This window comes from Methylobacter sp. BBA5.1, from assembly GCF_000746145.1.
GTDB lineage: Bacteria > Pseudomonadota > Gammaproteobacteria > Methylococcales > Methylomonadaceae > Methylobacter > Methylobacter marinus.
Map to the genome: position 1 here is coordinate 1 of NZ_JQKS01000003.1, position 222707 is coordinate 222707.

Here is a 222707-nt window from a genome sequence, read left to right on the forward strand (position 1 = left end):
GACCCTGGCAATGGCCGCGTTGGCGTATTTGGCGGTGTTGTGCCGCCATGAAAAAGACGCGTCATCGGCAAAAAAAACCGGAAACTGCTGAGCAAGCAAGCCTGGAAGCAGCGGCAGCTCTGATCCCGTTGACGGTACCGGAAGTGCGCAAGCTGTTGTGGCAATGGCTGTGGCGGCATCCGCCGAGAATCATGCATATCGTCAACTGGTCGCTATGGCGAAGACGCCATCAAGCCGTTGCCCGTGCCTGCCATTACCGACGACGCAGGGAGAAAAATAATCTACAACTGTAGTACTATTCATCGACATCAAGCGCCATGGCATATGCTGAGGAATAAAGCCGGGCTTATCCTACGCTTGCCGGAGAACCTGAAAGGCTTACTTTTCCAGTTTTTGCTTAAGACCGGTCAGGCCGTTTTTGAAAAATTCGTTCATCGCCTTGACGGCCGCTTCGTCATTGAGTTTCTCGGGCGGCGTGTTGCCGGTGTCGCCGCGGTAGAAACGGCTTTTCAGGGTGACGATGCTGCTGTCGGCCGTTTCTCCCGGCGTTACCTGAAGCGCGATGGAGTAGGAACTGGTCGGAAACGCCTGCACGTTTTCGGTTTTCAGACGATAGCTGTATTCGTGGTCCTTGTCGCTGTAAAAATCCAGCTCTTCCACGATCTGGCCGTCATTTTGCAGGGTGAGCGTGCGCACGCCGCCGGACTCGTGTTTGCCGTCGCCGGTGCTATCCTTGACGTCGGGATGCCAACTCGAAATGCCGTCGAATTGCTTGACCGCATCCCAGACCGTATCGACCGGGGCGTTGATTTCCAGGCTTTCCTTGGCTTTTTGCGGGGTCGGCCCGTGCGCCAGGGACAGCGCGGGGAATAACAGAAAAACGAGTAATGCTGCGGGTGTAAACTTCATATCAATACTATGCCTTGTTCGTTCAAAAGGGCATAGTATTGATGAATTCCAGAGAAAGGCATCGGGCAATTTTCCCGCTATCGGCAGGGACAATTCCCTTTTTTGCCGCCGGCGCTCAGGTGCGCACGTCCTCCCGCCCGGCCGGTTTATCCATGCCCCTGAACACCGAACAGCGCTTGAACACGTCCAGGTTCGGCGCCACCCGTTTTTGCTGGCAGAATTTGGCGGCCAGCTTGGTCAGGCCCTTGATCTCCCGGCCGGTCGCGTGCGGGAAGATATCGGCCAGCTGCTCGATCAGATCCGGCTCGACGGCCAGTTCGAACTGCTCGGTCATGACCTGCCAGATCTTGACCCGGTCCTCGCGTTCCGGCGGATAATAGCGGATCAGCGCGATACAGCGGGAAATGATCGCTTCGTCGATGTCGTCGATGCGGTTGGTGGTCAGAAACAGCAGGCCGTTGAAATATTCCAGCACGCGCAGGAACACGCCGACCACGGCATTGGAAGCCAGGCTGTCGTTGCGGCGGCGGATGTAGACATCGGCCTCGTCGATCAGCATCACGGCGCCCCAGCGCTGTGCGCGGATCAGGGTATCCTTGAGCTCTTTTTCCATTTCCGCGACGTTCAGGCCCAGTTGTCCGGAATGCACGCGGTACAGCGGCCGCTGGATGATTTCCGAATACACCTCGGCGGTCAGCGTCTTGCCGACCCCGGCGGGACCCGCGCAGAGTACCGTCGTGCCGCCGGATTTGCCTGCCACGATATCATCCATCAGCACATCCATTTCCGCGGTCAGGATGTCGATCAGATCGGTCTGCTCGGGCGGCAGAATCAGCTTTTGCTTCAGTTCCGGCTGGTAGCGGTAGGGCTGCATATGGTCGACGTGCACCCAGACGTGATGATGCAGTTCCAGGTGAAACATCAGCATGTAGCCGTGCACCGGCAGTTCCGTGAACAGGCCCTTGGGGATGGCGGCCTTGGAGGCTTCCGCCTGCTGTTCCACCTTGCTGTCGTAGCGCGTGCTTTTGCCGGCCCGGCGCAGAAAGCCGCCCAGGATATCGCCGGACGCCTCCAGCGTCAGGGCGCGATCGCTGATAATGTTTTCGTCGTTGACCAGCCGGGTGCTGCCGCCGCCCGAGGACAGTACGACGACGTTCTTGCGGGTCCAGTCGTTGCTGCGGTGATTGGCGGTCGGGTCCTCGGCATAAATGCCCGTGCCCGTGGCCGAGAACTGTTCGCCGTAACGCGCCCGCCAGTCGAAATAGCGCCCGGCGGATTCGTCGTAGGCGGCGATCAGTTCCGGCGTTTCCTTCAGATAGCCCTTCATGGCAAGGATTTCGCTGATCGACTGCCCTTCAATGTCTTTCTCCCGAATGATCAGGGTTTCGATGGCGATTTTGCCGCGCGAGTTGGCTTTCAGTTCGATCAGTATCCGCCCGGCCTCTTCCTCGCCGGGCGGCGTATAGTCCAGCCGGGTGATCAGGTAGGCCGAGGTTTTGCCGGTGACGCTGACGCGGAACAGCCAGCCGCGCTGCGCATCCTCGACCAGATAGCCGGCAATCGCCGGCACCAGCTTTTCCAGGTCCTCGGCTGAATACTTCTGACTGTCGTCATTGAGCGCTTTTTGCAGCGTGGCGATCATCGCCGCCTGGCTAAGCATGTCGGGGCCGGCCTGCTGATAGAGATTTTTAAGATAGCCGAGCTCGGAACTGGACAGCCGGTTAAAAGGCACTTCCGCCTTGTTGCCGAAGCGCAGCTGGTCCTTGAGCGGCGTCAATCCCGGAAACTCCGCCACCATGGCATTAACATAGGTTCTTTCAATCTGCAGTTTCATTTTCTGTTGCCTCTTTATTAAGAGAGTTTGCAGGCCGGGTTGATCACCCCAGCCTGCGGCTGATGTTGTCCTGCTGCTGCGGCTGGCTGTAAAACGCCATGCCCGGCTGTTCTTCATATGGGTTTTGCACCAGTTTCAGCAATCTTTCCAGTTCGGTGAAGTCGCCTTTTTCGGCTTTTTGCTCAGCCTGATACAGCAAATGCGCGCGCAGAACATAGCAGGGATTGACGCGGTTCATACGGTCCCGGCGCTCGTTCGGCGGCGCCTTTTCCAAGCTCAGGCGGTCCTGATAGCAGGCCAGCCAGCTTCGCAGCGGAGCGGAATACGTCATGACATGGCCCGGCTTGAAGCCGGCAAGGTTACGGAAAAAGCCGGCATAGTCGGCGCCCGAGAGCGCCAATGCCGACAATAGGCTGTTCACCAGATCGATATCGTCCGGATGTTGCGTTTGCAGACCCAGTTTCGCCCGCATGGCTTGCAGATAATGCTGCTGATAGGTTTGCCGGTACAGGCGCAGCAAGCTGGCGGGAATGGTCGGCGAGGGCAGCAGCGAAGTAAACGCCTGGGCCAGCGCCAGACAGTTCCAGCGGCCGATGTCGGGCTGCTGATCATACTGATACCGGCGCTGGTCGTCGGACGGATTCGGCGAGAATCCGGGATCATACGTCTCCATGAAACCGAACGGACCCAGGTCCAGCGTTTCGCCGCTCAAAGTCATGTTGTCGGTATTCATGACCCCGTGCACGAAGCCCGCGCTTTGCCAGCCGGCGATCAGGCGGGCCGTTCGCCCGATGACTGTTTCCAGAAACCTCAGCGGCCATTTTTCCGCCGCTTCATCAAGCAATTCGGGAAAATGCTGTTCGATGACAAAGACAAACAATTCGCGCAGGTCATAGATCTCATCGCGGTGATGAAAGTATTCGAAATGGCCGAAACGGATATGCGACCGGGCCATTCTGACCAGAATGGCGGCGGTCTCGCTACGGTCCCGCCGTATTTCAGTGCGGCTGCCGAGCAGGCAGAGCGACCGCGTGCTGGGAATGCCAAGCGCTGTCAGCGCCTCGCCGGCCAGGTATTCCCGGATCGCGGCGCCGAGCGGATAACGGCCGTCCAGCGTGCGCGAATAAGGCGTCAGTCCCGCGCCTTTCAGCTGGATTTCGTAAGTTTGCCCGTTCGCCCCCTGCGTCCCGCCCAGGGTAATGGCGCGGCCGTCGCCCAGCCGCGAGGTGAAAATGCCGAACTGATGCCCGGCGTAAACCGTGGCGATCGGCTGCATGCCGGGTAGCGGTTCATCGCCGTTAAAACAGCGCAGTGCCGTTTCAGTGCCCAAGTCTTCGGCGTTCAATCCCAATAGCCGCGCCGCCTGCTCATTGCAATGCACGAAATAGGGCCCGGCCAGCGGCGTCGGGTCGACCCGCTGGTAGAACGACGGCGACCGTTGCAGCCAGAGGTTGGTCCATGGCAGCGTATTCATTGCCATCGCCCGCGGTTACCGGCCGAGCGCCGCATACAAGACCTCGGCGATATGCAGCGGTCTGGCGTGGCCGCCGTTGAGGATTTGCTGCTGGCAGGAAAAGCCGTTGGCGACAACCGCGGCATCGGGCTCCGCCCGCAAGGCCGGATAAAGCCCCAGCTCCGCCATTTCACGCGAGAAATCGGCATGTTCGGATTCCAGGCCGAATTGTCCCGCCATGCCGCAACATGATGACTCAATTTGCTGGCTGTCCAGATCCGGAACCATCTTCAGCACCTTGCGCATGGCCTTGGTCGCGCCGACTGCCTTCTGATGGCAATGGCCGTGCACCAGCAGTTTTTGCCTGCCGCGCGAGTTGAACGCCAGCGTCCAGCGCTTGGCCGTTTGTTCCCTGGCGATAAATTCCTCGAGCAACAGCACTTTCCCGGCCAGTTGCCTGGCCTGCTCACCCAGGCCCATGCTCAGATATTCGTCCCGCAGGCTGAGAATACAGGAGGGCTCCAGGCCGATGATCCAGCGTCCCGCGTCGATGTGCGGCTTCAGCGCCTGCAATAGGCGGCGCGCTTCATGGCGGGCCTTCGCGATCATGCCGTTGGCAAAATAGGTTCGCCCGCAGCATAACGGCTGCCGGGCCGCGTCGGCATCTCCCTCTTCATTCAGCACATGCACCCGATAGCCCGCGGCCGCGAGCAACGAGACGGCCGCCTCGGCAACGGCGGGATTGAAATAGCGATTGAAGGTATCGACAAATACGACGACTTCCGGCATGTCGGCGTCATTTTTCTGTTGCTCTCGTACGGATGTCTCGCTGAACGGCCGCTCGGCGGGTTCCGGCAGGCGCGCGCCGGCGCTGATGCCCAGCAATCGGTCCACGCACTGCGCCAGCAACGCGTGGCGGTTGCGCCATCTGATCAGCTGGCCCGTCAGGGGGAAGCGGGCCAGTAATGCCGGCAGCGCCGCAAACAGGCGGTTGCGCAGCGGCGTGCCGGTGGCCCTGAAGCGCTGGGCCAGAAACTCGGCCTTGATCAGCGCCATATCCACTTCGTTCTCGCATTCGCGTTTGCAGCCTTTGCAGCTGACGCACAGATCCATCGCTTCGACCAGCTCGCTTTTCTCAAACGGTGCGTCGCCGAACTCACCGTTGAGCGCCGCTTTCAGCAATTTGACGCGGCCGCCGGTCGACAGCGCCGGTTTGCCGCTGACGCGAAAGCTGGGGCACATCACGCCTTTGCCGGCTTGCTCGCAGGCACGACTGCCAATGCAGACCGCAATCGCCTTGGCGTAATCGCCGCCGGTTTTGGGAATATCGGCATAGGCGTCCCCCATGCCGGCCTCTTTGTAAGCTGACCAATCGAGAACGAGTTTCATAATAGCTCTGAAGTTGTTGACAACAGAATCAGAGCAAAATGGATGCCAGCGTCGAGACTTTGCTAACTTATTGTTTTATTAAATATTTGCCGAACGGGGAATATGTAGGAAACCTTACAAGCCTCAACTTGGCGTTAAACCACGAAGAACGCGAAGCTCACGAAGAAAAGCAAAACCTCGCGCTCTTCGTGGTTAATTAATAATGCGCAGGTCTGCTAGAGCAATCAGCCGTTACTTGAAAGCAACGACTCTTGTGAAAACTGAGTTTTATTATTGGCAAGCCTGTCTGAAAAATACAGTAGGGTACGAAGCTGTGAAAGAATTCATTTTTTAGCCCAAATGAATAAATAACCACATGTGCGTTCCCTGGTTCCGTGGGAACCGGTACCGGGCTTTGAGATCGGCATGTCGTATGGCCCGGTATGCGTTCCCACGCAGGAGGGCTGTGAAAGAATTAGTGAAAAACGTCATAAAAAGCCTTATTCACCACGAAGATCACGAACGACTGTAGGGATGCAGGAGGTAGAGCAACGCAGGAGCAGTTGCCGAGGACACGAAGAAAAAATTAATTTAATCAATAGCTTAAAACTTCGTGCTCTTCGTGTCCTTCGTGGTTAATTAATAATGCACTGACATGCTATCCATTGAATGGACGGACTTTCCGCTTAAGCCGAGGCCTATCAAGGAAGATGTAGGAAAGCCTACAAAACCTCAAGCCGCCGGGCTTGATTCAGCTTTTCATGACGCCCAGCACCATGGCAATGTGCGCCAGTTCGGCCGTGGTCGATACCTTGAGCTTGCTTTTGATCTGCGTGCCGTAATTGGCCACGGTTTTATAACCCAGGCATAGCTCATCGGAAATTTTATGCAGGGTCAGGCCCTTTGCCAGCAACCGGAAGACATCGAATTCCCGGGCGGACAAGGTGTCTATCAGCGCCCGATAATCGGCCTGGTTCGTTTGCGCGGGCAGGCTTTTCCTTAATCCCTGTTCAATATAAGCTTCGCCAGCGGCTATTTTCTCCAGCGCTTCCACCAAAATCTCCGGCGCGGAATTTTTGGTGATATAGCCTTTCGCGCCGGCTCCCAGCGCCCGGTTGACATATACGATCTCGTCATGCACGCTGAAGACCAGTATCCTGGCCGCGCTGTCGCGCAGCAGGATGCGCCGTATGCTTTCCAGTCCGCCGATGCCCGGCATCGATAAATCGAGCACGATGACATCCGGCTGTTTTTCCAGGTAAAGCTGGCAGGCCTGTTCGCCCCGCTCGGCTTCGGCTATCACGTCTATATGGTCCACGGAGGACAGCAGCAAGCGGAAACCGGCCCTTACCACGGCATGGTCATCCACCAGAATAACTTTTATTTTTTCTTTCATTTCAAAGGAATAGTCGCGATGATGTTCATACCTTGTTGTGGCCGGGTCTCCAGGCGGAACTCGCCGCCCAGGCTTTTGATTCGCTCTCTCATGCCTAGCAGCCCGAAACCCATTTTTATTTTTTCCGGCATATAGCCCTTGCCGTTATCCGTCACCTGCAGGCGCAATTGCTTGATGGTAGTCTCCCGCGGCATTATTTCGAGGCAAATGATAGCCTCTTCGGCCTGCGCATGGCGAACAATATTGGTGATGCACTCCTGCACGACCCTGAAGACCTGGATGGTGATTTTCGGCTCCAGTCCGTCAACGTCATCGGCACAATTCAGGAGCAGTTTCAATTCGGGATTCCGGTTCGACCATTGGTTGATCAGGTCTTCCAGGGTCGCCTTCAAGCCCAGTTCGGTCAGGATCAGCGGATGCAGGTTGCGCATCATGGAGCGCACGACCGTAATCAGATGATCGCAAATGCCGGTAATGGCATCGGCGATCCGTTCGGCCTCGGCTTTGTTGCTTTTGGCCGTGACCGCCATGACTTTAATGGCGGTTAACGACTGCCCCAGTTCGTCATGCAATTCCTGCGACAGACGTTGCCGCTCTTCTTCCTGGATTTCCAGCGAGTGCAGCGTCAGGGCGCTGTTTTCCTTTTGGGCCACGTCCAGTGTGTGAGTCATGTGGTTGATGGCCTTGGCAATGCTGTCGTATTCCTGAATGGAAAAGTCCGGCAGTTTGTGCTGATACTGCCCCTGCTCGATGGCTTTCAAGCCGTCGACGATGACGGCGATCGCCTTGAACGCCTTGTTGAAAGCCAAATTGACGGCCAGAAACGTGATCAGCGTCATCACCAGCAGGGATACGAAAAACGAGAAGCTTTCCTCCCAAACCTCGACGATCTCGTCCAGCGGGTCGGCCTGAATGATCAGCGTGATCTGTTCGCCGTCCGCGGTGGTCAGTTGCTGCTCCAGTTGCGGGTATTCGGCCGATACCAGATTGATAAACCATTGCGGCGGCATATAAGCCTCGGCGTCGATGTCCTCTCTCTGCTTGGCCGAATAGCTTATAACCTCTCCCTCCGGCTTTTTCAGTTGAATATTTAAATGACGGGTCTGCTCCAGCGAGACGAACCGCGGCAGCCAGGTATCGACATCGAACGCCGTCTGTTGCGATTGCGGAAAATTGAGCTGAATGAACTGGGCGGCCAGGTTAAGCGATGAATCGATTTCCCGGCTGACGGCGTCGCGCGCCTGCCAGATGGCCACGGAGCCGCCTAAAATCAGAATGGCGATACTGGTAAGGAAAATCCTGATGTTGATCTGATAGCGTAAACTCATCTTCGGTTCGCCTAAATTCTCAATTATGGTGTTCAGGTTCCGCTCCTCCTATAGGAAAAATTCTTTTTTTTACCATCGCTGTTTATCTTCTTGACGGCAATGCTATGTTGTGTGCTTTTTTTTGCAAGAACACGCTTATGAAACACATTATAACGGCTGCCCTGCTGATAGCGGGCAGTATCGCTCATGCGGAAACGGTTTTTGTGACGCTGGAGAAAGACAACGCCCTTGCCGTTGTCGATCCGATCGCAGGCAAGTTGCTGAAAACCGTTGACGTCGGCCAGCGTCCGCGCGGCATCGCCATCAGCAAGGATTACCGGCACCTTTACATCGCCACCAGCGATGACAATACCATCCGCATCATTAACAGCGACACCTTTGCCGAGGAAGGCCAACTGCCCTCCGGCGAGGATCCGGAAACGTTCGCGCTGGATCCCGACGGCCGGTTCGCCTATGTCTCCAATGAGGATGACAGCCTGGTGACGGCCATCGACATTGATCAACGCAAGGCCATCAAGACGGTTCCGGTCGGCGTCGAACCGGAAGGCATTACCGTCAGCCCGGACGGCAAATGGGTGGCCAGCGCGTCGGAAGCCACCAACATGGTGCACTGGATTGACCGCAACAGCCTTGCCGTCGTCGATAACACACTGGTTGATCCCCGCCCCCGCGCGCTAAGCTTTACCGCCGACAGCCAGCAACTTTGGGTGACATCGGAAATGGCCGGCACGGTGACGGTTATCGATGTGGCGACGCGCCAAATCATCAAGCAGATCAAGCTGGCCGTGCCCGGCGTCACGGATGACAAGATCCAGCCGGTCGGCGTGCTGATCGACAACGAGCGGCAGTGGGCCTATGTGGCCATGGGACCGGCCAACCGGGTTGCCGTGATCAATGCCCAGACCCTTGAACCGGAGAAATATTTACTGGTGGGTCAGCGGGTCTGGAACCTGGCGTTCTCGCCGGACCAGAAACGCCTTTATACGACCAACGGCGTCAGCAATGACATTTCCCTGATCGATCTGGAAGCCCATAAGGTCACCAAGTCCGTGGGCGTCGGGCGTTATCCGTGGGGCGTTGCGGTCAAGCCTTAGGCACTGTTTCTACTTGGCACATGTTACGCGATAGGTTGAATTTGGATCGTCATAATTAAAGTGCCGCCAGCGCGACGGTGATTTGAATCGGCTTGCCAATGTAGGTGCGAATTCACTTGTGCCCTTCAGGGTGTTCGCACGGGTATTTAAGGTAACTGCGAATACCCTCTGGGTCACAAGTGAATTCGCACCCATCGGAACTGACTTTATGCATTTAGGATTTGGCTAAAAATGGCTTCCTGAAATGACAATCCTGCACAGGATGTGCCGACCCAAAGCAAGCGCTCCAGGCGGCGCAATGGCGCGCATCGCTCGCGGACGATGCGCCTCCTGGCGTCGGCACATCCTATGTTTAAACAGGGAAATGATTGACGACCCAATCCTTGGTTGTCTTGAGATTGGCTTAATATAGCGTCGCTAGCCGAAAGCGGTGCTGCCCGGCACGGCAAACGGGATAAAAAATCACACATGCGCAACTTCAGAACCTTAAAAAATAGCGGATGTTCGCCGTCAATTCGTCCAAGGAGCAAACGCGGGCACGGCGGCTCGCCGCCTCACCCCTTGCCGGCGCCCTGCCTGAACCGGAATGCCCTGTCAGCTGTATCAAAAACTCGATTGGTCTATACTCATAGACTGTTTCTACATTCCATAATTTAAGCTAGGCTCACACGATGAATGAATGGTTTTTTTCTTTTAATAATACAGTCAGCGGCCCCTATACATTGGATTATGCAAAGGTTTTCGCCCGCGAACACCAGGGTGCTTATTGCTGGTGCCCGCGTTTTCCCGACTGGATTCCCATTTTCGAGGCAACTGAAATCAGGCCGATGAAGAAAGACGGCGTCACGCCTTTTCCGCCGCCGCCTGCGCATATGATGTCGCCCAAGCCGACGGCATTGCCTGCCGGCGTTCAGCCGGTCAATGCGGCTGGTACGCAACCGGATGTCCAGTCTTCCGGCGGGTTTGGCCAGCAAGCGGTCACTGACGGTATCGATTATAAAATCTACGGTCATGAAATGCAGTTTGTGGAAATCGAACTGGACCCGCAAGAGAGCGCGGTCGCCGAGGCGGGCGCGATGATGTACAAAAGCCCTGGAGTAAAAATGGAAACCATTTTCGGGGACGGTTCGGCCAATCAGCAATCCGGTATCATGGGGCTATTGCTGGGCGCGGGTAAGCGCTTGCTGACAAACGAAAGCCTGTTTGTTACCGTGTTCACGCAAAACGCCCATGGTAAAGGTAAAGTGGCGTTCGCGGCACCTTTTCCAGGCACTATTCTCGCCTTGAATTTGAACGACTATGGCCAAAAACTGATTTGCCAGAAAGACAGCTTTTTGGCGGCCGCCAAAGGCGTGCAGATCGGCATTCATTTCCAGCGCCGTATTTTGACCGGCCTGTTTGGCGGTGAAGGTTTTATCATGCAAAAACTGGAAGGCAATGGCTGGGTGTTTGTTCATGCCGGCGGCTGCCTGCAAAAAATAGAACTGGCCGTCGGTGAAACGCTGCATGTCGATACCGGGTGTCTGGCGGCGATGACCGGCAGCGTTGATTTTGACATTCAACAGGCCGGCGGCATTAAAACCATGCTGTTTGGCGGCGAAGGCTTGTTTTTTGCCAAGTTAACCGGCCCTGGCACCGTTTGGCTGCAAAGTCTGCCGTTCTCGCGCCTGGCGGGCAGGATGATGACATCGGCGCCGCAAGGAGGCGGCAGACAACAAGGCGAAGGCTCCATTCTAGGGGGGCTGGGGAATTTACTCGATGGGGATTGATGCAACCTCGTAGGGAGAACGACTTTTAGCAACGCGCATGCAAAACTTCATCACATGTGCGGATGGGTTTCCGATGCAGGTGCGAATTCACTTTTGCTCCAGAGGGCATTCGCAGTCATCTTATCAGTGCCCGTGCGAATGAATTCGCACCTACATTAAGCCGGTTCAAATTACCGCTGCATTAGCCGCATTTTTTAATCGATCTCTATGCCTTTCGCTGCCAGCAGGCTGTATCAAGACGCTTTCCGCAGTTCGCCCATGCCGTTCGGCTTTTTGATCACCTGCAGCTGCGTCTTGAAGCGTTTCTGCACGCTTTCGACATGGGAGATAACGCCGACGATTTTCCCGTGCGTATGCAGGCTTTCCAGGGTGCTGATGACGGTATACAGGTTTTCCGCATCCAGGTTGCCGAAGCCTTCATCCAGAAACAGCGAGTCCACGGCCTTGCCGTTGTTGGCCAGCTCCGAAAGCCCCAATGCCAGGGCCAGGCTCACGATAAAGCTTTCGCCGCCGGATAAGGTCCGGGGCAGACGGCGGACGTTGGCCTGATAGGTATCCTCGATCTCCAGCGCCAGCCCTTGCTCACTGGGTTTTCGCCGGATGTAATACCGGCCGCTGATTTTCTCGAGTATTTCGTTGGTCTGGGCCAGTAACCGGTCCGCAACCTGCCGCTGCACGCGACGACGGAATTCCATGCCGCTTTCCGCCGTAATCTGCTGCGCTTCCGCCAGGCATTGGGCGGTGATGGCTTCCTGGTCATGGAGCCGGGCCAGGACCGCATCATGCTGTTGCTTACGCTGCGCCTGTTCCTTCAGGATTCTTTCCAGGCGCTGGACTTCCTGCCGCGCGATGTCTATTTTTTCGGCCAGGCTTCTTAACTGAACCTCTACTTCTTCCTTGCTCAAGGTCGTGTCTGCTTGAGCGAGCTCGGCCTGCAACAGGGCATTATTCTGCTCCAGCTGTGCCGTCATGGTTTCAATGTCCGTCTCCAGCGCGGTCAATTGCCCTTCCAGTTCCGGCTGGCGATCGATCAGCTCCAGCATGGCCTCAAGCGCCTGCAGGCTCTCAAACTGCGTGCCTTGCAATTTCTGCTGCAGCGCCTGCCGCAGGCCGGCAAGTTCGGCTTCCTGTTGCGCGATCGATTGCTCCTTGTCGGCGATCAGCTTCTGTTTCTCGATCAGGGCCAGATGCAGGCCGACGGCTTCTTCCTGCCGCAGCCGGCGGCTGTAGACCTCAAGCTTGTCACTGTCTTCCTGGATCTTGGCCCGGGCCGCGGCCTCTTTCTGGCTCAGCGCGTCCAGTTCCTCGACCAGTGTCTTGCGGCGGAACGCATAGCCCTGGTATTCCTGGCGCCGGCTGTTGAGCCGGTCGAACAATAGATCTTCCTTACCGATGGCCGGCAGTTTTTCGCCGAGCGCGGCCAGCTGTTCAATGAGCTTGTCGGTCAGCTGTTTTTCTTCCTGCTGACACCTGGCCAGTTCCGCTTCCGTATCGATCTGATCCTGGGGACGCCCCTGCCACTCGGCATCCAGTCTTTCCGTATTGGCTTTCAGCTGCTCTATGGCGTCTTCGGTCCTGACCAGCAAGGCTTTTAATTTTTCAATGCTGTCCTGCTTGCTCTTGTATCGGGCCGCCAGCGTGACGATATTTTTCAATTCGTCGGTTTCGGCGTTCAGCAGCTGTTTCATCAGTTTGGTATTATCGATGCTCAGCTCGCGGCTGGCGATATTGAGCCGGTTGCTCAGCATCTGCCATTGCGACTTGATCTGCGCCAACTGCGTCTCGGTTGCCCGGTTTTTTTCCTCTTGTTTTTGCGCGACGGCGATTTGCTGCGTCAGTTTATCGGCCGTTGCCGCCAGCGCCTGGACTTTGGCCCGCTGGTCGGCCAGGGCCTGTTGGGAATTGGACACGGCCGGCGGACGTTTGACATAAGGGTGCGTCAGGGAACCGCATAACGGACAGGGCTTGCCTTCCACCAGATGGTGCCGTTCCGCTTCCATTCTTTTCAGCAGGGCTTCCCGGACAACCGACTCTTCCAGCGCCCGGACGATATTTTCCTCGCGGCTCAGTTCCTGCCGGGTCTTTTCCAGATCGCGGGTCAATGCCTCGAGATCATATACCGGCGCCTCTCTGCCGAAGAGGTTGCTGAAAAAATCGAATCCGGCATCGGCCAGTTTCAGATACGCCCGGGCCAGGCTGTTTAATTCCTGAAAGTCGGCAACACGCTCTTGTTGTTCCTGGCGCAGCTCTTCAATTTGCTCGGGGTTATGGCCCTCCGCCAGCGTTATCAGTTCCTGCTCTTCATCTTCGAGCTTGGCTTTCAGATCGGCGAGTTTCTTGATTTCCCGGTCGGTCGCGGACTTGCTGTTTTTCAGCGAGGTGGTCGTATTCTTCGACCATTTGGCGAAGGATTTCTGTTTTTCCCTGAGCTCGGCCAGTTCCGTCCTGAGTTTTTTCAAACGGCCGGTTTCGGGAAAATCGGTCAGCAGCGATTGGTCGGCGGCATGTTCGTCCAGCCAGACCGATACGTTCCCCAGCACCGTCTTCTTTTCCTCGATCTGCGCGCCTAATGTCCGCAGCAAAGCCATCTCCGACTGCTTGTCGACATTCAGCAGATCAATCTGCGCCTTGGTGCTGTCTATGGCTTCCTTCTGTTCGTCGGCGGATTTTTTGCCCTGATCGGGCGGGATGTTTTTGTCGATATTCGGATCGGCAAGCAGGGTTTCCAGCTGTTTCAGCTCGTTGCGATAGGCGGCCAACGCGGCTTTGTCCTGCTGAATGTCGTGCGCTTTACCGGCAATCGACGCCACATCGTCTTTAAACAGCAGCGCATCCTGGGCGAAGGCGAGCTTGGCCAGGTTTTCCTGCTGGCTCTCCGCCTGTTTTTTGGCGTCCTGCAGTTGTTTTTCCTGTACGGCGATATCACTGTTCAGCACCGTTATTCTCTTCAGCGCGGCTTGCTGTTGCTTCAACTGGCCGTGCTGGTCGCGCAATTCGGCGTATTGCTCGTTAAAATCACTTAAATCATGCTCGTACGCTTCCAGCTTTTCGGCTTCCATGAGCGGCAGGGCCGCCAGATCCTGCCTTAACTGATCCAGGCTTTTTTGCGCGTTCTCGGCTTTTTCAAGAATTTCCTTTCTATAATCGGTGTAGATATCACTGCTGATGATTTTTTCCAGGATATCCATGCGCTCGGTATCGAGGGCATTCAGGAAGGCCGCGAAATCGCCCTGCGCCAGCAGGATGGAACGCGTGAAATTGCGGAAATTCATGCCGGTGATTTCGGTGATCAACGCGCAGACCGAATGGGGCGTATCGGCCAGCAGTTCCTCGGTTTCCCCGAGACGGGTCAAGGTCATGACCGGCGGCAACGGTTCCGCATCGGGGCGGCCGCCTTCGCGCGCCACCTGCCAGCCGGAGCGGTATCTTTCAGCGCCGATGGAAAATTCAATCACCGCGAAACACTCGGCCGTGTGTTTGGTCATGACATGCCGGGCCGGACGCTCAAACCGGAAGGTCTCGCCGTATAAAGCCAGGGTAATGGCGTCGAGAATGGCGGACTTGCCCGAGCCGTTAGGCCCGGTAATGGCGAAAACACCGGTATCAAATGGCGCCTGGTCAAAGTCGATGCGGTTCTCGCCTTCTAAGGATTTGATATTTTTAAAGTGGATACTGAGTATTTTCATGCGCTGACGACTCTGCCCGGCAAGGATTAGGTTTTTTCAAATCTTTGCATTATAGCTCCGTCGATCAATATTTTCTTGTTCAGGCTCAGTCTTTTATAACGAATGCCGAAAGTCAGCCGGTAAAATGGGCATTGCGGCAGTTGCCCGTGCCTGACTCTCAGGCATCCGATGGCTGCTGAACCGCTTTTGACGCCCTTTTGGCCTCATACATTTTCCGGTCGGCAAAACGGATGACGGCATCGGGCTCGTCATAGCGGCCGGGGCCTGTCTGGTATATGCCGATGCTTAACGAGATATCCTGCCGGAATTCCCCGAGAACCTCGTTGAAACGGTGGACATAGATATCCCTGGCCTGCTCCTCGCGGCAATTGGGCAGAATGATGCAGAATTCATCGCCGCCGTAGCGGAAGCAGCTGTCTTCGGCGCGTGATATGTGTTTTATGACATCGCCTATCATGCATAACACTTCATCGCCGCGTTGATGGCCCTCGATGTCATTGATTTTTTTAAAGTCGTCGATATCGAAGTAGACAAACGACACCGGCTCGGAGCGGCGCTGCGCGCATTTAATGGTGTAATCAAGCATTTCGGATAGAAAACGCGTATTCAACAGCCCCGTCAGCGGGTCCCGGCGCGCCAGTTCCTCCAGTTGTTGCGTCCGCTCCCTGACCTTGACTTCCAGCATTCGCGCGTAATTCTCGGATTTTTTCCTTTCAATCTCGACTTCCCAGACCAGGCTGTGGATATAAGTCTCAAACACGAGTGTGATATCGAATAGCAATAATTTATCGAGCGCCGATAGAATCGCCTGGTGGGCCCTGTCTTCCGGAAACGCTTCATTAATCGGCCGGCTCAAAAGCGTTTTGAGCGAATGCGTAGTGGTAAGATAGAACTTGGGCGCGACCCCCATGCGTTTATGAATCAGCCCGATGCGCAGGCGATTGTTGATATAGTCAATGCCGTAGAGGCCGCCGAACAAATCGAGAATATAGCTGCGCTGCACTTCGCGCAGATGATTCAGGATATCGGCATTATCGATCAACAGCGCGAGTTCAGGTATGCCGATCTGAATTTGGTAAAATTCGTCAATCAGGGCATCTACTTGCATCTCGATGACCGGCCTGCACTTAACCAGCCATCCGGCATCGGCCTCGGTGAATGACAGCAATGCCTTGCGGCGCTCGATATCCAGTTCGGTAATGCACATTTGCTCCATCAGGGTTTTGTCGGTCGGCTTCATCGGCATCTCTGGCAGGTAAACAATTGTGACTCAAGGATTTGGCTGAAAATGACTTCCTGAAATGACACGCCTGCGTAGGGTGTGCCGACCCAAAGCAGGCGCGCCAGGCGGCGCATCCTATCGTTTAAACAGGAAATTGCTTACCGCCAAACCCTACACAATTACTGCGACAATATTTACCGGTTAAAGTTGACCGCGCGGACAGACAACCGTAGATTTCAAGCCAGCGGAGGCTGTTGACAATCGTCCCGATTGCCACGGTTACCGCTGCATTCTGCCCAGATCTTGTATGGCATCCACGACCATGCCCGTTCCTATCGTTATCAATAAAATATCGGACGCCACGCGCACATACCGGTGTCCTGCCGGAGCCGGGTTCAACGACCAGACCAGCGCCGGCGGCAAATCGTGAAAGATCACCTCCCGAGAGAGCGGCCGGCCAATCCGCCACTTTTTAACCTGGCCGCGCGGCATGCAGCCGTTCCCTTTCTTGACCAATCCGGGCGGGCAATGCCCGGCACGATACTGCTGGACATAATAATCGTGAATGACGGTTCGGTGCCGGTCGAGGAAATAGCCGTTTCTGTTTATGCTGCCCCCCGCGCTCCAGTTACGGTCCGGCCTCTGATTCCTGGAACGCTCGAAACTCTCGTGTTTGTCTTTCTGCCGTTCCTTGCCGCCTTGGTTGCCGCCGCTCCACGACGGCTTGTCCGCGTGTACCGGGCCGGCAATAAGTAATCCGGCCATGACGAGAGCCACTGTCTGGCTGATCCGCGGTGTGATTCGTTGCATGTTTTGTCTCCAGTAAATTAGCAGGCGCATGAATGCGCCAGGTTGACAGACCCGCGGACTGCGGCGGCGATTTTTGCCTGGCAGTCGCATTAACGGCATTGGCCTGGCCTGCCACCACGTTGAGTAACGCTCAATCTCATCGGTTTTTTGAATTTAGACAGGAATTGCCGTTTTGTCACTGTTTTCCCCAATTAAATGTCCTGGCAGTGCAGACGGGCCCGGCCGATTTGTGGCCCTTCCGCGATTGAATTCAGATTCAACCGTTCGCCCGGAATGCAGTCTAAGAGCTTAACGTAACGGCCGTGAGTCATGGCCGCGGGCGCATGAAAATAATTAATTGAACGTCGTTTAATTTTGAATTAAAGTAACTTCTCAAGACATAGTTCAATGTCTGCTAAGATTACGCCAGGAGGAATATCATGCTGAAAAAAATACTACATTGGCTGCTGACTTTAATCTACAAGGTTGAAGTTAAGGGTCTGAATAACTATAAAAAAGCCGGAAATCGCGTTCTGATCGTAGCCAACCACACGTCCTTTCTGGACCCGCTATTGCTGGGCGTTTTCTTGCCGGACGACATCACTTTCGCGATCAACACGCATATTTCCCAGCGCTGGTGGCTAAGGCCTTTTCTAGGGCTGTCGCACGTATTTCCCATGGATCCGACGCATCCCATATCATTAAAGAATGTAATTCATCATCTGCAGCACGAGACCCGTACCGTTATTTTCCCGGAAGGCCGCATCACCGTGACCGGCTCGCTGATGAAAATCTATGACGGCACCGGCATGGTTGCCGACAAATCCGGCGCGACCATTCTGCCGGTCCGCATTGAAGGCGCCGAATACACGCATTTCTCGCGCTTGCGCAATATCGTGCGTTTGCGCCTGTTTCCCAAGATCACGATTCAGATTCTGCCGCCCACCCTGATCTCCGCGCCTAACGACTTACGGGGCAAGACCCGGCGCAAATACAGCGGCCATGTGCTGGCGGATATGATGACGGAGATGATGTTCGCCACCAGCCATTATCGGCAAACCATTTTTGCCGCTCTGCTGGAAGCGCGCAAGATACACGGCGGCAAACATCCGGTTGCCGAAGACCTGGATCGTATCCCGCTGTCGTACGATACCGTGATTACGCGCACGATCGCGATCGGCAATGCCCTGGCAAAAATCACCGAAGCCGGCGAGAACGTCGGCGTTTTCCTGCCCAATTCGACCAAAACGCTGTGCGTGACCTTGGGCTTGCAGTTGCATGGCCGCGTGCCTGCGATGCTGAATTTCTCCACCGGTTCGGCCGGCATGATTTCGGCCTGCCGAACGGCACAGGTAAAGACGGTGCTGACCTCGCGCCGCTTCATTGAGATGGGCCATTTGAGCGATGAAGCCGAGCAGCTGGAGAAGCAGGTCCGGCTGGTCTATCTGGAGGATCTGGCTGAGCGGATCACCCCGTTAGCCAAATTCAAGGCGTTGGTGCAAAGCAAAACGGCTAACTTGTGGTACGACCATAATCGCTACAGTCCGGACAGCCCGGCCGTGGTATTGTTCACGTCCGGTTCCGAAGGCACGCCCAAAGGCGTCGTGCTGTCCCATGCCAATATTCTGGGCAATCACAAACAGTTGGAGGCGCGCATCAACTTTAACGCGCAGGATGTCGTGCTCAATTTCCTGCCCATGTTTCACTCCTTCGGTTTTACCGTCGGCACGCTGCTGCCGATCCTGAATGGCATGAAGGCCTTCTTCTATCCGACGCCGCTGCATTACAGCATTATCCCCGAAATCGCTTACGAGATCAGCGCCACCATCATGTTCGGCACCAATACCTTTTTAGCGGCTTATGCGAAAAAAGCCCATGCCTATGATTTCTACAACATGCGCTATGTCGTGGCCGGCGCGGAAAAACTGCAGGAAAGCACGCGCCAGACCTGGGCCGACAAATTCGGTATCCGCATCCTGGAAGGCTATGGCGCGACCGAAACGGCGCCGGTCACATCGGTCAATACGCCGATGGATTACAAAGCCGGCACGGTCGGCCGTTTCATGCCCGACATGGAATACCGACTGGAACCGGTGCCGGGCATCCATGAGGCGGGCCAGTTGCACGTCAAAGGGCCTAACATCATGCTGGGCTATTTATTGGCCGACAATCCTGGCAAGCTGGTGCCGCCCGAATCGGTTTACGGCAAGGGCTGGTACGACACCGGCGATATCGTGCATGTCGATGAGGAGGGTTTTATCAGCATTCGCGGCCGCAGCAAGCGCTTTGCCAAGGTCAGCGGCGAAATGATCTCGCTGACAGCCGTCGAGCAACTGGCCGTGAAAGCCTGGCCCGAGGCGGACCATGCCGCCATCAGCCTGCCCGACGTCAGAAAAGGCGAGCAGATTATCCTGCTCACGACGCAAAAAAATGCCAGCCTCCACGACCTGACCGCGGTCGCCGACGGCATATCGCATATCGGCCTGCCGAAGAAAATTCTCGTGGTCAGCGCGATTCCGGTCATGGCCTCCGGCAAAACCGATTATCCGGCGGCGACCGCGCTCGCGTCCCAAAAGCTCGCGCCGATTGCCAAGCCTGATCCCGCAACCGGCAACGTGTCATGAGCCGGCAAATCTATCCGCTGCTGATTGCGCAGTTCCTGTCCGCCTTTGCCGACAATGCCATTTTGTTCACGGTCATTGCCATGGTCATGCAATCGGCCCAGTTGGCCAGCTGGTACGTTCCGGCGCTGCAAAGCGTGTTTCTGGTCGCTTTCGTGCTGCTGGCGCCCTGGGTCGGCGGCTTTGCCGACCATCACCCTAAATCCCGGGTGCTGATTATCGCCAACCTGATCAAGGCGGCGGGAGCCGGATTGCTGCTGTTGCAGGTGGAACCTTTACTGGCCTACTGCGTGGTCGGCATGGGCGCGGCCATATACAGCCCGGCAAAATACGGCATTCTGCCTGAACTGGCGGGCCATGAATTTCTGGTCAAGGCCAACAGCTGGATCGAGGGCTCCACGATACTGGCGATCCTGTTGGGCATGGTGATCGGCGCCCGGGTCGCCGATTATTCCGTCACCTGGGCGCTCGCGGGCACTATCGTACTGTTTGTCACGTCCGCCGTGGTCACGCTGGCCCTGCCGGCCCGCGTCGGTCAACGCAGCGACACGGGCTCCAGAATCATGACATTCGGCCGCCAGATCGGCCAGTTTTTCACGACCCCGCGTTCGCGCTTCGCCATTATCGGCGCCTCGCTGTTCTGGGCCGCGGCGGCGACGCTGAGAGTCATTATCGTCGCCTGGGCGCCGCTGGTTTTAATGTCCAGGAATGCGACTGAAATCGCCGAGCTGACCTTGTTCCTCGCGGTCGGCATCATTGCCGGCTCGGCCCTGGTGCCCCGGTTGATTCCGCTGGAGCATCTGCGCCGCGCCAGATTCCCGGCCTATCTGATGGCTTTGTTTATCTTCGGGCTGAGCCTGACCGACAGCCTGTGGCCGGCCCGTTTTGTACTGTTTTTCATCGGCATGATGGGCGGCATGTTTATCGTGCCGGTCAACGCCGCCCTACAGGAACTGGGCCAGCAAAGCATCGGCAGCGGCAGCGCCGTCGCCCTGCAGGGCTTCTTTCAAAACCTGACCATGCTGGCCGCGGTCGGCGGCTATACCTATGCCGCATCGCGGAATGCCGATCCGGTGCTGGCCATGCTGACATTGGGGGCGGTGGTTTTCATCTCGACTTTTTTGGTGTCGCTGCGCCTGCCAAACAGGCAGTTGCAGCCCGCCGGCTAGTCATGTGACCGGTGTGTATCCTGGCGACGGCTATTCGTTCAGGCTTACACCGGCATCGATGGCGGCGGCCTTGCCGCGCTGCTCATCGACCCTGGCCAGCAGCAGCAGACCCGCGATAAAAAACAGCAGGGTCGATACCAGTGACAGGCGATGGTTGCCATCGCTCCAATAATTGATCAGGCCGTAACTCAAGGGTCCGACGATAGCCGACAGCCGGTTCACGACGCCCCACAGGCCCAGAAATTCGCCGCAGCGCTCGCTCGGCGAGAATTTGCTGACCAGTGCCCGGCCGACCGACTGGCTCGCCCCCATGGCCAGGCCTATCATATTGCCGACGATCCACATATGCGCGGACTGGTCGGCCAGCAAGGCCGCCGACACGGCCGCGATCCACAGCAGCAGCGTCATGGCCAGGGTCGGCACCGAACCTATGCGGTCCTGCAGATGCCCGCAGATGAACGCGCCGACCGCCGCGGTCACATTCACCACCATGATCAGGATAATCAATGCCTGCGTATCAAAGCCCATGACCTCCTGGGCATAAATCGCGGCCAGCACCACGACGGTGCTGACGCCGGACTGGTACACGCTCAGCGTGATCAAAAACCGGAACAGATCGCGAAAACGTGCCGCTTCTTTAAAAGTATGCGCCAGGCGCCTGAAGCTGACCGTCAGCACAGACAGGTGCAGGTCTTGCGATGACGGTACCGCGCGCTCGCGCAGCCATAAAAAGGTAGGCGTCGCCGTCATTGCGAATATGCCGGCCGTGATCAGCATGGTCACCGGCACGGATTCGGTTTCCGGCACGCCCTGTCGCTTGGCCCAGGTGATGTAGGCGAGACAAATCCCCAATGTCAGAAGTCCCCCGAAATAGCCCAGACTCCAGCCGTAACCGGACATTCGCCCCATGTTCCGCGCCGGCACGATCTCCGGCAAAAACGCCGCAATCAGGTTCTCGCCGACGGCGAACATGATGGCCGAAACGGTCACCAGCAGCATGGCCGGGACGATATCGCCGGGGCCGATCAGCGCCAGCAAGGCCGTCGAGATGACGCAACCCAGGGAGGACATCAGCAGAAAGCGTTTTTTGCTGGCGCGATAATCGGCTATGGCACCGATAACGGGCCCGCCAACCATGACGATAAGATTGGCGGCGCCGATAGCCAACGACCACAACAGCGTTGCCGAACCGGGCATGCTGCCGGCGACCACGCCGACAAAATAAGCGCTGAATATCGTCGTCAACACGACCGTGGTATAGCCGGAGTTGGCGAAATCGAACAACGCCCAGGCCAGCAATTCCCGGCGTCCGGCATGGCCTATGGCGTGATTAGTCTGATCGGCTGGCGGTTGTTTTTGGTTATTGTTCATAAGCTAAGGATTTGATCGTCAAAAATTTTCCTGTTTAAACATAGGATGTGCCGGCGCAAGGCGGCGCATCGTTCGCGAGCGATGCGCTTCACTGCGCCGCCTGGAGCGCCTGCTTTTGGCCGGCACATCCTATGCAGGCGTGTCATTTCAGGAAGCCATTTTTAGCCAAATCCCAAGGCGTTTGACCGGCTAACACACTTCCGCCACCCAGCCGCGGATAAAATTCCTGACCAGCAACACCACACTCTCTTCCACATTGTGAACGCCGACCAGATCCAGCTTACCGGTCAGGGACAGTTCGCAGATGCCGTGAATACCGCCCCATAACGCCCGGGCCGCGCGTTTTCTTTGCGCTTCGTCGCATTGCGGGGCCAGCCGGGCGAACTGCGTTTCCATTTTCCTGAAAACCTGATCGATTTTCGCCTGGTACCAGTCCGGAACCTCTGCCTGCTCCGGCAGGCGGTGCTCGAAAATCATGCGCCAGCGGTTAAAGTTGCGGTTGGCATACGACAGGTAAGCCCGGGCCAACGCTTCGATACATTGTTCCGCCACAACGTCGTCGGCGTCGTCCAGATGCACGGCGATATCGTCCAGCGTGCGGCCTTTGATATGCAGCCCCAGATCGGCCATGTTGTCGAATACCATGTAAATACTGCCGACCGTATAACCGATCTCCAGCGCGATTTTGCGTACGGTCAATGCGGAATAGCCTTCCTCGATGACTATGTTTTCGGCGGCCTTCAGGACCATTTCCTTGATTTCTTCCAGACTGTGTTCGCTTCGTCTTGCCATGCTAATCATTCCATAAATTTAAGTTGAGGTCTTTTCCCTTGTATTCAGCTTGTCTTCGCTCGGGTCGTTATTTTCAGCAAAGTATTTAATCAAAAACTCGACAAACGTCGTGAGCTTGGCCGGCAAAAAACGCCTTTGCAGATACGTGGCGTATACGGCCAGAGCGGGAATGCGATACGACTGCAGAATTTCCACCAACTGGCCCTGGGCCAGATAATTCGCAACCGATATTTCCGGCGCCTGGGTAATGCCCATGCCCAAGGCCGCGGCCTGGCATAAGGCTCTGCCATTATTGGAGGCGAAATGCCAGTTGGTTTTAATTTTAGTCTCTTCCTCCCCTACTTTAAACAGCCAATAATCCTTGTGCGGCGTATCGATATAATGCAAACAGCGGTGTGAATATAAGGCATCGATCTGTTCGGGCTCGCCGTACTTGGCCAAATAGGCCGGCGACGCATAGGTGCACAGGCGCGTTTCGGCTATTTTGCGGGCCACGATGCCCAGGTCCAGGTTGTTGGTCACTAAAATAGACAAGTCGAAACTGCCTTCGCTTAGATTGACGCGGCTGTTATGCAGGGTCATCAAAATCCTGACATCCGGGTGCTCGCGCTGATAGGCGTCAATGGCGGGCACCATGTATATGCCGCCGAAATCAATCGGCGCGCTGATCTTCAACATGCCTTTTACATGCCGGCCCAGCTGCGCGGTGTAATCGTCCAGTTCCAGGAAATCATCGAGCAATTGCTTGCCGCGGTGATAATAGATTTCGCCGGCTTCCGTCAGACTCAGCCGACGCGTGGTCCGGTTCAGCAAAGCCACGCCCAGCGACTCCTCCAGTTGGGCCATGTACTTGCTGATCATCATGGCCGAGAGATTCATTTCGCGCGCGACCGCGGCGAATGTGCCCAATTCGACAATACGGCAGAAGACTTGAATATTGTTTAATTTACCCATAAGCCGGCACTTTATAAACCATGAGTTTATATTGTATAAATTTATAGCCCTATTTAAAACCCTGGTTTATTAGTCTAGACTTTCAACCGGAGATAGTTTTAGGGCCGCGGAGTCTTATACATGTAATATGATAAGGCTCCGCGGCTTTTTTATGGCCGAATAATAATAAAGAGAGGTATTCATGAGCAAAATCCTGAACGAAGTTCTGTCAGCGAACAGAGAGTATGTAAACAATTTTGGCGACAAAGGCGATCTGCCGATGCCGCCCGGCCGCCATTTCGCGATTCTGACCTGCATGGATGCGCGCCTGGACCCGGCCAAATATGCCGGCCTGGCCGAAGGCGACGCGCATGTCATCCGCAATGCCGGCGGCCGCGCCAGCGACGATGCGATCCGTTCGCTGGTCATTTCCTACAAACTGCTCGGCACGCGCGAATGGTTTGTCATTCATCACAGTGATTGCGGCATGGAGACATTTACCGACGATATCATGCGCGATTTGCTGAACAGCAGCCTGAAAACCGCCTCCGTCGATGAAAACGGCTGGCACGATTGCTGCGAAGGTCCCGGTTCCGCCGAAGGCAAGTATATCGACTGGCTGACCATCAAGAACCAGGAACAAAGCGTGCTTGAAGACGTGACGCGCATTAAGTCGCATCCGCTGGTACCTTCCGACATTCCTGTGTACGGTTACATCTATGACTGCAAGTCAGGGCGGCTGATTGAAGTGCCGGCCGCCACTGAAGCCGGAAAGGCTCGGTAAGCACTGCTCTGCCCGCCTGAAAAGGCGGGCAATTTCCTCAAGGCGTGCTTGCGCGTCTGCGATAACAGTCTAAAATCCATGGCTTGTTTTTTACTGTTATCTTCTATTATGTACAATGAATTGCTCCCGGTCGTCGATGAGAATGACCGCGTGATAGATACGCTGCCGCGCCATCACGTCCATGCCCAGGCCCTGCGTCATCGCGCCGTGCACATCCTGGTCTTCAACGATCAAGGCCGGCTGTTTCTGCAGAAAAGATCGCTATTGAAAGATCTCAATGCCGGACTGTGGGATACCTCGGCGGCAGGCCATGTCGATGCCGGCGAAGACTATGACCGTTGCGCGCTCCGTGAAATCGAGGAAGAACTGGGCATCAAGGCAGACGACGAACTTGAACCTTTGTTCAAGCTGCCGGCCACGGCCGCTATCGGCATGGAATTCATCCAGGTTTACCGCTGCCGGCACAATGGCCCTTTTACGCTGGCGCCCGATGAAATCGAAACCGGCGCCTGGTTCTCGAAGCAGGAGCTGTCCGTGCGCATCGCGGCCGACGATCAGACATTGACCGAAACCTTTAAAACGATCTGGCGACACTACAGGCCTTAATCTCCATGATTACCCAACAACAACTCAATGATTTTTTCGACAGCCTGCTGAATCCGCAAAGCTACGCCGACTATTGCCCGAACGGCCTGCAAATCGAGGGGGCCTCGGAAATCGAGCGCATCGCCTTTGCCGTTTCCGCGACACGCGATTCGATCAGGCAGGCCGTCGACAACCGGGCCGACGCCCTGGTCGTGCATCACGGTTTATTCTGGACCTTCCACGGTGCCCGGCCCTTGACCGGCGCCTTTGCCCGGCGCGTCTTGCCGCTGGCTAGGCACAACATCAGCCTGTTCGGTTATCACCTGCCGCTGGACGGCCATGCCGAGATCGGCAATGCCGCGACCTTGGGCCGGCTGATCGGCTGCGGACAGCAACAGCCTTTCGGCGATTACAAGGGGTCGGCGACGGGCGTCAAAGGACTGCTGGCATCGCCTCTGACCGCGCCGCAATTACAGGCAAAGCTCGCCGACGTGCTGGAACATGCGGTTATTATGGCGACGCCGGATAACGAGGCCCCGATCCGGTCGGTCGGCATTATCACGGGCGGTGCCAACAGCGACTGGCAACTGGCGGCAAAGGAAGGGCTGGATGCCTATGTAACCGGTGAAATCAGTGAGCATGACTGGCATGAAAGCCAGGAAAACGGCATCCATATGTTCGCCGGCGGACACCATGCCACCGAGCAATTCGGCATACAGGCTCTGATGGAAAAAACGCGCGGACAATTCGATGTGGACTGTTTTTTTATCGACAGCGATAATCCGGCTTGAATGCCGGAACGCCGGGCATAAAAAAAGCCCTGTTCAGGGCTTTAGTGTCACTTGTATGCGATGGCGGAGCGGACGGGGCTCGAACCCGCGACCCCCGGCGTGACAGGCCGGTATTCTAACCAACTGAACTACCGCTCCGTTTTCAGAGCGCGTATTCTATAACATTTCCCTGATCCGTCAAGCTTAATTCTCCATGAAACCGGAAAATCATTTAATTAAGGTCAACAACAACACTGAAATCAGCTCCGTATGGCTGATACCCGAGCAATATCAGCACGCGCTGATTATTGCGCATGGCGCCGGCAACGACATGCATTCCGGGTTTATCAGTACCCTGCATGAAGGCATTGCCGAAGCTGATATTCTGACTGTCAAATTCAACTTTCCCTATATGGAACAAGGCCGTAAGGCGCCCGACCGACCAGCCGTTCTGGAAGCAACGTGGCAGGCTGTCATCGATGCCGTTCTGGAGCGAACCCGGCTCGCGCCGGACAAACTGGTACTGTCCGGTAAAAGCATGGGTGGGCGTTATGCATCGATGATAGCGGCGCAACGGCCGGGATTCGGCGGCGTAATTCTGTTCGGCTATCCGCTGCATGCGGCCGGCAAAGCCGATAAATTGCGGGCCGGGCATTTATCGTCTATTTCGGCGCCGCTGCTTTTTTTTCAAGGCACGCGCGATGCCTTATGCCAACTCGACCAACTGCAGACGGTGTTAAAGGCACTGCCCGTTAAGGCCGACCTGCTCATTATCGAAGGCGGCGACCATTCCTTTAAGGTACTGAAGCGACTTAACCGCAGTGAACAAGCAGTCATGGACGAAGTCATCAAAACCAGCGCCGCATGGATTCAGCGCCTTGGGGCGGGTTAGGCGCGCTGACCGCTCTGCCTGTAATCTGCCTTTGAGCGCGTCGAACTCGCCTTCTTGCAGATCATGCCTGACTGATGTTTCGCAGTTATAGGGGCGAATTTACTTGTGCCGGGGTATTCGACCCGGAACAACATAGCGTACAGTGCGAATAAATTCGCACCTACACCGCTTAAAACCGACTGCGCCACATTCTAAATCGGCGTAAAAGCAAAAAGCGCCATTCACTTTCCACCTGATTCAGCAGTACGGGATGAATAATAGTAGAATATTCCCAATTCATTATTATGCTGGAGTTTGTTCTGTGGAAAATTTCTCCCCTGTTTCTGCGTTAACGGGCGGCGCGCTGATCGGTATCAGCGCAACACTGCTGCTGCTGTTCAATGGCCGCATGGCCGGCATCAGCGGCATCATGAACGGTGTCTTCAATTCGCCGAGAAGCGAAACGATCTGGCGCCTCGCCTTTCTGGCAGGCCTTGTCATCGGCGCTTTTCTGTTTAATCTGATTGCCCCAGGTTTCTTTACGATGCGGCAGGGTTATCCTTTAGGCCTGCTGGCGGCAGGCGGTTTTCTGGTCGGCTTCGGCACCCGCATGAGCAACGGCTGCACTAGCGGCCACGGTATCTGTGGCCTCGCCAATTTATCGCCGCGCTCGCTGCTGGCGACATTGACGTTCATGGCCGGCGGCATTGTCACTGTTTACCTCATCCGCCATGCCCTGGAGCTGGCCGTATGAAAAGAATCCTGTTAGCGCTCCTCAGCGGCATTCTGTTTGGCCTGGGGTTGTCGCTGTCGCAAATGGTCAATCCCGATAAAGTGCTGGGCTTTCTCGATATCGCCGGCAACTGGGACCCCAGCCTTGCTTTTGTCATGATCGGCGCTCTGGCGGTGACATTTGTATCTTTCAGATGGGTGCTGAAGCGCCCTGGACCCTTACTGGACGACGGTTTTCATGTTTCCAGACGCCGGGAGATCGATAAACCGTTATTGCTGGGGGCCGGCCTGTTCGGCATAGGCTGGGGCATGACCGGTTACTGCCCGGGCCCCGCCGTGGCCGGTTTGGGATTGGGCACACTGGAGGCGCTGGTCATGGTCGCCTCGATTTATGCCGGCTTCTTTGCCCAGAAATGGTTTGCTGATAGGAAATAAAGTACAAACGAATTAATTCACCACGAAGGACACGAAGTTCACGAAGGAAGCCAGATTAAAACTTCGTGTTCTTCGTGGTTTGACGCTTTAAAATTGATGTGCGGGGCGTTAAACCAGGTGTCCCCACATATCGTATTCATCGGCCTCTTCCAACTCGACTTCAACAAAATCGCCGACTTTCAGATGCGTCGCGCCGTCGATGAACACCTGACCGTCGATTTCCGGCGCGTCGGCCTTGCTTCGGGCCACGGCGCCTTCCTCGACGACTTCATCGATCAGCACGGTTTCAACGCGACCGACGCGCTGCTGCAGCCGCGCGGCGCTGATTTCGGCCTGATGCGCCATGAAGCGCGCCAAACGCTCCTGTTTGACTTCTTCCGGCACCTGGTCGGGCAAGTCATTGGAGGCCGCGCCTTTGACCGGCGAGTAGGCGAAGCAGCCGACCCGGTCCATCTGCGCTTCGGTCAGAAAATCGAGCAGCTCTTCGAACTCCTGCTCGGTCTCGCCCGGAAAGCCGACGATGAACGTGCTGCGCAAGGTGATATCGGGGCAGATTTCCCGCCACGCCCGGATTCTGTCCAGATTGTTTTCGCTGGCCGCCGGGCGCTTCATCAGCTTCAGTATGCGGCTGTTGGCATGCTGGAACGGTATGTCCAGGTAAGGCAGGATTTTGCCTTCGGCCATGAGCGGAATCACGTCGTCGACATGCGGATAGGGATACACATAATGCATTCGCACCCAGATGCCCAGATCGCCCAGCGCTTCGGCCAGATCATAAAACCGCGACTTCACGGCTCGGCCTTTCCAGTCACGGCTTTGGTACTTCAGGTCCAGGCCGTAGGCGCTGGTATCCTGCGATACGACCAGCAACTCTTTGACGCCGGCATTGGCCAGTCGCTCGGCTTCGTAAAGGACGTCATCGACCGGCCGGCTGACCAGGTCGCCGCGCATGGATGGAATGATGCAGAACGTGCAGCGGTGATTGCAGCCTTCCGAAATTTTCAAATAGGCATAATGGCGCGGCGTCAGCTTGATGCCTTGCGGGGGCACCAGGCTGGTGAACGGATCGTGCGGCGGAGGCAGATGCTCGTGCACCGATTCCACGACTTCTTCCAGCGCATGCGCGCCGGTCACTTTCAGCACCTGCGGGTGGCGAGCACGGATTTCGGCTTCTCTGGCGCCCAGGCAGCCGGTTACGATGACTTTGCCGTTATGGGCCAGCGCTTCGCCGATGCTGTCCAGCGATTCCTCGACGGCGGCATCGATAAAGCCGCAGGTATTGACGACCACCAGATCGGCGTCCTGATAAGTCGGCGAAATGGTATAACCTTCGGCGCGCAGCTTAGTTAGAATTCTTTCACTGTCGACCAGGGCTTTCGGGCAGCCCAAACTAATAAAACCAATATGGGGGGCAGTCTTTGAGGCAGTCATTTCAATCTCTAATAATGTTAAACAGGGGACTTAAGCCGGATTCGCAATAATAATGGCGCGCTTGGGAGCGGGCAGGCCTTCGAGGGTCAGCTTCGGATCGTCGGGATCAAGAAAATCCTTGAGCGAATGAAAAGTCATCCATTCCGTCGTGCGCTGTTCCTCCGTACTGGTCACAGTTACATCGACGACGCGGATATTGGTGAAGCCGCAACGCTTCATCCAGCCGGTCAACGTATCGCAGGTCGGCAGAAACCAGACATTGCGCATGCAGGCATAGCGGCCTTCGGGCACCAGCACCTGCCCCGGCCCGCCGTCTATGACCAGCGTTTCCAGCACCAGTTCACCGCCCGGCCGCAGGCTTTCCTTCAATTCGAGCAGATGATCGATGGGCGAACGACGGTGATACAGCACGCCCATGGAAAATACCGTATCGAACAGCTTCAAACCATAAGGCACTTCTTCCATGCCGATCGGCAATACGTAAACGGGGGCTTCGCCATGCAGTTTCCGGATTGCCTGGAATTGCATGACGTTGAGCAGCAAGGGATCGATGCCGACCACCATGCGCGCGCCGGCCCCGAGCATGCGCCAGCAGTGATAGCCGTTGCCGCAGCCGACATCCAGCACCAGGCGATTGGCCAGCGGCGAGATGTGGTTTTTCAGGCGCTCCCATTTCCAGTCCGAGCGCCATTCGGTGTCGATGTGAATGCCGAACAAGTCATAAGGGCCCTTACGCCATGGATGCAGGATCTTGAGCTGGGCTTCCAGCTGTTTTCGGGCCTCGTCGCCCAGATCCTCGGGCCGTCCTATCCGTACGGCATCGGCATCGAGCACCGAGTCGCCGCATCTTGCTTCCGGCAGTTGCTCGATCAGCGCCTGCCATTGGAACAATGTACCGTGCTTGGCCGGTTCGAACGCGCGTGCCAGCTGTTGCGGTAGAAGTTGGGTCCAGGCATCGGCCCTGGCATCGAGCAGTGTGGTAATTAATGGTTGATAATCAATCATTCAGGTAAAGAAAGAGGCGCTGTTGGTATCCGAACACAGCATGATCTGAGAAAAAACGGGAAGGTGTAGGGTCAGTCAGGGCTATTTGAGTATTGCCACGAAGTCTGCATGCTTCGTGGCAATCAACTAAAACACAAGGCAAGCAATCAGGAGTGGGTAGCGGTTTTGCCTGATGCAAGCGCTTCGGCATTGCGTTTGGCCAGACCGTCAATTACGGCGTTTAAAGACCCTTTGGTTTTGACTTCATTGCTGAAGGTCGTGCGGTAGTTGGTCACGAGACTGACGCCCTCAATCATGATGTCGTAGGCTTTCCATTGGCCTTTGCTCAGCACCATGCGGTAATTTACCGCGACTGGCTGTATGCCGGGCTGTAACACTTCTGTTTTGACGATGACTTTTGTTGCTCCGGGCTCCATGTCCAGCGGCAAAAACCGCACCGACCAGTCGCGAAACTCGACAAAGGCTCTGGAATAAGTTCTTACCAACAGCGTTTGGAACTCTTGTTTAAAACGTTGCCGTTCTTCGTTAGTCGCCGCTTTCCAGTTCTGTCCCAGCACTAATGCGGAAATTCTGTCGAAATCGGTATGTGGCAAAATGACTTCGTTAACAAATCCCGCAACCTGAACAAAGTCCTGAATGAACGATTCATCCTGCAGTTTTGCCTGTAATTTTGTCGACGCTTCTTCAATCGCTTGTTGTGGAGGCAAAAGCTCGGCCGCCATGCCTTTCGTCATCGGCATCAAACCGAGCATTACCGCAAAAAAGATAAATACCGTATATTGTTTAGCCTTCATAAAACCCCTCTAAAATTGAAACCAGCGAACACTTTCCATATTTCGAATATCAGTGATCCACATTCCCTGATAAAATAAATCCCCGTCAAATCGCCCGTAAAGTGTCCTCAACGAACCCGCGAGACCGGGGCCGGATGCTCTGATAATTTCCAAACCCATGACTATGGATAAGATGACATATAATAACATCAATTTTCCCCGCACACGCATGAGAAGAATGCGTTATAACGATTTTTCCCGCCGCTTGATGCGCGAGAATCGTTTATCCGTTGACGACCTGATTTACCCGATGTTCGTCACGGAAGGCTCGAACCGGAAAGAAGCCGTCGCCTCCATGCCGGGCATCGAGCGGCTGTCCCTGGACTTGCTGCTGGAAGAGGCGCGCGGGCTTTATGAGCTGGGCATTCCCGCCATTGCGCTGTTTCCGGTAACGCCCGCCGATAAAAAATCCGATGATGCCGCCGAGGCCTATAATCCTGACGGCCTGGCTCAGCGTAGTGTAAGAGCTTTAAAAGAGGCGGTTCCTGAACTGGGCATTATTACCGACGTTGCCCTGGATCCCTTCACATCGCATGGACAGGATGGTCTGATCAATCAGGACGGCTATGTCATGAACGACGAAACGATAGCTGTGTTGGTCAGGCAAGCCTTGTCCCATGCCGAAGCCGGCGCCGATATCGTCGCGCCTTCGGACATGATGGACGGGCGTATCGGCGCGATAAGACAAGCCCTGGAAAGCCAGAACCATGTCAATACGCGCATACTCGCCTATTCGGCAAAATACGCATCGAGCTTCTACGGACCTTTCCGCGATGCGGTCGGTTCCGCCGGCAACCTGGGCAAGGGCAACAAATACAGCTATCAGATGGACCCGGCCAATTCCGACGAGGCCCTGCGCGAAATCCAGCTGGATCTGCAGGAAGGCGCCGATATGATCATGATCAAGCCCGGCATGCCTTATCTGGATATCATCCGCCGCGTGAAGGATCAGTACGGCGTGCCGACGTTCGCCTATCAGGTCAGCGGCGAATACGCCATGCTCAAAGCCGCCGCCATGAACGGCTGGCTGGATGAAAAACAGGTGGTTCTGGAGTCCTTGCTGGCCTTCAAACGCGCTGGCGGCGATGCGATTCTGACTTATTTCGCCAAATCCGTGGCGCAGTGGCTGCAGGAATAACTTTTTATTAGCTCGCCATCACTGATGAGATAGGTATTTACTTTATTTATAACGCCGAACTGGAACCCGTACCATGTCAGAAGACAACCTAATTACCCCACAGAGAAGATTTCACTTTGAAGAAGCTATCCTGGTCCTGCTGCTGATCCTGTCACTGGTAGGCATCGGCATTACCGATTTTTCTCCGGCCGACGGTTTTGGCTACTGGATCATCATGGTGTTCGTGTTCGCCCTGTTTGCGATTCTGATCGGCTGGCTGCAGTCTAAACATCGTATTGACGATTTCAAAAAAATACTACGCGAACAATCCCTGCACTGGCTCACTTCCCTGTTGGTAGTTGGTGGCGCTTTTTTAGTGCAAAAGTCCGGTCAGATCAGTCCCGAGGGCGCGGGCCTGGTTATTTTGCTGATTCTGTCGCTGTCGACCATTCTCGATGGCCTGCGGGTAGGCTGGCGCTTCAGCCTGGTCGGGCTGTTCATGGGCACTTCCGCCGTTATTGCCTCATACACGGAACACTTTCTGTGGATAGAAATATTGATAGCCATCGGCATAGTGCTGCTAACGATCTTGTGGGAATACTGGACGGAAAAAAGAGCGCAGGCATGATAAAAACAGACCGCTATGCCGTCTTTGGCCATCCAATTAAACACAGCAAATCGCCAAGAATCCATCAGCTTTTTGCCGAGCAAACGGGACAGTCGCTTGAATATACCGCCCAGGATGTTCCCGCCGAACAGTTCAACACCGCAGTTCAATCCTTTTTCGCCGCAGGCGGCAAAGGATTAAATTGTACTGTACCGCTAAAAGGACTGGCCTGGGCCTTTGCCGACCGCAAAACCGAACGGGCTCAGCTGAGCCAGGCGGTCAATACGCTCGCCGTGCAAGCGGACGGCGCTATCCTCGGCGATAACACGGATGGCCAGGGTCTGGTAACGGACCTGACCGTCAACCATGCCATCACTTTGACAGGCCGCCGAATTTTAATCCTGGGCGCGGGCGGCGCCAGCCGGGGCATCATGGGGCCGCTCCTTGAGCAGGCTCCGTGCACCATCGTCATCGCCAACCGCACTGTCGACAAAGCCATCGACCTGGCACAAGCTTTTCAAAACAAGGGCGTCGTCAGCGGCTGCGGATTTGGCGACTTGCAAAATCAGCAATTCGACCTGATTTTAAATGCCACCTCGGCCAGCCTCAGCGATCAGTTGCCGCCCTTGCCCGATGCCATACTGGCTGAAAATGGCGTCTGTTACGACCTCGCCTACGGCAACGAACCGACCGCTTTCGTGCGCTGGGGACTCAGGCAGAACGCGGCCAAGAGTCTTGACGGGCTTGGCATGCTGGTCGAGCAGGCGGCCGAGGCGTTTTTCATCTGGCGCGGCGCCCGCCCCGAAACCCGGCCCGTTATTGAATTGCTCAATTCAGAACGCCGGGCATGAAGCAGGCAACAGTAAGGCCGGAACTGTCGCAGACGCTAAACAAAATGTAATTAATCCTGATATTTCATAGAACCACAGAGAACACGAAGAAAATCATGGCATTATCATTTCTCATCGATAACTTCATGAGTTCATTATGAAATATTTGCAAATAATTGAATTGAAAAGCCTTCGTGTACTTCGTGGCGAACAATGGCATTTTTTATGCACTAATTGTTCCCAGCCTCCGCTACGCCTTCGCCTGCTTCAAATACTGGTCCTTCAACTGCATATAATGCTGGTAAGAATATTCCAGAAATTCCTTTTCCGACTCTTTTAGGGGCCGTGCCTGCCTGGCGGGCGCGCCAACATAGAGATAGCCGCTTTCCAGTATTTTTCCGGGCGGCACCAGCGCCCCGGCCCCGAGCATGACATAATCCTCGAGCACGGCGTCGTCCATGATGATGGCGCCGACGCCTATCAGACAATAATTTCCGACCGTGCAGGCATGAACCACCGCCCGATGCCCGATCGTTACACCTTTGCCGATCGTCAACGGATGCCCTTGCGGTGAAAACTGACCAGCATGCGACACATGCAATACGGCACCATCCTGAACATTGGTGCCCTCGCCGATTTTGATGCGCTCGACATCGCCTCTGACCACCGTCGCAGGCCATATTGATACATCATCGCCAAGCGTTACATCGCCGATAACCACGGCGCTGTCATCGATGTAGACGGAGTTGCCGATGCGGGGATACTTATCATCAAACTTTCTAATGGCCACACTACCTCCTGATTGTTAACTATAATTGATGGACTGAACGCATAATACATCAAAGGCTCGGCCAAATATTGATGTTTTACACTGACCTGTGACTGTGTGCTGTCAGGCAATGCACGGTATCCGCCCCAAGAATCGCCCGGCAGGAAATATGCGCTAGGCAATCGATCGCGGACAGGGAATAAAAAAGAATCTCGATAGACGCTAAATTATGGCTAAATGCATCAGTTGCGCAGCGCCGCTGCCGGCAAACACCAACAAATGCTTATACTGCGGCACGCATAATGACGTGGACCTGAAAAGCCGGCATCCCTATTCGATTACCCTTAAACAATCGGAGCGGTTGTGTCCACATTGTGAGATACCCTTACAAACTATTGATCTCAACCTTAACAGTGTATTCCTGATCGAACGCTGCGAAAACTGTTTCGGCTTGTTCTTCGATCCTGGGGAAATCGATATTTTGCTTGAAAGCACAGTCTCGAACGTTTTCGCCATCAACAGGCAACATCTGGACACTATCAACCGGGATCGCTACCGGGCGGATAAAAAAGTCAAGTACCTCAAATGCCCGGTTTGTCGTGTCCTTATGAACCGGCGCGTATTCGCATCGCGTAGCGGCGTTGTGATCGATCAATGCGGAAGCCATGGCATCTGGCTCGATAACGGCGAGATAACCCACCTGATGGAATGGAAAAAGGCTGGTGGTCAGTTACTGCACGAGCAAATAACCGGAAAAAGAAAAAACCGTTCTCAAACAGTTCACGAATACACTGCCGCACCATCCGGTTACCCGGTCATCAGTCCGGAAATTGATTTATTCGAAACGGTTACTTCACTGATTGGAAGACTTTTTTATTGATCGCGCATTCCGCAGCCCTTGAGTTCTGATCTGAAACACCGGCATTTCGAATTGACGGATCAATGCGGAGTGCCTGGCATACACCATGCCCGGCACTCTGTATAAAAATGAACTGCCGAAAATACCTGGCGTACTTTCGGCCATGTTATTTACTCGTTACCTTCAGTAGCGGCGGGAGCGGGGGCCGTCGCCGCAGGAGAAGGCATAGTGGATGCAGGCGCGGTTTCCGTCATTGTCTGTCCGGACGGACTGCCCGTGGCGGGGGTGGATTCGTTCGTTTTTTCACATCCGGTCAATAAAGCCAAACCGAACAAAGTTATCATTACAATTTCTCTGGTTTTCATCATCATGTCCTATTCTATGGTTTTTGGGATGTGTTTCATTTACCTGCAAATGATTACAAGTAACCGACATGCAAGCAGGGAGAGGCCTGCCGCTTATAAACAAAAACTTACCGATACAACTGATTCGAGATACAGAGCCTGATTGTGATAATCAGCCGGCAATACGCAATCACATTGAATCCGGGGCATAAAACAATTCCACATGGCTAACGGCGGGAGTCGAATTGATTAATTTATGCAATCGGCATGAGACCGTTTTTTTTCCATGCCGCATATCAACAAATTCACCCGCTGAAAAATCACTCGTGCCATAGACGAGACTGTCATGCTGGTTTAATGCCTTGATTCCCGGCAGCAAGACAGCCCAACACGTCAGTTCTTTCTGTCCGGGCCGCGCCAGTCCTACCAGTTCGGATTCAAAGCCAATCATTTCAATTCCCAGGCCTATGCCTTGTAACGCTGGCTTATCGACTCTGCGTATCAAACCTATCTCCACTCTCTCATCCTGAGCCGAAAGCAGGGCAAAGACATCGCCGACCCTAACTTTTAAGTCAACGGCCTTCCATAAAATATACAGCCCCTGAGCACTGCTGTTAATAACTTCAAAGGTCCCGGTTGGGATATCTTCCAGTCCCTGACTTTTTCCGATATTCGATGCTTCCCAGACCCGGCCGTCGCATGAAGCTTCCCGGCTCAGCTCTAAGATCCTGTTTATCTGGGAATTTCCGGCATTCCCGTTGTTGCACCGCGACGCCATCTGGTGCATCCATTCACTGCCTTCCGGCACCAGATCCAGGTCAGGCACCTCCCAGTTGCCACTAATTCTGGGATCCTTTTTCCGGGCTGGAGCTAAATTTTCATTTACGTCGTCATTATTCTTGCATAAGAAACTTATCAAATTATTAAAGCCGACGATTCCCAGCCCCTCCCGTTGTTCGGCAACGCGGGTATATTTTCTTTTTTGCGCCAAACTTAAAGACCTTATCACACGCATGAACAATGAGCGGTTTATCGATTTTAACGCTCCCTGGCCGGTCGATTCCTGCTGCAAGAATTGATAGAGATTCTTTGCGACTCTGACCGGCGAAATATAACGGTCGGCATCGTCCATTTCAGCCCGTGCCAAATGCACAGGCTCTCGGTCCTGCTTTAGGTTGAAGGCGCACAAACCTTGTGCCGTGCCCTGGGCAATCTTTTTCACGATGGGGGCCTCGACGGAAAAGCGTTCCAAGAACTGGTGAATTGCCTCCATTTCCCGAGGTCTGAATTGGTTGATGCCGGACAGCTCGAATACCAGAATATGCTTGAAAGCGGCATGGACAGTTTTGCCTTTATCGTCCCCGGCTTCAATTTCCGTATCCAGAAACCCTGCCTGCTCGGCTACCGAATAAATCCGATAGCAGAAAAGCCAAAATCCTTCATACGGTTGCATGTAAACTTGCGACATATGCTTTAACGCTTTGCCTGCAGTCTGTAAAGCCAGATAGAAAGCCGCCTCAGGCGCATCAGAACGGGCAATCAGTCTGTCGCCCAGAAGCGAGTAATTTTCAGCCAGCATCACGAAGGCAAACGTGACAATATCGACATGAGCCCGCTCTTCCTTACTGAGCGGAAACCCGGCATCCAGATAAATTCTTTCCAACTGCCTAACGAGTTGTTCCAGGCAAGTGTTGATCTTTTGCAGATATGCCAAGTGCTGCCGAGGATCGATTTCGATGCGGGTAAAAGCCTGTAAGGTACAGAAGATTTCCTTGCAGGAATTGTAATCCTGCCGCATGGACAAGGTTTGCAACCACTCGGTGAGCGCTTGCTCATTCACCGCAAAAGGAATTTTATAATCGGTTATATCCGGCGCCGTCCTGAATCTTGGATTTTCCATTTTACATCCTCACAATATACAAAATATTCACTAGCAAGACGTATCAGTATAGTCGTGTTTTTTATAATATTTTTGGCGCTTCCTCGCCGCTTATGGAAAACCTTCGGAGAGTGATATGAAGCGGGACAGCATCTGCATGCAGGCTGCCCCGCGCACTCATTATTGCACGCGCCGCAGGGCCGACAGCGCCAGCGCCAAGACCGTCAGGCTGGGTAAAATCGCCATGAGCGGGGGGTTGAGATCGTAGATCAGCCCGACATGACCGACAATTTTGTCGAAAATGTTAAATCCCATACCGATAATGACCCCTATCATCATCCTGGCGCCGACACTGACGCCCCGTTTAACGCCAATCACAAACGGCGCGGAAACCAGCAGCATGACAAAGGTGACTAAAGGGTTCACTACGCGGCCCCAGAATGCCATTTCAAAGATATGGGCTTTTTGATGATTTTCCTTCAGAAAACCAATGTACTTGCCCAGATCATAGAGCGACATGTTATCGGGACTTACCACCACAATTTTCAATAAATCCGGCGCGATCGAGGACTGCCAGACTAGTTCGCCCCGGGTACTGGCGGTCATTAATTCTTTTGAAATCACCGATTGCCTGATACCTTCCAGTTTCCATTGCTGCCCCTTCAGAAACGTCGCCTTATCCGCATGCAGGGTCTGGCGCAAACGGTCTTGATCATCCAGCTCATGGATAGTGATATCCACAAGATGCCCGTCATCGACAATTTGCCGGACATTAATGAACTTCCTGTCTTCGCGCAGCCAAAGGCCATAGCGATAATCCATGGTCACCTGCTCATGCTGGGCCGTGGACTTGATCATCTGCGCCGTGCGTTCCGCCAGTGGCGCCACAAATTCGCCGACGACGATGGAAATCATCACTAAAATCGCACCGGACAGCATGACCGCTTTAATGATGCCCAAAACGGACAGACCCGCCGCGCGCATGGCAATCAATTCACGGTTATTACCCATGGACCCCAATATGAACAGGCTGCCCAGCAAGGCCGACGATGGCATCAATTCATAAAAGACCCGCGGCGAAGTCAGGGCCAGATAAGAAAAAATTTCATTCAGGCCATAATGGCCCTTGCCCAGATCCTTTAACTCATCACTGAAGGTAAACAGGTTAAACAGGGTCAACAGTAACAAAATGGCAATAAGCGAGCCTTTTAAAATCTCTATGACGATATACCGAGTCAGGACATTCATCTCGCCACCTTTTCCCTGAGTTTCATCATCACCCACTGCCATCCATACAGCTTTATCAAAAGTCCCACACCGACCAACGCCAATATCCAATACACCCCAATGCCTCCCAGCCAGACCGGTATCGTTTCATTGATGACCCAGCTTTGACTGACGCGGATGAGATTCCCGTAACTGAAATAGATTAAAAAGGCGATCGTCATATTACCGTAAACACCGCCCCGCGGCGCGCTTTGTGCCAACGGCACGGCAAGGAAACTAAGAAAAATCATGCTTAAAGGGATCGAATAGCGGCGTTGCAGCTCGGCGACATCGCGTATGACTTCGGAATTCCATAGCACATCCATCGCCACCGCTTCCCGGCTGGTATTGATGACCGAGCTTCTCTCTTCGATTCTGACGGCATATTCGACGAAATTTTCAATCACATAATCCAATGCGCCCGGCATCCCCAGGATACGCTCGCCATGCTCCAGTATCATGTAGCGGCCGCCCTCCAGTTCCTCCAGCCGGCCGGCTTCAGAGTTGATCGTGGCCAGCTTGCCGTTAAGCTGCCTCTGTTGCACGAACACCTTGTGCATTTTTTTATCGTCACCGATCTTTTCCACATAAAAAACCAGGTCGCCCTGACTGTATTCGCTGAACTTGCCAGCCGCGACGCCCCTGATATCGGCGGACTGCTCGTCCTGATGCATTATTTCCTCGGTCTTGGCTTCGGCCCAGGGAGCCACATACAGCGACAACCCCGCGGACACGACACTCAACGGGAAAACCAGCAGGAACACGGCCCGGTAAATAGTGCCGGCCCCGCCTCCGGCGGACGCAATCGACGACATTTCCTGGTCCCGATACATGCGGCCCAGTACCATCAACACCGCCATGAATAAAGCGGCCGGCAGGAAAGAAATGCTGGCAACGACCATTTTCAGGCCCAGAATGCTCAGCAGGGTTTCGTTCGACACCTGTCCTTCAATCGCCTTATCCAGGATTTTGATAAACCTCCGACTGACGATAATCACGACAATCACGGTCAAAACAGCTAGCAATGTTTTGATCAAATCGCGCATAATCAATCGGTCCAGAACGGTAATCAACGGACGCCGTTCCCTTTTATAGCCTTGCGGCCAATCTGCTCCCAAGCCTGTCTCCCCATCAAAATAAATTTGTGTTGTATAATTCAAAACTAAACAGCCCATCTTGAAAACGGCGTACAGACGGCCCCTTGTCAAGATACTCATTCTCTCGCAACTACACGATAAAAATTATGGACTATTCTATAGAAATCACGCCTTTAGAAAAACTGCAATCTGACTGCATCATTGTCGGCGTTTACGAGGACCAGCAACTGACCCCGGCGGCCATGACCCTTGACAACAGCACTCAGGGAATCATCAGCAACATCGTCAGCCGCGGCGATATCAGCGGAAAAAATGGTGAAACGCTCTTGATCAACGTCATCCCCGACAGCTCTATCGAACGCATTTTGCTGGTCGGCCTGGGCAAAAAAGAGTCTTTATCGGGCAAGAATTACCGCAAGGCGCTGGCGGCGGCCATCAACAGCCTGAAAAAGCCGCAAATAAAATCCGTCGCCTGTTGCCTGGCCGAATGTGATGTGACAGCCGGTGATTGGCAATGGAAAACCCGTCAAATCATCGAAGTCTTCAGCGATGCCGCCTATCAATTCACAGAACTGAAATCCGACAAGGAAACGGAAAGCAAGATTGAACGGGTAGCCATCTGCGCGCCGCAAAGCGAGAGCGCCCTGGCGCAAGCGGGACTGGAACAAGGGCGCGCGATTGCCGACGGGGTGAATCTGGCCAAACACCTGGCCGACCTGCCGGGCAATATCTGCACCCCGACCTTTCTTGCCGGCCAGGCGGCCGAATTGGGCAAAAAATTCGACAAACTGACGGTCAGCGTGCTGGAAGAATCCGACATGGAGAAGCTGGGCATGGGGGCTTTGCTGTCGGTCTCGCGCGGCAGCCGCCAGCCTGCCAAGCTGATTGCGCTGGAATATCATGGCGGCGACAAAAACGGCAAGCCCATCGTTCTGATCGGCAAAGGGCTCACCTTTGATGCCGGCGGCATTTCCCTGAAACCGGGGGCGGGCATGGATGAAATGAAATACGACATGTGCGGCGGCGCGGCCGTTCTCGGCACGTTCCTGGCCGCCGCGCAAATGGATCTGCCGCTTAACATCGTCGGTCTGATCCCCTCATCGGAAAACCTGCCCGACGGCAATGCCAACAAGCCGGGCGACATTCTGACCAGCATGTCCGGCAAGACCATCGAAGTCCTGAACACGGACGCCGAAGGCCGCCTGATTCTTTGCGATACGCTGACCTATGCGGAACGCTATAATCCCGATGTCGTGATCGACCTGGCGACCTTGACCGGCGCCTGCCTGGTGGCTTTGGGCCGCGTGCCCAGCGGCCTGCTCGGCAACGACGACAGATTGTGCAATGAACTGCTCGCGGCCAGCGAGACGGCCACCGACAGTCTCTGGCGCCTGCCGCTGTGGGAAGAATACCAGGAGCTGCTCAAATCCAACTTCGCCGACATGGCCAATATCGGCGGCAAGGATGCCGGCACTATTACGGCGGCCTGCTTTCTGTCGCGTTTCGCCGAAAACTTCCGCTGGGCGCATCTGGATATCGCCGGCACCGCCTGGCGCACCGGCCAGACCAAAGGCGCGACCGGCCGCCCTGTTCCGCTTTTGTGCCAATACTTGATCAACCGCACGCCCAAGGCTTAAAAGCGCATGCCGGAAGTCAGCTTCTATATATTGCCGTCTCTTTCGTTACAGGAACGCTATCTGTTCGCCTGCAAACTGATAGAGAAAGCCTATCGCAGCGGCCATTTCTGTTATGTGCTGACCGACTCGGACGAACAAAGCGAAATCATGGACAACCTGCTCTGGACTTTCAGGGCAGGTAGTTTCATACCCCATCAGGTCTATGCAGGCGAACGGCCAGATCTTGACAACGTGATCCTGATCGGTTCTCGACAGGCGCCTGAAAGCTGGCAGAGAACCGTGATTAATCTGTCCTCGCAATGCCCGCGGGAGCTTGACCGGATCGAACGCCTGCTGGAAATTCTCGACAACAGCGAAACAACCAAGGCCGCCGGCAGGCAGCGCTATCGCCAATACCAACAGCGGGGACTGGCCATTAGCACACATAAAATTGAGCATGAAAACTCAAGGCATAAGGTATAACGTTACCTTACGCCTTAAACAAATTACCCTTACGAGAAATAACAATCATCCATGGAAAAAACATACGCACCCCATTCAATCGAACAACGCTGGTATCAAACCTGGGAAGAAAAAGGCTATTTTGCAGCCAGAGAGGACGGTGAATCTTATTGCATCATGATCCCGCCGCCCAATGTGACCGGCAGTTTGCATATGGGGCACGCGTTTCAGGACACGATCATGGATGCGCTGACGCGTTACCATCGCATGAAAGGCTGCAGCACCTTGTGGCAGCCCGGCACCGACCATGCCGGCATCGCCACGCAGATGGTCGTCGAGCGCCTGATCGATGCCGAAGGCAAGACCCGCCACGACTACGGCCGCGAAAAATTCATCGAAAAAATCTGGGAATGGAAGGAGCAATCAGGCGGCACGATCACACGCCAGCTGCGCCGCATGGGCTCGTCGCTGGACTGGAACCGGGAACGCTTCACCATGGACGAGGGCATGTCCGAAGCTGTCCAGGAAGTCTTTATCCGCCTGTATGAAGAAGGCCTGATCTACCGCGGCAAGCGCCTGGTGAACTGGGACCCGGTGCTGCATACGGCGGTCTCGGACCTGGAGGTGCTGTCGGAAGAGGAAAACGGCTCGATGTGGCACATGCGCTATCCGCTGTCCAATGGCCAGGGCCATCTGATTGTGGCCACGACGCGCCCGGAAACCCTGCTCGGCGATGCCGCCGTCGCGATTCATCCGAATGACGAGCGCTACAAGCACCTGATCGGCGAATTTGTCGAACTGCCGCTGACCGGCCGGCGCATCCCCATCATTGCCGATGAATATGTCGATCCCGAGTTCGGCACCGGCTGCGTCAAGATCACGCCGGCGCATGATTTCAACGACTACGAGGTGTGGACAAGGCACCGTAATGCATCAGCCATCAGCGAACTGCCGCACGGCGGCCTGATCAATATCTTCACGGTCGACGCCACCGTGCGCGCCAATCTGGACACGGAAGGGGACCTGCTCCCGGCGAAATACGTCGGTCTGGACCGCTTCGAGGCGCGCAAGCAGATGGTCGCCGACCTGGACGCCCAGGGCCTGCTGGAAAAAATCGTCGACCACAAACTGATGGTGCCGCGCGGCGATCGCACCGGCAGCGTCATCGAGCCGCTGCTGACCGATCAGTGGTACGTCAGGGTCGAGCCGCTGGCCAAGCCGGCCATCGAGGCCGTTGAAACCGGCGCGATCAAATTCGTGCCCGACAACTGGAAAAACACCTATTTCGACTGGATGCGCAACATTCAGGACTGGTGCATTTCCCGGCAGATCTGGTGGGGGCACCGGATTCCGGCCTGGTACGACGATCAGGGCAACACCTATGTCGGCCGCTCGGAACAGGAAGTCCGCGCCACGCACAATCTGCCGGCCGACTACGTGCTGAGACAGGATGAAGACGTGCTCGACACCTGGTTCTCGTCCGCCCTGTGGCCGTTCTCGACGCTGGGCTGGCCCGACAACACGCCCGAACTGGCCCGGCATTATCCGACCAGCGTGCTGGTCACCGGCTTCGACATCATCTTCTTCTGGGTCGCGCGCATGATTATGATGGGGCTGAAATTCCAGGACGATGTGCCGTTCCGGGAAGTCTACATTCACGGCCTGGTACGCGATGCCGAAGGCCAGAAAATGTCCAAATCCAAGGGCAACGTGCTCGATCCCATCGACATCATCGACGGCATCGATCTGGAAACCCTGGTCGCCAAACGCGTCTCGGGCATGATGCAGCCGCATCTGGCCAAAAAGATCGAGCAGGCCACGCGCAAACAGTTCCCGGACGGCATTCCGTCTTTCGGCACCGACGCCTTGCGCTTCACGTTCGCCTCGCTGGCTTCGACCGGCCGCGACATCCGCTTCGACCTGGCACGTACCGAAGGCTACCGCAATTTCTGCAACAAGCTCTGGAACGCCGCACGCTACGTGCTGATGAATACCGAAGGCCAGGATAACGGCCTGTCAGGCGCTTGCGAATACACGCAGGTCGACCGCTGGATCACCGCCCGACTGCATCAGGTCATCGCGACAACATCCAACGCCATCGACAACTACCGTTTCGATCTGGCGGCCCAGGCCATTTATGAGTTCACCTGGAACGAATACTGCGACTGGTATCTGGAGCTGGCCAAGATTTCGCTGCAGTCTGACAATGAGGCGCTACAACTCGGCACGCGCCGTACGCTGTTGACGGTACTGGAAAACGTGCTGCGCCTTGCGCATCCATTGATGCCGTTCATTACCGAGGAAATCTGGCAGCGCGTTGCGCCATTGGCCGGAATCGAGGCCGAAACCATCATGCTGCAGCCGTACCCGAAATCCGATGAAGCTCAGATCGATACGACTGCCATTGCTGAAATCAACTGGGTCATGAACTTCATCCTGGGCGTGCGCCGTATCCGCGGCGAGATGAACATCGCACCGGGCAAACCGCTGCCGGTCCTGCTGCAGAACGGTTCCGATGCGGACAGAACCAGTTTAGCCAACAATCAAATCTATTTGCTGAAACTGGGCCGTCTCGAATCGATCAATTGGCTCGATGCCGACGAAACGGCGCCCGAATCGGCTATCGCGCTGGTCGGCGAGATGAAGATCCTGATTCCGATGGCCGGCCTGATCGACAAGGCAGCCGAACTGGCGCGACTGGACAAGGAAATTCAGAAAATCATCAAGGAACTGCCCAGAATCGAAGGCAAATTAAGCAATCCGGCCTTCATCGACAAAGCGCCGGCCGATGTCATTGACAAAGAAAAAGCCAAACTGGCCGATTTACGCTCCTCGCTGAACAATCTCGAAGAACAGCACCGCAAAATCCAGGCTTTATAAAAGCGCCAGGCACGGGCGAAAGCGCTTCCGCCCGTGCCTATTATTGGACAAACCTCTTATTTCATCTATATTTGCCTATACAGTTGCATTAACCCAATCATCGCATGGCTACCGTATTAACCGATCTACAATTCAATGGTCTCGCAAAGTGCTTAATTCAAGGCGGCCTGCTATCCGAAAACGAAGCCCAAAGCCATCTCCAGGAAGCGCAAAAAAAGAAAATCCCGCTCATAACCTACCTGGTGTCCAACAATCTTATTGACAGCAAAGCCGTCGCCACAAAAGCGTCTCTTGAGTTCGGCATCCCTTTCTTTGATCTTGACGCCATAGACTGCCGCAGCCTGCCGGTCAAAGTGATCAGCGAAAAACTGATACGCCAGCATCATGTCCTGCCGCTTTTTACGCGCGGCAAAACGCTATTTATCGCCGTCTCCGATCCGACTAACTTCCAGGCGCTGGATGACATCAAGTTCCAAAGCCGGCTTAATCCCGAAACCATACTGGTTGAGGAAAACAAGCTCGTCAAGGCGATCGAAACGTCTTTGGATGCCGCGGCGGACTTATCCATGAAAGATCTTCTCGACGAGGATCTGGACAACCTGAACATCGCCGCTGGCGATGAGGACATGGCTAAGGATGACGGCAATTCCGACGTTGACGATGCCCCCATTGTCCGCTTCGTTAATAAAATCCTGCTGGATTCGATAAAAAAAGGCGCCTCGGACATTCACCTGGAACCTTATGAAAAAAACTTCCGCATACGTTTCCGGTCTGACGGCATCCTGCATGAAGTCGCCAGTCCGCCGGCCAGTATCGCGACCCGCATCATTTCCCGCATCAAAGTCATGGCCAAAATGGATATTGCCGAACGCCGGGTCCCGCAGGATGGCCGCATTAAAATGACTTTATCGAAACACCGGGCGATTGATTTTCGTGTCAATACCTGCCCTACACTGTTCGGTGAAAAAGTCGTTCTGCGTATTCTGGACCCGACCAGCGCTCAAATCGGCATCGAAAAGCTGGGTTTTGAACCGGAACAGGAAAAACTGTTTCTTGAGGCCATCCACAGGCCCTACGGCATGGTCCTCGTTACCGGTCCGACCGGCAGCGGTAAAACGGTCACGCTGTACACCGGCCTGAATATTCTTAACAGCATTGAACGCAATATCTCCACGGCCGAGGACCCTGTTGAAATCACGGTGGAAGGCATCAATCAGGTCAATATGAATGTCAAGGCCGGCCTGACCTTCGCTTCAGCCCTGCGCGCCTTTCTGCGCCAGGATCCCGATATCATCATGGTCGGCGAGATTCGCGACCTGGAAACCGCGGAAATCGCCGTTAAAGCCGCACAGACAGGGCATTTGGTGTTATCGACCCTGCATACCAACGATGCGCCGCAAACACTGAACCGCCTCATGCAAATGGGTATTCCGCCCTTCAATATCGTTTCCGCCGTTAACCTGATCATGGCGCAACGCCTGGCGCGGCGCGTATGCGAACATTGCAAGAAACCGGCCAATTATCCGGCCAAGGTCCTGATTTCCGCCGGCTTTAAAGAAGAAGAACTGGACGGACTCCAGATTTTCAATTCCGTAGGCTGCGACCATTGCACCAACGGCTATAAAGGCCGCGTCGGCATTTATCAGGTGATGACATTGAGTGAAAAAATGCGCGCGCTGATTCTTGAAGGCGGCAATGCCATGCAACTGGCTGAGCAGGCCAAATCCGAAGGTATTAATGATTTGCGCGCATCGGGATTGAACAAAGTTCGTATGGGTATTACTACTCTGGAAGAAATTGACCGCGTAACGAAGGAATAACTATGGCAGAACAAATTGAACAACTGGATTTCATCTGGGAAGGCGTCGATAAAGCCCGAAAAAAGACTAAAGGCCAGATCACGGCGAAAAGCGAGATAATAGCCAGAACCGACCTGAGGCGCATGGGTATACGCGTAACCAAACTCAAGAAAAAACCCAAGCCCTTATTCACCGCCAGAGTCCAGTCAATCACACCGGGCGATATAGCGGTCTTCGCCCGGCAACTGGCGACGATGCTGGAAGCGGGCGTGCCTTTGGTGCAGTCTTTCGACATTATCGGCAAGGGGCACGACAACCCCAGCATGCAGAAGATGCTGCTGGAAATCAAAGCCGACATCGAGGGCGGCTCTACATTGGCCGAAGCGCTCAATAAAAGGCCGCTGCATTTTGATGAGCTGTTCTGCAACCTGGTTGAGGCCGGCGAGCAGGCGGGGGTGCTGGAATCCCTGCTGGACAAGATCGCGACCTACAAGGAAAAAACCGAATCCCTGAAAAAGAAGATCAAGAAGGCGCTGACGTATCCCATTGCGGTGCTGGTCGTGGCGTTTATTGTCACGGCTATTCTGCTGCTTTTCGTCGTGCCTGTGTTTGAAGAACTTTTTCAGAGCTTTGGCGCCGATTTGCCGGCTTTCACAAAATTTGTCATCGGCATATCGGAATGGATGCAGGAATGGTGGTGGCTGTTATTCGGCAGCATCGGCGGGGCAATCTACACGTTTATTTTTTTCAAAAAACGCTCGCGCCCCTTCAATCATTTCATGGATAAGATGTTATTGAAAATACCCATAGTTGGCATGATTTTAAATAAATCGGCCATCGCCCGCTTTGCCAGAACCCTGTCCACAATGTCGGCGGCCGGCGTGCCGCTGGTGGAAGCCCTGGAATCGGTAGCCGGCGCCTGCGGCAATATCATCTATGCCGACGCCGTGTTAAAAATGCGCGAGGAAGTGGCCATGGGGCAACGGCTGCAATTTGCCATGCAGCAGGCCGAGCTTTTCCCTCACATGGTCATACAGATGGTCGCCATCGGTGAGGAATCAGGCTCCCTCGACGCCATGTTGTCCAAAGTCGCCGATTTTTATGAAGAGGAGGTCGACAATCTGGTCGATAATTTAAGCAGCCTGATGGAACCGATCATTATGGCGGTTTTAGGCGTTCTGGTCGGCGGCCTGATCGTGGCCATGTACCTGCCTATTTTCAAACTCGGCGCCGCTGTGGGCTAACATTTATAGCCGCAAAAAAACGATAACCGTTCAACCTACGCTCCAGCACATGGAGCGTATCTTTTTCCTGAAACACATGATGCAACAGCTGAGTACCCTTTTAAATTCACCTTATATCCTATCCGCGCTGGCGGGTATTATCGGCTTAATGGTCGGCAGTTTTCTCAATGTCGTCATTTACCGGTTGCCGATCATGATGCAGCGCAACTGGAAAAAGGAATGCATGGATTACCTGGAACTACAGCAGGATGAAGAATCTGAAACGGAGCCCTTTAATCTGTCCCTGCCCTTATCGCGCTGCCCAAACTGCAATACGCCTATCAAGCCCTACCAAAATATCCCGGTTATCAGCTATGTATTTCTTAAAGGCAAATGCGCGCAATGCCAGACTCCCATTTCCTGGCGCTATCCGCTTATTGAAACTTTCACGGCCATTGCCTCGGCGATTGTGGCCTGGCATTTCGGTTATACGCCACAGACCGTTTTTGCCCTGGCGCTGACCTGGTCGTTGATTGCACTGAGCTTTATCGACATCGACCACCAGTTATTGCCGGATTCCATCACCTTACCGACATTGTGGGTGGGATTATTTTTGAGCCTGTTTGCACTATTTGCCGACACGCACGCCAGTATCATAGGAGCTATTGCCGGTTATCTGGCGCTGTGGACTGTTTACCATCTGTTCAAACTGGCGACGGGTAAAGAAGGCATGGGTTATGGCGATTTTAAATTACTGGCTTTATTCGGCGCCTGGCTGGGCTGGCAGAGCCTGCCCGTTATTATTTTATTGTCATCGCTGGTGGGGTCGGTCATAGGCATTGCCATGGTCGTTTTTGTCAAACGCGACCATAGGATCCCGATCCCGTTCGGCCCTTACCTGGCAATGGCGGGATGGATCGCCTTGCTATGGGGCAATGACATCAACCGGCTCTATCTTGCAACAGTAGGTTTATAGAGACATGCTTAAAATCGGTCTGACCGGCGGTATCGGTTGCGGCAAAACAACCGTCGCGCACCTGTTCGCCGAACACGGCAGTCCCATTATCGATGCCGATCAGATAGCGCACGAACTGGTCGGCAAGGGCCAGCCCGCGCTCGAGCAGATACGACACCAATTCGGCGCCGATATACTTCATCCGGATGGTTCACTGAACAGAGCCCGGCTCAGGGAAATCGTATTTTCCGATCCGGCCCAAAAACAAAAGCTCGAAGCCATTCTTCACCCGCTGGTTTACCAATCCATACAAGCGGAACTTGAAAAACTGAATGCGCCCTACTGCATCATCGCCATACCCTTATTGTTCGAAACCAATATGGCCCATTTTGTCGACCGGGTACTGGTGGTCGATTGCCCGGTCGAAATACAGATAGCACGCGTTCAAAAACGCGACCATCTTACCCTCGAAAGAATCCAATCCATCCTGGACAGCCAAGTATCACGCGCCTATAGAAAATCGCATGCGGATGATCTTATCGACAATTCCGTATCTGATTACGGACTTGCAGAACAGGTCAAAAAACTGCACAATTTATACCTCTTATTAAGCGCCAGCTAGGATACACCTATTCGTGAATACCAATATTACCTATGAATTTCCACTCAATGAACGAATCCGGGTTTTCATACGGCTTGAACAGCTGTTCCAACAATTCAGTCATTTTCTGGTCGGACCGACAGTCGATGACAAACGTGCCGCACTTAACGTCCTGCTTGACATCATGATGATTTTCAGGCGCAACGACCTGAAATCGGAAATTCTGAAGGAACTGGACCGTCATGCCAAAGTATTGAACAAAGTCGCCAACAGCGATGGCGTAGATAAGGAGAAACTGACGCAACTGCTGCAACAAGTCACCCAGACCAGCAAGCGGCTTTATGCCGTCAGCGGCAAAATCGGCATTAACGTCATGGAAAGCGACTTGTTCCAAAGCATCGCTCAACGCAGCTCGATCCCCGGGGGCACCTGTTGTTTCGATCTGCCTGAATTCCATTACTGGCTGGAACAGGATGAACCCATACGTTTGAAAGACCTGGAGCAATGGAGCCGGCCGTTCATGGACATTTACACGGCCATCGACCTGATACTCGGCTTTATACGCAACAGCAACGCACCGACCCGGGAAGTTGCTGAAGCCGGCTTTTTTCAGTTATCGCTGGACAGAAGCCAGCCTTTCCAGTTGCTGAAAGTGAGCGTGGATAAATCCATCCCTTGTTTTGCGGAAATCAGCGGCGGCAAACACCGTTGCACCATTCGGTTCATGGCACCGTCTTCCGATAACAAGCGCCCGACTCAAACACCTGATGACATTCCTTTCTCCTTAACCTGCTGTCTGTTTTGATGCCAACATCCGACAAACCGCTTATCGTCAAATGTCCCACATGCAAACGCCCCGTGCCCTGGACGCCGGAGCAGAAATTCAAGCCCTTCTGCTGCGAACGCTGCAAACTGATCGATCTGGGAGAATGGGCCATGGAAGAAAAAAAGATTCCTGGAGAACCCTTGTCCGAGGACGACGGCGATAACCATGATACATTCCGGCACTGATTAATCCAGAAAGCCTCTGATTGCGGCAATCCCCTGCCCGCCAGCCTGCCGCGCCGTCATAAGACACGATAATGACATGCCGCCCAGGGCGTAAACAGGCAAATTCACTTCGGAGACCATCTCGCTGAATTGCCGCCAGCCGAGCGCCGGCGCCCCCGGATGCGTTTGAGTGGGCAACACGGGCGCCAAAACGACAAAATCAATGCCGATGGCCTGCGCATGCCGCAGTTCCTGAAGACTATGACAGGAAGCCGCCAGCCATTTGATGTGGGCAGGCCGTTTTTCCAGCGCCATTAAATGCCTGCCGGTTAAATGGACGCCGTCGACAGGGAGTTCATAGGCTCCCTCCACAGCCGAATTCATCAGCAACAGAGCGCCATGCCGCTTGCACAAAGGATAAGCCCGATCGGTAAACGCCTGGACGGCAAAAAAGGGTAAGGACTTCAGTCGCGCCTGTACCAGTTTGACGCCCCGGTTCAATATTTTTTGCAGATTAGCCAGCAACTTCGACTCATCGGCATCATCCAGAATCGCATAATACGCCGGCAACCGGGCCGCCATGATAATGGGACCATTGGCTGCCGGAAACGCATAGTTATCCAGTTCATCGGGAGCCACCCATTTAAACGGCTGGCCTTCACAGCCTCTGGCGCGGCCCGAGAACTGCTCCACCAGAAAGACATGCAGCTGGACTGCCAAATCAGGGTATTGATGTTCCAGGGAAATAAGCGGACAGGCGACCTCGACGGCAATATCGAGCTCCTCCTTGAGCTCGCGGCGTAACGCCTGTTCGACCGTTTCCATGGGCTCAATTTTGCCGCCCGGAAATTCCCACAGACCGCCTTGATGCAAGGACCGGTCCCGCAGCGAAATCAGAATCCGTCCTGCCGTGTCTTTTACCACGCCAACGGCAACCTGAAGAGGCTTCATATCAACCTATCGCTACTCGTCGAGTATAAAGACGCATGATCCCGCTCGTTAAGTTCTATATTCAGCATTGATCTTGACATAATCGTAGGAAAAATCGCAGGTCAGAATTTCCTGACTGGCTTCGCCGCGCCCCAGCGCCACCGTCACGGTGATTTCCTGCTGGTCCATGACCCGTTGGCCGGCTTCCTCGGTATAGTCGTCAGCCCGCCCGCCGTTTCTGACGATACAGACCTGGTCCAGATAAATCTCCACCTTGTCCAGATCCATGTTTTCCACACCGGCCCGGCCCACGGCAGCCAGAATCCGCCCCCAGTTGGGATCGCTGGCGAAAAAAGCGGTCTTGACCAGCGGCGAATGCGCGATGGTCTTGCCGACGCGCACGGCTTCCTCATCAGTTGCCGCCTGTTTGACCACGATACGCATCAGCTTGGTGGCCCCTTCGCCGTCCCTGACGATGGCTTCGGCCAGTTGCTTGCAGACTTCCATGACGGCCTCGGCAAAAATCCGGTAATGATCGCTATCTTCCTCGATTTCCGGCGCCGCTGAACAACCACTGGCAATCAGGACGCAGGCATCGTTGGTCGAAGTGTCGCCGTCGACGGTGATACGGTTAAACGACAGTTCGACAGCCTGAGCCAGACACTGCTGCAAAAGCGGCTGCTTTATGTTCGCATCCGTGGCCATAAAACCCAGCATCGTCGCCATGTTCGGCTGAATCATGCCGGCGCCTTTGGAAATGCCGTTGATCGTGACCGGCTGACCGGCAATCGTGCAGACCTTGGATACGCCTTTGGGAAATGTGTCGGTGGTCATGATTGCGCGTGCGGCCTTGTCCCAGTGCTTAGGCGAAAGATTGTGCACGGCGACCGGCAAGGCGGCTTTGATTTTATCGACTGGCAGGGACTGGCCGATGACCCCTGTTGAGAAAGGCAGCACCTGACCGGCAGCACCGCCCGCCGCCTCGGCCAGATCGGCGCAGGTCGCCAGGGCGTCGCGCATGCCCTGATCGCCGGTGCCGGCATTGGCATTGCCGGAATTGACCAGCAGCCAGCGCGGCGCATTATTCAGATGCGCTTTCGCCACATGCACGGGTGCGGCGCAGAAGGCATTTTGCGTGAATACCGCCGCGCAGCTTGTGTTTTCCGGCATCTGTATCACTAAAATATCATCGCGTTCGGTCTGTTTGATGCCCGCGCAGGCGGTGCCCAGCGCGATCCCTGCCACCTCACTCATATCCGGAAAATGGTGCCCCTGAGGGAGTACTGCCATGATTTAGTCCTTCTTAGGTTTTGAAAAAAACGAAAACTTGATCAATTTTTTTAATGTCCGCGCTCATCAGCGCGCACTGTTTTTTGATTTGCTCCAGACGCTGCGCCTGCTCGCAGATAGCAAAAGGCAAGATGACTTCAACTTCAATCTGTCCATCGAGATAATGGATCCTGAAATCCTCGATAGACGGCTTGATGTCGGCCAGATAGTGTTCCAACAGCCGTTGTACATCGCTGCGCAACAGCGGCCTGGACTGATCCTGCACCCCCTCGTCATCCTCGGGATCGACATGCACCAGCACATCCATGACATCATCGAAGCGCCTGACCAGATCATCCCTGACCGCATCACCGATCATGTGGCCTTCCGACACGGTTATGCGCGGATCGACGACGATATGGGCATCGATATAGGCGTCCTCGCCCATTTGCCGCGTGCGCAGCAGATGAATGCCCTCGACGCCGTCGACGCGGTGGATTGCCGCGCGGATTTCGGCGACCATTTCCGGCGGCAAGGAGGTATCGACCAGTTCCTTAATGCTCTCGAACACCAGATTCAAGCCGATCTTGGCCACCATCAGCGCGACCAGCACGGCGGCAATCGCATCGGCGAAAGGGTAGCCCAGCAGCACGGCTGCTATGCCCCCGAGCACGACCACCGAAGACAGGGCGTCGCTACGCTGGTGCCAGGCATTGGCCAGCAATAGCTTCGAACGGGTCTTTTTGGCGATGCGCCTGGTGTAGTGATACAGCCATTCATTAATCAGAATGGAAATGGCCGCGACCCCCAAGGTAGTGGCATCCGGCACCAACAAGGTTTCCGGCGCCGCGATGCGCTCCAGCACATGCCAGACGATGGCGCCGGCGACGGCGATCAGGCCGATGCCCAGAATGACCGTCGCTATGGTCTCAAAACGGCGATGGCCGTAAGGATGCTCATGATCCGCCTCGCGGCTGCCCAGCTTGATGGCGATAATCACCAGCAGATCGCTCAGCAGATCCGACAGGGAATGAATGCCGTCGGCGATTAATGCGGCCGATTGGCCCAGGATGCCGAAACCGATTTTAATACCGGTCTGGATAATATTGACCAGCGCCCCGACATAGGTCGCCCGGGCTTTCAGCTTATCCGCGGTTGCCGCATCACAGACTTCAGCCATTAGCCGCCCACTTCCAGCACAATGACGTATTCGCCGTCATCGGCCTGGGTTTCCAGCACCTTGTGACCATTGATGCGGCACCAGGCCGGAATGTCCTGCATGACGCCCGGATCGGTGCCGATCACCTCAAGCTGATCGCCGGCCTTGAGCTGCTTGACCTTGTCCTGCGTGCGGATGACCGGCAAGGGGCACAGCAGGCGCCGGGCATTTAACGTCTCTCTCGTCATATGAACCATGCCTCCGGAATCTGATCGGCGGGCAACGGCTTGACCTGAACCGTTCTTGTCGAGCCGTCCTTGTCCGTGATGCTGACATCGACGCGATCGGCCTCACGGCCCTGGCCGTAGCGCGCGGTAATGGCGGCCGCCAATTGCAAATCCTCGTCGGACGGCGAGCCGTCGATCAGCACCAATGGCCCGCTATGGCTCGTGCTGCTCATGGTCATGAATTCTTTTTTATAGCCCTGCAGAAAACGGCCCTCGCCCTCTTCCCTGGCGACGATCATTTTGAAATTCGGCCTGGGCCGGATATGGCGGCCGACTTTCAGCAGCATTACATCGTCCAAGTCATAGGCTTTATTGTTGTCGCGGGCCTGCCATAAATCGACCAGTTTGGCCGAATAGCTGGCGTCGGTCAGAAAACAGCAGCCGCCGGCCGGCTGCGCGTACTCGCTGAAACCGTAGTGTTCGGCCAGCGCCATCTGCGGCTTGCGCGAGCGGCCGCTGAAACCATGCAGTTTTTCACGATCGACCCAGCCTTCGCGCTCCGGCAAGGTAGGCGGCAGATTCTTCGCGCACAGAGGCCGCAGCAGCAAGTCGTCGGCGCCGGACTCGCGCGCGACGATCGGCATGGTTTCCTTGCGCTGCGACATCGGCCGCTGGCCGATCACTTCGCCGGTAATGATGAAATCGAAGCCGTTCTCGGCGATCCACTGCTTGGCCTTGTTGACCATGAAAATCTTGCAGTCCAGGCACGGGTTCATGTTGGCGCCATAGCCGTGCTTCGGATTGATCAGCACATCCTTGTATTCCTCGATCACATCGATGATATGCAGCTTGATGCCCAGCTGTTCCGCAACCCATAATGAATTATTGCGCTTGGGTTTGGCCTTGTCCTTTGCCCGGATGGCATGCGTGTGGCCTTCCACGCAAAAACCGGTAAAGAAGTTGATGCCTTCAACCTGCACCCCCTGCTCCAGAATTGTCTTCGCCGCCAGCATTGAATCCAGTCCTCCGGAAATCAACGCTACCGCTTTTCTTTGTTGACTCATAACGCTCAAAAAATATTAAAAAATGGGCCTATTATACCCGTTTATTCGGCAATGCCACTTCAACTTCTGTAAGTCATCACCTAAACTTTAAGGTTTAATCATTATTCTCGGCATCGATTGCAATATGGAATTCAAAGACTACCTTAAAATTTTGGTCCACAAAGACGGCTCCGACCTTTACCTGACCGTGGATGCGCCGCCGGCCGCCAAATTCGAAGGCTCGCTGAAGCCTTTGGAAAACATCAAGCTGACCCGTGAACGCATCAAGGAAATCGCTTACAGCCTGATGGATGAAGAACAGCAAAAGGCGTTCGAACAGGTGCCCGAAATGAACCTGGCGCTTTCCGAACCCGGCATCGGCCGCTTTCGCGTCAATATTTTCAAGCAGCGCAACAGTCTGGCGCTGGTCATCCGCAACATCAAGGTCGATATTCCCAATGCCGATAAACTGGGGCTGCCTCCGGTACTGAAAAAATCCATCATGGAAAAGCGCGGCCTGATCCTGTTCGTCGGCGGCACAGGCTCCGGCAAATCGACTTCGCTGGCGGCTCTGATCGATTACCGCAACAGCAACGCATCCGGTCATATCATTACCATCGAAGACCCTATCGAGTATATCCACCCGCATAAAAAATCGCTGGTCAACCAGCGCGAAGTCGGCGTCGATACGCTAAGCTATGAAGACGCGCTGAAAAACACGCTGAGGCAGGCCCCCGACGTCATTCTGATCGGCGAAATCCGCAGCCAGGAAACCATGGAACACGCGCTGGCTTTTGCCGAAACAGGCCATCTGTGCCTGTCCACGCTGCATGCCAATAACGCCAACCAGGCCCTGGACCGGATCATCAACTTCTTCCCCGAGGAGCGCCGCAACCAGCTGCTGCTGGACTTGTCGCTGAACCTGAAGGCATTCGTCTCGCAACGCCTGGTGCCTACCGTCGACGGCAAACGCACGGCCGCCATTGAAATCCTGCTGGGTACGCAACTGGTCCGCGACCTGATCCAGAAGGGCGATATCCACTCCATCAAGGAAGCCATGGAAAAATCGGAAAACGTCGGCATGCAGACCTTCGACAGCCATCTGTTGAGGCTATTCAAGGAGGGCACGATCTCGCTTGAAGAAGCGCTGAGCAACTCCGACTCGCCCAACAACCTCAAGCTGAAAATCAACCTGAGCGAAGGGCTCGGTTCGGTTTCGCCCGCCAAATCGCCGGACGCGGCTAGCAGTCTGGCGGGCTTTGCGCTGGAGGCTATCGAGAAGGAAGCAGAAGACGAGGAACAGGAATCGGCGGAATAATTTCCCCTGATACGGATTGAGACGGGCACGCCTGCACTTGATGTGATCACGGCTCAGCAATAAGGACCTACTCCACCGGCATTTTTAAGCTATAATTGACGCCTTTTTATTGCCCAACAGGTTTTGCTGCCGTGTCGAGTATAAATAACGATGTATCCACATTTCAGGGACTTATCCTGGCCTTACAGAAATACTGGTCGAGTCAGGGCTGTATTTTATTGCAGCCCTTGGATCAGGAAGTCGGGGCTGGGACCTTTCATCCAGCCACATTCCTGCGAGCCATAGGCCCTGAACCTTGGAACACAGCCTATGTCCAGCCCTCGCGCCGCCCCACGGACGGCCGTTTCGGCGAAAACCCGAACCGTTTGCAGCATTACTACCAGTTTCAGGTGGCGTTGAAGCCGTCGCCGGATAACATTCAGGACCTGTACCTGAATTCGCTGCGGCATCTGGGCCTGGATCTGCTCGAGCACGACATCCGTTTCGTCGAGGACAACTGGGAATCGCCCACCCTGGGCGCCTGGGGACTGGGCTGGGAAGTCTGGCTGAATGGCATGGAGGTCACGCAGTTCACCTACTTCCAGCAGGTCGGCGGCCTCGAATGCAAGCCGGTCACGGGCGAAATCACTTACGGCCTGGAGCGTATCGCCATGTATCTGCAGGGCGTGGAAAGCGTCTACGACCTGATCTGGACCAAGGGCCCGTTCGGCACGGTCAGCTACGGCGACGTGTTCCATCAGAATGAAGTGGAAATGTCGGCCTACAACTTCGAGCAGGCCAACGTCGATTTCATGTTCCAATGCTTCGACACCTACGAGCAGGAATGCCGCAAACTGATCGATCTGGACCTGCCGCTGCCGGCTTATGAAATGGTGCTGAAAGCCTCGCATGCGTTCAACCTGCTGGATGCGCGCCACGCCATTTCGGTCACGGAACGCCAACGCTACATCTTAAGAGTCAGAAACATGTCCAAATCCGTAGCCGAAGCCTATTACCAACGCCGGGAATCGCTGGGCTTCCCGATGCTGACAGGACAAGGAGCATAACCATGGCGACAAGCAAACATTTACTGTTCGAACTGGGCTCGGAAGAACTGCCGCCGACCACCCTGCTGAAAATGGCGACCGCCCTGCTCAACAACATCACGCAGGGGCTGAAAGACGCCGAACTGAATTTCAGCGGCAGCCGCTTCTATGCGACGCCGCGGCGCCTGGCCGTACTAATTGAAAACCTGGCCACGGCGCAGCCTGACAAGACGGTCGAGAAACGCGGCCCTGCCGTACAGGCGGCCTTTGCGCCGGACGGCACGCCCAGCAAGGCGGCCCAGGGTTTTGCCGCCAGCTGCGGCACGACTTTCGACAAGCTGGAACGGTTGAAAACCGACAAGGGCGAATGGCTGGCCTTCACCCAGCACATCCATGGCCAGATCACCGAAAACCTGATCCCGGACATCATCCGGCACAGCATTGCCGGGCTCCCGATCGCCAAACGCATGCGCTGGGGCAGCAGCACGACCGAGTTTGTCAGGCCCGTGCATTGGGCCGTCCTGTTATATGGCGATGCCGTCATCGATACCGAGATCTTGGGGCTGAAAACCGATGCCGCCACGCACGGCCACCGCTTCCATGCGCCGCAACCGTTGACTATCGACAAGCCTGAGAACTATGCCCAAATCCTGCTCGAGCAAGGCAAGGTCATTGTCGACTTCGAGCAGCGCAAAACCATGATCAGAAAGACTGCCGAACAGGCGGCCGCCGCCGTTCACGGCACTGCGCACATCGAAGAAGACCTGCTCGAAGAGATCGCCGCTTTAAACGAGTGGCCGGTTCCGATCACCGGCAATTTCGATCCACGGTTTCTGGCACTGCCGGCTGAAGTGCTGATCACGACCATGCAGACCAACCAGAAATATTTCCCGGTCAAAAACGCCGATGGCGGGTTACTGCCGCATTTCATCACCTTCAGTAACATCGAAAGCAGCAATCCGCTATCGATACAGCACGGCAACGAGCGTGTCGTGACGCCGCGTTTGTCCGACGCCGAGTTTTTCTGGAAACAGGATAGAAAGAAAACCCTGGAAGAGCGTTTATTAAACCTGTCCAGCATCGTCTTCCAGGAAAAACTGGGCACGTTGGCCGACAAAACCGAACGCGTCGTCACGATCGCCGAGTATATTGCCGACAACCTCAATGAGAATACCGAACTGGCCAAACGCGCGGCATTGCTGGCCAAGACCGACCTGATGACCGAAATGGTCGGCGAATTCGGCAACCTGCAAGGTATCATGGGCCGCTATTATGCACTGGCCGACCATGAACCGGCCGAGGTCGCCTGGGCGCTTGAGGAACAATACTTTCCGAAACAATCCGGCAGCCCGACGCCGGCCAGCAAGACCGGCCAGATTCTGGCCATCGCGGAAAAAATCGACACGCTGACCGGCATATTCAGCGCGGGGTTGATTCCGACCGGCGACAAAGACCCTTACGCTCTGCGCAGAGCGGCACTGGGCACGCTGCGCATCATTATCGAAAACCGGCTGAATCTGGATATCAAGGAATTGATCGCATTCTCGCTGACGCAGTTCACGCACGAATTCGAGCACGATGAGGTTTATAAACTGATCGTCGATTTCGTCTTCGACCGCCTGAAAGGCTACTGCCTCGATCAGGGCTATAGTGCCGATGAATTTGACGCCGTTATATCGGTGACGCCCGCGGAACCGCTGGACTTTATCCAGCGCCTGCAGGCCGTTAAAGCATTCCGGCAACTGCCGGAAGCCGAAAGCCTGGCCGCGGCCAACAAACGTATCCGCAATATCCTGAAAAAATCGGATACCGAAGCGGCCGGCAGCGTCGGCGAATTGAGGGATCCGCAAGAAAAACAGCTGTTAGCCGCTGCCTTGCAATCGGCCCGGGATATCCAGCCTTTACTGGCGGATCGCGACTATCAGGCCGCGCTGAACCGTCTGGCCCAGCTCAGAAATGATGTGGATGCCTTTTTCGATCACGTCATGGTCATGACCGATGACCTGGACCTGCGCGCCAACCGCTTGGCCCTGCTGACGCTGGTGTCCGAACAATTTTTGACCTGTGCCGACATATCCAGATTGCAATCGTAAACATCAGGCATGGATCGATACGTTCTGCTGGACCGTGACGGTGTCATTAATCATGATTCGGACGACTATATAAAGTCGCCGGAAGAATGGCGTCCGATCGAGGGCAGCCTTGAAGCCATTGCCCTGCTCAACCGGCACGGTTACAAGGTCGTCGTCATCACGAACCAATCAGGACTTCAGCGCGGCTTGTTCGATCAGGCCACGCTGGACCGTATCCACGCCAAAATGCATAGACTGGCCGCGGATAAAGGCGGCAAAATCGACAGCCTTTATTTCTGCCCGCACGGCCCTGCTGACGGTTGCGCCTGCCGCAAACCCAAGCCGGGCCTGCTGGAATTATTTGCCGCCGACAAACAAGTCAACCTGCAAGGCTTACCTTTTATCGGCGATGCGCTACGCGACATCCAAACCGCTCAGGCTGTCGGCGCCAGTCCGATACTGGTCAAGACCGGTAAGGGTAAAAAAACCCTGACGGATAATCCCGATCTCAATATTCCTGTTTTTGAAAATCTCTATGACGCAGCAAAGTACCTCGTATCCAGGCAGTAAAATCCGGCTTTATCTCGGTTCGACCCTGTTGTTTATCTGTATTTTCACGACCGCTACCCTCGTGGCCCTGCTGATTTTTTTATGCATACTGGGACCTTTTTCCTTACGCTATAAAGTCGCCACCGCCTGGTGCTCGCTTGTAGTCTGGATGACGAAGTTCTTCTGCGGCCTCGGCTATGAGGTTGAGGGACTGGAGCATATCAAGGAGTTGGATGCAGCCATTGTATTGAGCAAGCATCAGTCGGCCTGGGAAACGCTGGCGTTACGGCATATCCTGCCACCCCAAACCACCCTGCTAAAGCGTTCGTTGCTTTGGATGCCGCTGTGGGGCTGGGCCCTGGCGACACTGAGACCGATAGCCATAGATCGCGAAAACCAGCGTGCCGCCTTGCGAAGGCTATTGGACGAAGGCACGGCTTGCCTGCATGACGGCTTGTGGGTGGTGACTTTTCCGGAAGGCACGCGCACGGCGCCCGGCGAAGAAAAGAAATTCGGCGCCGGCGGTGCCATGCTGGCGCAAAAATCCGGCTATCCTGTCATACCGATTGCGCTTAATGCCGGGGAATTTTGGCCTCGCTACAGTTTTTTAAAATATCCGGGAACGATCAAGGTAAGGATTGGCCCGGTCATTGAGAGCCAGGGGCGCAAAGCCGCTGACATCAACGCCGAAGCCGAAGACTGGATCAGGCAGGCCATGAAGGACATCAGCTCTCGTTAGGAAACGGACTTGCACTTCATTTTATACAATCATAAAACGCAGAGTGGGCAATATGCGTATAATGACGGCCTTGCTATTTCAATTTAAGACAGAATAACGGTAACACTTCCATGAAAAAACTACTGCTGATTTCCTTTTCCGCATTGTTTCTTTCAGCTTGTGCTGACAAAAATCAATATGAACAAGCTGTATTGGAACAAATGAAGAAAGAAAAAGATATCCAGGACTATAACATTGAGCCCCAGCACATGGCCGACTGTGTGGTTGATTTGACATCAAAAAACATGCCCGGCATTTTCCCTGGCGACCCCAACCGCATGACCGCTTACCGTAACTATACCAAGATGCTGAAGTTGAAGGATTCTGAAGATCCCAGGAAAACACTGGAAGAATTGCGCAACGATTTCGGCTCGGCCAAGGCGCTTGCCGACGCACATAGCAACTATACCGAAAGCATGATGAACTGCATTTCCGCCGTCATCATGGAGTCCGAGGAAGAAGCGGCCGCGGAAGAACCGAAGCCAGCGGAGGCGGAGCCGCCTAAAAACTGACAGTCGCCTCAAGGATGGAGGCGATCAAAAATGCCGCATCAAGCCAACGGATTGCGCGGATAGTAATCATAAAAACAGGCTGTAAATTGAATCGGGGCAATGGTATTGCCCCCGGCTACTGTTGCAAAAATACGGCGTCGCACGATCCGGTTTCTTTGTGCAACAGATCGCGTTACTTCACGGTGAGTGCTGCGCTTGCCGCAGAAGACCGGTTCCCCGGCCTATCCATCCGCTACCGGCGAGACCATCAACCTATCGCCGCCATCACATGCACGCCCCCTGTTATCGAACTTGCCGGACACACCATTGATCAACACCGGATGCGCCTCGGCAATCCGCACCGTCAACTGCGACAAGCATTCTGATTGTCGCCAAACCTGATGTCAGCCACCTGAGCCTTGTGGCTGATGGTAGCGGAAACCGGTATACCTATATGATCTGAACGTTCTTTATGCATAACCGGTTAGGTACGGTTTAAAACCGCCTCCATGAATGTATCGAATCATCATCGAGCGTTGGGTTACACAGCCTGATTCAGAGTCCGCTTGAATCAGACTGCGCAAAACACCGACAGATCGAGAGCGCACCGGTCGGGCGATGAGCGCTATTCGGCTCGCTTTCCTGTGCCGGGGCCGGGTTATTCGCTAATGCCGCCGCGGGTTAAATGCGCTGGCTCTAGTAATTTTTCCAGCTCATCCCGGCCCAGTTCTGTCATTTCAGCGGCAACGTCGATAATTGGCCGGCCCTGTTTATAAGCGGCTTTGGCGACTTCGGCGGCTTTTGAATAACCGATGATCGGATTCAACGCCGTCACCAGGATCGGATTTTTTGCCAGAGCCTGCTGCAGATTGTCTTCCCGGACAGTGAAACCGGCAATCGCCTTATCGGCCAACACGCGGCTGACGTTGCCGAGCAGTTCTATGCTTTGCAGAATGTTGTAGGCGATCACAGGCAGCATCACGTTCAGCTGGAAATTGCCGGATTGGCCCGCGATGGTGATCGTCGTATCGTTGCCGATCACTTGGGCCGCCACCATGGCCGTCGCCTCGGGAATAACGGGATTGACTTTGCCGGGCATAATGCTGCTGCCAGGCTGTAGCGCCGGCAGTTCTATCTCTCCCAGGCCCGCCAGCGGGCCGCTGTTCATCCAGCGCAAATCGTTGGCGATCTTCATCAGGCTGACCGCTATGACTTTCATCTGGCCTGATAATTCCACCATGGCGTCCTGCGCGCTCAGGCTTTCGAAAAACGATGCGTTCGGCTCGAACGGCAGACCGGTTTCTTCGCTGAGCGCCTGCGCGAATTTCGCCGCAAACCCGGGATGCGCGTTGATGCCGGTACCGACCGCCGTGCCGCCCTGGGCTAGCTTATAGACCCGGGGCAGCGCGGCATTGATGCGGTCGATGCCGTTGCGGATCTGTAGCGCCCAGCCGCCGAGTTCCTGACTCAGGCGCACAGGCATTGCATCCATCAAATGCGTGCGCCCGGTTTTGGTAATGTGGTCGAGAGCAGCGGCTTTGTCTTCCAGGGCCTGGGCCAGATGCGCCAACCCCGGCAGCAATACTTTCTGGCATTCGATCGCGGCGCTGACATGAATAGCGGTCGGGATCACGTCGTTGCTGCTCTGCCCCATGTTGACATGATCATTCGGATTGACCGGCTGACCAGCGATCCGGCCGGCCAAATTAGCCAGCACTTCATTGACGTTCATGTTGGTGCTGGTGCCGGAGCCGGTTTGAAACACGTCGATAGGAAAATACCGCAGATGATCGCCGTCGATGACTTGCTGGGCCGCCTGCACGATCGCCTGGCCGATAGCGGTGTCAAGTTCCCCCAGTTCCAAGTTGACTCTGGCCGCACTCTGCTTGATCAACGCCACGGTCTTGATGAAAGCCGGCGGCATGGTCAAGCCGCTGACCGGGAAGTTATTGACCGCGCGCTGCGTCTGCGCGGCATACAAGGCATCCGCCGGCACTTCCAGTTCGCCCATGCTGTCTTTTTCTATTCTAAAGTGTTCAGTCATTGCTTAATCCGCTAATAAATTCGTTAACATCGTTGCGATCAAACGGCCATCCCAGATCTTGTTGAGTGGCCGGATGATATAAAACAGGAATCCGTACCGCGTAATCGGTCTGCCATTGCGTCTGCTCGGCTATATCCACCGTTTCGATGACCAGCTGGGCGACATCTTGCGCTCGACATGTTTCAATAATCGCTTCCGCCTCTTCACACAGATGACAACCCGGCGTACCCAGCAGCAGTAGTTTTACCATCAGTGCTTGGTCAATTTGTCAAGATAGCCCATGAGTAAGGCGGATACCACGAAGGTGATATGAACCAGCGCGTACCACATGATTTTACTGTTATCGGTCGCTTGTATATTCATAAAAACCTTCAATAAATGAATCGAGGATATGGCGACTATCGATGAGGCAACCTTCATTTTCAGGGAGTTATAATCGTGCGTGCCCAGCCAGTCGAGTTTCTCGGTCTCCTCGCTCAGATCCATGCGCGAAACAAAGTTTTCATAGCCGCTGAACATAACGATAACGATCAGGCTGGCGACCAGTGTCAGGTCAATCAATGTCAGCAATTTGAGAATTAAATCCGACTCGTCAACTTCTAGAATATGCGGAATGAAATGATAAAATTCCTGAAAGAATTTGATCGAAAGCGCCAACAACGCCAGGCTCATGCCTACGTAAATCGGTGCTAATATCCAGCGACTGGCATACATGAGCCTTTCCAATGATCGCTCGATTTTCTGTTTTATTGTCATGCGTGTTTTATTCCCGGTGATTATTAGTGCAAATGTCCCGCCAGCCAGCGCTCAGCCTCGTCTTCAGCGATACCTTTGCGCCGCGCATAATCCGCCAGTTGATCCTTATCGATTTTACCGACATTGAAGTACTGCGCATCGGGGTGAGAGAAATACCAGCCGCTCACCGCAGAGGCGGGGTACATCGCATAGCTTTCGGTCAGTTCTATTGAGGTGCTTTCGGTTACATCCAGCATTTCAAACAACTTGGCTTTCTCGGTATGATCCGGACAGGCCGGATAGCCGGGCGCCGGCCTTATGCCCTGATAGGCCTCGCTGATCAACTGTTCATTGGCATAGGCCTCATCTTTGGCATAGCCCCAGTAATCCTTTCTGACTGCTTGATGCATGTATTCGGCAAACGCTTCCGCCAATCTGTCGGCCAGGGCCTTGAGCATAATGGCGCTGTAATCGTCATGATCCTGCTCAAACTGCCGCAGTTTTTCTTCTATGCCGATACCGGTTGTGACGGCGAATGCGCCAATATAATCGGCTTTGCCGCTATCGACCGGCGCGATAAAATCGGACAGGCAGAAATTTGGCCGGCCCGGCGCCTTCATGTTCTGTTGCCGCAAGTGATGCAAGGTCTCGAGTATTTGTCGGCGCGAATCATCCGTATAAACAATGACATCATCGCCATCGCTATTGGCTGGAAAAAAGCCGATAACAGCTCGGGCGGACAGCCATTCCTCGGTAATGATTTTTTTCAGCATGACCTGGGCATCGTCAAATAATTTTCTGGCCTCATTGCCGATGACTTTATCGTCGAATATTTTCGGATAACTGCCAGCCATTTCCCAGGTTTGAAAGAACGGTGTCCAATCGATATACCAGACCAGCGTGTCCAGCGGGAAATGATCGATGACTTTGGTACCCAGAAACGTGGGTTTGACCGGCTCATAATTACCCCACACGTATTTATTGCGCCTTGCCGCAGCCAGCGTATGTTGCTTGGTTTTCGCCTCACGACCTTTATGCCGCTCTCTGACCTCTGCGTATTCCGCACGGATTTTTTTGACGAAATCATCTTTCAGCTCATCGCTCAGCAGATTGCTGGCTACACCGACACTTCGGGACGCATCGGTCACATAAACGGTAGGCCCGTGGTAATTAGGTTCGATTTTTACCGCCGTATGCGCGCGCGATGTAGTGGCACCGCCTATCATCAACGGGATAACAAATCCCTGGCGCTCCATTTCCTTGGCCATATGCACCATTTCATCAAGGGACGGTGTAATCAGGCCGCTTAAACCGATAATATCGACGTTTTCCAGACGCGCAGTCTGCAGGATTTTTTCCGCCGGCACCATGACGCCTAAATCGATAACTTCATAGTTGTTGCATTGCAGCACGACGCCAACAATATTTTTGCCGATATCGTGCACATCGCCCTTGACCGTGGCCATCAGGATTTTACCGTTAGTCCTGATGTCACCGGATTTGTCGGCTTCCATGAACGGCATTAAATAAGCGACGGCTTTTTTCATGACCCGCGCGGATTTGACGACTTGAGGCAGGAACATTTTACCGGCGCCGAACAGATCGCCGACCACATTCATGCCATCCATCAATGCGCCTTCAATAACATGCAGAGGCCTTTCGGCTTCCAATCTCGCTTGTTCAGTATCCTCATCAATATAATCGGCGATACCTTTGACGAGAGCATGTTCCAAGCGTTTATTGACGGGCCAACTGCGCCATTCCTGATCCTCCTGTTTTACCGCAGTGCTGCCGTCGCCGCGATATTTCTCGGCCAGATCCAGCAACTTTTCCGTTGCGCCCGCATGACGATTCAATACCACATCTTCGACCGCATCGCGCAGATCTTCGGGGATATCGGCATAAATCGCGAGCTGGCCGGCATTGACGATGCCCATATCCATGCCCGCATGGATGGCATGATATAAAAACACCGCATGAATCGCTTCCCGCACCGGATTATTGCCGCGGAAAGAAAACGATACATTCGACACACCGCCTGAAACCAGCGCATGCGGCAACGTTTGTTTGATTTCGCGCGTGGCATCAATGAAATCCAGCCCGTAGTTATTGTGTTCGTCAATACCGGTCGCGATCGCGAAAATATTCGGATCAAAAATAATGTCTTCAGCAGGGAAGCCGACCTGCTCGGTAAGAATTTTATAAGCCCGCCGGCAGATTTCGACTTTTCTTTCTTTCGTATCAGCCTGGCCCTCTTCATCGAAAGCCATGATGATAGCCGCCGCTCCATAACGACGGACCAGTTTGGCGTGCTGTATAAAAGCCGCCTCGCCTTCCTTGAGCGAGATGGAATTGACGATACCTTTGCCCTGGATGCATTTAAGGCCGGCTTCCAGAATCTCCCATTTGGATGAGTCCAACATGATAGGCACTTTGGCGATATCAGGCTCGGAGGCGATCAGACTAAGAAAGCGCACCATCGCTTGTTTCGAGTCCAACATGCCTTCATCCATGTTGATATCGATAATCTGGGCACCGTTTTCGACTTGCTGCTTGGCGATGTCCAGTGCGGTCTCGTAGTTACCTTCGACAATCAATCGTTTAAATAACGCTGAGCCGGTTATATTAGTGCGCTCGCCCACATTCACGAATAAAGAATCAGGACCTATGTTCATGGGTTCCAGGCCGGCTAACCGGCATTGCTTCTCGATGTTCGGAATAGGTCTAGGGCGGTATTCCCGCACGGCTTCGACTATCGCCTTGATATGCGCCGGGGAAGTACCGCAACAACCGCCGATAATATTCAAATAACCGCTACGAGCCCAGTCTGCCAGTTCTTCGGCCATCGCTTCCGGCGATTCGTCATATTCACCGAACTCGTTAGGAAGGCCGGCATTCGGATGCGCAGAAACATGCGTATCCGCAATCGTTGATAATTCATCAATATGCTGGCGCAATTCTTTAGCGCCTAGCGCACAGTTAAAACCGAACGCAACCGGCTCGATATGTCTGAGTGAATTCCAGAACGCTGCCACGGTTTGTCCGGACAGCGTTCTGCCCGAGGCATCGGTAATGGTACCGGAAATCATGACCGGTAGCTTGTAACCGATTTGTTCAAAATACTGCTCAACCGCAAAAATGGCCGCTTTGGCATTGAGCGTGTCGAAAATGGTTTCAATCAGGATAATATCAGCGCCGCCATCGACAAGTCCGCGCGTCGCTTCAGTATAGGCCTCAACCAGATCGTCAAAGGAAATGTTGCGAAATCCCGGATCATTGACATCGGGAGACATGGAGGCAGTGCGATTGGTGGGGCCTAAAACGCCGGCGACAAATCGGGGTTTTTCCGGTGTCTTTTTGGTGAACTCGTCGGCAGCCTGTCTTGCCAGACGGGCCGATTCGACGTTAATCTCATAAACCAACGCTTCCATTTCATAATCGGCCATGGCAATGCGGGTAGCATTGAACGTATTGGTCTCAACAATATCGGAACCGGCTTCAAAATAAGCCTGGTGAATAGCTTTGATGATATCGGGCTGAGTAATCGACAACAAATCGTTATTGCCCTTAAGATCCACAGTCCAGTCCGCAAAACGCTCTCCCCGGTAATCTTTTTCTTCCAACTTGTAGCTTTGGATCATTGTCCCCATCGCTCCATCGAGAAATAAGATTCGTTGGGATAATTGCTGCTTTAGTAATTGTATTTTGCTCATTGAGACTGCCAAGGTGTATCAGTTGGAATAAACATTAGTAGCGATAATCGCCTTGAATATAATCATTGCTTAAAAAGCGATCAACCACTATTATTTTGGTATTTTATTTGGAGAAGGACATGTCAAAGCCAACGGTTATTCAAGTAATTAAGAGCGTTCTGTCTGCGGTCATCGGTGTGCGGAGCGAGGAGGATAGACAAAAAGACTTCGAACAGGGATCGCTTTCCACTTATGTTGTCGTAGGGCTAATTTTTATTGTTCTTTTTGTTTCCGGCCTTATTTTCCTTGTTTCCCTTATCACAGGTAACTAAGGGCATTTCTCTCTTAATTTTTATCATGGCGATTTTTTAAACATCATTGATAAGACCAGATGGTATCGGCATAGATTAAGCTTCAATTAACAATAAAACCGTCATATTCCATTAACTACATGCCTAAAAGACTTGTATTTATTCTTGAATTGATGGCGAAACCAAGCATCTCCCCATTCTCATTTGATTCTGTCTGAAAAAAAAGGTTCTGATATTTTTCAATTGGCTTCAAACCAGCTGTGTTGCCCTCCATGCCGTAACAAAACTGCGCCTACAGCCATAAAAAAAGCCCAAGCTGCGCTTGAGCTTTAATTTTAAGGGAACTATTTTTACTTTTCTGTTGTTTTAAAGCTCTGTTTTATGCCTTGAAACAGTTCCTTGAGACCACTGAATAGATTAGCCAAATTAAATTCTTCTTTAAGAACGAACTTATTGCGAACCACTGCAACGGCCATAAAACCGGCAATTGGAGGCATCAATTCAAAAAATATCGATAATAAAATACCGCCTACTCCTTGAAAACCACTTTCATTTTTTCTATCGCCAATACTCAATAAATCTCGTTCATAACCTGCGTTGCTCTCACTGCCTTTGATCGCCTCTAAAATATAGATATTGAACTGAACCAATAGCATTTGCACCGCAAAAAAGACCGCCGCACTGATCGCGACCCACATCAGCACATTATTTATTTTTGCTCTCATGGCTGACTGGTAAACCCAGAGAGCCGCAATAATCATTATAATACCGCCTATCATCGTTATACCTCTTTTTTAATTATCATTTTTTTGTCAGGAAGAAGAAAAGATATTTGCATTTCAAAACCATGTTGGCGCCGTCTTTTTCAACAACCCTGCATGATTCGTACTTTTCTCGTCCAGGTGTAGATTGCTTTTTCAGTACGCCATCCTCCACGGAATACTTCAAGGCTGCCTTAAATTCACTGGTGCGCCCGACAGAGTCAGTTGCTGTTGTTTGCAGCGTACCATCATCCTTGAAATCCCACTCAACGGTAATTTCCTTTTTTTCTCCGTCCAGTTTAATCGCTTCCGCATACAAGTTCCATTTTCCCAAGATCTCGGATTTGTCCTTTAATAGGACATCGGCATTCGCAGAGAGCGCAAAGAAAATTGCCGCCAGCGGTAATAGTTTAATGTATTTCTTCATCTTTTTATCTCAATATATCTGCTTTCAGGCCCTAGATTTTAAAGTATAACACAGCGGCTATCGAGCTTTAAATTTCAGCCAAGCGCAACGCCAACAGATCATCTCCCTTAGAAATCCTATAACAATTAACCCTTGACATTAACTTTACCTAAAGTATCATACGATTTCCGTTTGCTATATCATTAGCAGTTTCTAAATTACAAATTATAGGTAGGACACTCATGGGAGCGATCTTAGATATCACCGAAATGTTAAAAGAGCCAGCTGGCATGGTCGGCGCAGTTGTTGTTATAGCCGCTGGCTATTTCCTCGTAAAATGGGTTTTCGCTGAGCACCCAGACGACGAAAAGTAAGTTTTAACAAATTCGTCCCTACTTGGGCCGCTCACGCTTGGTTCACTAGCGTTTGTAGCGGCCTCAGTTTAGCCCCATATTTCCCCCCCGCAAGACGCATATTTATTTTATAATTTATACATTGATTGCTTCGTTTTTCGAATTTTAAAATGTATAAATTACTATCCTCCAAGATTTGGGATCTTCATTCCAAACAAGCACCTGCTATAGGTATAGGCCTGTTTCGATTATTTTATGGACTGGCCACCTTCCAGGAAATTATTTTCCTCTTGTATTTCAATCACTTGATTTTTGATCCGATACCCTATATCGATGTGGAATTCCCTATGATTCCCTTTTTTTTATGCCTATGGGGAATCATTGCCTTTTTTATCATCATCGGCTATCGCTATCAATTTGCAGTTATTTGCAATTATATCTTCTGGATAGTTTTTGTGAATTTTACGCCTATGCAACGGGATTTTGACGGCGGCTTTGATGTATTCATGATAGGCGCAGGATTTTTCTTGCTTTTTATGCCTGGCAACCGCGCCTTTTCCATAGACAGTCTCAGACAAAAGCTCAGCACACCTTTTACCCACTACAGCACTCATTCCAAGCCAACTGTTTCAGCTCTTGCTTATTACCTGCCTGTTGCCATTTGTCTTGGACTCCTTTATTTCGACTCCGCAATTCATAAAATGTTTGCCGAACACTGGCGCAATGGCCTTGGCTCCTGGTTACCATCCACGCAGCCCTACTATGTTTCGGCAATTGATATGTCCTTTTTATTAAACAATGAGTTTTTGGAAAAGACCATCGGCTATACTATTCTAGTCTTTCAGTTTACTTTTATATTTTTCTTCTCTAACCCTCATTTACGCATAGTTTATTTACTAGTCGGGGTCGGGCTTCACTTAGGCATTACTCTGTCTTTTAATATCTATCCTTTTGGTATGGGCATGCTTATATTTTATACGCTACTCATTCCATTTAGCTGGTGGAGATCCCTTGGCGAACTGGTTATCTCAAAACACCCCTCGCTTATTGTCTTTTATGATCAGCAATGTCCACTATGCAATCGAACCGTCCTCACCCTCAACCATTTCGATATTTTTAAAAATATCGATTTTAAATCGGCTCAAGAATACGCTTCCGACTATCCCGTCCTTGCATCATTAACCAACGAAACCTTACTCACTGACTTATATGCGTTAGATAATAATAGCCGCATCTACTCCGGCATTGACACTTATATTCAAATTTTTGCAAAAATGCGCTATCTGCTCCCCATTAGCGTACTTATGCGCCTACCCGGCATTTACCATTATGCCTCAAACAAATACCGAGCCATTGCCGATTCGCGCACCCGTATTTCCTGCTCATCCGATTGCATTGTAACGACACCACTATCTGATAATAGTTTTTATCATCGTTTTTTTGAACAATTCGCAACTCGCACACCAAAGGTGTTTTCGACCCGACTTTCAAAAGCACTCATCGTCATATTATTTTTGCAATTAAACAGCACCATACATTACGGTCTAATCTACAGGTTTAATCTAGATACAAAGCAGAACATTATTGCCTCGACTCTTGCTCAGGCAAGCAATTCATCATTATTGCTCTCTCAAAACTTTTCCGGCATTACACCTCATGCACTTTATCTACACGATCATTTTGCCGGCTATGACCATATTTTGGGCATTACTTATATCGATAAAAATAACGCCGAACATTGGTTGCCTTTCGTTAACGAGGAAGGCCGATTATTAGCGCCAAATTGGGGCAGAGTCCATTCCATGTGGGCAAATATTGCTGTCACACCTAATATAGATAACAAGCGTTTACACAAATTTATTATGAAAGTAACCGCTTTTTGGGGGCAAAAAATTGGCTTGGATCTTGACGATACGTTATTCCATATAAAGCTTAAGAAAATTGACGCGCCCGCATATTGGGTTCACGACCAACTACATAAAAACTTTTCATCTCCATGGAGTACGATTGGCACAGTCAAATGGAATAATGGCACTGTAGCCATTGAACTGCCTGAGAATATCAATGAGCTATAACTTTACAGAGAAATTTAGAAATATTTTATTATTGCATCATCAATGTAGTCATGATATAAATTGCCTGTGCTTAAAAAAACTGGCGCAAAAATAATTAAAAATAATTCACACCCCATTGGAGGATATTATTATGAAGAAAGTATTATCACTTTTAGCTATGGCATTAATGATTGTTGGCTTAACTGGCTGCATCGATGATCCAGATGGCACTAAACAAAAAGTTTCCAGCTCTATCGAACTTTAAGAAATAGAGCCCGTATAATCAAAGAACCCGGCTTAACGCCGGGTTCTTTGTTTTTGCCCTTTTGGCATGCCATTTAACATACGTTCTGGCACAGCCACCTATCAAGCCATAAAGCCCCCACTCCATCGCCTATTTTCTTCTAACCAAATCTATTGATCCTTGGCTATAAGTGTTTAGGTTCATAATGGATTCCAGGGAACTCTCTGGTAATCAGTTCCAGCAGTGAACTTAATAATGCTTGACCGCGTTTAGTTGCGTTATGCACAAACTTCGAAGAAGCCTAAATAAATGGGCTGATGCGCTTGAGAAATCGCGCAAGGCAAGCATAACCAGGAACTCAACTTTGATCAAAAACCTTCCATCGCTCACATACACCTCATAAAATCCATCGCGCGCAATTTCCCGGCACCATGGCAAACGCGCTTTTTCGAGCGCATCCCCATGACTCCAGACGGTCATAAATCGCCTATTCATTGATGTAAACGGCGTACCCGGCGCTATCATGTTTTGAATAATGGGGGCAGGATAGTCGCTTGCCGGACATTTTTTAATATCTTAATGATCATTGGCACGCCGTGCTGAATCTTACCCAATATCAGCGGCTTTTGAGCTATGCTCATTTCTGGTGTATGACTTAGAGATGAAAGCGGTGTAACCTGTTGGTAAAGATCTCGCCAGATCAACCACCAATATGAGGAAAACACCGCCATGACAGATAGTAATGTCATTAACCTGAATAAGCCAGAACAGAATGATCCGTTGCAGGAAGTGCTGCGTGAAAACTACTGGCTGCCGCCATTGAAGCCGAGGTCGCCGCCTTTCTCTCGCAGCATAGCGGCTTAAAAACCAATACAGATAAAGCCGCCGTGGTCCGGAACGGTTATCTGCCTGAGCGTTCGATTCAAACACCGGGCTCGGCGACATGGCGGTCAAAGTGCTGAAAGTACGGGATCGCTCCGGCTCGGGTATCAAGTTCAACAGCAGCCTGGTGCCGCCCTATTTGAAGCGCACCAAGAATATTGAGGAATTTCTGCCCTGGCTTTACCTGCGAGGCATCTCAACCGGGGATTTCTCGGAAACGCTGAAGCACCTGCTGGGCCCGGAAGCGCCGGGCTTGTCAGCGGCCACGATCAGCCGTTTAAAACAGGACTGGGAGCAGGATTACCAGGACTGGACCCGGCGAGACCTGAGCCAAAAGCGCTACGTCTATGTCTGGGCCGACGGTGTTTACAGTCATGTGCGCATGGACGACAGGCTGTGCCTGCTGGTGATCACCGGTTCCGATGAAAACGGCCGCAAGGAGCTGGTGGCTTTATCCGACGGCTACCGTGAATCGGCGGCAAGCTGGGAAGAGGTGCTGACGGATTTGCGGCAGCGGGGACTGAAGACGGCGCCCAAACTGGCCAATGGTGATGGAGCGCTGGGGTTCTGGAAAGCGGTGGGTAAACTCTGGCCGGAAACCGATCAGCAGCGCTGCTGGGTGCACAAGACGGCCAATGTCCTGGAAAAACTGCCGAAAGCCATGCAGCCCAAGGTCAAGGAGGCGCTGCACGCGATCTGGCAGGCGGAAACTCGGGAACAGGCCTATAAAGCCTTTGACCACTGCCTTGAGCGGTTCGAGCCGAAATACCCGAAAGCGATGGCGTGTTTGGCGAAAGACAAGGAGGCCATGCTGGCCTTTTACGATTATCCGGCCGAAAACTGGCAGTACATCCGGACCAGCAATCCAATCGAGTCGGTTTTTGCCACCGTCAGGCTGAGAACGACCAGAACCAAGCATTGCGGCAGCCGGACAACTACCCTGGCGATGGCGTTCAAGCTGATGGAAACGGCCCAGAAAAAATGGCTGCGCTTAAGAGGCTATCAGCAGTTAGTCGATGTCATTACCAGCGTGAAATTCGTCAATGGCATCAAACAAACCGGAGATCAACAACAGGATGTCGCTTGATTCTCTATACACCAGATTTGACAATAGCTCTTCTTTAACCACTTATTCCCTAAAACCGTTTATCTTTAGAGTGCGCTATATATTTGCACATCGGTCATGACCGAACCAAGTGCTATTTAAAATTTCGAATATGTTCGGGCTTTTCGTGTACGGTTAATGTATAAAGCTCATTGTACAAGCCCTTTCGCCGCACCTAGTGAATCCGTTATTCAGCAGGATTGAGTAGGGGCGAATAGCTGGTGTGCGCCAAGACCAAGCGCCGGCAACGACATGAACTGTGCGGTTTCGGCAAGCAACATCGGTCTCCATTCGCCGGCCATGAATTTTAGCATTATCGAGCAAAAAGTTAGCCGGTTGAAGCCTTTTTGCAGAAACAGGAACACAGTGAGCACGACGCCCATGATCCGCCTGTTCATTAATGCTTTGCCCGTTAAAAGTCAACACGCGTGTTTCCGTTCCGCTTTGAACATCGACTGTCAGGAAGCCGGGGCTTGGTATTTTTCTTAGCTCAGGCTTAATACGTATAGGACACACTCTGTAAAACAAACTTGTCCAGTACAATCACTGCGGCATCGTCACTGATCTGTGCCGTTTTTTAAGTCCGCGATAAAAAGGAGCCTGCGCTTGTGCTTCAGCATGACCGCAGTCGTGGCTCACTTTTTGTAGCGACAGACCCCATTGTTCGAACAGTTGATACAAGCGCGCACCGCTGATCTTGATGCGCCACTTGCGCTCGATCACTGCGCGCACCTGTTCCACCGTCCATTGATAGCTATTGATGACATAATTGGCCGACATCTTATGCAGCATCATATAGCGCACGATACACTGTCTCTGTTCGGACAAATATTGTTCCCGATGCTCCCCGGGGCCCGCTCAAACAATTATTAAAGCCGCCGGTAAATAAATGTAGAGCCAATGCACCAGCATCTACTGACGCACCTCTGGTTGACAGCAAACTAACAAGGCTCCGCCCATCCCAAATGGCTTTCAGCGTCAAAGCCGTCTACGCGACTAACGCCTTTGATGTTCATAATACCGTTTCCGCCAAGCTTTCCGACCTTGCGCGGCGCCAGACTCTGAAGACGTATTCTACGGATCATACATGGTCCTTAAATTCAATTTTTCAGTAGCCTTAAAAGATAGACGATTTTTGGATCAAATAGAGTATTTTATTTGATCGCACTTTCAAAAAAAAACCCCCGTCACCTATTCGGTAACGGGGGTTTTTAACCCTTAACTTACAGCCAAAGCTGTCAGTTAATTATTCATTAGATGAATGTTGGGATTAATGGTGCATCTACCATAGTCATTTGACGGTTGCCAGCTTCATCAAAGAAGAATAACAATCCAGCAAAACGGCTGTCTGGATCATAGATCAAGTCAGCTAAACGGTAAACTTCCCATGCAGCGTCAGAAGCTGTTACTTCAACAGTTCTTGATTCACCTGGAGCGATTGGGCTGTTATCGCTAACAGTCAAACCTTCTTCAGCTAACAAGTCATCTGGATAGTTAGTTTCATCTTCAGCAACTGCTGGATCCATGAAACGAACACCAGCTGTGTTGAATTCGCCTAAACGAATAGCTGAATCACCGTTGTTAGTAATAGTCAGTGTCATTTGCATAGCACGACCTGGTACACGGTAAGAAGCATCTTCAACTTTAACGCTAACTGTAGTTGCAGGCATTTCAATTGGCTTCATACCACGCATCAAACCAGCTTGCAGAGGAGTTGTTACAGGATACTGTTCGTTTGTGCTGCCCATTGAGAAAGCAACGATAGCGATAGTACCAGCTGCAAAGCCCATTGCAACTTTCTTGTCGGTAGCAGTGATTAAAGAATCACCTTTGCCTGACTCAACAGCGATTGAACGAGGAACGAACATTGGTTTACGAGCCCAATATACCAACCAAGCCAAGCCAAGAGCATACCAGAAAGCGTGCCAGAAGTAGATGTTACCCAGGTTGAAGTTTTCCAGGTCGATAGTTTCGCCTGTCAAAGTTGTAATTGGGTTAACAAATGATCCCATTGAACCAGTAATAGTTACCCATTTACCTGGACCAATGATTGGACCACCGCCTTCAACGTTCATCATAGTGTGAACGTGCCAGTCACCTGGACGACGTGCTTTTAACAATACTTTAAACTCATAAGTTTCGCCCAGCTCCAAAGTTACTGAACGAGGAACCAATTGACCACCGATCCATGATCCTGCACGAATAAATACAGGGCCTGGGATACCAATGTTCAAGAATGATACTTCTGGTTTATCAACAGTTTCAGGCCATCCAGCGAATACGTGGAATTTACCGGAAATTGTCATTGTATCGTTAACTGCTACTTCTTCTTTTGACCAGTTTAAGTCAAACCAGTGAATAGTACGCATACGCATGAAAGCGGCCTGTGACTTTTCACCGTGTGCAGATGCAGTTGGCGTGTAGAACATCGCTGCTGTAACAGTCATCAGCAGTGCGACAAAGGATAATTTAGCAACTTTGTCTTTAATCAATTTCATATATCCTCCTCTATAATAGAGAATCTATAGTTTTTCAGAGTATCTAGGGCAACTAAAATAAACGACTGCCTCTAGTCTTTTAGTGTAGTTTTCTGTAATGATTCTTACGCAGACTGAACAAAGTCTGGTTTTGCGAACCATTTACCGAAGAAATGCCACAAGAAGTAAATTAAGATACTCACGAAAGCAGAGAAGAATGCTGATACTGGAGCAACGTCTTTACCGAAAGTTCTTAGTGTACCTTTTTCAACCATTCTGATGTACTCAGGAGTACCAGTTCTTACGTAGTGGTAACCTTGTAAGTCAGCCAGAGTAAACATCATGCCATTGTATTCAACAGGAATGTGTAATGGCGCGATGATTGGCCAGTTGCCAGGATAGAACAACAGACCCCAAGCCATACCACCAACAACCGCTGTCAATGTCATGCTGTTAGACAGCATCAAAACAACATCAAGAACGATAGCGCCTGGCATCAGGTTTGAAGGGAAGCAGAAGTTAACTGGGAAATATGTCCATCCCCAGAAGTTCAGGTATCTGTTAACCCACTCACCCAGGAGCAGACCTAAGACACAAACAACCGCGCCGAAAGGCAGACGGTAACGGTACCACAAGCATGCTTGAACAGCAGCAGGGAAAGTGATTGAAACGATAGGTGCTACAGTTACCCATAGACGTCTATCTTTCCAGTCTGTCCAGAAATCCCAGTCACCACCAGTCAACATGTAGTGGATGTGATAACCACCTAGAATAACGAAAAACGCTGTAAAGAGAATCAAATAGTCGAACGTACGTGAAACTTTAACCGCTTCAGCACGTGAACGAACAGCTGATTGAGATGCGCTCATTAGCTTACCTCCTAAAGGATTTAAATTATTTTTATTAATGACTATCTTTCTCTATGCTGTTTTGCCTTAGAAAGAGGCAAAACAGCTAGGAGATAGTTATTACAACCGAAGACTCTATTAAGCTAAGTCTTTTTTCAACAGTTTAGAGATAGCACCAACTTCGATGTTGATAACACCCAGTACACCTAAAGCAGCCCATCCGAAGAATACGAAGCCGTAGTGTAATGGAGCAACGAAGAGTTCTTCCATAAACCAGAAAGTGTGACCCCATTCGTTCAAACCAACGTTTGGCAGAATCATGAAAGGACCAATTACTGATACCATGTACTGTAACGCCAGACCTTGTTGGTATGTAGGCAGTCTTGTTTTTGCATACAGGAATGAAGCAAAACCAGTAATGATATAGATAGGATAGCTCAAATAGAATTCGATGATATGGCTTGGTGTAAAGTCAGTATCACGAACGATTGTTTGATGCCATGTACCGTCTTGCTCAGTGAAGTAGCTAGCGCCATAATAAATAGCGATACCGTACATTACCAACCAAGTCCAGTGAGTGAAATGTCTTCTCAGTTCTTCTCTTGGAGTGATTGACATTACTTTACGATCACGAGTTTTCCAGATATAACCCCACAGAATTGATGCGGTTACAACTTCAAGAACTAGCTCAACATAAAGAAAGTTCATCCAATATGTTTCGAATTCAGGTGCGAATGAGTCCAGACCAGCTGACCAGCCATAAACACCTTCATACCAACGAACCCAGCCGTAGAACACTATGTATAATGCTGCTCCGGCAAACATATTTTTCTTATTTAACAGCGGTGCTTCCGCAGCATCAGCTTTCACTGATTCAGTTGTAGCTGCCATTTCTACCTCCTAAAAATTATCAAATCCCCAGTCTATTAAACCGGGAGTCTATAGTTACAACTCCATTTTCCCACCCTACTAATTACATTAGAATCGGGGTGCCACCAAGTCTATTTAGTGAGCGCTCAGTCTACCAGTTCGATCAACCTTGTCAAGTCAAAAACAATTTTGAATTTTATTTGTCTTAAACCCATGCCAGTCTTATTAAATTTCCTTACTCTTAAAACTTTGATTTCTGTTAAAATTCCCGCTGGCTCTTTCTTTTTTTTCTGACTCACCCATTCGAAATTTATGAAAAAACACCCTGTCTTAGTGCTTATGCTCGGCTTAATTGCACTGATTTTGATCCAGCGAGAAGTCATAATGCCACTGGTCAATAAAGTTATCCAATCTGACTTATTTCTTGTGGATAGCGAAGATCAAGGTAGCGTATCTCCTGTTTCCACCCCTTTAACCGGACTTGCTTTTACACATTGCAATAACTACATCAAATCTGAACTCGGTTCGGAAGTGTCAATTAACTTTCCGGAAAAGCCTCTTAATGCCTGGAGCCTTGGCGATTATCAATATGTGGTTAACGCTGAAATCGATATCACTAGAAATGCATCAAATACCGTTACCAAAAAATATGTATGTCGGATCAATTACAAAAATAAAAGCGACGAAGAAGGCGCATTCGATTTTTCTAACTGGACTATTTATGGCTTATCGGGTTTAGATGATATTTAGGATTTGCCGGCCTGTTTGCGCTAGCAGTTAACACTGAACGAACAGGCCGGTACTATTTGCGAATGGAGCCAATGGCGGGATTCGAACCCGCGACCTACTGATTACGAATCAGTTGCTCTACCGACTGAGCTACATCGGCTTTAATTAAGCAAGAAAGTTTTGAATCAATTTAAGGGCTGATATCTATTCATCATTCCCAACCCTTCCGCGACTGCTTTACATGTAATTTTTCCATCAAATACATTAATGGCCTTGGCAAGTTGCTGATCAGATTTTAACAATGTATGTCCAGCATCTGCTATTTTTGCGATATACGGCAATGTCACATCAACTAATGCAATAGTTGATGTTTTGGGATAAGCACCTGGCATATTGGTCACGCAGTAATGCACCACACCGTGCTTTATAAATACAGGATCCGAATGAGTTGTCGGCCTTGACGTCTCTATACAGCCCCCCTGATCAATACTGACATCAACAACAACTGAGCCTTCAGACATTGACCTTATCATTTCTTCACTAATGATTTTAGGCGCTTTGGCTCCTCTGCAGAGCACAGCCCCCACCACCAAATCAGCATCTATTACATGCTTTTGAATGCTCTCTTTATTGGACAGGAAAAAACTCGCTTCTGGCAATACGGACTTTTTCAATTTATGCATCCCTTGCTGATCGATACCCCCAATAAACACATCAGCGCCCATCGCGCAGGCGACCTGACCAGCATGCTGCCCAACCACACCATCACCGATAATGACAACCTTGCCAAATTTTTTTCCTAACACCCTGCCTAATTGCATTCCCTTGCCCTGATTAAATTTTGCCAGATAATAGCTGCCCATTAATGTTGCCATGTTGCCCGCGACCGCACTCATCGGCGCAAGAATTGGCAGTCGTCCCTGCTCATCTTCCAGCGTCTCATAGGCAATTGCAGTCACTCCCTTTTTCAATAATTCCAAAGTTAACTCCGGCCTCACACCAGCCAGATGAAAAAATGTAAAAACGATTTGCCTATCCAGATGCTGATATTCTGACGCCAAAGGCTCCTTGACCTTTACAACCATGTCTACAGCCCATGCACCAACTGTAGACACTAACTGCGCACCGGCCTGCTCGTACAGTTCATTGCTAAAACCGGATCCTAGTCCGGCATCGATTTCAACCAGAACAGAGTGTCCTTTTTGAACCAAAAATTTTGCAGCTTCAGGCGTAATCGCTACCCTGTTTTCTTTCTCTTTAATTTCCTTAGGAATGCCGATCTTCATTATTATGAACTATTAACTTTTCTCATTTAGCTGTTTTATAGCATGACTCATTGCACCTAATAAAGCCACTTCAGGGTTTACGCATATTTTGACCGGAATTTTCTGTAAAATCGGACGATAGCGGCCTTTATCAAGAAACCCTTGCATAAATACCCCTTTTTGCAAAAAAGGTAAAATTTTTACAGCTATGCCACCGGCCAAATAAATACCGGCATATGGTAGGCACTTAAGCGCAAGATTTCCCGACTCCGATCCATATATTCTACAAAAAATATTCAGCGTTTCTTCGCACAAAACATCACTTCCCGCAACGCCTGCTTCACCGATAATCGCGGCCGGATCCCGTTCCGCCATCAACTTTTCAGTCTCAGGTTGCGCCGGCGCCCATGCATTTTTTTTGAGAAATTGGTAAATATTTATCACACCTTCGCCGGATAGCAACCTTTCATAACTGACATGTTCAGGATATTTTTCCCTTAAATAATTGAATAACGCTATTTCCTGATCAGTAACAGGCGCATAATCCGCATGTCCGCCTTCTGTCGCTATAACATGATGCTTAGCACCATCCCATACAACTATAGACTCACCCAGACCAGTCCCCGCAGCCAGGATGGCAACATTGCCCTCCCGCTTTTCCGCATCTGAATTCAAGTCAATAAAACTCTGCTCCGGCAATCCCAGCACACCCCATGCGGTAGCTTCCAAATCATTTAGCAACCAGACATTTGGGGTATGTAATTGTGCACTGATTTTCGCTTGATTCAACACCCAGGGAAGGTTTGTCGCATTACAATTACCATCAATTACGGGGCCGGCCACACCGATGCAAACGGCTGATAGGTGAATGCTTTCAACATCGCCTAGAAACAATTTCAGCAGTTCGGCAAATGTTTGATATCCGGAGCTAAAGAACTGTTTTTTTTGGAAACAGCGCCAACTTCCGTCACCAAACTCGTATAACGCAAGAATCGTTTTAGTAGCGCCTATATCGCCAGCGAGAATCATCATTTGCTCTCATAACTGTTAAATACCTGATAACGTTTTTCACTGTCAAAGCTTATTACCTGATAGGGATCTTTCTTACCACCCATTCCCATACCTGGCGTACCCGCCGGCATATCAGGAACGGCTATTCCAGTAACCTTCGGTTTCGTTTTCAAAAGTGTATTAATATCATTTGCAGGCACATGCCCTTCAATAACATATCCCTCGACTAAAGCCGTATGGCAAGAAGCCATCGTACCTGGAACACCATATTTACTTTTTATAGCCTGAACATCACTCGTAACGATATCCTTTACGTTAAAGTTATTATTCTTCAAATGTCCCACCCATTTTCCGCAACAACCACATGAAGGACTTCTATAAACAACTATATCAACCGGTTTGCCTACTTCATCATCAGCCTTAACAGCAGCATTGACAATGAACAAACCTATAACCGGAAGTAACTTAAATAATTTCATAATACAACCTCTTTAATCTCTCAACTATTTGTGGTGAGCACGACAATGATTTTTTACTTACCGACGTATTCATAATAATATCCGCATAGGCAAATGCCCCGCCATACAACTCTATAACAGTTCAGTATCGGTGAAATGGTAGATTTCAACTGTTTAGAAGGAAAGTTCATTGTTCGATACCATTTTCGAAAAATCATGTTTCCTTGTCTTTCCACACAGTAAAATCCACCCAAACCCAAAGCGCACTGATGAATAGGGAGTCAGATTGTCCAGACCTTCATTTCTGAGATCATTGGACCTCGCCCTGAAAATCTCACGACTTCTCCCAGAAACTTGTTTTCTTAGACCAAATGAACGGTTCTTGTATCCTGGAGTACTTAAGATTCAGAAAAAATAGCCATTACCAGCCACTAGCCCAGACAGGGCATAACATGCAGTACCGTCGCCCGAATCTCATCGACAACACAGGATATTGCTCGTTACATCTTTTATTGACGCTTGCAAATGTCTTTCAATAAACGGAAAGTTCACGCTCCGTCTTTTAACTAAAACGCTTCATTACCAATGATATGGATTATGAGTGATATGCCGGACTGTACTTATGTACAGCATCAACCATTGCTTTAACGTGAGTGGGGTTTATGTCGGGCAAAATGCCATGACCCAGGTTGAACACGTGACCGGAGCCCGAGCCATATTTATGTAAAACAGCTTTTACTTTTTCGGTAATAATATCAGGACTCGCATAAAGTGAGACAGGATCCATGTTGCCTTGCAAAGCAACCCGGTCACCAACTCTGGCGCGAGCTTGCTTTATATCCGTCTGCCAATCCAGACCCAGCGCATCATATCCGGCATCCACCATCGCTTCCAGCCAAAGCCCTCCCCCCTTGGTAAACAAAATGCTAGGAATCTGCTGTCCGTTCATATTGGTCTTCAGTAATGATCTGACTTGCTTGGCATAATATAAGGAAAACTCGGCATAGTCTTCGGAAGTTAATACGCCCCCCCAGGTATCAAATAACATGACAGCTTGAGCACCCGCTTCAATCTGAGCATTTAAATAAGCTGCTATGGAACGGGCCAACTTATCAAGCATGACATGCATCAGCTTGGGTTGTTCATACATTAAACCTTTTACTCTATGAAAGCTTTTGCTAGAACCACCTTCAACCATATAAGTTGCCAGGGTCCAAGGGCTGCCGGAAAACCCGATGAGAGGCACACTACCTTGTAGTGATTTCCTTATTAGCCGAACGGCATCGACTACATAGCGCAACTCCGTCTCCGGATCTGGAATTGGCAATTTATTGATATCTACTGCTGTTCTTACCGGATTGTTAAATTTTGGCCCTTCTCCTTCGGTAAAATAAAGCCCCAAACCCATCGCATCAGGTATGGTCAATATATCTGAAAACAGAATGGCAGCATCAAAATCAAAGCGTCTTAAAGGCTGTAGTGTGACCTCGCATGCTAGCTCGGGATTAGTACATAGATTTAAAAAACTGCCAGCCTGCTCCCTGACTTTTCTGTATTCAGGTAAGTATCGCCCCGCCTGACGCATCATCCAGACCGGCGTCCGATCGACTGGTTGCTTTAAAAGGGCTCTGATCAAGGTGTCATTTTTTAATTCTGTCATCACTTTTTTAATTTTCCGGTTAAAATTGATCGTGTCTTCCTTAAGCCACGAGACGCTAACACTTAAAGAATGCCCTTTTACTCCGAGCACTGAGGCATAAGGACTTTAATAAAAACGGTTGCTCAATTAAACGACTGGCCGCCGGCCTTTATTTAATCGTACTGATCTTCACCGGTATCGCCTTGCGAAACTCAGTAGGTAATGAATTTCTGGCCAGGCTCGCTTGAGCAGAACTGAAAAACGAACCATACATCAAAACATACCTTTCCTTGCCTTTGGTTATTTTTGGGATATATCTGATTTCCATTCCTAATGCCAAGTATTTTTTCAGCACATTCATTACCGAGTGTTGCTTCGATAATACCATGAGCTGCAGCGTGAAGTTATTAGCCGGTTGCGTTGCCAGCCATTGCCTTCCGCTGTCTTGATCAGCTGGCACGGCTACCGCTTGCTCATTCGATACCGTTGTTACTTCTACACTTTTTTTCTTGTCAGTTATGCCAGATTCTTCAGCTAAAACCGGCTCGACATGATCAACCGGTTTACCTTTTTTCGCTTCATCAAATTTGCCGTTTTTATCCAAATGCAGATCAGTATCTTGCGACTGCCTAGCATTTAAAAGCCTTTTGTTTTCCATATTAACACTAGGGGATTCCGCATCATTTTTCCCCGGCATATTTTCAGGCGCCAGTGCAAACGTTTCTAATTCATCCAGATTATCTACAATACCTTCTGCTCCAGACAGCGTCGAAATCTTTTCATTCATCAACGACTGTTGTTGCAATGCATCTTGTTGAATTGGCGGCACAGCGTGTTCATTCTGGGAAATCTCAGCCGGGGCCGGCGGCAGCAAAGCGGTTAATGATGGTGTTTTCTCATTGCCGCCCCTCGATCCGACAGAGGCCATAGCAACCTCATTATTCTCAATATGCTGTTCAGAAGTCGCCCACTGCACATAGAGTGCTATGCTAATTAATCCGGCCACAGCGGCCGTCAGTATCCATCTGGCGTTGACGCTTGGCTTGGGATTACTGGCTAAAACAGGCAATTCAGCGATAATTTTCCCTGGAATTCCATGCGTTTCCCGATAAACAGCCTCTATCATGTTTTCATTGATCGCATTAAACGAAATTTGCGTCCAAGACTTTGTTGATAAATGTTGTAAAAACTCACCGCATTGTTTTTCTGATAAAGGCGGTATTTCTACAAAGTGACAATCATCAATAACGCGGTCCGATCTGTTTTTAACGTGCAATTCATCATGCGTTAACACGAAGACTACTCTTAAAACCGGATTTGACTCAACATAGCGAATTATGGTTGTTATCAGGCCTGGCACCAGCTGACCTGCATCATCAACAATCAGAATTATGTTTTTGTTTTGACATTCATACTGCCCCAAAGCCGCTGTTAAAGCCTGACTGTATCTTTCAGGCCTATCGTGCGCAATGGTTTCGGATAGATGTTCCTGAATTTTTTCAAAGCTTAATCCAGCATTACCTTGTATTGGACAATACAACCATGACTCAACCTTGCGGTCCTGCAAGACTTTTAATAGCGTTGTTTTGCCGATACCTTCCGGGCCGCAAACAATAAGGGGCTGGGTTAAATTAGCAAGAAGATGAATTAATAATTCAAGCTTCTGTGTTCGTTCTTGCGTTATCAAAGAGTGAACAGCCGTGTCTACTGGCGTATTCAACGACTTTTTCAGATGATACGTAAAGGTATCATTATCTACCATATATTTTAAGCGTAGCTTCTAATAGTTCTTGATTTATACTGACCGGCAAGGTTGCTTCACCGATTTTTTTTAGCAAAATCAACCTTATTTGTCCGTCTACATTTTTCTTGTCAACCGCCATTAATTCAAAAAACTGCTCTGCACCAATCTCTTCCGGCGGTTTAACCGGTAATTTGGCCCTTTTGAAAAGCGTAGTAATTCTGGTCACATCCTCATCGTTTAACCAATCTAATCGCCTCGAAAGATCGGCAGCTTGACAAGTTCCGATAGCTATGGCTTCACCATGCAGATATTGACCATAGCCTGCACCGGTCTCAATCGCATGTCCAAAAGTATGTCCTAAATTCAACGTTGCTCTAATGCCGGCCTCTGTTTCATCTTCAGCGACAACCTCAGCTTTATTAATACATGACCTTTCAATCGCAAAGGCCAGCGCTTGCTTATCTCTTGCCAGCAATGCATCAATATTATTTTCCAGCCAGATAAAAAACTCCAAATCTCTAATCAGGCCATATTTAATCACTTCCGCCAGCCCCGCCGACAACTGCCTGTCATCGAGCGTATCCAAAACATCGGCATCGGCAATAACACATTGAGGCTGATAAAAAGCCCCGATCATGTTCTTCCCTAGCGCATGATTAACGCCGGTCTTTCCGCCTACCGAAGAGTCAACCTGCGCCAACAGGGTTGTAGGTATCTGCAGAAAAGGAATACCCCGCTGATAACAAGCCGCGGCAAAGCCGCCCATATCACCGATAACACCTCCGCCCAAAGCGATCAGCGTCGCGTTTCGACTAAACTTGCCGGCCAATAATTTATCAAAAATTTTAGTGACGAAGTCTAATGTTTTGTATTGCTCACCATCAGGCAGAATCACTGTTTCAACGGTATAATCCCGCAGGTTCTTCAAAACCGCGTCCAGATATAACGGCGCTATGGTGTCATTGGTAACGACCAGAACCTGCCTGGACTTTATATGCTGAGAGAACAGCTCAGCTCGACTCAATAACTCAGAGCCAATATAAATGGGGTAGCTGCGGTCACCCAGCTGTACTAGTAATTTTTTCATTTGTGTAAACGATTAATTGCTCTATATTTTTCCAGGATATGGTTAACAACCGTTTTGCTTTGCATTGTCCCTGTGTCGACTTTGTAGTCGGCACAAGACAAATAGAGGGGCTCCCGCTGTGCAAACAGGCTTTCTAGACGTTCTTTGGGGTTCTCTATTTGCAATAACGGTCGTTGCGAATCTCTGCGCGTTCGCTCCAGAATCCTTTCTACCGAACATTGCAAGTAGACAATAAATCCATTTTCCTTCAAGAGTTTGCGATTTTGCTCCCGCAAAATCGCACCGCCACCAGTAGCCAGTACGATACCTTTTTTTTGGATCAGCTGTTGAATCATTTTCTGTTCGCGGTCCCTAAATCCGTCTTCGCCTTCAAATTCGAAAATTGTAGGGATATCAACACCGGTGCTTTCTTCAATTGCCTTATCACTGTCATAAAAAGGCAGTTTGAGGGCCTTCGCCAACTGCCGGCCTATAGTGGTTTTTCCGGCACCCATGAGGCCAATTAAATAGATATTTTCTGATTGCATCATGAGTTATTTGATTCTATATAAATTTAAATATAAAAAAAGGGGGCATTATGCCCCCTTTTTGCTCCGAGTAGAAGCTATCAATAAGATGATAAGGTGTCCTTGATGATTTTAGGTGTGACAAAAATCAGCAATTCTCTTTTATCGTCTTGATTGAATGTCCTCTTAAACAAGAAACCTATGCCCGGCAGGTCAGCAAAAAAAGGCACTTTATTGGTATCATTATTCATCTCTTCCTCAAAGACGCCGCCAAGCACAACTGTCTCTCCATCGTTCACCTGCACGCTGGTTCTCAGTTCCCGCTTGTCAATCAAACGGTCGCCCAGCTCTGTCACTACTTCGCCTAGAGTGTTTTTGGTGATGTATAGACCCATAATCACACTTCCGTTGGGAGTTATTTGCGGCAATACTCCCAATTGCAACACAGCGTCAACAAATACAGTATTGGTTCCAGTATTTGCGCTTGAAGATAAGTACGGAATTTTGGCACCCTGTTGAATCACTGCCAGACAGCGATCGGAAGTCATGACTCTTGGATTGGAAATAAGTTCGCCACGCCCCTGATCCTGCAGAGCGGATAATTCAAGATTTAGCACATAATCCGCACCTCTCGCCAGAGTCATGCCCAAGGCACCATAAGGGTTAGACGATGTCGCCAGATCCACCAGTGCATCATTCAGCACTCCGATATTGCCATCCTCATCGACTTGAGCATTACCGTTGCCTCGAGTTCCCCGGCCACCCACTGCAAATACTTTACCAGAACCGACTTCAGCCTGTTTCGCAACACCAAACCTTACTCCCAACTCTTTCGCAAATGTATTGGAAGCGATGACTATTCTTGACTCAATCATAACCTGGCGCACAGGGATATCCAGTTTGTGTACCAGCTTTTTTACTTCTTCCAAGCGCTTTGCTGTTTCACGCACAATCAGGGTATTGGTTCTTGAATCGACAACCGCAGATCCTCGAGCGGAGAGCAATATCAATCCATTTCTTGATACTAGATTGTTTTCCATATCTCCAAAACCTTGGCCTTGGTTTTGACCTTGTTGGTATGGATTTTGGAATTGATCTTGGTTTTGGTTTTGGTTTTGGTTTTGGTTTTGGTTTTGGTTGCTACCACTTGACTCAATATCCTTTTTAGTAATACGGGAACAACTGCCAATAGTATTAGCATCCTCACCATATAATAAGTTTCTAAAGTCCTCTGCCTTAGCATAATTGATTTTAAGATATTCAGTCACGAGAGGCTCTAACTGCTCAACCACAGTCTCCGTCTTCTGTTGCTCTTCCTTATATTTCTTGATCTTGCCCACGGGCGCTATCAGGGTGACATTGCCCGTCTCGTACTTTTCCAGATCCCTAGTCATCATGATAAAGTCCAACGCCTCATCCCAAGGCACATCATCCAATTTTACAGTAACAGTTCCAGTGACATCGTCACCGGCAACTACATTCTGCCCGGTAAACTCGGCCAGAACAGCAATGACACTGCGCACATCAATTTCCTGGAAATTCAAGGACAACCTGTCACCTGTGTACTTCGCTCTTTTGTTATCAATTACCTCTTTTTCCTGAGCGGTTAACGGTCTGAATTCCACCGTCAGTAATCCTTCAGACTGAAAAAGTGAATAATCATAAAGACTATTTTGCAGCGACACTGTAATGGTCGATTCATTATTCGATGAAACCGCATTGATAGATTTAACCGGTGTTGCAAAATCAGAGACATCAAGCTTTTTCGCCAAATTGCCGGGTAGCCGTGTATTTAGAAAACTGATGACAACTTTTCCGCCTTCCTCTTTGCTGTTAACAATAGTATTAGGATTGGCCAAGGAAACCAGTATACGTCCTTCACCTTTATCTCCCCGCTTGAAATCCAAGCCGCTGATAGCCTGCTCGGGCATTAAACTGGAAATCACGGATGTTGTCGGTTTTTTTACAATAGGACCGGATCGATCTGGAACTACCGCTTTTGCATTGGTTAAGGTAAGCAGCATCTTATTGCCGACGATTTGGGTATCAAACGATACAGGCTCTGCCAGATTGACAACCACACGCACTCTATCAGCCGCTTCCGCTATATAAACGTTACGTGCCGCTCCCTGATTGATTGGATACGATTTTTTATCCAGTGCATTTTTTACGCCCGGAAAATCCAAGGCGATTCTCGCGGGGTTATCCGTGTGAAATACTTTAGGCTCAATCGCTGTGCCGCTCATCTCCAGTTGTATCTGTAACTTATCCCCGGCCAAAGTAGCGATGTCTATTCCCTGAATAGACACATTACCGGCTCTCGCACATGCAATTTGGAACATAAATAACAATAAGCCCAAGCCAATATGCGCCCATAGCGATAGTCCCATTTTATTCAACATAATGCCGCTCTGTTTATTATTCATTTTTTATCCTCGAAATCATTCTGACAATGCTAAGGTAGCAGCTTGTTCACGCCACGAGCCCGGTTTATCCGGAACGATTTCCATCAATTCAATTTTATCTTCAACTATCCTTATAATTTTTCCGTAATTCTTACCTACATGATTTCCAACCTGAACGCGATGAATTGTTCCGTCACTCGCTTTTATCAACCCCCACAAATTTGACTTCATAACCACAGTACCCACCATTCTTAAACTGTCGAGAGAGAATGCTTCCAGCTCTTCTTTTCGACGGGAAGTATCAGGCCTTATACCACTCCCCGTTCCAACATCAGGCCCTTCTACCTGCTCCGTCTGCTCAAGCGGCTTGAACGGATCCCGCAATCCCTCCGGTTTAAAGATGAAAGGTTCCACAACCTTAATCTCGGGCAATGGCTCTATAGGGCCTTTAGGCCTGGCCTTAACATCGGAGATATAGCGGCTTAAATCTGAAAAATCCTCATTTCCGCAACCTGTTAACAGAGCGATAAAAACTGCGCAGCCTAGGTATAGCCCAGCCCGCCCGCTAGTCAATAACGGTAAACTTTTGCGCTCCATTACTTTTTCCCCCGTCTTTTCTTAACCTTACCCGTTGAGGGCGCTTGATTAACATTTTCGTTATAGGTTTTTATCGTTGCTTTCATCAACATAGCACCAGATTTATCTTTATCGACAGGATTAATGTTGACATCATGCACGGTAACGATTCTAGGCAAAGCAGCCAAACCGCTTACAAACAATCCCAATTCTTCGTATTTTCCTATTACCTCAATATTAATCGGCAGCTCTGAGTAAAAATCCTTATTCACGGCTCCTGCCGGTTTAAACAGTCTAAACTCCAGGCCGCTTGCCAATCCTGTTTGTGAAATATCGATCAGCAAGCTTGCGACTTCTTCCTTAGTAGGCATTTGTCTAAGCATTCCTTGCAACGAAACTTCAATTTGAGCCAGTTGATCTCGATAATCCTGAAGGTTTATGGCTTTTTTTTGTTTTGTTTCAAATGTGGCTCTTAATTCCTGCTCTTTCTGCTCAATATTTTCAAGCTCAGTTAACTGATCAACGGTATCGTAGTAAACACCTCCACCTGCGACCACAATGCATACCAGCAAAGTTATTGCCGCCTTGACGGGCAATGGCCATGTTCCTGCCGCATTAAAATCCCAATTAATTTCCGACAGATTCATTGCCTACCTCCCCATTTTCCGCTTCGGCCTTTTGTTTACCCTGTTTTGCACGCATGGTGAAATCGCTTAACTGCTCAGAATTAGATTTGTTCTTTGACTGAATCACATCAAGTTTAGGTATTTGCAGCCAGGGAGACTTGTCTATGGCTCGCATGAAGGCGGAAACTCTCGCGTTTGATTGCGATTTACCGTTAAAAGTCAGGCTTGATGCAGCCTGTGTGAATTTGGTAAGAAAAACGCCCTCAGGTGTCGTTCGTGCGACTTCATCAAACAAATGCACAATTTCCGGACGGCTTTCCTGTAATTTCTGAATCACATCGATTTTGGCCAGCAGTTTATGTTTTTTCTCTTCAATATCCTTGATTTCCTTAATTTTTTTATCCAGCAATGCTATTTCATCCTGCAGCATTTTATTTCTTCGCTCTTGATAGTCTTTCAGACCTTCAATATAGAAATGAACCATCCCGAGAATAGCAATCGTAGCCAAAACCGATAAACCAATTGCCGTGATGAAATCCTGTTTTTTCTGTCTGCGCAGCTCTTCGCGCCAAGGGAGTAGATTAATCTTTGTCATTAGTCAAAACTCCTTAATGCCAATCCACAGGCGATCATCATTGCAGGTGCATCATTGCTTAGCGCCTGCGGCTTTACCCTATTTGACAAGGCCATGTTAATGAAAGGATTAGCGATATACGTTGGCACACCTAGACTTTGCTCAACCAGCTTTTCCACGCCGGGTATTGAAGCGCAACCGCCAGCAAGAATGATGCTATCAATCCCCCTGTTCGCACTTGATGAAACAAAAAACTGCAGTGATCGAGCAATTTGTTGCACCATAGCCCTTTTGAAGGGGTCAAGTACATCAGTGGTATAATTATCCGGCAGTCCGCCATGCTTTTTGGCCAAGCCCGCCTCTTCATAAGACAAGCCATATCTGCGCTGGATTTCTTCAGTCAACTGCCGCCCACCGAATCCTTGTTCTCTTGTATAAACGGTGCGGCAGTCATGGAGAACATTCAAAGTAGCCATCGTTGCCCCCATGTCGGCGATAGCAATGGTCTGCCCCTCTATTGAATCGGGCAATTGATCGGCGAGCAACGTAAATGCGTTTTCCATTGCAAATGCTTCAACATCGACCACTTTGGCTTTTAATCCCGCTTTTGCTAATGCCTCCACTCGATCATCCACATTTTCTTTCCTTGAGGCGGCCAGCAGCACATCGACCATTTCCGGATTATTTTCATTTTCACCCTGCACTTCGAAGTCGAGATTCACTTCATCGAGTGAATAGGGGATATACTGGTCGGCTTCAACCATGATCTGCTCTTCCATTTCATCACTGGTTAATGAAGCGGGCATTGTTATAATTTTCGTCATAACAGCAGAACCCGCAACCGCCACAGATGCTTGCTTGAGTTTTGATCCGGATAACTTTAAGGCAACTTTAATCGCATCGGATATAACATCAACATTCGCGATGTTTTTATCGATGACGGCGTCTTGTGGTAACGACGCTACCGCGTAGTTCTCAACTCGGTAACGAGCCCCAACCCTGCTCAATTCCAGTAATTTTACTGCCGCTGTACTTATATCAATACCAAGGACAGCATTCTGTTTTTGATTAAACCAGCTCATGTATTAACTCTTGAAAAACTTGATAATGAATATGTTGCATAAATTGAAATGCCCGTCTCTTGTATCTATAGCTGTCGAAAAACTAATTACCAAAAAAGTATAGTAGTGTTTTTTATTTTGATATTAAAAATGCCCAAATTATTTGTGTGATGTGTGATAGGTTGCACTATACTCGGGCCAAGAATGCTACAGTCGGCAGCTAACCAGAAGATGTTGTTATTTTCAGAAGCTATAGTTCAATTAACCGTAAATTGTATTCAGGATTACTTGTGACTATAAAAATGGTGTGCAGAAAAATTTTGAAGGGGCTGATTGTTCTTTCCATAACAGCCAGCGCATGTGTGGCAATTGCCGGTTACTTGCTGTATCAAAGATTATCAACAGAACTGCCGGATATAAAAGCATTACATAATGTTCAATATCAAATTCCTTTAAGCATTTACAGCAAAGACAATTTCCTGATTGCTCAATTCGGTGAAAAAAAGCGCACCCCGATTAGCCTCAATAAAGTGCCTCAACGGGTTATTAATGCTTTCCTGGCTGCCGAGGATGAACGCTTTTTTGAGCATCCAGGTATCGACTATAAAGGCTTGTTGCGAGCTGCCATACAACTTGCCTTGACTGGCAAAAAAAGCCAAGGTGGCAGCACTATTACTATGCAGGTGACGCGCAATTTTCTGCTCAGCAGAGAAAAAACCTATATTCGGAAATTAAAAGAAATTATTCTGGCGCTAAAAATAGAAAACGAATATCCGAAAAGCAAAATCCTTGAGCTTTATTTGAACCAAATCTATATGGGCCATAGAGCTTACGGCATAGCCGCGGCTGCCCAGACTTATTATGGCAAGACGTTGAATGAGCTTACGCTTGCTGAATACGCGATGATCGCCGGTCTGCCAAAAGCCCCGTCAGCCTACAATCCAATCACTAATGAGGCGCGTGCACTGCAAAGGCGCAATTATGTCTTGCGGCGACTGCTTGAGCTGAACCACATAACGCAACAAGAGTTTGACAACGCAGCCAAGCAACCGTCAACTGCAAAATTGCAATACATCTCGCCTGACATTTCAGCCCCCTATTTAGCTGAAATGGTCAGGCAAAAACTTTTCGATAAATATGGCGAAAAGGTCTATACATCGGGTTTCAAAGTCTATACAACGATAGATGCGTCATTGCAAGCGTCTGCCGATCAAGCGCTTAGAAATACATTGCATGCGTATGATGAACGTCATGGATACCATTCATTGCCTCATGCCAACATTAGCACAAGTAGTTTCAGAGACGCCCCCATTATCGGCGATACGTTACCTGCCTGTATATTAAGCACCACTAACAGCACGGCTACCGCCAAGCTTCAGAATCACGCCATCATCGAAATACCTTGGGAAAATATAAAATGGGCTCAAAATAGCAGAAAGCCTATAAACGCCGGCACAAGCCCAATAAAGCGCTTTTTAGAACCCGGCGACATTATTCGTGTTCGTCGATTACCAAACAATTCTTGGGCATTGACGCAAATACCGGCAGCAGAAGGGGCTTTCGTTTCGATTAATCCGGCCAATGGCGCAATTTTGACATTGTCCGGCGGTTTCGATTTCTTTCGGAATAAATACAATCGCGTAACCCAGGCCAAAAGACAACCTGGATCCGGCTTTAAGCCCATCATTTATACCACGGCACTGGAAGAAGGCTACACCCCGGCCAGCTTTATAAATGATGCGCCCATTATTGTTGATGACTCAAGCCAGGATAACGACCAATGGAGACCTGAGAATTACAATCGGAAGTTTTTTGGGCTCACCAGCCTGAGAACAGCCTTGACACAGTCAAGAAACATTATTTCCATTCGTCTTTTAAAAACAATAGGCATTGAAAAAGCCATTTCAACCGCCTTGCGCTTCGGCTTTACGCAAGAACAGTTGCCTAGAACCCTGTCCCTGGCCTTAGGCAGCGGCTATGCCTCGCCTTTACAGATGGCAAGAGCTTATGCCGCATTTGCTAATGGCGGTTTTCTTATCAAGCCCTATTTTATTGAACGCATCGAATCCCACGAAGGCAAAGTCATTTATCAGGCAAAACCTAAAATTGCCTGCTCTTCATGCGATAGCAATCAGGAACTCGATAAAGCCTACGCCCCGCGAATTATTTCACCCCGAATCAATTTTCTTATGAATTCATTGCTCAGAGACGTTGTTCAACGCGGTACTGCGACACGTGCAAAAGTTCTGAACCGGCAGGATCTTGCCGGCAAAACTGGCACAACAAATGACCATAGGGATGCCTGGTTTAACGGTTACACACCATCCATCGTGGCGACAGCATGGGTCGGATTTGACAACTACTCGCCTTTAGGAAATCGTGAGACGGGCGGAACCACGGCTTTACCGATGTGGATAGAATTTATGCAGACAGCCCTGAAAAACACGCCTGAGTCTCCCTTTGACGCACCGGAGGGAATAGTTAAGGCATTTATCAACCCTCAAACAGGACTGCTAGCGTCTGAGGAGAGCCAAAATGGAGTATGGGAATTCTTCCAGGCAGAGCAAGTCCCCAACAAATCCTCATCAGTATTTGAAGATTTCCCTGCCGAATACGGGGAGCCTAATGAGAAACCAATTGAAATTTTATTTTAAGCCTACAAACTTAAAACTGGGGCCATACAAACCCCAGTCTTTAGTGCATTACCAATCATAGCGCCATGCTCGCTCGCACGGATTAGCCGTATTACCGCCATCCCCAGCTGTTGAGCAATCCTTCATTGATAACGCCCAGAAATAATCCGACGCTTCAGAAATTATCGGATTATATAGCTGGCAAAACAAAAAATCTGAAAAATTTATTTTCCGTATTTCTTACGGAATTTATCGACACGACCTGCTGTATCGACGACACGTTGTTTACCTGTATAAAAAGGATGACATGAAGAGCAAACCTCTATTTGCAAATCACCTTTTAATACAGAACCGGTTACAAATGTATTACCACAACCACATGTTACGGTAATTTGTTTATATTCAGGATGAATTTCTGGTTTCATATCACTTTCACATTACCCATGGATGGGCTACATACTTATTGAAGAACCCCGTATAATACGTTTTTCATTCAAAATCCGCAACTCAATTTATACACATGCGCATTATCACATTAAATGCTAACGGCATTCGCTCAGCTGAACGTAAAGGTTTTTTTCAATGGCTGCACCAACAAAATGCCGAATTTGTTTGTATACAAGAAACAAAAGCCCAGTTTTATCAATTAAACCCCGAGCTTTTTTGTCCTACAGGCTATCATTGCTTCTATCATGATGCTCAAAAAAAAGGCTATAGCGGCGTAGCGCTATATAGCAAAAAGCAGCCCGATAAAATTATAAGAGGGATAGGCTGGCCGGATATCGACGCAGAAGGCCGTTTCATTGAAGCACAATTTGGCAAGCTCAGCGTTATATCACTTTACCTGCCATCGGGCACATCCGGTGAAGACCGACAAGCCATCAAGTTTAAATTCATGGACCGCTTCCTGCCTTATTTACATGAATGCGCACAAAGCGGCCGGGATTATATTATCTGCGGCGACTGGAACATTGCACACAAAGAAATTGACTTGAAAAACTGGCGGGGTAACCAGAAAAACTCAGGCTTTTTACCGGAAGAAAGGGCTTGGCTGACTCAATTATTCGCCACCAACCACTGGCTGGATGCCTTCAGACTGATTAACCAGGAAGCCGAGCAATACACTTGGTGGTCCAACAGAGGACAAGCCTGGAAAAAAAATGTAGGTTGGCGCATTGATTACCAGATCATTAGCGCCTCACTCAAAGACAGAGTGAACGCAGTATCAATCTATAAAAATGAACGCTTTTCCGATCATGCGCCGCTTATCATGGACTATGACTACGAGCTTGAGTCAAGCGTTGATGACGCATCAATAAAAGCACCAGAACTATAGCCGGCAACCCTACGACCGACGCATAAATAAAAAAAACATAATACCCATAAGCGTCAACAATGATGCCAGATAAGCCGCCTAAAAGCTGTGCCGGCAAGGTCATCAAGGAACTGAATAGCGCGTATTGAGTGGCAGTGTATGAAGTATTCGTCAAACTGGAAAGATAAGCAATGAATACCGATGTTGCTATACCGCCACTTAAATTATCAGCACTTATTACGCCTGCCAATAACAATAAATCAGGCTCACTGATCGCTAAAAACGCAAACAACAAATTCGTACCGGCCACTATCACCGCCCCTAATAACAAAGGCCGCATAATGCCGTATCTCGCCACCAATACGCCACCCAGGGTCGCACCGGCAATGGTCATAAAAAAACCGAAAATCTTACTGATTTCCGCAATCTCTTTTTTGCTAAAGCCCAAATCGAGATAAAACGGATTCGCCATAACCCCCATCGTGATATCGCTCATTTTATAAACAGCAATGAGCATCAGAATCAACAATCCGACTGCACCGTTACGACTAAAAAACTCCACAAAAGGACTCAAAACAGCATCAGAGATATTCGAAAGTAAACGCTGCCTGATATTCAGGCGTTTTTTTACAGCCGGCACCGACTCAGGCTTAGTTTCTAACAACTTTTCGGTTTTTATCTTTTTATGCTCAGGCTCACTGAGACAGAGTGTCGCTACGACCCCCACAATCATGGAGCCTGCCATGGCAAAGTAAGCCGATCTCCAACTGGTATAAGCCGCGATATAAAAAGCCCCTGCACCAGATATCAACAGCGCAATCCGATAACCCAAAACATAAGTTGCCGCCATTGCGCCTTGATATTCAGGCTTGACAGCCTCAATGCGATAGGCATCAATCACCACATCCTGCGTGGCCGAGCAAAACGCCACCCATACGGCAAATAAAGCAATCTGCTGCAGCTGTGTGTGCGAATCCGAACTGGCCATTCCAATCAGGCCGATCATAATCCCCACTTGAGCAAGAAACATCCAGCTACGTCTTTTGCCTAATACCCGGGTAAAAAAAGGCAACGACAGCCTGTCAATAACAGGCGCCCAAAATACTTTTATTGAATAGGTCAGACCTACCCAACTAAAAAATCCGATAACAGAACGAGTCACTCCTTCATCTCTTAACCAGGCTGATAACGTAGAAAAGACCAATAGAAAAGGCAGCCCAGCAGAGAAACCGAGGAATAACATGCCCAGCACGCGAGGCTGGGCATAAATCAAAAAGGCCGAACGCCAACTTTTTTCAGCTGCCATCGGCCTCACCAGAGAGTGAGCACCGCATTAGAAATGCGGTGCCTATTAAGAACATCAACCATTAATCAAGTAATGAACGAAGATACTTCCAACATAACCCGCAGCGATAGCAGGTGTCCACTTCAAATGAGTGAAAAAGGTGTATTTATGATTAGACTGCCCCATTAATGCCACACCGGCGGCAGATCCAACTGACAACATAGACCCCCCCACACCAGCAGTTAAGGTAACCAATAACCACTGATACAGATCCATATCCAGATTCATGTTCAGTACTGCAAACATAACAGGAATATTGTCAACAATCGCCGAGATTATCCCCACTAATATATTAGCGGTTGTCTGCCCCAAACCGTCATATAAAGCACCAGACAGCAACTCAAGATATCCAATATAGCCCAATCCGCCAACAGCAAATACGACACCAAAGAAGAAGAACAAGGTATCCCATTCAGCTTCACGCACTTTATCGAAAATATCAAAAGCTTGGCCTTGAGACGAATACAGCACATTGATGCGGTATCCATATATCATCAATGCAGAAAGTCCCACCATCATGCCCATAAAAGGCGGCAAATGCAGAATCTGATGAAAGCTTACCGCGGTAACGATAGTTAACAGGAATAAACCACAAACCTGTACCGCCCCCGGTTTTAAAAACACCGCCTCCTCGCTAGAGGCTTTCGGCTGCTCATCCGGTACGGCAAAATACATTATTGCAGCCGGAACGCCATAATTTACCGCCGAAGGTATGAACAGTTTGAAGAAATCAAAGAACTGAACATATTCCGCCTGCCAGACCATCAAGGTAGTAATATCGCCAAAAGGACTGAAAGCACCGCCAGCATTGGCCGCAACAACAATATTTATGAAGCCGAGACTGACAAACTTCGGATTATCAGCCCCTACCGCCATGACTACCGCCCCAACCAGCAACGCAGCGGTAAGGTTATCGGCGACAGCGGATAAAAAGAAAGTGATCACACCGGTAATTATAAACAGCTGACGGTACCCGAACTGCTTTCTTACCAACCACGATCTTAAGGCCTCAAACACATTCCTCTCAGTCATTGCGTTGATATAAGTCATCGCAACTAAAAGAAACAGCATCAATGCGCCGTACTCTTTCAAATTATATTCGAAAGCCTCATGCATATCTTTGGCCGAAACACCTGCTTCAGATGCCAACACCGCGGCATGCGCCCAAATAATGCCAGCCGCCAAAATAACTGGCTTGGATTTACGCAAATGGGTAAATTCCTCCGCCATAACAAAGCCGTAGGCAATAATAAAGATCAGAACAGTATAAATACCGCGCTCTGTTCCTGTCAGCCCAAGCGTTTGAAAATCGGCCGCCATCGCCATTTCAGGCAACACCGACAACGACAATAGAACAAATAAAAACCGCAACAAAATAACCCCCTAATTTTTCTTGTGTTTAACTAAACAATCACTGACCAAATTTTAACCGGCAATAGTATCACTATATAATAATCTTTGTCATTTTAAGACTTGCGGTATATGATTATTAGCCGTGAATACTCGCCTGACAGGCATAACCAGTACAACATCTATGTATCAGTATAACGAAGACGACCAAACACTTATTGAAGAACGCGTAGCCCAATTCAGACGGCAGACCGAGCGTTTTTTAAAAGGCGAAATATCGGATGATCAGTTTCGTGCGTTGAGGTTAATGAATGGCGTTTACATTCAAACTCACGCCCCGATGCTACGAATAGCCGGACCGTATGGCTTGCTTGCCTCCAGGCAATTTCGCAAACTGGCCCATATTGCCCGTAAGTATGACAAAGGCTATTGTCATTTTACAACTCGGCAGAACATCCAGTTTAACTGGCCACAGCTGGAGAAAATCCCCGATATTCTTGAAGAATTGGCCAGTGTTCAAATGCATGCCATCCAGACCAGCGGCAATTGCCTGAGAAACACAACTTCGGATCATCTGGCCGGTGTCTGTAAAGATGAGATTGAAGATCCTCGCCCTTACTGTGAAATTATCCGGCAATGGACCACCTTGCATCCAGAGTTCGCCTATTTGCCGCGCAAATTCAAGATTGCGGTCAGCGGTGCCTTGCTTGACCGGGCCGCCACTCAATTTCATGACATAGGCTTGCATTTAGTCAAAAACGATGCCGGTGAAACAGGCTTTCAAGTACTGGTCGGCGGCGGTCTGGGCCGCACCCCCATTATCGGCCAGATAATAAGACCCTATCTGGAAAAGAAGCACTTGCTGTCTTACTTGGAAGCTATAGTACGCATTTACAACCTGTACGGACGCCGTGACAATAAATATAAAGCACGGATCAAGATTCTGGTTAAAGAAACCGGACTGGAAGAATTTACCCGACTGGTTGAAAACGAATGGCAACTGATCAAAGATAACCTTGAGCTCAGCCCCGATCGCATTAATGCGATAAAAGCCCAGTTTACCCCTCCCGCCTACGATTCGACTTCCGCGGAAGATACTAGCTTTGCACAGCGCCAACTGGAAAACCAAGCGTTTGCCACCTGGGTTAAACATAATACTGTTGATCATAGAGTACCAGGATATCGTATCGTCTTTCTATCACTTAAGGCGCAGGACTCCCCTCCTGGCGACATGACCGACACGCAGCTCGATGCGGTTGCCGACCTGGCCGATCAATACAGTTACGGGCAGATCAGAAGCACCCATAGACAGAATCTGGTCTTCGCCGATGTCAAACAAGCCGATCTGTTCTCACTATGGCAAAAACTGGAGACATTAAAGCTGGCCACGCCCAATATTGGTACCGTAACTGACATGATTTGCTGCCCTGGCCTTGACTTTTGCTCGCTGGCCAATGCCGGCTCTATCGGTATTGCTAAGGAAATTAACGAAGCCCTTGACAACATGGACTATATTCATGACATAGGGGACGTAAAAATCAATATGTCGGGATGCATGAACGGCTGCGCCCACCAAAGCGTCGGCCATATTGGCATACTGGGTGTTGATAAAAAAGGCGCTGAATGGTATCAACTGACACTCGGCGGCTCCTCGGAAAACGAAGCCGCGATTGGCGAACGATTAGGGCCGGCTGTTGCCAAAGATCAAGTAACCAAGGCAGTGACGACTATTCTTGACGTTTATATCAAACAGCGTCTGGACGACGAATCATTCCTGGACACGGTAAAACGGGTTGGAATCACCCCATTCAGAGAAGAAGTCTATGCAGATAATTAAAGACAAGCAGATCATCGATGATAACTGGAGTTATGTTTCTGATGATGAAGAATTAAGAGCCGGAAACATCAGCGTTTCACTCGCTCGTTGGAAAAAAGACAAACAGCAATTACTGCATCACGACGGAAAATTAGGCGTTAGACTTGAGCCTTCCGATTCGATTGACGAAATTGCAGAAGACCTGAAAGAAATTGAATTAATTGAACTGAATTTTCCTGCCTTTACTGACGGACGAGCATTTTCTCATGCATGGCTGCTTAGATCTCGCCATCATTATACTGGCGAAATCCGAGCAACAGGGCACTACATGCTAGATCAATTATTTTATTTATCGCGTGTCGGCATCAATGCATTCAAGCTTGAAAAAGCTGAAGAACTGCCTGTTGCGCTCTCTACCCTTAATGACTTTACAGTTAGTTATCAAAAATCCATTAATTAAATCATACCGCCAAGGTGTGCTTCATCGCACACCTTGTTCTTTATTCGTCAGAATACTCTGAACATTGCCGCTCTACAGGCATTCTCATCCCAGAACTTCAGTATTTAGATTCTACTCAAATAGTATTTCTCATAATCAGTCTAAAATTTATAATTCATAACCGATTGTTTTATAAAGCATATTGTGTATGACAATATGCGATTTAATAAAAATTGACCGGACATAGGTGAGCCTGAATTCAAATCAAGTGCAAGGTTTTTTGCATAATTGATCCAAAAACCTTGCACTTAAACACTGATTTTTACAATATTTACAAGTGAAAACAATTGCTTATACTTTTTGAGTAAGCTCTATTTAACTGAGCGCATATCTGGCCCAATCCGAACATTTTTAAGCGTCCATAATCGCTGCTTATCGCATAGCGAACTGACTGGTCGGTCCGCGCGCCAGCTCTGAGGCTTTCAAGACGACCGCCAAGCGTCGCTGGAACCGGATAGTCTGAAAGCGAAGGCAACAAGGCTTACATTTGGCGGCAAATCAGTCGGTTACCTGCGCCCAATAAAACCTGTAATAGATTGATGAAAATTCCTACCTGAATCATCGCCATAAAAAAAACCCACTCTCCTGACACATTCTGCCTGAAGAGCGGGTTTCAGAATAAAGAACCGAGATATAACGATTATTTATGCATGATACTGATGCCTTTCAATAGTGTTAGCGCCTCGTGCAACGCATAATCCTTGAGGTCCAGGGCCTCTTTATCTTTATCCATCTGCTGGACGTCTTTTTTTGCATCATCTCGCTTATTGCCATTCGACAAATGATGTGACAAATCTGACTCCTTAACAGGTGTGAATTCCGATTTATCCAATGATTCCAGCTTGACACGAGCTAAGGTGATGTCCGGCTCAATGCCCTCGGCTTGTATGGATCGCCCTGAAGGTGTGTAATATCGAGCAGTAGTTAGCTTAACCGCGGCCCCATTACTTGTCGGCAATATGGTCTGAACCGATCCCTTGCCAAACGATTTCTCGCCTATAATCACGGCTCGTTTTTGATCCTGCAAAGCCCCAGCCACAATTTCCGAAGCCGATGCCGAACCGGCATTAATCAAAACAACAATCGGTGCCCCATCAATCACATCGTCTGGAGATGCGTTGAATCGCATTTCAGAATTTTCAATGCGCCCTTCGGTATAAACAATAAGCCCGCTTTTGATGAATGCATCGCTCACTTCCACTGCCGCATTTAATACACCACCAGGGTTATTTCTTAAGTCCAGCACCAACCCTTTTAAATTGCTCGAATTTTCCTTTTTCAACTCGGCAATAGCTTCCTTGAGGCTTTCTCCAGTTCTGGACTGAAAACTACTGATGCGCACATAGCCATAATCTTTTTCCAATATCCGGCTTTTTACGCTTTTAACTTTTATTATGTCTCTGATTATGGTTAATTTCAGAGGCGCTTCTTCCCCTTCTCGTACCACCGTGAGCAAAATTTTGCTGCCCGGTTCGCCCCGCATGATTTTAACCGCATCATTTAAAGACATGCCTTTTACAGGCTGATCATCAAGCCGGACAATTAGGTCTCCGCTCTTTATGCCCGCTCTTTGCGCAGGCGTATCGTCAATCGGTGAAACCACTTTAACAAAACCGTTTTCCATGGTTACTTCTATGCCTAGGCCACCAAACTGCCCTGTAGTACCCTCCTTTAATTCCTGATACTCTTCTGCAATCAAATAAGCAGAATGAGGGTCAAGCCCTGTCAGCATGCCTCTAATAGCATCTTCCAATAATTTTTTATCTGAGACTGGCTCTACATAATCCCGCTTGATCCGGCCAAAAATTTCTGTAAATGTCCGCAGGTCTTCAAATGGCAGCGTTTCCGTATCGGCTACACCCCCTCCATTATCCCGATCAGCAAAGACACTGCCACAGGTGCCTACAAAAACACCCAGCATAATGCCCAGGAACAAAATAAAAATACTTTTCTTTTTTAGCATGTATCTTAAAACCCCGAATACGATTTCCTAAAATATTGTCTAATGACTAACCAACATGATCCTGGTTTACTTTCCGGCACCACTCAAGAGGATCGACCGGCTTGCCTTGCCTGCGTATTCCAAAATATAGCCCGGGTTGGCTACGCCCGCCACTTTGTCCAACGGAAGCAATAACTTCCCCTGCCTCTACCCATTCACCAACTCGCTTGTAAAGACTCTGATTAAAAGCATACAGGGACATATATCCCTTACCATGATCAATAATCGTCAACAATCCATAACCTCGGAGCCATTCCGCATAGACCACTTCCCCCCTAGTAACAGCATGTATTTCGGCCCCCTCTTGAGCATCGATTAATACACCATCCCAAAGGGCTTCCGAACGTGGACTGCCAAACTTCTGCGCCAGCTTTCCCTCAACTGGCCAAGGTAATCGGCCTTTAAGCGTAGAAAAATCCGCCTTAGTTTCGTTATCATCCTTGTCTTTACCAAGAACCCGAAGACCGTCTTCATCCGTGACCGACTCTGCCGACTCGGTTTCAAGAGAAAAATCATCGGAACTTCCATTCTGCAATGAGGCAATCAGAGCCATTAGCTCATTTTCGCTGTCTTTTAAACTGCTCAATCGCTGTTCATTTGAAGAAAAGTCCCTATCTAATTGCGACAGTACTTCGCTTCGTTGCTTTCTGACACTAACCAATGCTAATTGTTCTGCCTTTTTTTGTTCCAGGTTTTGCTCTAAAAGTTCAGTTTCTTGCAGTTTTTGTTTATCTAATTGACCCAAATGGTTCATAGCATCCTCAATATCAGCCAATCTCCTTAAGCGGGCCTTATTAAGATAATTATAATATACCATCATCCGGCTCGATAAGGCGGGATCTTGCTGATTGAGCATTAGCTTCAACTTTTCCTTTCGCCCCATTGCATAAGCTGCTTTTATCTGGCCAGCCAATTCTTGTTTATGCTTTCTCACCTCATCTTGATAGTGCTTTATTTCCGCTTGAGTCTTGCTTAGATTCTGCCGCTTCTGGTTAATTTGTTCTTGCAAATCTTTCAATAGAGCAACAGTTTTGCCATATCTTTTTTCAATGCCTGCCAGCTGAGCAGTTAATGCATCTTTTTTCTGCTGAATACGCTCCAAATTTTGTTCAACGGATTTAATATCCGACCGAATTTCTCCCAGCTCCTTACTTTTTTGCGAGACACCAGCAATACCCTGATTTATAAATGCACCCAGCAAAAAACAAAAAACTATCTTTTTTCTCATTCAAAGACTAAACAGATCCAATAAGCGATCTACCGGTCATTTCAATCGGTTGTTCAATACCTAAAATCGCCAACATGGTTGGTGCCAGATCAGACAATCCGCCACCCGAAGCTAATGGTTTGTCGCCGCCGACATAAACCAGGGGCACCGGATTTGTGGTATGCGCGGTATGAGGCTGCCCTGTTTCTTTATCAATCATCTGCTCAATATTGCCATGATCGGCGGTCAACAACAGACGTCCGTCCACTTTCAGCAACGCATCGACTATTCGCTGCAATGAGGCATCCACTGCCTCCACTGCCCTGACGGCGGCATCAATCACACCGGTGTGACCCACCATATCGCAATTCGCATAGTTACAGATAATAACATCGTATTTCCCGCCAGTGATGGCATCGACTAAATGGTCGGTCACCGCCCCAGCACTCATTTCAGGCTGCAGGTTATATGTTCTGACTTTAGGAGAAGGGACCAATATTCTGTCTTCGCCGGGAAAAGGCGTGTCTATGCCGCCGTTTATGAAAAAAGTAACATGGGCATATTTTTCGGTTTCTGCCAGCCTTAACTGCGTCATGCCCAGATTGGACAACACTTCTCCCAAACCATTTTTTATATCAAGCGAGGGAAAAGCCACATCATAATCAAAGTCCTGATGATATTCGGTTAAAGTGGCAAAATACCCTTTGTGGGGCTCTTGAGCTCTGTCAAAGGCTTCGAAATGTGTTTCCGTTAATGCCCGACAGATCTCACGTGCGCGATCCGCACGAAAATTCATAAAAACAATCGAATCCTCGGGATCCAGAACCACGGCTTGATGTTCGGCATCCCAAATAGCGGTCGGAGACACAAACTCATCAGTTTCCTCTCTGTTATAAGCGGCCTCCAAGCCTTCCATTGCCGAATCAGCATAAAAGCTTGCTTCTCCTTTCGCGATTAAATCATAAGCACATTTTATGCGTTCCCACCGATTGTCTCTGTCCATGGCATAAAATCGCCCGGTAATTGAAGCTATACGGCCCACACCTACTTCAGCAAATTTCGATTCCAGTAACTGCAGCGATGACATGGCACTCTTAGGCGGAACATCCCGTCCATCCAGGAATGCATGCATATAGATTTTGCTCAAGCCGCGTCTGGCAGCCAATTCAACCATCGCTACAATCTGCTCTTCATGGCTGTGTACGCCGCCAGGCGATAACAACCCCAGAATATGCAAAGCCTTGTTTGACTCTTTGGCCTTATCAACGGCTCGACAAAGTACAGAATTTGAAAAAAAACTACCGTCTTTTATGGCATTATTGACTAAAGATAAATCCTGTGGAACATACCGACCGCTTCCTATATGAAGATGACCGACCTCCGAATTTCCCATTTGACCGTCAGGCAACCCCACTACATTGCCGGAGCAATTCAACAACGTCATAGGATAATCGCGCTGCAAAGCATCCCAACAAGGCGTATTAGCCATTGCAATCGCATTATATTCTTTGTCCTGCGAGTAGCCGAACCCGTCAAGGATCAGCAACACCAAAGGCTTTGGCCGATTTAACATTCTCTGTTTATCTCCGTACATTAAAGCAAAACTCACATCGATTAATCACGCTTAGAGCAGACATTCGCAAATAGGTTGTTTTAATTCTTCATTACCCAAAATGATTGAAAATAAGGTATCATTTTGTTAGATTTACTGGCTTTTTGTATTTGACAACGAAGCAAAAAATCGTAAGCAAGTCGTTATTATAGTAATACACGTTAACAATAGTTGTGTATAAATAATTCTTCGTGGGTTCTTTTTTTAGAATTAGACTCAGCAACCCGGTAACTTTAAGCAGTCCTATGGAAACTAAAGACGAGTACATTTTATATAATGACCCCGACATAATCAAAGCGGCACGTTGCCTTAAGGCGATGTCGCATCCATTGCGTCTAAAAATATTATGCGTGCTTGGTACGAACTCGGTCAGTGTTCAGGATATTGTAGAACAGGTAGGGACAAGTCAGAGTAATATTTCCCAACATCTGGCAATTCTTCGGGAAAAAAACATTCTCGGCCATAAAAAGGAAGCTAATCGCGTTTATTACTACATTGACGATGAGCGAATGCTGCAACTTATCAAAATGATGCAGGACGTCTTCTGTTCTTCATAAACTGATTTACTTATCATTAATATACTCAACACACCTCAATCCATGGACCGCATCTTAGAATTCATTTTAAATCATTACATCTTATCCCTCGCCCTGGCAGTGGTGACATTTTTATTGATACAAGAACTGCTTGATACGGCATTCAAAAAATTCAAGCCCATTTCGCCTTTATTAGCGGTTGCTAAAATGAATGATAGCGAGACTGTCATCATTGACGTGCGTGAACCGAATGAATTTAATCAAAGCCATATAGAAAACGCTATCAACTCACCTTTAAGTAAATTACCGGAACAACTGGGAAAACTGGAACCTTACAAGAAAAAACCTGTACTGATAGCCTGCCAGACCGGTACGCGAGCAGCCTCTGCCGCTAAAATATTAACCAAGGCAGGATTTGAACAAATCTTCGTTATCACCGGAGGCATGCAATCCTGGGAAGATGACTATAAGCTACCGATAAAAGCATCCGGCAAGAATAAAGCTACCGCATGATTTCGCGGCGGTCGCTTAACAGTCCTATAAATTCCACGACTATCCTTACCAACTTAAATTTATAATTTCTCATGGCCGAAGAAAACAAAACCGTAGAAAAACAATTCTCCATTCAAAAAATTTACACCAAGGATATTTCCTTCGAGACCCCAAATTCCCCTAAAGTCTTTATCGAAAAATGGGAACCTTCCGTCGACTTCAACCTGAGCACCCATGTTGAACCTTTAGAAAATTCACTTTATGAAGTAGCGCTTACCATTACAATCACTGTCAAAAGCGGTGACACAACAGCGTATCTTGTTGAAGTCAATCAGGCTGGCATTTTCGCTTTAAACGGTTTTGACGATCAGGAAATGGGACCGATGGTTGGCAGCTTCTGCCCCAACATTCTTTTTCCTTATGCCCGGGAAGTCGTTTCCGACCTCGTTACAAAAGGTGGCTTTCCGCAGCTGCTTCTAGCACCGGTAAACTTTGACGCTCTATACGCACAACATCTGCAACACGCACAAAATCAAGCCCCTAGCTCTGAAGCCGTCAATTAAACCGAATATGAATAAAAAAATATCTGTTCTGGGCGCAGGCTCCTGGGGAACCGCGCTCGCGATCCTGGCCGCCAGAAACGGCTGTCCAACATTGCTATGGGGACACAATCCAGACCATATCGCGACTCTGGCACGAGACCGACAAAATAGACGCTATCTGCCTGATGCAGCTTTTCCTGAAAGCCTTGCCGTGACATCAGATTTGGCGGAAGTTGCTGCATTCAGCAATTTGATACTGGTTGCCGTACCGAGCCACGCCTTTAAAGATACGCTGATAAAACTAAAGCCTTATGTTACCGATGAGGTAAAAATTGCCTGGGCAACGAAAGGATTTAACCCTCAAACTGGCGCCTTGCTTCACGAGATAGTAGCCGAAGTCTTTTCTACCCAAACACCCGCGGCCGCCATTTCAGGCCCATCCTTTGCTCGTGAAGTTGCAGCCGAATTGCCTACAGCAATCACGATCGCCTCATCTCAGCCGGATTTTGCCAGTCAATTAGCGGATATCCTGCATAGCGGGCGCTTCAGGGCCTATACCAGTTCCGATCTGATCGGCGTCGAAGTAGGTGGTGCAGTAAAAAATGTCTTGGCTATTGCCACCGGCATTGCTGATGGACTCGGCTTCGGCGCCAACACACGGGCGGCCTTGATTACAAGAGGCCTTACCGAAGTAATTCGCCTAGGAATCAAACTTGGGGGAAAACAGGAAACCTTCATGGGACTGGCTGGCCTGGGAGATCTAATTCTAACCAGCACCGACAACCAGTCCAGAAACCGGCGTTTTGGCTTAGCGTTAGGCCAGGGTAAGGACAGAACGGCGGCAACTCAGGAAATCGGCCAGGAAATCGAGGGGGTTTCAGCCGCCAAGGAAACCTTCCTGCTGGCTCAAAAATATGGCATAGAGATGCCTATTACGGAACAGACCTATAAGGTTTTATATGAGGGCTTGGCACCCTTGACCGCCGTACAAAACCTGCTGGCACGCGAACAGAAACCCGAATCCTAATATCGTATTGAAAACATTAGGAAATGAGAAAGCCCTACAAGGAAGTAGGTGCGCTATGTTGGTAAATCTGCCTCCATACACATGTATAAGCCCTGAAAACCCTATACAAATCATCGCCATTTCAACGATTTGAAATCACCGCGCCTTATGTGGCGTTTATCTGATAATACTCTTCGTGATGCGGAGACCTTACCAGAACCCCACACCCTGCTATTTTATTAGTGCCCCTGAAAAAGATAACTGTCTCCAGGCCTCGTACAGGACAATTGAAACAGTGTTGGACAAATTCAGACTCCGGCTCTCCGCTTTCATAGGCAAACACAAACGTCTGTCGGGAACAAGCTCAGTTAAAACAGCATCAGGCAATCCTCTTGTCTCAGGGCCGAACAAAAAAGCATCATGAGGCTGAAAAGCCACTTCACTGTACTGTTTCCGCCCTTTGGTTGTCAGCGCAAATAATCGCTGAGGCTCGACGCTATCCATAAAGGCGGCTAATGAAACGTGCACTTTGACATCAACCCATTCGTGGTAATCAAGTCCTGCCCGCCGCAATTTCTTGTCGCTCAACTCAAAGCCCAGGGGCTCAATCAAATGCAGTTGAACACCGGTATTCGCGCATAAGCGAATAATGTTACCGGTATTCGCAGGAATTTCCGGTTCATACAGAACGATATGGAACATGTTAATCTTGATTATTGATATTGATCGGCGTCAGCTTCCAAATATCGTTATTGTAATCGGCGATCGTCCTATCGGTGGAAAACTTACCACTGGCTGCGCAGTTCAGGATGCTTATGCGGGTCCAATGATCTTTATCGCGATAAGCCTCTTCCACATGATTCTGTGCATTAACATAGCTGCGGAAATCGGCAATGGTCATCCAGGGATCGTGAGGGCTTTTTACCGACGCAATAATATCGTCAAAGATATTCGGCTCGAACTGATTAAAATGCCCAGACTCCAGCAGGTTCATGACTCGTTGCAGATCCTCATCCTGATGGATGATCGAAACAGGATCATAATGGCTGCTCAGCTCTTCGACCTGTTCCTCTGTCAAGCCAAATAAAAAGAAGTTATCATGCCCGACCTCTTCCCTAATTTCGATATTGGCCCCATCCAACGTACCAATCGTTAAAGCACCGTTCATCATGAACTTCATATTGCCGGTACCAGAAGCTTCCTTGCCGGCTGTTGAAATCTGTTCTGAAAGGTCCGCGCCTGGGCAAATTTTTTCCATGGCCGAAACCCGGTAATTAGGCATGAAGATCAGTTTCAATTTATTGCCGATATCGGGATCGCTATTGATGACATGGGCAACATTGTTGATCAGCTTAATAATTTTTTTTGCCATGTAATAACCCGGCGCGGCCTTGCCACCAATCAGTACACACCGGTTTGTCCAGTCTGCCGTATCGCCGCGTTTAATGCGGTCATACAGATGTATAACATGCAGTACATTCAGCAATTGGCGCTTATACTCATGAATGCGCTTTACCTGCACATCGAATAAGGCATCTGCATCCAGTTCCAGATCCAGATCCAGATCCACATCATGTTCCTGTTTCTTGTATTCGATGAGCCTTTTCTTGGCATTTTGCCGCATTTGATACCAACGCTCGCGGAAAGCCTTATCGTCGGCGAGTGGCTTGAGATTTTTCAATAAAGACAAATCGGTCAACCAGCCATCGCCTATGGCTTCAGTGATCAATTGCGCCAGTTCCGGATTGCACGCCGCCAACCAACGGCGAGGGGTTACGCCATTGGTTTTATTATTGAATTTCCCCGGCCAAAGTTCATAAAAGTCTCGAAACAGACCTTGTTGCAACAACTTTGAGTGCAACTCGGCAACGCCGTTGACTGAATAACTACCAACTATCGCCAGATAGGCCATCCTGACCTGTTGTTCTGGACCTTCTTCAATCAAAGACATACGCGCCAAGCGGTCTTTATCGCCGGGCCAGTGAGCCGATACTTCCGCCAGAAAATGGGCATTGATATCAAAAATGATCTCCATTAATCTGGGCAACAACTGCTTGAACAGACTGACCGGCCATCGTTCCAGGGCTTCCGGCAGCAGCGTGTGATTAGTATAGGCCATGGTATTGCGGGTAATATTCCAGGCATCGTTCCAGTTCAACCCATACATATCTATCAGTAGGCGCATCAATTCGGCGACCGATATACTCGGATGCGTATCGTTTAACTGAAAACAGTTTTTCGCTGCGAATTCGGAAAAATCATTGCCGTGCCGCCCAACCCAATTGGCAATTACATCCTGTAAACTTGCCGAAGCCAGCAGGTATTGCTGCCGCAAGCGCAAAGCCTTGCCGTTTTCATTGGCATCGTTCGGATACAGCACCATGGTTATATTTTCAGCGGTGTTCTTGGCAGCAACTGACTCGGCATAATCACCGGCATTAAATTCCTGCAAATCAAACTCTTCCGTTGCGGTTGCCTTCCATAAACGCAATGTATTCACTGTGCCATTGCGATATCCCGGTATCGGCGTGTCGAACGGAACAGCCAATATATCGTGCGTGTCGACCCAAGAGACTTTTTTATTGCCATGCTCATCAATATGCGTCTCCGTGCGGCCGCCAAACTTGATGCGATGCGTATATTCTGGACGCTCAATCTCCCAGACATTGCCGTTACGCAACCAATGATCCGGTTTTTCCACCTGTTCACCATTAACGATGTCTTGGGAGAACATGCCATATTCATAACGCAAACCATATCCGGTCACAGGCAATTGCAAAGTTGCACAACTATCGATAAAACAGGCCGCAAGTCGTCCCAGGCCACCATTGCCGAGACCCGCATCAGGCTCGCTATCAATTAACTCCTCGAGTTCCAGCCCCAACTCATGCATGGATTGCTCTATGACATCGTTGATGCCCAGATTCAGCATGGCATTGCTTAATGTCCGCCCCATTAGGAATTCCATAGACAAATAGAACGCTCTTTTGCAATCCTCTTCCCTATAAGCGTTATAAGTCTTCTTCCAGCGTTCGATGAGCCGGTCACTGACGACCATGGCCAGCGCTTCATAGGCATAATGCGGTGACCTGCAATTTTCGTCTCGACCGAGTCGGTGTCCATAATAATGTTTAAAATCGGCCACTAAGTGTTCTTCATCCATTCCTAAACCTGGAAGTGTAGTAATTGCGGAGTTGGGTTTACTTTTTTTGAAACTGCTATGCGGCATAATATTTAATAATGGAAGAGTTTATATGAAATTGATGTTACCTATTAAACACATCATGATCAAGCCCCAGCCCCCAGGGCATGGTTACCTCAGATATTTCCAGATTAATAATGTCCCGACGCGTTATTTAAGAAAAAAGGCTGAAGAAATAACTAACATGTCATTCGGTTTCTTCAGCCTTTTTTAACTGATGGCAGGTGATTTTATCCACCTGATTAACTTAATTTACCATGGCATTGCTTATACTTCTTGCCTGACCCGCAAGGGCAAGGGTCATTGCGCCCGACTTTATTGCCAGCACGGATAAAAGGCTGCGCGGTCTGTTCTTCTGCGGGAGCCGCTTCTGGCTGCTCCTTATTTTCCAGGGCCGAAGCCTCGGCATGTTCAAAATGCATTTCCTTGGGCGCCTGCATTTGCTCATCAATTGCCTGTACATCTTCTTCCTGCCGCACCTGAACTTTCGCCAAAATCGTGATAACTTCGTACTTGATATGGTCCAGTAAATCGGTAAACATCTGAAAAGCTTCACGCTTGTATTCCTGCTTGGGATCTTTTTGCGCATATCCCCTGAAATGGATACCCTGACGCAAATAGTCCATGGCAGCCAAATGTTCTTTCCAGCTGTTATCCAGAACCTGCAGCATGACTGATTTTTCAAAATGCTGTAAGACTTCCCTAGAGATCTGTTGTTCCTTATCCTTATGGTTTTGTTCCAGAATTTCAACAATACGATTACGCAGACCTTCCTCTTGTAGCGAATGATCCTCATCGAGCATTTTGCCTACCGGAATTTCAACATTGAACTCCTGGCGCAAATGATCTTCCAGACCTTCTATGTCCCATTGCTCTTCCATGGTTTTGGGCGGGATATACTGCGTAATGACATTGTTAACGACATCTCTGCGTATCGCAGAAATAATGTCCGAAACATTTTCCGCCGCCATCAATTCATTACGTTGCTCATAGATCACCTTACGCTGATCATTGGCGACATCGTCATAAGCAAGGATTTCCTTACGGATATCGAAGTTGCGTCCTTCAACCTTGCGCTGGGCGTTTTCGATCGAGCGTGTTACCCACGGGTGCTCAATCGCTTCTCCGTCGCCCATGCCCAGTTTCTGCATCAGACTTGCTACGCGTTCGGAAGCAAAAATACGCATCAGATCATCTTCCAGCGACAGATAAAAACGCGTTGATCCTGGATCGCCTTGACGACCGGAACGACCTCTTAGCTGATTGTCGATACGCCGTGACTCATGACGCTCTGAACCGATTACATGCAAGCCGCCGCTGGCAATGACTTGTTCATGCCGATCCAGCCAGGCACCTCGTGCTTTCTCTTTCTCTTCCTCAGCCGCATCTTCTCCCAAAGCGGCCAATTCCGCCTCCAAGTTACCGCCTAGCACGATGTCGGTTCCGCGACCAGCCATGTTAGTTGCAATCGTGACAGCTCTGGGAAGGCCGGCCTGCGCGACGATGTGCGCTTCGCGTTCATGCTGTTTGGCATTCAGCACTTCATGCTTGATACCCTGCTGCTTCAGCAACGCCGACAGCCGCTCCGAATTCTCAATCGAAGTCGTACCGACCAAGACCGGCTGGCCGCGCTCGACACAAGATTTAATATCCTGCGCCACAGCGATATATTTCTCACGTGCAGTCAGATAAACCAAATCACCTAAATCTTTACGAATCATTGGCCTATGGGTTGGTACCACGACCACTTCAAGGCCGTAAATCTTATTCAGCTCGAACGCTTCGGTATCGGCCGTACCGGTCATACCTGAAAGCTTATGGTACAAGCGGAAATAATTCTGGAATGTAATCGAGGCCAGCGTCTGGTTTTCATTCTGGATCGTGACATGCTCTTTCGCCTCAATCGCTTGATGCAGACCTTCAGACCAGCGCCGGCCCGGCATGATACGGCCAGTGAACTCATCAACGATGATGACTTCATTGTTAGCGACAATGTAATCGACATCTTTTTGAAACAACACATGCGCGCGCAACGACGCATTCAGATAATGCATCAGGCGGATGTTGGCCGCATCGTAAAGGCTGCTGCCCTCGGCCATCAAACCATGCTCGACCATCAAGCGCTCCACTCTTTCATGACCTTCTTCGGTCAAATAGATCTGGCGCACTTTTTCATCGACCGTATAATCGCCTTTCTGGCCGTCTTTTTCTTGCTTGGTCAGGAAAGGGACGATCTCATTGGCTTTAATATAAAATTCGGTACTTTCCTCGGTAGGCCCGGAAATGATCAGCGGCGTTCTTGCCTCATCGATCAAAATCGAATCTACCTCGTCGATAATGGCAAAATGCAGATCACGCTGAACTTTTTGTTCCAAGCTGAAAGCCATATTATCGCGCAGATAGTCGAAACCGAACTCGTTATTGGTGCCATAGGTAATATCAGATGCATATGCCTGCCGCCGTTGATGGCTATCCATCTGGCTGACGATAACACCGGTCGTCAAACCCAAAAAGCCGTACAGCCGCCCCATCCAGTCCGAGTCGCGCTTGGCCAGATAATCATTGACGGTCACGACATGCACACCGCGCCCCGGCAATGCATTCAAATAAGCCGCCAGAGTCGCCATCAGGGTTTTCCCCTCACCGGTTTTCATTTCAGCGATTTTGCCGTCATGCAGAATCATACCGCCGATCAGTTGCACGTCAAAATGACGCATGCCAAAGACGCGTGTAGACGCTTCTCTGACCGTTGCGAAAGCTTCCGGAATCAGGCTATCGAGTTTTTCATCCTGCGCCAGACGATCACGAAACTCCTGCGTTTTTGCCTTTAAGGCTTCATCAGATAATTTTTCGTATTCGGAAGCTAATGCATTGATCTTTTTGACCAACTTCCTTTTCTTGTTTACAAGCCTGTCATTACGGCTTCCTACAACTAATCTAACCAGCTTACCGAGCATATTTTCTTTCCGGTGAATTTAGTAAAAATTGAATCAAAATGTGAGATTATATACTGTCTATTTCATTAGTTACAGATAAAACACCTTTAACTATGGGATGAAACGCTTGAATATCAATAGGGATCATTTATAAATCAATTTTACCGATAGCCCTCACCCCTTGTAACCAAAGCGCAGACAGAAAAACGCCGGAGACGTGCATCCACGTCTATCAGATCAACAGACTTACCGTATAAATCAGGTAAAATACACACATAATCTGATCCCGTTAGCGTGAAAAACCAAACGGAAATACCAGCCATGTTCTGGACTTGTTAAGCTGTCAATCACCAAAGTCCAGACTGAACACACTCTTTCGATTATTTTATTTGCATCAATACCTATGAAAATCAGCTTTATCGCCTCACATGGCGGATCTTCTGCCAAACACATCATCGCCGCCATGAAGCAAAAAGTACTTGCCGCTGAATTGGGTGTGGTCATCACCAACAATTCCAATTCGGAAATATTGCGCTGGTGCCAGGAACAACAAATCCCCGTACATCTGATCAATGCCAACACCCATCCCGATCCGGAAAGTGAGGACTGGGCGATCATGCATGCACTGCTTGAGGCGCAAACCGATCTTGTCGTGCTATCGGGTTATATGAAAAAAATCGGCCCACATACACTGACACGTTTCAACGGCCATATCCTGAACATACACCCTGCCCTGTTGCCGAAACACGGTGGCCAAGGCCTTTATGGCGACCGCGTTCACGAAGCGGTACTGAAATCGGGCGATAAGGTTTCTGGCGCCTCCGTACACCTCATCAATGACCGCTATGACGAAGGCCCCGTCCTCAACCAGAGTCATGTGCCGGTTTTCCCCGACGACACGATCGCATCCTTACGAGCAAGAGTACAAGCCACGGAGGGAGATCTCTATTTGGAAACGCTCAAGAATATCATTGAAGGAACTTTATGATGCCGCCAGGTAAAACATTGATCGGAAATATCACCCTGGCTTTTCTGATTACCGGCTACGCTGGCCTAATACTGCCCGGCTGTGAAAATGGATCGGTCTTGACAGAAAAAGACGCGTTTATTAAATCACAAGCCCTGGATGATAATACCGAGAGTGGATCAATTAACGCCCAAAGCCTTACTGACTTAGCCGTCTTGTCTGAGGCTTTCGATCATCAATACAGCAACATTCAAGTCAGGCAGACCGGCACGATTATAAAAATACTGCCTGACGATACCAACGGTTCCCGGCACCAGCGTTTCATCGTACGGTTGAATTCCGGCCCGTCAGTGTTGATCGCGCACAATATCGATCTAGCGCCCAGAGTCGAGGGCATAAAAGAAGGATCGACCATCAGTTTCCGTGGCGAATATGAGTGGAACAGCAAGGGAGGCGTCATACACTGGACGCATCATGATCCGCAAGGACAGCATGAGCATGGATGGCTAATCTATGACGGCAGGAGGTATGATTAGCTTGCCTCGCTTGAACAGGCAAGACATGAAAAAAGCCGTAGCAGTTTTTGACTGCTACGGCTTTTGCAATTAGATGACGGATACTTCTTCCGCTTGCGGACCTTTTTGGCCTTGAGTAACAGTAAACTGTACCTTTTGACCTTCATCAAGGGATTTAAAGCCGGAGCCGTTAATGTTACGGAAGTGAACAAACACATCAGGACCGTTTTCTTGTTGAATAAAGCCGAAGCCTTTCTCGGAGTTAAACCACTTAACGGTACCGGTAGTCATGGAAGCCATATTGCAATCCTATAAAAATAATGAGTAATTTTAAAGCCTGTTAAGGCCAATGGAGCTGGGAAATGAAGAATTACTTAATGATAAACAGGACGAGCAATTACAAAGAACTTCGTGAAGATAAGCATGCGGTAAATCGTATTTCGAGCTGGGTGTCATTCTATATTGGCATTCTGGACATGTCAATCTAATAAACCTGGCATTTCCGTTAATGCCAATGCCGATGACGACAAAACAGCATTTTTCTGAATAAGCCCTTGCGATAACCATGCCTCGCAAGCAAGCCGCCAGTCAGCCCTCTGCCGCATCTTCTTCGTATTCCTGCAGGTTTACCCGACATTGCGCTGCCTGACGCCAAAAATCGGGCGCCGGATTATGCAGTAACTGAGCAGCAAACTGACAGGCCTGCATTAAACGACTCTCGGCTTTCGCACTCAATCCGGAGCCGAGCTCAAACTGCTCCGCTTTGATACTCAACAGAAAACACGGTGGCGGTGTTTGTTTCTTTACCGTCTGATAAACAGCCAAAACCGCGGACGGACTCATCGCGTGCGTGCTATAGCTTTTATCTCTGCCGGGACTTAACTCGGCAAAATCGAACGGTCCCGCACAGGATACGGACGCATCGACAAATAAAACCAAGGCCCTGCCCTCAAGGTCCAGCGCATGTTCAATCTGCAGCTGAAAATCGGACAACAGGTCGATATTGCCTAAGTTCAAGTGAGATTCCACGAACTCTAGTAGCAATGGCCCTAAGGCATCATCACCGCGACTGAGATTGCCATAGCCAAACAGCAGTACGGAATTAACCTCCGAGGTCATGCTCAATCGCACCATCGCCGTGTTTAATGAGTCTATCGATCAGCCTGCCTTCCACGTCGACCAATTCAAGCTGCAACGGCATTTTTCCCACGGCATGTGTCGCGCAGGACAAACAGGGATCATAAGCGCGGATGGCGACTTCCAGGTTGTTCAATAGCGGCTCGGTCAACTCCCGCCCCGACAAGTACTCCGCCGCAACCTGCCGCACGGACTCATTCATCGCCATGTTATTGCTGGTCGTCGAGACGATCAAATTCGCTTTCGTAACAATGTCGTTTTCATCAACCTGATAATGATGAAATAAGGTACCGCGCGGCGCCTCGATCACGCCGACACCTTCATAGCGCTTCTCGCCCTGCGCGACCAGATCATGACCCATGACTTCAGGATCGTTGAGCAGTTCCTTGATACTTTCGGCGCAATGCAGGGCCTCGATCAAACGCGCCCAATGAAAAGCCAATGTGCTATGCACCATGGCTTCACCGCCATGCGCCTTGAATTCCAGGCGCTCGACTTCCGCCATCGGCGTAGCGATATAATCGCAATTATTGATACGCGCCAGGGGGCCGACGCGATACCAGCCCGCCGCCTTGCCCAGCGACAGCAGGTAAGGAAACTTCATATAACTCCATGAACGTACTTCTTCATGGATATAGTCGTTGTATCGGCAATAATCGACATGATCCACGATAGTTTCACCTTGATCATTTTTGGCCCGCAGGCCGCCGTGGTACAGCTCCAGCGCCCCATCAGCACTGGTCAGGCCGAGATAATTACTGCGTATAGTGGCAAATTCATCATAATACGGCAGGTTGGAGCCATGTATTTTCTTAACCAGTTCCACGGCGCCGGCCGCCCAGGCGATGATTTGATCGACATCCGACAGCAAATAGTCGCGTTCTGACTGAGTCAGCGCCTTATTCATGCCACCGGCGACAGCTCCCGTACCATGTATGCGCTTGCCGCAAATCATGCGGATGACTTCCTGACCGTATTTGCGCAGCTTGACGCCCTGAAGGCCGATGTCAGGATAATCATTCAACACGGCTATGATATTGCGTTTATTGATGTCGCTCTCGAAACCGAACAGCAGATCCGGACTGGACAGATGAAAAAAATGCAAGGCATGGGATTGCAGAACCTGTCCGAAATGCAGCAGACGTCTCAGCTTGCTTGCGGCGGACGGTAGATTTTCCGGCTCGATGCCGACTAACTGATCAATTGCCTTGCCGGCGGCTAGATGATGGCTGACCGGGCAAATGCCACACAGTCGCTGCACGATAACCGGCAATTCCCAGTAAGGCCGCCCCTGTATGAAGCGCTCAAAGCCACGGAATTCAACGATGTGCAGCCGCGCCTGTCTGACTTGATTGTCCTGATCCAGCAATAACGTGATTTTGCCGTGCCCTTCGACGCGCGAGATAGGATCGACGGCGACGCGCCTCAAATTTTCCGTAGTTTCAGCCGTTTCTAAATAGTCGTACATAGACTTCTCGCAAGTAACTAATCGTAATGAATCAGCTCATAAGGCAGCGCCGGCTCACGCCCTTCCAGCAAATCGGTCAGAAATGTCCAGAATACACCAGCCGCCGGCGGGCAGCCCGGCAAAAAATAGTCTATCTTGACCACTTCATGCACGGGATATACCTTATCCAATAATAGCGGCAATTCAGGATCGCTGGGGATCTGCGGATTTTCAATGCCGATCCCGTCCAGATAAGACTCGCCCAGACATTCCTCCAGCGGAATATAGTTCCTGTATCCGGGCAGGCCGCCGTTAATGGCGCAAGCCCCGACGGCCACCAGAAATTTGCAGTGCTTGCGGAATTCGCGCAGGGTATGAACGTTTTCCGAATTGCAGACCCCGCCTTCTATCAGACCAATGTCACATGCCGTGCAGTGCTTTATGTCGGTGATAGGCGACCGGTCGAATGCAACCCGATCGGCCAACTGCAACAATCGCTCATCGATATCGAGCAGTGACATATGGCAGCCGAAACAGCCCGCCAGCGACACGGTTGCCACTCTGATTTTATCGGTCATGATCGCCCTGCTCCTGTTCCAGGCTGGTTTCGGAGATATCCTTGTGATCAAACAACCGCTCGCCGATAGGCTGGGTAAAGCCGGTACGCTTGATCAAAATAGCCCCGGTTGGACAGATATGCGCGGCCTGATCGCTGACATCCAGATCGGTATCTTTTAACAGCCCGCTATCAGCATTGAAGATCAGTCGCTTGTTGATGCCGCGGCCGCTGATGGCAAACACGTCCTTGCCGTCTTTATGGCTGGCGCGCACGCACAGTGTGCAGAAAATACACCGGTTTCGATCGACCAGCACATCGGGATGTGACGCATCGAGTTCGCGCGGGGCAAAAAAATGCAGGAAATGGTTGTCGAGCATGTTCAGATAATATCCGATTGCCTGTAATTGGCAATTGCCGCTTTTTTCGCAGCCGGGACATAAATGATTGCCTTCCACGAACAGCATTTGCGTGATTCTGCGCCGGTCGTCATTCAGCTCCTTGCTATTATTGAGGATCTCCTGTCCGTCCATGGCCGGGAATGTGCAAGCCGAACAAGCCCGGCCGTTCACAATGACTGTGCACAATTTGCAACTGCCGTGTGGCGCAAATTCGGGATGATGGCATAAATGCGGAATATAGACATCCGCGGCGGCCGCGGCTTCCATGATGGTCTGGCCATCCTCGAAGGGGATTGAATCGCCGTCAATCGTAATTGTTTTACTCATGATCACCCACCTGAGATAAATGCGCACCGGCATCGTCGCGTTGCGCCAGACGCCTGGCTATATCGAGTGCGCCATCCAGATCAAATCCCGGTTCATAACTGATTTTCTTCAACTTGCCTTGGTACAATTCGGGATAGCGTTCCAACGTCGTTAACACCGGATTGGCGGCCGTTTGTCCCAAGCCGCAATGGCTGTAGTTTTTGATCAACTGACACAGTTCCTCAAGCGCCGCGACATCACCAGCCGAGCCGTGCCCCTCGTAAATTTTATCGACCTGCTTCCTTAACAACGAAGTGCCAACCCGGCAAGGCGTACAGAACCCGCAGCTTTCGTGCGCGAAGAAGTGCGTGAAGTTATGGACGATATCGAAAATATTGCGGTTTTCGTTAAAGACAATCACCGATCCGCCGGTCGCCAGATCCTCGAATGCCAGCTTGCGGTCGAATTCCTGACTGGAAATGAACGTGCCGGAAGGCCCGCCCATTTGCACGCCCAACACATCCGTTGCGCCACAATCATTTAACAGTGTCTGTACAGTGGTGCCGAACGCGTATTCGTAGATCCCGGGCCTGGCACAGTCGCCGCTGATGCTGAGTATTTTAGTGCCCGATGATTTTTCCGTTCCCACCTTTGCAAACCAGTCGGCACCATTGACAGCAATCGCGCTCGCAGCAAGAAATGTCTCGACATTGTTGACCACAGTCGGCTTGCCAAGATATCCCTGCGTCACGGGATAAGGCGGGCGGTTGCGCGGAATTCCCGCCTTGCCTTCCAGCGATTCGATCAACGCCGATTCTTCGCCGCAAATATAGGCGCCGGCGCCGAGGTAGATGTCAATATCGAAATCCAGCCCTTCCCTGAGAATATTGACACCGAGTAAACCGGCTTGTCTGCGTTGATCCAGGATGCCTTGCAACTGCTCATAAAGATGCAGATACTCGCCGCGCAAATACAGGAAGCCCCGCTTGGCGCCTATAATGGCCGCGCACAAGGTCATGCCCTCGAAAACCTGATGGGCAAACGAATTTAACAGCACCCTGTCCTTGAATGTGCCAGGCTCACCTTCATCGGCATTGCAAACGACATAACGCTCGTTCTGTGCTTCGTCGGCGCAAAATCCCCATTTCATGGCGGTCTTGAAACCCGCCCCGCCTCGGCCTCTTAGCCCCGATCGCTCAATTTCCGTCAGCGTCGCCTTCAGCCCCCGCTTAAAGGCCGACCTGAGGGCCTCTCCAGGCACCATGGACTGCTTCAACAACAGCCCCGGCCTGACTATATTATCCTCCACTTGGAACAAGTCAGCCGGCCATGCCGCCAGAGGCTCTCGCCGTTCGATCAAATCGGCAATCAGGTCAATACGAGCCCGATCCAGACGGGTTAAGGCATAACCATTAACCAAGCCGGCGGGACCTTGGTCGCACATGCCGGTGCATGAGGTATTGTCGAGACTGACCAAGCCGTCCTCCCGAACCGCCCCGACCGCCACATTCAGTCTGGCGGCAAGATAATCCGTAAGATTTTTCTTGTCATGCATGTTATCGGTAATGCAATCGCTGATTAGCAGCTCGTATTGCCCCTTGGGCGTCAAATACAAAAAGCTGTAGAATTCGACCACGCTGATAATTCTGGTCCGGGGAATAGCCAAAAGCCCGGACAACTGTTCTATTGCCTGTTCCGGGATATAATGGTAGCAGGATTGGATCTCTCGCAGAATTTGGAGCAACTGCTTTGCTTGATGATTGTTCTTTTCCGCGAGATCCTGAATGAATTGTTTCATTTTATCCGCCTGGCTGGGTCTTTACGTGTGGAAAGAATGAACTCCTTTGCGTACGCACTATATGCCAATCTTTTAAATAATCCAACCATTCGGTAAAAATACCCGTTCGAGTCGCCATGGCAAAAAAACCCGTCACATTTAAATCAACCCTAGCATTTCCGAACCGGGCTATTGCTCATTTTTACAGCCGGATTGAACAGCAACGCCAGATCCTGCAATATATCCGGGCGGTGTTACCGGAAGCGCTGGCAAAACAGGCGCGCTACTGTGTAATAAACGATAAAAAATTACTGATTTATACGGATTCCGCTGCTTGGGCATCACAATTACGCTTTTATAGCAAGGCTATCCTTGCCGCTATCGCGCCAATAGCACGTGAATCTGTCACAATTATGCAGGTTAAAATCCTTACCGAGCAAAAAAGCCCTGACAAGCAACCTGTAAGGAAAGTGAATATTCCATCACCGGAAAAGATAGAAATCATCCGGAAGCAGGGTCTTAATGCTCCGGATGATCATTTGAAACAAGCGTTGCTAAAGTTGAGCGCAACGTTGCGGCGACTCTCCGGCGATGCCGGATAGTCAGAAAGCGGTTTTACGCGGCAGATCGCGGCGATTGCGCGGAACGCATAAAGGAAATCGGCGCGTCTTCCTCTTCGTCAAACGTAACCATTTCCCACGCATCCTTATCATTTAATAAAGTACGCAGTAATTTATTGTTCAGTCCGTGCCCGGATTTATAACCGGTAAAGGCGCCGATCAAACTATGCCCCAGGAGATACAGGTCGCCTATGGCATCAAGAATTTTATGTTTGACAAACTCATCTGCATAACGCAGACCATCTTCATTGAGTACCTTATCGTCATCCACCACGATTGCATTATCAAGACTGCCTCCCAGAGCCAGATTATTTTGCCGGAGCATGTCGATATCCTTCATGAAACCGAATGTTCTAGCCCGGCTTACTTCCTTCACAAAAGTAGTCGACGAAAAATCCATGGTCGCGGTTTTGACATGGTCTGCAAAAGCCGGGTGCTCGAAATCAATGGTAAATGTCACCTTGAAGCCTTCAAATGGTTCAAAAGCAGCCCATTTATCACCATCTTCGACCCTGATTGCACGTTTAATGCGAATATATTGCTTAGGGCTATCCTGCTCATCAACTCCGGCTGACTGCAGCAAAAACACAAAAGGACCGGCACTTCCGTCCATAATGGGAACTTCAGCAGCACTGACATCGACGATCGCATTGTCAATGCCCAACCCGGCAAATGCCGATAGCAGATGTTCTATGGTTGAAATCTTTACATTACCTGCAACCAGCGTTGTCGAAAGCATGGTTTCGCCAACATTTTCAGGTGACGCATCGATGACAATCGGTTCGTCTAAATCAACGCGGCGAAATTTAATACCCGTATTCGGTTCAGCAGGGCGTAAAGTCAAATACACTTTATCGCCCGTATGCAGCCCTACGCCTGTAGCCCTGATTGTATTTTTTAAAGTTCGCTGTTTAATCATAAAATAAAGAACGCCGAATTGAGAGGCAAAAAAACAGGAATTCTAACACAATCAGAGCCAAAAAAAGAGATCAAGTCGTCTTCCTCTAAACCAGTAGTCGGTCATTATAATCATGACGGGTAAACTGTAGGTGCGAATTCACTTGCACTGCGCGTATACCCTCATGGACATAAGTAAATCCGTACCACACTTAATTTTACTCATTAAAACAAAATTACCAGTGCACTAGTCGGCCTGACGTCTTAGAAAAGCCGGGATATCCAGATAATCCAGATCAATATCTTTTTTAGGCTGTGCTCCGAATCGGGTTTCCCTGTTTTCAGGTCTGTTTTGGCGCATTACCGTCGGTTTATCGAGCACGCCGTAATCAACTTCACCAGCCGCTGCCTTCTGTACAAGTTTAACCGGTGACTTAGTCGCTGGCATCGCCATTCCCATGCCTGTGGCAACAACAGTGACTTTAATTTCATCGCCTAACTCAGGGTCAATAGCGGTACCAATCTTGATAATCGCATCTTCCGAGGCAAATTCATGAACAATATTACCAACTTCATCAAACTCTGCAATGCCCATATCGGCAGCGGAAATATTGACCAGAATACCACGAGCGCCTTGTAAGTTGATATCTTCCAGCAAGGGGCAAGCGATCGCTTTTTCGGCCGCTTCGCGGGCGCGATGCTCTCCTGTTGCCGACCCGGTGCCCATGATCGCCGCTCCCATTCCCGCCATGACGGTTCTGACATCGGCAAAGTCCACGTTAATCATGCCGGGATGCACAATGAGTTCAGTAATGCCTTGCACCGCATCCAATAATACGCCATTAGCCGCTTTAAATGCATTCACTAATGAAACGCTGCTGCCCAGCACCCGTAATAATTTCTGATTAGGAATGGTTATCAGCGAATCGACATATTGCTCAAGCTCGGCAATACCTTTTTCTGCCACAGCCAGTTTTTTCTTGCCTTCGAACAAAAACGGCTTGGTCACTACCGCCACGGTCAGAATACCCATTTCCCTGGCAATTTCCGCAATAACAGGAATCGCACCCGTACCAGTACCGCCCCCCATGCCGGCAGTCAGAAACAGCATGTCCGCACCTTCTATCACCTCTTTAATGCGTTCTTTATTTTCCTCCGCCGCTTGTTTTCCGATTTCAGGATTGGTGCCAGCGCCCAGCCCCTTGGTCAGTTCAACACCTAATTGAATAATCGTACCGATATTTAATCTTCGCAAAGCCTGCGCATCGGTATTTGCACAGATAAACTCTACACCGTCAATATGGCTGTCGACCATATGATTAACCGCATTACCGCCGCCGCCACCGACACCAATAACCTTAATGACGGCTGTTTCGGTACACATGTCCATTAATTCATATTTCATTTTCGCTGCCCCTTAAATATAACCCTACGAATTATTAAAAATTACCTTGAAACCAATTTTTCATTTTTAAAAACAATCCGGCCCCTTCAGAATCAATGATTCTGTCGCCGCCCTGGTGTTCTTTTCCATACATTAATAAGCCAACCCCCGTAGAATGAATTGGATTTTTCACAACTTCGGTTAACCCGGTCACATTCTGCGGAATACCCATGCGAACCGGCATATGGAAAATTTCTTCAGCCAATTCGATCAGTCCCATCACTTTTGAACTGCCACCAGTCACTACGATCCCGGCCGCAATCAATTCTTCATAGCCGCTGCGCCTTAGCTCCGCCTGCACCAGCAATATCAGCTCTTCATAGCGCGGCTCTATAATCTCGGCCAGATTTTGCGTCGAAATCTTGCGTGGCGCCCTATCGCCGATACTCGGCACTTCAATGACGCCGTCAACGCTGGCCAATTGCGTTAATGCACAGGCATATTTTTGTTTGATTTCTTCCGCATTCAACGTCGGCGTACGCAAGGCAACAGCTATATCATTGGTGACCTGATCGCCGGCGATTGGAATGACAGCCGTATGTTTGATCGCGCCATCGACAAAAATGGCAATATCCGTGGTCCCGCCACCGATATCAATCAAGCAGACGCCCAGTTCCTTTTCGTCTTCGGTCAGTACCGAATTGCATGACGCCAACTGCTCAAGCACAATATCATCGACATCAAGCCCACAGCGACGAATACATTTGATTATATTCTGCGCGGCGCTGACACTGCCCGTCACCATATGGACTTTTGCCTCCAGGCGTATACCCGACATGCCGATAGGCTCTTTTATACCTTCCTGAAGATCGATAACGAATTCCTGCGGCAGAATATGCAAGATCTTCTGATCAGCCGGAATAGCGACTGCACGAGCAGAATCAATGACCCGGTCTATATCATACTGAGTCACCTCCTTATCCTTGATCGCTACGATGCCGTGAGAGTTAAGGCTTCTGATATGGCTGCCGGCAATACCTGCAAAAACCGACCGGATCTGACATCCCGCCATTAATTCAGCCTCTTCCACGGCTCTCTGAATTGATTGCACGGTTGATTCCAGATTAACGACCACACCTTTTTTAAGTCCGCGCGATGCTGTTGAGCCGATGCCTATGACTTCTATTTTGTTCTCACTCGTAAGCTCACCTACAATAGCCGCGACTTTTGAAGTTCCGATGTCCAGTCCGACTATTAAATTACGCTCTGTTTTTTTCGCCATTTTTGTTTACTCTGTGTCGCCTTCTCTAATTGCCCATCTGTTTAATGTTCGGGGTTTGCAATTTTTTCCAGTCAATTTCAGCAGTTCCGGGCTTCCATGAAACCCCGTAGCCATTGGGATATCTCAAATCGACTATAGCCATCGCATCAATCTGTTCTTGTCCTAATACCGTCAGCGTCTTCAAGAAACGCTGTAATTTTTCTAACGGCTCGTTGCGTCCCAGCAGTATTTCCATACCCGTCGCCAGCTTGATTTTCCATGACCACCGGTCATCAATGCTGAACTCCGCCAATTCCATGGATTGGTCCGCTAAAGCTGTTTTAACGCCCTTCATTATTTCCAAGACTTTCCCATGCTGCTGATCTGGACCTACAAGCAGAGGCAACGTCTGGAATTGATCTATATTTTTCGGGGCAAATAACTCGCCTCTCTCAGTCAACAGGCTTTGCTGTCCCCAACGTACATAAGGTTTTTTCTCATGCACCTTTATATCAATCGCATCAGGCCAGACCCGTTTGACTGCCGCGGATTGCACCCACGGCAGTTGCGCGACGGCTTCATGTATCGCCTGCATATCCGCCGCAAAGAAACTGGTCATGACCAGCGGCCGCAGCGCTGTTTTTATTTCATCCTTGCCAAGGTATTGAAATACGCCCTCGATCCTGACATATTTGATGGGCATCGCGCCGGAGCCATAGCTTTTAACTCCCTGCCCACACAGCCAGATCAATCCGATTAATAATATGGCGCCCAGGATTTTTACTGCCTGCCTGTCCATTAGCCGATACTGGTTTCCAATATCCGCCAGACCAATTCATCGAAATCAATACCTGCCTGTTTGGCCGCCATTGGCACCAGACTATGATCCGTCATGCCCGGCACGGTATTAATCTCAATTAATTGATACTGGCCGTTGTCATCAACAAATACATCGAGTCTCGCCCACCCCTTAACGCCCAGCACTTCACTGGCTTTTACCGCCAGATTCCGCAATTGCAACTCTTCGGCCTCATTCAGGCCGCATGGACAATGATACTGCGTCGTTGTCGCCTGGTATTTTGCTTCGTAATCATAAAATACATGCGGTGTTTCCAGGCGAATCACCGGCAGCGCTTCGCCGTTCAATACGCCAACCGTATATTCCCGGCCCGTTACCCAGGACTCTGCGTAGACATCGCAGCGAAAATCCGCCGCGGTTTTTAATGCCCTGCGCAGTTCATCAGGATTAGCCGCCTTGCTCATGCCTATACTGGAGCCTTCCTGGGCCGGCTTGACGATAACCGGGAAGCCCAGCTTTGCCGCACAGTTATCCAGGTCATTTTCATCTTTCAACAAAAACCATTCAGGCGTGGCTAATCCATAACCCTGCCAGCATAGTTTGGTTCGGAGCTTATCCATGCTCAATGCGGAGGCCATAACACCGCTGCCGGTATAGGGAATCCCCATCACTTCCAGAACAGCCTGAAGCACGCCGTCTTCACCGCCCCGGCCATGAATAATATTGAATACCCTGTCAATCTTCCGCCCGCCCAGGGCTTCTATAGGACTGCCCGTAACATCGATGGCGACGGCATCAACACCTTTGCGCTTTAATGCTTCGTATACAGCGGCGCCGCTTTTCAGCGAGACCTCCCTTTCAGCGGCCGATCCGCCCATCAATACGGCAACCCGCCCGAATTCTTGCGGATCTGTAATCCTCACAGGCTTCATAGTGCCACGCCTACCATACAAACTTCAGTCTGCAATTCAACCCCCTGACTTTCCTTTACCTTAATCTGAATATAATTAATTAGTGCTTCGATGTCGGCAGCCGTCGCCGTGCCGAGATTTATAATAAAATTCGCATGTTTTTCCGATACCCGAGCGCCGCCGATGGCATATCCTTTCAAACCTGCCTGCTCTATCAGCCTTGCCGCATGATCGCCTTCCGGATTTTTAAACACTGACCCGCAGCTCGGCTGGTTGGTCGGCTGCGATTTGGCCCGTTTTTCCAACAAACCTTTTATCCGCTGCAGGCTCTCTGCCGTATCGCCTTGCCGCAATGTCAATTGCGCCGCCAGAAACCATTCGTCGTCAAAGCCTTTGACGGACCTGTATTTAATCTCGAAATCCCGAGGAACTCGGACATTGACCTGACCCGACGCATTTAGCATGTCAACATTTTTTACGATCGCCCAGGTTTCGCCGCCAAAAGCGCCGGCGTTCATTTTCAAAGCACCGCCCATCGTCCCCGGTATACCCGCCAGAAACTCCGCACCGATGAGTCCGTGCTCCGCACAAAAGCGCGCCACATGCGCGCACGGAACGCCGGCTTCCACATAAACCGTCCCGTCCAGAGCCAGTTTCATTTCTTTTAGCCGGCTTTTGGTATTAATGACCGTACCGCGTATGCCGCCATCCCTGATTAATAAATTACTGCCCAGCCCCATCCAGAATATCGGCTCGGCAGGAGCCCCGCTTGAACCGGATAGCGCAGTTATAAAATCGATCAAGTCCTGCCGATCATCAGGTATGTATAACCGATCGGCCGGCCCGCCGACTCGCCAACTGGTGTATTTCGCCAGCTTTTCATGGTTCAACAGGCAACCTTTCATCGTAATGGCCAATTTTTTTTCATATGATCCGACCCAGTTATTAACCCGCCAAAGCCTCTGATATTAATTGCGGCAATTGCGTGGCGATTTGCCCGACATTACCGGCGCCCAAAGTCAGAATCACGTCATCGGCTTTTACAATGCCGGCCAGTATTTGCGGCAAGTCTTTCCAGTCTTCGACGAATACAGGATCGACCTGGCCGCGCATGCGAATAGTCCGGCTTAATGCCCTTCCATCCGCCCCCGGAATGAGCGTTTCCCCTGCCGCATAGACATCCATCAGAATCAGCACATCGACGGTGGACAGAACCTTTACAAAATCCTCAAATAAATCCCGCGTACGCGTATATCTGTGCGGTTGAAAGATAACGACCGCGCGTCTATCTGGCCAAGCCTGTCGCAGTGCCTCAAGCGTTGCGGCAATCTCGCGGGGATGGTGCCCGTAGTCATCGACCAAGGTTAGTTTACCGCCGTCTATTTCCAGATCGCCCTGAATTTGAAACCGTCTGCCGACGCCCTTGAATGCGCCCAGGCTTTTTACGATCGCCTCATCATCAACATTCAGGTTAGTTGCGATACTGATAGCCGCCAGCGCATTGAGCATGTTGTGCCAACCCGGCATGTTCAATGTAACCTGCAGCGGCGGATAGTCGCCCCGGCGAATCACTTTAAACGAGGTATGCATGCCTTGCTGCTTGATATTGATCGCACGAACGTCAGCATCGGGATGAACGCCATAGGTAGTCACCGGCTTGGAGATCTGGGGCAGAACGTCTCTGACCCCTTCATCATCCAGACACATGACCGCCAAGCCATAAAAAGGCAAATGGTGCAGGAACTCGATAAACGTTTCTTTCAGGCGCTGATAGCAGCCTTGATACGTCGCCATATGATCCTGGTCGATATTGGTGACCACCGCCATCATAGGCTGTAAATATAAAAAAGAAGCATCGCTTTCATCGGCCTCGGCCACCAGATAATGCCCCAGGCCCAGTTTGGCGTTGCTGCCGGCGCTGTTCAGCCGGCCGCCGATGACGAAAGTCGGGTCAAGCCCGCCTTCAGCCAGCATGCTGGCCGTCAAGCTGGTCGTAGTGGTCTTACCGTGTGTCCCGGCCACGGCAATGCCAAACCTGAAACGCATCAACTCAGCCAGCATTTCCGCACGTGGAATAACCGGTATTCTATTCAGATATGCTTCATCGATTTCTTCATTGCTGCGGTCTATGGCGCTGGACGCAACCACCACATCGACTTTCATGACATTTTCGCGCTTATGGCCGATATTGATCGCCACACCCAACTCGGCGAGCCGTTGTGTTACCGAACTCTCTTTAATGTCGGAGCCGGAGACCTGATACCCCAAATTGGACAAGACTTCCGCAATACCGCTCATGCCGGTCCCGCCTATGCCGACAAAATGTATCCGGTCGATTTTGCCTAATACCTGTGCCTGCATCTGGATATTGGGAGAGTTCATAAACCGGCCTCGGCTATGCAATAACCGGCAACGACTTCAGTTGCATCCAGACGAGCGCATTGTTTTGCGGTATTACTCATAACATCTAATTGTTTCAGCATTTTTGTTATCTGTTCCGCCAACGTTACGGCATTCAAGTCTTTCTGCATTAAACACATCCCGGCACCGGCATCGGTTAAATAGCGGGCATTCGCTGTTTGATGATCATCAATGGCATGCGGCAACGGAATAAAAATTGCCGGCACGCCCAAGGCCGCGACTTCACTGACGGTCATCGCGCCGGACCGGCAAATTACCATATCCGCCCACTGATAGGCTGACACCATATCATCAATGAAAGCGCTTACGTCCGCATTAACGCCCAGAGCCTGATAGCGGTTCCTGACCTGCTCGAACATAGCCGTACCGGTCTGGTGCTTTATCTGTACGTTTTTAAATTGCGTAACGGCTTCCGGAACGACCTCGTTCAATACCTGTGCCCCCTGACTGCCGCCGACGACCAAAATGCGGATTGCCTGACTGTCTTTCTGCCTGCCGTTAACGTCGAGTCTGCTTAAAAACTGTTTTCTTAACGGGTTTCCAGTGCATGTTGCCTTTACATCCTTGTTGAAACTGTCGGGAAAAGCCTCCAGAATCCGGTTTGCTATTGTTGCCAATAACCGGTTAGTCGTACCGGGTACCCGGTTCTGCTCATGAATGACCAAGGGTATACCCAGCAGTTTTGCCATCAGTCCGCCAGGCCCCGCAACGAAGCCCCCCATGCCCAGAACCACATCGGGATCGCGGCGCCGTAAAATCTTAAAAGCCTGAGCACATGCCCTTACCAGCATCAATCCGGCTTTTATTTTCGTCATAATGCCTTTGCCTCGCACACCTGAAACCGACAGCCAGTCAATCTCTATTCCGTTTTCCGGAACAACCCGGCTTTCAAGCCCTTTATGCGTCCCCAGCCAACTGACTTGCCAGCCTTTTTCCACCAGCGACTGGGCAACAGCCAGGGCAGGAAAGACATGCCCGCCGGTTCCACCGGCCATGATGACTATGCGCTTGCCCATTCGGAGTTTCCTTTAGGTCGGTTGACATTTATTGCATAGACCTCGCTCTGCACGCGAAACAGCAGCGCCATCGCGCAGCACATAATCATCATACTGCCGCCGCCGTAGCTCATCAGGGGTAAAGTCAGCCCTTTCGTGGGCAAAATCCCCATGTTGACGCCCATATTGACGAACGCCTGAAAACCAAACCAGATGCCCAGTCCATAAGCGATAAAAGCGGAGAACCGTTGTCCCGCCCTTTCTGCCGCCGCGGCCACTTGGAAAGTGCGCCATACTAATAATGAAAATAAACCGATAACGGTCACCACTCCCAGCAAGCCCAGCTCTTCGCCAATCACTGAAAACAGAAAATCGGTATGCGCTTCCGGCAGATAAAATAATTTCTGTATGCCGCTGCCCAGCCCCACGCCCAGCCATTCACCGCGCCCGAACGAAATCAGTGCCTGAACCAGCTGAAACCCCGTATTCAGCGGATCGGCCCAGGGATTCATGAAACTCGTCACGCGCACCAGGCGATAGGGCGAAAAATAAACCAGCAGCATTGCCAGCACGGCGACCACCGCCAGCAAAACGAAGAATTGCGACAATCGGGCGCCGGCCAGAAACATAATGCCCATGGCAATGCATAAAATCACTACGGCCGAACCAAAATCCGGCTCCAGCAACAGCAATATGCAGGCCAACGAAAACAATGCCAAAGGTTTGACGATACCGTAGGCCGATTCGCGCACGGCCTGCTGATGCCGGGTAACATAACCCGCTATATAAATGACGGCGAAGAATTTAACCACTTCCGACACCTGTATGCGCAAACCGCCTACAGACAACCAGCGCACACTGCCGTTAACCTTTACCCCCAGACCGGGTACCAGCACCATGACCAGCAATAACAGACCTGCTATAAACAGTCCTGGTCCCCATTTTTCCCACACATGCATGGGGACCGCCATCACACAGGCGCCCAGGAACAGTCCCAGCCCGATGTGCATGAGCTGTCTGATCGGATAATACAAGCTGTCATCCGCCATTTTTACGCCCAAATGCAATGATGATGAGGTCACCATGACAAAACCGATCAGCAACAACCCCATGCATGTTGCCAGCAACAGCGGATCAAAATGAAATCGCCAGGCCCGCGGCATTTTGGCGCGATCATTCATGCCACCAGCTCCAGCACTGCCTTGGTAAATTTTTCGCCGCGATCCTGATAACTTTTAAATTGATCAAGGCTGGCACAGGCCGGTGAAAGCAATACGCTTTCACCGGCATCAGCCAGATTGGCGGCGATCTGTACCGCCTGAACGATATTTTCAGCGGCATAGATAGGCACACAGCCATTCAGCGCCTGCTCTATCAACCCCGCATCTTTGCCCATTAACACGACACTTTTGGCTTTTTCCTTGATTACGGGCCTCAATTCGTTCATATCGGCGCCCTTGGCATCGCCGCCGGCGATAAGGATCACTTTGCGGTCATAGCCCTGCAAAGCCGCGACGCAGGCACCGATATTAGTCGCCTTTGAATCGTTAACCCAGGTAACGCCGCGTATTTCGGCGACCCGCTGCATGCGATGCGCCAGTCCTTTAAATTTTCGCAGTGCCCTGCACATGGACGGCTCGTCCAGTCCTACAGCGGCTCCTAAAGCCAACGCGGCCAGTGCATTGGCCGCGTTATGCCGGCCTTCAAGCGGCAATTCGGCCAGCGGCATCAACAGAGTGTCGTCGTGCATCAGATATTCTGTATTAGCGTTTGCTGCAAGGTAAAAATCCGCATGCTTGCGGTTGATAGAGAATGTCAGCACTTTTCTATCCGCATCCTTCATCGATTCGACTATAGGATCATCAGCATTGATTACCATGACGCCATTGCCATTAAATACCCGGCGTTTTTCCTCGGCGTATTCGGCCATATCGGCATGCCGATCCAGATGATCGACCGTCACATTGAGCACGGTCGCAGCCGCCGCATTAAAAACGGTCGTCCTTTCCAGTTGAAAGCTGGAAAGCTCCAACACATACAGATCCGCATCCTGTCCCAGCAAATCCAGGGCCGGGGTTCCGAGATTCCCGCCTACCCCCACGCGTTTACCCGCCTCTTTTGCCATTTCCCCCAGCATGGTTGTCACAGTGCTTTTACCGTTGGAACCGGTAATCGCAATCACCGGCACATCAATGGAACAGGCAAACAAATCAATATCGCTGACGATTTTCGTGCCATTGGCAATGGCTTTGACAATGGCTTTTTCATTAAGCGACACACCGGGACTGACGACCAGATGCGTGGCAACATTAAAAGCCGCCTCATCGAATCCGCCGGTAAAAACCGCCGCATCCGGCATTTGCTGAGAGAGCATTTCCATTAACGGCGGCTTGGCTCGACTATCGATAATAGCGAACTTGATTCCCAAATCTTGTAAGTAACGTGCCGCTGAGATTCCTGTTATGCCAAGGCCGACCACTAAAACCTTGGCAGTCTGCGGGTCCAGCGCAAAATTCTTTTTTAACAATTCTGTAATCGCTGTCTTATCCATTTTCTTATCTCAATTTCAAAGTTGCCAGACCGATCAGCACCAAAATAACGGTGATGATCCAGAAACGTACGATAACCCGAGGCTCGGGCCAACCTTTCAACTCAAAATGATGATGAATAGGCGCCATGCGGAAAACGCGTTTTCCTGTTGTCTTGAAAGAGGCAACCTGGATAATCACGGATACCGTCTCCATGACGAAAACACCGCCCATAATCATCAGCACAACTTCTTGCCTAACCAGTATTGCTAGTACACCTAAAGCTCCGCCCAATGCCAGCGCGCCGACATCGCCCATGAATACCATTGCGGGATAGGCGTTAAACCATAAAAATCCTAAGCCGGCGCCGATTAAAGCGGCGCAAAATACGATCAATTCCCCGGCATTGGGCAAATAAGGAATAGCCAGATATTCGGCAAATGTCACGTGCCCTGACAGATAGGCGAAAATACCCAGGCCGGAAGCCACCATGACAGTCGGCATAATGGCCAGGCCATCCAGACCGTCGGTCAAGTTGACGGCATTGCTGCTGCCGACGATGACGAAATAGGCCAGCACCACATACATCCAGCCCATGTCCACCATGACGCTTTTGAAAAAAGGCACGATAAACTGCGTTTCCGCCGGCAGCACCGCCGTTTTATACAGGAAAACAGCGGCGATTAAGCCGATAGCTGATTGCCAGAAATATTTCGCTTTAGCCGACAAGCCGTCACTGTTGCGGCGAATCACTTTTCGATAGTCATCGACAAAGCCGATAACACCATAGCCCATGGTGACCAGCATAATGACCCAGATATAACGATTGCCGAGATCGGCCCACAGCAGGGTACTGATGGCAATCGCAACCAGAATCAGGGTTCCGCCCATGGTAGGGGTACCCGATTTTTCATAATGCGTTTGCGGGCCGCATTCGCGGACACTTTGCCCAATCTTGTTACGGCTTAATTTCCTGATCATCACCGGCCCGACGATGAACGAAATCATTAATGCAGTTAATGCTCCAAGTATGGCGCGAAAAGTCAGGTAGTGAAAAACCCGAAACCCGCCCTCGAATGTCATTAAATAATCCGCCAAATAAAGTAACATTTTTTAAATCCTGAAATTTTCAACCAGAGCCGCCGCTACATTTTCCATGTGCCGTGCTCTAGACCCTTTGATTAAAATCGATTCGTTGCCTTTTAGTTCTTGTTTTAATACATCGATCAACTCATTCTGGGCCTCAAAAAAAGTAGCGCCCTGACCAAAGACCCGTACTGTATTTTTGGCATCGGCGCCCATAGCCAACAAGCGCACGACACCGCTGGACTTAAGCAATTCGCCCATTTCCTCATGTATTTTTTTACTCTCCGGCCCCAGCTCGCCGAAAGCCCCCAAAACCACCCAAGGGCTGCCTGGCATGTCTTCCAGCACGGCGAGTCCCGCTTTCAGCGAGGCAATATTAGCGTTATAGGTATCGTCAATAATGATATTGCCCTGCCGGCTTACCAGTGGCTGCAAACGCCCTGTTACCGGCTTGACGCTTTCCAGTCCCTGTTTAATCTGGGTCAAGTCTATCCCCAAAGCCAGACACGCAGCGGCGGCGGCAAGGGCATTAACGACATTGTGCCGTCCTGCCAGTTTTAACTCTACCGCCAGATTTCCCTGAGCGGTGACCAACTCAAATCCGGTAGCAAATTCGGGGCAGGCTATGCCTCCGGTATAGACACCGTTAGTGTGAATTTCCGTTTTGATTGACCGGGCAGTCACATCAGCGTTGTCATTTAAACCGAAAGACAGGCTCTTACGGACTCCGGCTATGGCTTTCCAGTAATTGAAATAAGCATCATCGCGATTTAACACGGCAATGCCATCATCTTTGAGCGTCTCGATGATTTCTCCTTTCGCCCTGGCAACACCGTCCAAACTGCCAAAACCTTCTATATGCGCCGCCCCTATGTTCGTGATAATCACAACATCAGCCTGCACATAAGTACTGGTATAGGCAATTTCTCCTGGATGGTTCGCCCCCATCTCAACCACGGCATAACGATGCCGATTCTCGAGCCGCAGTAAAGTCAAAGGCACGCCGATATCATTATTCAGGTTGCCTTGAGTAAACAATACCGGATCATTGACAGCTAATATGGCCGCCACCATTTCCTTGACCGTGGTCTTGCCGTTACTGCCGGTCATGCCGACCATTGAAACCGGTGCTTTTCGGCGCCATGCGCCGGCCAGTTCAGCCAGCGCTAAGTGGGTATCATCGACAATTATATGAGGCATTGCGGCCGTAACCCCTGTATGTACGATGGCCGCGGAGGCGCCTGCCCGCTCGGCCAAATCGACGAAGTCATTACCGTCGAAATTGTGCCCCTTGATTGCCACATACAACTGCCCGGGCTTAATGGCCCTGGTATCGATGCTGACCGAGGAGATAGCCATATCCCGCCCGACCAACCGTCCCTGCACACAGTGGGCGATATCGCTTAGCATCATCTCCATCATTGCGCCGCTCTCGCTTTTAATGCGTCAATCACGACTTGCCTATCGCTAAACGGTATTTTTACGCCATTGATCTCCTGATATTGCTCATGGCCTTTACCGGCAATCACGATACAGTCGTTTTTGCCCGCGCTTGCTAATGCTTTTTGTATCGCCTGCTCTCTGTTTTGTATCACTTCAACCTTACCCGAACTGCAACCAGCCAAAATGTCATTCACTATATCGCGTCCATTTTCAAAGCGCGGATTGTCATCTGTCACGATCACATGATCCGACCAGCGCTCAGCACAAGCTCCCATTTGCGGACGTTTGCCGGCATCCCTGTTGCCACCGCAGCCGAAAACGAGCCATAACGCTTCTTTACAATGCTTCCTGACGCTGGATAAAACTTTATCCAGCGCATCCGGCGTATGGGCATAATCAACAAAAACCAGAGGCCCAGAATCTCCACCACCCAAGCGCTCCATGCGGCCGGGCACCGGCTCCATGCGCGTCAACCGGTCAGTGGCTTGCTTCAACGTAGTCCCCATTGCCAGCATAACAGTCAACACAGCCAGGACGTTCTCTATATTAAAATCGCCGTATAACGGCACTTTCACCCGCTGCTGCTCGTGTCGCCAGCGTATGTCAAATTCAATGCCATCGGCTTTATGCAAAACATGTTCTGCCGCTACGTTCTCGGTTATCGCCGCTTTTTGTCCTTTGCGGCTAAATCCCCATACGGCTACCGATTCAGGCACTGCCGCCATGATTTGCCCGCTATAATCATCATCCAGATTCACTACCGCAAAAACCAGGCCGGGCGTCTGCAATAAAGCCAGCTTAGCCTTAATATAAGCGTCCATTGAGCCATGGTAATCAAGGTGATCGCGGCTGATATTGGTAAATACGGCGCCTTTAAAACACACGCCGTTAACGCGGCCCTGCTCCAGACCGTGCGAGGAAACTTCCATCGCGACCATTTGTTTTTTAGCCTTGACGAGTTCACCCAGCATATGCTGAACAGCCAGGGCGTCGGGCGTCGTGTTCAGTGTATTGCTGAGTTTGCCCCACGTTCCCCAGCCGAGCGTACCGATAACGCCGCAATCATCCATAAGCTGGCTTAAAAATTGACTGCACGAGGTTTTTCCATTCGTGCCTGTAATACCGATAACATCAATTCGCCGAGAGGGGTCGCCGTAAAAGCGCGCCGCAATCTCACCTAATGAAAATCCCAGATTTTCTACCGCGACAACCGGAATGGAGCCAACCCGCTCCGCCAGTCGTTTACCTTGCCCGGCTGGATCAAAAATCACGGCGCGGGCGCCATTGGCGATAGCCTGCTCAACATGCATCAATCCGTGTTGCAAGGCACCGTTCAAGGCAATGAATGTATTGCCGGCGACTACCGCACGGCTGTCCAAGGCCAAACCAGTGATGGTCACTTTATCGCCGACCACCGCTAGCCCGCTTAATAAATCTTCCAGTTTCATGGCCATGTTATGATGGTTTCTGCGTCAGCAATATCGGCATGGTATCTTCCTTATCGGGCGCAACACCCAGCACTCTTAATGCGCCAGCCATGACTTTGGAAAACACGGGAGCGGAAACCACACCGCCGTAGTATTGGCCCGCGGAAGGTTCGTCAATCATGACCACAATAACCAGCCGTGGATCGCTGGCTGGCGCCATGCCTGCAAAAACAGCCTGATAGGTTTTATCGAGATAGCCACCGGGGCCGGCCTTTTTAGCCGTTCCGGTTTTACCTGCGACTCTGTAACCATCGACTCGGGCTTCATAGGCTGTGCCGTCTTTCATAATCACGCTTTCCATCATCATCCTGACACGCCTGGCCGTCTTGGTTGAAAACACCCGGCGCATATCCTCATCTTCGTCCCGCTTCAACAGGCTAACCGAATGCAGAATGCCGTCATCGGCCAAAGCCGTATAGGCTCTAGCCAATTGCAAGGCAGTCACATTCAAACCGTAGCCGAATGACAGGGTCGCCTGCTCAAAAACATGCCATTTATCATAATCAAGCAAACTTCCGCTGACTTCGCCAGGAAAACCGGCACCCGCCACTTTTCCAAATCCAAGCTTGTCGTACAGCCCCCAAAAATATTTGGGCGGCATTTTCAATGCCATCTGGCTGACGGCCACATTGCTGGACTTCTTCAGCACTTCTGTCAAAGTCATTGTGCCGTAATTATGTACATCCCTGACCAGGCGGCGCCCGACCCGAAGCATGCCATTGGTTTCAAAAACCTCGCCTGGATGAACATACCCGCCATCTAAAGCCGCCGCGACCACAAAGGGCTTGACCGTCGACCCCGGCTCAAATACGTCCATCATCGCCCGGTTCCTGTATAAACTTTCTTTTAAATTTTTTCGGGTATTCGGATTAAAAGACGGCTGACTCACTGCCGCCAGAACTTCTCCGTTTTTTGCATCCAACACCACTAAAGTGCCTGACTTGGCCTTATGTTTTTCAACGGCCAGCTGCAATTCCCGATACGCCAAATACTGGATGCGCTGATCAATACTTAAATCGAGATTTTTCCCTGAAACAGGCTCTTTAATACTTTCAATATCGTCAATAATACGGCGCCGCCCATCTCTGATAACCCGTTTACTGCCCGGAATACCTTTCAAGACTTTTTCATACCCTGCCTCAAGCCCTTCCTGCCCGATATCATCCACATTGGTAAACCCGACTAAATGTGCCGACACTCCGCCCGTAGGGTAAAACCGCTTAAACTCGCGCTCAAAAAAAACACCAGGCAACTTTAATTCTTTTACCTGATCGGCATACCCTGGATTAACCCGCCGAGCGATATAAGCAAATTGCCGGTTGCTATCCTCTTTAAGCAGCCCAGTGATTTTCCCATCCGACAGGCCCAGCAGTTTTTCCATTTGCCTGACTCGGTCTTTCGGAGCTGATTTAAGCTCTCGGGGATTCACCCAAATAGATTGCACCGGGGTACTGATAGCCAGCGGCTCTCCATTCCTATCTTTAATCATGCCTCTATAAGCGGACACCGACACGTCATCCACTTGTCTCATATCGCCCTGATCCTTCAGAAACTGCTTATTCAATACCTGTAAATCGACCGCGCGCCCAACCAATATCGCCATGCAACTCATCATGAAAATCATGACGAATCTCCTTCTGCCGGAAAAATCCTCGGCTTGCGGACTTGCTTTCTTTTCGCCTTGAAAATCTATCATTTACGGTTTTATATAAATAATTTTTTCCCGTAAGGGCATAACCAGTTTCAATTGCTCCCGTGCTACCAGTTCAACCCGATTCTGTTCCGTTAAAGTAGTCAGTTCCAATTGCAACTGCCCCCACTCCACTTCATACTGATCCAAAGCCCTTTCCTGTTTCTGGATCTCGATAAAAATCAGCCGCGAATAGTATTTGCTGTAAATCACTGCCAGTGCCGATATCAGAAGCACCATCAGCAGTGCTCCCACAACCAAAATTCGATCTGTCGCCACTTAAATTCTCTCTGCCACCCGCATTACCGCGCTTCGTGCCCTTGGGTTTTGGGCAAGCTCTTGCTTACTGGCTTTTATTGCCTTACTTATTTTTTTAAAAAAGCCCTTATCAATATCAATCTCCTTGATAGGTAGCTTGCCCGGATTGTATCTGGCCCCTGACTCATCCCTGATAAAACGCTTTACGATCCTGTCTTCCAAGGAATGAAAAGAAATGACAACCAACCGGCCGCCCGGTTTCAGGACTCGGGCCGACTGCTGTAACACATTTTTTAATTCCTCCAGTTCCCTGTTGATTTCAATGCGTATCGCTTGAAAAGTCCGTGTTGCCGGGTGCTTGTGTTTCTCTCTAACCGGCACGACCTCTTCAATCAATTCAGCCAATTGTCGAGTTGTTGCGATAGGCGCTTGAACTCTTCTTTCGACAACCGCACGGGCTATGCGTCGGGCAAAGCGCTCTTCACCATATTCAAACAGAACCTTAACAAGCGCCTGCTCATCAACAGTAGCCAGCCACTGCGCCGCCGATACGCCGGCATTACCATCCATGCGCATGTCCAACAGTCCGTCACGCAAAAAACTAAACCCTCGCTCAGGATTGTCCAGCTGAGGAGACGACACGCCCAGATCGATCAAAATCCCATCAATGCATCCGGTCAGCCCTTCCCTGGCCACTATATTTTCCAGTTCCGAAAAACAATTATGTATTAATTTAAAACGCTCATCCTTAAGCATTTCTTGTGCATAACCGGAATTAATTGCATCGGCATCACGATCGAAAGCCAGCAACCGTCCAGATGGCCCTAACTGATCCAGAATCCCTCGACTGTGGCCTCCTCGACCGAATGTACAATCCAGATAGATGCCTTCTTTTTTTACCGCTAACTGCTGCAGGGCTTCTGCAAACATAACGGGCAAATGTATCACTAACAAATCTCCCGTCTTAAAAGGATAAAGATCCGAGATCTTCCAATCCTTCATTATCATCGCCATTAAGCCATTCATTTTCTTTTGCCGTCCATGCCTCTTCATTCCAGATTTCAAACTTATTAAGCTGACCAACCAGAACAATTTTCTTTTCCATTTGCGCAAATTTTCTGAGTTTTTCCGGCAGCAGCAATCGCCCCTGCCCATCCATTTCGCATTCAGAAGCATTGCCGATAACGAAACGCCTTAACTTGCCTGCCATCTTATTCAAGGTAGGCAATTTACTGATTGTCTGTTCGAGTTTTTCCCATTCAGGTAGAGGATAAAGCCACAAACAACCGCTTTCTCCAACACACCGCTCATCCACGGCAACCGTCACAACCATTTGACGCTCGCAGCACTCCTGCAATTCCTCGCGATAACGCGTTGGAATAGCGAAACGCCCTTTGTCATCAAGATTGATTGAGCTGATACCGCGAAACAAGATTTACCTCAAATTCCCCAAAAAACCATTTTTTTCCACTTTTCGCCACTATAATTCACTATAGATTTCAAACCTGCCTGAGTCAAGGACGATTTCATTTCTAATCTTTCTTTTTTGACAATGACTTACGTAACCTTAAAGCACAGGTTGAAGCGCATAAAACCCCTTGAAATAAATCTTATGCTTTATCAGAAAGTTAATTGATATTATGGCAGTAGTACTTTAAGGAAAAGCGTCTTAAAACCAGCAGACTTTACCAATAAAGAAAGGAATAAGGAGGAAGGAATTGCGGCAATATTTACCGAACATTTTCAGACAACTCTAACTTCAAAAATGTTTATTGGATTGCGCCTCGAGGGTATTTTTTAAAGCGCAAACGAAAGAAAGAGCCGGCCTGTAAGCCGGGTTCTGTCTAGAACAGTCATTCATCTAGGCTGCAAGTCACCCTGCAGCTCAAGCAATCTACCCAGGAACCGCGCGGGCCACGCGTCTGTTCCTCTATTTGATCTTGCTCCGGGTGGGGTTTACCCTGCCACTCCTGTTACCAGTTGCGCGGTGCGCTCTTACCGCACCTTTTCACCCTTACCAATCCAAAGGACTGGCGGTATATTTTCTGCGGCACTTTCCGTAGGCTCACGCCCCCCAGGCGTTACCTGGCACCCTGCCCAATGGAGCCCGGACTTTCCTCCATCTTATCTTGACGATAAAACAGCGACTGCTCAGCCGACTCTTTCAATGCATAGTCTATCACATTTATTAAACAAGCGTCTTGACGCGTTATATTAACGTTCAGACTAAGCGTTTTTACTTATTGCATATCCAAGGCCGCTTGGTATAACAATTTCTTCCTTACACCGGTAATTTCTACAGCCATGGCAACCGCCGTTTTAATAGAACATTCACGCAATAGTATACTCAGTACTTTGCGCTGCTCCTGGGTTATAACCTGTTCATTTTTATCGATAATCGCACCATCGACAATCACGACAAACTCGCCTTTTCTCATATTGTCGTCGCTCTCGACTAATTCCAGCGCACTGCCCAAATTGGTTTTTACAATGGTTTCGTGCAGCTTGGTTAATTCTCTGGCAATGACTATCTGACGATCCAGCGGCAACACTTCAACCATATCCCTTAGCGTTGCCAGAATCCGATGACTGGATTCATAGAATACCCAAGTGATCGGGCACATCAGCTTTTCACGAAAAAACGTCTGCCTCGCCGATGAAGTCCGGGGCAAAAAGCCTTCGAAAGAAAACCGCGTAACCGGTAATCCTGCCGCCGATAATGCAGCAATCAACGCACAAGCGCCCGGCACGGGCGAGACATCCAGTCCCGCATCTTTCACCATGCGCACCAGCGGCATGCCCGGATCACTTAGCAAGGGCGTACCGGCATCTGAAACCAGTGCAATAGACCGCCCCATCTTCAGTTTTTCCAGTAAGCCTACAGAAACCGTTTCTTCATTATGCTGATGTAATGAAACCACTTTATTGCTGATACCATAGTGCTGCAGCAACATTCTGACATGCCGGGTGTCTTCCGCGGCAATCAAATCGACTTGTTTTAATATTTCCACCGCTCTGAAGCTAATATCTGCTAAATTACCTATTGGAGTAGCAACAACATATAATTTGCCGCATGGACTTGACATTGGACATTCTCACTTGAAAACTTCTAATTTTAAGATTCGGCTACAATATAAGCCGCTGTTGTTATGTACCTTGCTTCCGGCCTTTCCGATTTTTTCCGGTTGCGCCATGCAATCTGTTAATAGCGATCGATTTCAAGGACAAACCGTTCCCATTATACAAGACCCCCTGATCAATCCGGCGCCGCCATTGTATCAGCAGCCCGCCCAAAAATTGCCTCCCGAACAAATCCAGCTTCAATTGCAGGCTATCGCGGCCTTGATTCAAGCCGGCAATAATAATGCAGCACAAAAGTTCGCCGAAACCCTTGATCCGGCCACCATGTCCGCCCAACAGCGCGATCAACTGAATCTGTTTTATGCTCAGATTATGCTTAGCGCTGGAGAGGCTGAACAGGCCCTAAACAGACTGGAATTGATCCAAGCCCAGCAGCTAAGCCCGGATAATAAAATCAAATATTTTCAATCACAGGCCTTTGCATTTTCATTAACTGGCCACCTGCTGAACAGCGTCAGATCCAGAATTGAGCTGAGCAAGCTATTAAGCTCTCCCGACGAGCGCGACGAAAACCAGGCCACTATTCTTGAAACATTAAGCCTGATGCCCGAATCAGCGCTGAACGACCAATCGCATACGGCAACGGATGTGCTGGCCGGCTGGCTATCCCTGGCCGGCCTGTTGAAACTGAAAGAGCGCGACCCCGTCAGTTTTGATCTCGAATTAGCCAAATGGCGCGAAACTTTTCCAGGCCACCCGGCTAACTCTTACTTACTGAAAAATATGGCGGACAACATGACCAATCATCCGGGGTCGATTGCCGTTTTGCTGCCTGAATCAGGAACTTTCGCTCAAACCTCCAAAGCCATCCGCGCCGGCATTATGGCGGCCTATACCCATCAGGACAGCAACGCTGCAAAACCCGCCATCCGCTTTTACGATACCGAATACTCAACCGCAGTCGCTTTGTATAATCAAGCGGTCTCAGACGGAGCTGAGTTGATCATCGGTCCGCTTCGTAAAGACCGCATTCAAAGTCTTGCCGATTCAGTTGTATTCGATATACCCGTGCTGGCTTTAAACCATATCGAAGGTTTGCAAAAAAATAATCTCTATCAGTTCAGCCTGAGCCCTATGGATGATGTCGACCAAATCACCCGCAAAGCCTTGCATGATGGCCATCAAAAAGCGTTATTGCTGCTACCGGAATCCACTCAGGGGAAACGTATTGCCGATTATTTTACGGAATACTGGCAGGAGTTCGATCACTCGATTCTCGAATCGCAAACCTACAACCGTAAAGACACCGATTTCTCCTCAGCCATTAAGAAACTGCTCAATTTCGATGAAAGCGAAAACCGTTACAACAGGCTTCGCCAACTGATACCGTCGGTAAAGTTCACGCCTCGAAGACGCCAGGATGCGGATGTGATTCTGTTAAGCGCTTATGGTAATGAAGCACGCCTGATCAATCCCCAACTGCATTATTATCAAGCCGCCAACCTGCCTGTTTATGCGCTGCCGGCTATTTATACCGGCCAACCAAATCCATCGCTGGACCAGGACCTCAATAAAATAACGTTTTGCGATACACCCTGGCTGCTTGACTCCGACCAAGGCAAGCTCAGCATGAGTGCCCTGCAAGATATCTGGAGACAATTTCCCAACTCTTATTTGCGCCTGATTGCCATGGGTATCGATGCCTACAATTTGATTGCTCAATTGGATAAAATCGATGTTATACCGTATACCGGCGCCACCGGAACCTTATCGCTGATGTTTGACGGCCGTATCAAACGTGAACTGGTTTGCGCCAGATTTACAGAAGGCCGGCCTGAAATAATCGATATCTCCAAAAATTCACCCAATACTTCCTTCACGCATGAAGACCGGCCAACACAGGAAGCGCTACCGATAATTGAATATGCTGACTAAACTCAAAGCGAAAGCGTCCCACCTGACCCGCGGCGAAAATGCCGAAGAACAGGCTCATAATTTTCTGCTTACTAAAGGTCTCAAACCGGTTTGCCGTAATTTCCGCTGCAAACAGGGCGAGCTCGATTTGATCATGCTTGATAAGGAAACACTGGTTATCATTGAAGTCAGATTTCGAAAAACCGACAAATACGGCAGCGCGCTTGAGAGCGTTACACATAAGAAACAATCTCGTATAATAGCGGCAACACACCTTTATTTATCATCCAATAAAACAGACAGACCTATCCGTTTTGACGTTGTCGCTATTTCCGGCAACGGTAATATAGATTGGATACAAAACGCCTTTTAAATTTAAAACTTCCATGAGCCTGCAAGACCGCATCATCAATCATTTTTCTGACAGCATCCAGACCAAGCAGGATGCCATGGTCAGCCTCTGCGAACTGATCGAATTCGCCTCACAACGTTTGGTCGCCACCTTACTGAATGACAAAAAGATATTATCCTGCGGTAACGGCGGCTCGGCAGCCAATGCCCAGTTTCTGTCCTCGGCCATGCTCAACCAGTTTGAACGCGAACGCCCCTCATTGCCGGCCATTGCCTTGACTACAGACACAGCAACTCTCACGGCCATAGCCAATGACTACCATTTCGATGATATTTTTGCGAAACAGATCCGGGCGCTCGGACAAAGCGGCGATATCTTAATGGCGTATACCGGCGACAGTAATGCGGCCAATCTCGCCAAAGCCATTACTACCGCGCACGATAAAGATATCTCGGTTATCGCCTTGACCGGTCATGATGGCGGAATGATTGCACCGTTATTGAATGAAACCGATATAGAAATTCGCGTACCATCAAGCTCAATCGCACGCATACAGGAAGTGCATTTACTGATCACGCATTGCATGTGCGACCTGATTGATCATCAGCTTTTTGGCGGCTAAGCCCATGAGAAACCATCTATTATTGCCCCTTCTGATCGTAATCAGCCAGTCAATAAACGGTTGCGCAATAACCGGAAAAACGGTCAATGAGCGTCGCCACGGCAATGCTGTATTGACCGATAAGCGCATAGAATCCGATGCGTCCCGTAAATTAAAAGCGGATGATGAGATAGAAAATGATTGCCATGTGAATGTGGCGGCATATAACGGAATAGCCTTGGTTACAGGCGAAGCGCCCACCCCCCGCTTGCGCAATAAAATCATTTCCATAGTCCGCACTATCTCTGACATAAAACAGGTGCATAACGCCTTGCTTATCGCAGAGCCCAGTGCTGAAGAATCGCGTGCCAATGATGCATTAATCACCGATAGCTTGAAAACAGAACTGACTGGCATCAATACCATTCCCGGATTTAATGGCACTGAAATAAAAGTAATCACTGAAAACGGCGTGGTTTATCTGATGGGACTGGTGCACAAAAATGAAGGGGCGGCGGCTATAGAAGCCGCCAGAAGAACTGCCGGAGTAAGGAAAATCGTCACGAAGTATGAATATCTCGACTGAGCCCGCGCTAATGCGCGCTACAAGCCTCAATGAGTGCTATTTCGCATACAATTCGCTGCTGCCGTCCATATCCCCGGTCTGAACATACAATAATGGCAACCCCTGGTTGAGCATTGCCGCGTCAGTGACTGTACAGATTGCGATTTTATGATCGCCAGCGTCGGCATAATGACTGACTTCACAGTCGAAATACGCAAGACTTTCGGATAATATCGGCGCGCCTGTTTGGCTTATCTGCCATTGGAAACCGGCCATCTTATCTCTGAGCCCGGGACGGCCAAAATGCTCGGCAATGGCCTGTTGGTGTTGCCCCAGGACATTAACGGTACAAATACCGCCCGCTTGCAGCAATTTATAAGAGTAGTGCTGGGGATTAATACTCAATGCCAGCAACAACGGATCAAAAGAGACCTGCATGACCCAAGCGGCAGTAAAGGCATTTTGATGAATACCGTCACTGACGCCTATGACATAAATCCCATGGCTGATCAGCTTAAACAAACTGTCGGGATTTTCAATCACGCTCCGCCACCAGTTTTATACGCATCGACAAATCAACGGCTCGGACATTTTTAGTCAATGCTCCGATAGAAATATAATCGACGCCCGTTTCGGCAATCGAACGGATATTGTTCAGGTCGATGTTACCCGAAGCCTCCAGTTCTATGGCGCCGACATTCAGCTTTACCGCGGCCTGCATGTCTTCAAGAGTAAAATTGTCCAGCATGATGCGATCGGGCTTTGCCAAGATAGCCTGCTCCAATTCCTGCATGGATTCGACCTCTACTTCGACTGGAACCGACGACTTTGCTCGCGCCGCCTCAATAGCCCTGGCAATGGAGCCGGCCGCAATAATATGATTTTCCTTGATTAACACGCCATCATACAAGCCGATCCTATGGTTATAGCAACCGCCACAGGCTACCGCGTATTTTTGCGCCTTCCTGAGCCCTGGAATGGTTTTACGGGTATCCAGCACTTTACAACCAGTGCCAGCGACAGCCTCCGCATACTGCCGAGAGACAGTTGCCGTAGCCGATAAAAGCTGCAATAAATTTAAGGCGGTACGCTCTCCGGTTAACAGGCTTCTGGCTGGACCGCTGAGTCTGCAAAGGAGCGTATCTTTGTTGACTGCCTCACCTTCATCCACCAGCCAGTTAATGCTAATGTTGGCGTTTAACTGCATAAAGACCGCATCAAACCAATCCCGGCCACAAAGAACCATGGTTTCCCGTGTAATAACCTCGGCTTCGGCATGCATGGTTTCTGGAATAATTTCTGCCGTTACATCTCCAGAGCCGATATCTTCAACAAGAAAACGTTTTATTTCTGCAATTTTTGATTGTTCTATCATAAGTTGTTTAATACTGAGAGCGCTCGCTCTACGATGGATTCATCGCCCAAGGTTACAATAGCTGCGCGCCCTTGTCTAAATTTTTCAGCCAACTCCTGAACCTTAATTTCCAGCACTTTTGCGCCATTCTTGCCGACAAACAGCATGTTTTCCGTTTCCACGCTTTTCCATATCAGCTTTCCCCATTGTGGGATCGTCTCCGATTCGAAGGCCACCCAAGTATGCTCGGCCATATTATTCACCTGTTCGGCATGTTTATCCATAATGGCTTCGCGCTCAATATCCTTGCTCTGCTCCACAGCCGGGCTAACTTTATTAACACTATTGTTCTCTGTCGCCTTGTCTTTCTTATCCATTAGGATAATGTGCCGCACGGCAAGATCCTTAAAGAAACGTGACTGCGCGTTTTTATCATATGAAATACGATCCAAGCCGCTTCTCAACTCCTTGATCATGCCAGGCAAAAATTTTAATATCTGTTTTTTTGCACTTTCATCCGCCGGCGGCAGTACGCTGACGGTCAGTTCTTCCATCACCCGTACCGATTTTTCCCAAAGTTTAGGCTCTTCATTTCTGCGGACGTGATCAACCAGCAAAACATGCTGCCAGACATCACGCAGAAACTCGTCAATGACCGCCGGCACGGCCTTTCCCCGCACGCTGTCATCTATAGCCTTGGTTACGGCTTTTTTGCTCATTTCCAGCGATTCTTTATTTTGCATTAACTGCCGGGAACGGTCCTCAAGAATCTGAACCCGCTGCTTATGTTTTTCCAGGTAACGGGCAAATTCGCTAGCCTCATGTTCCCAGTTGGGTTGCTCAAACCCTCCTTCCTTAGTCATTGTTTTTACAACGCCGACAATACGCTCGTAAATTAAGCGGTCACCATGGTCAGTCTGATTTAAAAACAGTCCGGCTATAAATAAATCATTCAGTAATCGCCTGATGGGGTTGTCTGAGTCGATAAAAACACTATACTGCCCTAGCGTAACCGCGGCCATGGGCATTTCCAATCGTAGCAGGGTGGATTTTACAGTGTCTGTTAGTGAGTTATCGCTGCTAATTTCCTTAAAAATCAAACTCACCAAATCGAGTATATCTTCATCGCATTTGGCCAAACTCTTAAGATAACCGCTGAAATTCAGCTCTTCGAGTTTTTTAATAACTCGCCATTTCAATGGCTTCTCGTGCCCACTGTCGGCATGATCAAATGCATAAAACTGGCTGAGAATTTCCAATGCATGAACTATTTCAAATGTATCATAAGTGACATCATTCTCGGGCTTTGGAATTAAATCGTAAACTGAAGGAGTCCTCACCAAACGCCATTGATCCAGTTTTTTTTGTAACGCTTGAAATTCTTGACTGATCGATTCACTATTTGCGATAGTCGGTTCAGACGCCTCCTTTATTTCGCTTACATCATATGATAGCGCCGCGCTTTCCGCTTCCAGTTGCTTAGTCAACTCACTGTAAATAAAACCCAGCTGACTGAATACATAATCTTCAAAGGATCTATAAACGATGATTCGAAACTTCGTATTTAATTTCAAGGGCTTGATGACATCAACCAAAGCATGAACCAGGCGTCGCGGTGAAACAGGATTATGGCGGTCGGAAAAGGCTTGTTTTCCCATCTGCATTGAGATTTGCCTGTTCAGATGGTGCAATTGGTCATGAAAAGCGTGCTCACAGCCCTGGATAATCGTAGCGACCGCATGGTTTTCCTCTACCAAGGCATCGTTTGCCAGTGAAGCCGTGGCCACATTTATTTTCTGGTCCGGATTATTTAAAGTCTTTCGATGACTAACATGAAAAGCCTCTCCTACTTTAAGCAAATAATTTTGCTTAATTTTTCTGCGTACCGAATGTATATGCTCCAGATGTTCTTTATAATTCGCTTTCTCGCGATCTTTATTCGACTGCAGACCGAACTCAAGATCAATTCGCATGCAGCAATCATCAACCAATTGCTCGAAGTAGTGATAAAAAGCCGACTTGAATCTAGCTAGGACTTCGACATTATTTGACGCGCTGCTCCCCATGCCTATCTGTTGCCGTATGTTCATTGCCATGCGTTTTCCCTTAAATAAATTGCCAGTCCTTGTCAATCAAAGACTATACCTGAACTATGATTTTGATAAATAATAAGCCTTTCCACTGTGAAAACTGTGATCTACTTCCGCTTTTTTCTTTTTCCGATTAGTCCCATGAAAATAGACTGCCACTGGCTGACCGACATTATCCGGATTCCCTCGCCAAACTTTGATGAAAGAACCGAGCCTGCCGATATTTCTTTATTGGTTATACACTGCATCAGCCTGCCGCCGAGTGAATTTGGTACGCCCTATATCGACCAGTTCTTTTGCAATCAACTCCCCCCGGACAAGCACCCTTATTTTAAAGATATTTGTCAACTGACGGTATCTTCGCATTTATTGATTAGACGAACAGGTGAAATCGTTCAATATGTGCCTTTTGACAAGCGTGCCTGGCACGCTGGGAAATCCGAATACCAAGGACGGGAGCGGTGTAATGATTTTTCGATCGGCATAGAACTTGAAGGAACCGAACGGCTTGCGTATACAGAGGAGCAATATCTGCAACTCGTAGCGGTAATCCGCCTGTTATTCGAAGCGTATCCTCAATTATCGTCGGACCGCATTACAGGACATAGTGATATTGCGCCCGGACGAAAAACTGATCCGGGCGCCTCGTTTGATTGGCAAAAACTGTTCAGTTTATTACAGGCCTGATAGTTCAATGATGCCGGGCTTTCTAGGCATGATCGACTTGCTTGGGATGCCCGAAACCGAACGATTCAGCCAGCATCAGGACCACGCCCAGCGTAATGGCGGAATCGGCAATATTAAATGCCGGCCAATGCCAGGACTGATAATACACATCGAGAAAATCGATAACATAACCATACAACAGCCGGTCAATTAAATTGCCGACTGCGCCACCCAAAACCAGCGCCAGCGCAACGGCCAGCATTGTCTCATGTTTTTTCAGCCTGGCCAGCCAAATCGTGATGCCCACACTGATCACCAGAGCCAGTCCGGCAAAAAACCAGCGCTGCCAACCGCCCGCTTCGCTCAGGAAGCTGAAAGCGGCACCGGTATTATGCACATAAGTCAGATTAAAACCGGGCATGACAGGAATGGACTCGTAAAGCTGCATCGAACTATCCACGGCAATCTTGCTGCCCTGATCCAGAATTATTGCCAATAAAGACAACCATAACCACTTCAACATAGTACTCACGCAAATTGCCGATTCTCGCCGGAACCGGCTACGTTTTCAACACAACGGCCGCACAGTTCGGGATGGTCGCCATGCTCACCCACGTCATGGCGCTGATGCCAGCAACGTACGCATTTTTTGTATCCGGATACAAGAACTTTTAACTTGACACCGTCAATTTCGGTTTGAATGGTATCATCAGGACAAGCCTGATTAGTCAGGACCGAAGCATTCGATGTGATAAAGACAAAATGCAATTCATCGCCCAGGCGGTTTAAAGCCTCGAAATAATCTGCATCACAATACAGCTCGATCTCGGCATTCAGCGAAGCGCCAATCTCTCCCCGAGCTCGACTTTTCTCCAATTCCTTGCTGACCGCGGTCCGAACCGCCATGATTCTCTGCCAGAATTCACGGCTCATCAATGCATCATCGTCCAGCTTAAACAATCCTGGGTACCAGGTTTCCATGAATACCGATTCGCTGCGCTCACCGGGCATATAATCCCATATTTCATCAGCCGTGTAGCTGATGATCGGCGCCAGCCAGCGTACCAGAGCTTCCAGTACGTGATACATCGCCGTCTGGGCCGAACGCCTGGCTAGGCAATCTTCCTTGGCCGTATATTGACGGTCCTTAATGATATCCAGATAAAAACCGCCCAGATCGATCACGCAAAAATGATGTACTTTCTGATAAATAGATTGAAACTGATAGCTTTCGTAAGCGGCTTTGACTTCTTCCTGTAGCGCATAGGCCCTGTCCACGACCCAGCGGTCCAGCGCCAGCAGATCCTTTGCCTCGACCAGATGTTGGGCCGGCTCGAAACCGTCCAGATTCGACAGCAGAAACCGGGCCGTATTTCTCAAGCGCCGGTAACCGTCCGAGGTCCGGTTAAGGATTTCATCGGACACGGACATTTCGCCGCGATAATCGGTCGATGCCACCCACAAGCGCAGGACATCGGCGCCCAACTCTTTCATGACCGACTGAGGCGCGACCACGTTGCCTCTGGATTTGGACATCTTTTTACCTTCCGCATCCACGGTGAAGCCGTGCGTCAAAACGGCTTTGTAGGGCGCGACGTCATTCATGGCTGTCGAGGCCAGCAAGGATGACTGAAACCAGCCGCGATGCTGATCGGAACCTTCCAGATACAAATCGGCCGGAAACCTCAACTGTTCACGCTTATTGAGAACACAGGCATGCGTGACGCCGGAATCGAACCAGACATCCAATGTATCGGTCATCTTTTCGTATAGCGCCGCTTCCTCGCCCAGCAATTCTTCCTTCTCCAGTTCAAACCAGGCTTCTATGCCTTTTTGTTCGATGCGCTGGGCTACTTGCTCGATCAGATCCGGTGTGCGCGGATGCAGTTCGCCGGTTTCCTTATGGACAAAAAAGGCGATCGGCACGCCCCAGGTACGCTGACGGGAAATGCACCAGTCAGGGCGGTTTTCCATCATGCTTTCAATACGTGCCTGCCCCCATTCCGGAATCCAGGCAACCCGCTTGACTTCATTAAGCGCCTGCTCCCGCAGCCCGTTTTTATCCATCGAGATAAACCATTGCGGCGTAGCCCGGAAGATAATCGGCGTTTTATGGCGCCAGCAATGCGGATAACTGTGCAGAATGGCTTCCTGATGCACCAATCTGCCTTTTTCTTCGAGCACAGTCAGCACATGATCATTGGCACTGAAGACATGCTCGCCGGCAAACAATTCTGTATTAGGCAGAAAAACACCGTTATTGCCGACCGGATTATCGACCGGCAAGCCGTATTTCAGACCCACGACATAATCGTCCTGACCATGCCCCGGCGCGGTGTGGACGGCGCCCGTACCGGCGTCGGTCGTAACATGGTCACCGAGGACAATCGGCACCTGGCGAGCGTAGAAAGGATGTTGCAGCAATTGGTTTTCCAGTGCCGCGCCTTTGCAGTAGGCAATCACGTGATAGTTTTCGATGTCATAGCGCAGCATCGCATCCTTAAGCAGGACTTCGGCGATAACCAGACGCTCATTTTGGCCGTCCTTCTCACACTGAACCACGGCATATTCGAGCTCCGGATTTAAGGCGACCCCCTGGTTGGCCGGCAGTGTCCACGGCGTCGTGGTCCAGATGACAACCGATAAAGGACCGGCGCCTTCATGCTCGGGAACGTGATGACAGCGCTCCATAAACGCGCCTTCATCAATGACCTGAAAACGTACATCGATGGCCGGCGAATGCTTGTCTTCATACTCGACTTCCGCTTCAGCCAGCGCCGATCCGCAATCGGTGCACCAGTGCACAGGCTTGGCGCCTTTGCTCAAATGGCCTTTCGTGCTGATTTTTCCCAATGAGCGCACGATGTCGGCTTCAAAGGCATAATCCATCGTTAAATACGGCTTATCCCAATCGCCTAAAATGCCGAGCCGGACGAAAGCCTCTTTTTGAATATTGACCTGTTTGCCCGCATACTCGCGGCAAGCCTTGCGGAACACAGCCGGAGACACTTTAACTCCCGCCTTGCCGACTTTCTTTTCCACCATCAATTCAATCGGCAGCCCATGACAATCCCAACCCGGCACGTAAGGCGCATCAAAACCGCTCAGTGTTTTCGATTTGATAATAATATCTTTCAGAACTTTATTGACGGCATGACCGATATGAATCTCGCCATTGGCATAAGGGGGGCCGTCATGCAAAATAAACTTGGGGCGACCGGCAAATTGCGCCCTGATTTTGCGATACAGGCTGGCTTCATTCCATTTTTTTAAACGTTCCGGCTCGCGCTGCGCCAGATTGGCCTTCATCGGGAAAGCGGTTTTAGGTAAATTGAGTGTTTTTTTATAATCCATCGTCATACGTTTTTTAAATCCGCAAAAATCTTTTTAGTATCAGCCACATCTTTTACGATCTGAGCCTTAAGTTCTTCCAATGAGCGGAAGCGCATTTCATCCCTGATCTTTCGCTTGAAATGCACTTCCACGTAACGCCCATAAATTTCTTTATCAAAATCAAACAAATGCGTTTCCAGTATCACTTTTGAGCCACCATCGAACGTAGGCCGGGTCCCAACGTTCGCCACCCCTTCAAATTCCCGGCCGTCTATGCCGGTCATGGTAACGGCATAAACGCCGACAACCGGAGTGTTTTTTCTAAACATGCGTATATTGGCCGTCGGATAACCGATGGTTCTTCCCCGCTTGTCACCATGTGCGACCCGTCCGCAGACGGAATAACACCGCCCCAGCAATCTCTCGGCCTCGTCCAGGTCACCGGCGCCCAATGCATCCCTGATCAGCGTGCTGCTGATGCGTAAGCCGTCCAACTGGTACGACCCCGTGTCTTCGACTTGAAAACCGAACGCCTCGCCTTTTTCCTTAAGCATGGCAAAATTACCGCGACGGGCCTTGCCGAAATGAAAATCATCCCCGACGACCAGATGCCTGACATTCAGTTTCTTTATTAAGATGTCGGCAACAAACTGTTCGGCATCCCAATTGGCAAGGTATTGATTAAAGCGCAATATCAGTAAATCATCAACGGGCAGCGTTAAAAACTGCATCACTTTCTCCCGCAAACGCATCAACCTGGATGGGGCGTTTTTTCCCAGAAAGTATTCCAGCGGCTGCGGCTCAAAAATCATCACAACAACCGGCAGACCTAGATCCCTGCCCCGCGCAGCCAGCTTATTGATCACGGCTCTATGGCCCAAATGCAAACCGTCAAAATTCCCGATAGTCAGAACACAACCATTTTCAAACGGTTCTAAATGGGATAAACCTCTAATTAAACGCATGAATATGACAAATCAAAATTCTTTATTCTATCACGTGTAATTTCGCTTGAGCCCAAAACATAAGTCGGGCGCAGCGAATGAATCGCCTGTAAAACTTATAAATTCGTCAAGTTTCTATTCAAGTACGTTACCGCCATGTTCATTGGCTAAATGTTTGATCCTTAAGCCGGTTAACGCTAATGCCAGCGCATAAGCAACACAGCCGATGACAACCCACATCAACAGATTAACGGTTCGATCCAGCACGCTCCACTGCGTCCATCGACCGGCATCGACAAAATAATACAGCCCGGCCGCCATTACGCCACTTGCCAGCAAAATTCTCAGAAAAAGCAATGGCCAGCCCGGTGCCGGTTGATAGACCTTTTCCTTCAGCAATTTGCCAAGCAGCAAATATGCATTTAAAAAAGCGCTTAACGAGGTCGCCAAAGCCAAACCCGCATGCGCCATGGAAAGCATCAATACTACATTTAAAACAATATTGGCGACAATGGCATATAACCCATATCGAACCGGCGTCTTCATTTCTTGTCGCGATGTGAAACCAGGCGCCAGCACTTTAATCAGGATAAATCCCAATAACCCGAGCGAATAAGCCATGAGGCTCTGTCCGGCCAAATGCACATCGTCAGCACCGAATTCCTTATACTGAAACAGCGTCGACAAGATAGGCTCGGCCAGCACCAGTAACCCAATCGTAGCCGGCATGCCAATCAATAAAACCAGGCGCAGCCCCCAATCCAGTGAATTTGAAAATGCTTTCGCATCCTGAGCCGCATGATTCCTGGATAAGCTCGGCAAAATGACTGTTGCCAGTGCAATCCCGAAAATGCCCAGCGGAAACTCCACCAGACGATCCGAATAATATAGCCAGGAGACGCTGCCGGCGGATAGAAACGATGCCATCAGCGTATCCAGCAGCAAATTGATCTGGGTGACCGAAACCGCCAAAATCGCCGGCAGCATGAGTCCCATCATGCGTTTGACATCGGCATCATTAAAATCGAGTCTTAATCGCGGAACCAAGCCTAACTGCATTAAGGCCGGTATCTGAAACAACACCTGCACAATGCCCGCTATAAAGACGCCCCAGGCCAATGCAACCACTGGCTCGGCCATTAATGGCGCCAGCCAGATGGCAGCGGCAATCATACAGATATTCAGCAAGGCCGGCGTCAGGGCCGGAATGGCGAACTTGCCATGCGCGTTTAAGATACCTCCAGCAAACGCCACTGACGAGATAAAAAACAAATACGGAAAAGTAATTCGTAGCATTTGCACTGCCAATTCATACTGAGTCCCTTTCCATATAAACCCTGGGGCGAACAAGGTAATAAGCACAGGCGCGACGATCATGCCGAGAATCGTGATCAGCATTAAAACCAGCGTCAGGGTTCCAGCCGTTCTGTCGACAAATTGTTTTAGCGCCGCCTGACTGCCATGGGCCTTGCAGTCCGCCAGCACAGGCACAAAAGCTTGCGCGAAAGCTCCTTCGGTAAACAGGCGGCGCAAAAAATTGGGGATCTTAAATGCGACAAAGAACGCATCGGTTGCCAAATCGACACCAAAAAGCCTCGCTATCAGCATATCCCGAACAAATCCCAGCAAGCGTGAAGTCAGGGTCATACTGCCGACTATGGCCGTTGATTTAAAAAGCTGCCTGCTCAATATCTCTCCTTATTATTTGCTGCGCTAAAAATTTGACAATAATAACATTTAAAAAGATAATATGCGGTCTTATTAACTCACATAGCAAGAATCGAGAAATTATGGCTAATACAGCACAAGCTAAAAAGCGTGCGCGACAAGCGGAAAAAAGCCGTATTCGCAACGCAGGACAACGCAGCAATTTACGCACATTCGTAAAAAAAGTCATTGCCGCGGTTAACGCCGGCGATAAGGAAAAAGCGCAAGCCGCCTATAACACTGCCGTGCCCATTATCGATTCAGCAGTAAACAAAGGCCTTATTCATAAAAATAAAGCCGCACGCAGCAAAAGCAGACTGAATTCAAAAGTAAAATCTATCGCTTAACCCCAAGCTTTAGTCTTACCTAAAAAGGCCGCAACTCCTAGAGTCCGGCCTTTTTATTTGCCTGTTTTTTACAGCAGCACCATATTATCCCGGTGTATCATTTCCGAATCATCGGCATAACCCAGGATACGCTCAAATTCAGAACTACTCTTGCCCGCTATTAATTCCGCATCCGCCCTGCCGTAATTAACAAGCCCCCGAGCGATTTCCATGCCATTTTCATCGACACATGAAACCAGCTCGCCACGCTCAAACCTGCCCGATACCGATTTAACACCGACCGCCAGCAGGCTTTTGCCGTCACTTGTTAACACCTTGACCGCACCCGCGTCCAGAACCAATTGCCCTTTCACCTGCAACTGCCCGGCTAGCCAGCGCTTTCTCGCCACCAAAGGCTCGATATCCGGCAACAAATGCGTCCCCAGATCAGCACCGGCAAGCACAGCCGTAATCACATTCTCAACGGCGCCGGCCGCAATCACCGTGGCCGCCCCCGACCGGGACGCCAGACGCGCCGCACGCACCTTGGTATACATGCCCCCCCGACCCAGGCCGCTACGGCTTTCACCAGCCACCACATCCAGCCGGCCATCATTGACGCTAATCTCGGAAATCAACTCCGCGTCAGGATACAAGCCTGGATCGGCCGTAAACAACCCCTGCTGATCGGTTAGAATAATCAACAGATCCGCCTCCACCAGATTCGCCACCAAGGCACCCAGCGTATCGTTATCGCCAAAACGAATCTCTTCGGTTGCCACCGCGTCATTTTCATTAATGACCGGCACCACCCCCATTTTCATCAACGTCAATAATGTACTTCTGGCATTCAGGTAGCGCTGCCGATCCGATAAATCATCATGAGTCAGCAATACCTGCGCCGCATGCAAACCGTGCTGCTGAAAATTATCATCAAAGACGCGCACCAATCCCATCTGACCCACCGATGCCGCCGCCTGCAACTCATGCAGCGTCTTAGGCCTTACCCTCCAGCCCAAACGACACATACCTTCAGCCACCGACCCCGAAGAAACCAGCAACACTTCAATTGACTGACGCCTTACCGCGGCCATTTGCCCGACCCAGGCCGCAATAGCCGACTTATTAAGCCCCCGGCCGCCATCCGTCAATAAAGAACTGCCTATTTTTACAACAATTCGTTTGGCTTTCGCAAAATCAGTCCTGCTCACTTTCTTCCCGCCGCCGATCCAAAAAATCCATGATGGCAAACATCAATTCTCTAGTACCATCCCCATTGATTGCCGAGACCCTGAAGACCGGACCCGACCAGCCGAGTTCGTCAACAATAGCCTTGCAACGCTCATCCACTTCCTCACCAGGCAATCTATCCACTTTATTCAGCACCAACCAGCGCGGCTTATTGGCGAGATCATCACCCCACTTCTCGACCTCGCGAATAATTTTACGCGCCGCCTCAACCGGCGAATCCATGCTTTCATAAGGCTCAACATCAACCAGATGCAATAACAGGCCAGTGCGCGACAAGTGCTTGAGAAACTGCAGCCCCAGCCCCGCGCCTTCAGCCGCCCCTTCAATCACACCCGGAATATCGGCAATAACAAAACTGCGTAGATCATCGATCCTGACTACGCCGAGGTTAGGATGTAACGTGGTAAACGGATAATCAGCAACTTTCGGCCGGGCTGAAGATACCGCGCGTATCAGACTGGACTTGCCTGCATTAGGCATACCGAGCAAGCCGACATCGGCAATCAGCGTCAGCTCCAGATGCAGCCTGCGGTGCTCACCCTCCGTGCCTTTGCTGGCATACTGCGGAGCCCTGTTGACACTGCTCTTGAAACGCGTGTTGCCCAAACCGTGAAAACCACCCTTGGCCACCAACAGCGTCTCACCGACCTCAGTCAGATCACCCATCTCCTCGCCCGTTTCCGCATCGGAGACACGCGTACCCAAAGGCACCGGCACATAGCAGTCCTCGCCTTTTTTACCGGTACAATTACGAGCCATGCCGTTCTGCCCGCGTTGCGCCCTATGCACCGAGTGATAGCGAAAATCAACCAGGGTGTTTACATTTTCGGCAGCGATCAGATAAACGCTGCCGCCATCACCGCCATCACCCCCATCAGGACCACCCATAGGAATGTACTTCTCGCGACGGAAACCGACCACACCATTACCGCCATCACCCGCTTCTACGCGAATCTCCGCTTCATCAACAAATCTCATAAATCATATGCCGCCGCACTTAAAGCCTACCGATAAAAACAAAAAAAGCCCCACTATTAACGAGCGGAGCTTTTTTTAGACAACCATACTACCGCCATAAGCGGTCCGTAAGTTTTACGCAGCAACTACACTGACAAATTTACGGCCTTTAGGACCTTTAACCTGAAAAACCACTTTGCCGTCAGCTGTTGCAAACAATGTATGATCTTTTCCGCAACCAACATTGTCACCTGCATGAAAATGTGTTCCACGTTGACGAACGATAATATTTCCCGCTGTCACAACCTGTCCGCCGAAACGCTTAACACCCAATCTTTTCGCATTAGAGTCGCGTCCGTTACGCGTACTACCACCAGCTTTCTTATGAGCCATCTGTAACCCCTATTATTAAGCAGAAATACCAGTAATCTGGACTTCTGTATAGTATTGACGATGCCCCATTTGTTTCATATGGTGCTTGCGTCTTCTGAATTTAATAATTTTGACTTTTTTATGCCGACCTTGAGATAAAACGGTCGCAGTCACCTTGCCGCCTTCGATGAAAGGCAGGCCGACTTTAACATCACCGCCCGACTGAACCATCAGCACTTTATCGAATTCAATGCTGTCGCCTGTTCCAAGCTCAAGTTTTTCTATTTTTAAGGTCGTACCTTCTTCGACTCGGTACTGTTTACCACCTGTTTGAATTACCGCATACATCTGCGCAAGCTCCATCAAGCATTAATCTGTTTAAAGTGAACAGACAATTTTATTTTTAAAACCAAGTCAAGTCAAATTTAAATCGACCGACCCATACACATCCGAATAAAATAACACAAGAAAGCTATTGACACCAATATAGTTTATTCAATAGCATGGATGATTAACTCTTTATTAAGCTATAATAATCCAACGGCTTTGTATTTCATAGCTAACATCATGAAAGATAACCTAATCCTAGACACGCAGCACTAATAATGGCATCACAATCGACAGCGAACGCATCCGCGCCCATTGATTTTAATTCGATCAAGAATTTAACCATCACTGAAGCCAAGGCGGTGGATCAACTCATCATTAACGAGTTAAGTTCCGATGTTATCCTGATCAACCAGGTCGGCCATTATATTATCGGCAACGGCGGCAAAAGATTGCGTCCGATGCTCTTGCTGCTTGCCGCCAAAGCCTTGGGCGGCGCCAATAACAATCATCTGGTGCTCGCCGCCGTCATTGAATTCATCCATACCGCCACCTTACTACATGATGACGTGGTTGATGATTCGGACCGCAGGCGCGGCAAGGAATCCGCCAATGCGGTCTGGGGCAATGCCGCCAGCGTACTGGTCGGCGATTATCTCTACTCCAGCGCATTCGAAATGATGGTGCGCACCGGCAACATGCGAGTCATGGAAATTCTGTCCAAAACCACGACCGCCATTGCCGAAGGCGAGGTTCTGCAACTCTTGAACTGCAACAATCCGGAAACCACGGAAGAAAAATACCTTGAAGTCATCGCCAGGAAAACAGCGATTCTGTTCAGTGCCGCAACCCGCCTGGGCGCCGTCCTCTCCAACGCTTCCACGGAAGTGGAGGAAGGCCTGGCACTGTACGGCCAGCATCTCGGCATTGCTTTCCAGCTCATCGACGACGCCTTGGATTACAAAGCCAATCAGGAAGAATTAGGCAAAAATCTCGGCGACGACCTGGCCGAAGGCAAGCCGACTTTACCGTTGATTTACGCCATTCAGCACGGCAATGACGAAGAAGCCGGCATCGTGATCAATGCCGTTAAAAATGGCGATCGCGATGCTTTCAATGAAGTCTATGCCGTCGTGCAGAGCACTAAAGCGATTGACTATACCGAGCGGCGCGCTGATGAAGAGGCGCAAAAAGCCATCGATGCGTTAAATGTTCTGCCCGATTCCGAGTACAAAGACGCATTGACCCAGTTGGCTAAATTTTCCGTTCAACGGAATTACTAAATTTACAGATATTCGCTGAGCTGCGCCTGATCACCCTCACAGATCAAGCGCCTGCGTTTTTTCCGGCTTTATGCCCCCGATTTGAATTTATCGGCCAGACCGGTAATGCGCTCGACCCGCCGCCCGACCGTCGCAACAAACACGGCCTCATCAGCGACCAGCTTGACGGTTTTTCTGGCCCGGGTTATGGCCGTGTAAAGCAATTCCTTTGTCAGCACCGGATTAACCGCATCGGGCAAGGCAATCAGCACCTCCTCGAATTCCGAACCCTGGCTTTTGTGTATCGTCATCGCGAATACGGTCTCGCAATGCGGCACACGTGCGGGCAAATATTTTTTGACGCTGCCGTCGGCCCGCTGAAAAAATACCATCAGTTTGCCGTTCTGCTCGTTATCGGGCAGACAGAGGCCGATATCGCCATTGTAAAGCTGCAAGGCCGGATTGTTTTGCGTAACCATCACCGGCCGGCCGACATACCAACGCCCGGACACACTGATCAGCTTTTGCGCAACGAGTGTTTGCTCGACCAGATGATTGATATCGGCGACACTGTTTTTGCCACGCCGGTTGGCGCATAGCACCTGAAAGCGACTGAAGGCGCGATAGATCTCGTCAAAGGGCGCAGCCACCCTGATCATCCTCAGATAGTCGGCCTGCTGCCCGGCCACATAATCGATCAGGTCCTGCTCCAGCAGCATTATATTTTTATCTCCGCCCAGCAACATCTGCCAGGCAATATCGGCCTGCTGCCGATTCACGGCGACCGCCAGCTTCTTTATATTCTCATCAAACCGGTGCGATTTCTTCAACTCCAGCGTGCAGTCCGGCAAAATCGTCGTCAAATCGGCCAACACGGCCCCCGATTCGACCGAAGCGAGCTGATCCTTGTCGCCAAGCAGAATCAGGCCGGCGCCGGGTTTCAAAGCATCGACCAGTTTGCTCATCAGCGCCAGATCGACCATAGACGCCTCATCGACCACGACCAGATCGTGAACCAAGGGCTTGTCGGCATTATGGCGAAAATACGGCGACGGCGGCATGGCGCCCAGCAGGCGGTGCAGCGTTGTCACTTTTTCCGGGATGAGCTGCTTTATGGAATCTGCACATGGCAGCGATGCTTTGTTACTGCCTATTGACTCCTGCAGACGCATGGCCGCCTTACCGGTCGGCGCCGCCAGGGCGATATGCAGCGGCTCTGAGGCCAGTTCCTGCATCAATGCCAGAATCCTGACCACCGTTGTCGTCTTGCCCGTACCGGGACCGCCGGTAATAATGCTCAATCCCCGCGTAAGCGCCATCCTGGCGGCCTCTCGTTGCCAGTCGATCTCATCGGATAGTGGCGGAAAATAACGGTCCAACGCGGCCTCAAGCCCTTCTACAGAGGGATTTACCTGTATCATCGCCTGGATCTGCCTCGCCAAACGACTCTCATAATCCCAATAACGGTGCAGATACAGGCGGTTCTGCTCAAGCACCAGAGGCAACAGCCCGAAAATCTGGCCTGGTATAGCCGCCAACCCCGAAGCCAGCACCAATGCGCAGTCTTTCTCTGCCAGCTGAATGCAGCTGTGGCCCTGGTTTTGCTCATTGGACAACAGCTTGACCAGGCTTTCAAACAGCGGCTTTTCCTCGGCGCTGAGATTGCAACGCTGCCCCAGAAAACGGGCAAACGCAACATCCAACCGGCTATAGACTCTTTCCTGATCCTGCATTTTATCCTCCGAATAACGCGGCCAATGCTTCGACCTTGGCCAGATCCGGCCGGTCCTGATAAACCCCGCTCAAGGCCAGATCCGGCCGCATGCCGCGCACGAACAGGTAGCGCACGCCGCCGAAATGGCGTTCATAGCGGTAATCCGGCAGGCGTTTTTGCAGATAGCGATGCAGCACTACGGTATAAATCCAGTATTGCAGGCCGTAGTTATGCTCGCGCATGGCCTGGGCCAAGGTTTCATTTTCATAATCGGCAAGGCTGTTGGTCTTATAATCCATGATGTAATAAAGGCCGTCATGCTCGCAGACCAGGTCGATAAAACCGGTCAGATAGCCGCACATCTGCTTGCCGCTCAATGGCTGAAAAACCGGCGTATCGAGTAGAATCCTGTTGATCTGGCTGGCATCGATCAGCCGCATCGCCAGGTAGAACGGCATCTCCTTCAGGCAGCGGCTTTCTTTCAGGTTCATCAGGCGGAAAGACCGATCCGTATCGGACAGCGGCGTCATAACAACAGTTTGTAACAACTCGTCAATAAGCTCCGGCGTTTCCAGCCTGAGACCATAGCGCTGACAGGCCTGATTGCGCAGTTTCGAGATATCCTTGCCCCGGGCCAGGTCGGCAAACGCCACATGCTCCAGCAGTTCGTGCACGACATTGCCGGTATGCGCGCCGCGCGGCAGCGTCAGCTTTTCCTGTTCGGACTCCTGCCGCTGCATCTCGCCGGCCTTGTCTTCGGGCAACTCGGGCGCATCGTGCAGGCTTAAGCTGGATAAGGCCGTGTAGCTGCTCATCTGCCAGTTCGTGTATAACGATCGTTTGCGCTTTTTGGGGAGCAGATCGTGCGGCGCCAGCTGGTGCTGATAACTGCCGCTTACCAGGCATGGCAACTCCAGCAGCCGGTATTCAAACGAGTCCGATTGGCATAGCGCCTCGAATATCGCTTGCTGCGCGGCAAAATCGGCCTCTTCAAAACCCAGCAGCCAGGCCATGGCCGAATCATTGGCGGCCTTCTCGCTCCTGACATCGGCCCAGGCGATATAACAGCGCGATTTGGCCCGCGTCACGGCCACGTAAAATACGCGCAGATCCTCGGCCAACTCTTCGGCCTGCGCCAGCTTCCTGCGACGTTCGAAATCCTTCGAGCCCAGATCGACGATCACCCGGCCGTCGTCATGGCATTTGATCAGCTGCTTTTCGCTGTTCAACCGGCCGCTGCGCTGCCACAGATAGGGGCAGAAAATGACCGAGTACTCCAGCCCCTTGGAGCGGTGCATCGTAATGATCTTGACCGCCTCCTCGTCGCTTTCGAGCCGCAACTGCTGGTCGTCGGCGCTGCTTTTATCCTGCTCGGCCCTGATAACGGCCGCCTGTAGCCAGTCCAGGGTTTTATTGATGCCCAGATGCTCGTCGACGGCGGCCTGCTGCACCAGCTCGATCAGATGATGCAAATTGGTCAGGCGTCTTTCGGCCATGACCGTGGCGGACAGATGCGTCCGGATGCCCTCCTGCGCCAGCAAGTGCTGCATCATGACCATCAGCCCTTTTTGCTGCCAGTCCTGGTAATAGCCCAGAAACCGCGCCATGCGCGCATCCAGCTCCGTCTCGCTGTTGATCAGCTCGTAAAGCGCCCGGCCGTCCAGACCGAACCAGCTCAGGGCCAGCGCCTGTTTCAGCAGCGTAATTTCGCCCGGATGCGCCACGGCCTGCAGCAACGCATACAAATCCAGGGCTTCCTGCGAGGCAAAAACCGACTCGGTGCTGTTCAGTACCGACGGCACGCCCGCATTGCGCAATGCTGTCTGGTAGTCGCGGGCCTGCGTATTGGTCCGCACCAGAATCGCGATATCCCTGGGTTCAAGCTTGCCGGCTACCACATCGTCATTGATCTTTCTGGCCAGCGTATAATCGCCGCTCAGCAATTGCAGAATTTCATTGATGACCGCGATTCTGATCTCGTCGGCGGCCTTGCCGGCGCTCCAGTAACCTGACTTGGCCTCGCTGGGCGGCAACTGCCACAGCACCATCGGCGCGAGCGCGCAGTCGGCCAGACATAACGTCCGCTCAGCCGCCGGAACGGCCGCCTCGACGGCATTAAACGCCAGATCTTCGAGCAGAAATGCCCGCTCGCGCCTGAACAGCGTGTTCACGGCATCGACCAGTTCGGGATGCGAGCGCCAGTTTTTTCCCAAGGTAAACTGATGCCGGGCCTGTTTTTGCGCCGCCAGATAGGAATAAATATCGGCACCACGGAACTTGTAAATCGCCTGCTTGGGATCGCCGATCAGATACAAGTAATGGTCAGGCGATGCGAACAGCGACGAGAAGATAAACCACTGGCTCTGATCGGTATCCTGGAACTCGTCGATCAACGCGACTTTAAAGCGCTGCTGAAGTTCGACGATCAGCAGCTCGCCTTTGTCGCCGTGCAGGGCGTCCGACAGGCGCGTGATCAGATCGTCGAAGGACATGACGTTCATCTGTTTCAGCCGCTTGTCCAGTTCCAGGTGCAAGGTTTCCAGCAGGGTCCGGCGCAAGGTCAGGGTAATAGCGCCCTGCGCCTCGACCAGCGCATCGAAAGGCGCCGTGTCGATCGCCAGCTCGGCCAGATAGGTGGCTTTCTTATCGCCCCTTAGCCTGCGGCCGTCCAGCCCTTCCATGAGCCCGTCCTTGGTCAGAACCGCCAAAGCCTCGGCATCGGGCAATTGCGCCGCCCTGCCGTGCAGCCAATCGCCGAGCGCCTGGATATGCTGTTCAAAGCCATCGCAGTAGCTCGGTTTGAACTTGCCGTCGGCAAAGCGGTTTCTCAGCGATATCGCACAGGCATCCAGCGCGTCCCCGGCCGACGCGGTCAACTGCTTCAATTCGGCCAATTGATTATCCAGACAAACGCTTGACGGATAAACGTCAACGTGGGCCGGAATGAAATCGACGCTGGCCAGCAGGTCATGCGGCGTTTTATAGTCCGCAGTCAGTACCGAGACTTCCCAGGCGGAACGGTTGTAGATCTGCCGGCGCCAGAAATCATCCGCGCAGGCTTGCTTGATGTCGGCCAGATCGCTGGTCAATTCGGCGTCGAACAACTGCCCGCTTTCCAGCGCATGCTCTTTCAGGATACGCTGGCAGAAACCGTGGATCGTGAAGATGCCGGCCTGATCGATGTTCAGCAGCGCCAGCTCCAGGCGCTGCCTGACCAGCTCGGGCTCTATGTCTAAAGCATCCAGCCACGCCGTCACATTGCTGTCCACATCATCGAAACGCCCGTCCAGCACCCGTTTGGCTTCGGCCAGCCTGGCCCGCACACGGGCTTTGAGCTCTTCGGTCGCCGCCTTGGTAAAAGTCACGACCAGCAACTCTTCGATCTTCATGTCCCGCTCGACGACAAAGCGCAGCACCAACATGGCAATGGCATAGGTCTTGCCGGTCCCGGCGCTGGCTTCTATCAGATTGACGCCTTTGAGCAGTTCGGTTTGCACCGGATTGAAATCATGCATGTTCATTGTCCTGAATAATCAGTTGCCGTGTGTCGATGCCCAGACATCCTGCAGCAATGCCTGACATTGCCGCTCGAACGACTCGCCCAATGCCTGCGCGATATCCTCGGCATTGCGGTAAAGCCGCCTGAGTTCCGGCTCATACGGCTGCTCGACAGCGCTTGCCAGCTGCTCCATGGCGATATCGAGCGCCGATTTGGCCGAGCGGCTGCCGGTATTGAGCTTATGCGCCTGCCTGACATAGGCCAGGGCCGGCTCGACAAAGAACGCATCGGGCTGCCGCTGGCCCAGACGATAGATCTCTATCAGCTCGGGCAAGTATTCGGGCTGGCAGTGCTCGGGCAGAAACAGCAGATCCTCGTCTTTACTGAGCAGACAGGTCGCCTGCGGCTCCAGACGGTTGATAATCAGATGGTGCAGCCAGGCGTTGATGAAATCCTTGCCTTTCAGATCGGCGTAGCGATAGAACAGGCTGCCGTTCTGATAGCGGTTGCCCAGCTTGCCGATCAGCCGATAATTGCCGACTTTGATGTCGACGGGCAGATCGTCCAGCGCCGGCCCCAGATTTTTCTGCTCGATGCGTTTGACGAACTCGGCAATCATTTTTTGCTGCCGTTCAAACTCGAGCTCGCCCGGACTGCCGGCCAGCCAGCGCCCCTGGGCCTGCAGTTTTTTCAGCGACACGGAAGCGCCGCTTAACTGTTGCTGTATCCAGTCATGGTGGATGGCGTAGCCGTCCATCCTGTCGATCTCAAACGGCTCCCGCTCTTCGGCCTTGGCCTCCATGCCGCCAAAGCGCAGATCCAGCTGCCGCCGCAGGAAATGGCGCTGCGGATGCTGGAAGAAGGCAAACAGATCGCCCAGATCGATCACCTCGCTGGCTTCGGCTTCAATAGTGCCCTGCCACCATAATTGCGGCTCCTGCCTGGCCGCCGACAAGGCTTTGGCCGTCGCGCAGTCGGCCGCCGAAAAGCTGAACAGCTCAGATGCGCCGTCGAAATAACGCGGGCTGAAGGGCTGCAAGGGATGCTGGGTCACCAGCCCGCGCACCCCGTAACCGTCCTCGAGCACGTCGAGCAGTTCACTGATGATGACGGACGGCGGAATGGCATCGTTCTGGCTGATCGACTGGCCGACATAGGTCATGATCAGGCGCTGGCGCGTCGACAGCAGGATTTCCAGAAACTGATAGCGGTCGTCCGCCCGGCGCGAGCGGTCGCCCTTGCGGAAATGCCGGCCGAGCAGGTCGAAAGTCGGAACCCGGTCGACTTTGGGGAATTCGCCGTCATTCATGCCCAGCAGCGCAATGACCTTGAAAGGGATCGAGCGCATCGGCAGCATCGAGCAGAACGTCAACTGGCCGCGCAAAAAACCGTGCGAGGATTTGCGCTCGGAAATCGTGCCTTCCAGCCAGCTGATGATGACCTGCAGCTCGACATCGTCATTGTGGACGGCCGCCGCGTCGGCCGACAATTCGACCAGCAGTTCGTTAAGCTGCTGGCGCTCAACCGGATCGGCGCCCTGCAGCAGCTGGTCGGCATAGTAATAAAGCTGCGAACTCCAGGCTTTCAGCGTTTTGGCCTGCTTCAGTTCGGTGCTGGCCTGGAACGCCAGCTGCATGAATTCGCACAGACCGCCCAATGCCTGCGCCGATGAGCCCTCGATATCGCTGTAAGGCAGCACGTCATCGATAAAATCGTCATCGCTGCCGACCGCATAGCCCATCAGCAACCGGTCCAGCGCCGCCTGCCAGGTATTGCCGCCCAGCCCGGGCAGCCCCAGCTCCCGCCGGTGCCCGGCCGACTTGCCCCAGCGCACTTCCGTGGCGCGCACCCAATGCTTGACCAGCTCCAGATCGGTCTCGGACAGGCCGAAGCCCGGATAGACCACCGGCTGCTCCAGCAGGTCCAGCACGCTTTGCCAGCCGAAACGGCTCTGGCTGAGACTCAGGAAGCGGATAAAGGCTTCCAGCGCATTATTGCTTACGCGCAGGCTGCGGTCGGCGATGGCGTGCTGGATGTCGTCGAAGACGGCCGCGATAAACGGTTCATAAGTTTGAATGTCGGGCGCCATGACCACGATATCGCGCAGTTCCAGCGACGGGTCCTGCTCCAACGCCAGCAACAGTTCGTTTCTCAGCACCTCGACCTCGCGCATGCGCGAATGGCAGGCATGGATGCGAATCGAATCGTCTTTCTGCAGATCTCGCTTTTCCAGTGCGTTGTTCAAAATATCGTTCTGCAACTGCTGCAGATTGGTGCGCGCCTCGTTAAGCTCAAAGCTGGCCGGCTCGAAATCGAACTGCATCTGTTCCAGAATCATGTCCTGAAACTCCCGACCCTGCTGACCCAGCGCCGACAGCAACGGGTGCCCGGTGAATGTCTCCGAGGCTACGCGCTGGCGCTTGCTTTCGATATCGGCCCAATACTCCCGCGCCGGATTCAGCAGGAAAAAATGCACGTCGCACTGCCTGGACAATGCCTGCAGATAATCCAGGAACAAAGGCGGCATGGTGTTGACCCCGAACACGAACACGCGCTCGGGCACGGCATCGCCGAAAGCGCCTTCCCCGGCCTTGTTCAAACGCTCGATCACGTCCAGCCACAGCGAGCCGCGGTGCCTGACGCCGGTCTGCTCGGTCACAAGCAGCCAGAGCGCCCGTTGCCAGCGCTCCGTTTCGGACTCGTAAAGCAGTTTTCCCTGATGCCAGAGCTCCAGCATATCAGGCCGCATCATCTGGTACTGGTCAAAGATCTGCGCCAACTGCTGCGCCAGCTGATAGCGCTTGACGGCGAGGTTCTCCCCGGTCAGGTACTGTTTTAACGCCTTGAATTCATTCCCGTAAGTCTCATCGTCCAAACGTCGCAGCAGAGCTTCAAACCGCCAGAGCATGACGTTACGCTCGAATACCGCATCGCTAAGCGACAGGTTGATCTTTTGCGCCAGCGAGCTGAAAAAACGGTTCGGAAACAAAAAATCGAAATTGCCCCAGACCTTGAATTCAGTCGCCAGCAGCTGCGACAGCCAGCGCTCCATGCCCTGACTTTGAATCAGAAAAACTTCCCTGGCAAAAGGCGATGTCAACGGCGCGTTTTCGATCACGGCGGTCAGATGCGCGACCAGATTCTCGGTTTTGTTGGAGCTGTGCAGGATGAACATGGGGATTTATGCCGATCAGGAATCCCCAACATTATACACAGACTGTGCATTATCCTGGATGCAAAACCGTTTTGTCATAAAACCGTAACGCAATCATCATCTTTTTGTCATAGAAGGCTCTTATACTTGCGAGGAACAGCGGAGGTTGCCCTGCAGGCGGACGCCCCTGATTTGACTGGATTACTCTGTCCGGAGAGCCGCAGGGAATCCGGCCGGGATTGATCAGTCCGGTCCATCTTACTTCTTGCGCAAAAACCGACAGTCATGCGTGCCTCATACGCAAACTCCCGCCAAAATAACAATAACGCCCTGGAGACAACAGCCTCATGCTAAACAACGCCCGCATAGGCACACGCCTGATTTGGCTGGTCAGCCTTTTTCTGATCCTGACATCCGCTATTGCCCTGAAAGGCTTGCACGGCATGGCGCGGAATGTCGCGATCGTGAACAGCCTCTACAACGACCGCATAGTGCCGCTGCGTGACCTGAAAGTCATCGCCGATCTGTATGCGATCAATATCCTGGAAACGACGCGCAAGGCCAGCAAGGGCGCCATCTCCTTGCCGGAAGCCAGCCAGGCTGTGCGCGACGCCGAACAAATCATTGCCGAGAAATGGCAAGCCTATCTAAGCACGCGGCATGTGGCCGAAGAAGAACGACTGATAAACGAACTCAAACCGATACTGGCCAAAAATCAGCAGGAAATGGACAGGCTCAAGGCTACCCTGGATACCGGCGACAGGGATGCCGTACCCGGCTTTCTCAACTATCGCCTGCTGCCAAGCATCAATCCCGTTACCGAAAAATATGCCGAATTGATCGAGGCACAGCTGGATGCGGCAAAAATCACTTACGACAACATGGTGCAGAATTACCAAAACATGCGTAACTGGTTCATAGCCATTGTTCTGTTTGGCCTCCTGGCCACAAGCCTGCTGGCGTTCATTATTATCCGCGGCATCACTCGCAGCACCGCGCAAATGACCGCCGCCCTGCAACATGCGCTGTTTGGCGATTTCACGAGCCGCGCGCAGGCTCAGGGGCGAGATGAGATCAGTCAGGCTATCGGCCTGCTGAACAGTTTTCTGGATCAGTTGCATAAGACCTTCCTGGAAACACATCGTGTCGCGCATTGCTTTGCCGCCGGCCAGTTCGGCCAGCGCATGGCGACCGATTTGCCAGGCGACATTGGCAAGCTGGCGACCGGCTTGAATGCCTCTTTCGCGCAGGCCGAACAGTCCGTTCAAACCTTGTCGCAGGTCGTGCAAGCCATGAAGGCAGGCAAATCGCTGGACCTGCAGACCATACGGCCCCATACACTCCAGGGCGAATGGCAGCGGGCGGTCGAGCAGGCAACCGACGCCATGCGGACACTGCAGCACATGTTCGCCCAAATCAACGAGGTGCTTCAAGGCGCTTCCGCAGGCCGGTTCGACCTGCGAGTAACAACATCGGTATCCGGTATCTATCTGGAATTAAAGGACGCCATCAATGCCGCCATGAGCAATCTCAATGCCGCCATCGATGATGTCATGCACTGTACGATGGCATTGTCGGCTGGCGACCTGACCGAACGGGTTACCGGCAACCATCAGGGTGATCTGGAGAAATTGAAGCATGCGTTGAATCATGCGCTGGCCTCTCTGTCGGCATCATTTCATCAAGTGCAGGAACGCTCCACGGATGTGTCGCTGTCCTCGCAACAAGTGGCCGCGGCCAATCAGGACCTGTCGCAACGCATTCAGGAACAGGCCTCCGCACTGGAGCAAACCACGGCCGCAATGGAAGAACTGACCGCGCAGGTGCGCGATGCGGCCGACCGCGCTGAACAGTCGAAAGTCATCACACTCGATGCCCGTGACGAGGTCCAGGCCGGCGCCGAGTCGATGCGGGATGCCATCGCCGCCATGCACACCATTCGTGACGTCAGCAATCAAATTACCGGCATTACCGATTTAATCGATGGCATTGCCTTCCAATCCAACCTGCTGGCGTTGAATGCAGCCGTGGAAGCCGCGAGCGCCGGCGAACACGGCCGGGCTTTTGCGGTCGTAGCCAGCGAGGTGCGCGCGCTGGCGCAACAATCCGCCGAGGCTGCCACCGATATCAAGCTGTTGATCGATCAAAGCACCCTAAAAATTCTGGAAGGCACGCACAAAGTCGAACACACCGGTGAAGCCATGAATCGCATCAGCGGGCAGATCGGGCAGGTGGGGACCCTGGTGGAAGAGATTGCGTCTAACGCCGGTGAGCAAGCCCAGGGCATCGAGGAATCGTCCAGGGCGATCATGGAAATAGACCGCACCCTGCAGCAAAACGCGGCGCTGGTCGAGGAAAACGCGGCGCTGGCCGACCAACTCGGGCAAATAGCCGGTACGCTGGATTATTTGACCGGCCAGTTTCGGCTTCAGGACTGCGAACCGGAGCCGATACGTCTCAGCCTTATCTCCCCTGATCATGACACCTCCCGGGAACCGTTAGCGACCGATGAGGAGCAATGGAGTAAATTCCGCGCCGCGCACGGGACTAAGTAATAGGCATGGAATAAATCCACGAAAAACAACCAAAGTGAAACCTGGTACGCAGGGCCGCGTTCCATGCCATCATCCATGGATAACTGAGCGCTATATTAGTGGCAGTCAGTCTTTCAGATTAACCAGCCCCTCGACCAGTTGGCGCACTTTCTGTTGAATCAGGCGCGTGTTGTCCGGTCCCATGCGCAGCATTTGTTTGTGCACGGGGCTGGCGTTTTCCAGCTCGCTATCGGCGTACTTATAAAGTACCGACGGCTTTACCAGAGCGATGGGCTCTTCTATGACCGGCGCCGCCAGGATTTCCGCGCCTGCTTTGGCCAATACATCTTCCAGGTCGTATCCTTCAGGATAGCCGAACTCGGTAAAGACCTGCACGAACAGCGGTCTGAATTTCTTGTAAACAGCCAGTGTCGCCTCCACATCCATGGCATTGATGGCCGCCGCCAGTTTGTCATAGCGCTGATAACTTTGCCGGCTCATAAACAGATTCTCATCGGCGGTAAAGCGCTGGGCCGGCTTAAGGAAACGCATATGCTTCTCGAGCCGCAAGCCTTGCGAAAAATCATTGGCGATCACGACGTATTTTTTGATCAGCCCGTCGGTCTTGAGCCATTCGGCAAGCCCCGGCGAAATCCTGATCATTTCCTCGCGTATGCGCCCGTCGCTATTAGCGAGATCAGGCAGGATAAACCCTTCTTCCTGCTGAGGCTCCTCGATGATCTCCGGTGCGATTTCCGCACCGGGCGCGGGCGTATCCGCCTCATCTGCCGGCGCGCTTTGCGTTTCCGCCGTTTTCTCGGCAATGGGCGGCAGCGCCAACGGCTGCGGCCCATCGGGCTCAGCACTTTCCTGTAGTTCGAAATAAAACCAGCCCATGGCTGCCGCAATGAGCAAGGCAATCGCCAGCCAAATCATGATGCCGCTACTTCTACTTTTAGTTTGCTCGTATCGCCCCATGTTTAAGACCTTCTTTCAGTTGTGGGTTAGAATAACTTAAAATATTTTTTATACTGCCTAAGAAGTCAGAACCTTGTATCAGCAATATTTTCATTTCAGCGAATTACCGTTTTCGATAGCGCCTGATCCGCACTTCATGTATATGAGTGCCCGCCATCAGGAGGGCTTGGCGCATCTGCTATACGGCATTAACGTGGGCGGCGGCTTCGTTGCCCTGACCGGCGAAGTCGGCACCGGCAAGACCACGCTGTGCCGCTGCCTGCTGCAGCAATTGCCCGTCAATGTCGATATTGCCTTGATATTAAACCCAAAGCTCAATGCCGTCGAATTATTGGCTACACTCTGTGATGAGTTAAGCATTGTTTATGACAGAAAGCAGCAATCGCTGAAGACGTTCATCGACAGGATAAACCAATATCTGCTCACGGCCTATGCCAACGGCAGGCGCACCGTGCTACTGATCGATGAAGCCCAGAACCTGAGCATGGAAGTGCTGGAACAAATCCGGCTGCTGACCAATCTGGAAACCAGCAAGGCAAAGCTGCTGCAAATCATTCTGGTCGGCCAGCCTGAGCTGAAACAGTTGCTGAACCGTCAGGACTTGCGTCAGCTCAATCAGCGGATAACCGCCCGTTATCATCTGCTGCCGCTGTCCCTTGAGGAAACACGGGCCTATATTCACCATCGCCTGACGGTCTGTAATGGCAACCTCGGTCTCTTTAATGACCGTGCCATTCGCAAGATTTATCAATTTTCCCTGGGCATCCCCAGACTCATCAATATTCTTTGCGATCGCGCCTTGCTCGGCGCCTATGCGACGAATGCCCACGTCATTTCCCCCGGCATCATCACCCAGGCGGCTCGGGAAACATTGGGGCTGGACAGTTCCCGCCGCCGACTTAACACAGCGATGGCTGCGATGTTGCTCGGCGGCTTCGCCGCCGGCATTTATTTTTTGAACCAGCATCCGCCGGCCGGCCATCAAGCCAAGCTCATATTGTCGGGCCAATTTCCGGAAGCAGATGCAAAACCGCTCGAGACTTCCCCGCAACCGCTTCCCGCACCGGAAGTTGCCGCGCCGAAAGCCGAGGCGGTCAAAACCCTTGGCGACTGGCTTGACGATCCGGCGCGGACGCTGAACACCGCCATGCTTCAGGCGCTCAAAACCTGGAAAAAAGCCCTGCCGGCCGATAACCGGGCCGACTGTAATTACATGAAAACGGTGGGCCTTCGTTGTCTGTTCGACAAGACCAACTGGAAAGACATGCTGGAACTTGACCGTCCCGCTATTTTGGAGTTTTCATCAGCCACCGAGGAAAAGCGCTATGCGTTGCTGACCGGCATTCAAGGCGGGCACCCCGTCATCCGTTTCAACGATGATTTAACGTTCCCGCTAGCCGATGTGCTGGATTTATGGGATGGTTATTACCTGATCCTTTGGCAACCGCCGCGCCCGGACATGACGGAAATTATTCCGCGGCAGACATCGACCGATGTGCTCTGGCTACGCCAGCAGCTTAGCGCCATAGCGGGAACCGACATCAACGTCAACGAACCGCTGTTCTTTGACGAGACGCTTAAAACGCAAGTGATTAATTTTCAACGCCGGCATCATTTAACCGCTGACGGCATAGCGGGAGCCCGCACCCTGATTCACCTGGACAACAGCACAGGCGCCGGAGACTCGCCGCACCTAACATTCAAGGACTAAGTTATGTCTTATATTTTAAATGCACTGCGCAAATCAGAACAGGACCGGCAGGCCGTCGAGCCTGACAAGGTCACCAACAGGATTCTCGCTCAGCAGCCGCGGCAGCCCCAACGCGCTACCCGGCTTATTGCCGCATTGATTATCAGCAACCTGCTTATCCTGGCTTATTTTCTCTGGTTTACCCAAAAGCCCCAGCCCGACGCGTCTGCCGTTAAGCCGTCGTTAGCGCCGCCGGTTGACATAAGGCCGCCGCGTGAGCCCGAGGCAAGACCGCCGGAACCGAAACTCCCGTCCATTGCCGAAATCGTCGAAGCCCGGGTTATACCGGCCAAAACCGCAACTGCCATTAAAAAACCGCTGACAGAGCCCGTTAAACCGGCGCCCGCGCCGCCGCAGCCGGTTCGCCTAAAAGCCGGACCGGTTGAAGCCTCTGGACCGGCTGATAACGCGGTTGACAAACCGGCATCATTGCCTGGCAAAAAAACCGGGCCGGTCATGACCGCTCTCGAGCAACCGGCCTCATTGCCGGCAAAAAATCACCTGCCTTTCCTCAATGAACTGCCTGCCGAATTCCGCCGCGAATTGCCAAGCTTGCCTATCAATGTCTTTGTCTATTCGCCGAAGCCTGCCGAACGTTTTGTCATGATCGACATGGTCAAATATACGCCCGGCCAGCGAATCAAGGACCTGCTGGAGCTCAAGGAAATACGGTCCGACAGCCTCATCGTCAGTTACAACGACCGCCTGTTCAAAATCAAGCGTCCGTAAGATTTAACAGATGCCTGCCGGCGCATCTCCTTATGCGCCCGGCAATGCAACAGGCAGCCGCGAGGCCCTTCGCGGCTGGATCACCCCTCGCGGTTTTATAAGCCACAGCCAAGGCCTGCTAAGGCCCTTGTCATCAAACTTTCAACAAACCTTCATTTCCTTGTCACAAAAGAGTTTTAGTCTTTGCCATGAAGGCTGGGATTAAATCAATAGGAAAATCCACGTTTTTCAGCTCTGCACCCGATCGCGGCCGACTTTTGCAAAACTGCCGAGAGGACCAAAAAATGAAACTGCTTTATTCGATACATAAGTACGATGTGTTCATGACCATCTGGCTGCTTAATGTCAAAATGCACGGCTCACTGGCCAAGTTTAGCCGATACGTGTCAAGAACCGGCGACGGCCAGCTGTATCTGTTGATCATCGGTCTGCTGTACTGGCAGCAAGGCCTTCACAGTCCGCTGCTGCAGGCTATTTTGCTGGGCTTTCTGGTCGAAAGGCCGATTTACTTCGTTTTGAAAAACAGCCTGAAACGCAACCGGCCGGCGGCGGCGCTGCAAAATTTCCGCAGCGTTATCACACCCTCCGATCAATTCAGCTTCCCATCCGGCCATACTTCCGCGGCGTTCATGATGGCGACGCTGATCGGTTATTTCTTTCCTGTTTTAATGCTTCCGCTTTATGGCTGGGCGGCGATGGTCGGCTTCTCGCGCGTCGTGCTGGGCGTGCATTTTCCGACCGATATCTTAGTCGGCGTCATACTGGGCATCAGTACGGCACTTTTCAGTTTGGGATACAGTATTTAATGAGAATTTTTTATGGCGTACAGGGCACCGGTAACGGCCACATCACTCGCGCGCGCGTCATGGCGAAAGAACTCCATGATGCCGGCCTGGACGTTACTTTTCAGTTTACCGGCCGCCCGGTCGATAAATATTTCGATATGGAGGTCTTTAACGGCTACCAGTTGCGCACCGGCCTGACTTTCAGCACCGACAAAGGCCAGGTCAGCTACCTGAAGACCGCTTTGGATGCCAGACCGCTTACCTTTATCAAAGATGTCGCGTCGCTGGATTTAAGCCCTTACGATCTGGTCATCAGCGATTTTGAACCCGTGACGGCCTGGGCGGCAAAGAAACAGAAAAAAACCGTTTTGGGCATCGGCCATCAATACGCGTTCAACCATCGCATCCCCAAGGCCGGCTCGGACCCGGTCGCCAGACGGGTCATGAAATACTTCGCGCCGGCCGATATCGGCATCGGCCTGCACTGGCACCATTTCGACCAGCCGATTCTGCCGCCCATTATCGACACGAGCAAAACCGCCGCGAATACCATCAAAAATAAAATTATCGTTTACCTGCCTTTCGAGGATCAGCGAGAAGTCATCAGGCTGTTATCGCCTTTCAACAACTTCAGCTTCCACGTCTATGCGCCGGAAACGGTACGCTCCGAGTTCGAACATATCCTCTGCCATCCGCTCTCCCGCGAAGGTTTTCAGAAGAACTTATACGACTGCGCCGGCATTATCAGCAATGCCGGTTTTGAACTTGCCAGCGAATCGCTGCAACTGGGCAAAAAGATCCTGGCCAAACCCCTGCATGCCCAAATGGAACAAATCTCCAATGCCGCCGCCTTACAGCAATTGGGTTATGGTCATGTCATGACGGATATGGACCCGGCGGTGATCGAATGCTGGCTGCATGACGAGCATGCCGTCCGGGTCACTTATCCCAATACCGCCAGGTTATTGGTTCAATGGCTTCAGGACGGCATGCCGGAAATGGACAGGAATTTCGTCCACGCCATATGGAGCAGCGTGGAAGTCTCTCAGACCCATTTGGAGTGATGACCGCCTGACCTGGATTTTCCCGGTTATTTGACAATCAGGCTGTTATTGACCATTTTGACGCCTCCCACGGTTCTCGCCAGCTCGACAGCCTTATCGGCGGCACTGGCGGAATCGACGAAACCGCTCAGCTGTACAATCCCCTTGAACGTTTTCACGTTAATCTGCAGTACTTTAAGGCCCGGATCATTAAATATGGCCGTCTTCACCTTGGTTGTCAGCACGGCATCATCAAGATACTCGCCGGTGCTTTCATGCCTTTTACTTCCCGCACAGGCGACCAACGACATCGCCAGTAATACAACTGATAAAAAACGTATTATCAAACTGAATTTATTCATCATTTATTTATAGCGCTAATAGACAGATGGAGGGGTTAAACGCCGATTATAACCGGTGTTAAATTAAGATATTATTTTATCGCGGTTAAATAATGCAACGGTATTGCATTGACATAATGCGCTCACGCCGGCGCGTCGCTTCCCTTCCGCGGCCTCGTATTGAACAGGGAATTTTAATCGGACTTAGCGCCTCTATCAAAAGCTGACATAATGGCAAGAACCCGCTTTTTACATTACGAAATAAACGCCAATTCACTGTTTTTTAATTATGGAATCCACCGATAAACGCCATTCCGAGCAATTCCTGCAGCAACACCTGCAGCAGGTCATCACATTGCTGGAAAAACAGCGGCTGGAAGAATCGCTGGTGCAAAAAGGGACGACACCCCATCGGGAATTGGTTGAAACTATCCTGCACAAGCAGCAGCAAACCCGCCTGCAGGAAAAATTTGCCCAGCTTCACCCTGCCGATATCGCCTATATCCTCGAATCGCTGCCGCTGGATCAGCGCCGTATCGCCTGGAGCGCGATCAGAACGGGCCATGACGGCCAAGTGCTGATGGAAGTATCCGATGCGGTGCGGCAAACGCTGATTTCAGGCATGGAAACCGAGGAATTGGCGAGCGTTGCCGGCCAACTGGACACTGATGAGATAGCGGATCTTGTGGCCGATCTGCCGAAAAACGCCATGCAGCGGATTCTCAAATCGCTCAACCGCAAAAAACGCCGGGATCTCACCGCGGTTCTGGCTTGCAACGAAGATCAGGTGGGCGCGCGCATGGATTTCGGCATGATCAAGATCAGGGACGATCTGACCTTGAAAGCCATATCCGACTACATTCGCAAACGCGGCAAGTTACCCGATCACACCGATAAATTGTTCGTCGTGGACCGCAGCAACAAAATCAAAGGCGTTTTGCCGGTGCAACGGCTGTTGACCCATCCGCCTTCCCGGCAAGTGGCGGAAGCCATGGTGACCGATTTTGTCGTCTTCCCGGTCGACGAGGATCTCACCGAGGCTTCGCGCGCTTTTGAGCGTTACGATCTTATATCGGCGCCGGTTGTCGATCATGGCGGCCGGCTGCTGGGCCGGCTTTGCATCGACAGTATCGTCGATTTCATCCGCGACGAAACAGACGAAGACCTGCTGATTCAAGCCGGCGTCGAGGAAGAGGAAGACTTGTTTTCCAGCGTCTGGAAAAGCGCTCAGAACCGTTGGGGCTGGCTATTGATCAATATCACCACGGCCTTTGCCGCGACCCGCATTATCGGCGTGTTTGAGGATGCGATCCTGCATCTGGTGGCGTTGGCTTCGCTCATGCCGATCATCGCGTCGACGGGCGGCAATACCGGCAATCAGACCAGCATGCTGATCATCCGCTCGCTGGCGCTGGGACAGATTACCAAGGCCAATATCCGCCGCCTGATCACAAAGGAGTTGAGCCTTGCCATCCTGAACGGGACGCTCTTGGGCAGCGTTGTCGGCCTGCTGGTCTGGCTGCTTTATCAGGACCGAGACCTTGCCCTGGTCATGGCCATCGCCATGTTTTTCAACCTGCAAGTCGCCGCCCTGGTCGGTCTAGGCATCCCTTTGCTGCGCCATAAATTCAACAAGGACCCGGCAGTCGGCACCAGCGTCATGCTGACCTTTATCACCGATGCCATGGGCTTTTTTATCTTTCTTGGTCTGGCCAGCGTGTTTTTACTGAAGAAAGCCTGACGCATTAGCCAAACCGGCAAAGCAGCGGTTTTGCAGGCGGAACGGATTTTTCCTGTATTAGGCCGGCGCAATAATCATGAGGTTCCGATTATGCCCGGGATGGTACTTTAGCCCAGCAAGCGCCTTTCGGCATGATCCAGATCATCGGCCGCGCCAAAAAGCACGACGACATCATCTTCTTTAATCAAAGTGTCAAACGGCTCGGGCGCTCGATTACCTTGCCTGACCAGCGAAGCCACGGTGACGCCCTCCGGCACCAGTTCCGCCAGTTTTTTCCCCACGGCATAACTGCCCGATGAAATCAATACTGACCGCAGCGCATCGGCGGCAAGCGCATCCGAATTGTCCGAATACACATCCTCGCCACGGTATAGCTCCCGCAGCAAACGATAACGGCCGGCGCGTTGCTGCTGCATGCGCCGCACGACGCGATTAAACGGCACATTCAGGAGCAATAAGGCATGAGAAGCGATCATCATGCCCGCCTCCAGTGCTTCCGGCACCACCTCCGTTGCACCGGCCTGGCGCAGTTCGTCCGCGTGAGTTTCGTCGCGGGTGCGCACCATAACCGGTAAGTCCGGCCGTAAAGTACGGGCATGATGAAGCACCTTCTTTGCCGACACAACATCGTCATAGCTGATAACAATCAGCTTTGCGGCATCAAGCCCCACCGCCTCGAGAATGTCCCGCTCCGCCGAATCGCCGTAATAAACCGGCTCGCCGGCAATGTGCGCTTCTTTGACCCGGGATGAATCCAGATCGAGCGCAACATAAGGGATCTGTTCTTCTTCCAGAAAATGCCCCACGCTCTGCCCGATGCGTCCATAGCCGCAAATAATCGTGTGGCCGCTCAGATGTTTGGCAATATCCGCGCTGACCGGATAGGTTTCAGGATCAGCCTGAAGCGCCGCCCGCCGCACGAACAGTCCGGCCAGGGCATGGTTATAACGAATTAGAAAAGGGGCGACAATCATGGAAAACAACACCGAGGTAAAGACAATCTGCGCATGCCTATCGGTTATCGCATTCACATCGAGCGCGATGGCCAGCAAGGCGAAACCGAATTCGCCGCCTACCGCCAACAGGAATCCGGTACGCCATGCCGTCAGACCGTCGAGTCCCGACAAGCGCACGATCAAAGCCACCAGCAGCGTTTTCGACGTCAACATTGCGGCGACACCGGCTAAAGCCCACGGCCAATTCCGCGGTATCTCGGAAGGGTCGAACAGCATCCCGATACTGACGAAAAACAAGCCGATCAGCACATCGCGAAACGGTCTGATCGTGGACTCCACCTGATGCCGAAACTCGGTTTCGCCAAGCATCATACCGACCAAAAACGCGCCGAACGCCATCGAAAGCCCCAAGCTGCTGGTGGTCCAGGCAGCCAACAATGAAACAAAGAGCACAGTCAGCGTAAAAAGTTCGGCGGAACGTCTTGCGGCAACGGCGTGAAACAAAGGCCGCAACAGCCACCGCCCGAGCACGAACACCAGCAGAAAAGCCAGGACAGCCTTGGCCAAGGCCCAACCCAGCGCCTCAAACAAGGCCCCGACATCGTCGTCGATGACACTCAGCACCGGGATAATGACCACGAAAGGCACCGCAGTCACATCCTGAAACACCGACATCGCCACACCCAAGCGGCCATGATGGCTGTGCTCCTCGCCTTGCTCGGCGAGCTGTTTGCTGATAATCGTCGTGGAGGATTGCGCGAACACCGCGCCGATGACAAAAGCCGTCGCCGGCGGCAATCCCATCAGCCAGCTAGCCGCGCCGATCACGGCCGTTGTCAGCAAAACCTGTCCTGTTCCCAACCCCAATACCTGGCTTCGCAACGCATGAATCTGCGGCAGTGAAAAACTCAAGCCAATTGTGAACAGCAGAAAAACGATGCCGAATTCGGCGACTTCCCGGATCTGTTGAACTTCAATAACGGGGCCGGGCGTGTGCGCGCCGAACAGCACCCCGACCAACAGGTAGCCGATGCTAGACGGAATATGCAGCTTCTGAAAGGCCACGACGACAGCCACGGAAGAACCAAGCAGCCAGAGTAGCTGTATAAAGGGTTGATCGATCATTTTCGAGATATTTCTCTGAATTACAAAGGTAAAATTACAAAGCCGAGGAACAGGCAAATAAGAAAGGCGTGGAGATTACATTCGCCAGGTCGAGACCGAGTGCCCCGCCTTGGCGGATGTAATCAAAGAGAAGAGTTCCTACTTATTATGCGAACCAAGGCCCGTATGAACTTCATCATGCATTTTCATAGCCATAATTTTTGAAATAATAAATTCTGGCAAGCGGCAAACCTATAATGCCGATAATAACGTACTTACTCAATTTCCGGCATCCGGCTTTCTTGCTATCTTCATATTATTGCCATCACAAGAGGTTCAACGCTCATAGCATTATGACGCCAAGGTTTTCATGGATATTCCGATATCATGGGACCCCAACAGGTAATCTGTAAAGGCGTTAACTTCGATGAATGAGGTGATTACAGTCCAAACCTGACAAGGCGTTGTGTCAACAAGGTTTCCATATCCCATCGCCCGTCCAGAATGGCGTGAACAATGGTGGTTTCCGGTAACTGTTCGCAGATAATACGATAAGGTTTGACGATGACTTGCCGATATTGCCGAATGCCCAACGTCAATAATTCCGTGGGAATACTGCAGAGCTCAGTAAAGTCGGCAAGGCTGTTCACGGCGGCTTCCAGGCGATCTATGATTTTTGCCGCTGTTTTGTTATCCACTTCAACCAGGTAATACTCATTGATGTCTAGTAAATCAAGCAATGCCAGTTCGGCAATGACCACCGGACGTTTCATTTCAAACCGCGTCGTTGCCTAAGTCGGGAGCAAGCCTCGGCACTTGTTACCGTTTTGCCATTGCTAACCGCTTGCTGGCTTTGCCCAATATTTTTAGCAACGCCAACGTTTCCAAGGTTTGCTCATAATCGGCCACCGACTGAATCACCATAGCGGCTTCGCCGTTTCGGGTGATAACCATCGGCTGATGAGTCGTCTTTAAATTTTCAATGACGTCAGCCACGTTAGCTTTAAGGTAGCTGATCGGTTTGATGTTTTCGGAAAGTTTCATGGTGTTTTCCTGCCATAGGGCTTAATTTGGCCTTAATTAAGGATGCGGCAATTAATAACTCCCCTGGCTAGATATGAATCAACACCTGTGTATGGGCGAATAAATTCGCCCATACATAAGCGCCGGTTTCATCCACAAACCGGGAAATTATTTTTAACCAAATCCTAAGTTAACCATTACAGACGCCAAACCATCGGTAAATCAATCTCCCAATCAATGGCCGCGCCGAGTGGCTTGGCATCTTTGCTGTAGGTTCGGTTTAAATCCCGCGATATCCCGACGTGATCGGATAACGCCGGTCGCGGCCGAAGGCCCGGGGCGTGATCCGGATGCCGGGCGGCGATTGCCGGCGTTTGTACTCATTCCTGTCGACCAGGCGTATGGCCCGTTCGACATCCTCGCGCCTGAAGCCGGCTGCGATAATCTCTTCGGCCGACTGATCCAGTTCCACATAACGCTCCAGTATCGGGTCCAGCACGCTGTACGGCGGCAAAGAGTCCTGATCGACTTGATCGGGCGCCAGTTCGGCCGAAGGCGGTCTCACCAGCACGCGGTCCGGTATCACCTGTGACAGTGAATTGCGATAGTGCGCCAGCGCGTAAACCAGCAGTTTCGGCACATCCTTGATCGGCGCGAAACCGCCGGCCATGTCGCCGTATAACGTCGCATAGCCGACGCTCATCTCGCTTTTGTTGCCGGTCGTCAGCAGCAGCTTGCCCTGTTTGTTGGATATCGCCATCAGGATCACGCCGCGGCAGCGCGCCTGGATGTTCTCTTCGGTCGTGTCCCTGGCCGTGCCGGCAAATACATCGGCCAGCATGTCCGTGAAAGCGTTGACGGCCGGCTCTATCGGTATCGTGTGGTATTTGACGCCCAGGGCTTCGGCTTCCAGCATCGCATCTTCGAGACTCATGGGCTGCGTATAGCGTGACGGCATCAGCACGGCTTCCACTTTGTCGGCCCCTAGCGCATCAACGGCCAGCGCCAGCACGAGGGCCGAATCGATGCCGCCGGACAGGCCCAGGATGGCGCCTTGAAAACCATTCTTGGCGACATAATCCCTGATGCCCAGCACCAAAGCCCGGTATTCGCTGGAGATCTCGTTGTACAAGGGGGCACAGATGCTTTTCCGCGGCCTGTTGCCGTCAAATTCGACCACGCTGACCTGCTCGCAGAATTCCTCGGCCCGGAACACGACTTCGCCGTCACGGTCGACCACAAACGAGGCGCCGTCGAAGATCAGCTCATCCTGACCGCCGACCTGGTTGACATAAACCAGCGGCAGCTGCAACGCCTTGACCTGATTGACGACGATGTCCTCGCGTTCATGGATCTTGCCGGCATGGAAAGGTGAGGCGTTCAGGGTCAGGATCAGCTCTGCACCCGCCTCCTTGTTCCTGGCCACGATGCCGGTCTGCCAGATGTCCTCGCAAATCGTGATGCCGATCGTGACGCCTTTTAAGGTAAACAGCGAGGTCTGCCCGCCTTCGCAGAAGTAGCGCTTTTCGTCGAATACGCCGTAGTTGGGCAGGGCGTTCTTTCTGTAGCGGGCCAGCACGGCGCCATCGCGCAGCAGCGCCGCGCTGTTGTATAGTTTGCCCTGATAGCGGTCGGGAAAGCCCAGTACCACATCGATGCCGGACACCTGTGCGGCGATGTGCTCGACAGCGCGTGCCGCATGCGCGATAAAATCCGGCCGCAACAGCAAATCCTCGGGCGGATAGCCGGTCACGGACAGTTCGGGAAAGACGATCAGATCGGCCTGCAACCGGTCCCTGGCATGAAGGGTGGTATCGATAATCCTGGCGGCGTTGGCGTCGATGCCGCCGACCAATAAATTGATTTGAGCTAACGCTATTTTGAGAGACATGTAAATTAACAATGACTGATGTTGAAGATTTGACTGCAAGGACGACAAAAAAACTGTAGTGCGGTACGAAACCTAACCTACAGGCTGATCATAGCAAATCCTTATTCAGGAACGACACCGCTTGTCGGGTTTATCGACTGAGGCACCGGGACCCGCTTTTGCAATGCGCTCAGATACAGCCAGGCTCCGCCTGCGGCAAGCAGATGCTTGAGCGAGTGTCCGCTTAAGAAGCGCAGGTGTTCGTAAATGACGACATCGCCCGATTCCGCCAGTTTAGCCGCGGCATAGATACCAACCAATCCCCACAGATAGCCGTTACCGGAAAACCGGGACTGGCAGTAAATCAGCATGACCGGAATCAGCACCATGGGCAGGAACTGAACCAGGCCATAGAAACGCAGATCACCGTGCCCTTGCTGTTCGCTCCAATGCCAATAAATGACCGATAGCATACCGGCCAGAACCAGCGGATAGAGCAGTCGTCTGCCCCATTCAACTGACAGGAATTCGCCGACCACGGCTGAGAACAGCGCCATAAAGGCTATCGTCATCGGCAGCCGATCCCAGATCAGCGACTCATTGTCAGGATCTAAGTGGTAATACCCCGATCCCAATCCGACTAAAAAAACACCTATGAAAAACGTCAGATAAGCCGGGCGCAACTGCGGCAAGCCGCCATCAAGCGGGTTGTTGATAATTTGCTGTATTCCCATGAAACCGACAACCAGAAAAGGCAGGTTGGTCATGACATTCCAGAAGTTGGGAATGCCCAAGATCTGTTTTTGATCGCCAAAGTAATGATAACTCAGGTCCTGCGGGATCTTCGGCACCAGCGTAAAAACCGCAATTGAGGCAACAATAGAAAATAAAGCGATAAAAATGAGGATTGATTTATTCACGGTTATACCAACTCTTCATTAAAGTCTGATGTCGCTTTAGCATGGAATGCCAATACCTCATTTTTCAATTTTAGCTTCCGGAATAAACGGAATAAGCCCTTTCTGGAAGGCTATTTCCTGTATTTCTCTTGGCAACTGACGCGCATCGACTATCATGCCGTTCACTATTATCTTCCAGGCCAACGGGTTATCGTTTAATCGGCTGGGGAGGTACCAATTCGGATCTAGCGGCCCCATTTTTAATGTATCTTTAACGACTTTTGCCTTCGCAGCGCCGGCACTCTTGCTGACGGCAAATTGCTCGCACAAATCTGCCGCACTGATATACGGCTCCTGACTTTTATCGAATAGGAAGTTAACTGAGCCTATGGCATAGGTAATTCCACAGGCCCAGGTGTTTATCTTCCCTGTTGACAAAGGCGACTGCCGCTTCCTGCACAGCGCGGCCGTTGCATACCGAATTAGTTGGGCATATTCATCGTTAAGATAAGCAGCCGAAAATTCATCAGTTAATTTAATAACAGCGTTGAAAACAGGCTGCATTGCCTGTGGCACTTTTTCTGATTGATTGGGTTTTGGCATTATATTTTCTATGAACAGATGACATATATAAACGACTGGCTACCCGGACTACAAACACCCCTGCATCGCCACGCCGATATCGGCCGGCGAATTGACGACTTCGATGCCGGCCGCCCTGAGCGCGGCGATTTTGCCTGCCGCCGTGCCCTTGCCGCCGGTGATGATGGCGCCGGCATGGCCCATGCGCTTACCGGGCGGCGCCGTCTGCCCTGCGATATAGGACACCAGCGGCTTGGTGACATGCGCCTTGATATAGTCGGCTGCATCCTCTTCCTCGCCGCCGCCGATCTCGCCGACCATGACGATGCCGCGGGTCTGATCGTCCTGTTGGAAACGGCTGAGCACGTCGATAAAGTTCATGCCGTGGATTGGGTCGCCGCCGATGCCGACGCAGGTGCTCTGCCCCAGCCCCTGCCGGGTCGTCTGGTTGACGGCCTCGTAGGTCAGGGTGCCGGAGCGCGAGACGATGCCGATGGAGCCCGGCAGGTGGATATGGCCCGGCATGATGCCGATCTTGCACTGGCCCGGCGTAATCACGCCCGGGCAGTTCGGCCCGATCAGCAAAGAGTCGGTGCCGGCCATCGCGGCCTTGACGCGCAGCATATGCAGCACCGGAATGCCTTCGGTGATGCAGACGATGATTTTGATGCCGGCATCGACGGCTTCCAGGATGGCGTCCGCCGCGTAAAAAGGCGGCACATAGATCATGGTCGCATCGGCGTCGGTCTGCCTGACTGCGTCCTCGACGGTATTGAAGACCGGCAGGCCCAGATGTGTGTCGCCGCCGCGGCCCGGCGTCACGCCGCCGACCAGCTGCGTGCCGTAGGTCAATGTCTGTTCGGAATGAAACGTGCCCTGCTTGCCGGTAAAGCCCTGGCAAATCACTTTGGTGTTACGGTCGATCAAGATGCTCATGCGGCCTCCGCTAAGGCGACGACTTGCGCGGCGGCTGTCGCCAGATCTGTTTCTGCAATCAAATTCAGGCCGGAATCGGCCAAAAGCTGGCGCCCCGCTTCGGCATTGGTGCCTTCCAGCCGGACCACGACCGGCACCGTCACATGCACTTCCTCGACCGCCGCCAGAATGCCGCGCGCTATAATGTCGCACTGGACGATGCCGCCGAAGATATTGATCAACACGGCTTTCACCTTGGCATCGGACAGGATCAGCTTGAACGCTTCGGCGACTTTTTCCGGCGTCGTGCCGCCGCCGACATCGAGAAAATTGGCCGGCGCGCCGCCGTTCAGCTTCACCATGTCCATCGTCGCCATGGCCAGGCCGGCGCCGTTGACCATGCAGCCGATAGTGCCGTCCAGGGTAATGTAATTGAGCCCGTATTGCTGCGCCTTGTTCTCTTTCCGGTCTTCCTGGCCCGGATCGCGCAGATCCAGAATATCGGGATGCATGGCGACGGCGTTGTCATCGAAATTGATCTTGGCGTCCAGCGCCAGCAGCTGGCCCTGCTCGGTCAGTATCAAGGGATTGATTTCGATCTGGCTGGCGTCTTTGTCAAGCAGCAGCCGGTACATGCCTCGCATGATCGTTTCCAGCGCCTTGATCTGCTCGCCGGCCAGTCCGAGGGCGAAAGCGACTTTCCGGCACTGATAGCTTTGCAGACCCGCCGCTGGATGAATCTGCAGCGAGACGATCCGTTCCGGCGTGTCTTTGGCGACGGCTTCGATATCCATGCCGCCGGCGGCCGAAGCGATAAACAGGAGTCGGCTGCTGGCGCGGTCGACCAGCACGCTCAGGTAGAACTCGCTTTGGATCGGATAGATTTTCTCGATGAGCAGTTTCTCGACCGGCAAGCCGGCGCTGTCGGTCTGCGCGGTCACCAGGCGCTTGTCCAGCATATCGCGGCTGAAATCCAAGACTTCCTGATGGCTATGGGCCAATCTGACGCCGCCGGCCTTGCCGCGGCCGCCCGCATGCACCTGCGCCTTGACCACCCAGCCGTTGCCGCCCAGTTCTCTGGCGACCTGCCCGGCATGCTCGGGCGTATCGGCCTGATGGCCTTCCGGGACGGCAATACCGTAATCCCTAAATAACCTTTTCGCCTGGTATTCGTGAATATTCATCTATCGCTCCTGAGTCGACCGGCAACGGCCGGAGGGTGTTTTACCCGAGCCTTTGCATCGATGCTATGATTATTTAATCCGCTCCACCGGTTAAACGGGGGCAATTAGCTATTCTAACCAAGTCCCGGCAAAACGCTATTGTTAAAAACACACATGTCCAAAAATATCCCTGAGACTATCTTTCCCTGCCCTTTCTCCCGAGGCTACGGCATTCCCGCCGGCCAGGCCTGGATGCTGCTGAAGGTTTTTTTAACTTATCGTTTTATCCTGGCCGGTTTATTCATCGGGCTGTATCACGGTCAGATAGGCCCCTCCTCACTGGGGTCTTACGATAGCCAGCTCTATAATTACAGCAGCCAGGGCTATTTACTGTTGTCCATCGTATCCGGCATCTGCATCGCCAGGCGGCTGACCAGTTACACACCACAGGCGCAATGGCTCATTCTTACCGACATCGTCATTCTTACGCTGCTGATGCATGCCTGCGGCGGCGTTAGCAGTGGCATAGGCATATTGCTTGCCGTCTCCATCGCCTACGGCGGACTGCTGATCGGCGGGCGTTGCGCGATGTTTTTCGCCGCGCTGGCCAGTCTGGCCGTCCTGGCCGAACAGATCTATGCCGATCAGGCCGACCTTTTTGACAAGACCTCCTACATGTCCGCCGGCATGCTGGGCGCTTCATTCTTTACCATCGCCCTGCTGTCCTACGTGCTGGCAACACGCAGCGAGCAAAGCGTACAACTGGCCCATCAGCAAAAACAGACCATCACCCAACTGGAAGAGCTGAATCATTACATTATTCAACACCTGCAATCGGGCATCATCATCACCAACAAGAAACAGGTGATTCAGATGGCCAATGAAGCGGTATTGCGGCTGACCAATTTACCGAGACTTCCGGCCACGCTTGTCGATATTTCGGAACAATTATGGCTGGCTTTTCAGATCTGGCTCAATGAGCCGGATCAGGCGGCGGCACAACTGCAGCTGCCTAATCAGTCGGAAATTCATATTCGGTTCATGGCGCTGCCGACGCAACAAGAATGCCTGTACCTGATCACGCTTGAAGACATTGCGCTTTATAATCAGCGCCTGCAGCAAAGCAAGCTGGCGTCTTTGGGCCGTCTTACCGCCAGCATCGCCCATGAAATTCGCAATCCGCTGGGCGCCATCAGCCATGCCGGACAATTACTGTCGGAAAACCCCCAGTTATCGGACCAGGACAAACGCCTGACCGAGATCATTCAAAGCCACGCTGGCCGTGTTAACCGCATCATTGAGGATATCCTGCAGCTGTCCAGAAGAAATGCGTCGAGGCGGGAAAAAATCCAACTGAAGATCTGGCTGATCGATTACCTGGAAAGCTTCATGCTTGAACAGGCGATCGACCCCGACACCTTCAAGCTCCTGCTATGCGTTGAGCCGTTGCATGCCCTGATGGACCCCGGACATCTAAAGCAAATTCTGGACAACCTGTGCCAGAATGCCCTCAGATACGGAAAGCCGGAACTGGGGAAAATCACGCTGCAGGCCCGCATCAGCCAACAGATGCCGTGCATAGAAGTGATCGACAATGGTTCCGGCATCGGCCCCGAACAAATCGCCCATCTTTTTGAACCCTTTTTCACGACCTCGCCCAGCGGTACGGGGCTGGGACTTTATATTTCCAGGGAATTAGCCGAACTCAACCAGGCTAAATTGAGCTATTATTTAATGGATGATAACAGGAGTTGCTTCAAACTCTGCCTGCCCAATGCGGAAAATAAACTAATTGAAATATGAAAAAACCACTGGCATTAATTGTCGATGATGAACCCGATATCCGTGAATTACTGGAAATCACCCTTAACCGCATGGATATTCAGACTCACTGCGCCGAGAACATCGGCCAGGCGAAAGCCTTGCTGCAACAGCATTCGTTCAATCTTTGCCTGACCGATATGAAACTGCCCGATGGCAATGGCCTGGAACTGCTGGATTATGTTCAATCGGCCTCCGCCTCAATACCGGTCGCCGTTATTACCGCGCACGGCAATATGGATACCGCCATTCTGGCAATGAAGAAAGGTGCTTTCGATTTTGTTTCGAAACCGGTTGACTTACCGGCTCTCAGGCAAATGGTCAGCGGCGCGCTGAAGCTTTCCAAGGCGACGTTTCCCGCCAAAGACCGGCGCACCCGCCATATACTGCTGGGCGAGTCCCCCGTCATGCGAAGCATCCGCGGCAAAATAGCCAAACTGGCGCTCAGCCAGGCGCCGGTTTATATCAGCGGCGAATCCGGCTCGGGTAAGGAACTGGTCGCCCGGCTCATTCACCAACAAAGTTCGCGCAGTGACAAGCCCTTTATCGCCATCAACTGCGGCGCCATTCCTCAGGAACTGATGGAAAGCGAGTTCTTCGGCCATAAAAAGGGCAGCTTTACCGGCGCGGTCAGTGATAAAAAAGGCTTGTTCCAGGCTGCCGAAGGCGGCACTTTGTTTCTCGATGAAATCGCGGAACTGCCTCAGTCCCTGCAGGTAAAGCTGCTGCGCGCCATTCAGGAAAAAAGAATTCGCCCAGTCGGCGAGCAACAGGAGGTCCCGGTCGATATCCGCCTGCTCAGCGCTACCTATCGTAATCTGGCCGATATGGTCCAGGCAGGCACGTTCAGGCAGGACTTGTATTACCGCATCAACGTGATCGACTTGTATGTGCCGCCTTTACGGGAACGAAGCTCGGATATCCCCGATCTCACCGACCATATCTTGACCAAGCTGACCCAGGCCGGCGGGCTCAACAAACCGACGCTGGCGGCCTCGGCCTTATCGGCACTGCAACAGTATCATTTCCCCGGTAACGTGCGTGAACTTGAAAATATCCTGGAACGGGCTCTGGCTTTATATGACGGTGCCAGTATTGAAATCGATGACCTGAATCTGCCGGTAGGCGCACAGGCTATCGCCGACTCGCCGGCCTATGATCCGGCCCGGGGATCACTGGAAGATTATCTGGAGCAGATTGAGAGAAAGGCGATCGTCATCGCCCTGGAAGAAAACAAATGGAATAAAACGGCTGCCGCCAAACAGCTGGGGCTGTCCTTTCGATCCTTGCGCTACCGCTTGAAAAAACTCGATCTGGACAATTAACCGGCAACAGGAGCACTGCCGGTTAGTTTCTGCAACATCAACATTAAGCCCGGTACTTGTCCATGGCCAGAAGCTTTGTCACAGCCTCTTTTATTTTTGCTTCGGCAGCGGCATCCAGCTCGTTATTCTTGTAAATTTTTTCCAGCAGGCCTTCCGCGACCAGCGCTTCTTTTACCCAGCGCTTGGTAAACCGGTAATTGCTGTGAGCCGAGGTGACCTCTCCCGTAGCCGGATTGCGCAGTTCGCCTTTGCTGGCCTCCTCTACTTTTGGCTCGGGAGTTGGGGTGGCTGCTTTTCTGGGGGTTGTCGGTTTGGCCGCTGTCCGTCTCGCCGTCGTCGCTGGCGCTTCTTTTTTAGGCGCCGCCTCGGTCAGCGTCTGCGCGGCCGCCGCTTCCTGTTTTTCAGGTTTCACCTGCGGCATTGCTGTTTTAGCCGTAGCTCGCTGATCGTTTACGACCACATAAACAACATAAGCCACGAAAATAGTAGTTAATATAAACAACCCTTCAGTCATAACACCTCTCCACCTCATTAAAATTAATTTTTATTATTATCGCCCTGAAAACAAGCGCAACCGGCCAGTGGGCATACTAAATCGCCAGTTCCCGAATATACCAGAAGCCGACAAGCAGGGTAAATACTAAATGCGCAAAACGCGGGCTTTTTGGTACTCGCAGCAAATCCGAGAATCCTACCAGCACGGCTGTGCTTTTGCCAGCCTCGGCAAATCCTCGCGCAAGCCCATGGCGTAATGATTAAAATACGCCTTCACGATGGCCGTGTGATTGATCCAGTTCATGCCGGCGGAACGCAGGCTGATAAAAGGTTGCAATGACACGCCATACGTCTTGTTGAGCACATCCATGCTCGCCATCATCATCAGATTATCGCCTTTACGCCAGCGCTCGTAACGGCGCAAATACCCGGAACCGGCTAATGGCCGCCTTTGCCTTTTCGCTTCTATCACTAACTCGGCTATCGCCGCGGCATCCAGCAGGCCGGCATTGGCGCCCTGCCCTGCCAATGGGTGCATGGCATGAGCGGCATCGCCGACCAGCGTCAGATGCCGATCGGTATAGCGATTGGCGTATTGGAACCGCAAAGGAAACGCCGCCCTGGGACCGACTGCCAGCATTCTGCCCAAAATGCCGCCCGAGGCCTGCTCCAGCGCCTGGAGGAAATCGACGTCGTTCAGGGCCAGGTAGCTTTTTGCCGTTTTCGTGCTCAAGGTCCAGACAATCGAGCTTTGGCCGTTATCCAGCGGCAGAAAGGCCAACGGCCCTTCTTCCAGAAAACGCTGCCAGGCCGTCGCCTGATGGCTCTTTTCGGTCGTGACCGTGGCAACCAGGCCGTCCTGATCATAATCCCAGCCGGTCACGTCTATGCCGGCCATATTCCGCAATGCCGATTCGCGCCCGTCAGCGGCAATCAACAGATCGGCTTCAAGGCAACGGCCGTCTTCCAGGCTGACCAGTCGGCCGTGATCGGTCAACTGCATGCCGGCGACCTTGGCCGGCGTTATGCAATGGGCCGAGGACAAGGTATCCAGCACATCCCATAAAGCCGCGACCGTCACCCGGTTTTCGACCAGATGACCCAATTCGTTGAACTCGGTATCGGCGCAGTCAAAATGCAATTCGCCGTCGCCGCGCGCGTCCCATACGCGCATATCGCGGTAGGCGCATACGCCGCGCCGCACCATGCTCGGCCAGGCGCCGAGCATTTCCAGAATATTTTGCGAAGCCTTCGTCAACGCCGAAACGCGGTTGTCGATCGGCTCCCTCGACCACTGTCTTTCCGGGTTATGCCGATCCAGCAGCGCCACGCTGACGCCGCCGTGCGCCAGGGCACAGGCTGCCGCCGCGCCCACCATGCCGCCGCCGACGACGATTACTTCATAGCGTTCAGTCATAGTCACCTCCTGCTGCCCAGCCGCGGCATGCGCCCGGCCAGCCCCATGGCCTGCCGGGTCAGCAGAGCCTTGGCGGCCGGAATATGATCGAGCAGCGTCAGGCCGATGTTTCGAGCCAGGGCCGGCGCCAGCCAGTCATTGGAAAAAATCCGCACGACATTGTCGGTAAAGCCGACGACGAGGTCATGGTCTTTTTGCCTGGCCCTGGCATAGCGGCTTAAAAAATCAGCCGCCCCGATATCTTGGCCGTCCTCATATTGCTGGATCAGCATTTCGGCCAGCACCACGACATCACGCAAGCCCAGATTAAATCCCTGCCCCGCCACCGGATGCAGTTGGTGCGAGGCATTGCCGATGATGACGGCCCGCCCTGAAACCATTTTCTCGGCGCGTATCAGCGACAACGGGAAGACTCGCCTGGGCGCCGCCAAGCTGAGCTCGCCCAGCCTGTAACCGAAACAGTCCTGGAGCGCGCCTAGAAAATCCGTCTCGCTGCCCGTCATCAACGCTTTCGCATCCTCATCGGCCCGCGTCCAGACCACGGCGCACTCGTGCTGACCGACAGGCAACAGGGCAAGGGGCCCTGCAGCCGTAAATCGCTCATAGGCGGTATTGTTATGCGGAACGGAGGTTTTGACGGTAGTGACCAATGCGGTCTGTCCGTACTCGGTGACCTTCTGCTTGATGTCCAATAATTTGCGTACCGATGACTGGCCGCCATCGGCGCCTACCAGCAATCGAGCCGACAGACCGAACGCTTCATCGCCGCGTTTCAAGCTGACATGGACGGCATTGTCGCCGGACATCAGACCGACGACGCGGGCGGGGCAAATCAGCTCGATATTGGCGTCGCTGGCAAGCCGGGCCACGTGCGCTTCAATGTCGCGAGCCGAAATGACATATCCCAGTGCCTCGACATTTTCCTTTTGCGCGGACAACCGTGTTTTGCCGAAATGGCCGCGATCGGAGATATGGATATTTTTTATCGCGGTGGCTGCCTGACGTATGCCCTGCCAGATGCCTAATGCCTCAAGCATTTTTACCGTGCCGCCAGCCAAGGCCAGCGCTCTGTCCCCGGCCGGGGAGGCATACAGCTGTTCGCGCGTGTTGGCTTCGACTATGGCCACGCGCAGGCCAGTGTCTTTCAGCGCCAGTGCCAGGCAGTTGCCGGCCAGGCCGCCGCCCGCAATAAGTAAATCGTAATCCCGCTGCATCAGGTCGCCTGCATCAACGTTTCAATTTCTGCTATGGTTTTCGGCACGCCGGCTGTCAAAATTTCATGGCCCTGCTCCGTGACCACAAGATCGTCCTCAATGCGTATGCCTATGCCGCGCCATTTTTCATCGACGGTTTCACAATCCGCCGGTATGTACAAGCCCGGCTCGATGGTCAATACCATACCCGGCTCCAGCAACCGCCATTCCTTGTCGACTTTATAGTCGCCGACATCATGCACGTCCATGCCCAGCCAGTGGCCTATCCGGTGCATATAGAACTGCTTGTATTTTTCCTTCTTGATCAGCGTGGATACGCGGCCTTTGAGCAATCCCAGCGACACCAGCCCTTTGGTCAGCACCTCAACCGAGGCTTCGTGCGCCAGATGCCAGGGTACGCCCGGTTTGATCTGCTCGATAGCGGCCGCCTGCGCATCAAGTACCAACTGGTAAAGTTGCTTCTGCGGCACGCTGAAGCGCCCCGAGACCGGAAACGTGCGCGTGATATCGGCCGCGTAATGATCGCACTCGGCACCGGCATCGATCAGCAGCAGATCGCCGCTTCTTAATTTGTCCGCGTTTTCGGTGTAGTGCAGTACGCAGGCGTTTTTGCCGCCGGCGACGATCGAGGGGTAGGCCACCGCGCGCAGGCCACCCTGAATGAAATGATAAATGAGCTCGGCTTCTATCTGATATTCATACAGGCCGGGCTTGCATTTCCGCATGGCTTCAACATGGGCAAAGGCGGATACCTCAGCGGCGCGGCGCATCAGTTTCAGTTCCTCGGGGCTTTTGAACAGGCGCATCTCATGCAGGATATGCTCCAGCGAAATCAACTCGCCCGGCGCGGTAACACCGGATCTCGACTGACCGCGGATATGATTGATCCATTCCAGCAAGCGGTGGTCCAGGTCCAAATCCCGGCCCATAGGATAATAGACCTTGCCCTTGTCTTCCAGCATGCCCGGCAAAATCTCATCCAGATCGTCAATCGGAAAGGAATCATCGGCCTCAAAGTGCTGGGTAGCGCCTTCCAGACCGGCATGGGCGCCTTCCCACAAAGCCTTGGTTTCGTCGAATTCGCGGCAGAACAGAATATATTCGCCTTTCTCGCGGCCGGGGATAAAAACGGCCAGCGACTCCGGCTCGTTAAAACCGGTTAAATAATAAAAATCGCTATCCTGCCGGAACGGATAATCGACATCGCGGTTTCGCGTCCGAACCGCGGCACTGCCTATCAGCGCGATATTGCCTTTACCGATACGCTGCATTAATTGCTTACGTCTTTTCTTGAATTCGCTTTGTTTCATTTGCTTGTTTCGCTGTTTAATGAACCGTGCCGTCGGTATTGATGTTCAACTCATCCCTCAGTAGTAAAACAGCGGATCTTAGATACTCGGTGACTTCCATAAAAGCACTCTCATCCTCCTCCCCCTCGGCCTCTTCGTCCAATTTGGTAAATTCTGTTATATCCTTCAATATTTCAGTGACATCGCCTGGCCAGCCTGATGAGGTATACACAGAGCCGACCCCAAACAGAAATCCCTCGCACCAACGACTCAACGCCTGGACCCGTTCGCCCAGCAAGACTTCATCATCAGGCAGCATCAAGTCAAACTCAAAGGCTTCACTGGCCAGCAATTCCCTGGTCCGCTCGAACAATTTCACCAGTACCGCCCTGTCTTCATCGCTCAAATCGACGGAGTCCTTAAACAGCTCTTCCAACCAATGAGCGCTTTCCGCCTGACCGTTGACGCATAACATGCCTGTCGCCATGCCGTGAGCCTCGGCGGCTGAAATATCCGCATTGTTGCGTTCAAATATTATATTAATTCCCTGATAAACCATGATGCCCATATAATAAACTACCGCTAAAAAAAAAATACCGCTTATGCTACCATTGATCCCCGACTTGGATAATATTTGTTCTTCTTGGTTCTCGGACAATTGACTATGAGCAATATTAGAACATATCGCCTGCTATTAGGGACAATCCTTGCAAAAACACGCAGCTGATTATTCGCAATCATATAGTTACTACCATGACGAATTCAGAAACAACTCAATCTTTGGAATTAAAAGAACTCGAAGAGAAGCTGGACAAGCTTATCGAACAATATAATTCTGTAAAAAACGAAAACAGTTCCCTTAAGACCAAGCAGGAATCCCTGGTTCGGGAAAAAGCCAAATTGCTGGAAAAAACCACGCTGGCCAGAACCCGGGTTGAAGCCATGATTACTCGCCTGAAAACAATGGAGCAAGGCTCATGAAAAAAAACCCCCAGCCGGTATCGCTTACCATTATGGGCAAAGACTATAAGATTGCCTGTGATCCTGATGAACGGGACGAACTGATCGATTCAGCGGAGGAACTGGACCAGAAAATGCGCAAAATCAGAGACTCCGGTCGGGTCAGCAGTCCGGACAGGATCGCCGTTATGGCGGCGCTTAATCTGGCCCATGAGTTGCGCCTGGTAAAAAATCAGAATGCCATACTGACGCAGAGCCTCAATGAAAGTCTGGCTAATATGGCTCAGAAAATAGAAAACGTTTTAGAAAATCCTGAAACACGGTAAAATAAAACTCTGCATCTCCTGCAGCGTTCGAGGATGTACTGGGTGTTTCCTGAACCTATTTTTACCCCGGGGGCGCATTCCGTTAATGGTGTGCATGCCCGTTTTATACGGGAAGCCTGATTTATCGATCGAGTCCCCACTTGAACCTTCGGTTCAAGGACGAAAGTGCATTACGGCGCAGGTGGGAGGTGCCCCTTCCTTAAAAAAATCCCCATGAACTATTGGCTAATGAAATCCGAACCGGATGCGTTCGGCATCGATGACCTGTACAACAAACCGGACCGGACCGAGCACTGGGACGGCGTGCGTAATTATCAGGCCAGAAATATGATGCGTGATGAGATGAAACTCGGCGATCGGGTTTTCTTCTACCACTCCAATTGTGATGTACCCGGCATCGTCGGCACGATGGAAGTGGTCCGCGAAGGCTATCCGGACTTTACCGCCTTCGATCCCGACGACAAACATTTCGACTCTAAAAGCGATCCGAACCTGCCACGCTGGTTTATGGTTGACGTTAGGCATGTCAAAACACTGTCCCGCACTATTACCCTGCAAGAATTAAAACAAAAGGAAGAACTGGCCGATCTCGCACTGGTAAGACGCGGCAATCGCTTATCGATTATGCCGGTTTCCAAACAGCAATGGGACTTTATCCTGTCGCTGGAATGATTAACGCGATTGTCAAAGGACGGCGAGTTAGCCGCCGCTTCCTTCTAGACCTCGATAACGCGATCAGTAGAGCGCTTATTTTTTATTTCGCTGCCGCCTGAAAACAGGCAATAAGCCGGATTTTCGGTTTCCTCCTGGTAGGCAAAACCCTGCGTCTCCAGACATTGCTGAAACGCTTTGCGCTCCTCCTTGGGCATCTGCACGCCCATCAGCACTTTACCGAATGCCGCCCCATGATTGCGGTAATGAAACAGGCTGATATTCCAGCGCCCGCCCAATGCCGTCAGAAAGTTTAATAACGCGCCGGGCCTTTCCGGAAACTGCAAGCTGTAAATAACTTCATTCAATTCTCGCGGCGCATGGCCTCCCACCATATAACGCACATGCTCCTTAGCCAGGTCATTAGTGGTCATGTCGGTGACCGGAAAGCCCTGCTCCCGCAGCGCCATGATTAAATCGGCCCGATCCGACTCCAGACCGCTACTGGAAATCCCGACAAAAACCTGAGCCAGCTGGGGATCAAAATAACGGTAATTGAATTCGGTAATGCTGCGCCCGCCGAGCATGCTGCAGAAGCGCAAAAAACTGCCAGGTGTTTCAGGGATGCTGACGGCCAGCAGGATTTCACGGTGCTCGCCGACCTGGGCGCGCTCCGCCACATAGCGCAGCCGGTCGAAATTCATATTGGCGCCGCTGTCGATGGCGACCAGCGTTTTACCTGTTATCTGCTCGCGTTCGACATATTTCTTCACGCCGGCAATGCCTAATGCACCGGCCGGCTCGGCAACCGAGCGCGTATCATCGAAAATATCCTTGATCGCGGCGCAGATTTCATCGGTATTGACGGTAATGACTTCATCGACATAATTCAGCGCCAGGCGGAAAGGCTCCTCCCCGATCTGCTTGACCGCGACGCCATCGGCAAACAATCCCACCTGTTTAATGGCGACCCGGCGCTTTGCTTTCAAGGCCCGGTTCAGGCAGTCGGAATCGTCGGGCTCAACACCGATGATCTTGATCTCGGGACGCACGAATTTGACATAGGCCGCGACACCGGCAATCAAACCGCCGCCACCGACCGGCACAAAGATCGCATCCAGATCGTCGGTCTGCTGCCGGAGAATTTCCATGGCCACTGTGCCCTGTCCGGCGATGACATCGGGATCGTCATAGGGATGGATAAAAACCATGTCCTTTTGCTTGGCCAGTTCCCTGGCATGTGTATAAGCCTCATCATAGGAATCGCCGAACAGCACCGTCTTGGCGCCCCAGGCCTTTACCGATTGCACTTTAATTTCGGGCGTGGTTTTCGGCATTACGATCAAGGCCTTGACACCCAGCCTTTTTGCCGACAAGGCAACGCCTTGGGCATGGTTGCCGGCAGAGGCGGCAATTACGCCGTGCGTTCTTTCCTGCTCATTTAGCATGGACATTTTGTTATAGGCGCCACGCAGCTTAAACGAAAACACCGGCTGCATGTCTTCGCGTTTCAAATAGACGTTATTGCTCAGGCGCTCCGATAATGAGGAGGCAAAATCCAAAGGCGTTTCTATGGCGACATCATAAACTTTGGCGCGTAATATTTTTTCTATGTATTTTGTTGACATGTTTACCCATTAGCTGAGGTATTTTTGCTGTTTCGCCTATTATCACACATTATTCGGTTTAAGCCGCGTTGCCATGGATGGCGGGCCGCTACTCTACCTCTGAGGCATCTACCGTACTATCCATGTAAATACCGGTTAATTTGCGTCTGAATTCATCAGTGATCAACCGGCCATCCTGCTTGCTTTTGACGACGCGCGGCGTAATCAGCACGACCAGCTCTGTCTTAAGTTTATTTTTCGTGGTGCTGCCGAATAAAGGCCCTATTAAGGGCAACTCATGTAAAAAAGGAACACCTGTTTTATTATAGGTATCGTTTTCGTCGATCAAGCCGCCCAGCACAACCGTCTCTCCGCTGTGCACAGCCACATTACTGGTGATTTCCTTGGTTTGTATCGTAGGCGAATCGATACTACTGTCTTGAGTTTGTCTTGGCGTTTCAACACTTTGCTCGATATCCATAATCACAAGGCCGCTGGCATTGACCCTGGGCTTGACCTTCAATTTAACGCCTGTTTTGCGCTGTTGAATGGAACTGGTTTGCAGAAGTGTATCGACATCGACGGCAGTACCTGACGTGGGAATAGCGGATGACTGAGACGTTCTTAACGGAATTTCATCGCCGACCTGTATCGAGGCTTCCTGATTATTCAGAACCATCAATGACGGCGACGAAATCACATTGAGATTGTCCTTTTGGGCTTCCGCACTTAATACGGCCCTGATATCACCTGAATTACTGAGAAACGAATAGCCAAATCCGCCTGTGACCGCTCCTAAGGCAATATTCGATGCGCTTAGAGTTTGTCCGCCTCCGCTAATATTGTTCTCGCCGCCATTGTTATGGCTAAAAAACCATTGAATGCCGTATTTTAAGTCATCGGTCAGGGAAACCGAGACGATCGTTGCATCGATCAACACCTGCAGCGGCATGACATCGAGCTGATTGATAACGGTGCGGATCGCTTCATATTCCTGCGGCGTTGCCACGATGACGACCGAATTATTGATTTCATCGGCAATAATTCTGACATCACGACCCACATTGGCAACATTGCCGCCCTCCGAAGATCTGTTATTAGCAGTCGGCCTGGCCGTTTCCTGCCTATTACTGATTTCAGCGGCCTGCCGACCCGGCGCAACCTTTGCGGGTTTATCTCTTCTTGTTGCGGTGCCGGTAAAAATTTCACTCAGCGTCGCCGCCAATTCCACGGCATCGACATGCTGGGCCCGGTAAACATTGACGCCGCCGCCGGTGGCCGTATTCGACCGGTCCAACCGGATTACCCAGCTTTCAATATCTCTCAGGTAGGTAGCCTGATGCGTAATGGCCAGGATAGCATTCAGCCGCTCGATCTCCAGAAACCGGAAAAAGCTATTCTCTTCCTTGCCGGTCTTATTAAACACGGCTTCCAGTTCTTCGATCACTTGTGCCGGCTCGGCATGCACTAATGGAAAAATACCGAATGAACGGCCTTTCAGAAGATCGATATCGAAAGTCGCGACCATATCCATGATGCGCGCCAGTTCGTCGGCCGTACCGGAAACGACCAACAGATTGCGCATGCCATCGACTTGCAGGATGGTTTTCTCCTGTACCAGCGGTTTCATCACCTCGGCGAGGTCTTGAACGGCGACATTTCTGATCGGTATAACTTTCACCTGATAACCGGCAGCGCCTGTTCTTGAAAAGTCGGTGCTGTATAATGCATCCGCCGCGGGCTCGATATGATATACCCGGCCATCCTTGACCAGCGCCGCATTGTTCATGCGCAATAGCATTTCCAGGGTCGGCAGTAATTCTTCTTTCGTCAAGGCTTGGGTGGTCTGCAGCGTCACCTTGCCGGCCACCTTGGGGCTCAGCACATAATTTTGCCCGAGTATGTCACTCAGGATCACTTTTGCGACTTCACCTAAGTCGGCCTCATCAAAATTCAGGCTGTACGCACCTTCGCCTCGCGCCTTGCCTCTGCTTGGCCGCGTTGCCGCGCCCGCTACAAACCGGTCTGTTCCGGGATAGAGTTCCGCCTCTGGCCGCTCTTTTTCTGCCGCATGCGGCTTGTTTTGCAATTCTTTAAAGACGACATCGGACTGCTCGTCCGGTTGCTCTGGAGGTACTGTTGGCAGAGCTCGTTTAGTGGCTAACTGCGGACCTAAAAGCTCGCAACTTGACAGCGTTAACCCTAAAATGACAGCACAGGAAGCTGTTGTTATTTTTCTTAGGTTATTCATTATCGCTATTTCCTGACGTATCTGCCTTGGCTTTGGAAGTGGATGCATTGGGCACGCGTTTTTGCTTGGGTAATTCTTTCAATTTCGGCTTTCTTAACATAAGTTCTTTCTGATGACTTCCCTGCTTGATTAGCGCTCTGTCTTTGTGAATCTCGGCCAGCGTCCAGCCGTCGATATCATCGCCTTCAGCTATTTTAAAATAATTTTTCTCCGTAGCTGATATTTTAGCTCTGCTGAATAAAGCAAATAATTGCTTCCCTTTCGTGTAAACCCCGTTCAATTGCCAGTCAAATGTCTCGCTCCCCCCGGCCGCGGTATCTTCCGTGATATCGACGGTCTCCATTGGCTTGCGGCCTTTTATGAATAATGGCCGGGTGACCAGGTCGACATACTTTTCTTCCGGCTGTTTTGTCAGCTCCAGGCTTGGCAATTCATCTACTTTATAGGGTTGGATTTCAACGGCGGTGATCGCTTTCTGCAATTGTTTTCTTGCGTGCTTCGCATATAACCACTCGGCGGTAATAATCAACAATAAAACGATGCAAACCGAGGCCAATAATTTGATTAATTTAACATTCATCCTGGTGGTATTCTCATGAAACTAACGGCCTGAAAATTCACATTCAGATCATTACTCGGTTCAATCTGGCGGGTTTTTCTGTTTCTTATACCGCGCATCGGCCTTATATCGATCTGATCAACAATGATCAGCGGCACTGACGTTTCCATTTTGTACAATACCGCGCGCAGCACTTCAATATTGCCGGTCATCCGGACTTTGACCATGATGCGGCTGAAGCCGTCTTTATTGCTGACCGGAAGCGCCTGCGTACTGGTCAACTGCCCGCCTGCATCGACAATCGCTTTTTTTATAAACTCCTGCACATCCGCGGACGCCAGAGCGCCGGTCCCCTGGGTATTGAAATAGCCTTGGGACAGATGCTGGGCTTTTATTTTATCCATGCCCTCGGTGACGGCAGCCTTCCTGGCCAGAATCCGCTCATATTTCTGGAGCTTGAAAACCAGTGTTTCTTTCGTGTCATGCAGCTCCATGCCCTTGCTGACAATAGGTGCAATAACGACCATGCTGAAAACCGCTATAACAGCCACCAGCAGGCCTATCGCGATCCAGCGCTGCATTTTGTTATAGACCGGCACTGATGCCTCCTGCCTTATTCACATCGACGGTAATCTGGAATCTCTCAAGCCCGCTGATTCGATCTTGCGTAACCGGCGATACGAACCGGACATTGTCAAATAACGGGGATGCTTCCAGAACGGCAATCAAGGCGGATGCGGACGGCGACTCCCCCTGTATCTGCAGGTGGCCGTCCGAATACTGGGCATACGTCAGCCAGGTATCGTCCTTGATTAAGGAACTTAATGCGTTCAGCATGATGACAACCGATGGCGCTGAGCTTTTCACATCGACCAGCCGGCGTGACTCTTCCACCAGCGCATCGATTTCCGACTGCAGGGCATCAATTTTCCGCGCCTCTTTTTCTATGCCGTCGAGTTGCTCGTTCAAGGCATCGACCGCTTGATACTCGAACCAGACCGGCAAGGCGATTACGGCCAGCAGCAACGCGAACACCGAAACTATCAGCGCCGAATGAAACAAGGCGGCGTTTTTATCGATTTTTTCCCTGAACCGGTCCGGCAGCAGATTGTAATAATCATAGTTTTGCTCGAGATCGTTGGGCGCATCCTCGTAATCGGCAAATTTCGGCGACAGACCCAGCGCTTTTATATCCGTATAGAGCGCCTCAAGCACTTCCCGGGGAGTCAGCACCAGCATGACATTCATTTGCCCGGGCTCATGAGGGTCCGTCAGCGGCTTGACGGCGAAATAAACCTGTTCAGGCTTGAATGGGGTATATCGGTCCAACTCATACGAGACGACCTGAGCCAGATTCTCTCTTGCGGCCAGCGGCAGAACCAGCGTTTTTTGGATGGCCTGCTCCCGGGTCAATCTGAGGACGACATCCGTCTTGGCAAACCGTTCATCCTTGGCCAACAGTGCCTTAACATCGGCTATGTCTGATTCATTCCGTTCCAGCGTTGCTATCGGCTCCACCTTTCCGTTGAGGATATAAGTCATTTCCAGATGGTTGTTATCTGGCCGGATCAGAATAACGCCCTGCTTTTCGTGAACGAGCCGCTTGATTTTTTCCGGCACCAGGAAGTCGAGCTCCCGCGCCCACCAGCGGAAAAACTTCTTGAAATCCAGATCAATTGTCGAATTGAGATTCAGCATATTCTGTTACTAATAATTCGCTCATTTCATCATTAAATAATGAGATATTGCTTGCATAATTGCGCTGCCATTTCAAAATCTGAAAGGGTGAGGACTGTTGGCCAGGGAATTGCTGGCCGGCATCCGCTTTTTTTATTATTGCATTTATCATAGCGGTTGAGCCGTCGTCCAGCAGCGCTTCGGAGATTATGGTCACCGCGCCGCTTTCTCCGGCAGGAGCCGCGGGGCGATTTGTCTCATTAAGAGGCGACTCCGGCGTTAAGGCGCTGATCGCTCGCTCCCGCCTCGCTTGCAGATACTCTTCCTTCACCGCCTCGTCCATGTCCGGCATCACCTGCAATACCTCTAAAGACGCCAGTTGCAGATTGACCGTCGACTGCCCCGAATAAACGGTGATTAAATCCTGCAGCCAGTTATAAATGCGCTCATTCATGCCCAGCACCAGTTGCAACTCCTCGATGGACTGAAATGCCTTGTTTCGAGGCTGATAACTTAATCCGGCATTCTGATACTCGGCTTTCTCCGCCCCATCCATGCGCACCAGATCATCCTCATCGCGCCAGTCAAGTATGGCATTGACGAGCCCGGTCCGCAGCCCTTCATCAACGGGCGCCTGACTGATCAGCGCCTGCAGCAATGCTTCATCGGCCTTGTTAAGGTCGATTTTCCCGGTCTCGGACAGAAGCCGGACGCGTACCCTGGCATTGGCATAATCTATTTGGTAAATGCTGCCGTCCGCCGGCCAGCGCCTGGTCTCATCGGGAACCAGCATCATCATTTCCGCCAGGGCAATCCCGGACTCCGCCACGGCCATGGCCTGCGCATTGCTTTTTATACCGTCAATAACGGAGGCTTCCCGGCGCATGGTCAGCGCAAAGCTGCCGGCCATGATAGTCAATAGGCTCAATATCCACAACACAAGCACCAGAGCAAAACCTTTTTGTCTTGCCTGAGTCCTTCCCCGTATCATTCCGTCATCTCCAAGTCCTGCCCGGTCTCTGTCGTGATGATGCCCGCATCTCCGGCCGCTTTAAGCTCGATGACCATGTCCGGCCAGAAATTTTCCTCTTCCCGCTCGATCTGAACTTTTATCAGGCGCGGCAGGACATCCCGGTTAAGCCATTCGTCCTGCCACCGACCTTCGCCGGTTTCCTGGTCCGGACCAAAATAAGACAAGGCGAAATGGCTTACATGATCTATCAGGACGGCCTCCTCTTCATTCCACGCCTCGCCTTCGGTAATGGGGAAAAATGGCGTCAATGTCACGTTTATTTCCGCCCCGTCGACACGGCCGGCCCTCGGTTCCTCATCCCGGAGTCCGAGCGAAAACAGCTGCATGCCGGCACGACCGGCACTGGCGGGAAACGCGGAAACAAATTGCAGGGACTGCGCATCACCCTGAAAGGATAGCTTACTCTCTTCTTCCGTAAAGTCATTCAGCAACGGCTTGGCCGCCGATAAATGCTGTTGAAAAAAATTATAGACGACGGCCGTTTCATTGACTTCGGCGATTTTCTTTTCGCCCCGCTCCCAGCTTTGGGCGCAGATTTTCAGGCTGCCAAACAGCAGCACAACCATGATGCTTAACAAAGTCATCGCGATGAGCACTTCGATCAGGGTAAAGCCGCGCGCCAAGTCACGAGGCGAATGGCGATAACAACCGATATGTTGCAAACAGCCCCTCATAGCGCTTTATTGACGAGTCTTAAGGTGGTTAATTCGACCTGCCGGTCGTTCGCGCGGTCATCGCCCCAAGTTACCATGACCTTAACCTGGAAAAGCGCCGTCGTTGACAATGCCGGATCGAAATCTTCCATCATCGACGTGTACGGGCTGACCGAAACCAGCCAATAAAACCTATCATTTTCCACGCCCGACATCTCGCCCTGCTGCAACGGTGTTTCCACGCCTGTTTGAACCAGAAGCGACTCGGCAATCTGCACGGCGGTCGTGTATTCTTCGGCCACGGACGCCGTATTGACGCCGCCGGAAAATATCTTCAGCAGAATGCCCAGCGACAGCGCCATTATCGAAAACGCAATCAGTATTTCCAGTAGCGAAAATCCCTGCTGTTTATTCATGAGCGCCGTCACCGGTATCGTCCAGGTCGATCTGGCCGGTCAGCCAATTGATATCGATGCGCCAGGCAAAATTGCCCTGCTCCAGCGTCACTCTTCCGCCTGTCGACGAACCATCGGCAAAAAAACGTATATTGCCCTGGCCATCGCCGGTCAACTCGTCTTGTGCCGTAACCAGCGTGATATCAATAGAATCAGGAAGACCGTATACCTTATCCCGGCTGCTGACCCAGTAGCTGTTTTCGCCAAGGTCAAGGGTAACGGTGGTCTGCTGATGGGAAAGCAAGGCTTGTCCTCTCGCATAGCGCAATGCCGATACGATATCCCTTGCCGCGGCCCGCAGCTCTGCCGACTCCCGCCCCGCCGACAGATTAAACGCGATCATTGAAAAGCCGAGAACCACGATAAAAAGCACAACCACCAGCTCAAGCAGCGTAAACCCGCTGCTCAAGGACAAGGCGCAAGGGGCACGACGCAGGCCATCGGCTGTTTTTTCCTTGCCCCCTGAGCATCGGAACTGATGCATCATTCCCAGCTGACGATATCCTGATCTTCGCCTTCGCCGCCTTCCTTACCGTCCGCGCCTAGCGTGAACAGGTCAAATTTGCCGTGTTCGCCCGGAGATACATAATGGTATTCCTGCTGCCAGGGGTCCAATGGCATTTTGGATTTGCGCAGATAAGGGCCATTCCAGCGTTTTGCGCTGTCCGGCGATTCGATCAGTGCTTTCAATCCCTGCTCGGTAGTCGGATAAACACCCAAATCCAGTTTATACATATCCAGCGCCGCGGCCAGATCCTCAACCTGAACGCGGGCCGCTTTGGTTTTGGATTCGCCCATATGTTTCATGACCTGTGGCCCGACTATGCCGGCCAGCAGGGCGATAATGCCCAGCACGACCAGCAGTTCAAGCAAGGTAAAGCCAGTTTGTGCACGGTTTCTGTATGATTTCATTGTAGAAGGTTTTCCTTATTAAAAAGCTAAATCATTAACGCTTAAAATAGCCAGCAAAATCGACACGATAATACCCGCGATCATGACCCCCAGGGTAATGATTAAAGCCGGCTCAAGCAGTGCCAGCATGCGCTGTATCGCTACCCTAAGCTGTTTATCATAAATAGTCGCCACGCGCAGGAGCATTTCTTCCAGGCGCCCCGTTTCCTCGCCCATTTTTATCATCTGCATGGCCATTTTGGGCAATACGCCCTTTTCCAGTAAAGCATCCGACATGTTCCTGCCCTGCTTTAACTGTTCCTCGGCGTCGGCGCATACCTCAGCCAATGCCAGGTTATCGACGGTTTCACGTGCTATAGCCAGAGCAGTCAATATTGAAACACCGTTGCCCAGCAAAGTTCCCAGGGTACGGCTGATGTTGGCGGTTTCCTTGTTCAGGATGATGCTGCCGAACAGCGGCATGGACAAAAAGCGCCGGTCCCAGACCTTTTTAGTCACCGGATTGGCCAACTGATAATTTGCATAACCGTACACAAAGACGGCAATGAGCGCCAGCGTCCACCAGTAGCTTTGCAGCCATTCCGCCAAACCGACGACGATCTGGGTCGGCACCGGCAAGGCCTTGCCGGCGCTTTCGAACATCTCGGTAAATTGCGGGACGACGAATGTCAGCATCACGAACAAGGAGGCCAACGACATCACCAGCAATATCACCGGGTAGATCAACGCGGTGCTGATCGTATCCTTCAGTTCGCGAGAGCGCTCCAGATACTCCGACAGCCGCGTCAATACTTCGCCCAGGCTGCCGCCCGCCTCGCCGGCGCGGATCATGTTGATATAGAACTTGGTAAACACGCCGGCCTGTTTCTCCAGCGCATCGGCCAGGGAAGAACCGCCTTTGACTTGCTCCAGAACCCGTCCGATCAGCCTGCTCAGGCGCTCGTTGTCTGCCGTCAAGTCCATCAATACCGACAGAGACCGGTCCAGCGGCAAGCCGGATTCCAGCAAGGTCGCCAGCTCACCGGTCAATAAGCCGACCTCTTTTTGCGACAGATGCGACTGCCTGGCGCCCAGCCTGAATCCAAGGAACGATCTGGCGCTGGCCGGCGCCACGCGAATCGGTATGTAGCCTTCCGCTTGCAGCGCCGCAATCAGAAGCGGCTCGTCGACGGCGTCGCGAACGCCTTCCTCGGTCTCGCCGAGGCTGTTGATCGCCTTGTAGGAAAATAACGCCATGTCAGCTTTCCGCGGTTACGCGCATCACTTCCTCCAGGGTCGTGATGCCTTCTATGGCCTTGCGCAGACCGTCATCGCTCATGGTGGTCATGCCTTGTTCGATAGCCAGCTTCTGAATGGCGCCGGCCTCCTCGTGCGCCATGATCAGCTTCCGGATCGGATCGGTCATCGGCAGGAATTCGATAATGGCCAGACGCCCACGATAACCCAGCCCGCCGCAGGCCGGGCAACCGACCGGCTTGTACAAGACGACATCGCCTTCAGGCACGAAACGGCGCAAATGCCTGTCTTCGACAACAAGGGGCGATGCAACGTAAGACTCCTTACATTCGGGGCACAGCTTTCTGACCAGTCGTTGCGCCAATATGCCGTTGACGGTGGACGTGAGCAGATATTCCTCCAATCCCATATCCAGCAAACGCGTGATACCGCCGGCGGCATCGTTGGTATGCAGGGTCGACAATACCAAATGCCCGGTCAGCGCCGACTGCACGGCGATTTTCGCCGTCTCCAGGTCACGCATCTCGCCGATCATGATGACATCGGGGTCCTGCCGGACGATGGAACGCAACGCTGAAGCGAAAGTCAAGCCGATCTGCGGCTTGGCCTGAATCTGGTTGATGCCTTCCAGCTGATATTCCACCGGGTCTTCGACCGTAATGATCTTGCGCTCGGAGGTATTCAGCAGCTTCAGAGCCGCATACAGCGAGGTCGATTTGCCGCTGCCGGTTGGACCGGTAATCAGGATGATGCCGTGCGGCTGCGCCAACACGTCGACAAACTGATACAAGTGATTGCCGGAAAAGCCCAGTGACTCGAAATCGAATACAGTACTTTCCTTATCGAGCAACCGGATCACGACACTTTCACCGTACATCGTCGGAATGGTCGACACGCGCAGGTCCAGCTCCTTGCCGAGCATTTGCACCTTGATGCGGCCATCCTGCGGCAGGCGGCGTTCGGCGATGTTCAGCTTCGCCATGATCTTGATACGTGAAATAACGGCGGCCGTCGATTTAACGGGCGGCGCATTGATATCCTGCAGTACGCCATCAATACGCAGCCTGACTTTCAGGGTCTGCTCGAACGGCTCGATATGGATATCCGACGCGCGCATCTCGATGGCGCGCTGCATGATCAGGTTGACCATTTTGATGACCGGCGCTTCACTGGCCAGGTCTTTCAAATGCTCTAGGTCTTCCTCTGCCGCGTCATCGAATTTGAGGTCATCGACGATCCTGTCCATCTGCGAGCGGCCCTCGCCGTACTGGATTTCCAGCGCCGCATCGATTTCCGACAGCAATCCGACTTTGGGGATGATCGCTTTGCCGGTCGCCAGCTTCAGGGCATCGATCACAAACTGGTCTTCAGGGTCCATCATCGTGACCGTGATGGCATCATCATTATTATCGATGCCGATGACATGGTGCTGCTTTAAAAACCGCAGGGAGACGCTTTCCGGCAATTGCATCTCCAGCGGATACTGATCAGCCGTCACCTTCTCAAACTCTCCAGATTCGACAAACGCATCGGCCACATCGAGTTCGGAACACAAGCCCAGCTTGACCAGCAGTTGCGGCAGGTTTTCCGAGACGGCCGTTTTCTTTATGCGCTCTACTTTGTTCAATTCCGCGGCCGACAGTTTATCCTTGGCCTGTAGCGATTTCAGTAAATCCTGGTATGCGCTTGCTTGCTCTGTCATATGATTCTGTCTCGCCTGTGCTTGCGAGCATATAGCCTTGCTGTTAAATAAATCCGGCTCACCGGCAGGTTTTCTTATAAATCAACCGGGCCCCGGCTTTCAACCCCTGGTGTTGCGTTTAAACTGTCGTTTCCTTAGTTTTACTCACAGGCCCAATAAAGCGCGGGCCTTATCGATAATTTCATGTTCGCCGATCTCCCTGATCGAATAATCCTGTTTGTTCAATTTATAGGGATTAACGATTGACGCCGATTTAACCACTTTGTTGATATCGGTCTGATACACGCGACTGACCGGCGTCGGACCGAAAATCGTGATGGATGGTCTGTTCAGGGCCCAGGCCATATGCGTCGGCCCCGTGTCGTTGCCGATCAGCAGGTCGGCCCTGGCAATCAGGGCCTTTAGACTGTTCAGATCCAGTTTCGGCATGACACGGATATGGCACGTCTGCGCGGCCATCGCATCGGCAGTGATTTTCTCCTGCTCATTGCCCCAGACGACCAGACAGTTTTGCTGCATCGCTTCGGCTATTTTTACAAATTTGTCGGCCGGATAGTTCCGGCTTTCCCAGGTAGAACCGATGACCAGCACAATATTGCGCCGATCCTGCCGCAAATAATCATAGAGGCCTTGATCTTCATGACGGTAAAACAAAAACGGCTTTTTCCCGAGAATTTGCTCCCTGCTGATGCGGATGTCTAAAGGTTCCGACAGCACCGTGGCATTCCGGTCGATGGTATTGGCATCGTAAGCGCAAGCCACTTTAACATCATAAAACCAGGAAGCGGCTTTTTCCCTGATCGAGTCGGCATCGAAACCGGCAACGTGTTTACCCAGCAGCCTGGCCGTAACCGCCGATTTGATCAGACCCTGCGCATCAATCACCAGATCATAATGGTTGCCAGTATAACCGCGAATTGTTTTGAACTGCTTAAAAAAAGCCATCTTATTGATTTTTAACGACTTAAGATTAACCGTCAAGATGTTATCGATATCGGGATTGTCGTGCAAAACGCCGGCAAAGCGCTCCTCCACGATCCAGTCTATGCGACTATCGGGCAGAGCGGCCTTAATGAATTGCAGCGCCGCCATGGCATGCACGATATCACCCAGGGCGGACAGTTTGACAATGGCAATTCTCACAACCGGCCTGCTCAGTCCGCGGTTATCAGGTCGAGTACCTGGCCGGGCCGGATTTCAGTCAGGCAGCGCGTATGCCCCTGCGGGCACTCGCGCTTGAAACAGGGCGCGCATTCAAGATTCAATGACAGGACTCGGGCTTGTTGATTAAGCGGCGGCGTAAAGCCGGGGTCCGAGGAACCGTATACTGCCACTGTTTTCCTGTCCAGCGCGGCGGCCACATGCATCAAGCCCGAGTCATTGGTCACGACGGTGTTGGCCAGCGACAGCAAATCGACCGCTTCGGCCAGTGACGTGCGACCACTGAAATCGATGCACTGCCGCCCGGTTTCTTGGTTGATGCTTTCCGCGGCGTCCTTGTCCTTGTCGGAGCCGAACAGCCAGACCTGCCAGCCCTGCGCGATTTTTTGCCTTGCCACCTCGGCATAATAGCCGGCCGGCCAGCGCTTGGCAGGCCCGTATTCGGCGCCGGGGCACAAGGCCAGGATTTTTTCCGACGGCACCAGGTTGAATTTTTCGATCACCTGCCGCTGCCTGTCCGCGTCAATCACGATGCGCGGCACCGGATAATCGGGCGGCAAGGACGCCGTTTTCGGCAGGCCCAGCGCCACAAAGCGCTGCACGGTCATGGTCAGCCGTTTTTTATCCAATTTGCGGGCGTCGTTGAGCAAGCCCCAGCGGCATTCGCCGACGTAACCGGTACGCACGGGGATATCGGCAAAAAAAGGCGTTAAGGCCGACTTCCAGGAATTAGGCAGCAGAATGGCCTGATTGTAGCCTGCCGAGCGCAACTGCCGGCCCAGCCTGATACGATCCATCAAGCCGAACTGGCCGTGCGTCAACGGCATGGCGATAGCCGAGGCCACTTCCGGCATGCGTTCCAGCAGGGAAAAAGTCCATGCCGGCGCCAGCACATCGATCCGGCGCTCTGGCTCAGCCTGTTTCAGCGTGATGAACAGGCTTTGCGCCATGACCATGTCGCCGACCCAGGACGGGCCGACGACCAGAATCTTCGCGGCTTTACTGTCAGGCAACGTTAGTCAACCAATCGGCGTGATCGTCCCGGCGGCCATGCACGTAGTCGAAATACAGAGACTGCAGTTTCTCTGTCACCGGACCGCGACTGCCGCTGCCGATGATTCTTCCATCCAGCTCCCTGATCGGCGTGACTTCGGCGGCCGAACCGGTAAAGAACGCCTCGTCGGCGACATAGATCTCATCGCGGGTAATGCGTTTTTCGATCAGTTCCAGGCCTTGCTCCCTGGCGATCGTGATAATCGTATCGCGGGTAATGCCTTCCAGCGCCGAAGTGGTTTCCGGCGTGTAGATCTTGCCGTTGCGCACGATGAACAGGTTTTCGGCGCTGCCTTCGGCCGCATAGCCCTCGTGGTCCAGCAGCAGCGCTTCGTCATAGCCGCTGGCCAACGCTTCCTGTAATGCCAGGATGGAGTTGATATAGTTGCCGTTGGCCTTGGCCTTGCACATGGTGCTGTTGATATGGTTTTTGGTATAGGAAGAGGTGCGGATGCGGATGCCGTTTTCAATGCTGTCGGCCCCCAGATAAGCGCCCCATGACCAGGCCGCGACCATGACGTGAACTTTCAGGTTATCGGCTCGCAGCCCCATGCCTTCCGAGCCGTAGAAGCACATGCTGCGGATGTAAGCGCTGTCCAGGTTATTTTTGGCGACCGCATCGCGATGCGCCTGATTAAGCTCTTCCTTGCTATAAGGCATTTTCATGTTCATGACATGCGCCGAGCGGAACAAGCGATCCGTGTGCTCCGCCATTCTGAATATCGCCGTGCCTTTTTCCGTCTTATAGGCTCTCAGGCCTTCGAAGACACCCAGGCCGTAATGCAAGGTATGCGTCAATACATGGACTTTAGCTTCCCGCCATTCAACCCATTGCCCATCCAGCCAAATAACGCCGTCTCTATCGTCCATCGTCATTGTTTGTTCTCCAACATTAGTGTGTGTTTATAATTGCTTGATTTTTATTCCATAAAATCGTGCCATAGTTGTTCGACCCGAGCCTTCATCCCGGCAATTTCAGTTTCATCGATAACGGCACGATCGCCTTGTAAAACCAGTTTATGACCATAATCACGATAGGCACAGTACACGGCTTTAAGCGTTTCCGCCTGGTCTTTAGACACAAAGCCTTGCGCCTGCAAGCCGTCCAGCAGCCTGATATTGTCCGTATAGGTAGTCAATGCGACGTTTTTCGACGCCTGATCTAAAACGCCGAATTGTACTATAAACTCAATATCCGCAATACCGCCTTTGCTTTGTTTTAGGTCAAACTTGTCCGCCGCGGCCGGAACCAATGCGGCGCGCATCTTTTCGCGCATTTCCCGGACTTCCTTTTTCAACCGTTCGGTGTCGCGCGGCAGGCTCAAGATCCGGCGCCGGATGGCTTCATAGTGTTCCTTGAGCGCCGGATCGCCGGCGATGAAACGCCCCCGGACCAGCGCCTGATGTTCCCAGGTCCAGGCCTGGTTTCTTAAATAGTCCTCGTAAGCGTTGATATGGCTGACCAGAAGCCCCGAATTACCGCTGGGCCGCAGGCGCATATCGACATCATAAAGCACGCCGGATAATAGCTTGGTATCGAGTATGTGCCGGACTTTCAGCCCCAGGCGTCCGTAAAACTGCATGCTTGGAATCGGCTTCGGACCGTCGGTCAAGGCATTGCCGTCTTCGCAGTCATACAAAAACACCATATCCAGATCGGAACCGTAACCCAGCTCGATACCGCCCAGCTTGCCGAAACCGAACACGGCAAAGCCGATGGCTTTATTATCGCTGCCGGGCGGAAAACCGTGTTTTTCAGTCAGCATCAGCCATGCGCGCTCGACGACATGCTCGACGATGCATTCGGCAATATAGGTCAGGTAATCGCTGACCACCATCAACGGAATGGCGCCCATGATATCGGCTGACGCAACCCTGAGCACATTCAACTGCTTGAATTGCCGCAACACAATCATCAGTTGTTCCAGGTCCTGAATCTCTATTTGCGCCAGCAAAATCTTCAATTGCGCATCAAGATCGGCTTTTTTCAGCGGTTCAAACAGCGAGCGCGTATCGAGCAGTTCATCGAACAGAATTGGATACATCGCCAGATAATCGCTGATCCAGGGACTGGCCGACGACAGGCGGATCAATTGGGCCAGCGCGCCCGGATTTTCGGCCAGCAACGCCAGATAAACGTTTCTGCCGGCAACCGCTTCAAATAACTTGAGGATGCGCTTTAGGGTTTCATCGGGGTTATTGACCCGCGGCATGGCTTCTATCAATTGCGGCATCAGGCGGTCGAGGACGCCGGCGCCCTTGGCGGTCAATCTTCTGACAGCCAGCGAATTTTTAAACGCCTTGATGGCGGCCAGTATCTCATCGGCCTGGTCGATACCATACTCTCTAAGATTATCAGCCAGTTCTTCATCATCTGCCGTACAGTTCCAGATCTTCTGACCGCGTCTGTTGACATCATCCTTTTTCGACAGTGAGAAAACCTGATCAAAAACATTGTGCACCTGGGTTCTGACCTGATCCAGATCGGCTTTAAAAGTGGCCCAGTCGAGATAGTCCAGCGAATAGGCCAGAACATCCCGCACGGCCGGATCGGTCGGCAAATCATGCGTTTGCCGATCCTGGTATTGTTGAATATGGTTTTCCACCCGGCGCAGGAAGCGGTAGGACGCGATTAATTCTTCGGCATCTTTGTTTGTCAGCAGATTCAACTCGCCGAGCCGCTGCAGAATAGCCAGGATGCCGCGCTTTTGCAGTGTCCGCTCGTTGCCTCCGCGAATCAACTGAAAGGCCTGGCCGATGAATTCGATTTCGCGTATACCGCCCGGACCGAGCTTGATATTCTCCATGCGGTCCTTGCGCTTCAGCTCCTGCATAATCTGCAACTTTAACGAGCGCAGTTCCTCGAAAGCGCCGTAATCGAGATATCGCCGGTACACGAACGGCTTCAGCATGGCCATCAGTTGCGCGCCGGCGTTAAAGTCGCCCGCAACCTGACGGACCTTGATCATGGCGTATCGCTCCCATTCCCGGGCCTGGGTCTGGTAATAGATTTCCATGCCATCGAAATTCATAATGACAGGGCCGCTGTCGCCATACGGCCTGAGTCGGATATCCGTCCTGAACACGAAGCCGTCAGGAGTAGTCTCATCGAGCACCTTGATCAGGCTCCGACACAGGCGGGTAAAAAAATCGCCATAGGTGGTCTGTTTTCGGTCATTTAAAACGCCGTCTTCGGCATAGGCAAAAATCAGGTCGATATCGGATGAATAATTCAGCTCGTAAGCGCCCAGCTTGCCCATGCCCAACACAATCAATTGCTGCGGGCTGCCATCAGCCAGCACAGGCGTGCCGCGCAGTTCACAGGCTTTCCGATAAAGAAAATCCAGCGCATATTGAATGCACGCATCGGCTAATAGCGACAATTCATGCAGGGTTTCGTTCAAATCCGCCCATCCGGCCAAATCGCGCCAGGCAATCCTGACCATTTCCCGTCGACGAAAACGACGCAATTCAATCATCAGCGAGGCTTCGGAATCGATCGACAGCTTTGCCAAGCGGTTAAGATAACCCGTCTCGTCGTAACTTAGGAACAGGTCCCCCGAATTCACCAGATCGACGATTATTTCAGGCCGGCGCATACAGCTTTCCGCAACGAAACAGCTCGAGCCCCAGACCTTGACCAGCGAAGAGGTGAATTCCGGCGTTGCCTGAAAAGTCAGGTCCGACTCCGAGAGCCGTTCCCACCATGCCGCCAGGGATGACGATACGCTGGTTTTTAGCGATTCGGGTAATGAGGCAAATTCAGTTGCGAGATTATTGATAAAAGACATGATCGACACACAAACCTGGAAAACCACATGATAACCAATACATGAACGGATTCAGAAGATGTATTTGTCCGAAGCGTGGTGAAAATCGATCAGTAAATGTTATACAGAGGGACGGGATGCGGCATAACTTGCACTGCTTATGGGAACGGACGGATTATGAACCAGGCGAGAGAAAATCAAAAGTCATCGGCATCCTGAAATTAAGTTTAACGTCTTGCGCATCATCCGTGGTACCTATGCCGAGCGATAAATTGAAAGTCGTTTTTGGCGAATATTTAAACGAATACCCCACCAGCAGCTGGCCGATATCCAATTCGCTGCCTTCCAGACGCACGTCATTAATTTTGGAATTAAAGACATGCTTGTGCGAGTACCCCAAGCTAAACGATGAACGCTCGTTAATTCCAAAACCGAGGCCAAAGCTCCAACCTAACGTATCCCCAGGATCAACATCGCCAATACTCTCGGTCGTTTCGGCATTGTAACTGTAGCTAAGATTACCGAAAAAAACGGCCGGATCGGTTGGATACAGTGCCGTAATACTTGGTTGCAGGCTGAAATACCCGGCCCCGGTCGGCAATTCCGTTGGAAATTGCGCGCCCGGCACGCCTTGGGCAAGCTCATACTCTACGTCGAACGGGCTTTTCCCTGTCGGCACCGTAGCCACTAAATTGCCGATGAGAATCGGCCATCCCCCGTTTCCGTCAGTCAGCTGATAACGTGCCGCGAACTCCAGATCACCTATGTCATAGCCGTTGGCATTGAATGTTTCATCAATGCCCGCGCCAATGCTCACAGGCCGTGAGCGCTGAATGTCTTCCCGGTAGACATAGGGGATTTTAAATTCCAGCTCAAGCAGATCCGTTGCGCCATACCGGGCGCCCAGACTGCCGATAAAGCTGTGTCTTTTAATTTGCCGAAGATCGATAAGGCCAATAGCAATGGCAGGAAGGAATGTGAAAGCATCGAGAAATACCCGGTCATTATCGGTATACGCGTATTCCAGCGCCGGCTCGATAACGAGTTTGCCCTTTCTGGTTAATACGCCGCCCACAGTCTCACTTAAACGGGGCAGCTCCGGCGGCTTTGGTTTTTCTTTTTTTTCCGGGGGCGCCTGGCCAACAGGCTTGGATGGAAGGGGGCTGGACGACTTTGTCCGGTTAGCTGGTTTCGCGGCTGTCGCCACTACTGGAGGCTTGGACGCCTTTTTGACGGGCGCCGGCTTACTCCCGTCCGCCTGGTTTGATAACGAATCAAGGCGCGCTTTTAATATCTGGAGTTGCTTGCCCTGTTCAGCAATGATTCGCCGCTGCTTCTCGAATTCTTTTTGCTGCTCGATAAACAGCTTTCGGTATTGTTCAATGGAATCGTCCCCTTGCGCGATGGTTTCGGCAAAACCCTCACTATAAAACACCGCAAATACGCTAAAAATAAATCCGTTAAGAATCCCCAGGAGAGAAAATCTGACACTCCCAATTTTGGCTAACTTCATTTATTTCACTTCCATTTTATAACTGATAAGAGTAAACAACAGCCTTTCCCTGATTTAATAAACTACTAACCACTTCAAAAAGAATGAAGTTGCGATCGGCAATTAAAATAGAAAGTACTGCTTGAATGAACTACGACTGGAATTGATCCCCCTTTCAACTATCTGGCTTAATATGGGTATATAGAATATTAAGTACATCGTGAAATCCGGCAACGAATAGTTATTGTTAATTTATTTTCTTTTTTTATATTCTTTTACCGATTACCGGGCAATTAGCAGTTTTACTTAAGTAAAATTACTTACCCGTATGAGATAATTGGATTTAATTGATTGCATTGGGAATTTTCCAATGTGCGTGGGATGGCCTCACAATCAATATGAAAGTTTCAAGCCATTATATTGATGCGCTAAATTGATTCACTGCAATGTGATACGGTTATTGAAAGGAAGGCATGACAAGATCGCGAAAAGTGTTGGCATTAATATCCCGATTCAAGTTTTTCAAGCCCCCCAAATCAATATTAATCGTGGTAAGGGTCTTAATAGCCTGATTGTCCAGGTTGTTCTGGATCACGGAATTCAATGCGTTACCAACCCAAGTAGACGCCAGGTTTTGTGAGCCGTTCTGAAAAAGCGCAGCGTTATTAGGCAATTGAAAAACAGAGGTGAAAGTTTGCTCACCATTCAAATAAATCGCCTTCTCCAGACTGAAATCAATGGTTATCCCATTCGGCAAAACAAAACCGCCGCGCAACTGCGCCAAGTCGGTATCGGGAGCACTCTCCCAATTGCTGAAGGACCTGTCGGCCTCAGCCGGCAAATCAGCCGCCAAAGCCTGACAAGTAAAACCTGCCATTAGCCAAAATATAATGTTGGAAAATTTTCGGCACGGCTTGAATCGATAGTCTTTCATCTTGATAACCTCAATCAAATCGTTAAAAATCCCAAGGTCCAGGCCGCAATAAATTGAATTCGCCTAAACTGGATCGATCGACTACAGTATCTGACGGCGACTTCGCCCGAAGCGCCCACTCCTCCTTGTCCTGAAAACGTGCCGTTCTGTTTGGTTGATTCTTAATTAAAAAGAGAATTCGGTTACCCCACATTTCCTGAAACTCGTCCCGGGGTATCGTTTTCAAGCCCACAGCCGGGTCGCCGACCAGAACTTCCCGATCATTGAGCCCTTTTATAATCACAAAATGCAAATAGCCCTTATGATCGATAATGGTAATAGCCGGGGCATTGGCGTCACTCAACTGGTCCAGGTTGATTTTGTATCCATTAGCCTGATAGCCTCGCCTCTCCAGATAAAACTTCATATCCAATAACGAAAATCCCTTTTTCTGTATCAGCTGTTGATCGCCATTTTGATACATGTCGACAAATACGCTTTGTTCATCGACGGCATCGCCGTAATGATAAGTCAACAGACTCGCTAAAGTTGCCGAGCCGCAACTAAAATCATATTGTTGCCTGTAGACGGTCTTGAATCGGCGTTCCGCGAAACTGGTCACAGGAATACTGAAATTCCCGCCTCCCGCGATCCCGTTAAAATCGATAGCGCCTGCATGACTACTGAATGCGGGCAAGATAAAAAAAACGCCTGTAACGATCAATCGTTTCATACCGCGTCCTGTCCTATAAACTTCTTAAGGCATGATTGTCACATTCACGATAGTCGCATCCTGAATCACAACATTGTTACCTGAATTTTGAATAACTGAATTGAAGCCGCTTGAATCAGAAAATGCGCCTGAATTTATAACATTGAAGCCCGTAACGCTATTATTGACGTCATTGCCGCTTAATGTGGCCCGCACGTTCATGTTATTAAGCGCCGTGAAATCCACGCCCTCACGGCCTCGCTCATTTTCCAGCTCTTCAAGTAATACGGCGTCAGCCTGTAAAAAAGCCATATCACTCTGCTCATCGGTTGAATCAGCAGTAGCCCCCCGGATTGGCGCCAGGGCGACAAGGAGAGTCAATAAACCCGCCTTTACAATCGTATCCATAATATCCTCCATTCCGTTATATAGACTTGTTATTTACAGCACCTGTAAAAGCCGGCGAGCTCTCATTCGCTCACCGGCAAACTTCATCAACTAAAGCTAAACGTTCAGCTTATATAGCTTGTTTATTGGTTGACGTTTACGTTGCCTTGAAAAGAAACTTGTTGCTGAACCAGAGCACCAGATCCAGTGTTTTGTACCATTTGGTTAATACCGGCGGTGCCATTGAACGCATCAGTGATGTTATTGCTGGCGGTGTAAGTGGCAGTATCTTCACCGGACCAGTTAGGAGCGGTGCCTGTGCCTGTAACGGTACCGGCCAAGGTTGATTCGTTAACCTTATAGTCAGCAGTAGCATCACCGCCATTGGCGGCTGCAGAGCCGTTTCCTGATCCAACTGAGGCGGTACTGTTATTGCTATCGTTTGTGCTGCTGTTCGAATTGTCGGCTGTATTATTGCTGCTGTTTACGCTGCTGTTCGAATTGTCATCTGTATTATTACTGCTGTTTATGCTGTTGTTCGAATTGTCATCAGTATTATTGCTGCTGTTTGTGCTGTTGTTCGAATTGTCGTCTGTATTATTGCTGCTGTTTGTACTGCTGTTTGAGTTATCGTTCGTACTGTTGTCTGAGTTATCTATGGTTGATGTTGAGGTTATAGTATTTTCATCACCATCTATCTCGTTAGTAGGCTGTGCCCATGCACTCGTAACCGACCCCAAAGCCAACAGAATACCTGCTGCTAAGATTTTTTTCTTGAATTGGTTCATGTCTTTGACTCCATATTTTAGATAGAAGACCATCAGATTTTTCTGATGAATTTGGATGAGCTGTAGGATCCGCGTGTTATAAAAACGGCTAAACCACCAGCTATCTCGACTAATAGTGTCAAGCAAGACCTCTTAAATTTCCATAGAACTGCTCTAAAATAATACTTAAAATAAGCCAATATATAAGTTATTGCCTTTCCGGGAAATACGAACTGGTTACCAATGAAATATCCTAATATCCTAGAAATACCGCGCAATTTGAATACCCATAGCTGACAGTATTTATTTAAATGACATTAAGCAATCCAAAGGCATTTTCAGCATTCGGGTTAGTTCTTAAATAATGATTTAAGGGACCATTGCCCGATCGAACAAATCAACCCGGAATATTTAAAAACCGGCCAACAACAGCTAACTCCAGAACTATGCGGCTAACAAAAATTATTCTTCCCCTTCATGACCCCATTATTATCGGCATTACAGAATGCGTAAATTACCGATATCAATAGCTATTGCAACCTGAAAAAACGAGGCTGTAATAAAAATGCTTTTTGCTTCAAGAATTCAGACGATTTTCTTTATCTCCTCGGCGCGCGGTTATGTTAATCCTGTACCCCGGCTTGCCTGGGATAAAGTATTTTTATGCCTATTCAAACCTTGCAAGAACGCAAGTTAATTAATTAGGCCCTGACAGATCCAACCGGTCCCTCGCGCAGTCCCAAAGCTTGATCACGGGCCACTATTGTATGTTAGTCACGCCTTGACGGAAATTTTCTACTGCGCCGCGGGCACAATGGAACGCCATGGGCCTAGATCGGTATAGTTCTCTTCCGGGTCTTTTCCTTCAGAACCTCCCCGGGCATCCAGCCTGTACCCGAAACCCTTAACAGTCAAAATCCACTGCGGGTTATCGGGATCTTCTTCGATCTTTTTCCGTAGCAAGTGCATGTATTGATAAAGATCGGATTTGGTTGCGCGGTTATTTCCCGGCCAGAGATGCTGAATAATCTCTTCGGCCATCAGCACGCGATCAACATCCCTGGACAGCAACTCGAACAATTCAAATTCCTTACGAGTAAGATCGATATTTTTACCGTGCAACGAAACAGTTTTGAAACGCCGATCAATCTGAAAAGGACCGACGACCCCATATTCACCATTTCCGCTTTTCGTCAGCGTTTCATATTGCACCGCATCTAACGGCTGCCGTGATGCACTACTTTTATCGCGATGGAACGCTCTCCGGTCCGCCACAGAGCGCCTTTCCTGCATTCGTCTTTCGTTTTGCACATGGGCATGCTGATTGAATTTCTTCCGAAGATATCCGTCAAGCTGTTCAATAATAAGCGGCTCATCAAAGAAAGTATCTATCCATGAATCTGGTTTGTCTTTCAGTGCGGCACTGTATTCCTTATTACGTAGTGCACATACCGGTATACGATGATTAATGATCATTTCCTGCAATGCTTGCCAATCGTCTTTCTTCAATGAAACCACCGCCCAACGCATATCCAGGATAATCAGATCCAAATGGGTTTTAAAAACCGCTTTAGTGATTTTCTTATCATCCGTCAGCTCAAGAAAAGTATAGTGCTGCGCATGACAATAACCTTTCAATAATCCCCGATAATAGTGGTCCGTACTGATAAATAAAATTTGAAGATTTGCATTCATATTTAATCTCACTTTTCATTAAGCCACTTCACTAGCTTAAGCTCGGCAGCCTATGGAAAAAGACAAATAAGCCTTTGATTATTTATTGATAAGTTTCAAATAACAACGCAAAAATGAAATACGTAAGTCCCCGCCTCCCGTAAGACTCTGAATTCACTATGATCCGAGTAAACGATTTGCCGGAGATCCTTCTGGTGACTATGAAAATAAAATCGACATGCCCATGCAAAAAATAACCTGATTATCAGATTACCCTTGCCTGTATTAAGCTTACACTAGTCTCAATTTAATTCAGACTTGGTGTTTTTTAAGGATCATAACTCAAACCTATCATCAATATAATTAGTAATACTGCTTAGTTAGGGTTAACACTATAGAAACTTTGAAAGAATTAATGAAAACGCTCTGAAAATTCTTGTTCACCACGAAGATCACGAAAGTCACGAAGAATAAAATCAAGTTAATCGGTAACTTAAGACCAATCACTCTCGATTGCTGTTTCAGCCGCAATTCCAGCACCTCCACTCTTGATGGCATTCGTGTCCGTCATGGTTAAACCCTTTAAATTGAATACTTTCACATTCTCTATACTCCTGGCACAAACCGATATATAAATAGACAAGTAAAAAGCATGTATTATCTAAACTCCTTAACAATTTATAAGGCCGGAAAGATTACCAGGCGCTGAGACTATATTTGAATTACAAAACTTCAGTTTCGACCTTAAAAGAAGCATATATAATGCTTACGAGCAGGTCGATTGATTTTGGCCTGGAGTAACATATGAAACCTTCAACATTAATTTTTATACTGCTGACGTTAATTTCATTTACTGCCACGGGTAAGAAACTCTATAAATTTCAAGATGCGCAAGGCATCTGGCATTTTACCGACCAGCCACCGAAAACCGGGCAACCGGTAACTGTCAGGCAGATGAAAGTGGCAAGCAAGCAACGCGTCTGGCTCTTGAAATCCGACGAAAAGCAGCCAAAATTTTATATCCGCAACGATTATGCTGGCCCCGTGGAAGTCGAAGTCAGCTTTTCCGAACAGGAAAACGCCCGCGCACTGCCGGAACTTCCCCAGCGGTTTGTGATTGCACCGGGGGAATCCGAGACACTTTTCGAAGTAGGCGGAATTAATGAAAATGAAGCCTGGCGCTTTACCCTTCAATACCGTTACGCCATCGGCTCCCCTATAACTGAATATACGGCCATGGAAAGCTATTTGCCACCGATTGCTCCGGGTGCCTCGTTTCAAATATCCCAGGCTTTCGAAGGCAATTTCAGTCATACCGATGAGCAGAACAAATATGCGGTGGACATTGTCATGCCGATAGGCACACCTGTTTATGCAGCTAAATCGGGAATGGTCATGGAAGTCATCAATGACTTTTACAAAGGCGGTCCTAACGAAGCCTATAGCTCAAAAGCCAATAGCATCAGAATCTTGCACGACGACGGCTCGATGGCGATTTACGCCCATTTGGAAGAGGATAAAGCCCGGGTTTACCCTGGCTTGAAGGTAATAGCCGGCCAATTGCTCGGTTATTCCGGCAACACCGGCTTTACTTCCGGCCCGCATTTGCATTTTGCCATACAGATTAATAAGGGCATGAAACTGGTTTCCGTGCCTTTTACCTTTGCAAATGCCATGGGGCAGGCGGAAGAGCCGGTCGCTGGAGCCTGGCTTAAAGGCATTGCCGCGTCCATGGCCGGCAACTAAGGAACGCGCACAAAATAACTTCCTCAAGTGCGCGGATGAATTTCCGGTGTAGGTGCGGACTTATCCGCACAGTGCGAATGAATTCGCACCTACAATTCCCTGATTTATTCCATAGCCATTACTAAGGAACGTGAATTTTAGCACCCGCAACCGGCTTGTCTTTCCGTCCCCCTTCGGCGTTGCCTACAGGGATGTAGGTAAGGGGCGTGAGCACGACTTGTATGATTAAAACCAAGCAACTTAACGCGTTTTCATTAGAATAGGAATTCTAGTGAAAAAAGGCTGAGGTAGACCGACACGACTTAGGTGTATTTAATAACATCGTCATGCAGCAAAGATCGCTTCAGCCTACTTTTTAAAACTCGAACAGTTGTCAGGAACACGTTGTGA

At 51.1% G+C, this 222707-nt stretch carries 196 protein-coding genes, 2 tRNA genes, 2 other RNA genes and 2 pseudogenes; 67 read left to right on the forward strand and 135 right to left on the reverse strand.

Annotated features, from left to right (window positions below; genetic code table 11):
- Window positions 1-293 (forward strand): annotated as a pseudogene (locus tag EK22_RS24845) (hypothetical protein); the annotation flags it as partial.
- Between the two features lie 85 nt (window positions 294-378).
- On the opposite strand, the gene EK22_RS02160 reads toward EK22_RS24845, so the two are convergent.
- From EK22_RS02160 to EK22_RS02185, 6 genes are all read right to left on the reverse strand, one after another.
- The gene (locus EK22_RS02160) at window positions 379-909 is read right to left on the reverse strand and encodes an SRPBCC family protein (RefSeq protein WP_020158070.1); all 531 of its coding nucleotides are present in this window, start codon (window positions 907-909) and stop codon (window positions 379-381) included.
- Between the two features lie 115 nt (window positions 910-1024).
- Complete coding sequence (locus EK22_RS02165) at window positions 1025-2743, reverse strand: AAA family ATPase (RefSeq protein ID WP_051961622.1); 1719 nt, start codon at window positions 2741-2743, stop codon at window positions 1025-1027.
- Between the two features lie 43 nt (window positions 2744-2786).
- Window positions 2787-4217 carry a protein adenylyltransferase SelO gene (locus tag EK22_RS02170; protein WP_051961624.1) on the reverse strand — a complete coding sequence of 477 codons (1431 nt, stop codon included), beginning with the start codon at window positions 4215-4217 and terminating at the stop codon, window positions 2787-2789.
- Window positions 4218-4232: 15 nt separating this feature from the next.
- Window positions 4233-5585: a (Fe-S)-binding protein gene (locus tag EK22_RS02175; RefSeq protein ID WP_036247678.1), complete on the reverse strand. Its 1353-nt coding sequence runs from the start codon at window positions 5583-5585 to the stop codon at window positions 4233-4235.
- A 730-nt stretch (window positions 5586-6315) separates the two neighbouring features.
- A complete protein-coding gene (locus EK22_RS02180) occupies window positions 6316-6960 on the reverse strand; it encodes a response regulator (protein ID WP_036247681.1) in 645 nt (214 codons plus the stop codon).
- Window positions 6957-8288 carry a histidine kinase gene (locus EK22_RS02185; RefSeq protein ID WP_020158076.1) on the reverse strand — a complete coding sequence of 444 codons (1332 nt, stop codon included), beginning with the start codon at window positions 8286-8288 and terminating at the stop codon, window positions 6957-6959. The genes EK22_RS02180 and EK22_RS02185 overlap by 4 nt, the downstream gene beginning before the upstream one ends.
- A 137-nt stretch (window positions 8289-8425) precedes the next feature.
- Between EK22_RS02185 and EK22_RS02190 the strand changes: the two genes are divergently transcribed.
- Both EK22_RS02190 and EK22_RS02195 read left to right on the forward strand, forming a co-directional pair.
- The gene (locus EK22_RS02190; protein WP_036247684.1) at window positions 8426-9382 is read left to right on the forward strand and encodes a PQQ-dependent catabolism-associated beta-propeller protein; all 957 of its coding nucleotides are present in this window, start codon (window positions 8426-8428) and stop codon (window positions 9380-9382) included.
- Window positions 9383-10053: 671 nt separating this feature from the next.
- A complete protein-coding gene (locus EK22_RS02195; RefSeq protein ID WP_020158078.1) occupies window positions 10054-11151 on the forward strand; it encodes a TIGR00266 family protein in 1098 nt (365 codons plus the stop codon).
- 233 nt (window positions 11152-11384) lie between these two features.
- Here the strand turns inward: EK22_RS02195 and EK22_RS02200 are convergent, their stop codons facing one another.
- The 3 genes from EK22_RS02200 to EK22_RS02210 form a co-directional block, all read right to left on the reverse strand.
- Window positions 11385-14837, reverse strand: a complete 3453-nt coding sequence (locus EK22_RS02200) for an SbcC/MukB-like Walker B domain-containing protein (protein ID WP_036247687.1) — start codon at window positions 14835-14837, stop codon at window positions 11385-11387.
- A 157-nt stretch (window positions 14838-14994) separates the two neighbouring features.
- Window positions 14995-16077, reverse strand: a complete 1083-nt coding sequence (locus tag EK22_RS02205; protein WP_036247690.1) for a GGDEF domain-containing protein — start codon at window positions 16075-16077, stop codon at window positions 14995-14997.
- 261 nt (window positions 16078-16338) lie between these two features.
- Window positions 16339-16869, reverse strand: a complete 531-nt coding sequence (locus EK22_RS02210) for a hypothetical protein (protein WP_036247986.1) — start codon at window positions 16867-16869, stop codon at window positions 16339-16341.
- 419 nt (window positions 16870-17288) lie between these two features.
- On the opposite strand from EK22_RS02210, the gene EK22_RS02220 reads away from it, so the two are divergent.
- Both EK22_RS02220 and lplT read left to right on the forward strand, forming a co-directional pair.
- On the forward strand, window positions 17289-19472 hold the full coding sequence (locus tag EK22_RS02220; protein ID WP_051961625.1) for an AMP-binding protein: 2184 nt from the start codon (window positions 17289-17291) through the stop codon (window positions 19470-19472).
- On the forward strand, window positions 19469-20638 hold the full coding sequence (lplT, locus tag EK22_RS02225; protein WP_020158083.1) for a lysophospholipid transporter LplT: 1170 nt from the start codon (window positions 19469-19471) through the stop codon (window positions 20636-20638). The genes EK22_RS02220 and lplT overlap by 4 nt, the downstream gene beginning before the upstream one ends.
- 30 nt (window positions 20639-20668) lie before the next feature.
- Here the strand turns inward: lplT and EK22_RS02230 are convergent, their stop codons facing one another.
- From EK22_RS02230 to EK22_RS02240, 3 genes are all read right to left on the reverse strand, one after another.
- The gene (locus EK22_RS02230) at window positions 20669-22009 is read right to left on the reverse strand and encodes an MFS transporter (RefSeq protein ID WP_036247695.1); all 1341 of its coding nucleotides are present in this window, start codon (window positions 22007-22009) and stop codon (window positions 20669-20671) included.
- A 189-nt stretch (window positions 22010-22198) separates the two neighbouring features.
- A complete protein-coding gene (locus EK22_RS02235) occupies window positions 22199-22801 on the reverse strand; it encodes a TetR/AcrR family transcriptional regulator (RefSeq protein WP_020158085.1) in 603 nt (200 codons plus the stop codon).
- 18 nt (window positions 22802-22819) lie between these two features.
- Window positions 22820-23755 carry a LysR family transcriptional regulator gene (locus tag EK22_RS02240; RefSeq protein ID WP_020158086.1) on the reverse strand — a complete coding sequence of 312 codons (936 nt, stop codon included), beginning with the start codon at window positions 23753-23755 and terminating at the stop codon, window positions 22820-22822.
- Between the two features lie 181 nt (window positions 23756-23936).
- Between EK22_RS02240 and EK22_RS02245 the strand changes: the two genes are divergently transcribed.
- The 3 genes from EK22_RS02245 to EK22_RS02255 all read left to right on the forward strand — a co-directional run bounded on the left by EK22_RS02245 (window position 23937) and on the right by EK22_RS02255 (window position 25894).
- The gene (locus EK22_RS02245; RefSeq protein ID WP_036247697.1) at window positions 23937-24518 is read left to right on the forward strand and encodes a beta-class carbonic anhydrase; all 582 of its coding nucleotides are present in this window, start codon (window positions 23937-23939) and stop codon (window positions 24516-24518) included.
- A 78-nt stretch (window positions 24519-24596) separates the two neighbouring features.
- The gene (locus tag EK22_RS02250) at window positions 24597-25124 is read left to right on the forward strand and encodes an NUDIX hydrolase (RefSeq protein WP_081917737.1); all 528 of its coding nucleotides are present in this window, start codon (window positions 24597-24599) and stop codon (window positions 25122-25124) included.
- A gap of 5 nt (window positions 25125-25129) precedes the next feature.
- Entirely contained in the window at window positions 25130-25894 is a 765-nt protein-coding gene (locus EK22_RS02255; RefSeq protein ID WP_036247700.1) for a Nif3-like dinuclear metal center hexameric protein, read from the forward strand.
- Between the two features lie 61 nt (window positions 25895-25955).
- Here EK22_RS02255 and EK22_RS02260 read toward each other — a convergent pair.
- A tRNA-Asp gene (locus EK22_RS02260) sits at window positions 25956-26032 on the reverse strand.
- A gap of 55 nt (window positions 26033-26087) precedes the next feature.
- Between EK22_RS02260 and EK22_RS02265 the strand changes: the two genes are divergently transcribed.
- The 3 genes from EK22_RS02265 to EK22_RS02275 all read left to right on the forward strand — a co-directional run bounded on the left by EK22_RS02265 (window position 26088) and on the right by EK22_RS02275 (window position 27911).
- A complete protein-coding gene (locus EK22_RS02265; protein WP_051954436.1) occupies window positions 26088-26765 on the forward strand; it encodes an alpha/beta hydrolase family protein in 678 nt (225 codons plus the stop codon).
- A gap of 301 nt (window positions 26766-27066) precedes the next feature.
- The gene (locus EK22_RS02270) at window positions 27067-27498 is read left to right on the forward strand and encodes a YeeE/YedE family protein (protein ID WP_036247703.1); all 432 of its coding nucleotides are present in this window, start codon (window positions 27067-27069) and stop codon (window positions 27496-27498) included.
- Window positions 27495-27911, forward strand: coding sequence for a DUF6691 family protein (locus EK22_RS02275; protein ID WP_020158093.1), 417 nt, complete (start codon window positions 27495-27497; stop codon window positions 27909-27911). The genes EK22_RS02270 and EK22_RS02275 overlap by 4 nt, the downstream gene beginning before the upstream one ends.
- Before the next feature lie 108 nt (window positions 27912-28019).
- Here the strand turns inward: EK22_RS02275 and rimO are convergent, their stop codons facing one another.
- The 3 genes from rimO to EK22_RS02290 all read right to left on the reverse strand — a co-directional run bounded on the left by rimO (window position 28020) and on the right by EK22_RS02290 (window position 31141).
- Window positions 28020-29342: a 30S ribosomal protein S12 methylthiotransferase RimO gene (gene rimO / locus EK22_RS02280; RefSeq protein ID WP_036247706.1), complete on the reverse strand. Its 1323-nt coding sequence runs from the start codon at window positions 29340-29342 to the stop codon at window positions 28020-28022.
- Between the two features lie 30 nt (window positions 29343-29372).
- On the reverse strand, window positions 29373-30344 hold the full coding sequence (cmoB, locus tag EK22_RS02285) for a tRNA 5-methoxyuridine(34)/uridine 5-oxyacetic acid(34) synthase CmoB (RefSeq protein WP_369798178.1): 972 nt from the start codon (window positions 30342-30344) through the stop codon (window positions 29373-29375).
- 149 nt (window positions 30345-30493) lie between these two features.
- Entirely contained in the window at window positions 30494-31141 is a 648-nt protein-coding gene (locus tag EK22_RS02290) for an MlaC/ttg2D family ABC transporter substrate-binding protein (protein WP_020158096.1), read from the reverse strand.
- Window positions 31142-31313: 172 nt separating this feature from the next.
- On the opposite strand from EK22_RS02290, the gene hemB reads away from it, so the two are divergent.
- The 3 genes from hemB to aroE all read left to right on the forward strand — a co-directional run bounded on the left by hemB (window position 31314) and on the right by aroE (window position 33755).
- Window positions 31314-32318 (forward strand): porphobilinogen synthase, encoded by a 1005-nt coding sequence (gene hemB, locus EK22_RS02295; protein WP_036247999.1) that lies wholly within the window; start codon window positions 31314-31316, stop codon window positions 32316-32318.
- Window positions 32319-32391: 73 nt separating this feature from the next.
- A complete protein-coding gene (locus EK22_RS02300; protein ID WP_036247710.1) occupies window positions 32392-32925 on the forward strand; it encodes a hypothetical protein in 534 nt (177 codons plus the stop codon).
- Complete coding sequence (gene aroE / locus EK22_RS02305) at window positions 32922-33755, forward strand: shikimate dehydrogenase (protein WP_036247712.1); 834 nt, start codon at window positions 32922-32924, stop codon at window positions 33753-33755. Before EK22_RS02300 ends, aroE begins: the two co-directional genes overlap by 4 nt.
- Before the next feature lie 229 nt (window positions 33756-33984).
- On the opposite strand, the gene EK22_RS02310 is transcribed toward aroE, so the two are convergent.
- On the reverse strand, window positions 33985-34524 hold the full coding sequence (locus EK22_RS02310) for a gamma carbonic anhydrase family protein (protein WP_020158101.1): 540 nt from the start codon (window positions 34522-34524) through the stop codon (window positions 33985-33987).
- 208 nt (window positions 34525-34732) lie between these two features.
- On the opposite strand from EK22_RS02310, the gene EK22_RS02315 reads away from it, so the two are divergent.
- Window positions 34733-35383, forward strand: a complete 651-nt coding sequence (locus EK22_RS02315) for a TFIIB-type zinc ribbon-containing protein (RefSeq protein WP_036247714.1) — start codon at window positions 34733-34735, stop codon at window positions 35381-35383.
- A 207-nt stretch (window positions 35384-35590) separates the two neighbouring features.
- Window positions 35591-35869 carry a hypothetical protein gene (locus tag EK22_RS02320; RefSeq protein WP_020158103.1) on the forward strand — a complete coding sequence of 93 codons (279 nt, stop codon included), beginning with the start codon at window positions 35591-35593 and terminating at the stop codon, window positions 35867-35869.
- Window positions 35870-35896: 27 nt separating this feature from the next.
- On the opposite strand, the gene EK22_RS02325 is transcribed toward EK22_RS02320, so the two are convergent.
- The 3 genes from EK22_RS02325 to lptF form a co-directional block, all read right to left on the reverse strand.
- A complete protein-coding gene (locus EK22_RS02325; RefSeq protein ID WP_036247716.1) occupies window positions 35897-37606 on the reverse strand; it encodes a hypothetical protein in 1710 nt (569 codons plus the stop codon).
- A gap of 159 nt (window positions 37607-37765) precedes the next feature.
- Complete coding sequence (gene lptG, locus EK22_RS02330) at window positions 37766-38833, reverse strand: LPS export ABC transporter permease LptG (RefSeq protein ID WP_020158105.1); 1068 nt, start codon at window positions 38831-38833, stop codon at window positions 37766-37768.
- Window positions 38830-40026, reverse strand: a complete 1197-nt coding sequence (lptF, locus tag EK22_RS02335; RefSeq protein ID WP_051954434.1) for an LPS export ABC transporter permease LptF — start codon at window positions 40024-40026, stop codon at window positions 38830-38832. The genes lptG and lptF overlap by 4 nt, the downstream gene beginning before the upstream one ends.
- Window positions 40027-40094: 68 nt before the next feature.
- On the opposite strand from lptF, the gene EK22_RS02340 reads away from it, so the two are divergent.
- The 9 genes from EK22_RS02340 (at window position 40095) to yacG (ending at window position 50495) form a co-directional block, all read left to right on the forward strand.
- Window positions 40095-41585, forward strand: coding sequence for a leucyl aminopeptidase (locus EK22_RS02340; protein ID WP_036247718.1), 1491 nt, complete (start codon window positions 40095-40097; stop codon window positions 41583-41585).
- Between the two features lie 6 nt (window positions 41586-41591).
- Entirely contained in the window at window positions 41592-42047 is a 456-nt protein-coding gene (locus EK22_RS02345) for a DNA polymerase III subunit chi (protein ID WP_036247720.1), read from the forward strand.
- A 51-nt stretch (window positions 42048-42098) separates the two neighbouring features.
- The gene (locus EK22_RS02350) at window positions 42099-44906 is read left to right on the forward strand and encodes a valine--tRNA ligase (RefSeq protein WP_036247723.1); all 2808 of its coding nucleotides are present in this window, start codon (window positions 42099-42101) and stop codon (window positions 44904-44906) included.
- Window positions 44907-45010: 104 nt separating this feature from the next.
- On the forward strand, window positions 45011-46726 hold the full coding sequence (pilB, locus tag EK22_RS02355) for a type IV-A pilus assembly ATPase PilB (protein ID WP_020158110.1): 1716 nt from the start codon (window positions 45011-45013) through the stop codon (window positions 46724-46726).
- A 2-nt stretch (window positions 46727-46728) separates the two neighbouring features.
- Window positions 46729-47949 (forward strand): type II secretion system F family protein, encoded by a 1221-nt coding sequence (locus EK22_RS02360; RefSeq protein ID WP_020158111.1) that lies wholly within the window; start codon window positions 46729-46731, stop codon window positions 47947-47949.
- Window positions 47950-47998: 49 nt separating this feature from the next.
- Window positions 47999-48904: a prepilin peptidase gene (locus EK22_RS02365; RefSeq protein ID WP_304413692.1), complete on the forward strand. Its 906-nt coding sequence runs from the start codon at window positions 47999-48001 to the stop codon at window positions 48902-48904.
- A 4-nt stretch (window positions 48905-48908) separates the two neighbouring features.
- Window positions 48909-49505, forward strand: coding sequence for a dephospho-CoA kinase (coaE, locus tag EK22_RS02370; protein WP_020158113.1), 597 nt, complete (start codon window positions 48909-48911; stop codon window positions 49503-49505).
- 13 nt (window positions 49506-49518) lie between these two features.
- The gene (gene zapD / locus EK22_RS02375) at window positions 49519-50289 is read left to right on the forward strand and encodes a cell division protein ZapD (protein WP_020158114.1); all 771 of its coding nucleotides are present in this window, start codon (window positions 49519-49521) and stop codon (window positions 50287-50289) included.
- The gene (gene yacG / locus EK22_RS02380) at window positions 50289-50495 is read left to right on the forward strand and encodes a DNA gyrase inhibitor YacG (RefSeq protein WP_036247729.1); all 207 of its coding nucleotides are present in this window, start codon (window positions 50289-50291) and stop codon (window positions 50493-50495) included. The genes zapD and yacG overlap by 1 nt, the downstream gene beginning before the upstream one ends.
- Here the strand turns inward: yacG and EK22_RS02385 are convergent, their stop codons facing one another.
- The 5 genes from EK22_RS02385 to EK22_RS02405 are packed head-to-tail and all read right to left on the reverse strand — an operon-like array spanning window position 50496 to window position 55123.
- Entirely contained in the window at window positions 50496-51425 is a 930-nt protein-coding gene (locus EK22_RS02385; RefSeq protein ID WP_036247731.1) for a Nudix family hydrolase, read from the reverse strand.
- Window positions 51426-51473: 48 nt separating this feature from the next.
- Complete coding sequence (argJ, locus tag EK22_RS02390) at window positions 51474-52694, reverse strand: bifunctional glutamate N-acetyltransferase/amino-acid acetyltransferase ArgJ (RefSeq protein WP_036247733.1); 1221 nt, start codon at window positions 52692-52694, stop codon at window positions 51474-51476.
- A gap of 13 nt (window positions 52695-52707) precedes the next feature.
- Window positions 52708-53853 carry a cation diffusion facilitator family transporter gene (locus tag EK22_RS02395; RefSeq protein ID WP_020158118.1) on the reverse strand — a complete coding sequence of 382 codons (1146 nt, stop codon included), beginning with the start codon at window positions 53851-53853 and terminating at the stop codon, window positions 52708-52710.
- Window positions 53853-54080 (reverse strand): sulfurtransferase TusA family protein, encoded by a 228-nt coding sequence (locus tag EK22_RS02400; protein ID WP_020158119.1) that lies wholly within the window; start codon window positions 54078-54080, stop codon window positions 53853-53855. The genes EK22_RS02395 and EK22_RS02400 overlap by 1 nt, the downstream gene beginning before the upstream one ends.
- Window positions 54077-55123 (reverse strand): tRNA (5-methylaminomethyl-2-thiouridylate)-methyltransferase, encoded by a 1047-nt coding sequence (locus tag EK22_RS02405; RefSeq protein WP_036247735.1) that lies wholly within the window; start codon window positions 55121-55123, stop codon window positions 54077-54079. Before EK22_RS02405 ends, EK22_RS02400 begins: the two co-directional genes overlap by 4 nt.
- Window positions 55124-55247: 124 nt before the next feature.
- On the opposite strand from EK22_RS02405, the gene EK22_RS02410 reads away from it, so the two are divergent.
- The 6 genes from EK22_RS02410 (at window position 55248) to EK22_RS02435 (ending at window position 61356) form a co-directional block, all read left to right on the forward strand.
- A complete protein-coding gene (locus tag EK22_RS02410) occupies window positions 55248-56420 on the forward strand; it encodes a PilT/PilU family type 4a pilus ATPase (RefSeq protein WP_036247739.1) in 1173 nt (390 codons plus the stop codon).
- A 131-nt stretch (window positions 56421-56551) separates the two neighbouring features.
- Window positions 56552-57466 (forward strand): glycine--tRNA ligase subunit alpha, encoded by a 915-nt coding sequence (glyQ, locus tag EK22_RS02415; protein WP_036247742.1) that lies wholly within the window; start codon window positions 56552-56554, stop codon window positions 57464-57466.
- Window positions 57467-57468: 2 nt separating this feature from the next.
- Window positions 57469-59538 carry a glycine--tRNA ligase subunit beta gene (gene glyS, locus EK22_RS02420; protein ID WP_036247745.1) on the forward strand — a complete coding sequence of 690 codons (2070 nt, stop codon included), beginning with the start codon at window positions 57469-57471 and terminating at the stop codon, window positions 59536-59538.
- Between the two features lie 9 nt (window positions 59539-59547).
- On the forward strand, window positions 59548-60087 hold the full coding sequence (gene gmhB / locus EK22_RS02425; protein WP_036247748.1) for a D-glycero-beta-D-manno-heptose 1,7-bisphosphate 7-phosphatase: 540 nt from the start codon (window positions 59548-59550) through the stop codon (window positions 60085-60087).
- On the forward strand, window positions 60053-60805 hold the full coding sequence (locus tag EK22_RS02430; protein ID WP_036247751.1) for a lysophospholipid acyltransferase family protein: 753 nt from the start codon (window positions 60053-60055) through the stop codon (window positions 60803-60805). Before gmhB ends, EK22_RS02430 begins: the two co-directional genes overlap by 35 nt.
- A gap of 110 nt (window positions 60806-60915) precedes the next feature.
- Window positions 60916-61356, forward strand: coding sequence for a hypothetical protein (locus tag EK22_RS02435; protein ID WP_020158126.1), 441 nt, complete (start codon window positions 60916-60918; stop codon window positions 61354-61356).
- A gap of 637 nt (window positions 61357-61993) precedes the next feature.
- On the opposite strand, the gene EK22_RS02445 is transcribed toward EK22_RS02435, so the two are convergent.
- From EK22_RS02445 to metH, 4 genes are read right to left on the reverse strand one after another with little or no spacing between them, the layout of a single operon-like run.
- Window positions 61994-63379 carry a class II fumarate hydratase gene (locus EK22_RS02445; protein WP_036247756.1) on the reverse strand — a complete coding sequence of 462 codons (1386 nt, stop codon included), beginning with the start codon at window positions 63377-63379 and terminating at the stop codon, window positions 61994-61996.
- Window positions 63372-63629 (reverse strand): glutaredoxin family protein, encoded by a 258-nt coding sequence (locus tag EK22_RS02450; RefSeq protein ID WP_020158129.1) that lies wholly within the window; start codon window positions 63627-63629, stop codon window positions 63372-63374. The genes EK22_RS02445 and EK22_RS02450 overlap by 8 nt, the downstream gene beginning before the upstream one ends.
- Window positions 63629-64117 (reverse strand): TIGR00645 family protein, encoded by a 489-nt coding sequence (locus EK22_RS02455; protein ID WP_027147072.1) that lies wholly within the window; start codon window positions 64115-64117, stop codon window positions 63629-63631. The genes EK22_RS02450 and EK22_RS02455 overlap by 1 nt, the downstream gene beginning before the upstream one ends.
- 41 nt (window positions 64118-64158) lie before the next feature.
- A complete protein-coding gene (metH, locus tag EK22_RS02460) occupies window positions 64159-67827 on the reverse strand; it encodes a methionine synthase (RefSeq protein WP_036247758.1) in 3669 nt (1222 codons plus the stop codon).
- A 119-nt stretch (window positions 67828-67946) separates the two neighbouring features.
- Between metH and EK22_RS02465 the strand changes: the two genes are divergently transcribed.
- Window positions 67947-68138, forward strand: a complete 192-nt coding sequence (locus EK22_RS02465) for a DUF2970 domain-containing protein (RefSeq protein ID WP_020158132.1) — start codon at window positions 67947-67949, stop codon at window positions 68136-68138.
- Between the two features lie 329 nt (window positions 68139-68467).
- Here EK22_RS02465 and EK22_RS02470 read toward each other — a convergent pair whose 3' ends face one another.
- Together EK22_RS02470 and EK22_RS02475 are read right to left on the reverse strand one after the other, a co-directional pair.
- Window positions 68468-68896, reverse strand: a complete 429-nt coding sequence (locus tag EK22_RS02470) for a hypothetical protein (RefSeq protein ID WP_020158134.1) — start codon at window positions 68894-68896, stop codon at window positions 68468-68470.
- A gap of 22 nt (window positions 68897-68918) precedes the next feature.
- Window positions 68919-69305, reverse strand: coding sequence for a hypothetical protein (locus EK22_RS02475; RefSeq protein WP_020158135.1), 387 nt, complete (start codon window positions 69303-69305; stop codon window positions 68919-68921).
- Between the two features lie 221 nt (window positions 69306-69526).
- Here EK22_RS02475 and EK22_RS25425 point away from each other — a divergent pair, with 221 nt between their 5' ends.
- Together EK22_RS25425 and EK22_RS02480 are read left to right on the forward strand one after the other, a co-directional pair.
- Window positions 69527-69658: a hypothetical protein gene (locus EK22_RS25425; RefSeq protein WP_006890565.1), complete on the forward strand. Its 132-nt coding sequence runs from the start codon at window positions 69527-69529 to the stop codon at window positions 69656-69658.
- A 149-nt stretch (window positions 69659-69807) separates the two neighbouring features.
- Window positions 69808-71712, forward strand: coding sequence for a DCC1-like thiol-disulfide oxidoreductase family protein (locus EK22_RS02480; RefSeq protein ID WP_036247761.1), 1905 nt, complete (start codon window positions 69808-69810; stop codon window positions 71710-71712).
- 472 nt (window positions 71713-72184) lie between these two features.
- On the opposite strand, the gene EK22_RS02485 is transcribed toward EK22_RS02480, so the two are convergent.
- The gene (locus EK22_RS02485) at window positions 72185-72415 is read right to left on the reverse strand and encodes a hypothetical protein (RefSeq protein ID WP_040590397.1); all 231 of its coding nucleotides are present in this window, start codon (window positions 72413-72415) and stop codon (window positions 72185-72187) included.
- 249 nt (window positions 72416-72664) lie between these two features.
- On the opposite strand from EK22_RS02485, the pseudogene EK22_RS02495 reads away from it, so the two are divergent.
- Window positions 72665-73904, forward strand: a pseudogene (locus EK22_RS02495) (IS256 family transposase).
- Between the two features lie 209 nt (window positions 73905-74113).
- Here EK22_RS02495 and EK22_RS02500 read toward each other — a convergent pair.
- The 5 genes from EK22_RS02500 to amoC all read right to left on the reverse strand — a co-directional run bounded on the left by EK22_RS02500 (window position 74114) and on the right by amoC (window position 78138).
- Window positions 74114-74320 (reverse strand): hypothetical protein, encoded by a 207-nt coding sequence (locus tag EK22_RS02500; protein WP_152564990.1) that lies wholly within the window; start codon window positions 74318-74320, stop codon window positions 74114-74116.
- Between the two features lie 145 nt (window positions 74321-74465).
- Entirely contained in the window at window positions 74466-74750 is a 285-nt protein-coding gene (locus tag EK22_RS02505; protein WP_152564991.1) for a helix-turn-helix domain-containing protein, read from the reverse strand.
- A gap of 425 nt (window positions 74751-75175) precedes the next feature.
- Window positions 75176-76420 carry a bacterial ammonia monooxygenase, subunit AmoB gene (gene amoB / locus EK22_RS02510; protein WP_020158143.1) on the reverse strand — a complete coding sequence of 415 codons (1245 nt, stop codon included), beginning with the start codon at window positions 76418-76420 and terminating at the stop codon, window positions 75176-75178.
- Window positions 76421-76524: 104 nt separating this feature from the next.
- A complete protein-coding gene (gene amoA / locus EK22_RS02515) occupies window positions 76525-77268 on the reverse strand; it encodes a bacterial ammonia monooxygenase, subunit AmoA (protein ID WP_020158144.1) in 744 nt (247 codons plus the stop codon).
- A gap of 117 nt (window positions 77269-77385) precedes the next feature.
- Window positions 77386-78138 carry a bacterial ammonia monooxygenase, subunit AmoC gene (gene amoC, locus EK22_RS02520; RefSeq protein WP_020158145.1) on the reverse strand — a complete coding sequence of 251 codons (753 nt, stop codon included), beginning with the start codon at window positions 78136-78138 and terminating at the stop codon, window positions 77386-77388.
- A gap of 291 nt (window positions 78139-78429) precedes the next feature.
- Here amoC and EK22_RS02525 point away from each other — a divergent pair, with 291 nt between their 5' ends.
- Complete coding sequence (locus EK22_RS02525; RefSeq protein ID WP_027147074.1) at window positions 78430-78867, forward strand: hypothetical protein; 438 nt, start codon at window positions 78430-78432, stop codon at window positions 78865-78867.
- A gap of 63 nt (window positions 78868-78930) precedes the next feature.
- Here EK22_RS02525 and EK22_RS02530 read toward each other — a convergent pair.
- The 13 genes from EK22_RS02530 to EK22_RS02590 all read right to left on the reverse strand — a co-directional run bounded on the left by EK22_RS02530 (window position 78931) and on the right by EK22_RS02590 (window position 91819).
- A tRNA-Thr gene (locus EK22_RS02530) sits at window positions 78931-79006 on the reverse strand.
- Window positions 79007-79031: 25 nt separating this feature from the next.
- Complete coding sequence (gene ald, locus EK22_RS02535; protein WP_020158148.1) at window positions 79032-80132, reverse strand: alanine dehydrogenase; 1101 nt, start codon at window positions 80130-80132, stop codon at window positions 79032-79034.
- Between the two features lie 12 nt (window positions 80133-80144).
- Window positions 80145-81143 carry a glucokinase gene (glk, locus tag EK22_RS02540; protein ID WP_051961627.1) on the reverse strand — a complete coding sequence of 333 codons (999 nt, stop codon included), beginning with the start codon at window positions 81141-81143 and terminating at the stop codon, window positions 80145-80147.
- Window positions 81140-81601 carry a DUF411 domain-containing protein gene (locus EK22_RS02545; protein ID WP_036247771.1) on the reverse strand — a complete coding sequence of 154 codons (462 nt, stop codon included), beginning with the start codon at window positions 81599-81601 and terminating at the stop codon, window positions 81140-81142. Before EK22_RS02545 ends, glk begins: the two co-directional genes overlap by 4 nt.
- 574 nt (window positions 81602-82175) lie before the next feature.
- Window positions 82176-83240 carry a uroporphyrinogen decarboxylase gene (gene hemE, locus EK22_RS02550; protein ID WP_036247773.1) on the reverse strand — a complete coding sequence of 355 codons (1065 nt, stop codon included), beginning with the start codon at window positions 83238-83240 and terminating at the stop codon, window positions 82176-82178.
- A gap of 148 nt (window positions 83241-83388) precedes the next feature.
- Window positions 83389-84981 carry an ATP-binding protein gene (locus tag EK22_RS02555; RefSeq protein WP_036247775.1) on the reverse strand — a complete coding sequence of 531 codons (1593 nt, stop codon included), beginning with the start codon at window positions 84979-84981 and terminating at the stop codon, window positions 83389-83391.
- Window positions 84971-86050: a 3-dehydroquinate synthase gene (gene aroB / locus EK22_RS02560; protein ID WP_020158153.1), complete on the reverse strand. Its 1080-nt coding sequence runs from the start codon at window positions 86048-86050 to the stop codon at window positions 84971-84973. Before aroB ends, EK22_RS02555 begins: the two co-directional genes overlap by 11 nt.
- The gene (aroK, locus tag EK22_RS02565; protein ID WP_036247779.1) at window positions 86047-86580 is read right to left on the reverse strand and encodes a shikimate kinase AroK; all 534 of its coding nucleotides are present in this window, start codon (window positions 86578-86580) and stop codon (window positions 86047-86049) included. Before aroK ends, aroB begins: the two co-directional genes overlap by 4 nt.
- Before the next feature lie 77 nt (window positions 86581-86657).
- The gene (gene pilQ, locus EK22_RS02570; protein WP_036247780.1) at window positions 86658-88982 is read right to left on the reverse strand and encodes a type IV pilus secretin family protein; all 2325 of its coding nucleotides are present in this window, start codon (window positions 88980-88982) and stop codon (window positions 86658-86660) included.
- A 15-nt stretch (window positions 88983-88997) separates the two neighbouring features.
- The gene (locus tag EK22_RS02575; protein ID WP_020158156.1) at window positions 88998-89558 is read right to left on the reverse strand and encodes a pilus assembly protein PilP; all 561 of its coding nucleotides are present in this window, start codon (window positions 89556-89558) and stop codon (window positions 88998-89000) included.
- Window positions 89558-90184: a type IV pilus inner membrane component PilO gene (locus EK22_RS02580; RefSeq protein ID WP_020158157.1), complete on the reverse strand. Its 627-nt coding sequence runs from the start codon at window positions 90182-90184 to the stop codon at window positions 89558-89560. The genes EK22_RS02575 and EK22_RS02580 overlap by 1 nt, the downstream gene beginning before the upstream one ends.
- Window positions 90165-90758 carry a PilN domain-containing protein gene (locus EK22_RS02585; protein ID WP_020158158.1) on the reverse strand — a complete coding sequence of 198 codons (594 nt, stop codon included), beginning with the start codon at window positions 90756-90758 and terminating at the stop codon, window positions 90165-90167. Before EK22_RS02585 ends, EK22_RS02580 begins: the two co-directional genes overlap by 20 nt.
- Window positions 90758-91819: a pilus assembly protein PilM gene (locus EK22_RS02590; protein WP_020158159.1), complete on the reverse strand. Its 1062-nt coding sequence runs from the start codon at window positions 91817-91819 to the stop codon at window positions 90758-90760. Before EK22_RS02590 ends, EK22_RS02585 begins: the two co-directional genes overlap by 1 nt.
- A 269-nt stretch (window positions 91820-92088) precedes the next feature.
- Between EK22_RS02590 and EK22_RS02595 the strand changes: the two genes are divergently transcribed.
- The gene (locus EK22_RS02595; protein ID WP_369798174.1) at window positions 92089-94452 is read left to right on the forward strand and encodes a penicillin-binding protein 1A; all 2364 of its coding nucleotides are present in this window, start codon (window positions 92089-92091) and stop codon (window positions 94450-94452) included.
- Between the two features lie 203 nt (window positions 94453-94655).
- On the opposite strand, the gene rpmE is transcribed toward EK22_RS02595, so the two are convergent.
- On the reverse strand, window positions 94656-94856 hold the full coding sequence (rpmE, locus tag EK22_RS23470; RefSeq protein WP_081917738.1) for a 50S ribosomal protein L31: 201 nt from the start codon (window positions 94854-94856) through the stop codon (window positions 94656-94658).
- A 95-nt stretch (window positions 94857-94951) separates the two neighbouring features.
- Here rpmE and EK22_RS02605 point away from each other — a divergent pair, with 95 nt between their 5' ends.
- Complete coding sequence (locus EK22_RS02605) at window positions 94952-95767, forward strand: exodeoxyribonuclease III (RefSeq protein WP_036247790.1); 816 nt, start codon at window positions 94952-94954, stop codon at window positions 95765-95767.
- Here the strand turns inward: EK22_RS02605 and EK22_RS02610 are convergent.
- Window positions 95700-97052, reverse strand: a complete 1353-nt coding sequence (locus EK22_RS02610) for an AmpG family muropeptide MFS transporter (protein WP_020158162.1) — start codon at window positions 97050-97052, stop codon at window positions 95700-95702. The genes EK22_RS02605 and EK22_RS02610 overlap by 68 nt on opposite strands.
- A 54-nt stretch (window positions 97053-97106) precedes the next feature.
- Window positions 97107-98411 (reverse strand): sodium:proton antiporter NhaD, encoded by a 1305-nt coding sequence (gene nhaD / locus EK22_RS02615; protein WP_020158163.1) that lies wholly within the window; start codon window positions 98409-98411, stop codon window positions 97107-97109.
- 214 nt (window positions 98412-98625) lie between these two features.
- On the opposite strand from nhaD, the gene EK22_RS02620 reads away from it, so the two are divergent.
- Complete coding sequence (locus EK22_RS02620; protein WP_020158164.1) at window positions 98626-100278, forward strand: nitrite/sulfite reductase; 1653 nt, start codon at window positions 98626-98628, stop codon at window positions 100276-100278.
- The gene (locus EK22_RS02625) at window positions 100265-100717 is read left to right on the forward strand and encodes a DUF934 domain-containing protein (protein ID WP_036247793.1); all 453 of its coding nucleotides are present in this window, start codon (window positions 100265-100267) and stop codon (window positions 100715-100717) included. The genes EK22_RS02620 and EK22_RS02625 overlap by 14 nt, the downstream gene beginning before the upstream one ends.
- 679 nt (window positions 100718-101396) lie before the next feature.
- On the opposite strand, the gene EK22_RS02630 is transcribed toward EK22_RS02625, so the two are convergent.
- Genes EK22_RS02630 through gpmI form a run of 3 tightly spaced genes read right to left on the reverse strand, consistent with a single transcriptional unit; the run spans window position 101397 to window position 105538 of the window.
- Window positions 101397-102719 (reverse strand): S41 family peptidase, encoded by a 1323-nt coding sequence (locus EK22_RS02630; RefSeq protein WP_036247795.1) that lies wholly within the window; start codon window positions 102717-102719, stop codon window positions 101397-101399.
- 46 nt (window positions 102720-102765) lie between these two features.
- Window positions 102766-103986 carry a murein hydrolase activator EnvC family protein gene (locus tag EK22_RS02635; protein WP_036247797.1) on the reverse strand — a complete coding sequence of 407 codons (1221 nt, stop codon included), beginning with the start codon at window positions 103984-103986 and terminating at the stop codon, window positions 102766-102768.
- A 7-nt stretch (window positions 103987-103993) separates the two neighbouring features.
- Window positions 103994-105538 carry a 2,3-bisphosphoglycerate-independent phosphoglycerate mutase gene (gpmI, locus tag EK22_RS02640; RefSeq protein WP_036247799.1) on the reverse strand — a complete coding sequence of 515 codons (1545 nt, stop codon included), beginning with the start codon at window positions 105536-105538 and terminating at the stop codon, window positions 103994-103996.
- Between the two features lie 284 nt (window positions 105539-105822).
- Between gpmI and EK22_RS02645 the strand changes: the two genes are divergently transcribed.
- The 4 genes from EK22_RS02645 to EK22_RS02660 all read left to right on the forward strand — a co-directional run bounded on the left by EK22_RS02645 (window position 105823) and on the right by EK22_RS02660 (window position 108174).
- Window positions 105823-106134, forward strand: coding sequence for an ArsR/SmtB family transcription factor (locus tag EK22_RS02645; protein WP_020158169.1), 312 nt, complete (start codon window positions 105823-105825; stop codon window positions 106132-106134).
- Between the two features lie 42 nt (window positions 106135-106176).
- Entirely contained in the window at window positions 106177-106626 is a 450-nt protein-coding gene (locus EK22_RS02650) for a rhodanese-like domain-containing protein (protein ID WP_036247802.1), read from the forward strand.
- A 71-nt stretch (window positions 106627-106697) separates the two neighbouring features.
- Entirely contained in the window at window positions 106698-107168 is a 471-nt protein-coding gene (gene secB / locus EK22_RS02655; RefSeq protein ID WP_020158171.1) for a protein-export chaperone SecB, read from the forward strand.
- Between the two features lie 7 nt (window positions 107169-107175).
- Window positions 107176-108174: an NAD(P)H-dependent glycerol-3-phosphate dehydrogenase gene (locus tag EK22_RS02660; protein WP_036247804.1), complete on the forward strand. Its 999-nt coding sequence runs from the start codon at window positions 107176-107178 to the stop codon at window positions 108172-108174.
- 210 nt (window positions 108175-108384) lie between these two features.
- Here EK22_RS02660 and trmL read toward each other — a convergent pair whose 3' ends face one another.
- The 3 genes from trmL to secA all read right to left on the reverse strand — a co-directional run bounded on the left by trmL (window position 108385) and on the right by secA (window position 114312).
- Window positions 108385-108855: a tRNA (uridine(34)/cytosine(34)/5-carboxymethylaminomethyluridine(34)-2'-O)-methyltransferase TrmL gene (trmL, locus tag EK22_RS02665; protein ID WP_020158173.1), complete on the reverse strand. Its 471-nt coding sequence runs from the start codon at window positions 108853-108855 to the stop codon at window positions 108385-108387.
- 1 nt (window position 108856) lies between these two features.
- The gene (locus EK22_RS02670) at window positions 108857-111382 is read right to left on the reverse strand and encodes a glycogen/starch/alpha-glucan phosphorylase (RefSeq protein ID WP_036247807.1); all 2526 of its coding nucleotides are present in this window, start codon (window positions 111380-111382) and stop codon (window positions 108857-108859) included.
- A gap of 215 nt (window positions 111383-111597) precedes the next feature.
- Entirely contained in the window at window positions 111598-114312 is a 2715-nt protein-coding gene (secA, locus tag EK22_RS02675; RefSeq protein ID WP_036247810.1) for a preprotein translocase subunit SecA, read from the reverse strand.
- Between the two features lie 382 nt (window positions 114313-114694).
- Here secA and EK22_RS02680 point away from each other — a divergent pair, with 382 nt between their 5' ends.
- The gene (locus EK22_RS02680; protein ID WP_036247813.1) at window positions 114695-115279 is read left to right on the forward strand and encodes a phosphoribosylglycinamide formyltransferase; all 585 of its coding nucleotides are present in this window, start codon (window positions 114695-114697) and stop codon (window positions 115277-115279) included.
- A 17-nt stretch (window positions 115280-115296) separates the two neighbouring features.
- On the forward strand, window positions 115297-115794 hold the full coding sequence (locus tag EK22_RS02685) for a DUF3465 domain-containing protein (RefSeq protein ID WP_235209207.1): 498 nt from the start codon (window positions 115297-115299) through the stop codon (window positions 115792-115794).
- A 69-nt stretch (window positions 115795-115863) separates the two neighbouring features.
- Here the strand turns inward: EK22_RS02685 and EK22_RS02690 are convergent, their stop codons facing one another.
- The 6 genes from EK22_RS02690 to EK22_RS02715 all read right to left on the reverse strand — a co-directional run bounded on the left by EK22_RS02690 (window position 115864) and on the right by EK22_RS02715 (window position 121418).
- Window positions 115864-116064, reverse strand: coding sequence for a cold-shock protein (locus EK22_RS02690; RefSeq protein ID WP_027147079.1), 201 nt, complete (start codon window positions 116062-116064; stop codon window positions 115864-115866).
- 297 nt (window positions 116065-116361) lie between these two features.
- The gene (locus EK22_RS02695) at window positions 116362-116892 is read right to left on the reverse strand and encodes a hydrogenase maturation protease (RefSeq protein WP_036247820.1); all 531 of its coding nucleotides are present in this window, start codon (window positions 116890-116892) and stop codon (window positions 116362-116364) included.
- On the reverse strand, window positions 116876-118378 hold the full coding sequence (locus tag EK22_RS02700) for a Ni/Fe hydrogenase subunit alpha (protein WP_036247823.1): 1503 nt from the start codon (window positions 118376-118378) through the stop codon (window positions 116876-116878). The genes EK22_RS02695 and EK22_RS02700 overlap by 17 nt, the downstream gene beginning before the upstream one ends.
- A gap of 17 nt (window positions 118379-118395) precedes the next feature.
- On the reverse strand, window positions 118396-118935 hold the full coding sequence (locus EK22_RS02705) for an NADH-quinone oxidoreductase subunit B family protein (RefSeq protein ID WP_036247824.1): 540 nt from the start codon (window positions 118933-118935) through the stop codon (window positions 118396-118398).
- A complete protein-coding gene (locus EK22_RS02710; RefSeq protein ID WP_036247828.1) occupies window positions 118925-119641 on the reverse strand; it encodes a 2Fe-2S iron-sulfur cluster-binding protein in 717 nt (238 codons plus the stop codon). Before EK22_RS02710 ends, EK22_RS02705 begins: the two co-directional genes overlap by 11 nt.
- Complete coding sequence (locus tag EK22_RS02715) at window positions 119634-121418, reverse strand: NAD(P)H-dependent oxidoreductase subunit E (protein ID WP_036247830.1); 1785 nt, start codon at window positions 121416-121418, stop codon at window positions 119634-119636. Before EK22_RS02715 ends, EK22_RS02710 begins: the two co-directional genes overlap by 8 nt.
- Before the next feature lie 116 nt (window positions 121419-121534).
- Here EK22_RS02715 and EK22_RS02720 point away from each other — a divergent pair, with 116 nt between their 5' ends.
- Complete coding sequence (locus tag EK22_RS02720; RefSeq protein WP_036247832.1) at window positions 121535-121999, forward strand: DciA family protein; 465 nt, start codon at window positions 121535-121537, stop codon at window positions 121997-121999.
- 13 nt (window positions 122000-122012) lie between these two features.
- On the opposite strand, the gene lpxC is transcribed toward EK22_RS02720, so the two are convergent.
- From lpxC to rsmI, 19 genes are all read right to left on the reverse strand, one after another.
- Entirely contained in the window at window positions 122013-122936 is a 924-nt protein-coding gene (gene lpxC, locus EK22_RS02725; RefSeq protein WP_020158185.1) for a UDP-3-O-acyl-N-acetylglucosamine deacetylase, read from the reverse strand.
- Window positions 122937-123161: 225 nt separating this feature from the next.
- Entirely contained in the window at window positions 123162-124319 is a 1158-nt protein-coding gene (ftsZ, locus tag EK22_RS02730; RefSeq protein WP_020158186.1) for a cell division protein FtsZ, read from the reverse strand.
- Window positions 124320-124353: 34 nt separating this feature from the next.
- Window positions 124354-125580, reverse strand: a complete 1227-nt coding sequence (gene ftsA / locus EK22_RS02735) for a cell division protein FtsA (RefSeq protein ID WP_036247835.1) — start codon at window positions 125578-125580, stop codon at window positions 124354-124356.
- A gap of 25 nt (window positions 125581-125605) precedes the next feature.
- Window positions 125606-126358, reverse strand: a complete 753-nt coding sequence (locus EK22_RS02740) for a cell division protein FtsQ/DivIB (protein ID WP_036247838.1) — start codon at window positions 126356-126358, stop codon at window positions 125606-125608.
- A complete protein-coding gene (locus EK22_RS02745) occupies window positions 126358-127290 on the reverse strand; it encodes a D-alanine--D-alanine ligase (RefSeq protein WP_020158189.1) in 933 nt (310 codons plus the stop codon). The genes EK22_RS02740 and EK22_RS02745 overlap by 1 nt, the downstream gene beginning before the upstream one ends.
- Window positions 127287-128174, reverse strand: coding sequence for a UDP-N-acetylmuramate dehydrogenase (gene murB, locus EK22_RS02750; protein WP_051961633.1), 888 nt, complete (start codon window positions 128172-128174; stop codon window positions 127287-127289). The genes EK22_RS02745 and murB overlap by 4 nt, the downstream gene beginning before the upstream one ends.
- A gap of 40 nt (window positions 128175-128214) precedes the next feature.
- A complete protein-coding gene (murC, locus tag EK22_RS02755) occupies window positions 128215-129636 on the reverse strand; it encodes a UDP-N-acetylmuramate--L-alanine ligase (RefSeq protein WP_173424773.1) in 1422 nt (473 codons plus the stop codon).
- Between the two features lie 11 nt (window positions 129637-129647).
- The gene (gene murG / locus EK22_RS02760) at window positions 129648-130706 is read right to left on the reverse strand and encodes an undecaprenyldiphospho-muramoylpentapeptide beta-N-acetylglucosaminyltransferase (RefSeq protein ID WP_036247844.1); all 1059 of its coding nucleotides are present in this window, start codon (window positions 130704-130706) and stop codon (window positions 129648-129650) included.
- The gene (gene ftsW / locus EK22_RS02765) at window positions 130691-131866 is read right to left on the reverse strand and encodes a putative lipid II flippase FtsW (protein ID WP_036247847.1); all 1176 of its coding nucleotides are present in this window, start codon (window positions 131864-131866) and stop codon (window positions 130691-130693) included. The genes murG and ftsW overlap by 16 nt, the downstream gene beginning before the upstream one ends.
- A complete protein-coding gene (gene murD / locus EK22_RS02770) occupies window positions 131863-133236 on the reverse strand; it encodes a UDP-N-acetylmuramoyl-L-alanine--D-glutamate ligase (RefSeq protein WP_020158194.1) in 1374 nt (457 codons plus the stop codon). The genes ftsW and murD overlap by 4 nt, the downstream gene beginning before the upstream one ends.
- A 4-nt stretch (window positions 133237-133240) precedes the next feature.
- Window positions 133241-134323, reverse strand: a complete 1083-nt coding sequence (mraY, locus tag EK22_RS02775) for a phospho-N-acetylmuramoyl-pentapeptide-transferase (protein ID WP_020158195.1) — start codon at window positions 134321-134323, stop codon at window positions 133241-133243.
- Between the two features lie 3 nt (window positions 134324-134326).
- Complete coding sequence (murF, locus tag EK22_RS02780; RefSeq protein ID WP_036248007.1) at window positions 134327-135718, reverse strand: UDP-N-acetylmuramoyl-tripeptide--D-alanyl-D-alanine ligase; 1392 nt, start codon at window positions 135716-135718, stop codon at window positions 134327-134329.
- Window positions 135718-137190 carry a UDP-N-acetylmuramoyl-L-alanyl-D-glutamate--2,6-diaminopimelate ligase gene (locus EK22_RS02785; protein ID WP_036248010.1) on the reverse strand — a complete coding sequence of 491 codons (1473 nt, stop codon included), beginning with the start codon at window positions 137188-137190 and terminating at the stop codon, window positions 135718-135720. Before EK22_RS02785 ends, murF begins: the two co-directional genes overlap by 1 nt.
- A 7-nt stretch (window positions 137191-137197) precedes the next feature.
- The gene (locus EK22_RS02790) at window positions 137198-138925 is read right to left on the reverse strand and encodes a peptidoglycan D,D-transpeptidase FtsI family protein (protein ID WP_036247850.1); all 1728 of its coding nucleotides are present in this window, start codon (window positions 138923-138925) and stop codon (window positions 137198-137200) included.
- Window positions 138926-139198 carry a cell division protein FtsL gene (ftsL, locus tag EK22_RS02795; RefSeq protein ID WP_027147081.1) on the reverse strand — a complete coding sequence of 91 codons (273 nt, stop codon included), beginning with the start codon at window positions 139196-139198 and terminating at the stop codon, window positions 138926-138928.
- The gene (gene rsmH, locus EK22_RS02800) at window positions 139199-140179 is read right to left on the reverse strand and encodes a 16S rRNA (cytosine(1402)-N(4))-methyltransferase RsmH (RefSeq protein WP_020158200.1); all 981 of its coding nucleotides are present in this window, start codon (window positions 140177-140179) and stop codon (window positions 139199-139201) included.
- Window positions 140142-140609, reverse strand: coding sequence for a division/cell wall cluster transcriptional repressor MraZ (gene mraZ, locus EK22_RS02805; protein ID WP_020158201.1), 468 nt, complete (start codon window positions 140607-140609; stop codon window positions 140142-140144). Before mraZ ends, rsmH begins: the two co-directional genes overlap by 38 nt.
- Window positions 140610-140990: 381 nt before the next feature.
- An RNA gene (gene rnpB / locus EK22_RS23010) (RNase P RNA component class A) lies at window positions 140991-141340 on the reverse strand.
- Between the two features lie 77 nt (window positions 141341-141417).
- Window positions 141418-142263 carry a 16S rRNA (cytidine(1402)-2'-O)-methyltransferase gene (rsmI, locus tag EK22_RS02810; protein ID WP_036247852.1) on the reverse strand — a complete coding sequence of 282 codons (846 nt, stop codon included), beginning with the start codon at window positions 142261-142263 and terminating at the stop codon, window positions 141418-141420.
- 106 nt (window positions 142264-142369) lie between these two features.
- Here rsmI and EK22_RS02815 point away from each other — a divergent pair, with 106 nt between their 5' ends.
- The 4 genes from EK22_RS02815 to EK22_RS02830 are packed head-to-tail and all read left to right on the forward strand — an operon-like array spanning window position 142370 to window position 145711.
- Entirely contained in the window at window positions 142370-144193 is a 1824-nt protein-coding gene (locus tag EK22_RS02815) for a penicillin-binding protein activator (protein ID WP_036247854.1), read from the forward strand.
- Window positions 144183-144545 carry a YraN family protein gene (locus EK22_RS02820; RefSeq protein ID WP_036247856.1) on the forward strand — a complete coding sequence of 121 codons (363 nt, stop codon included), beginning with the start codon at window positions 144183-144185 and terminating at the stop codon, window positions 144543-144545. Before EK22_RS02815 ends, EK22_RS02820 begins: the two co-directional genes overlap by 11 nt.
- 13 nt (window positions 144546-144558) lie before the next feature.
- On the forward strand, window positions 144559-145146 hold the full coding sequence (locus tag EK22_RS02825) for a phosphoheptose isomerase (RefSeq protein WP_036247859.1): 588 nt from the start codon (window positions 144559-144561) through the stop codon (window positions 145144-145146).
- Entirely contained in the window at window positions 145121-145711 is a 591-nt protein-coding gene (locus EK22_RS02830) for a BON domain-containing protein (RefSeq protein WP_152564992.1), read from the forward strand. Before EK22_RS02825 ends, EK22_RS02830 begins: the two co-directional genes overlap by 26 nt.
- A gap of 36 nt (window positions 145712-145747) precedes the next feature.
- Here EK22_RS02830 and EK22_RS02835 read toward each other — a convergent pair whose 3' ends face one another.
- From EK22_RS02835 to EK22_RS02845, 3 genes are read right to left on the reverse strand one after another with little or no spacing between them, the layout of a single operon-like run.
- Window positions 145748-146233, reverse strand: a complete 486-nt coding sequence (locus tag EK22_RS02835) for a flavin reductase family protein (RefSeq protein ID WP_036247865.1) — start codon at window positions 146231-146233, stop codon at window positions 145748-145750.
- The gene (nadC, locus tag EK22_RS02840) at window positions 146226-147065 is read right to left on the reverse strand and encodes a carboxylating nicotinate-nucleotide diphosphorylase (protein ID WP_036247868.1); all 840 of its coding nucleotides are present in this window, start codon (window positions 147063-147065) and stop codon (window positions 146226-146228) included. The genes EK22_RS02835 and nadC overlap by 8 nt, the downstream gene beginning before the upstream one ends.
- Complete coding sequence (locus tag EK22_RS02845; RefSeq protein ID WP_036247870.1) at window positions 147062-149140, reverse strand: DUF1631 family protein; 2079 nt, start codon at window positions 149138-149140, stop codon at window positions 147062-147064. The genes nadC and EK22_RS02845 overlap by 4 nt, the downstream gene beginning before the upstream one ends.
- 135 nt (window positions 149141-149275) lie before the next feature.
- Here EK22_RS02845 and ampD point away from each other — a divergent pair, with 135 nt between their 5' ends.
- Entirely contained in the window at window positions 149276-149821 is a 546-nt protein-coding gene (gene ampD / locus EK22_RS02850; protein ID WP_036247872.1) for a 1,6-anhydro-N-acetylmuramyl-L-alanine amidase AmpD, read from the forward strand.
- A gap of 22 nt (window positions 149822-149843) precedes the next feature.
- Here the strand turns inward: ampD and lspA are convergent, their stop codons facing one another.
- From lspA to murJ, 4 genes are all read right to left on the reverse strand, one after another.
- Window positions 149844-150323 carry a signal peptidase II gene (lspA, locus tag EK22_RS02855; protein WP_036247874.1) on the reverse strand — a complete coding sequence of 160 codons (480 nt, stop codon included), beginning with the start codon at window positions 150321-150323 and terminating at the stop codon, window positions 149844-149846.
- Between the two features lie 5 nt (window positions 150324-150328).
- Window positions 150329-153160 carry an isoleucine--tRNA ligase gene (ileS, locus tag EK22_RS02860; RefSeq protein WP_036247876.1) on the reverse strand — a complete coding sequence of 944 codons (2832 nt, stop codon included), beginning with the start codon at window positions 153158-153160 and terminating at the stop codon, window positions 150329-150331.
- Window positions 153157-154098, reverse strand: coding sequence for a bifunctional riboflavin kinase/FAD synthetase (gene ribF, locus EK22_RS02865; protein ID WP_036247879.1), 942 nt, complete (start codon window positions 154096-154098; stop codon window positions 153157-153159). The genes ileS and ribF overlap by 4 nt, the downstream gene beginning before the upstream one ends.
- Window positions 154099-154212: 114 nt before the next feature.
- The gene (gene murJ / locus EK22_RS02870; RefSeq protein ID WP_200882558.1) at window positions 154213-155766 is read right to left on the reverse strand and encodes a murein biosynthesis integral membrane protein MurJ; all 1554 of its coding nucleotides are present in this window, start codon (window positions 155764-155766) and stop codon (window positions 154213-154215) included.
- A 101-nt stretch (window positions 155767-155867) separates the two neighbouring features.
- On the opposite strand from murJ, the gene rpsT reads away from it, so the two are divergent.
- Complete coding sequence (gene rpsT, locus EK22_RS02875) at window positions 155868-156131, forward strand: 30S ribosomal protein S20 (protein WP_020158215.1); 264 nt, start codon at window positions 155868-155870, stop codon at window positions 156129-156131.
- A gap of 68 nt (window positions 156132-156199) precedes the next feature.
- Here the strand turns inward: rpsT and proB are convergent, their stop codons facing one another.
- The 4 genes from proB to rplU form a co-directional block, all read right to left on the reverse strand.
- Entirely contained in the window at window positions 156200-157321 is a 1122-nt protein-coding gene (proB, locus tag EK22_RS02880) for a glutamate 5-kinase (protein WP_036247883.1), read from the reverse strand.
- Window positions 157308-158339: an Obg family GTPase CgtA gene (cgtA, locus tag EK22_RS02885; protein WP_036247885.1), complete on the reverse strand. Its 1032-nt coding sequence runs from the start codon at window positions 158337-158339 to the stop codon at window positions 157308-157310. The genes proB and cgtA overlap by 14 nt, the downstream gene beginning before the upstream one ends.
- Before the next feature lie 114 nt (window positions 158340-158453).
- Window positions 158454-158711, reverse strand: a complete 258-nt coding sequence (gene rpmA, locus EK22_RS23475) for a 50S ribosomal protein L27 (protein WP_081917739.1) — start codon at window positions 158709-158711, stop codon at window positions 158454-158456.
- Between the two features lie 15 nt (window positions 158712-158726).
- Window positions 158727-159038 (reverse strand): 50S ribosomal protein L21, encoded by a 312-nt coding sequence (gene rplU, locus EK22_RS02890; protein ID WP_027147086.1) that lies wholly within the window; start codon window positions 159036-159038, stop codon window positions 158727-158729.
- A 257-nt stretch (window positions 159039-159295) separates the two neighbouring features.
- On the opposite strand from rplU, the gene ispB reads away from it, so the two are divergent.
- A complete protein-coding gene (gene ispB / locus EK22_RS02895) occupies window positions 159296-160300 on the forward strand; it encodes an octaprenyl diphosphate synthase (RefSeq protein ID WP_020158219.1) in 1005 nt (334 codons plus the stop codon).
- 68 nt (window positions 160301-160368) lie between these two features.
- Here the strand turns inward: ispB and recD are convergent, their stop codons facing one another.
- The 3 genes from recD to recC are packed head-to-tail and all read right to left on the reverse strand — an operon-like array spanning window position 160369 to window position 168667.
- The gene (recD, locus tag EK22_RS02900; RefSeq protein ID WP_036247888.1) at window positions 160369-162012 is read right to left on the reverse strand and encodes an exodeoxyribonuclease V subunit alpha; all 1644 of its coding nucleotides are present in this window, start codon (window positions 162010-162012) and stop codon (window positions 160369-160371) included.
- A gap of 1 nt (window position 162013) precedes the next feature.
- A complete protein-coding gene (gene recB / locus EK22_RS02905; RefSeq protein ID WP_081917745.1) occupies window positions 162014-165508 on the reverse strand; it encodes an exodeoxyribonuclease V subunit beta in 3495 nt (1164 codons plus the stop codon).
- A gap of 18 nt (window positions 165509-165526) precedes the next feature.
- Window positions 165527-168667 (reverse strand): exodeoxyribonuclease V subunit gamma, encoded by a 3141-nt coding sequence (gene recC / locus EK22_RS02910; RefSeq protein ID WP_036247894.1) that lies wholly within the window; start codon window positions 168665-168667, stop codon window positions 165527-165529.
- A 326-nt stretch (window positions 168668-168993) separates the two neighbouring features.
- Here recC and EK22_RS02915 point away from each other — a divergent pair, with 326 nt between their 5' ends.
- The gene (locus EK22_RS02915; RefSeq protein WP_036247896.1) at window positions 168994-171201 is read left to right on the forward strand and encodes a HAMP domain-containing methyl-accepting chemotaxis protein; all 2208 of its coding nucleotides are present in this window, start codon (window positions 168994-168996) and stop codon (window positions 171199-171201) included.
- Window positions 171202-171306: 105 nt separating this feature from the next.
- On the opposite strand, the gene EK22_RS02920 is transcribed toward EK22_RS02915, so the two are convergent.
- Window positions 171307-172116: a DUF3014 domain-containing protein gene (locus EK22_RS02920; RefSeq protein WP_020158224.1), complete on the reverse strand. Its 810-nt coding sequence runs from the start codon at window positions 172114-172116 to the stop codon at window positions 171307-171309.
- 115 nt (window positions 172117-172231) lie between these two features.
- On the opposite strand from EK22_RS02920, the gene EK22_RS02925 reads away from it, so the two are divergent.
- The 4 genes from EK22_RS02925 (at window position 172232) to EK22_RS02940 (ending at window position 176486) form a co-directional block, all read left to right on the forward strand.
- Entirely contained in the window at window positions 172232-173869 is a 1638-nt protein-coding gene (locus EK22_RS02925) for an ExeA family protein (protein WP_036247900.1), read from the forward strand.
- A 3-nt stretch (window positions 173870-173872) separates the two neighbouring features.
- Window positions 173873-174637 carry a general secretion pathway protein GspB gene (locus EK22_RS02930; RefSeq protein WP_036247903.1) on the forward strand — a complete coding sequence of 255 codons (765 nt, stop codon included), beginning with the start codon at window positions 173873-173875 and terminating at the stop codon, window positions 174635-174637.
- A gap of 284 nt (window positions 174638-174921) precedes the next feature.
- Window positions 174922-175443 (forward strand): phosphatase PAP2 family protein, encoded by a 522-nt coding sequence (locus tag EK22_RS02935; RefSeq protein ID WP_036247907.1) that lies wholly within the window; start codon window positions 174922-174924, stop codon window positions 175441-175443.
- Entirely contained in the window at window positions 175443-176486 is a 1044-nt protein-coding gene (locus tag EK22_RS02940; protein WP_020158228.1) for an MJ1255/VC2487 family glycosyltransferase, read from the forward strand. The genes EK22_RS02935 and EK22_RS02940 overlap by 1 nt, the downstream gene beginning before the upstream one ends.
- 26 nt (window positions 176487-176512) lie before the next feature.
- Here EK22_RS02940 and EK22_RS02945 read toward each other — a convergent pair whose 3' ends face one another.
- Window positions 176513-176830: a BON domain-containing protein gene (locus EK22_RS02945; protein ID WP_020158229.1), complete on the reverse strand. Its 318-nt coding sequence runs from the start codon at window positions 176828-176830 to the stop codon at window positions 176513-176515.
- 265 nt (window positions 176831-177095) lie between these two features.
- Between EK22_RS02945 and mgtE the strand changes: the two genes are divergently transcribed.
- Window positions 177096-178547 (forward strand): magnesium transporter, encoded by a 1452-nt coding sequence (gene mgtE, locus EK22_RS02950; protein ID WP_020158230.1) that lies wholly within the window; start codon window positions 177096-177098, stop codon window positions 178545-178547.
- A 107-nt stretch (window positions 178548-178654) separates the two neighbouring features.
- Here the strand turns inward: mgtE and EK22_RS02955 are convergent, their stop codons facing one another.
- The 8 genes from EK22_RS02955 to sucC form a co-directional block, all read right to left on the reverse strand.
- Window positions 178655-180628: a monovalent cation:proton antiporter family protein gene (locus EK22_RS02955; RefSeq protein ID WP_036247910.1), complete on the reverse strand. Its 1974-nt coding sequence runs from the start codon at window positions 180626-180628 to the stop codon at window positions 178655-178657.
- Between the two features lie 419 nt (window positions 180629-181047).
- Window positions 181048-181380, reverse strand: coding sequence for a type II toxin-antitoxin system RelE/ParE family toxin (locus EK22_RS02960; protein ID WP_036247911.1), 333 nt, complete (start codon window positions 181378-181380; stop codon window positions 181048-181050).
- Window positions 181381-181426: 46 nt separating this feature from the next.
- The gene (locus EK22_RS02965; protein WP_051961629.1) at window positions 181427-181651 is read right to left on the reverse strand and encodes a type II toxin-antitoxin system Phd/YefM family antitoxin; all 225 of its coding nucleotides are present in this window, start codon (window positions 181649-181651) and stop codon (window positions 181427-181429) included.
- 259 nt (window positions 181652-181910) lie between these two features.
- Complete coding sequence (locus tag EK22_RS02970; protein ID WP_036247913.1) at window positions 181911-183521, reverse strand: NAD+ synthase; 1611 nt, start codon at window positions 183519-183521, stop codon at window positions 181911-181913.
- Window positions 183522-183622: 101 nt separating this feature from the next.
- Window positions 183623-184420: a ceramidase domain-containing protein gene (locus EK22_RS02975; protein WP_036247916.1), complete on the reverse strand. Its 798-nt coding sequence runs from the start codon at window positions 184418-184420 to the stop codon at window positions 183623-183625.
- Between the two features lie 57 nt (window positions 184421-184477).
- Window positions 184478-185002 carry a DUF6398 domain-containing protein gene (locus tag EK22_RS02980; RefSeq protein ID WP_027147090.1) on the reverse strand — a complete coding sequence of 175 codons (525 nt, stop codon included), beginning with the start codon at window positions 185000-185002 and terminating at the stop codon, window positions 184478-184480.
- 48 nt (window positions 185003-185050) lie between these two features.
- Window positions 185051-185917 (reverse strand): succinate--CoA ligase subunit alpha, encoded by an 867-nt coding sequence (gene sucD / locus EK22_RS02985; protein ID WP_036247920.1) that lies wholly within the window; start codon window positions 185915-185917, stop codon window positions 185051-185053.
- Window positions 185914-187080 (reverse strand): ADP-forming succinate--CoA ligase subunit beta, encoded by a 1167-nt coding sequence (gene sucC / locus EK22_RS02990; protein WP_036247925.1) that lies wholly within the window; start codon window positions 187078-187080, stop codon window positions 185914-185916. The genes sucD and sucC overlap by 4 nt, the downstream gene beginning before the upstream one ends.
- Window positions 187081-187233: 153 nt before the next feature.
- On the opposite strand from sucC, the gene EK22_RS02995 reads away from it, so the two are divergent.
- On the forward strand, window positions 187234-188862 hold the full coding sequence (locus EK22_RS02995) for a sensor histidine kinase (protein WP_036247927.1): 1629 nt from the start codon (window positions 187234-187236) through the stop codon (window positions 188860-188862).
- Window positions 188859-190205 carry a sigma-54-dependent transcriptional regulator gene (locus tag EK22_RS03000; RefSeq protein WP_036247929.1) on the forward strand — a complete coding sequence of 449 codons (1347 nt, stop codon included), beginning with the start codon at window positions 188859-188861 and terminating at the stop codon, window positions 190203-190205. The genes EK22_RS02995 and EK22_RS03000 overlap by 4 nt, the downstream gene beginning before the upstream one ends.
- A 43-nt stretch (window positions 190206-190248) precedes the next feature.
- Here EK22_RS03000 and EK22_RS03005 read toward each other — a convergent pair whose 3' ends face one another.
- The 5 genes from EK22_RS03005 to EK22_RS03025 all read right to left on the reverse strand — a co-directional run bounded on the left by EK22_RS03005 (window position 190249) and on the right by EK22_RS03025 (window position 195188).
- Window positions 190249-190719, reverse strand: a complete 471-nt coding sequence (locus EK22_RS03005) for a hypothetical protein (protein ID WP_036247931.1) — start codon at window positions 190717-190719, stop codon at window positions 190249-190251.
- A 177-nt stretch (window positions 190720-190896) separates the two neighbouring features.
- Window positions 190897-192117: a UbiH/UbiF/VisC/COQ6 family ubiquinone biosynthesis hydroxylase gene (locus tag EK22_RS03010; protein WP_036247935.1), complete on the reverse strand. Its 1221-nt coding sequence runs from the start codon at window positions 192115-192117 to the stop codon at window positions 190897-190899.
- 2 nt (window positions 192118-192119) lie between these two features.
- Window positions 192120-193331 carry a 2-octaprenyl-6-methoxyphenyl hydroxylase gene (ubiH, locus tag EK22_RS03015; protein WP_036247938.1) on the reverse strand — a complete coding sequence of 404 codons (1212 nt, stop codon included), beginning with the start codon at window positions 193329-193331 and terminating at the stop codon, window positions 192120-192122.
- Window positions 193331-194641: a Xaa-Pro aminopeptidase gene (gene pepP / locus EK22_RS03020; protein WP_036247941.1), complete on the reverse strand. Its 1311-nt coding sequence runs from the start codon at window positions 194639-194641 to the stop codon at window positions 193331-193333. Before pepP ends, ubiH begins: the two co-directional genes overlap by 1 nt.
- Window positions 194642-194657: 16 nt before the next feature.
- Entirely contained in the window at window positions 194658-195188 is a 531-nt protein-coding gene (locus EK22_RS03025) for a UPF0149 family protein (RefSeq protein WP_332248856.1), read from the reverse strand.
- A 185-nt stretch (window positions 195189-195373) separates the two neighbouring features.
- On the opposite strand from EK22_RS03025, the gene EK22_RS03030 reads away from it, so the two are divergent.
- The 4 genes from EK22_RS03030 to EK22_RS03040 all read left to right on the forward strand — a co-directional run bounded on the left by EK22_RS03030 (window position 195374) and on the right by EK22_RS03040 (window position 196578).
- Window positions 195374-195601 carry a TIGR02449 family protein gene (locus EK22_RS03030; protein WP_036247944.1) on the forward strand — a complete coding sequence of 76 codons (228 nt, stop codon included), beginning with the start codon at window positions 195374-195376 and terminating at the stop codon, window positions 195599-195601.
- Window positions 195598-195906, forward strand: coding sequence for a cell division protein ZapA (locus EK22_RS03035; protein WP_020158247.1), 309 nt, complete (start codon window positions 195598-195600; stop codon window positions 195904-195906). The genes EK22_RS03030 and EK22_RS03035 overlap by 4 nt, the downstream gene beginning before the upstream one ends.
- 12 nt (window positions 195907-195918) lie before the next feature.
- A non-coding RNA gene (gene ssrS, locus EK22_RS23480) (6S RNA) lies at window positions 195919-196098 on the forward strand.
- 21 nt (window positions 196099-196119) lie between these two features.
- A complete protein-coding gene (locus EK22_RS03040; protein ID WP_036247946.1) occupies window positions 196120-196578 on the forward strand; it encodes an EVE domain-containing protein in 459 nt (152 codons plus the stop codon).
- Between the two features lie 44 nt (window positions 196579-196622).
- Here EK22_RS03040 and ilvA read toward each other — a convergent pair whose 3' ends face one another.
- The 22 genes from ilvA to EK22_RS03150 all read right to left on the reverse strand — a co-directional run bounded on the left by ilvA (window position 196623) and on the right by EK22_RS03150 (window position 220592).
- Window positions 196623-198185, reverse strand: a complete 1563-nt coding sequence (gene ilvA / locus EK22_RS03045) for a threonine ammonia-lyase, biosynthetic (RefSeq protein ID WP_036247948.1) — start codon at window positions 198183-198185, stop codon at window positions 196623-196625.
- 88 nt (window positions 198186-198273) lie between these two features.
- Entirely contained in the window at window positions 198274-200415 is a 2142-nt protein-coding gene (gene gspD / locus EK22_RS03050; protein ID WP_036247952.1) for a type II secretion system secretin GspD, read from the reverse strand.
- Entirely contained in the window at window positions 200408-200944 is a 537-nt protein-coding gene (locus EK22_RS03055) for a hypothetical protein (RefSeq protein WP_156965733.1), read from the reverse strand. Before EK22_RS03055 ends, gspD begins: the two co-directional genes overlap by 8 nt.
- Before the next feature lie 47 nt (window positions 200945-200991).
- Entirely contained in the window at window positions 200992-201573 is a 582-nt protein-coding gene (gene gspM, locus EK22_RS03060) for a type II secretion system protein GspM (RefSeq protein WP_081917741.1), read from the reverse strand.
- On the reverse strand, window positions 201560-202672 hold the full coding sequence (locus EK22_RS03065) for a PilN domain-containing protein (protein WP_020158253.1): 1113 nt from the start codon (window positions 202670-202672) through the stop codon (window positions 201560-201562). Before EK22_RS03065 ends, gspM begins: the two co-directional genes overlap by 14 nt.
- Window positions 202647-203642 carry a type II secretion system minor pseudopilin gene (locus tag EK22_RS03070; RefSeq protein WP_036247958.1) on the reverse strand — a complete coding sequence of 332 codons (996 nt, stop codon included), beginning with the start codon at window positions 203640-203642 and terminating at the stop codon, window positions 202647-202649. Before EK22_RS03070 ends, EK22_RS03065 begins: the two co-directional genes overlap by 26 nt.
- Window positions 203639-204346 carry a prepilin-type N-terminal cleavage/methylation domain-containing protein gene (locus EK22_RS03075; protein ID WP_369798176.1) on the reverse strand — a complete coding sequence of 236 codons (708 nt, stop codon included), beginning with the start codon at window positions 204344-204346 and terminating at the stop codon, window positions 203639-203641. Before EK22_RS03075 ends, EK22_RS03070 begins: the two co-directional genes overlap by 4 nt.
- 8 nt (window positions 204347-204354) lie before the next feature.
- Window positions 204355-204753, reverse strand: coding sequence for a type IV pilus modification PilV family protein (locus EK22_RS03080; RefSeq protein WP_020158256.1), 399 nt, complete (start codon window positions 204751-204753; stop codon window positions 204355-204357).
- Window positions 204746-205279, reverse strand: coding sequence for a GspH/FimT family protein (locus tag EK22_RS03085; protein ID WP_036247964.1), 534 nt, complete (start codon window positions 205277-205279; stop codon window positions 204746-204748). Before EK22_RS03085 ends, EK22_RS03080 begins: the two co-directional genes overlap by 8 nt.
- On the reverse strand, window positions 205276-205704 hold the full coding sequence (gene gspG, locus EK22_RS03090; RefSeq protein WP_020158258.1) for a type II secretion system major pseudopilin GspG: 429 nt from the start codon (window positions 205702-205704) through the stop codon (window positions 205276-205278). The genes EK22_RS03085 and gspG overlap by 4 nt, the downstream gene beginning before the upstream one ends.
- Window positions 205705-205722: 18 nt before the next feature.
- Window positions 205723-206940: a type II secretion system F family protein gene (locus tag EK22_RS03095; protein ID WP_020158259.1), complete on the reverse strand. Its 1218-nt coding sequence runs from the start codon at window positions 206938-206940 to the stop codon at window positions 205723-205725.
- Between the two features lies 1 nt (window position 206941).
- On the reverse strand, window positions 206942-208642 hold the full coding sequence (gene gspE / locus EK22_RS03100; protein ID WP_020158260.1) for a type II secretion system ATPase GspE: 1701 nt from the start codon (window positions 208640-208642) through the stop codon (window positions 206942-206944).
- A 144-nt stretch (window positions 208643-208786) separates the two neighbouring features.
- The gene (waaC, locus tag EK22_RS03105) at window positions 208787-209785 is read right to left on the reverse strand and encodes a lipopolysaccharide heptosyltransferase I (RefSeq protein WP_036247966.1); all 999 of its coding nucleotides are present in this window, start codon (window positions 209783-209785) and stop codon (window positions 208787-208789) included.
- Window positions 209786-209796: 11 nt separating this feature from the next.
- The gene (gene waaF, locus EK22_RS03110) at window positions 209797-210816 is read right to left on the reverse strand and encodes a lipopolysaccharide heptosyltransferase II (RefSeq protein ID WP_036247969.1); all 1020 of its coding nucleotides are present in this window, start codon (window positions 210814-210816) and stop codon (window positions 209797-209799) included.
- Complete coding sequence (locus tag EK22_RS03115) at window positions 210809-211732, reverse strand: branched-chain amino acid transaminase (protein WP_020158263.1); 924 nt, start codon at window positions 211730-211732, stop codon at window positions 210809-210811. Before EK22_RS03115 ends, waaF begins: the two co-directional genes overlap by 8 nt.
- A 44-nt stretch (window positions 211733-211776) precedes the next feature.
- Window positions 211777-214647: a bifunctional [glutamate--ammonia ligase]-adenylyl-L-tyrosine phosphorylase/[glutamate--ammonia-ligase] adenylyltransferase gene (gene glnE / locus EK22_RS03120; RefSeq protein ID WP_036247971.1), complete on the reverse strand. Its 2871-nt coding sequence runs from the start codon at window positions 214645-214647 to the stop codon at window positions 211777-211779.
- Between the two features lie 154 nt (window positions 214648-214801).
- A complete protein-coding gene (locus EK22_RS03125; protein ID WP_027147094.1) occupies window positions 214802-216139 on the reverse strand; it encodes a transporter in 1338 nt (445 codons plus the stop codon).
- A gap of 436 nt (window positions 216140-216575) precedes the next feature.
- Window positions 216576-217052 carry a hypothetical protein gene (locus EK22_RS23005; protein WP_051961631.1) on the reverse strand — a complete coding sequence of 159 codons (477 nt, stop codon included), beginning with the start codon at window positions 217050-217052 and terminating at the stop codon, window positions 216576-216578.
- Window positions 217053-217074: 22 nt separating this feature from the next.
- Window positions 217075-217764 (reverse strand): C39 family peptidase, encoded by a 690-nt coding sequence (locus EK22_RS03135; protein ID WP_020158267.1) that lies wholly within the window; start codon window positions 217762-217764, stop codon window positions 217075-217077.
- Between the two features lie 24 nt (window positions 217765-217788).
- A complete protein-coding gene (locus EK22_RS03140; RefSeq protein WP_027147095.1) occupies window positions 217789-218151 on the reverse strand; it encodes a hypothetical protein in 363 nt (120 codons plus the stop codon).
- A 122-nt stretch (window positions 218152-218273) separates the two neighbouring features.
- Window positions 218274-218918: a hypothetical protein gene (locus EK22_RS03145; RefSeq protein ID WP_152564994.1), complete on the reverse strand. Its 645-nt coding sequence runs from the start codon at window positions 218916-218918 to the stop codon at window positions 218274-218276.
- A gap of 774 nt (window positions 218919-219692) precedes the next feature.
- Window positions 219693-220592: a winged helix-turn-helix domain-containing protein gene (locus EK22_RS03150; RefSeq protein WP_051954427.1), complete on the reverse strand. Its 900-nt coding sequence runs from the start codon at window positions 220590-220592 to the stop codon at window positions 219693-219695.
- Window positions 220593-221375: 783 nt separating this feature from the next.
- Here EK22_RS03150 and EK22_RS03160 point away from each other — a divergent pair.
- The gene (locus tag EK22_RS03160; protein WP_020158273.1) at window positions 221376-222317 is read left to right on the forward strand and encodes a peptidoglycan DD-metalloendopeptidase family protein; all 942 of its coding nucleotides are present in this window, start codon (window positions 221376-221378) and stop codon (window positions 222315-222317) included.
- Window positions 222318-222707 lie beyond the last annotated feature (390 nt).

What these genes read in the sequence shown, in the direction of transcription:
- rplU (WP_027147086.1), bottom strand. Translation starts at nt 159,038, where the DNA reads ATGTATGCGGTAATTCAAACAGGTGGTAAACAGTACCGAGTCGAAGAA.
- trmL (WP_020158173.1), bottom strand. Translation starts at nt 108,855, where the DNA reads ATGTTCCATATCGTTCTGTATGAACCGGAAATTCCTGCGAATACCGGT.
- EK22_RS02315 (WP_036247714.1), top strand. Translation starts at nt 34,733, where the DNA reads ATGGCTAAATGCATCAGTTGCGCAGCGCCGCTGCCGGCAAACACCAAC.
- EK22_RS02715 (WP_036247830.1), bottom strand. Translation starts at nt 121,418, where the DNA reads ATGAAACAATTCATTCAGGATCTCGCGGAAAAGAACAATCATCAAGCA.
- pilQ (WP_036247780.1), bottom strand. Translation starts at nt 88,982, where the DNA reads ATGAATAATAAACAGAGCGGCATTATGTTGAATAAAATGGGACTATCG.
- EK22_RS02555 (WP_036247775.1), bottom strand. Translation starts at nt 84,981, where the DNA reads ATGGTAGATAATGATACCTTTACGTATCATCTGAAAAAGTCGTTGAAT.
- EK22_RS02575 (WP_020158156.1), bottom strand. Translation starts at nt 89,558, where the DNA reads ATGGAGCGCAAAAGTTTACCGTTATTGACTAGCGGGCGGGCTGGGCTA.
- EK22_RS02200 (WP_036247687.1), bottom strand. Translation starts at nt 14,837, where the DNA reads ATGAAAATACTCAGTATCCACTTTAAAAATATCAAATCCTTAGAAGGC.
- EK22_RS02235 (WP_020158085.1), bottom strand. Translation starts at nt 22,801, where the DNA reads ATGGCAAGACGAAGCGAACACAGTCTGGAAGAAATCAAGGAAATGGTC.
- gspG (WP_020158258.1), bottom strand. Translation starts at nt 205,704, where the DNA reads ATGAAATCATACAGAAACCGTGCACAAACTGGCTTTACCTTGCTTGAA.
- EK22_RS02625 (WP_036247793.1), top strand. Translation starts at nt 100,265, where the DNA reads ATGCAGATAATTAAAGACAAGCAGATCATCGATGATAACTGGAGTTAT.
- rimO (WP_036247706.1), bottom strand. Translation starts at nt 29,342, where the DNA reads ATGACTGCCTCAAAGACTGCCCCCCATATTGGTTTTATTAGTTTGGGC.
- glnE (WP_036247971.1), bottom strand. Translation starts at nt 214,647, where the DNA reads ATGTCTTTTATCAATAATCTCGCAACTGAATTTGCCTCATTACCCGAA.
- EK22_RS03025 (WP_332248856.1), bottom strand. Translation starts at nt 195,188, where the DNA reads ATGGGCATCATGGTTTATCAGGGAATTAATATAATATTTGAACGCAAC.
- EK22_RS02160 (WP_020158070.1), bottom strand. Translation starts at nt 909, where the DNA reads ATGAAGTTTACACCCGCAGCATTACTCGTTTTTCTGTTATTCCCCGCG.
- EK22_RS02500 (WP_152564990.1), bottom strand. Translation starts at nt 74,320, where the DNA reads ATGAACAGGCGGATCATGGGCGTCGTGCTCACTGTGTTCCTGTTTCTG.
- rpmE (WP_081917738.1), bottom strand. Translation starts at nt 94,856, where the DNA reads ATGAAACCAGAAATTCATCCTGAATATAAACAAATTACCGTAACATGT.
- EK22_RS02635 (WP_036247797.1), bottom strand. Translation starts at nt 103,986, where the DNA reads ATGAGAAAAAAGATAGTTTTTTGTTTTTTGCTGGGTGCATTTATAAAT.
- coaE (WP_020158113.1), top strand. Translation starts at nt 48,909, where the DNA reads ATGCTTAAAATCGGTCTGACCGGCGGTATCGGTTGCGGCAAAACAACC.
- rpsT (WP_020158215.1), top strand. Translation starts at nt 155,868, where the DNA reads ATGGCTAATACAGCACAAGCTAAAAAGCGTGCGCGACAAGCGGAAAAA.
- EK22_RS25425 (WP_006890565.1), top strand. Translation starts at nt 69,527, where the DNA reads ATGGGAGCGATCTTAGATATCACCGAAATGTTAAAAGAGCCAGCTGGC.
- EK22_RS02250 (WP_081917737.1), top strand. Translation starts at nt 24,597, where the DNA reads ATGGCTTGTTTTTTACTGTTATCTTCTATTATGTACAATGAATTGCTC.
- EK22_RS23005 (WP_051961631.1), bottom strand. Translation starts at nt 217,052, where the DNA reads ATGAAAGACTATCGATTCAAGCCGTGCCGAAAATTTTCCAACATTATA.
- EK22_RS02340 (WP_036247718.1), top strand. Translation starts at nt 40,095, where the DNA reads ATGGACTATTCTATAGAAATCACGCCTTTAGAAAAACTGCAATCTGAC.
- sucD (WP_036247920.1), bottom strand. Translation starts at nt 185,917, where the DNA reads ATGAGCATCTTGATCGACCGTAACACCAAAGTGATTTGCCAGGGCTTT.
- pepP (WP_036247941.1), bottom strand. Translation starts at nt 194,641, where the DNA reads ATGAAACAAAGCGAATTCAAGAAAAGACGTAAGCAATTAATGCAGCGT.
- EK22_RS03080 (WP_020158256.1), bottom strand. Translation starts at nt 204,753, where the DNA reads ATGAATAAACAGCAGGGATTTTCGCTACTGGAAATACTGATTGCGTTT.
- EK22_RS03125 (WP_027147094.1), bottom strand. Translation starts at nt 216,139, where the DNA reads ATGAAGTTAGCCAAAATTGGGAGTGTCAGATTTTCTCTCCTGGGGATT.
- EK22_RS02790 (WP_036247850.1), bottom strand. Translation starts at nt 138,925, where the DNA reads ATGATAGATTTTCAAGGCGAAAAGAAAGCAAGTCCGCAAGCCGAGGAT.
- metH (WP_036247758.1), bottom strand. Translation starts at nt 67,827, where the DNA reads ATGAGCAAAATACAATTACTAAAGCAGCAATTATCCCAACGAATCTTA.
- EK22_RS02940 (WP_020158228.1), top strand. Translation starts at nt 175,443, where the DNA reads ATGAGAATTTTTTATGGCGTACAGGGCACCGGTAACGGCCACATCACT.
- ampD (WP_036247872.1), top strand. Translation starts at nt 149,276, where the DNA reads ATGAAAATAGACTGCCACTGGCTGACCGACATTATCCGGATTCCCTCG.
- EK22_RS02945 (WP_020158229.1), bottom strand. Translation starts at nt 176,830, where the DNA reads ATGATGAATAAATTCAGTTTGATAATACGTTTTTTATCAGTTGTATTA.
- EK22_RS02410 (WP_036247739.1), top strand. Translation starts at nt 55,248, where the DNA reads ATGGAATTCAAAGACTACCTTAAAATTTTGGTCCACAAAGACGGCTCC.
- lptG (WP_020158105.1), bottom strand. Translation starts at nt 38,833, where the DNA reads ATGAATGTCCTGACTCGGTATATCGTCATAGAGATTTTAAAAGGCTCG.
- EK22_RS03040 (WP_036247946.1), top strand. Translation starts at nt 196,120, where the DNA reads ATGAACTATTGGCTAATGAAATCCGAACCGGATGCGTTCGGCATCGAT.
- EK22_RS03135 (WP_020158267.1), bottom strand. Translation starts at nt 217,764, where the DNA reads ATGAAACGATTGATCGTTACAGGCGTTTTTTTTATCTTGCCCGCATTC.
- ftsZ (WP_020158186.1), bottom strand. Translation starts at nt 124,319, where the DNA reads ATGAAATATGAATTAATGGACATGTGTACCGAAACAGCCGTCATTAAG.
- EK22_RS02745 (WP_020158189.1), bottom strand. Translation starts at nt 127,290, where the DNA reads ATGAAGCCTGTGAGGATTACAGATCCGCAAGAATTCGGGCGGGTTGCC.
- secB (WP_020158171.1), top strand. Translation starts at nt 106,698, where the DNA reads ATGGCCGAAGAAAACAAAACCGTAGAAAAACAATTCTCCATTCAAAAA.
- ftsA (WP_036247835.1), bottom strand. Translation starts at nt 125,580, where the DNA reads ATGGCGAAAAAAACAGAGCGTAATTTAATAGTCGGACTGGACATCGGA.
- EK22_RS02360 (WP_020158111.1), top strand. Translation starts at nt 46,729, where the DNA reads ATGGCAGAACAAATTGAACAACTGGATTTCATCTGGGAAGGCGTCGAT.
- EK22_RS02965 (WP_051961629.1), bottom strand. Translation starts at nt 181,651, where the DNA reads ATGAAACTTTCCGAAAACATCAAACCGATCAGCTACCTTAAAGCTAAC.
- EK22_RS03065 (WP_020158253.1), bottom strand. Translation starts at nt 202,672, where the DNA reads ATGCTGAATCTCAATTCGACAATTGATCTGGATTTCAAGAAGTTTTTC.
- ribF (WP_036247879.1), bottom strand. Translation starts at nt 154,098, where the DNA reads ATGCGTTTAATTAGAGGTTTATCCCATTTAGAACCGTTTGAAAATGGT.
- recB (WP_081917745.1), bottom strand. Translation starts at nt 165,508, where the DNA reads ATGCATGATTTCAATCCGGTGCAAACCGAACTGCTCAAAGGCGTCAAT.
- EK22_RS02650 (WP_036247802.1), top strand. Translation starts at nt 106,177, where the DNA reads ATGGACCGCATCTTAGAATTCATTTTAAATCATTACATCTTATCCCTC.
- EK22_RS02660 (WP_036247804.1), top strand. Translation starts at nt 107,176, where the DNA reads ATGAATAAAAAAATATCTGTTCTGGGCGCAGGCTCCTGGGGAACCGCG.
- EK22_RS02815 (WP_036247854.1), top strand. Translation starts at nt 142,370, where the DNA reads ATGCAATCTGTTAATAGCGATCGATTTCAAGGACAAACCGTTCCCATT.
- EK22_RS02580 (WP_020158157.1), bottom strand. Translation starts at nt 90,184, where the DNA reads ATGAATCTGTCGGAAATTAATTGGGATTTTAATGCGGCAGGAACATGG.
- secA (WP_036247810.1), bottom strand. Translation starts at nt 114,312, where the DNA reads ATGCTCGGTAAGCTGGTTAGATTAGTTGTAGGAAGCCGTAATGACAGG.
- EK22_RS02470 (WP_020158134.1), bottom strand. Translation starts at nt 68,896, where the DNA reads ATGATAGGCGGTATTATAATGATTATTGCGGCTCTCTGGGTTTACCAG.
- murB (WP_051961633.1), bottom strand. Translation starts at nt 128,174, where the DNA reads ATGAAAGGTTGCCTGTTGAACCATGAAAAGCTGGCGAAATACACCAGT.
- EK22_RS02825 (WP_036247859.1), top strand. Translation starts at nt 144,559, where the DNA reads ATGAGCCTGCAAGACCGCATCATCAATCATTTTTCTGACAGCATCCAG.
- EK22_RS02180 (WP_036247681.1), bottom strand. Translation starts at nt 6,960, where the DNA reads ATGAAAGAAAAAATAAAAGTTATTCTGGTGGATGACCATGCCGTGGTA.
- gmhB (WP_036247748.1), top strand. Translation starts at nt 59,548, where the DNA reads ATGGATCGATACGTTCTGCTGGACCGTGACGGTGTCATTAATCATGAT.
- EK22_RS02210 (WP_036247986.1), bottom strand. Translation starts at nt 16,869, where the DNA reads ATGCAACGAATCACACCGCGGATCAGCCAGACAGTGGCTCTCGTCATG.
- EK22_RS03160 (WP_020158273.1), top strand. Translation starts at nt 221,376, where the DNA reads ATGAAACCTTCAACATTAATTTTTATACTGCTGACGTTAATTTCATTT.
- hemE (WP_036247773.1), bottom strand. Translation starts at nt 83,240, where the DNA reads ATGACAGAATTAAAAAATGACACCTTGATCAGAGCCCTTTTAAAGCAA.
- EK22_RS02430 (WP_036247751.1), top strand. Translation starts at nt 60,053, where the DNA reads ATGACGCAGCAAAGTACCTCGTATCCAGGCAGTAAAATCCGGCTTTAT.
- EK22_RS02405 (WP_036247735.1), bottom strand. Translation starts at nt 55,123, where the DNA reads ATGAGTCAACAAAGAAAAGCGGTAGCGTTGATTTCCGGAGGACTGGAT.
- EK22_RS02245 (WP_036247697.1), top strand. Translation starts at nt 23,937, where the DNA reads ATGAGCAAAATCCTGAACGAAGTTCTGTCAGCGAACAGAGAGTATGTA.
- EK22_RS02165 (WP_051961622.1), bottom strand. Translation starts at nt 2,743, where the DNA reads ATGAAACTGCAGATTGAAAGAACCTATGTTAATGCCATGGTGGCGGAG.
- EK22_RS02240 (WP_020158086.1), bottom strand. Translation starts at nt 23,755, where the DNA reads ATGGGTAAATTAAACAATATTCAAGTCTTCTGCCGTATTGTCGAATTG.
- EK22_RS02710 (WP_036247828.1), bottom strand. Translation starts at nt 119,641, where the DNA reads ATGAGTAAAACAATTACGATTGACGGCGATTCAATCCCCTTCGAGGAT.
- lpxC (WP_020158185.1), bottom strand. Translation starts at nt 122,936, where the DNA reads ATGATTAAACAGCGAACTTTAAAAAATACAATCAGGGCTACAGGCGTA.
- cgtA (WP_036247885.1), bottom strand. Translation starts at nt 158,339, where the DNA reads ATGAGATTTGTTGATGAAGCGGAGATTCGCGTAGAAGCGGGTGATGGC.
- EK22_RS02190 (WP_036247684.1), top strand. Translation starts at nt 8,426, where the DNA reads ATGAAACACATTATAACGGCTGCCCTGCTGATAGCGGGCAGTATCGCT.
- EK22_RS02980 (WP_027147090.1), bottom strand. Translation starts at nt 185,002, where the DNA reads ATGCCAAAACCCAATCAATCAGAAAAAGTGCCACAGGCAATGCAGCCT.
- murG (WP_036247844.1), bottom strand. Translation starts at nt 130,706, where the DNA reads ATGGGCAAGCGCATAGTCATCATGGCCGGTGGAACCGGCGGGCATGTC.
- lspA (WP_036247874.1), bottom strand. Translation starts at nt 150,323, where the DNA reads ATGTTGAAGTGGTTATGGTTGTCTTTATTGGCAATAATTCTGGATCAG.
- EK22_RS03140 (WP_027147095.1), bottom strand. Translation starts at nt 218,151, where the DNA reads ATGGATACGATTGTAAAGGCGGGTTTATTGACTCTCCTTGTCGCCCTG.
- aroB (WP_020158153.1), bottom strand. Translation starts at nt 86,050, where the DNA reads ATGAAAAAATTACTAGTACAGCTGGGTGACCGCAGCTACCCCATTTAT.
- EK22_RS03115 (WP_020158263.1), bottom strand. Translation starts at nt 211,732, where the DNA reads ATGACGATGGACGATAGAGACGGCGTTATTTGGCTGGATGGGCAATGG.
- EK22_RS02485 (WP_040590397.1), bottom strand. Translation starts at nt 72,415, where the DNA reads ATGACCGTCTGGAGTCATGGGGATGCGCTCGAAAAAGCGCGTTTGCCA.
- EK22_RS02605 (WP_036247790.1), top strand. Translation starts at nt 94,952, where the DNA reads ATGCGCATTATCACATTAAATGCTAACGGCATTCGCTCAGCTGAACGT.
- amoC (WP_020158145.1), bottom strand. Translation starts at nt 78,138, where the DNA reads ATGGCAGCTACAACTGAATCAGTGAAAGCTGATGCTGCGGAAGCACCG.
- EK22_RS02265 (WP_051954436.1), top strand. Translation starts at nt 26,088, where the DNA reads ATGAAACCGGAAAATCATTTAATTAAGGTCAACAACAACACTGAAATC.
- EK22_RS03070 (WP_036247958.1), bottom strand. Translation starts at nt 203,642, where the DNA reads ATGATACGGGGAAGGACTCAGGCAAGACAAAAAGGTTTTGCTCTGGTG.
- EK22_RS02205 (WP_036247690.1), bottom strand. Translation starts at nt 16,077, where the DNA reads ATGAAGCCGACCGACAAAACCCTGATGGAGCAAATGTGCATTACCGAA.
- gpmI (WP_036247799.1), bottom strand. Translation starts at nt 105,538, where the DNA reads ATGTTAAATCGGCCAAAGCCTTTGGTGTTGCTGATCCTTGACGGGTTC.
- EK22_RS02695 (WP_036247820.1), bottom strand. Translation starts at nt 116,892, where the DNA reads ATGACCTCGGAGGTTAATTCCGTACTGCTGTTTGGCTATGGCAATCTC.
- mgtE (WP_020158230.1), top strand. Translation starts at nt 177,096, where the DNA reads ATGGAATCCACCGATAAACGCCATTCCGAGCAATTCCTGCAGCAACAC.
- EK22_RS02690 (WP_027147079.1), bottom strand. Translation starts at nt 116,064, where the DNA reads ATGACTACCGGTACCGTTAAGTGGTTTAACTCCGAGAAAGGCTTCGGC.
- gspD (WP_036247952.1), bottom strand. Translation starts at nt 200,415, where the DNA reads ATGAATAACCTAAGAAAAATAACAACAGCTTCCTGTGCTGTCATTTTA.
- EK22_RS02620 (WP_020158164.1), top strand. Translation starts at nt 98,626, where the DNA reads ATGTATCAGTATAACGAAGACGACCAAACACTTATTGAAGAACGCGTA.
- ald (WP_020158148.1), bottom strand. Translation starts at nt 80,132, where the DNA reads ATGAAGATCGGCATTCCTAAGGAAATTAAAGAGAAAGAAAACAGGGTA.
- EK22_RS03150 (WP_051954427.1), bottom strand. Translation starts at nt 220,592, where the DNA reads ATGAATGCAAATCTTCAAATTTTATTTATCAGTACGGACCACTATTAT.
- pilB (WP_020158110.1), top strand. Translation starts at nt 45,011, where the DNA reads ATGGCTACCGTATTAACCGATCTACAATTCAATGGTCTCGCAAAGTGC.
- EK22_RS03035 (WP_020158247.1), top strand. Translation starts at nt 195,598, where the DNA reads ATGAAAAAAAACCCCCAGCCGGTATCGCTTACCATTATGGGCAAAGAC.
- EK22_RS02435 (WP_020158126.1), top strand. Translation starts at nt 60,916, where the DNA reads ATGAAAAAACTACTGCTGATTTCCTTTTCCGCATTGTTTCTTTCAGCT.
- EK22_RS02195 (WP_020158078.1), top strand. Translation starts at nt 10,054, where the DNA reads ATGAATGAATGGTTTTTTTCTTTTAATAATACAGTCAGCGGCCCCTAT.
- EK22_RS02930 (WP_036247903.1), top strand. Translation starts at nt 173,873, where the DNA reads ATGTCTTATATTTTAAATGCACTGCGCAAATCAGAACAGGACCGGCAG.
- EK22_RS02955 (WP_036247910.1), bottom strand. Translation starts at nt 180,628, where the DNA reads ATGATCGATCAACCCTTTATACAGCTACTCTGGCTGCTTGGTTCTTCC.
- EK22_RS02480 (WP_036247761.1), top strand. Translation starts at nt 69,808, where the DNA reads ATGTATAAATTACTATCCTCCAAGATTTGGGATCTTCATTCCAAACAA.
- EK22_RS02220 (WP_051961625.1), top strand. Translation starts at nt 17,289, where the DNA reads ATGCTGAAAAAAATACTACATTGGCTGCTGACTTTAATCTACAAGGTT.
- EK22_RS02445 (WP_036247756.1), bottom strand. Translation starts at nt 63,379, where the DNA reads ATGACTGAACACTTTAGAATAGAAAAAGACAGCATGGGCGAACTGGAA.
- EK22_RS02915 (WP_036247896.1), top strand. Translation starts at nt 168,994, where the DNA reads ATGCTAAACAACGCCCGCATAGGCACACGCCTGATTTGGCTGGTCAGC.
- EK22_RS02395 (WP_020158118.1), bottom strand. Translation starts at nt 53,853, where the DNA reads ATGGCTGAAGTCTGTGATGCGGCAACCGCGGATAAGCTGAAAGCCCGG.
- EK22_RS02720 (WP_036247832.1), top strand. Translation starts at nt 121,535, where the DNA reads ATGGCAAAAAAACCCGTCACATTTAAATCAACCCTAGCATTTCCGAAC.
- EK22_RS02230 (WP_036247695.1), bottom strand. Translation starts at nt 22,009, where the DNA reads ATGAACAATAACCAAAAACAACCGCCAGCCGATCAGACTAATCACGCC.
- EK22_RS03005 (WP_036247931.1), bottom strand. Translation starts at nt 190,719, where the DNA reads ATGACTGAAGGGTTGTTTATATTAACTACTATTTTCGTGGCTTATGTT.
- EK22_RS03145 (WP_152564994.1), bottom strand. Translation starts at nt 218,918, where the DNA reads ATGAACCAATTCAAGAAAAAAATCTTAGCAGCAGGTATTCTGTTGGCT.
- ftsW (WP_036247847.1), bottom strand. Translation starts at nt 131,866, where the DNA reads ATGAATGATCGCGCCAAAATGCCGCGGGCCTGGCGATTTCATTTTGAT.
- EK22_RS02350 (WP_036247723.1), top strand. Translation starts at nt 42,099, where the DNA reads ATGGAAAAAACATACGCACCCCATTCAATCGAACAACGCTGGTATCAA.
- EK22_RS02845 (WP_036247870.1), bottom strand. Translation starts at nt 149,140, where the DNA reads ATGGCAATGAACATACGGCAACAGATAGGCATGGGGAGCAGCGCGTCA.
- EK22_RS02610 (WP_020158162.1), bottom strand. Translation starts at nt 97,052, where the DNA reads ATGGCAGCTGAAAAAAGTTGGCGTTCGGCCTTTTTGATTTATGCCCAG.
- EK22_RS03030 (WP_036247944.1), top strand. Translation starts at nt 195,374, where the DNA reads ATGACGAATTCAGAAACAACTCAATCTTTGGAATTAAAAGAACTCGAA.
- EK22_RS02525 (WP_027147074.1), top strand. Translation starts at nt 78,430, where the DNA reads ATGAAAAAACACCCTGTCTTAGTGCTTATGCTCGGCTTAATTGCACTG.
- murD (WP_020158194.1), bottom strand. Translation starts at nt 133,236, where the DNA reads ATGGATAAGACAGCGATTACAGAATTGTTAAAAAAGAATTTTGCGCTG.
- EK22_RS03000 (WP_036247929.1), top strand. Translation starts at nt 188,859, where the DNA reads ATGAAAAAACCACTGGCATTAATTGTCGATGATGAACCCGATATCCGT.
- hemB (WP_036247999.1), top strand. Translation starts at nt 31,314, where the DNA reads ATGACATATAATAACATCAATTTTCCCCGCACACGCATGAGAAGAATG.
- EK22_RS02960 (WP_036247911.1), bottom strand. Translation starts at nt 181,380, where the DNA reads ATGAAACGTCCGGTGGTCATTGCCGAACTGGCATTGCTTGATTTACTA.
- glk (WP_051961627.1), bottom strand. Translation starts at nt 81,143, where the DNA reads ATGATGATTCTCGCTGGCGATATAGGCGCTACTAAAACGATTCTTGCG.
- EK22_RS02345 (WP_036247720.1), top strand. Translation starts at nt 41,592, where the DNA reads ATGCCGGAAGTCAGCTTCTATATATTGCCGTCTCTTTCGTTACAGGAA.
- argJ (WP_036247733.1), bottom strand. Translation starts at nt 52,694, where the DNA reads ATGGCAGTACTCCCTCAGGGGCACCATTTTCCGGATATGAGTGAGGTG.
- EK22_RS02450 (WP_020158129.1), bottom strand. Translation starts at nt 63,629, where the DNA reads ATGGTAAAACTACTGCTGCTGGGTACGCCGGGTTGTCATCTGTGTGAA.
- EK22_RS02170 (WP_051961624.1), bottom strand. Translation starts at nt 4,217, where the DNA reads ATGAATACGCTGCCATGGACCAACCTCTGGCTGCAACGGTCGCCGTCG.
- sucC (WP_036247925.1), bottom strand. Translation starts at nt 187,080, where the DNA reads ATGAATATTCACGAATACCAGGCGAAAAGGTTATTTAGGGATTACGGT.
- rsmI (WP_036247852.1), bottom strand. Translation starts at nt 142,263, where the DNA reads ATGTCAAGTCCATGCGGCAAATTATATGTTGTTGCTACTCCAATAGGT.
- EK22_RS02785 (WP_036248010.1), bottom strand. Translation starts at nt 137,190, where the DNA reads ATGAAACTGGAAGATTTATTAAGCGGGCTAGCGGTGGTCGGCGATAAA.
- EK22_RS02185 (WP_020158076.1), bottom strand. Translation starts at nt 8,288, where the DNA reads ATGAGTTTACGCTATCAGATCAACATCAGGATTTTCCTTACCAGTATC.
- amoB (WP_020158143.1), bottom strand. Translation starts at nt 76,420, where the DNA reads ATGAAATTGATTAAAGACAAAGTTGCTAAATTATCCTTTGTCGCACTG.
- EK22_RS02275 (WP_020158093.1), top strand. Translation starts at nt 27,495, where the DNA reads ATGAAAAGAATCCTGTTAGCGCTCCTCAGCGGCATTCTGTTTGGCCTG.
- EK22_RS02290 (WP_020158096.1), bottom strand. Translation starts at nt 31,141, where the DNA reads ATGAAGGCTAAACAATATACGGTATTTATCTTTTTTGCGGTAATGCTC.
- EK22_RS03095 (WP_020158259.1), bottom strand. Translation starts at nt 206,940, where the DNA reads ATGGCGTTATTTTCCTACAAGGCGATCAACAGCCTCGGCGAGACCGAG.
- mraY (WP_020158195.1), bottom strand. Translation starts at nt 134,323, where the DNA reads ATGTTACTTTATTTGGCGGATTATTTAATGACATTCGAGGGCGGGTTT.
- EK22_RS02400 (WP_020158119.1), bottom strand. Translation starts at nt 54,080, where the DNA reads ATGACGAGAGAGACGTTAAATGCCCGGCGCCTGCTGTGCCCCTTGCCG.
- EK22_RS02935 (WP_036247907.1), top strand. Translation starts at nt 174,922, where the DNA reads ATGAAACTGCTTTATTCGATACATAAGTACGATGTGTTCATGACCATC.
- ispB (WP_020158219.1), top strand. Translation starts at nt 159,296, where the DNA reads ATGGCATCACAATCGACAGCGAACGCATCCGCGCCCATTGATTTTAAT.
- yacG (WP_036247729.1), top strand. Translation starts at nt 50,289, where the DNA reads ATGCCAACATCCGACAAACCGCTTATCGTCAAATGTCCCACATGCAAA.
- glyS (WP_036247745.1), top strand. Translation starts at nt 57,469, where the DNA reads ATGGCGACAAGCAAACATTTACTGTTCGAACTGGGCTCGGAAGAACTG.
- ilvA (WP_036247948.1), bottom strand. Translation starts at nt 198,185, where the DNA reads ATGTCAACAAAATACATAGAAAAAATATTACGCGCCAAAGTTTATGAT.
- EK22_RS02175 (WP_036247678.1), bottom strand. Translation starts at nt 5,585, where the DNA reads ATGAAACTCGTTCTCGATTGGTCAGCTTACAAAGAGGCCGGCATGGGG.
- EK22_RS02300 (WP_036247710.1), top strand. Translation starts at nt 32,392, where the DNA reads ATGTCAGAAGACAACCTAATTACCCCACAGAGAAGATTTCACTTTGAA.
- EK22_RS02585 (WP_020158158.1), bottom strand. Translation starts at nt 90,758, where the DNA reads ATGACAAAGATTAATCTACTCCCTTGGCGCGAAGAGCTGCGCAGACAG.
- rpmA (WP_081917739.1), bottom strand. Translation starts at nt 158,711, where the DNA reads ATGGCTCATAAGAAAGCTGGTGGTAGTACGCGTAACGGACGCGACTCT.
- EK22_RS02465 (WP_020158132.1), top strand. Translation starts at nt 67,947, where the DNA reads ATGTCAAAGCCAACGGTTATTCAAGTAATTAAGAGCGTTCTGTCTGCG.
- EK22_RS02630 (WP_036247795.1), bottom strand. Translation starts at nt 102,719, where the DNA reads ATGCTAAAAAAGAAAAGTATTTTTATTTTGTTCCTGGGCATTATGCTG.
- nhaD (WP_020158163.1), bottom strand. Translation starts at nt 98,411, where the DNA reads ATGGCGGCCGATTTTCAAACGCTTGGGCTGACAGGAACAGAGCGCGGT.
- EK22_RS02385 (WP_036247731.1), bottom strand. Translation starts at nt 51,425, where the DNA reads ATGAAGCCTCTTCAGGTTGCCGTTGGCGTGGTAAAAGACACGGCAGGA.
- EK22_RS02325 (WP_036247716.1), bottom strand. Translation starts at nt 37,606, where the DNA reads ATGGAAAATCCAAGATTCAGGACGGCGCCGGATATAACCGATTATAAA.
- ubiH (WP_036247938.1), bottom strand. Translation starts at nt 193,331, where the DNA reads ATGCAGCGGGATTACGATTTACTTATTGCGGGCGGCGGCCTGGCCGGC.
- EK22_RS02255 (WP_036247700.1), top strand. Translation starts at nt 25,130, where the DNA reads ATGATTACCCAACAACAACTCAATGATTTTTTCGACAGCCTGCTGAAT.
- lptF (WP_051954434.1), bottom strand. Translation starts at nt 40,026, where the DNA reads ATGGGCTGTTTAGTTTTGAATTATACAACACAAATTTATTTTGATGGG.
- EK22_RS02475 (WP_020158135.1), bottom strand. Translation starts at nt 69,305, where the DNA reads ATGAAGAAATACATTAAACTATTACCGCTGGCGGCAATTTTCTTTGCG.
- nadC (WP_036247868.1), bottom strand. Translation starts at nt 147,065, where the DNA reads ATGATAGAACAATCAAAAATTGCAGAAATAAAACGTTTTCTTGTTGAA.
- aroE (WP_036247712.1), top strand. Translation starts at nt 32,922, where the DNA reads ATGATAAAAACAGACCGCTATGCCGTCTTTGGCCATCCAATTAAACAC.
- EK22_RS02740 (WP_036247838.1), bottom strand. Translation starts at nt 126,358, where the DNA reads ATGGACAGGCAGGCAGTAAAAATCCTGGGCGCCATATTATTAATCGGA.
- ileS (WP_036247876.1), bottom strand. Translation starts at nt 153,160, where the DNA reads ATGACGATGGATTATAAAAAAACACTCAATTTACCTAAAACCGCTTTC.
- recD (WP_036247888.1), bottom strand. Translation starts at nt 162,012, where the DNA reads ATGCAGGATCAGGAAAGAGTCTATAGCCGGTTGGATGTTGCGTTTGCC.
- gspE (WP_020158260.1), bottom strand. Translation starts at nt 208,642, where the DNA reads ATGACAGAGCAAGCAAGCGCATACCAGGATTTACTGAAATCGCTACAG.
- murF (WP_036248007.1), bottom strand. Translation starts at nt 135,718, where the DNA reads ATGGAGATGATGCTAAGCGATATCGCCCACTGTGTGCAGGGACGGTTG.
- EK22_RS02995 (WP_036247927.1), top strand. Translation starts at nt 187,234, where the DNA reads ATGTCCAAAAATATCCCTGAGACTATCTTTCCCTGCCCTTTCTCCCGA.
- aroK (WP_036247779.1), bottom strand. Translation starts at nt 86,580, where the DNA reads ATGATGCAATCAGAAAATATCTATTTAATTGGCCTCATGGGTGCCGGA.
- amoA (WP_020158144.1), bottom strand. Translation starts at nt 77,268, where the DNA reads ATGAGCGCATCTCAATCAGCTGTTCGTTCACGTGCTGAAGCGGTTAAA.
- EK22_RS02700 (WP_036247823.1), bottom strand. Translation starts at nt 118,378, where the DNA reads ATGTACGACTATTTAGAAACGGCTGAAACTACGGAAAATTTGAGGCGC.
- EK22_RS02820 (WP_036247856.1), top strand. Translation starts at nt 144,183, where the DNA reads ATGCTGACTAAACTCAAAGCGAAAGCGTCCCACCTGACCCGCGGCGAA.
- EK22_RS02680 (WP_036247813.1), top strand. Translation starts at nt 114,695, where the DNA reads ATGAAAATCAGCTTTATCGCCTCACATGGCGGATCTTCTGCCAAACAC.
- EK22_RS02920 (WP_020158224.1), bottom strand. Translation starts at nt 172,116, where the DNA reads ATGATTTGGCTGGCGATTGCCTTGCTCATTGCGGCAGCCATGGGCTGG.
- EK22_RS02705 (WP_036247824.1), bottom strand. Translation starts at nt 118,935, where the DNA reads ATGACCGATAAAATCAGAGTGGCAACCGTGTCGCTGGCGGGCTGTTTC.
- EK22_RS02545 (WP_036247771.1), bottom strand. Translation starts at nt 81,601, where the DNA reads ATGAAATTATTTAAGTTACTTCCGGTTATAGGTTTGTTCATTGTCAAT.
- EK22_RS02970 (WP_036247913.1), bottom strand. Translation starts at nt 183,521, where the DNA reads ATGTCTCTCAAAATAGCGTTAGCTCAAATCAATTTATTGGTCGGCGGC.
- EK22_RS02645 (WP_020158169.1), top strand. Translation starts at nt 105,823, where the DNA reads ATGGAAACTAAAGACGAGTACATTTTATATAATGACCCCGACATAATC.
- EK22_RS03010 (WP_036247935.1), bottom strand. Translation starts at nt 192,117, where the DNA reads ATGACTGAACGCTATGAAGTAATCGTCGTCGGCGGCGGCATGGTGGGC.
- lplT (WP_020158083.1), top strand. Translation starts at nt 19,469, where the DNA reads ATGAGCCGGCAAATCTATCCGCTGCTGATTGCGCAGTTCCTGTCCGCC.
- rsmH (WP_020158200.1), bottom strand. Translation starts at nt 140,179, where the DNA reads ATGAAGGATTGGAAGATCTCGGATCTTTATCCTTTTAAGACGGGAGAT.
- EK22_RS03085 (WP_036247964.1), bottom strand. Translation starts at nt 205,279, where the DNA reads ATGATGCATCAGTTCCGATGCTCAGGGGGCAAGGAAAAAACAGCCGAT.
- recC (WP_036247894.1), bottom strand. Translation starts at nt 168,667, where the DNA reads ATGTTCATCCTGCACAGCTCCAACAAAACCGAGAATCTGGTCGCGCAT.
- EK22_RS02365 (WP_304413692.1), top strand. Translation starts at nt 47,999, where the DNA reads ATGGAGCGTATCTTTTTCCTGAAACACATGATGCAACAGCTGAGTACC.
- EK22_RS02590 (WP_020158159.1), bottom strand. Translation starts at nt 91,819, where the DNA reads ATGAGCTGGTTTAATCAAAAACAGAATGCTGTCCTTGGTATTGATATA.
- EK22_RS02670 (WP_036247807.1), bottom strand. Translation starts at nt 111,382, where the DNA reads ATGCCGCATAGCAGTTTCAAAAAAAGTAAACCCAACTCCGCAATTACT.